At 69.4% G+C, this 230,686-nt stretch carries 199 protein-coding genes, 2 tRNA genes, 6 pseudogenes and 1 riboswitch (1 of these 208 only partly in view); of the genes and pseudogenes, 102 read left to right on the top strand and 105 right to left on the bottom strand.

The features are described from left to right. Positions 1-1,215, bottom strand: partial view of an AAA family ATPase gene (locus SSMG_RS28705; RefSeq protein ID WP_009081812.1) — the beginning only. The gene continues 1,440 nt to the left of window position 1, outside the view; the window shows 1,215 of its 2,655 coding nt (coding positions 1-1,215); its start codon is at positions 1,213-1,215; the stop codon falls past the left edge of the window. A gap of 115 nt (positions 1,216-1,330) precedes the next feature. Between SSMG_RS28705 and SSMG_RS28700 the strand changes: the two genes are divergently transcribed. Beyond that, a complete protein-coding gene (locus SSMG_RS28700; RefSeq protein ID WP_009081811.1) occupies positions 1,331-2,179 on the top strand; it encodes an SDR family oxidoreductase in 849 nt (282 codons plus the stop codon). Between the two features lie 5 nt (positions 2,180-2,184). Here the strand turns inward: SSMG_RS28700 and SSMG_RS28695 are convergent, their stop codons facing one another. Beyond that, positions 2,185-3,396 carry an IS110 family transposase gene (locus tag SSMG_RS28695; protein WP_009081809.1) on the bottom strand — a complete coding sequence of 404 codons (1,212 nt, stop codon included), beginning with the start codon at positions 3,394-3,396 and terminating at the stop codon, positions 2,185-2,187. A gap of 226 nt (positions 3,397-3,622) precedes the next feature. On the opposite strand from SSMG_RS28695, the gene SSMG_RS28690 reads away from it, so the two are divergent. Together SSMG_RS28690 and SSMG_RS28685 are read left to right on the top strand one after the other, a co-directional pair. Continuing rightward, complete coding sequence (locus tag SSMG_RS28690; RefSeq protein ID WP_009081808.1) at positions 3,623-4,039, top strand: Dabb family protein; 417 nt, start codon at positions 3,623-3,625, stop codon at positions 4,037-4,039. Positions 4,040-4,290: 251 nt separating this feature from the next. Continuing rightward, positions 4,291-5,886, top strand: a complete 1,596-nt coding sequence (locus SSMG_RS28685) for an ABC-F family ATP-binding cassette domain-containing protein (RefSeq protein WP_106430332.1) — start codon at positions 4,291-4,293, stop codon at positions 5,884-5,886. A 3-nt stretch (positions 5,887-5,889) separates the two neighbouring features. On the opposite strand, the pseudogene SSMG_RS28680 reads toward SSMG_RS28685, so the two are convergent. Next, a pseudogene (locus SSMG_RS28680) lies at positions 5,890-7,097 on the bottom strand (MFS transporter). 173 nt (positions 7,098-7,270) lie between these two features. Between SSMG_RS28680 and SSMG_RS28675 the strand changes: the two are divergent. Then, on the top strand, positions 7,271-7,627 hold the full coding sequence (locus tag SSMG_RS28675; RefSeq protein ID WP_009081803.1) for a helix-turn-helix domain-containing protein: 357 nt from the start codon (positions 7,271-7,273) through the stop codon (positions 7,625-7,627). On the opposite strand, the gene SSMG_RS28670 is transcribed toward SSMG_RS28675, so the two are convergent. Next, positions 7,597-8,535 (bottom strand): hypothetical protein, encoded by a 939-nt coding sequence (locus SSMG_RS28670; RefSeq protein WP_009081801.1) that lies wholly within the window; start codon positions 8,533-8,535, stop codon positions 7,597-7,599. The two genes, SSMG_RS28675 and SSMG_RS28670, sit on opposite strands and share 31 nt — an antisense overlap. Continuing rightward, positions 8,532-8,870, bottom strand: a complete 339-nt coding sequence (locus SSMG_RS28665; RefSeq protein WP_009081800.1) for a PadR family transcriptional regulator — start codon at positions 8,868-8,870, stop codon at positions 8,532-8,534. Before SSMG_RS28665 ends, SSMG_RS28670 begins: the two co-directional genes overlap by 4 nt. Positions 8,871-8,966: 96 nt before the next feature. Here SSMG_RS28665 and SSMG_RS28660 point away from each other — a divergent pair, with 96 nt between their 5' ends. The 5 genes from SSMG_RS28660 to SSMG_RS42675 all read left to right on the top strand — a co-directional run bounded on the left by SSMG_RS28660 (position 8,967) and on the right by SSMG_RS42675 (position 13,199). Then, positions 8,967-9,683, top strand: a complete 717-nt coding sequence (locus SSMG_RS28660; protein WP_009081799.1) for a TetR/AcrR family transcriptional regulator C-terminal domain-containing protein — start codon at positions 8,967-8,969, stop codon at positions 9,681-9,683. A 237-nt stretch (positions 9,684-9,920) separates the two neighbouring features. After that, positions 9,921-10,823, top strand: coding sequence for an NADP-dependent oxidoreductase (locus tag SSMG_RS28655; RefSeq protein WP_009081797.1), 903 nt, complete (start codon positions 9,921-9,923; stop codon positions 10,821-10,823). 24 nt (positions 10,824-10,847) lie between these two features. Next, on the top strand, positions 10,848-12,326 hold the full coding sequence (locus SSMG_RS28650; protein ID WP_009081795.1) for an MFS transporter: 1,479 nt from the start codon (positions 10,848-10,850) through the stop codon (positions 12,324-12,326). A gap of 53 nt (positions 12,327-12,379) precedes the next feature. Continuing rightward, positions 12,380-12,715: a hypothetical protein gene (locus tag SSMG_RS28645; RefSeq protein WP_009081793.1), complete on the top strand. Its 336-nt coding sequence runs from the start codon at positions 12,380-12,382 to the stop codon at positions 12,713-12,715. A 31-nt stretch (positions 12,716-12,746) separates the two neighbouring features. After that, a complete protein-coding gene (locus tag SSMG_RS42675) occupies positions 12,747-13,199 on the top strand; it encodes a hypothetical protein (RefSeq protein WP_009081792.1) in 453 nt (150 codons plus the stop codon). A 152-nt stretch (positions 13,200-13,351) separates the two neighbouring features. Here the strand turns inward: SSMG_RS42675 and SSMG_RS28635 are convergent, their stop codons facing one another. The 3 genes from SSMG_RS28635 to SSMG_RS47770 all read right to left on the bottom strand — a co-directional run bounded on the left by SSMG_RS28635 (position 13,352) and on the right by SSMG_RS47770 (position 14,877). Beyond that, positions 13,352-13,819: an SRPBCC family protein gene (locus SSMG_RS28635; protein WP_050788305.1), complete on the bottom strand. Its 468-nt coding sequence runs from the start codon at positions 13,817-13,819 to the stop codon at positions 13,352-13,354. A gap of 141 nt (positions 13,820-13,960) precedes the next feature. Further along, on the bottom strand, positions 13,961-14,716 hold the full coding sequence (locus tag SSMG_RS28630) for a LysR substrate-binding domain-containing protein (RefSeq protein ID WP_050788304.1): 756 nt from the start codon (positions 14,714-14,716) through the stop codon (positions 13,961-13,963). Between the two features lie 62 nt (positions 14,717-14,778). Continuing rightward, positions 14,779-14,877 carry a DUF6130 family protein gene (locus SSMG_RS47770; protein ID WP_234392760.1) on the bottom strand — a complete coding sequence of 33 codons (99 nt, stop codon included), beginning with the start codon at positions 14,875-14,877 and terminating at the stop codon, positions 14,779-14,781. On the opposite strand from SSMG_RS47770, the gene SSMG_RS45660 reads away from it, so the two are divergent. From SSMG_RS45660 to SSMG_RS28590, 9 genes are all read left to right on the top strand, one after another. Beyond that, the gene (locus tag SSMG_RS45660) at positions 14,867-15,325 is read left to right on the top strand and encodes a hypothetical protein (RefSeq protein WP_234392759.1); all 459 of its coding nucleotides are present in this window, start codon (positions 14,867-14,869) and stop codon (positions 15,323-15,325) included. The two genes, SSMG_RS47770 and SSMG_RS45660, sit on opposite strands and share 11 nt — an antisense overlap. Before the next feature lie 200 nt (positions 15,326-15,525). Further along, the gene (locus SSMG_RS28625) at positions 15,526-16,257 is read left to right on the top strand and encodes a glycoside hydrolase family 75 protein (protein ID WP_037715164.1); all 732 of its coding nucleotides are present in this window, start codon (positions 15,526-15,528) and stop codon (positions 16,255-16,257) included. A gap of 631 nt (positions 16,258-16,888) precedes the next feature. Further along, complete coding sequence (gene dnaK, locus SSMG_RS28620; protein WP_286156983.1) at positions 16,889-18,889, top strand: molecular chaperone DnaK; 2,001 nt, start codon at positions 16,889-16,891, stop codon at positions 18,887-18,889. Positions 18,890-18,894: 5 nt separating this feature from the next. Beyond that, complete coding sequence (locus SSMG_RS28615) at positions 18,895-19,383, top strand: nucleotide exchange factor GrpE (protein ID WP_009081781.1); 489 nt, start codon at positions 18,895-18,897, stop codon at positions 19,381-19,383. Beyond that, entirely contained in the window at positions 19,383-20,333 is a 951-nt protein-coding gene (locus SSMG_RS28610) for a DnaJ C-terminal domain-containing protein (RefSeq protein ID WP_009081780.1), read from the top strand. The genes SSMG_RS28615 and SSMG_RS28610 overlap by 1 nt, the downstream gene beginning before the upstream one ends. Next, entirely contained in the window at positions 20,330-20,641 is a 312-nt protein-coding gene (locus SSMG_RS28605; RefSeq protein ID WP_009081778.1) for a chaperone modulator CbpM, read from the top strand. Before SSMG_RS28610 ends, SSMG_RS28605 begins: the two co-directional genes overlap by 4 nt. Positions 20,642-20,643: 2 nt before the next feature. After that, complete coding sequence (gene clpB / locus SSMG_RS28600; RefSeq protein WP_009081776.1) at positions 20,644-23,268, top strand: ATP-dependent chaperone ClpB; 2,625 nt, start codon at positions 20,644-20,646, stop codon at positions 23,266-23,268. Between the two features lie 28 nt (positions 23,269-23,296). Continuing rightward, positions 23,297-24,475 (top strand): CdaR family transcriptional regulator, encoded by a 1,179-nt coding sequence (locus tag SSMG_RS28595; RefSeq protein WP_009081774.1) that lies wholly within the window; start codon positions 23,297-23,299, stop codon positions 24,473-24,475. Positions 24,476-24,477: 2 nt separating this feature from the next. Then, entirely contained in the window at positions 24,478-24,810 is a 333-nt protein-coding gene (locus tag SSMG_RS28590; protein WP_009081773.1) for a hypothetical protein, read from the top strand. Between the two features lie 136 nt (positions 24,811-24,946). Here SSMG_RS28590 and SSMG_RS28585 read toward each other — a convergent pair whose 3' ends face one another. Next, positions 24,947-25,816, bottom strand: a complete 870-nt coding sequence (locus SSMG_RS28585; RefSeq protein WP_009081772.1) for a class II glutamine amidotransferase — start codon at positions 25,814-25,816, stop codon at positions 24,947-24,949. A gap of 154 nt (positions 25,817-25,970) precedes the next feature. On the opposite strand from SSMG_RS28585, the gene SSMG_RS47255 reads away from it, so the two are divergent. Both SSMG_RS47255 and SSMG_RS43870 read left to right on the top strand, forming a co-directional pair. Beyond that, positions 25,971-26,243 carry a YrhK family protein gene (locus SSMG_RS47255; protein ID WP_037715161.1) on the top strand — a complete coding sequence of 91 codons (273 nt, stop codon included), beginning with the start codon at positions 25,971-25,973 and terminating at the stop codon, positions 26,241-26,243. Positions 26,244-26,355: 112 nt separating this feature from the next. Next, positions 26,356-26,925 carry a DUF3558 domain-containing protein gene (locus SSMG_RS43870; protein WP_199786013.1) on the top strand — a complete coding sequence of 190 codons (570 nt, stop codon included), beginning with the start codon at positions 26,356-26,358 and terminating at the stop codon, positions 26,923-26,925. 83 nt (positions 26,926-27,008) lie between these two features. On the opposite strand, the gene SSMG_RS46420 is transcribed toward SSMG_RS43870, so the two are convergent. The 3 genes from SSMG_RS46420 to SSMG_RS28565 are packed head-to-tail and all read right to left on the bottom strand — an operon-like array spanning position 27,009 to position 28,908. Further along, entirely contained in the window at positions 27,009-27,377 is a 369-nt protein-coding gene (locus tag SSMG_RS46420) for an MBL fold metallo-hydrolase (protein ID WP_050788303.1), read from the bottom strand. Then, the gene (locus SSMG_RS43025) at positions 27,329-28,129 is read right to left on the bottom strand and encodes an MBL fold metallo-hydrolase (RefSeq protein WP_009081765.1); all 801 of its coding nucleotides are present in this window, start codon (positions 28,127-28,129) and stop codon (positions 27,329-27,331) included. The genes SSMG_RS46420 and SSMG_RS43025 overlap by 49 nt, the downstream gene beginning before the upstream one ends. Before the next feature lie 47 nt (positions 28,130-28,176). Continuing rightward, positions 28,177-28,908 carry an alpha/beta fold hydrolase gene (locus SSMG_RS28565; RefSeq protein WP_009081763.1) on the bottom strand — a complete coding sequence of 244 codons (732 nt, stop codon included), beginning with the start codon at positions 28,906-28,908 and terminating at the stop codon, positions 28,177-28,179. 235 nt (positions 28,909-29,143) lie between these two features. Between SSMG_RS28565 and SSMG_RS28560 the strand changes: the two genes are divergently transcribed. The 4 genes from SSMG_RS28560 to SSMG_RS28550 are packed head-to-tail and all read left to right on the top strand — an operon-like array spanning position 29,144 to position 31,408. Then, positions 29,144-29,767 carry a TetR/AcrR family transcriptional regulator gene (locus tag SSMG_RS28560; RefSeq protein ID WP_009081761.1) on the top strand — a complete coding sequence of 208 codons (624 nt, stop codon included), beginning with the start codon at positions 29,144-29,146 and terminating at the stop codon, positions 29,765-29,767. A 35-nt stretch (positions 29,768-29,802) separates the two neighbouring features. After that, positions 29,803-30,303 (top strand): nitroreductase family deazaflavin-dependent oxidoreductase, encoded by a 501-nt coding sequence (locus SSMG_RS28555; RefSeq protein ID WP_009081760.1) that lies wholly within the window; start codon positions 29,803-29,805, stop codon positions 30,301-30,303. Then, positions 30,300-30,422, top strand: a complete 123-nt coding sequence (locus tag SSMG_RS46415; protein WP_199786012.1) for an FAD-dependent oxidoreductase — start codon at positions 30,300-30,302, stop codon at positions 30,420-30,422. Before SSMG_RS28555 ends, SSMG_RS46415 begins: the two co-directional genes overlap by 4 nt. Next, a complete protein-coding gene (locus SSMG_RS28550) occupies positions 30,419-31,408 on the top strand; it encodes an FAD-dependent monooxygenase (RefSeq protein WP_199786011.1) in 990 nt (329 codons plus the stop codon). Before SSMG_RS46415 ends, SSMG_RS28550 begins: the two co-directional genes overlap by 4 nt. Positions 31,409-31,720: 312 nt before the next feature. On the opposite strand, the gene SSMG_RS28545 is transcribed toward SSMG_RS28550, so the two are convergent. Both SSMG_RS28545 and SSMG_RS28540 read right to left on the bottom strand, forming a co-directional pair. Continuing rightward, positions 31,721-32,752 carry a methyltransferase gene (locus SSMG_RS28545; protein ID WP_009081756.1) on the bottom strand — a complete coding sequence of 344 codons (1,032 nt, stop codon included), beginning with the start codon at positions 32,750-32,752 and terminating at the stop codon, positions 31,721-31,723. A gap of 47 nt (positions 32,753-32,799) precedes the next feature. Continuing rightward, on the bottom strand, positions 32,800-34,200 hold the full coding sequence (locus SSMG_RS28540; RefSeq protein ID WP_009081755.1) for a tryptophanase: 1,401 nt from the start codon (positions 34,198-34,200) through the stop codon (positions 32,800-32,802). 604 nt (positions 34,201-34,804) lie between these two features. Between SSMG_RS28540 and SSMG_RS45655 the strand changes: the two genes are divergently transcribed. From SSMG_RS45655 to SSMG_RS28530, 4 genes are all read left to right on the top strand, one after another. Then, positions 34,805-35,299: a hypothetical protein gene (locus SSMG_RS45655; RefSeq protein ID WP_158688111.1), complete on the top strand. Its 495-nt coding sequence runs from the start codon at positions 34,805-34,807 to the stop codon at positions 35,297-35,299. A 143-nt stretch (positions 35,300-35,442) separates the two neighbouring features. Further along, positions 35,443-35,697, top strand: coding sequence for a hypothetical protein (locus tag SSMG_RS28535; protein ID WP_158688110.1), 255 nt, complete (start codon positions 35,443-35,445; stop codon positions 35,695-35,697). 168 nt (positions 35,698-35,865) lie between these two features. Continuing rightward, on the top strand, positions 35,866-36,642 hold the full coding sequence (locus SSMG_RS47765; RefSeq protein WP_353611777.1) for a terpene synthase family protein: 777 nt from the start codon (positions 35,866-35,868) through the stop codon (positions 36,640-36,642). A 113-nt stretch (positions 36,643-36,755) separates the two neighbouring features. Then, positions 36,756-36,828, top strand: a tRNA-Lys gene (locus SSMG_RS28530). Between the two features lie 46 nt (positions 36,829-36,874). On the opposite strand, the gene SSMG_RS47760 is transcribed toward SSMG_RS28530, so the two are convergent. From SSMG_RS47760 to SSMG_RS28495, 7 genes and pseudogenes are all read right to left on the bottom strand, one after another. Continuing rightward, positions 36,875-37,318 carry a tyrosine-type recombinase/integrase gene (locus SSMG_RS47760; protein WP_353611805.1) on the bottom strand — a complete coding sequence of 148 codons (444 nt, stop codon included), beginning with the start codon at positions 37,316-37,318 and terminating at the stop codon, positions 36,875-36,877. Positions 37,319-37,974: 656 nt separating this feature from the next. After that, entirely contained in the window at positions 37,975-38,319 is a 345-nt protein-coding gene (locus tag SSMG_RS28520) for a hypothetical protein (protein ID WP_009081750.1), read from the bottom strand. A 293-nt stretch (positions 38,320-38,612) separates the two neighbouring features. Further along, on the bottom strand, positions 38,613-38,882 hold the full coding sequence (locus tag SSMG_RS43855) for a DNA methyltransferase (RefSeq protein ID WP_199786010.1): 270 nt from the start codon (positions 38,880-38,882) through the stop codon (positions 38,613-38,615). Positions 38,883-39,286: 404 nt separating this feature from the next. Beyond that, positions 39,287-40,600 (bottom strand): annotated as a pseudogene (locus SSMG_RS28510) (ABC transporter family substrate-binding protein); the annotation flags it as partial. 398 nt (positions 40,601-40,998) lie between these two features. Then, positions 40,999-43,072, bottom strand: a pseudogene (locus SSMG_RS28505) (dipeptide ABC transporter ATP-binding protein). Then, the gene (locus SSMG_RS28500) at positions 43,069-44,004 is read right to left on the bottom strand and encodes an ABC transporter permease (RefSeq protein WP_286157070.1); all 936 of its coding nucleotides are present in this window, start codon (positions 44,002-44,004) and stop codon (positions 43,069-43,071) included. Before SSMG_RS28500 ends, SSMG_RS28505 begins: the two are co-directional and overlap by 4 nt. Next, positions 43,998-44,990 carry an ABC transporter permease gene (locus SSMG_RS28495; RefSeq protein WP_199841096.1) on the bottom strand — a complete coding sequence of 331 codons (993 nt, stop codon included), beginning with the start codon at positions 44,988-44,990 and terminating at the stop codon, positions 43,998-44,000. Before SSMG_RS28495 ends, SSMG_RS28500 begins: the two co-directional genes overlap by 7 nt. Before the next feature lie 1,229 nt (positions 44,991-46,219). Between SSMG_RS28495 and SSMG_RS47245 the strand changes: the two genes are divergently transcribed. Together SSMG_RS47245 and SSMG_RS28485 are read left to right on the top strand one after the other, a co-directional pair. After that, complete coding sequence (locus SSMG_RS47245; RefSeq protein ID WP_199841095.1) at positions 46,220-46,738, top strand: acyl-CoA dehydrogenase family protein; 519 nt, start codon at positions 46,220-46,222, stop codon at positions 46,736-46,738. Next, positions 46,621-47,406: an indole oxygenase gene (locus SSMG_RS28485; protein ID WP_009081741.1), complete on the top strand. Its 786-nt coding sequence runs from the start codon at positions 46,621-46,623 to the stop codon at positions 47,404-47,406. The genes SSMG_RS47245 and SSMG_RS28485 overlap by 118 nt, the downstream gene beginning before the upstream one ends. Before the next feature lie 835 nt (positions 47,407-48,241). Here the strand turns inward: SSMG_RS28485 and SSMG_RS28480 are convergent. Then, a complete protein-coding gene (locus SSMG_RS28480) occupies positions 48,242-48,850 on the bottom strand; it encodes a response regulator transcription factor (protein ID WP_009081734.1) in 609 nt (202 codons plus the stop codon). Between the two features lie 1,146 nt (positions 48,851-49,996). On the opposite strand from SSMG_RS28480, the gene SSMG_RS28470 reads away from it, so the two are divergent. The 10 genes from SSMG_RS28470 to SSMG_RS28435 all read left to right on the top strand — a co-directional run bounded on the left by SSMG_RS28470 (position 49,997) and on the right by SSMG_RS28435 (position 65,852). After that, the gene (locus SSMG_RS28470) at positions 49,997-51,199 is read left to right on the top strand and encodes an iron-containing alcohol dehydrogenase (RefSeq protein WP_009081730.1); all 1,203 of its coding nucleotides are present in this window, start codon (positions 49,997-49,999) and stop codon (positions 51,197-51,199) included. A gap of 288 nt (positions 51,200-51,487) precedes the next feature. After that, the gene (locus tag SSMG_RS28465) at positions 51,488-53,692 is read left to right on the top strand and encodes a hypothetical protein (protein WP_158688107.1); all 2,205 of its coding nucleotides are present in this window, start codon (positions 51,488-51,490) and stop codon (positions 53,690-53,692) included. Between the two features lie 52 nt (positions 53,693-53,744). Beyond that, positions 53,745-55,088 carry a glycosyltransferase family 2 protein gene (locus SSMG_RS28460; protein WP_037718124.1) on the top strand — a complete coding sequence of 448 codons (1,344 nt, stop codon included), beginning with the start codon at positions 53,745-53,747 and terminating at the stop codon, positions 55,086-55,088. A 57-nt stretch (positions 55,089-55,145) separates the two neighbouring features. Continuing rightward, the gene (locus SSMG_RS44445; RefSeq protein ID WP_009081725.1) at positions 55,146-55,313 is read left to right on the top strand and encodes an LPXTG cell wall anchor domain-containing protein; all 168 of its coding nucleotides are present in this window, start codon (positions 55,146-55,148) and stop codon (positions 55,311-55,313) included. A 58-nt stretch (positions 55,314-55,371) separates the two neighbouring features. Continuing rightward, positions 55,372-56,517: a non-hydrolyzing UDP-N-acetylglucosamine 2-epimerase gene (gene wecB / locus SSMG_RS28455; protein WP_100266913.1), complete on the top strand. Its 1,146-nt coding sequence runs from the start codon at positions 55,372-55,374 to the stop codon at positions 56,515-56,517. After that, positions 56,514-57,212 carry a class E sortase gene (locus SSMG_RS28450; protein ID WP_009081722.1) on the top strand — a complete coding sequence of 233 codons (699 nt, stop codon included), beginning with the start codon at positions 56,514-56,516 and terminating at the stop codon, positions 57,210-57,212. Before wecB ends, SSMG_RS28450 begins: the two co-directional genes overlap by 4 nt. Beyond that, positions 57,209-57,364, top strand: coding sequence for a hypothetical protein (locus tag SSMG_RS45645; RefSeq protein ID WP_158688106.1), 156 nt, complete (start codon positions 57,209-57,211; stop codon positions 57,362-57,364). The genes SSMG_RS28450 and SSMG_RS45645 overlap by 4 nt, the downstream gene beginning before the upstream one ends. Positions 57,365-57,635: 271 nt before the next feature. Further along, positions 57,636-59,330 (top strand): hypothetical protein, encoded by a 1,695-nt coding sequence (locus tag SSMG_RS28445; RefSeq protein WP_158688105.1) that lies wholly within the window; start codon positions 57,636-57,638, stop codon positions 59,328-59,330. Positions 59,331-59,684: 354 nt separating this feature from the next. Further along, positions 59,685-62,411, top strand: coding sequence for a penicillin acylase family protein (locus SSMG_RS28440; protein WP_234392758.1), 2,727 nt, complete (start codon positions 59,685-59,687; stop codon positions 62,409-62,411). 1,896 nt (positions 62,412-64,307) lie between these two features. Next, the gene (locus SSMG_RS28435) at positions 64,308-65,852 is read left to right on the top strand and encodes a hypothetical protein (protein WP_158688104.1); all 1,545 of its coding nucleotides are present in this window, start codon (positions 64,308-64,310) and stop codon (positions 65,850-65,852) included. An 858-nt stretch (positions 65,853-66,710) separates the two neighbouring features. On the opposite strand, the gene SSMG_RS28430 is transcribed toward SSMG_RS28435, so the two are convergent. Both SSMG_RS28430 and SSMG_RS28425 read right to left on the bottom strand, forming a co-directional pair. After that, positions 66,711-67,082 carry a response regulator transcription factor gene (locus SSMG_RS28430; RefSeq protein ID WP_037715143.1) on the bottom strand — a complete coding sequence of 124 codons (372 nt, stop codon included), beginning with the start codon at positions 67,080-67,082 and terminating at the stop codon, positions 66,711-66,713. Positions 67,083-67,186: 104 nt separating this feature from the next. Further along, positions 67,187-67,873 carry a response regulator transcription factor gene (locus SSMG_RS28425; protein ID WP_037715140.1) on the bottom strand — a complete coding sequence of 229 codons (687 nt, stop codon included), beginning with the start codon at positions 67,871-67,873 and terminating at the stop codon, positions 67,187-67,189. Positions 67,874-68,422: 549 nt separating this feature from the next. Here SSMG_RS28425 and SSMG_RS28420 point away from each other — a divergent pair. Beyond that, positions 68,423-70,132: a hypothetical protein gene (locus tag SSMG_RS28420; RefSeq protein ID WP_009081708.1), complete on the top strand. Its 1,710-nt coding sequence runs from the start codon at positions 68,423-68,425 to the stop codon at positions 70,130-70,132. A 418-nt stretch (positions 70,133-70,550) separates the two neighbouring features. Beyond that, positions 70,551-73,427: a penicillin acylase family protein gene (locus SSMG_RS28415; RefSeq protein WP_037715136.1), complete on the top strand. Its 2,877-nt coding sequence runs from the start codon at positions 70,551-70,553 to the stop codon at positions 73,425-73,427. Positions 73,428-74,073: 646 nt separating this feature from the next. Here the strand turns inward: SSMG_RS28415 and SSMG_RS45640 are convergent. The 3 genes and pseudogenes from SSMG_RS45640 to murC all read right to left on the bottom strand — a co-directional run. Continuing rightward, positions 74,074-74,180: pseudogene (locus SSMG_RS45640) on the bottom strand (NAD(P)-dependent oxidoreductase); the annotation flags it as partial. 123 nt (positions 74,181-74,303) lie between these two features. Then, the gene (locus SSMG_RS42660) at positions 74,304-74,957 is read right to left on the bottom strand and encodes a hypothetical protein (RefSeq protein WP_009081703.1); all 654 of its coding nucleotides are present in this window, start codon (positions 74,955-74,957) and stop codon (positions 74,304-74,306) included. Continuing rightward, complete coding sequence (gene murC, locus SSMG_RS28400; protein ID WP_009081701.1) at positions 74,954-76,399, bottom strand: UDP-N-acetylmuramate--L-alanine ligase; 1,446 nt, start codon at positions 76,397-76,399, stop codon at positions 74,954-74,956. The genes SSMG_RS42660 and murC overlap by 4 nt, the downstream gene beginning before the upstream one ends. 486 nt (positions 76,400-76,885) lie before the next feature. On the opposite strand from murC, the gene SSMG_RS45635 reads away from it, so the two are divergent. The 8 genes from SSMG_RS45635 to SSMG_RS28365 all read left to right on the top strand — a co-directional run bounded on the left by SSMG_RS45635 (position 76,886) and on the right by SSMG_RS28365 (position 84,959). Further along, a complete protein-coding gene (locus SSMG_RS45635) occupies positions 76,886-77,842 on the top strand; it encodes a hypothetical protein (protein ID WP_009081699.1) in 957 nt (318 codons plus the stop codon). Positions 77,843-77,917: 75 nt separating this feature from the next. Then, complete coding sequence (locus SSMG_RS45630) at positions 77,918-78,091, top strand: hypothetical protein (RefSeq protein ID WP_009081698.1); 174 nt, start codon at positions 77,918-77,920, stop codon at positions 78,089-78,091. A 7-nt stretch (positions 78,092-78,098) separates the two neighbouring features. Then, positions 78,099-78,650, top strand: coding sequence for an archaeosortase/exosortase family protein (locus SSMG_RS28390; RefSeq protein ID WP_009081696.1), 552 nt, complete (start codon positions 78,099-78,101; stop codon positions 78,648-78,650). Between the two features lie 15 nt (positions 78,651-78,665). Continuing rightward, positions 78,666-80,036 (top strand): glycosyltransferase family 2 protein, encoded by a 1,371-nt coding sequence (locus tag SSMG_RS28385; protein WP_234392757.1) that lies wholly within the window; start codon positions 78,666-78,668, stop codon positions 80,034-80,036. 1 nt (position 80,037) lies between these two features. Further along, a complete protein-coding gene (locus tag SSMG_RS28380; RefSeq protein ID WP_009081692.1) occupies positions 80,038-80,823 on the top strand; it encodes a septum formation family protein in 786 nt (261 codons plus the stop codon). Beyond that, entirely contained in the window at positions 80,820-82,427 is a 1,608-nt protein-coding gene (locus SSMG_RS28375; RefSeq protein WP_009081690.1) for a hypothetical protein, read from the top strand. The genes SSMG_RS28380 and SSMG_RS28375 overlap by 4 nt, the downstream gene beginning before the upstream one ends. Further along, complete coding sequence (locus SSMG_RS28370; RefSeq protein WP_158688103.1) at positions 82,424-83,581, top strand: hypothetical protein; 1,158 nt, start codon at positions 82,424-82,426, stop codon at positions 83,579-83,581. The genes SSMG_RS28375 and SSMG_RS28370 overlap by 4 nt, the downstream gene beginning before the upstream one ends. A 121-nt stretch (positions 83,582-83,702) precedes the next feature. After that, positions 83,703-84,959 (top strand): lytic transglycosylase domain-containing protein, encoded by a 1,257-nt coding sequence (locus SSMG_RS28365; RefSeq protein ID WP_199786009.1) that lies wholly within the window; start codon positions 83,703-83,705, stop codon positions 84,957-84,959. A gap of 180 nt (positions 84,960-85,139) precedes the next feature. Here the strand turns inward: SSMG_RS28365 and SSMG_RS28360 are convergent, their stop codons facing one another. The 4 genes from SSMG_RS28360 to orn form a co-directional block, all read right to left on the bottom strand. Then, positions 85,140-86,096, bottom strand: coding sequence for a YdcF family protein (locus tag SSMG_RS28360; RefSeq protein WP_234392756.1), 957 nt, complete (start codon positions 86,094-86,096; stop codon positions 85,140-85,142). A 341-nt stretch (positions 86,097-86,437) separates the two neighbouring features. Next, positions 86,438-86,566 carry a hypothetical protein gene (locus SSMG_RS47240; protein WP_255409773.1) on the bottom strand — a complete coding sequence of 43 codons (129 nt, stop codon included), beginning with the start codon at positions 86,564-86,566 and terminating at the stop codon, positions 86,438-86,440. A gap of 234 nt (positions 86,567-86,800) precedes the next feature. Next, a tRNA-His gene (locus tag SSMG_RS28355) sits at positions 86,801-86,873 on the bottom strand. Positions 86,874-86,947: 74 nt separating this feature from the next. Then, complete coding sequence (gene orn / locus SSMG_RS28350) at positions 86,948-87,556, bottom strand: oligoribonuclease (RefSeq protein ID WP_009081683.1); 609 nt, start codon at positions 87,554-87,556, stop codon at positions 86,948-86,950. Positions 87,557-87,674: 118 nt separating this feature from the next. On the opposite strand from orn, the gene SSMG_RS28345 reads away from it, so the two are divergent. Beyond that, positions 87,675-89,207 (top strand): helicase HerA-like domain-containing protein, encoded by a 1,533-nt coding sequence (locus SSMG_RS28345; RefSeq protein ID WP_037715129.1) that lies wholly within the window; start codon positions 87,675-87,677, stop codon positions 89,205-89,207. Between the two features lie 74 nt (positions 89,208-89,281). Next, positions 89,282-89,668 carry a DUF3224 domain-containing protein gene (locus tag SSMG_RS28340; RefSeq protein WP_009081679.1) on the top strand — a complete coding sequence of 129 codons (387 nt, stop codon included), beginning with the start codon at positions 89,282-89,284 and terminating at the stop codon, positions 89,666-89,668. A 118-nt stretch (positions 89,669-89,786) separates the two neighbouring features. Here the strand turns inward: SSMG_RS28340 and SSMG_RS46410 are convergent, their stop codons facing one another. From SSMG_RS46410 to SSMG_RS28320, 3 genes are all read right to left on the bottom strand, one after another. Next, complete coding sequence (locus tag SSMG_RS46410; RefSeq protein WP_199786008.1) at positions 89,787-91,463, bottom strand: trypsin-like peptidase domain-containing protein; 1,677 nt, start codon at positions 91,461-91,463, stop codon at positions 89,787-89,789. 340 nt (positions 91,464-91,803) lie between these two features. Then, entirely contained in the window at positions 91,804-93,126 is a 1,323-nt protein-coding gene (locus SSMG_RS28325; RefSeq protein WP_037715125.1) for a M20 family metallopeptidase, read from the bottom strand. Positions 93,127-93,163: 37 nt separating this feature from the next. Beyond that, positions 93,164-93,925 carry a class I SAM-dependent methyltransferase gene (locus SSMG_RS28320; protein ID WP_037715123.1) on the bottom strand — a complete coding sequence of 254 codons (762 nt, stop codon included), beginning with the start codon at positions 93,923-93,925 and terminating at the stop codon, positions 93,164-93,166. A gap of 166 nt (positions 93,926-94,091) precedes the next feature. Between SSMG_RS28320 and SSMG_RS28315 the strand changes: the two genes are divergently transcribed. Both SSMG_RS28315 and SSMG_RS28310 read left to right on the top strand, forming a co-directional pair. Beyond that, positions 94,092-95,018: a DNA-3-methyladenine glycosylase gene (locus SSMG_RS28315; RefSeq protein WP_009081670.1), complete on the top strand. Its 927-nt coding sequence runs from the start codon at positions 94,092-94,094 to the stop codon at positions 95,016-95,018. A gap of 132 nt (positions 95,019-95,150) precedes the next feature. Further along, complete coding sequence (locus SSMG_RS28310) at positions 95,151-95,942, top strand: M50 family metallopeptidase (RefSeq protein ID WP_286156982.1); 792 nt, start codon at positions 95,151-95,153, stop codon at positions 95,940-95,942. 121 nt (positions 95,943-96,063) lie between these two features. Here SSMG_RS28310 and SSMG_RS28305 read toward each other — a convergent pair whose 3' ends face one another. The 4 genes from SSMG_RS28305 to SSMG_RS28285 all read right to left on the bottom strand — a co-directional run bounded on the left by SSMG_RS28305 (position 96,064) and on the right by SSMG_RS28285 (position 99,251). Beyond that, on the bottom strand, positions 96,064-96,663 hold the full coding sequence (locus tag SSMG_RS28305) for an LppA family lipoprotein (RefSeq protein WP_009081667.1): 600 nt from the start codon (positions 96,661-96,663) through the stop codon (positions 96,064-96,066). After that, complete coding sequence (locus tag SSMG_RS28300) at positions 96,660-97,676, bottom strand: alpha/beta hydrolase (RefSeq protein ID WP_037715121.1); 1,017 nt, start codon at positions 97,674-97,676, stop codon at positions 96,660-96,662. Before SSMG_RS28300 ends, SSMG_RS28305 begins: the two co-directional genes overlap by 4 nt. 66 nt (positions 97,677-97,742) lie before the next feature. Continuing rightward, entirely contained in the window at positions 97,743-98,354 is a 612-nt protein-coding gene (locus SSMG_RS28295) for a hypothetical protein (protein WP_037715119.1), read from the bottom strand. 528 nt (positions 98,355-98,882) lie between these two features. After that, positions 98,883-99,251 (bottom strand): hypothetical protein, encoded by a 369-nt coding sequence (locus SSMG_RS28285; RefSeq protein ID WP_009081661.1) that lies wholly within the window; start codon positions 99,249-99,251, stop codon positions 98,883-98,885. A 501-nt stretch (positions 99,252-99,752) separates the two neighbouring features. Between SSMG_RS28285 and SSMG_RS28280 the strand changes: the two genes are divergently transcribed. Together SSMG_RS28280 and SSMG_RS28275 are read left to right on the top strand one after the other, a co-directional pair. After that, entirely contained in the window at positions 99,753-100,985 is a 1,233-nt protein-coding gene (locus SSMG_RS28280) for an aldehyde dehydrogenase family protein (protein ID WP_009081657.1), read from the top strand. A 23-nt stretch (positions 100,986-101,008) separates the two neighbouring features. After that, entirely contained in the window at positions 101,009-102,124 is a 1,116-nt protein-coding gene (locus SSMG_RS28275) for a dihydrofolate reductase family protein (RefSeq protein WP_009081655.1), read from the top strand. A 414-nt stretch (positions 102,125-102,538) separates the two neighbouring features. Here the strand turns inward: SSMG_RS28275 and SSMG_RS28270 are convergent, their stop codons facing one another. From SSMG_RS28270 to SSMG_RS28250, 5 genes are all read right to left on the bottom strand, one after another. Further along, complete coding sequence (locus tag SSMG_RS28270; RefSeq protein ID WP_037715115.1) at positions 102,539-103,759, bottom strand: chitinase; 1,221 nt, start codon at positions 103,757-103,759, stop codon at positions 102,539-102,541. 1,004 nt (positions 103,760-104,763) lie between these two features. Further along, positions 104,764-108,369 carry a cobaltochelatase subunit CobN gene (cobN, locus tag SSMG_RS28265; protein WP_037715112.1) on the bottom strand — a complete coding sequence of 1,202 codons (3,606 nt, stop codon included), beginning with the start codon at positions 108,367-108,369 and terminating at the stop codon, positions 104,764-104,766. Between the two features lie 52 nt (positions 108,370-108,421). Continuing rightward, positions 108,422-108,497: riboswitch (cobalamin riboswitch) on the bottom strand. A gap of 67 nt (positions 108,498-108,564) precedes the next feature. After that, positions 108,565-108,804 carry a helix-turn-helix transcriptional regulator gene (locus tag SSMG_RS28260; RefSeq protein ID WP_009081650.1) on the bottom strand — a complete coding sequence of 80 codons (240 nt, stop codon included), beginning with the start codon at positions 108,802-108,804 and terminating at the stop codon, positions 108,565-108,567. A gap of 6 nt (positions 108,805-108,810) precedes the next feature. Next, positions 108,811-109,665, bottom strand: coding sequence for an ABC transporter permease (locus SSMG_RS28255; RefSeq protein ID WP_009081648.1), 855 nt, complete (start codon positions 109,663-109,665; stop codon positions 108,811-108,813). Further along, positions 109,662-110,567, bottom strand: coding sequence for an ABC transporter ATP-binding protein (locus SSMG_RS28250; RefSeq protein WP_009081646.1), 906 nt, complete (start codon positions 110,565-110,567; stop codon positions 109,662-109,664). The genes SSMG_RS28255 and SSMG_RS28250 overlap by 4 nt, the downstream gene beginning before the upstream one ends. 96 nt (positions 110,568-110,663) lie before the next feature. On the opposite strand from SSMG_RS28250, the gene SSMG_RS28245 reads away from it, so the two are divergent. Genes SSMG_RS28245 through SSMG_RS28235 form a run of 3 tightly spaced genes read left to right on the top strand, consistent with a single transcriptional unit; the run spans position 110,664 to position 113,916 of the window. Beyond that, positions 110,664-111,782 carry a precorrin-3B synthase gene (locus SSMG_RS28245; protein ID WP_009081644.1) on the top strand — a complete coding sequence of 373 codons (1,119 nt, stop codon included), beginning with the start codon at positions 110,664-110,666 and terminating at the stop codon, positions 111,780-111,782. Continuing rightward, entirely contained in the window at positions 111,779-112,402 is a 624-nt protein-coding gene (locus tag SSMG_RS28240; protein ID WP_009081643.1) for a precorrin-8X methylmutase, read from the top strand. Before SSMG_RS28245 ends, SSMG_RS28240 begins: the two co-directional genes overlap by 4 nt. Further along, positions 112,399-113,916, top strand: a complete 1,518-nt coding sequence (locus tag SSMG_RS28235) for a precorrin-2 C(20)-methyltransferase (protein ID WP_009081641.1) — start codon at positions 112,399-112,401, stop codon at positions 113,914-113,916. The genes SSMG_RS28240 and SSMG_RS28235 overlap by 4 nt, the downstream gene beginning before the upstream one ends. On the opposite strand, the gene SSMG_RS28230 is transcribed toward SSMG_RS28235, so the two are convergent. Next, the gene (locus SSMG_RS28230) at positions 113,907-114,335 is read right to left on the bottom strand and encodes a MarR family winged helix-turn-helix transcriptional regulator (protein ID WP_009081640.1); all 429 of its coding nucleotides are present in this window, start codon (positions 114,333-114,335) and stop codon (positions 113,907-113,909) included. The two genes, SSMG_RS28235 and SSMG_RS28230, sit on opposite strands and share 10 nt — an antisense overlap. Before the next feature lie 59 nt (positions 114,336-114,394). Between SSMG_RS28230 and SSMG_RS45625 the strand changes: the two genes are divergently transcribed. Beyond that, a complete protein-coding gene (locus SSMG_RS45625) occupies positions 114,395-114,892 on the top strand; it encodes a hypothetical protein (protein WP_158688102.1) in 498 nt (165 codons plus the stop codon). A gap of 76 nt (positions 114,893-114,968) precedes the next feature. On the opposite strand, the gene SSMG_RS28220 is transcribed toward SSMG_RS45625, so the two are convergent. From SSMG_RS28220 to SSMG_RS28195, 6 genes are read right to left on the bottom strand one after another with little or no spacing between them, the layout of a single operon-like run. Continuing rightward, positions 114,969-118,064 (bottom strand): arabinosyltransferase domain-containing protein, encoded by a 3,096-nt coding sequence (locus SSMG_RS28220; RefSeq protein WP_009081637.1) that lies wholly within the window; start codon positions 118,062-118,064, stop codon positions 114,969-114,971. Positions 118,065-118,108: 44 nt separating this feature from the next. Then, entirely contained in the window at positions 118,109-118,741 is a 633-nt protein-coding gene (gene bluB / locus SSMG_RS28215) for a 5,6-dimethylbenzimidazole synthase (RefSeq protein WP_009081635.1), read from the bottom strand. Then, positions 118,738-119,466 carry a cobalt-precorrin-6A reductase gene (locus SSMG_RS28210; protein ID WP_009081633.1) on the bottom strand — a complete coding sequence of 243 codons (729 nt, stop codon included), beginning with the start codon at positions 119,464-119,466 and terminating at the stop codon, positions 118,738-118,740. The genes bluB and SSMG_RS28210 overlap by 4 nt, the downstream gene beginning before the upstream one ends. Continuing rightward, positions 119,463-120,473, bottom strand: a complete 1,011-nt coding sequence (locus tag SSMG_RS28205) for a Gfo/Idh/MocA family protein (RefSeq protein WP_009081630.1) — start codon at positions 120,471-120,473, stop codon at positions 119,463-119,465. Before SSMG_RS28205 ends, SSMG_RS28210 begins: the two co-directional genes overlap by 4 nt. After that, the gene (gene cobM, locus SSMG_RS28200; protein ID WP_009081628.1) at positions 120,470-121,231 is read right to left on the bottom strand and encodes a precorrin-4 C(11)-methyltransferase; all 762 of its coding nucleotides are present in this window, start codon (positions 121,229-121,231) and stop codon (positions 120,470-120,472) included. Before cobM ends, SSMG_RS28205 begins: the two co-directional genes overlap by 4 nt. Continuing rightward, positions 121,228-122,376, bottom strand: a complete 1,149-nt coding sequence (locus tag SSMG_RS28195; protein WP_009081626.1) for a bifunctional cobalt-precorrin-7 (C(5))-methyltransferase/cobalt-precorrin-6B (C(15))-methyltransferase — start codon at positions 122,374-122,376, stop codon at positions 121,228-121,230. The genes cobM and SSMG_RS28195 overlap by 4 nt, the downstream gene beginning before the upstream one ends. A 34-nt stretch (positions 122,377-122,410) precedes the next feature. Between SSMG_RS28195 and SSMG_RS28190 the strand changes: the two genes are divergently transcribed. The 4 genes from SSMG_RS28190 to cobC are packed head-to-tail and all read left to right on the top strand — an operon-like array spanning position 122,411 to position 127,386. Continuing rightward, positions 122,411-124,426 carry a putative cobaltochelatase gene (locus SSMG_RS28190; protein WP_009081624.1) on the top strand — a complete coding sequence of 672 codons (2,016 nt, stop codon included), beginning with the start codon at positions 122,411-122,413 and terminating at the stop codon, positions 124,424-124,426. Further along, a complete protein-coding gene (gene cobO, locus SSMG_RS47235) occupies positions 124,426-125,040 on the top strand; it encodes a cob(I)yrinic acid a,c-diamide adenosyltransferase (RefSeq protein ID WP_009081621.1) in 615 nt (204 codons plus the stop codon). The genes SSMG_RS28190 and cobO overlap by 1 nt, the downstream gene beginning before the upstream one ends. Then, the gene (locus SSMG_RS28180) at positions 125,034-126,386 is read left to right on the top strand and encodes a cobyrinate a,c-diamide synthase (RefSeq protein ID WP_009081619.1); all 1,353 of its coding nucleotides are present in this window, start codon (positions 125,034-125,036) and stop codon (positions 126,384-126,386) included. Before cobO ends, SSMG_RS28180 begins: the two co-directional genes overlap by 7 nt. Further along, positions 126,379-127,386 carry an Rv2231c family pyridoxal phosphate-dependent protein CobC gene (gene cobC / locus SSMG_RS28175; RefSeq protein WP_009081617.1) on the top strand — a complete coding sequence of 336 codons (1,008 nt, stop codon included), beginning with the start codon at positions 126,379-126,381 and terminating at the stop codon, positions 127,384-127,386. The genes SSMG_RS28180 and cobC overlap by 8 nt, the downstream gene beginning before the upstream one ends. Here cobC and SSMG_RS28170 read toward each other — a convergent pair. The 4 genes from SSMG_RS28170 to SSMG_RS28155 all read right to left on the bottom strand — a co-directional run bounded on the left by SSMG_RS28170 (position 127,383) and on the right by SSMG_RS28155 (position 131,311). Then, the gene (locus SSMG_RS28170) at positions 127,383-128,558 is read right to left on the bottom strand and encodes a hypothetical protein (RefSeq protein ID WP_100266906.1); all 1,176 of its coding nucleotides are present in this window, start codon (positions 128,556-128,558) and stop codon (positions 127,383-127,385) included. The genes cobC and SSMG_RS28170 overlap by 4 nt on opposite strands. 81 nt (positions 128,559-128,639) lie before the next feature. Beyond that, positions 128,640-129,395, bottom strand: coding sequence for an adenosylcobinamide-GDP ribazoletransferase (locus SSMG_RS28165; RefSeq protein ID WP_009081613.1), 756 nt, complete (start codon positions 129,393-129,395; stop codon positions 128,640-128,642). A gap of 286 nt (positions 129,396-129,681) precedes the next feature. Then, positions 129,682-130,695, bottom strand: coding sequence for a nicotinate-nucleotide--dimethylbenzimidazole phosphoribosyltransferase (cobT, locus tag SSMG_RS28160; protein WP_009081611.1), 1,014 nt, complete (start codon positions 130,693-130,695; stop codon positions 129,682-129,684). Positions 130,696-130,705: 10 nt separating this feature from the next. Next, entirely contained in the window at positions 130,706-131,311 is a 606-nt protein-coding gene (locus SSMG_RS28155; protein ID WP_009081609.1) for a bifunctional adenosylcobinamide kinase/adenosylcobinamide-phosphate guanylyltransferase, read from the bottom strand. A gap of 36 nt (positions 131,312-131,347) precedes the next feature. On the opposite strand from SSMG_RS28155, the gene SSMG_RS28150 reads away from it, so the two are divergent. Continuing rightward, the gene (locus SSMG_RS28150; RefSeq protein WP_009081607.1) at positions 131,348-132,316 is read left to right on the top strand and encodes a cobalamin biosynthesis protein; all 969 of its coding nucleotides are present in this window, start codon (positions 131,348-131,350) and stop codon (positions 132,314-132,316) included. Next, positions 132,313-133,791 (top strand): cobyric acid synthase, encoded by a 1,479-nt coding sequence (locus SSMG_RS28145; RefSeq protein ID WP_009081606.1) that lies wholly within the window; start codon positions 132,313-132,315, stop codon positions 133,789-133,791. The genes SSMG_RS28150 and SSMG_RS28145 overlap by 4 nt, the downstream gene beginning before the upstream one ends. A 4-nt stretch (positions 133,792-133,795) precedes the next feature. Here the strand turns inward: SSMG_RS28145 and SSMG_RS28140 are convergent, their stop codons facing one another. From SSMG_RS28140 to SSMG_RS28130, 3 genes are all read right to left on the bottom strand, one after another. Next, entirely contained in the window at positions 133,796-134,353 is a 558-nt protein-coding gene (locus tag SSMG_RS28140; RefSeq protein WP_009081604.1) for a DUF4190 domain-containing protein, read from the bottom strand. Between the two features lie 74 nt (positions 134,354-134,427). Further along, complete coding sequence (locus SSMG_RS28135; RefSeq protein ID WP_009081602.1) at positions 134,428-135,069, bottom strand: response regulator transcription factor; 642 nt, start codon at positions 135,067-135,069, stop codon at positions 134,428-134,430. Further along, complete coding sequence (locus SSMG_RS28130; protein WP_009081600.1) at positions 135,063-136,157, bottom strand: sensor histidine kinase; 1,095 nt, start codon at positions 136,155-136,157, stop codon at positions 135,063-135,065. The genes SSMG_RS28135 and SSMG_RS28130 overlap by 7 nt, the downstream gene beginning before the upstream one ends. A gap of 196 nt (positions 136,158-136,353) precedes the next feature. Here SSMG_RS28130 and SSMG_RS28125 point away from each other — a divergent pair, with 196 nt between their 5' ends. Beyond that, on the top strand, positions 136,354-136,818 hold the full coding sequence (locus SSMG_RS28125; RefSeq protein ID WP_009081598.1) for a hypothetical protein: 465 nt from the start codon (positions 136,354-136,356) through the stop codon (positions 136,816-136,818). Here SSMG_RS28125 and SSMG_RS28120 read toward each other — a convergent pair. The 3 genes from SSMG_RS28120 to SSMG_RS28110 form a co-directional block, all read right to left on the bottom strand. Beyond that, positions 136,802-137,962: a hypothetical protein gene (locus tag SSMG_RS28120; protein ID WP_009081596.1), complete on the bottom strand. Its 1,161-nt coding sequence runs from the start codon at positions 137,960-137,962 to the stop codon at positions 136,802-136,804. The genes SSMG_RS28125 and SSMG_RS28120 overlap by 17 nt on opposite strands. A 134-nt stretch (positions 137,963-138,096) precedes the next feature. Beyond that, positions 138,097-138,534 carry a hypothetical protein gene (locus tag SSMG_RS28115; RefSeq protein WP_050788300.1) on the bottom strand — a complete coding sequence of 146 codons (438 nt, stop codon included), beginning with the start codon at positions 138,532-138,534 and terminating at the stop codon, positions 138,097-138,099. A gap of 61 nt (positions 138,535-138,595) precedes the next feature. Continuing rightward, complete coding sequence (locus SSMG_RS28110) at positions 138,596-139,471, bottom strand: LysR family transcriptional regulator (protein WP_037715102.1); 876 nt, start codon at positions 139,469-139,471, stop codon at positions 138,596-138,598. 100 nt (positions 139,472-139,571) lie between these two features. Here SSMG_RS28110 and SSMG_RS28105 point away from each other — a divergent pair, with 100 nt between their 5' ends. Both SSMG_RS28105 and SSMG_RS28100 read left to right on the top strand, forming a co-directional pair. Beyond that, positions 139,572-140,876, top strand: a complete 1,305-nt coding sequence (locus SSMG_RS28105; RefSeq protein ID WP_009081590.1) for an MFS transporter — start codon at positions 139,572-139,574, stop codon at positions 140,874-140,876. Positions 140,877-140,881: 5 nt separating this feature from the next. Further along, the gene (locus tag SSMG_RS28100; RefSeq protein WP_037715100.1) at positions 140,882-142,528 is read left to right on the top strand and encodes an amidohydrolase; all 1,647 of its coding nucleotides are present in this window, start codon (positions 140,882-140,884) and stop codon (positions 142,526-142,528) included. A gap of 126 nt (positions 142,529-142,654) precedes the next feature. Here SSMG_RS28100 and SSMG_RS28095 read toward each other — a convergent pair whose 3' ends face one another. After that, positions 142,655-144,106 (bottom strand): glutamate synthase subunit beta, encoded by a 1,452-nt coding sequence (locus tag SSMG_RS28095; RefSeq protein ID WP_009081587.1) that lies wholly within the window; start codon positions 144,104-144,106, stop codon positions 142,655-142,657. Next, positions 144,099-148,631: a glutamate synthase large subunit gene (gltB, locus tag SSMG_RS28090; RefSeq protein WP_009081585.1), complete on the bottom strand. Its 4,533-nt coding sequence runs from the start codon at positions 148,629-148,631 to the stop codon at positions 144,099-144,101. The genes SSMG_RS28095 and gltB overlap by 8 nt, the downstream gene beginning before the upstream one ends. Before the next feature lie 557 nt (positions 148,632-149,188). Between gltB and SSMG_RS28085 the strand changes: the two genes are divergently transcribed. Then, positions 149,189-149,815 (top strand): YigZ family protein, encoded by a 627-nt coding sequence (locus tag SSMG_RS28085; protein ID WP_009081583.1) that lies wholly within the window; start codon positions 149,189-149,191, stop codon positions 149,813-149,815. Positions 149,816-149,844: 29 nt separating this feature from the next. Here SSMG_RS28085 and SSMG_RS28080 read toward each other — a convergent pair whose 3' ends face one another. The 6 genes from SSMG_RS28080 to SSMG_RS28055 form a co-directional block, all read right to left on the bottom strand. Next, positions 149,845-150,099 (bottom strand): hypothetical protein, encoded by a 255-nt coding sequence (locus SSMG_RS28080; RefSeq protein ID WP_009081581.1) that lies wholly within the window; start codon positions 150,097-150,099, stop codon positions 149,845-149,847. A 131-nt stretch (positions 150,100-150,230) separates the two neighbouring features. Then, positions 150,231-151,157 carry a phosphotransferase gene (locus SSMG_RS28075; protein WP_009081579.1) on the bottom strand — a complete coding sequence of 309 codons (927 nt, stop codon included), beginning with the start codon at positions 151,155-151,157 and terminating at the stop codon, positions 150,231-150,233. Positions 151,158-151,198: 41 nt separating this feature from the next. Beyond that, on the bottom strand, positions 151,199-151,765 hold the full coding sequence (locus SSMG_RS28070) for a TetR family transcriptional regulator (protein WP_009081576.1): 567 nt from the start codon (positions 151,763-151,765) through the stop codon (positions 151,199-151,201). A gap of 70 nt (positions 151,766-151,835) precedes the next feature. Further along, positions 151,836-153,044 carry a cytochrome P450 gene (locus SSMG_RS28065; RefSeq protein WP_009081573.1) on the bottom strand — a complete coding sequence of 403 codons (1,209 nt, stop codon included), beginning with the start codon at positions 153,042-153,044 and terminating at the stop codon, positions 151,836-151,838. 127 nt (positions 153,045-153,171) lie between these two features. Further along, positions 153,172-154,590, bottom strand: a complete 1,419-nt coding sequence (locus SSMG_RS28060) for an MFS transporter (RefSeq protein ID WP_009081571.1) — start codon at positions 154,588-154,590, stop codon at positions 153,172-153,174. Then, complete coding sequence (locus tag SSMG_RS28055) at positions 154,591-156,015, bottom strand: FAD-dependent monooxygenase (protein WP_037715097.1); 1,425 nt, start codon at positions 156,013-156,015, stop codon at positions 154,591-154,593. It lies immediately after the preceding gene. A 91-nt stretch (positions 156,016-156,106) separates the two neighbouring features. On the opposite strand from SSMG_RS28055, the gene SSMG_RS28050 reads away from it, so the two are divergent. Continuing rightward, positions 156,107-156,619, top strand: coding sequence for a MarR family winged helix-turn-helix transcriptional regulator (locus SSMG_RS28050; RefSeq protein WP_037718099.1), 513 nt, complete (start codon positions 156,107-156,109; stop codon positions 156,617-156,619). Beyond that, positions 156,616-157,014 (top strand): hypothetical protein, encoded by a 399-nt coding sequence (locus SSMG_RS28045; RefSeq protein ID WP_009081565.1) that lies wholly within the window; start codon positions 156,616-156,618, stop codon positions 157,012-157,014. Before SSMG_RS28050 ends, SSMG_RS28045 begins: the two co-directional genes overlap by 4 nt. Here SSMG_RS28045 and SSMG_RS28040 read toward each other — a convergent pair. Further along, the gene (locus SSMG_RS28040) at positions 157,011-157,763 is read right to left on the bottom strand and encodes a maleylpyruvate isomerase family mycothiol-dependent enzyme (protein ID WP_009081563.1); all 753 of its coding nucleotides are present in this window, start codon (positions 157,761-157,763) and stop codon (positions 157,011-157,013) included. The two genes, SSMG_RS28045 and SSMG_RS28040, sit on opposite strands and share 4 nt — an antisense overlap. A gap of 152 nt (positions 157,764-157,915) precedes the next feature. Here SSMG_RS28040 and SSMG_RS28035 point away from each other — a divergent pair, with 152 nt between their 5' ends. After that, complete coding sequence (locus SSMG_RS28035) at positions 157,916-159,106, top strand: cytochrome P450 (RefSeq protein ID WP_009081561.1); 1,191 nt, start codon at positions 157,916-157,918, stop codon at positions 159,104-159,106. Between the two features lie 2 nt (positions 159,107-159,108). Then, on the top strand, positions 159,109-159,324 hold the full coding sequence (locus tag SSMG_RS28030; protein WP_199786005.1) for a ferredoxin: 216 nt from the start codon (positions 159,109-159,111) through the stop codon (positions 159,322-159,324). On the opposite strand, the gene mtnA is transcribed toward SSMG_RS28030, so the two are convergent. Next, positions 159,321-160,292, bottom strand: coding sequence for an S-methyl-5-thioribose-1-phosphate isomerase (gene mtnA / locus SSMG_RS28025; RefSeq protein WP_009081559.1), 972 nt, complete (start codon positions 160,290-160,292; stop codon positions 159,321-159,323). The genes SSMG_RS28030 and mtnA overlap by 4 nt on opposite strands. A gap of 66 nt (positions 160,293-160,358) precedes the next feature. Between mtnA and SSMG_RS28020 the strand changes: the two genes are divergently transcribed. After that, positions 160,359-160,751, top strand: coding sequence for a RidA family protein (locus tag SSMG_RS28020; protein WP_199786350.1), 393 nt, complete (start codon positions 160,359-160,361; stop codon positions 160,749-160,751). Between the two features lies 1 nt (position 160,752). Here SSMG_RS28020 and SSMG_RS28015 read toward each other — a convergent pair whose 3' ends face one another. The 6 genes from SSMG_RS28015 to SSMG_RS27990 form a co-directional block, all read right to left on the bottom strand. Continuing rightward, positions 160,753-161,733 (bottom strand): GTP-binding protein, encoded by a 981-nt coding sequence (locus SSMG_RS28015; RefSeq protein ID WP_009081556.1) that lies wholly within the window; start codon positions 161,731-161,733, stop codon positions 160,753-160,755. Between the two features lie 13 nt (positions 161,734-161,746). Then, a complete protein-coding gene (locus SSMG_RS28010; protein ID WP_037715092.1) occupies positions 161,747-163,108 on the bottom strand; it encodes a UbiD family decarboxylase in 1,362 nt (453 codons plus the stop codon). Then, positions 163,105-163,710, bottom strand: a complete 606-nt coding sequence (locus SSMG_RS28005) for a UbiX family flavin prenyltransferase (RefSeq protein ID WP_009081551.1) — start codon at positions 163,708-163,710, stop codon at positions 163,105-163,107. The genes SSMG_RS28010 and SSMG_RS28005 overlap by 4 nt, the downstream gene beginning before the upstream one ends. 9 nt (positions 163,711-163,719) lie before the next feature. Next, entirely contained in the window at positions 163,720-165,051 is a 1,332-nt protein-coding gene (locus tag SSMG_RS28000; RefSeq protein ID WP_050788299.1) for a nucleobase:cation symporter-2 family protein, read from the bottom strand. A 241-nt stretch (positions 165,052-165,292) separates the two neighbouring features. After that, positions 165,293-166,654, bottom strand: a complete 1,362-nt coding sequence (locus SSMG_RS27995; protein WP_100266904.1) for a nucleobase:cation symporter-2 family protein — start codon at positions 166,652-166,654, stop codon at positions 165,293-165,295. Positions 166,655-166,688: 34 nt separating this feature from the next. Next, positions 166,689-168,095 (bottom strand): amidohydrolase family protein, encoded by a 1,407-nt coding sequence (locus SSMG_RS27990; protein ID WP_009081544.1) that lies wholly within the window; start codon positions 168,093-168,095, stop codon positions 166,689-166,691. 340 nt (positions 168,096-168,435) lie between these two features. Between SSMG_RS27990 and SSMG_RS27985 the strand changes: the two genes are divergently transcribed. Continuing rightward, on the top strand, positions 168,436-169,419 hold the full coding sequence (locus tag SSMG_RS27985) for an amidohydrolase family protein (RefSeq protein WP_009081542.1): 984 nt from the start codon (positions 168,436-168,438) through the stop codon (positions 169,417-169,419). A 22-nt stretch (positions 169,420-169,441) separates the two neighbouring features. On the opposite strand, the gene SSMG_RS27980 is transcribed toward SSMG_RS27985, so the two are convergent. Then, positions 169,442-170,437: a LacI family DNA-binding transcriptional regulator gene (locus SSMG_RS27980; RefSeq protein WP_009081540.1), complete on the bottom strand. Its 996-nt coding sequence runs from the start codon at positions 170,435-170,437 to the stop codon at positions 169,442-169,444. Between the two features lie 82 nt (positions 170,438-170,519). Between SSMG_RS27980 and pucD the strand changes: the two genes are divergently transcribed. The 3 genes from pucD to SSMG_RS27965 all read left to right on the top strand — a co-directional run bounded on the left by pucD (position 170,520) and on the right by SSMG_RS27965 (position 174,238). After that, positions 170,520-172,820 (top strand): xanthine dehydrogenase subunit D, encoded by a 2,301-nt coding sequence (gene pucD / locus SSMG_RS27975; protein ID WP_100266903.1) that lies wholly within the window; start codon positions 170,520-170,522, stop codon positions 172,818-172,820. Positions 172,821-172,883: 63 nt separating this feature from the next. After that, positions 172,884-173,762 carry a xanthine dehydrogenase family protein subunit M gene (locus SSMG_RS27970; RefSeq protein ID WP_009081536.1) on the top strand — a complete coding sequence of 293 codons (879 nt, stop codon included), beginning with the start codon at positions 172,884-172,886 and terminating at the stop codon, positions 173,760-173,762. Next, positions 173,753-174,238, top strand: coding sequence for a (2Fe-2S)-binding protein (locus SSMG_RS27965; RefSeq protein WP_009081535.1), 486 nt, complete (start codon positions 173,753-173,755; stop codon positions 174,236-174,238). The genes SSMG_RS27970 and SSMG_RS27965 overlap by 10 nt, the downstream gene beginning before the upstream one ends. Before the next feature lie 836 nt (positions 174,239-175,074). Here the strand turns inward: SSMG_RS27965 and SSMG_RS27960 are convergent. After that, the gene (locus tag SSMG_RS27960; protein WP_009081532.1) at positions 175,075-175,854 is read right to left on the bottom strand and encodes a PIG-L family deacetylase; all 780 of its coding nucleotides are present in this window, start codon (positions 175,852-175,854) and stop codon (positions 175,075-175,077) included. Between the two features lie 208 nt (positions 175,855-176,062). On the opposite strand from SSMG_RS27960, the gene SSMG_RS27955 reads away from it, so the two are divergent. Then, complete coding sequence (locus SSMG_RS27955; protein ID WP_009081531.1) at positions 176,063-177,415, top strand: TrpB-like pyridoxal phosphate-dependent enzyme; 1,353 nt, start codon at positions 176,063-176,065, stop codon at positions 177,413-177,415. An 833-nt stretch (positions 177,416-178,248) separates the two neighbouring features. On the opposite strand, the pseudogene SSMG_RS27950 reads toward SSMG_RS27955, so the two are convergent. The 5 genes and pseudogenes from SSMG_RS27950 to SSMG_RS27930 form a co-directional block, all read right to left on the bottom strand. Beyond that, positions 178,249-179,441, bottom strand: a pseudogene (locus tag SSMG_RS27950) (RNA polymerase sigma factor). Beyond that, positions 179,438-179,797 (bottom strand): YciI family protein, encoded by a 360-nt coding sequence (locus SSMG_RS27945; RefSeq protein ID WP_037715090.1) that lies wholly within the window; start codon positions 179,795-179,797, stop codon positions 179,438-179,440. The pseudogene SSMG_RS27950 and the gene SSMG_RS27945 overlap by 4 nt, the downstream one beginning before the upstream one ends. Before the next feature lie 94 nt (positions 179,798-179,891). After that, positions 179,892-181,478, bottom strand: coding sequence for a hypothetical protein (locus SSMG_RS27940; protein WP_009081526.1), 1,587 nt, complete (start codon positions 181,476-181,478; stop codon positions 179,892-179,894). Continuing rightward, positions 181,454-182,224 (bottom strand): ABC transporter ATP-binding protein, encoded by a 771-nt coding sequence (locus SSMG_RS27935; protein ID WP_009081524.1) that lies wholly within the window; start codon positions 182,222-182,224, stop codon positions 181,454-181,456. Before SSMG_RS27935 ends, SSMG_RS27940 begins: the two co-directional genes overlap by 25 nt. Before the next feature lie 42 nt (positions 182,225-182,266). Beyond that, complete coding sequence (locus tag SSMG_RS27930; protein ID WP_009081522.1) at positions 182,267-182,824, bottom strand: ester cyclase; 558 nt, start codon at positions 182,822-182,824, stop codon at positions 182,267-182,269. 80 nt (positions 182,825-182,904) lie between these two features. On the opposite strand from SSMG_RS27930, the gene SSMG_RS27925 reads away from it, so the two are divergent. Further along, positions 182,905-183,582 carry a TetR/AcrR family transcriptional regulator C-terminal domain-containing protein gene (locus SSMG_RS27925; protein WP_009081521.1) on the top strand — a complete coding sequence of 226 codons (678 nt, stop codon included), beginning with the start codon at positions 182,905-182,907 and terminating at the stop codon, positions 183,580-183,582. Here the strand turns inward: SSMG_RS27925 and SSMG_RS27920 are convergent. Next, positions 183,563-185,341, bottom strand: coding sequence for a VanW family protein (locus SSMG_RS27920; RefSeq protein WP_037715088.1), 1,779 nt, complete (start codon positions 185,339-185,341; stop codon positions 183,563-183,565). The genes SSMG_RS27925 and SSMG_RS27920 overlap by 20 nt on opposite strands. A gap of 148 nt (positions 185,342-185,489) precedes the next feature. Then, on the bottom strand, positions 185,490-187,208 hold the full coding sequence (araD, locus tag SSMG_RS27915) for an L-arabinonate dehydratase (RefSeq protein ID WP_009081517.1): 1,719 nt from the start codon (positions 187,206-187,208) through the stop codon (positions 185,490-185,492). A gap of 118 nt (positions 187,209-187,326) precedes the next feature. On the opposite strand from araD, the gene SSMG_RS27910 reads away from it, so the two are divergent. The 3 genes from SSMG_RS27910 to SSMG_RS27900 are packed head-to-tail and all read left to right on the top strand — an operon-like array spanning position 187,327 to position 189,490. Continuing rightward, positions 187,327-187,980 carry a GntR family transcriptional regulator gene (locus SSMG_RS27910; protein ID WP_009081515.1) on the top strand — a complete coding sequence of 218 codons (654 nt, stop codon included), beginning with the start codon at positions 187,327-187,329 and terminating at the stop codon, positions 187,978-187,980. A 4-nt stretch (positions 187,981-187,984) separates the two neighbouring features. Further along, positions 187,985-188,488, top strand: a complete 504-nt coding sequence (locus SSMG_RS27905; protein WP_009081514.1) for a metallophosphoesterase — start codon at positions 187,985-187,987, stop codon at positions 188,486-188,488. Between the two features lie 18 nt (positions 188,489-188,506). After that, positions 188,507-189,490 (top strand): PHP domain-containing protein, encoded by a 984-nt coding sequence (locus SSMG_RS27900; protein WP_009081512.1) that lies wholly within the window; start codon positions 188,507-188,509, stop codon positions 189,488-189,490. Here the strand turns inward: SSMG_RS27900 and SSMG_RS27895 are convergent. Together SSMG_RS27895 and SSMG_RS27890 are read right to left on the bottom strand one after the other, a co-directional pair. Further along, positions 189,456-190,040, bottom strand: a complete 585-nt coding sequence (locus SSMG_RS27895) for a L,D-transpeptidase (protein WP_009081510.1) — start codon at positions 190,038-190,040, stop codon at positions 189,456-189,458. The two genes, SSMG_RS27900 and SSMG_RS27895, sit on opposite strands and share 35 nt — an antisense overlap. Further along, the gene (locus SSMG_RS27890) at positions 190,004-190,852 is read right to left on the bottom strand and encodes a chitosanase (protein ID WP_037715085.1); all 849 of its coding nucleotides are present in this window, start codon (positions 190,850-190,852) and stop codon (positions 190,004-190,006) included. Before SSMG_RS27890 ends, SSMG_RS27895 begins: the two co-directional genes overlap by 37 nt. 278 nt (positions 190,853-191,130) lie before the next feature. On the opposite strand from SSMG_RS27890, the gene SSMG_RS27885 reads away from it, so the two are divergent. From SSMG_RS27885 to hrpA, 3 genes are all read left to right on the top strand, one after another. Continuing rightward, complete coding sequence (locus tag SSMG_RS27885) at positions 191,131-191,448, top strand: hypothetical protein (protein WP_009081506.1); 318 nt, start codon at positions 191,131-191,133, stop codon at positions 191,446-191,448. Between the two features lie 42 nt (positions 191,449-191,490). Then, the gene (locus SSMG_RS27880; protein WP_009081505.1) at positions 191,491-192,684 is read left to right on the top strand and encodes a cation:proton antiporter; all 1,194 of its coding nucleotides are present in this window, start codon (positions 191,491-191,493) and stop codon (positions 192,682-192,684) included. Positions 192,685-192,760: 76 nt separating this feature from the next. Further along, positions 192,761-196,636 (top strand): ATP-dependent RNA helicase HrpA, encoded by a 3,876-nt coding sequence (gene hrpA / locus SSMG_RS27875; protein ID WP_009081503.1) that lies wholly within the window; start codon positions 192,761-192,763, stop codon positions 196,634-196,636. 602 nt (positions 196,637-197,238) lie between these two features. Here the strand turns inward: hrpA and SSMG_RS27870 are convergent. Continuing rightward, positions 197,239-198,933: a bifunctional 3'-5' exonuclease/DNA polymerase gene (locus SSMG_RS27870; RefSeq protein ID WP_037718089.1), complete on the bottom strand. Its 1,695-nt coding sequence runs from the start codon at positions 198,931-198,933 to the stop codon at positions 197,239-197,241. Between the two features lie 252 nt (positions 198,934-199,185). Between SSMG_RS27870 and SSMG_RS27865 the strand changes: the two genes are divergently transcribed. Further along, positions 199,186-200,811, top strand: a complete 1,626-nt coding sequence (locus tag SSMG_RS27865; protein ID WP_009081498.1) for an acyl-CoA synthetase — start codon at positions 199,186-199,188, stop codon at positions 200,809-200,811. Positions 200,812-200,844: 33 nt separating this feature from the next. Here the strand turns inward: SSMG_RS27865 and SSMG_RS27860 are convergent, their stop codons facing one another. Continuing rightward, entirely contained in the window at positions 200,845-201,786 is a 942-nt protein-coding gene (locus SSMG_RS27860) for a hypothetical protein (protein ID WP_037715083.1), read from the bottom strand. A gap of 385 nt (positions 201,787-202,171) precedes the next feature. Between SSMG_RS27860 and SSMG_RS27855 the strand changes: the two genes are divergently transcribed. The 5 genes from SSMG_RS27855 to SSMG_RS27835 are packed head-to-tail and all read left to right on the top strand — an operon-like array spanning position 202,172 to position 205,071. Next, positions 202,172-202,468: a YciI family protein gene (locus tag SSMG_RS27855; RefSeq protein WP_100266902.1), complete on the top strand. Its 297-nt coding sequence runs from the start codon at positions 202,172-202,174 to the stop codon at positions 202,466-202,468. Between the two features lies 1 nt (position 202,469). Next, positions 202,470-202,670 carry a hypothetical protein gene (locus SSMG_RS27850; protein ID WP_009081495.1) on the top strand — a complete coding sequence of 67 codons (201 nt, stop codon included), beginning with the start codon at positions 202,470-202,472 and terminating at the stop codon, positions 202,668-202,670. 45 nt (positions 202,671-202,715) lie between these two features. Then, positions 202,716-203,471, top strand: coding sequence for an SDR family oxidoreductase (locus tag SSMG_RS27845; protein ID WP_009081494.1), 756 nt, complete (start codon positions 202,716-202,718; stop codon positions 203,469-203,471). A 13-nt stretch (positions 203,472-203,484) separates the two neighbouring features. Then, a complete protein-coding gene (locus SSMG_RS27840) occupies positions 203,485-204,141 on the top strand; it encodes a histidine phosphatase family protein (protein WP_009081493.1) in 657 nt (218 codons plus the stop codon). 9 nt (positions 204,142-204,150) lie between these two features. Then, the gene (locus tag SSMG_RS27835) at positions 204,151-205,071 is read left to right on the top strand and encodes an SMP-30/gluconolactonase/LRE family protein (protein WP_009081492.1); all 921 of its coding nucleotides are present in this window, start codon (positions 204,151-204,153) and stop codon (positions 205,069-205,071) included. Between the two features lie 81 nt (positions 205,072-205,152). On the opposite strand, the gene SSMG_RS27830 is transcribed toward SSMG_RS27835, so the two are convergent. Further along, complete coding sequence (locus SSMG_RS27830) at positions 205,153-205,980, bottom strand: enoyl-CoA hydratase family protein (protein WP_009081491.1); 828 nt, start codon at positions 205,978-205,980, stop codon at positions 205,153-205,155. Further along, on the bottom strand, positions 205,977-206,681 hold the full coding sequence (locus SSMG_RS27825; protein WP_009081490.1) for an SDR family NAD(P)-dependent oxidoreductase: 705 nt from the start codon (positions 206,679-206,681) through the stop codon (positions 205,977-205,979). Before SSMG_RS27825 ends, SSMG_RS27830 begins: the two co-directional genes overlap by 4 nt. 46 nt (positions 206,682-206,727) lie before the next feature. Here SSMG_RS27825 and SSMG_RS27820 point away from each other — a divergent pair, with 46 nt between their 5' ends. The 4 genes from SSMG_RS27820 to SSMG_RS27805 all read left to right on the top strand — a co-directional run bounded on the left by SSMG_RS27820 (position 206,728) and on the right by SSMG_RS27805 (position 210,760). Then, the gene (locus SSMG_RS27820; RefSeq protein ID WP_009081489.1) at positions 206,728-207,543 is read left to right on the top strand and encodes a PaaX family transcriptional regulator C-terminal domain-containing protein; all 816 of its coding nucleotides are present in this window, start codon (positions 206,728-206,730) and stop codon (positions 207,541-207,543) included. An 8-nt stretch (positions 207,544-207,551) separates the two neighbouring features. Further along, the gene (locus SSMG_RS27815) at positions 207,552-208,343 is read left to right on the top strand and encodes a tryptophan 2,3-dioxygenase (RefSeq protein ID WP_009081488.1); all 792 of its coding nucleotides are present in this window, start codon (positions 207,552-207,554) and stop codon (positions 208,341-208,343) included. Beyond that, positions 208,340-209,539, top strand: a complete 1,200-nt coding sequence (locus tag SSMG_RS27810; RefSeq protein ID WP_037715081.1) for a kynureninase — start codon at positions 208,340-208,342, stop codon at positions 209,537-209,539. Before SSMG_RS27815 ends, SSMG_RS27810 begins: the two co-directional genes overlap by 4 nt. A 147-nt stretch (positions 209,540-209,686) precedes the next feature. Beyond that, positions 209,687-210,760, top strand: a complete 1,074-nt coding sequence (locus SSMG_RS27805) for a Glu/Leu/Phe/Val dehydrogenase dimerization domain-containing protein (RefSeq protein ID WP_037715079.1) — start codon at positions 209,687-209,689, stop codon at positions 210,758-210,760. 69 nt (positions 210,761-210,829) lie between these two features. On the opposite strand, the gene SSMG_RS27800 is transcribed toward SSMG_RS27805, so the two are convergent. The 6 genes and pseudogenes from SSMG_RS27800 to SSMG_RS27785 all read right to left on the bottom strand — a co-directional run bounded on the left by SSMG_RS27800 (position 210,830) and on the right by SSMG_RS27785 (position 214,232). After that, complete coding sequence (locus SSMG_RS27800; RefSeq protein WP_009077419.1) at positions 210,830-211,684, bottom strand: IS3 family transposase; 855 nt, start codon at positions 211,682-211,684, stop codon at positions 210,830-210,832. After that, the gene (locus tag SSMG_RS47230; protein ID WP_234392755.1) at positions 211,681-212,004 is read right to left on the bottom strand and encodes a helix-turn-helix domain-containing protein; all 324 of its coding nucleotides are present in this window, start codon (positions 212,002-212,004) and stop codon (positions 211,681-211,683) included. The genes SSMG_RS27800 and SSMG_RS47230 overlap by 4 nt, the downstream gene beginning before the upstream one ends. 39 nt (positions 212,005-212,043) lie before the next feature. Then, positions 212,044-212,115, bottom strand: a pseudogene (locus SSMG_RS47755) (hypothetical protein); the annotation flags it as partial. Between the two features lie 484 nt (positions 212,116-212,599). Beyond that, entirely contained in the window at positions 212,600-212,785 is a 186-nt protein-coding gene (locus SSMG_RS43845) for a DUF5302 domain-containing protein (protein ID WP_078560919.1), read from the bottom strand. 71 nt (positions 212,786-212,856) lie between these two features. Then, a complete protein-coding gene (locus SSMG_RS27790; RefSeq protein ID WP_009081482.1) occupies positions 212,857-213,273 on the bottom strand; it encodes a hypothetical protein in 417 nt (138 codons plus the stop codon). Between the two features lie 92 nt (positions 213,274-213,365). Next, positions 213,366-214,232: an alpha/beta fold hydrolase gene (locus SSMG_RS27785; RefSeq protein ID WP_009081481.1), complete on the bottom strand. Its 867-nt coding sequence runs from the start codon at positions 214,230-214,232 to the stop codon at positions 213,366-213,368. A gap of 69 nt (positions 214,233-214,301) precedes the next feature. Between SSMG_RS27785 and SSMG_RS27780 the strand changes: the two genes are divergently transcribed. Then, a complete protein-coding gene (locus tag SSMG_RS27780; RefSeq protein ID WP_009081480.1) occupies positions 214,302-215,012 on the top strand; it encodes a TetR/AcrR family transcriptional regulator in 711 nt (236 codons plus the stop codon). A 204-nt stretch (positions 215,013-215,216) separates the two neighbouring features. On the opposite strand, the gene SSMG_RS27775 is transcribed toward SSMG_RS27780, so the two are convergent. The 6 genes from SSMG_RS27775 to SSMG_RS27750 all read right to left on the bottom strand — a co-directional run bounded on the left by SSMG_RS27775 (position 215,217) and on the right by SSMG_RS27750 (position 222,936). Continuing rightward, positions 215,217-215,846: a TetR/AcrR family transcriptional regulator gene (locus SSMG_RS27775; RefSeq protein ID WP_037715077.1), complete on the bottom strand. Its 630-nt coding sequence runs from the start codon at positions 215,844-215,846 to the stop codon at positions 215,217-215,219. 105 nt (positions 215,847-215,951) lie between these two features. Further along, positions 215,952-217,646, bottom strand: coding sequence for an NAD(P)/FAD-dependent oxidoreductase (locus SSMG_RS27770; protein WP_009081478.1), 1,695 nt, complete (start codon positions 217,644-217,646; stop codon positions 215,952-215,954). Further along, on the bottom strand, positions 217,643-218,419 hold the full coding sequence (locus SSMG_RS27765; RefSeq protein ID WP_009081477.1) for a carbon-nitrogen hydrolase family protein: 777 nt from the start codon (positions 218,417-218,419) through the stop codon (positions 217,643-217,645). The genes SSMG_RS27770 and SSMG_RS27765 overlap by 4 nt, the downstream gene beginning before the upstream one ends. Then, positions 218,416-219,801 (bottom strand): amino acid permease, encoded by a 1,386-nt coding sequence (locus SSMG_RS27760; protein WP_037715075.1) that lies wholly within the window; start codon positions 219,799-219,801, stop codon positions 218,416-218,418. The genes SSMG_RS27765 and SSMG_RS27760 overlap by 4 nt, the downstream gene beginning before the upstream one ends. A gap of 1,180 nt (positions 219,802-220,981) precedes the next feature. Continuing rightward, on the bottom strand, positions 220,982-222,232 hold the full coding sequence (locus SSMG_RS27755) for a HAMP domain-containing sensor histidine kinase (RefSeq protein ID WP_199786004.1): 1,251 nt from the start codon (positions 222,230-222,232) through the stop codon (positions 220,982-220,984). Positions 222,233-222,252: 20 nt separating this feature from the next. Beyond that, positions 222,253-222,936 carry a response regulator transcription factor gene (locus SSMG_RS27750; RefSeq protein ID WP_009081473.1) on the bottom strand — a complete coding sequence of 228 codons (684 nt, stop codon included), beginning with the start codon at positions 222,934-222,936 and terminating at the stop codon, positions 222,253-222,255. Positions 222,937-223,027: 91 nt separating this feature from the next. On the opposite strand from SSMG_RS27750, the gene pip reads away from it, so the two are divergent. The 3 genes from pip to lpdA all read left to right on the top strand — a co-directional run bounded on the left by pip (position 223,028) and on the right by lpdA (position 226,864). Beyond that, positions 223,028-224,446: a prolyl aminopeptidase gene (pip, locus tag SSMG_RS27745; protein ID WP_009081472.1), complete on the top strand. Its 1,419-nt coding sequence runs from the start codon at positions 223,028-223,030 to the stop codon at positions 224,444-224,446. A 64-nt stretch (positions 224,447-224,510) separates the two neighbouring features. Next, positions 224,511-225,284, top strand: a complete 774-nt coding sequence (locus SSMG_RS27740; RefSeq protein WP_037718087.1) for a 1-acyl-sn-glycerol-3-phosphate acyltransferase — start codon at positions 224,511-224,513, stop codon at positions 225,282-225,284. 194 nt (positions 225,285-225,478) lie between these two features. After that, on the top strand, positions 225,479-226,864 hold the full coding sequence (lpdA, locus tag SSMG_RS27735) for a dihydrolipoyl dehydrogenase (RefSeq protein WP_037715073.1): 1,386 nt from the start codon (positions 225,479-225,481) through the stop codon (positions 226,862-226,864). Here lpdA and SSMG_RS27730 read toward each other — a convergent pair. Both SSMG_RS27730 and SSMG_RS27725 read right to left on the bottom strand, forming a co-directional pair. Then, positions 226,854-227,354 (bottom strand): GNAT family N-acetyltransferase, encoded by a 501-nt coding sequence (locus SSMG_RS27730; protein ID WP_009081466.1) that lies wholly within the window; start codon positions 227,352-227,354, stop codon positions 226,854-226,856. The two genes, lpdA and SSMG_RS27730, sit on opposite strands and share 11 nt — an antisense overlap. Positions 227,355-227,391: 37 nt before the next feature. Beyond that, positions 227,392-228,585 (bottom strand): MFS transporter, encoded by a 1,194-nt coding sequence (locus tag SSMG_RS27725; RefSeq protein WP_037715070.1) that lies wholly within the window; start codon positions 228,583-228,585, stop codon positions 227,392-227,394. 163 nt (positions 228,586-228,748) lie between these two features. On the opposite strand from SSMG_RS27725, the gene SSMG_RS27720 reads away from it, so the two are divergent. Then, positions 228,749-230,650, top strand: a complete 1,902-nt coding sequence (locus SSMG_RS27720) for a S8 family serine peptidase (protein WP_009081462.1) — start codon at positions 228,749-228,751, stop codon at positions 230,648-230,650. Positions 230,651-230,686 lie beyond the last annotated feature (36 nt).

Below are 230,686 nucleotides of genomic sequence, written 5' to 3'. Positions count from 1 at the left end.
GGTCGCTCGCGCGGCGGCGAGCGTGCGTTCGACCTGCTTGCCGCGGTCGAGCGACAGCGCGGCGGCCCGTTCGAGGAATGCCGCGGCGGCCGCGACGCCCCCGCGGGCCTGCGCGCGGGACGCCGACACTTCCAGCTCCGCCGCGACCTCCTCGTCCGGCCCGGCGGTGGCTTGCGCGCGGTGCCAGGCGCGGCGGTCGCCGGCGGTGTCCGGGTCGGTCGAGTCGGCTAACGCTCGGTGCGCTGCTTGCCGCTGTTTTGGCTCAGCCGCGCGGTAAGCCGCCGAGCGTGCCAGCGGATGGCAGAAGCGCGCGCGGGTGTCGAACTGGATCAGCCCGGACGCCTCCGCCGCGGCGCTCGCGACGGGCACGTCGAGGTCCAGCCGCCGGGCGGCGGCCCACAGCAGACCCGGATCGCCGGTCGGATCGGCGCTGGCGAGGATCAGCAGCTCCCGCGCGTCCGGGGGCAGGTCCGCCATGCGCGAGAGGAAACTCCGTTCGATCCGGCTCGCGATCGGCGACGGGGTCGGCAGCGCGAAACCGCCTGCTTTCGGCAGCTCGATCAGCGCCAGCGGGTTGCCGCGGGCCTCGGCGAGCAGGCGATCGCGCACCCGCTCGTCCAGCGTCCCGGTCTTCTCCTCGGCCAGCAGCGCGCGGGCGTCCGCGTCGCTCAGCCCGCGGACGGTCAGCCCGGGCAACTCGTCCAGACCCGGCACCGGCTCCTGGTCACGGGCGGCGAACACCAGCGCGATCGGTTCGGCCGAGACGCGCCGGGCGAGGAACGTCAACGCGCGCGCCGAGGCGGCGTCCAGCCAGTGCGCGTCGTCGATCACGCACAGCATCGGGCGTTCCGCCGCGGCCGTGGCCAGCAGTTCGAGGGCGGCGAGACCGACGCGGAACGGGTCCGGCGCGCCGTCGGCCAGCCCGAATGCGACCAGGAGGGAGTCGCGGTAGGGCGTCGAGAGGCTGTCGAGGTGCGCCAGGACGGGCACACACAGCTGGTGCAGGGCGGCGAACGGCAGCTCGCCCTCGAACTCCGACCCGGACGCCCGGATGCGCTGAAACCGCTCCGCCGCCTGCTCGACGTGGTCCAGCAGCGCGCTCTTGCCGATGCCCGCCTCGCCGCGGAGGACGAGCACCCCGCCTTCGCCCTGCTCGGCCGCGCGGACCAGCGCGAGGAGGCGGTCGATCTCGGCGGGCCGGCCGATGAGAGGCATGGCCGGAACCTTAGGGCAGGCCGCGGCGGGCGAAGTAGGCGATTGTCGCCGACGCGAGCGGCGGCGGGTCCGGGCGAGGGTGGGGACAGCACCCCGGAGGAAAGGAAAATCCACAATGGACACCGTGCTCGTCACCGGCGCGACCGGAACCGTCGGGTCCGCGCTGATTCCCGCTCTGCGGGCCCGCGGCAGCACCGTTCGCGCGATGACCCGGGGCCGTCCCCTCGACGGCGTCGAGACCGTCGTCGCCGACCTGCGGGATCCCGCCTCGATCGCGGCGGCGCTGAAGGGGGTCGACGCGATCTTCCTCAACAGCCCGTCCGCCCCCGACGCGGCTGAGCTGCAGATTCAGTTCGCGAACCTGGCCCGCGACGCCGGGGTCGGCCGGCTCGTGCTGCTCTCCCAGTACGCGGCCCGCGCCGATTCGCCGGTGCGCTTCCTGCGCTGGCACGCCGAGGTCGAGGCGCACGTCGCGAAGCTCGGTCTCGACTACACCGTGCTCCGGCCCAATCTCTACCTGCAGGCGCTGCTCAACTTCTCCGCCACCATCGCGCAGGGATTCCTCGCCGCGCCCATCGGGGACGCGGCGGTCAGCGTCATCGACACCAGAGATATCTCAGCCGCCGCCGCTGCCGTACTAACCACTAGCGGACACGCGCGCCGCACGTACCCCCTCACCGGGCCGCGCGCCGTGACCCATGCCCAGATCGCCGACGCGCTCTCCGCCGCCACCGGACGGGACATCGCCTTCCGCGACGCACCTGCCGACCAGTTCGCCGCCGCGCTGACCGGTTTGCTCCCGTCGTGGCAGATCGGCGGCCTCGTCGAGGACTACGCCCATTACGCCCGCGGAGAGGCGGCTGAGGTGTACCCCTCCGTCGCCGATCTCACCGGACGGCCGGCCCGCGACCTCACCGATTTCGCCCGTGACTACGCCGCAGCCTTTGGAAAGGACTCTCAATGACCGTGTCAAGCCGCAACAGTGACCGGATTCGGTGTGTCGAGGGTGAATTCGCGGCCGTCGCGCAGCAGTGCCCAGAGCACGTCGACGAGTCGCCGGGCCAGCGCTAGGAGGGCTTGGGTATGGATGAGTCGTTCGGCGCGCTTCTTGTCGTAGAACCGCCTGGACGGGCCTTGCGTGCGCAGGCTGGACAGGGCGGCCATGTAGAAGACCCTGCGCAGGCGTCGGTTGTAGCGTTTGGGACGGCGCAGGTTTCCGCTGACACGACCGGAGTCGCGTGGCACCGGCACCAATCCGGCATAGGACGCCAAGCGGCCGGCGGTCGCGAAGCTCGCCAGGTCACCGCCGGTGCTGGCGAGAAATTCGGCGCCCAGTCCAGGGCCCATGCCGGGCAGGGACTCGATGATCCTCGCCCACGGATGTCGCCGGAATCGGGCGGTGATCAGCTTGTCGGTGTCTTTGATCTCGCGGTCGAGGTCGAGCAGCTTGCGGGCGATGCGTTTGACGAGCATCGCGGCATCGGCTTCGCCGGGCAGCACCAGGTCCTGGGCGTCGGCGGCGGCGACCGCGGTCGCGGCGGTCTTGCCGATCGCCGGACCCCATGCCTTGTTGTCGGTGAGATGGGTTGTGACACCGCCGATTCCGGCGGTGCGGATCTCGGCGGGGGTGCACATCCCGGCGACCAGGATCAGCGGGGTTCGGTTGGAGTAGTCGAACGCGGCCTCCAGAGCGGGGAAGATCGAGCCCAGCAGCGCCCGCAGCCGGTTGATCCCGGCCACCCAGTCCGACATCAGGTCGGCGCGGTAGCTGGTCAGCTGGGTCAGCGAGACCGCCAGCTCATCGGGCATCGTGACCTCGGTCAGATCCCTTCGCAGCCGGGCGGTTTCGGCGATCACCCGAGCGTCTTTGGCGTCGGTTTTTCCTTCGCCTCGGAATCCGTGGGTCATCGTGTTCACGACCCGGCCCGGCACATAGGTCACCGACTGGTCGGCAGCCAGCAGCGCCGTGATCAGCAGCAACGCCATCGGACTCGTCAAATCGATCGCCCACTGCGCCCGCTGAGCGGCCGCACTGGCACGAGCGATCAACTGCTCGATCGCGCGCTGATCATTCCCGAGTTTCTGACTGAACAGCACCTTCCCGTCGGTGTCGATCGCACACGCGTGATGCATCGATTTGCCGACATCGATCCCGACCCAGACCTCAAGGCGAATCGCCACCCATCCACTCCTGTCATTGCAGGTCACGCCCGTGGACAACCCCGCCGACAGATCCCTAAACAGCGACGACCCGCAACAGCTCTCAATCAGCGAACGGAGCGTCCAGCACGGCGGGGCAGCCAGTCCTTTCGAGCCTCGACAACAGGCAACAACCGATCAGCTACACCCCACCGCCCCGGGCATCCAGGGCACCAACCCCAGACACCCACAAACTTAGGGAAAACCGATGATCTGCCACAGCATTCGATTCACGTTCAAGCCCGAGGTCACGGCCCGGCAGAAGGCGGACGTCACCGCGAAAATGCGCGAGCTGCTCGACCGGATCCCAGCGGTCAAGGCACGCGTCATCGGCCCCGATTTCGGCGGGAAGTACGAACTGGGCGCGGTACTGGCGCTCGAGGACATCGACGGGTACTCGGAGTACATGAACCATCCGGCGCACCTCGAACTGGACCGGCTGGGGCTGCCGCTGGTGGAGGAGTTCGGGTCGTCCGACATCACCGACGACCCGGACCCGGAGATCGGCGCGAAGATCGCCGAGGTCCACCGGATCCGGTTCGAGAACGTGCCGGACGTCGCGGAACTCGTCTCCGGTCTCGCCGAGTACACCGGCAGCGCGGCCCCGGGCAAACACGGCCGGTGAGCGGCCAGCGGGCGGGAACCGCGCCCGGCGCGTCAATTCGTTCGCGCGCGGTCCCGCCCGCCGGGTAAGCTGAGTGCAGTTGCTGCCGTTCATCGGAGAGGTGCATTGATCTTCTGAGGTGTATGGACACCGCGATCCCGGGCTCTTTCGCCCGTCGCGCGTCTGGCCTCGGAGGACGGCATCCTGAATCCGTACCCCGCGCTCGCGGTGTCTCCACGTTCTTGTCCATTCGCGAACGGGGAGTTACGCCTGTGTCTTCTTCCATTGTGTGCTCGGACCTCAGCTTCGCCTGGCCGGACGGCGAGGTCGTCTTCGACGGCTTCTCCCTGGCGATCGGCGAGGGCCGGACCGGGCTGATCGGCCTGAACGGTTCCGGGAAATCCACCTTTCTGCGGTTGATCACCGGCGAACTGCGGCCGGCCGCCGGGTCGGTCAGCGTGTCCGGCGAACTCGGCTACCTGCCGCAAAACCTGATCCTGGCCGCCGAACGCCGCGTCGACGAGGTGCTCGGCGTGGCGGCGGTCCGGGCCGCACTCGCGGCGATCGAACGCGGGGAAGCCGACGAACGCTGGTTCGCGACCGTCGGGGAGCAGTGGGACGTCGAGGAACGCACCCGCGCGACGCTCGATCAGCTCGGTCTCGCGCACGTCGCCCTGGACGCGCGGGCGGGGGAGCTGTCCGGCGGCGAGCTGATCCTGCTCGGGCTCGCCGCGCAGTTCCTGCGGCAGCCGGACGTGCTCGTGCTCGACGACCCGACCCACAACCTGGACCTGCGGGCGCGGCGGCTGGTCGGCGAGGCGGTGCGGGCGTGGAAAGGGGTGCTGGTGCTGGTATCTCACGATCGCGAGCTCCTGCGCCACGTCGACCGGATCGGCGAGTTGCGTTCCGGGGAGGTGACCTTCTACGGCGGCAACCTGGAGGATTACGAGGCGGCGGTGGCCGTTCAGCAGGAGGCGGCTTCGCGGATGCTGCGGGCCGCGGAGTCGGATCTCAGACGGCAGAAGCGAGAGCTGGCCGAGGCGCGGACGAAGCTGGACCGGCGCGCCCGGTACGGCCGGAAACAGTGGGAGAACAAACGCGAGCCCAAGGTCCGGATGCGCAAACGGCAGGAGGACGCGGAAATCGCCGCGGGCAAGCACCGCACGATGCACCTCGGCAAGGTGACGGAGGCCGAGGATCGGCTGAAGGCGGCCGAGGAAGCGGTGCGCGCCGACGCCGAGATCCGGATCGATCTGCCGGAAACCTCGGTGCCGTCCGGGAAAGAAGTGCTCACGTTGTCCGAGGTGGAGCTTCGGAACGGGCTCGCGGTGAACCTCGCTGTGCGCGGACCGGAGCGGATCGCGCTGGTCGGGCCGAACGGTTCCGGCAAAACCACGCTGCTGCGCACGATCACCGGGGCGATCGAACCGCGCTCCGGGACCGTCCGGGTCCCGGTTCCGGTGCGCTGGCTGCCGCAACGGCTCGACGTCTTGGACGACACGTTGTCCGCGGCGCAGAACGTGGCCCGCGCCGCGCCGTCCGTGTCGAACAACGAGATCCGCGCCCAACTCGCGCGGTTCCTGTTGCGCGGCAACCGGGCGGACCAGCCGGCCGGAAGCCTGTCCGGTGGCGAGCGTTTCCGGGCCACCCTGGCGACGCTGCTGCTGGCCGAACCGGCACCGCAACTGCTGTTGCTGGACGAACCGACGAACAATCTGGACCTGGCCAGCGTCCGGCAACTGTCGGAAGCACTGCGGTCGTACGCCGGTGCGCTCATCGTGGTCAGCCACGACCTTCCGTTCCTGCGCACGATCGGGGCGACGCGGTGGGTGCGACTCGGGTCCACAGTGGAGGAGACGGCGGGGTAACGGTCAGCGGATCGCGGCGAGGAGCGTGACTGCTCCCGCCGCGATCAACGCGGCGGCGAATCCGGAGCCGCCGCCGAAATTGGCGACCGTGCTGAACACCGCGACCCCGCCGCCCGCGCCGATGGCGAAACCCACTTCTTGCGTCGCCCCGGCCGCTCCGGCGTGCTCAGCGGTCGCGGCCTCGAACAGCGCAGTGGTCGCCAAGGTGCCGATCGCGCCGTAGCCGAATCCGACCAGGGCGACCGGAAACACCTTGTGGCTCAACGGAATCGCGGCCAAGCCGACAGCTTGAATCACTAGCGCGACGGACGTGGAGGTCCGGCTGCGGAGCCAGTTCAAACTGAAGGGCGCGACCAATCCGCCGACCGCGGTAGCTACGGCTTGCGGAGCGAGCGCGAAACCCGCTTCGAGCGGTGTACGTCCTTGCGCGTGCTGCAGTTCGAGGCTGACGAGGTAAAGACAGGCCGCCGCCGTCGCCGCGGAGACGACGATCCGCGCGAATGCCGACGCGAATCCCGGGCGCAGAAACAACCGGATGTGCAACAGCGGTTCCCGAAGCCGAAGTTGCCTGCGCACGAACACAATTCCGGCCAGCACACCCGCCGCAACACCCACCACCCCGCGCAACGGCGAGACGGTGACTTCCTGCAGCCCGTACACAATCCCGCCGATCGCCGCCACCGACCACAGCAGACTCGGCACCTCCCACCCGGCAGTCGCTTGCCCGCGCGATTCGGGAAGCAACCACCCCGTCAACGCGAGTGTGAGCACTGCGAGCGGCACCAATGCGAGGAAAACCCAGCGCCAGCCCGGCCCTTCCGTCAGCAATCCGCCGACGACCGGCCCGAGCGCGTTGCCCGCGCCCAGCACGGTGACCCACATGCCGTTGGCGAACGCGAGATCGCGCCCGGAAAACAACGAGCCGATCGTGCCCCGACCCCGGCCAGAATCAACGCGCTGGCGACTCCGAGCAACCCTCGGCACACGATCAGCAACGCCGCGTTGGTGGCGGCCGCAGCCACCGCGTTCAGCACCGCCAACGCGCTCACGCCAAGCAGCAGCACGCGTTTCCGCCCGTACCGGTCGCCGGCCCGGGCCGCCCCGACCATCGCGACCGCCAGCGCTAACGGGTACCCATCGACGATCCACGCCCGGGCTGAGTCCGACACCCGCAGTTCGTCCGCGAGCCGCGGCAGCGCCGTGGTGACCATGCCGAGGGCGAGACTTCCGCCCAGCACGCCAGCCAGCAACGGGAGCAACACGAGCCCGCGTCGCGGCTCCACCCGGGTCAACGCCATGCGAAGATCCTGTCCGGACACCTCCGCGGTCGACAAGTACGGACTGCCTCGTCCAGTACTGACCGAATGGATAGTGAGGAGGCCGGATGCGCCCGCAAACGGAGAAGGCCGTCCGAGCGTGGCGAACGACCTGCGCCGCCGAGATCACGACGATGGTGCTGGGCGGCGCGTGGAAGCCAAGCATCCCGCACGCGCTGGCCGAACACGGCGTGCTGCGCTTCGGCGAACTCTCGCGCCTGTTGTCAGATCTCACGGACCGAGTGCTGACCCGCCAGCTCCGCGAACTGGAATCCGACGGCCTGCTGCGCCGCGTGGTCTATCCGCAGGTGCCGCCGAAAGTGGAATACAGCCTGACGGAACTGGGCGAGAACGCGCAGGAGGTGCTGAACGCCATGGCGGCGTGGGGCCGTTCCTACGCTGAGGAGCACGATCCCGGCCGCTGATCCGTTCGGTCCGGTTGAGGACGCCGGTCGAACCGGTGCAGCAGAACGGCGAATCCCCCCATGACCACTGCCGGGATGGCATAGAAAACGACGGGCAGGACGGGGTAGACATCAAGGCGTCCGAGCACTCGTGCGGCCACTGGTACGACAATGAGCGGCGCGAGAAGGATCAACGCCGCACGGCGCCCGCTTCGCGTGCGAAGACGGCAGGCGGCGAAGACGCCCACTACGAGCACTGCGAGTTGCACCAGTTGGGCGAGGGGCAGATGTACGCCCCGAGTGGTCGTCGTCAGCGCAAGCAGCACCACGACTGTACCGGCCACAATGGACAGTCGCAGTCGGCCCAGCAAAGCCAACCCGCGGCGTGGTCCCGGCGACGCGGTCATCGAGAGCGCCGCGAAAACGCTGAGCAACACCCAGCCCGCGGACACGTCGACCGACCAATGCCGGACGGGATCGAGAACCGTGACGGTGAGCAAGGCACCGGTGGCCACCCAGGCGAGGACCACCGAGGCCCGGCGCATGCCGCACACCCCGAGCACGACGGCGGCCAGCCAGGCCGACCACACCGGAACGTCCGCGAGCGCGCCCAGCCACATCCGCAGCACCCAACCGTCCAGCCGGGCCACGCTTCGGATCTCGCGCACGGTGGAAGCGGCTCCAGCCAGGAGGAGCACTGGTGCCAGCAGGCTGACGATCGCGAGGGTGTCGCGGCGCCCGCTCAACGTGTGCCGCCAGTGGACTTGGACGGCACCCCAGATGAGGTCGACGGTTCCCGCGACCCCTGGCGTGCTTCGATTTCCGGCGTCGTCGAGCAGTACTCCCAGCATTTCTTCGCCGTGCGCGGCTCGGTGCGCGCGCGGGTACAACGCCAGCAGCCGCCGGTAGCGTCTTTCCAGCTTGGTCACGCCAGTCCTCCCGCGCTGCGGAGCTGAAGCCGTCGTTCGGCCGCGGTCGTGTGGCGTTGCCGCCGCTGGACTTCCGCGGTCAGCCGCGCGGCTCCCGCTTCGGTCAGGCGGTAGTAGCGGCGCAGCCTGCTGTCCACGACTTCCTCGCGATCCACTTCCACCCAGCCCTCCGCGTGCAGCCGGTCCAGCGCGGCGTACAACGTGCCGGCTCGCAGGGTGACCTGGCCGTCGGAGATCGTCTCGACATCGCGCAGCACGCCGTAGCCGTGCTGAGGCTGGGCAGCGAGCGCGGTGAGGACCAGGAAGGTCGGCTCGCGCAAAGGACCGTCGTTCATGGCAGGAGCATATACCGACTATCAGTATATAGCGACCATCGGCTAGCAGGGACGAACGGCGTTCGGCAAGCGAACGCTCCGAGATAAGGTGCACCCGTGGATCCCAAGGAGCGGCGCGCGGCCCGGCACCAGCCGCCGAAACCCGGAACCGGCCCGAAACCCCGGCGGCGCACGGTGCCGATCACCGTCGAGCAGGTCGTCGACGCCGCGCTGGAGATCATCGCCGCCGAGGGGTACGAGGCGTTGTCCATGCGCCGCGTGGCCGACGCGCTGAACACCGGTCCCGCCTCGCTTTACGCGCACGTCGTCAACAAGACCGACCTCGACGAGCTGCTCATCGCGCGGCTGTGCGCGAAAATCGTCCTGCCGGAGCCGGACGCGGCGAACTGGCGCTCGCAGATCCGCGACGTGTGCGGCCAGCTGCGCGACCTGTACCTGGCCTACCCCGGGATCTCCGGCGCCGCGTTCGCGGTGGCGCCCACCGACCTCGACACCGCGCGGCTCAACGAGGGGATGCTGGCGATCCTGCTGAACGGCGGCGTCCCGGCGCAGGCCGCGGCGTGGGGCGTCGATTCCCTGCTGCTCTACGTGGCCGCCTACTGCCTCGAGGCGTCGATCGTGCGGCGGCGGGTGGAGGAGAAGGACGCCGTGTGGGTCGTCGGACGGGACGAGATGCAGCGTCGTCTCGCGGCCTTGCCCGCGGAGGAATTTCCTTGCACCGCTCGCCATGCCGTCGAGTTGACTGCTGGCGAGGGGCATGACCGGTTCGACTTCACGCTCGACGTGATGATCGACGGTCTGGCGCGTCGCTAGGCGATCCGCCGTCCGGGGCCGTCGGCGTCCCGACGCAGGTCAGGCACCTGTTTGACCTGTTGAAAAGCAAGTCCAGCACACCTGGTCGCGGTCTCGTGCGCGTTGACAAGAACACTGTTCGTTGATAGAACGGTGTTCGTAACGGTAGGGGCGGCCGTATGCGAACCCGTGCGCAGGCCGCGATTGCCCGTGCCTGCCTCTTTGATCCTCGGCGTCTGGCCGAGAAGGGAGCACCTCGTGAAATCGGTCCGGTTCAGCGTCTTCGGCGGCCCGGAAGTCCTCGAACTCGTGGACGTCCCGGATCCGCACCCGGGCCCCGGCGAGGTTCGGATTTCCGTGCGAGCCGCGGGAGTCAACGCGAGCGACTGGAAGAAACGCCAGGGCCTGATGGATCAGGAACTGCCGCAGACCATGGGGCACGAGGCGGCGGGCGTCGTGGACGAAATCGGCGAGGGCGTCACGGAGGTGGAGATCGGCGACCGGGTGTTCGGATTCGCTGCTTCCGGTGGTGCGCAAGCGGAATTGGCCGTGCTGTTCTGCTACACGCCCATCCCGCCGTCGCTTGGTTTTGCCGAGGCTGCCGCACTGCCCGCGGCTGCGGAGACGGCAGCGCGTGTACTTGATCAGCTCGGCGTGGCGAGCGGCACGACGCTGCTCGTCAATGGTGCTTCCGGCAGCGTCGGCAGTGCCGCGGTTCAGCTTGCCGCGGCCCGGGACGCGCGGGTGATCGGCACGGGAAGCCCTGCCACGCATGACTTTCTGCGCTCGCTCGGGGCGGCACCCGTCGCCTACGGACCTGGTATGCCAGACCGGGTCCGCGCGCTCGCGCCCGACGGCGTCGACCTGGCGCTGGACGTCGCCGGAAGCGGGGTGCTGCCGGAATTGATCCAGCTCGCGGGCGGTCCGGAACACGTCGTCACCATCGCCGATTTCGCCGGTGCCGAGCAGTACGGCGTGCGCTTCAGCCGCGGCGACGGCGGCCACGCGCTATACGTGATATCTCAACTCGGCGAGCTGGTCGAAGCCGGAAAGTTCACCCTGCCCGTCGGGCTGACGTTCCCGCTGTCCGACGTCGCGGAAGCGCACCGGGTCGGCGAATCGGGCCGCGTGCGCGGAAAGCTCGTCCTTCTGCCCGGTTGACGGGCCCTCCCTCGAGAGAACCTCATGAACTCTGACCTCGCGCCGACCGGGATAGCCCAGTCGGCTCCTCGAAGCGTGCGCCACCAGCATCGCTGGCTCACGCTCGTCGTGCTGAGCCTCGCCCAGCTGATGGACGTCCTCGACTCCACGATCGTCAACATCGCCCTGCCGAGCGCGCAGCACGACCTCGGTTTCCCCGCCGATTACCGGCAATGGGTGCTGACCGGCTACGCGCTCGCGTTCGGCAGTCTCCTGCTCCTCGGCGGCCGGCTCTCTGACCACTTTGGACGAAAGCGGCTGTTCCTCGTCGGCGTCGGCGGGTTCGCGCTCGCTTCCGCGGTCGGTGGCGCCGCCGGGAATTTCGCGACCCTGCTGGCCGCGCGAATCGGCCAAGGCGCGTTCGCCGCGATGCTCGCGCCTGCCGCATTGTCCTTGCTGTCGCTCACTTTCGCCGACGACGCCAAGGAACGCGGCCGCGCCTTCGGCATCTTCGGCGCGATCTCCGGCGCGGGCGGGGCGGTGGGATTGCTGCTCGGCGGCGTCCTGACCCAGGGCTTGTCGTGGCGGTGGTGCCTCTACGTCAACCTGATCATCGCGGCGATCGCGTTCGTCGGCGGCCTGGTGCTTCTCCACGACGAAGAGCGGCCGCAGCGAGTCCGGCTCGACGTCGCGGGCGCGGTCGTCGTGGTGCTCGGCTTGATCGGGCTCGTCTTCGGCCTCGGCACTGCGGAAAGGAATGGTTGGCCCGACCTCCGGACTCTCGGGCCCGCACTCGCGGGTCTCGCGCTGATCGCCGCCTTCGTGGCCATCGAACGCCGCACCGCCCATCCACTGCTGCCGCTGCGAGTAGTCCTCGACCGGGTCCGCGGAGCCGCGTACCTGACCCTGGGCATCACCGGGACCGGGATGTTCGCGGTATTCCTGTTCCTCACGTTCTATCTCGCGAATACGCTGGGGTTCAGCCCGGTGCAGACCGGCGTGGCGTTCCTGCCGATGATCGGCCTGGTCATGGCGGGAGCGGTGTTCTCCGGCGCGGTGCTCCTGCCGCGCTGGGGGCCGCGGCCGATCGTCTCGCTGGGCTGCCTCCTCGCCGCGGCGGGCATGGCTCTCCTCACCGGAATCGGCGCGGATTCGAGTTATGCGGCGAACATCCTGCCCGCGCTTCTCGTTACCGGAGTGGGATTCGGCTTCATTTTCGGCCCAGTGCAGAACGCCGCGACCAGCTGTGTCCGGCCGCATGACGCCGGGGTGGCGTCCGCGCTGGTGACGACGGCCCAGCAGATCGGCGGCTCCATCGGAACCGCGGTGTTCAGCTCGCTCGCAACGTCCGCGACCGCCGGATACCTGGCCGCGCACCCCGGGGCTCCCGTCGAGGCGACCTTCGCCGGATACCACCTGGTGTTCTGGACCGCGGCGGCGGTATTCCTTGGTGGTGCGGTAGTAGCCGCGCTGCTGTTCCGCGGCGGTCGCTTGCCCGTCGATCCGGCCGCGCAGCACCACTAGCTTGCGCAGCGCGCGCGTTCTATCGTGGGAGGTTCGAAACCTGGGGAGGGATCATGATTCGTCGGATTATTGCTGTGCTCGGCGTGCTGGGACTGGCCGGAATCGCGACGGCGGCGCCTGCTTCGGCCACCTCGCAGCTGACTCTCGATCCGAACTCGGGCGCGCCGGGCGATCCGGTGACGATGAGCTGGGTGTGCAGCAAGGACGACGGCCCCGTGCGTCAGCTGTGGTCGAACGTGCTGACCGGGTTCCCGACGAACCCGCCCGGCTACGGCGGCACCGTGCAGGCGAACGTGCGGCCGGACGTGACTCCGGCGGGGAACGGCAATTACTGGGTGGCGCTGGACTGCCAGCATTCCTCTTCGATTTTGCCGTTCACGGTCCGCTGAGCCGGGTGGGCCGCCGCGTAGACTGAACTGCGTGACCGGCCAGCGGCTCCTTTCGTTCCTGCGCGAACTGCAGGCGACCACCTCGTGGACGGTGGTCGCCGACGACACCTCGGTGAGATGGCAACTCAGCGGGTTGACGTGGCAGGCCACGGTGCTGGTCGATCCGCGGCGCTGGCTCGGAGTGGAGTTCGCGGCCCGCGACCCGGCGACCGGCAAACTCGTCACGTACGACATCGACACCGATCTGTACGACATCTCGCAGGAGAGCCAGCGCGAGTTCGCCGAGGAGATCGAACGCGACATCATCGAGTTTCTCGGCAACCTGCGGAAGGGCGCGATGCTGCGCGGCCCGAACGGTGCGCTCGTCTTCCCGCTCGACGGTGCATGGGTCCGCGTCGTCCGGGGGCGGTTTTGGACGACCGCGTCCACGTACGCAGAGGACGCCGAGGCTCGGGCGGGCGGCGAATATGTTGTGGTGCGGTGACGGAGTTACTGCTATCTCGCTGGCTTTCCGGTGAGCGGGCCGTTCGGCCCGATCTCCGACGATAGCGGCGGACGATTCTCGCGCCGCAAAGACGACCGCGGCTGTTATGCGGCGGCGCCCTCAATGTGCGCCTTCAGCAGTTCCAGTCCGGGCTAGATGCGGGCCGGGTCCTCGACCGGGTGCGGGCCGGGAGGTTCGGCGGGCGGGACCAGCCGCTCGAACAGGCGGCAGAACAAGGTTGTCCCGTCGCCGAGGTCGAAGGTGGTGAAGGTGGCGATCGCGTGCATCGACGGTGCCGGGGTCCCGTCGTCGAGGACGTCTCGGCCGACCACCGTCCAGAGTTTGCCGGGGACTCGCGCCACCACGGTGTACAGCTTCGGCTTTTCGTTCAGGTCCGGCACAATGGTTTCGAGCAGCTCGTCGCCCATTTCCGCGGGGACGTCCGGCGTGCCGCGGCGCACTTCGGTTCCGGACGCCATCGGCAGCCATTTCGGCAGGTTCGACCACGTGGTCGCCCAGTCGTAGACCTGCTGCGCCGGCCGGTCGACCACGATGCGGTTTTCGACGAAACGGATGTTCAGGTTGTCCGGAATCTGCGGAACGTAGAGTGCGGTCGTCACGTTTTCTCTCCCTTTCCGAACGGTCTGGGGAAATGCGGTCCGCGCCGAAACTGGGAAATGTGCGGCCGGAGGAACGCATTTCCACGACACTCACGCTAGAAGCCATGGTCGATGCCCGTCCAATGCTGCCTTGGTGTTCGGCTATGTCGGTTGGGCATAGCCGGTGCTCGCCGCCCGGATCTCGGCCGCCACCTCGTCCAGTTTTCGCGTCATGAGCAGCATCGTCGGGGTGAGCTGCCTGCCCGCGGGCAGCGTGACGCCGACCGATTCCACGATGCCCAGGTCGACCGGCAGCGCGGTCAGCTCCGGTTCGGTCTCCGCGACCAGCTGCGGCATCACGACCAGGGTGTCGGTTTCCAGCGCGATGGCGCGGACGGCGAGGAACGAACCGGACTCGATGCGGTTGGCCGGGGTCGGGAGGCCGCGGCGCAGGAGGTGTTCTTCCAGGTGCCGCCGCTGCGGGTTGTCGGCGGGCGGCAGCGACCAGAGTTCGCCGATCAGGTCGGCGAGCGTGAGTCCCGGCCGCCGGTGCGCGGGATGCCGGCGGCGCGCCACCACGCGCGCGGGCTCGTAGTAGAGGTGGTGCTGGCGCAGCCGGTCGTTGTTCGCCGGTTCGAGGGTCCCGACGACGAGGTCGACGTCGCCCGCGAGCAGCGCCTCGTACAGCGCTTCCGGGCCGCCGTGCCGGATGACGACGGTCAGGTCGGGGGCCGCGGCCTTCACTCGCGCGACCGCACGGGGCAGCAGCACGCTCGCCCCGGCGAGGAAGGTGCCGATCGTGACGGTGCCGGCGTGTCCGTCGACCAGCTCTTCCAGATGCCGCCCGGCTTGGCGGAGTTCGGCGAGCACCGCGCGGGCGTGATCGACGAAGACCTCGCCGAACAGTGTCGCCGTCATCCCGCGCGGGCGGTCATCGGGAACGCTCGGCTGGTCGCATGCGCTCGATTCTGCCGGTCCGCTCAGCGGTGGCCGCCGGATGGCACGACGAAGCTGACGGTTTTGCTGGCGAGGACCTGGTGCGTGGGATCGGCCAGTCCGATCCACAGCTTGTGCGGCAATTACCTCAACGGCTACTACATCTCGTTCGGCGCGTTCTACAACGACTTCACGGTCTCGAATGCGCAGGCGTTCGGGACCGCGGACGCCATTGTGTCCACAGAGGACGATCTGGCCGCCTTCGAACGCGCGCTGTTGAGCGGAAAACCCCTGCCGCCGCAGCAGGCCGAGCTGAAAACGATGGTGCCGGTCGACGGCCTGCGGACCGGCGTGGAATCACAGCGGCCGCGTGCTGGGATCTTTTACCCTGTGGCTGACCAGCGACGACGGCAGCAAACAGGTCCTGGTGGCGGCCAATGTGAACCATCTAGCCGGGGCCGCGACCATAGGGCAAACCACGCTGGGGAACGCGGCGCTCAAGGCTTACTGCGCGTCCTGAGCCGCGGCGGCCAGCCAGTTCTTCTCGCGACGAAGGACATCCTGCCTGATCTGACCGGTTTGCCCGAGTAAGCTCGGCGCTGGGAACGGCCGCCTGTTCCGATCAACGGCACCTGTCCCGCGTGGATTCCCAGGACCGGGCGGTCGTCGCGGATTTTCTGCACAGCACCTGGTGACAGCGGCCGGTCACGGATGGTTCACTATGTTAGGAAGTTTTCCTAATGAAGGCTGGAGGTCGCCCGGTCATGTCATCCTCCCGTAGGCGTTTCGCTGTGGTCGGCGCCGCTCTGGCGCTCGCCGTGCCGCTCGCGGTCAACTCCGCGCACGCGGAAACCGCCGACGCCACCGCCAAGTCCTATACGGCCGCGCAGGTGCTGGCCGGCGTCAAGAAGAACAGCACGGACGCGAACAAGGTCAATTCCAAACCGCACATCAACACCATGACGCGGGCCAAGGACGTCAACGTCTACCAGGTGGCGAAGGGCGTCTACGCCTACGGTTCCGGCCTGGCCGTGGACACCGACGGCAGCGACCCGGACCCCGATCCCGACCACCAGGGCACCACCACTTTCAAGGACAGCAACGGAAAATCGCTCGGCGCGCACCACGTGCCGTTCTACGTACTCGGCGACGACTGTTACGACAAGAAGAGCCCGTGCCCGCATTTCTTCTACAAGGAACACGGGATCAAGGGCCGCCAGTTCGCGCTGATGTTCTACAAGAGCAAGGTCATCGGGGCGATCTTCGGCGACACGCAGACGGCGAACGACCAGGACACGTCGGACAACGACTCGCGCGAATTGGGCGAGGCGTCGGTGAAGGCGGCGTCGCTGCTGGGAATCAACAGCAGCGGCACTGACGGCGGCGTCGACAACGGCGTGACAGTCGTGATCTTCTCCGGTTCGGATTGGGTCGTGAACGGGACCAACTCGACCCTGAACGCCACGGCGCAGGGCATGGTCAACAAGGCGCTGGACAGCCTCGGGGCCAGCATGGGCATCTAGACCCGGCAACGAATGCGGTCACCGCTGTGGTTGGCGGTGGCCGCATTCGTCGTGTCTGGGGTTCGGGTGCGTGCGATAGCCTCGTCGGGGCGGTGCTCCTTCATGGTCGGGCCCGCGCAGCTTTGACTACTGGCGAGGGAACGGTGCACGGCGAGATCAGGCGCAGCAGGGTCATCAACGTGTTCGCCGCCTTCGTCGTGGTGGCTCTTGCGTCCGGCGTCCCGGCGGCGTACGACGTCGGCGGACTGCCTCCGCTCGCAGTGTCCCTGCCGCTGGCCGCGGTGCTGTTGGAAATGATCCGCCGGGGTGGTTTGCGGCCCCGCATCGCTTGGGACGACCGCGGCGTGTGCGGCTGTGCTCCAGCGCGGCAGTCAACCGGCGCTCGTCCGCACCGGCTCGCGAACCGTAGCGCTGGGAAGGCTTCGACAGTAGCCGAACATCGTCGAACTCCCACCGGACGCTGCTGTTCTCCAACCCGCCCTCGATCCGGTTGTCGCGTTCCCGGATCGCTCTGGCTTAAGTCAGCAAGCTTGGCCTGAGTGGTTCAGCAAAATGCTCGCTGGCGGCGGCGAAGCTAGCCGATTGTGCCGCTCAACAATATTCTTTGGCGCCGCCCACAATCGTCCGGCGAATGCGCAGGAAAAGCCGAACGCGAAGATCATTTCGCCTTGACCCTCCTGCCCGGTTCCCGTACACCAGACCTCGAACTCGTCCGGTCTCGAGGATTTCGGACGGGAAAAACCGGGAAAGGAACGGCGTCGTGGCGAAAGCGGTGGGCATCGACCTGGGGACGACCAACTCGGTGATCGCGGTGCTGGAGGGCGGCCAGCCCGCGGTGATCGCCAATGCGGACGGCGCGCGGACGACCCCGTCGGTGGTCGCGTACACCGATTCGGGAGAGCGGCTCGTCGGGCAGCTCGCGCGGCGGCAGGCGATCATGAATCCGAAGGGCACGATCTCGTCGGCGAAGCGGTTCATCGGCCGCCGCTACGACGAGGTGGCCAGCGAGATCGACGCGGTGTCCTACGACGTCGTGCCGGGGCCGGACGACGCGGTGCGGTTCGACGTGCACGGCAAGAAATACGCGCCGGAGGAGGTTTCGGCGCTGGTGCTGCGCAAGCTGGTGGACGACGCGTCGAAGTTCCTGGGGGAGAAGGTGACCGAGGCGGTCATCACGGTCCCGGCGTACTTCAACGACGCGCAGCGCCAGGCGACGAAGGACGCGGGCCGCATCGCGGGGCTGGAGGTGCTGCGGATCATCAACGAGCCGACCGCGGCGGCGCTGGCGTACGGGCTGGACAAGAAGCAGCACGAGACCGTCCTGGTGTTCGACCTCGGCGGCGGCACGTTCGACGTGAGCGTGCTGGACATCGGCGACGGCGTAGTGGAAGTGCGCTCCACCGCCGGCGACACGCATCTGGGCGGCGACGACTTCGACCGCCGGGTGGTCGACCACCTGGCAGGAGAATTCGAAAAAGAGAACGGCATCGACCTGCGCGCGGATCCGCAAGCGCTGCAACGGTTGTTCGAGGCCGCGTCGAAAGCGAAGGAAGAGCTGTCCTCGGTCACGCAGACCACGATCAACCTGCCGTTCATCACCGCGGACGCCTCGGGCCCGAAGCATCTCAACACGACGTTGATGCGCTCCACGTTCGACCAGATCACCTCGGACCTCGTCGAGCGCTGCAAGGTGCCGGTCGAGCGGGCGCTGGCCGACGCGAAGCTCACCGCGAACGACATCGACGAGGTCATCCTGGTCGGCGGGTCGACGCGCATTCCGGCCGTGCAGGCGCTGGTGCGGCGGATGACCGGCGGCAAGGACCCGAACATGACGGTCAACCCGGACGAGGTCGTCGCCCTCGGCGCGGCGATCCAGGCGGCCATCATCAAGGGCGAGGCCAAGGACGTCCTGCTGCTGGACGTCACGCCGCTGTCGCTCGGCATCGAGACGATGGGCGGCGTGATGACGAAGGTCATCGACCGCAACACCACGATTCCGGCTAGGCGCAAGGAAACCTTCTCCACGGCCGAGGACAATCAGTCCGCTGTGGACATCGTCGTCCTGCAGGGCGAGCGCGAGAAGACGGCGGACAACCGGGTGCTCGGCCGGTTCCGGCTCGAGAACATCCCGCCCGCCCCGCGCGGCGTGCCGCAGATCGAGGTCACCTACGACATCGACGCCAACGGCATCCTCAACGTCTCGGCCAAGGACACCAATTCCGGCCGGGAACAGACCATCACTATCTCCGAAAGCTCCAATTTGGACTCCGCGGACGTCGACCGGATGGTCGCCGACGCCGAGGCGCACCGGGCCGAGGACGCCAAACTGCGCGAGATCGTCGACGCCCGCAACACGCTCGACAGCGCGGTCTACCAGGTGGAGAAAAGCGTCGCGGAACTCGGCGACGCGGTGCCGCTCAACGAGAAAGCCCGCGCGGAGAACCTTGCCGTGGATGCCCGGGACCTCCTCAAACAGGACGAGCCGAGCCTGGAGAAGCTGCGGTCGCTGACGTCGGAACTCCAGCAGTTGTTCCACGGCCTGGCCGCGGTCGCGTCCACCGCGGGCGACGCGCATTTCCCGGGAAACGACGACGGTGACGACGTCGTCGACGCCGAATTCACCACCTCCTGACCGCCATGGAGAACCAGCAGGAAGCCGCCGAACCGGAAGACACCACCGACGTCGCCTGGCTTCAGACGAGAGTCGCCGAGCTGGAGAACAACTGGCGCACGGCGATGGCCGACCTGGACAACCTCCGCAAGCGCACCGTGCGCGACACCCTGCGGGTGCGGCAGCAGGAACGCAAGCGGGCCGCCAAAGAACTGCTGACCGTGCTGGACAATCTCGACCTGGCGATCGGGCACGCCGAGGCGGACCCGATAACCATCGTCGCCGGTGTCGAAGCGGTGCGCGCGCAGGCGGACCTGGCGATGGCTGACCTCGGCTTCCCCCGGTACTCGGACGACCAGGGGATGCCGTTCGATCCGCAGCTGCACGAGGCGGTGTCGGTCGTTCCGGCAGTGGGCGTCGAGCCGGGCACGGTGGTCCAGGTCGTGCGCCCCGGTTACGGCGACGCCGAGAACCAGCTGCGGCCCGCGGCGGTCGTGGTCGCGAAGGCGGATTGATGAGCGACAGCGAGGACTTCTACGAACTGCTCGGCGTCTCCCGGACGGCGAGCCAGGAAGAGATCCAGAAGGCGTACCGGAAACTCGCCCGCAAGTACCACCCGGACGTGAACAAGGACCCGGGCGCGGAGGACAAGTTCAAGGCCGTTTCCGAGGCGTACGACGTGCTTTCCGAACCGGAGAAGCGCAAGCGCTACGACGCGTTCGGCAAGGACTTCCGCCAGGTTCCGCCGGACCTGGACCCGGAGACCTACGCTCGCGCCAAGGCAGGCGGCGGATTCTCCGGCTTCCAGAACGCCGAGGGAGTCGACTTCGAGGACCTCTTCGGCGGCATGTTCGGCGGCGGCTTCCAAAGCGGTTTTCAGGGCGGCTTCCAAGGCGGGTTCGGCCGGCAGCGCGGCCCGATCCCCGGCGCCGATCAAGAGGCCGGAATCGAGATCACCCTGACCGAGGCGTACCAGGGCGGACGGCGTTCGTTCACCCTCGATGGCCCGGAGGGCTCCCGCACGGTCGACGTCAACATCCCGGCCGGAGTGAGCAACGGCAAACGCATCCGCCTGGCCGGGCAGGGCGGTTACGGCAGCGGCGAAGGCGCACCGCGCGGCGACCTGTACCTGGTGGTGCATCTGTTTCACGACAAGCGCTACCAAGTAGAAGGACGCGACGTGACCGTCGATCTCCCTTTGCTGCCTTCGGAAGCAGCACTGGGCGCGACCGTCGCCATGGATCTCCCCGGCGGCGGCGAAGCGAAGCTGAAGATCGCGCCGGGCACGTCCAGCGGACGCAAGCTGCGGTTGCGCGGGCGCGGCATTCCGAACACGCGGGGCAATCCCGGCGATCTGTACGCGGCGGTCAAGATCGTCGTCCCGAAGGACCTGACCGCCGAGCAGCGCAAGCTCTACGAGGAACTGGCCGCGGCCACCACCGACAACCCGAGGAGGCCGGGATGACCTACGCGCTCGTGCGCCGCAGCCCCGGCGCGGCGCATCTGGACCTGCCGACGTTCGCGCACGCGACCGGCCTGCACCCGGAGCTGGTCCGCCGGTTCACCGTGCTGGGCCTGCTGGAACCGGTCGAGGACGCGCGCGGCGAATGGTGGTATCCGGTGGCGCAGGTGTCCGCGGCGGCCCGGATCCAGCGGCTGCGCGCCGGGCTCTCGCTGAACTACGCCGCGGTGGGCTTGGTCGCCGACCTGCTCGACCGCATCGCGGACCTCGAAGCGGACCTCCGTACCCGATCCCGACGCAGCGGAGACTGACCATGGATCCCAACCGGCTCACCCGGAAATCCCAGGAAGCACTGCACGACGCGCAGACTGCCGCGCTGCGGTACGGCCAGCCGGAGGTCGACGGCGAACACCTGCTGCTCGCGCTGCTCGACCAGTCCGACGGGCTCGCGTCGCGGCTGCTCGAAGAGGCGGGGGCGGATCCGGCTCGTCTCGAACAAGAGCTGGAAGCGGCACTCTCCCGCCGTCCCAAGGTGAGCGGCCCCGGCGTCACGCCCGGCGAAACCCGCGTGACGGCGCGGCTGGCTCGGGTGCTCGACGCGGCCGATCGCGAAGCGGGACGGCTCAAGGACGATTACGTGTCCGTCGAACATCTGCTCGCGGCGTTGCTGGAGGAGGGCAGTTCGAGCGCGGCCGGACGGCTGCTGCGCGGCGCGGGCCTGACCCGGGACAAGTTCCTGGAGGTGCTGCGGAAGGTAAGGGGGAACCAGCGGGTGACGTCGGCGACGCCGGAATCGGCCTATGAGGCCTTGGAAAAGTACGGTCGCGATCTCGTCGCCGACGCGGCGGCGGGCAAGCTGGACCCAGTGATCGGACGCGACGCGGAGATCCGGCGGGTGATCCAGATCCTGTCGCGCAAGACGAAGAACAATCCGGTGCTCACCGGCGATCCGGGCGTGGGCAAGACCGCGATCGTCGAGGGGCTCGCGCAGCGGATCGACCGCGGTGACGTGCCGGAAGGACTCAAGGGCAAGACGGTGTTCTCGCTCGATCTCGGTGCGCTGGTCGCGGGCGCGAAGTACCGGGGCGAGTTCGAGGAGCGGCTGAAGGCCGTGCTCAACGAGGTGACCGCCGCCGAGGGCCGGATCCTGTTGTTCGTCGACGAACTGCACACCGTCGTGGGCGCGGGTGCCACTGAGGGTGCGATGGACGCGGGCAACATGCTCAAACCCATGCTCGCGCGCGGCGAACTGCATCTGATCGGCGCGACGACCGCGGATGAGTACCGCAAATACATCGAGAAAGACGCCGCCCTCGAACGACGGTTTCAGCCGGTGCTGGTGGACGAGCCGTCGGTCGAGGACGCGATCTCCATCATGCGTGGGCTGCGCGAGCGGCTCGAAGTGTTTCACGGCGTGAAAATCCAGGACAGCGCGCTGGTCGCCGCGGTCGTGCTGAGCCACCGCTACATTTCGGACCGGTTCCTGCCGGACAAGGCGATCGACCTGGTGGACGAGGCGTGCGCGATGCTGCGCACGGAGATCGACTCGATGCCCGCCGAACTGGACGAGCTGAGCCGACGGCTGACCCGCACCGAGATCGAGGAAGCCGCGCTGGCGAAGGAAACCGACGCGGCGAGCAAGGCACGGCTCGAGGAATTGCGTCGCGAGCTGGTGGATCTGCGCGCCGAGGCGGGCGGGATGCGGACGCAGTGGGAGGCCGAACGGTCCGCGCTGCACAAGGTTCAGGCGTTGCGCGAGGAGATCGAGCAGGTCAGCCGGGACGCCGACGCCGCCGAGCGGGCCTACGACCTGAACAAGGCCGCCGAATTGCGGCACGGCAAGCTCCCCGAGCTGGAGCGTCGCCTGGTGGGCGAGGAAGAACTGCTGGCCACACGGCAGGCGGGCACCCGGTTGCTGCGCGAGGTCGTGACCGAGGAGGAGATCGCGGCGGTCGTGTCGCGGTGGACCGGCATTCCGGTCAGCCGGTTGCAGGAGGGCGAGCGGGAGAAGCTGCTGCGCCTGGACGAACTGCTGCACGAGCGCGTGATCGGGCAGGACGAGGCGGTGCAACTGGTCGCGGACGCGATCATCCGGGCGCGGTCGCGGATCAAGGACCCGCGCCGTCCGATCGGGTCGTTCCTGTTCCTGGGCCCGACCGGCGTCGGCAAGACCGAGCTGGCGAAGGCGCTGGCCGCGGATCTGTTCGACACCGAGGACAACATCGTCCGGATCGACATGAGCGAGTACCAGGAGCGGCACACGGTGTCACGGCTGGTCGGCGCGCCGCCCGGGTATGTCGGCTACGACGAGGGCGGCCAGCTCACCGAGGCGGTGCGGCGCAAGCCGTATTCGGTGGTGCTGTTCGATGAGATCGAGAAGGCGCACGCGGACGTCTTCAACACGCTGCTGCAGGTGCTGGACGACGGGCGGCTGACCGACGCGCAGGGCCGCACGGTCGATTTCCGCAACACCGTAATCATCATGACCTCCAACATCGGCGCGCATTTCCTGCTCGACGGCGTGAACGCCGAGGGCGAGATCACCGAGTCCGCGCGCGACGAGGTGATGGCGGCGCTGCGCGGACATTTCCGGCCGGAGTTCCTCAACCGGATCGACGACATCGTGCTGTTCAAACCGTTGACGCTGCCGGAAATCGAGCGGGTTGTCGAGCTGATGCTGGGCGACCTGCGCAAGCGGCTCGCCGAGCAGAACATGACCCTGGAGGTGTCCGACAAGGCGCTGCGGTTCATCGCGGAACAGGGATTCGACCCGGTGTACGGGGCCCGGCCGCTGCGCCGGTTCCTCGCCCGCGAGGTCGAGACCCGGATCGGGCGCGCGCTGCTCGGCGGGGACGCGCACGACAACACGGTCGTCGACGTCGGCCTCGACGACGGCGTGCTCACCGTGACCTGCCGGGACCGCGAGGCAGCGGCATGATCCGCGGCGCGGCCTCGCGGGCGGGCCGATGACTGCTGGCGGGCTCGCCGAGTGGGTCCAGCCGCGCCTGCCGCGACTGATCGACGACATCTGCACGGCGGCGTGCGAGCGGATCGACCTCTACCGGGACGAAAAGATCGTCCCGCGCGCGGACCTGCACCGCTCGATCGCGGTCAACGTGCGGTTCCTGGTCGACGCGCTCGGCGGGGTCGAAGACCCGGATCAGGGTGCGCCGCAGGAGACCGGCAGCCGGCGCGCGCACCAGGGCGCGCCGCTGCCGGAAGTGCTGCAGGTGTACCGGATCGGCTGCGCGATGCTGTGGGAGCTGCTGGCCGCCCACGCCCGCGAGACCGGTGCCGCGGACGCGCTGATCGATGTCGCCAGCCTGCTCTGGCAGGTCACCGACGAGCACGCGGTGCGCGTGACCGAGGCGTACCGGACGGCGAGTGCGGAACTTCTCGTCGCCCAGCAACGCCGTCGCTCCGCGCTGGTCGAGGCGTTGTTCACCGGCCAGCGCCTCTCCGGAGCCGGACCGTGGGAAGCCGGACGGCTGCTCGGCCTTGCGCCGGAAGGGAAACTCGCCGTCGTCGCGGCCGAGACGCGCGGGCTCGCCGAGGAGAGCCTGCCTGGCATCGAACGGCGGCTCGGGCAGCTCGGCATGGTGTCGGCGTGGCAGCTCACTCCGGTCTTGCAGGCCGGGCTGGTTTCGTTGCCGGAAGAGCAATACGGCGCCCTGCTGAGCGTGCTCACCGAGGTCGCGTTGACCCGCACCGGAGTCAGTCCGCTGTACCCGTCGCTGTCCGACACCCCGCGTGCGTTGCACCTGGCGCGGACCGCGCTGGCCAGTGCCTCGCCGGAACGCGCCGAAGTCCGCGCATTCGACCCCAGCCCGCTGGCCGCCCTCGTCGCCTATGACCCCGACGAAGGACGACGGCTCGGCGACCAGGTCTTCGGCCCGGTCCTGGATTTGCCCGCCGACGAACGCGACCTGCTGCTGGAGACTCTCGAGGCCTACTTCGCCGAGGGCGGTTCCTCCGAACGCGCCGGCCAGACCTTGCACTGCCACGCCAACACCGTCCGCTACCGGCTCCGGCGGATCCGGGAACTCACCAACCGGTCGCTGACCGACCCCCGGGACCTGGCCGAGCTGGTCACCGCGATGCAAGCGCTGCGCATCGACACTTCCGCCCACTCTCCAAGGGATTGACCATGAACCAGATCACCGCGAAAACCCTCGGCACCCCGAACGGCGGCCTCTTCGACAACCCGTGGCCGCCGGATTTCCCGGCCGCCGGACAGCGGGTCGCGATCTTCGCCTACGAGGTGACCCGGGTCGACGGCACCGGCCAGGACGACATCCGCACCTATCACGTCGGTCCGGTCGAAACCGCCGCGAAAGGCCCGATCTCGAGCCGTGACGAGCCGCAGGGCATCACGGTGGCGTGGCGCGGGTGCGGCACCGGAACGGTCACGTCGATGTCGGCGCCGCTGGACCGCGAACGCACCTGCGAGGTCGTCCCGGACGAGGCGGACCTGCTATGACCACTCCGCCGGTCCGCCTGGACACCACCTTCGGACGGGACCTGGGCACTCCGCGCTCGCGGTAGGAACGCCTGCTGGCGGACGAGCCCCAGTTCGTCGTGCACGGGCACGTCGTCGAGCACGCCTTCGCGGCAAGTCACTGACCTTGCTGGGACGCCGCAGCATGGGTACCGAGGTCATCGAGGGTCAACGGATGCCGCGGTGCCTGGTCGAGCACGATCCGGCGCGTCGCGGTCAGATCCGCGCCGACGTGCAGCAGCTCGCCAGGCCGGAGGTTCTGCCAGCCAGGATCTTCGTCCATGCGCTCGCTGGCGACAACGACGGCCCGGTGGCGGCTGAGTTCGCCGGACCGAGCCCGGATCCGGCCCGCGGCGCTCGCGTGTTCGAGGTGCCGATCGCCGTGCGGGCCGCCGGGGCAGCGCTGCAGGACGTAGAGGTCGTGGGTGTCGGGGTAGCGCAACGCCCAGAGCTCGTCCGGCGTGGTGAGGATGAGGTTGATCGCGTAAACCGGCAGATTCAGGGCGGCCCACCGCGCGGCGGCGGCGATTCCCGCGCTCACGTCGCCGTGATGCTCGTCGATTTCCTTCGTGACCAGGGCGAAGAACCGTTCGGAATCGGTGTCGCCTTGGACGAGGTCCCGATACTCGCCAAGCCGGTCTTCCAGGCGGGACAAATCGCCGATGACGCCGTTGTGGGCGAACAACCGGCCGTGCTGGAGGAAAGGATGCGTGTTGGCCGGGTCGAGTCCGCCGGTCGAGGCGTAACGGATGTGGGCGAGGAAGGTCGTCGATTCGCATTCCTTGGCCTCGCAGGCGAACTGTTTGTCCGCATACGCCGCCAATGGCTGTTTCCACACCTGCGGCGCGCCGTGCTCGTCGAAGACGCCGAGCCCGGTCCCGTCCGGTTCGCGCCGGCTCTGGGCCGCGAGGCTGTCAGGTGCTTCGAGCAGCCAAAACGTGGCGGGCACGCGCTGCGGGGCAGCGGACAGACCAAACAGACGGCACATGCCGCCCCCTTTCCCGACGCGGTTCAGATCCCTGGTTACCCGGGGGAATCGGCCTGAACCCTCGCGAAGACGTGGCCTTGCCGACGGTCTGCTCGCGGCTCAGACGGGTAGCCGCAGGGGAGTGCCCCTGTTGTCGCGTGCCGGGAGGAGCGACGTGAACGTCAAGTCTTTCGTCCGGGAGTTCCCCACGATCCATCTCGTCGTCGGCGTGCTCGGCAACGTGATCTTCTTCGTGGGGAGCGTGTTGTTCCTTTCGGCCTCGACTGAATTGCTCGCGATCTGGCTGTTCATCATCGGTTCCCTCGGGATGATGCTGGGCGCGATCGGACAGGCGGTCTATATTCACGAGCGGCACCGGCTGAATGGTGCGCCGGGGGAACATCCGACACGAGCCGGTCACTCGCCGGACGCAACGGGCGGTCGGTGAAGGTGCGGCGTGCGGCACCAGGGAGGAAAGTCCCCTGCGGATGGAATATCTTCATGGGGTGTCTGTGATTTTCTCTCGATTTCGTGTTGCGCCGGCCGTTATCGCAGGCGTGGTGGCTGTCGCGGTCAGCGGATGCTCCGAACTGACGCAGGGGACGGCGATCCCGCTGCCGTCCAGCGCTGTTCAGGACGGTTCGCCCTCGCCGGGGAACGAGAACGTGGAAGCCCCGAAGGTTCCCGCGCCAGTCAACGTGGACAAGTTCCTCGCGGATCCGTGCAGCATGCTGACGCCGGCGCAGCTGTCCGCGTTGCAGCTGAGCCAGCCCGGGGCTGACAAGACGTCCAGCTCCGTCGGTTGCGGGTGGCGGTTCAGCGACGGGTACACGGCCGTCAGCGCGACGTTTCTGACCACGGTGAAGAACGGCCTGACGAACGCCTACCGGCAAAACGCGTCCGGCTACTACAAAGACGGCTACTTCGAGCCGACTGTCGTAAGCGGTTTTCCAGCCGTGCTGGCCAACACCGCGGATCGCCGCAGCCAAGGGCAGGCGACCATGCTGGTCGGCGTGTCGGAGCACACCGAGATGCTGGTGCTGATCCAAGGCACGCCCGGCAGCAACGCCACGACTGCGGCCACGAACGTGACCAAAGCTGTCCTGTCGACCATGCAAGGCGGACAGTGAGACGGCCTGCTCCGTGGCGGTCAGGTGCGATGGAACGTTTATGCCAAGGCGATTCAGCTACCTGGATGAGCGGCCGCGCGTCATCAGGCCACCACGATCCGCTGCAAGTCTTCGCCCACGGTGACCGCACCCCGGTACCCGCGCTGGGCCCATTTCCTCCACTGTGCCGGATTGATCCGCGAGCCGTCCGCGCTGCCCAGATGCGTGAGCACGAGGCGCTTGGCTCCGGCGCTTTCCGCGATTCCGCCGACTTTCTGCACTTCCACATGCGACTCCAGCAGGTGGTCGCGGAACACCGGGCTGAGGTTCATGCCTTCGATGTTGACGGCCTCGTGAAGCAGCAGATCCGAGTCCGCGGCGAGAGCGAGGAGGTTGTCGCTGTAGGTGGTGTCGCCGGAGAACGTCACCGCGCCGTAGCGGGTGTCGAAGCGGAACGCGAAGGAGGGGAACACCGGCCCATGGGTACGAGCGTCGCGGTGACCCGGACGTGGTCGTCCTCCATAACCAGGAACGGTCGCATGGCAGGGTGCGTACGGCGGAAGTCAGCCCCCACCTCGGGAAGCGCGATCTCGCGGACGTCGCTCAGCGTCCGGATGTCCGCGATTCCCATGTCGCGCAAGAAAACGTTGCTGCTGTAGGCGTACGCCTCGTGACAGCGCTGCGTCAGGTCAGCGGTTCCCGGCGTGGGTTGCTCCGGGCACACCGTGGGCGCCTCGCCGCCCCCGAACTTCGGCGGCACGCCGCCTGCCGGCCCGGGCCCGTATACCTTGACCGGCTGCGCCACATTGTCCCGTTCGTAGACCGGCACACTGCCGCCGAGAAGGAAGAAGTTGTAGTAGTCGGCGACATGGTCGGCGTGTAAATGAGTGAGGAAAATGGCTTCGAGCGTCCGGAACTTCAACCCGGCCCGGACGAACTGGGTGGTCGCGCCGCGGCCGCAGTCGACGAGGTAGGTACGCCCGTCCACCACCAGTGCCGTGGCGATCCCGCTCCGGTCCGGCGACACCGGCGGCCCTGCTTGAGTGCCCAGCAGGAGCACCTCCAGCCGGGACCGGGCGGGCGAAGCTGCCGCAGACTGAACAGCTGGGCCGCCGGCGGCTGCCACGCCGAGCGAAGCCGCGATAGCGCCCAGCCCGCCGATGAGCGACCGGCGGGTGACCGAAGAGGACGCGGCGGCATCCGCCGAATCGGGAACAGGACACATGCGGGCGCTCCTGGGAAAGGGAAATCGTCGGGAAGTGGGGCGATCATTCAGTCGCGGCCGGCTTCGATGATCTTCGCCGCCAAGGCGTCCGGGTTGGTGAAGAGAACTTCGTGACTTCCGGGCATCTGCACGATCCGGCACAGCCCGAGGCGCGAGGAAAAGCGCGGGTGCCACGCGAATTCGCCATGCGGCATCGCGATGTCCTCGGTGCAGTTGAGATAGGAACACCGCAGCCGGCCCGCGGCGATCAGCTCGTAGAACTTGGCGAGGTCCAGTTTGTCCTCGAGCATCGTCACCGGCGTGGGGCACAACGTGTCGAACGCGGCGCGGGCCGTAGGCTCGTCGGCGTCGTTGAGGAACGCGTCGCGCCACACCGGCCACGGCAACGAGAACATGCCGTCCACCGCCAACCCGAGCACCATCTCGCGGTAGGCGGCCGGCGACTCGTCATTGATGCTGTTTCCGTTGGCGAGCACGAAAGCGTTCCAATACACCAACCTGCGGATGCGCTCCGGCATCGCCTCGGCCACCTTGGAAATGATGGTTCCGCCGAAGCTGTGGCCGACCAATACGAAGTCGTGCAGTCCGCGATCGGCGATATAACGCACGATCGAATCGACCCCGTCCGCGTGGGTAACCCCCGGTTTCGCGCCCTCTCCGAAACCCGCGACGGTGGGGGTGTGCACGGTGTGACCAGCCGCCCGCAACCGGGCGGCGATCGATTCCCAATGGTCGCCGGTGTGCCAGGCGCCGTGCACGAGGACGTACGGTGCGGTCACAGAAGCCGCCTTTCGCTGGTGGTAATGCGGAGGATCAGCATGTGACGCGGGGCATAAGGGTGTCCAATGCCCATTACGGCCAGTTCGATGCCGACTAGGGCATAGCCAGGCTCCAGTCGGATGCGGCGGCACCGTTCGGTCATCCTCGCCTCGACACCTGCACGCGGGCTTGCCTCAAGCGGCGATCCTCCGCAGGACTGGCGAGAAGAGTGAACATCTGTTTATCATGATAAACATGAGTTCACTTCCGGACGACCGTACGGCGAAGGCGCGGATCCGCGACGAGGCACTGCGGCTGTTCGGCGAGCGCGGCCCGGACGCGGTGACGGTCCGCGATGTCGCGGCGGCAGCGAGCGTCTCGCCGGCCCTGGTGATCCGGCATTACGGGTCCAAGGACGGGCTTCGGGACGCGGTCGACGAGCACGTGGTCCAGGTGTTCGGGGCGATGCTCGCCGAGGCTGTCGCGCCGAGCGGGGACAGTCCCTTCGACCTGGACGCAGTGCCGAGCCTGGCCGAACTGGTGTCCGGCAACCTCCCGGCGGACTCTGGCATCCCCGGGTACCTCGGGTGGCTGCTGCTGGGCGGCGGGCCGGCGGCGTCGGCGTTGTTCGGCAAGCTGTACGCGCTGAGCCGGGACGCCCTCGCGGTGATGTCGAGCGCCGGGATGGCGGAAATGGGCCCGGATCCCGAGGTGCGTGCGGCCGTTTTGCTCGTGAACGACCTCGCGGTGCTGATCTTGCGCGACCGGCTGCGCGAGGTGCTCGGCGTCGACCCGCTGTCGACGGACGGGATGCGCCGCTGGGGTGCCGAAGTGTTCGCCGTCTACCGCGACGGCCTGGGCGGTGCTGCGCCAGCCTGAGAAATCCTTCCACGACAATGAATCGAGGTCGGCAGATGTCCCCTGCCACACCGTCTTCGGACGCCGTTGGACGCGCCGGCGCGAGGCTGTTGCGCAACCGGCGGCTGATGCGCGCACCGATCTGGCTTTACCGGGCCCGGCTCGGTTTCCTGTTCGGTTCCCGGCTGCTTCTGCTCGAACACGTCGGCCGCAAGACGGGAGCCCGGCGCTACGTCGTGCTGGAAGTCCTCGGGCGTCCGACCCGGGACGCTTACGTCGTGGCGTCCGGCTTCGGCGACCGGGCGCAGTGGTACCGCAACCTCGCCGCCGAGCCGCGGGTGCGGGTGGCCAGCGGTGCGCGGGGCCTGACTTCGGCGACCGCGCGCAAGTTGTCCACTGCGGAAGCGGATGCCGCGCTCGCGATCTATGTGCACAAGCATCCGCGAGCCTGGCGCGAGTTCAAGACGATTCTCGAGAACACTCTCGGCACGGCTGTCAGCGAACGAGACACCGAGCTGCCGATGGTCGAGTTGCGTTTGGACGGAGCGGGATCGTGAAAGCGGTCGTGTGCGGCGCGGGGAGCGCCGGGCTGGCCGCGGCGCACTGCCTGTCCCGGCACGGCTGGGAGGTCGTCGTGCTGGAGCGCGCACCGGCCCCCGGGCGCAGGGCTACATGATCGACTTCATGGGGCCGGGTTACGACGCCGCGGAAGCGATGGGCGTTCTCCCTCGGCTGCGCGAACTCGCTTACGACGTCAAAGAAGCCGGCTACTACGACAAGTCCGGCCGACAGCGTGCGGCGATCCGGTACGACACGTTCGCCAAGCCGGTCGGCGGGCGGCTGCTGAGCATCATGCGGCCGGACCTCGAGTCGGCGCTGCGGGAAAGCCTGCCCGGAGACGTCGAGCTCAGGTTCGGCGCCGAGGTCACCGGCGTCTCCGACGGTCCGCGCAGCGTCCTGGTGCGCGCTGCGGACGGGACGGCTTACGAGGCGGATCTGCTGGTCGGGGCCGACGGGGTGCACTCGGCTGTCCGCGAGCTGGTATTCGGTCCGGAATCCGGGTTCCTGCGGTATCTCGGCTTTCACACCGCGGCATACACGTTCCGTGATCCGGAGGTGCAGGCGCTGGTGCGCGGCCGGTTCTGCCTGTCCGACAGCATTGGTGCGGGGCTTGGCTGCCACGGGCTCCGTGACGGCGGTGTCGCGGTCTTCGCCGTTCACCGGGCAGCGGATCCGGCGCTGCCCGGTGAACGGGCCACCGTGCTCCGGCGCGAGTACCGGGGGATCGGCTGGGTCGCGCCGCGCGTGCTCGACGCGTGCCCGCCGGACGACGAGGTCTACTACGACCAGGTGGCTCAGATCGTGCTGCCGCGGTGGAGCAGCGGCCGGGTCGTCCTTGTCGGCGACGCGCGTTACGCCGTCTCGCTGCTCGCGGGAATGGGCGCCTCGCTGGGATCGGCGGCGCGTCCGTGCTGGCCGAACAGTTGGCGCGCGCCGCCACCATGGGGGAGGCGCTGGAGGAATACGAACGGTTGTGGCGTCCGGTCGTGGCAGACAAGCAGGCGTCCGCGCGCAAGAGCGCACGGTGGTTCCTGCCGAGATCGCAAGCAGAACTGCTGCTCCGTCGCGTCGCGTTGCGGCTTTTCCGGCTGCCCGTCCTGAAGCGGTTCCTGATCAGGTTTCTGTCCGGCAAGCAGACCGCAGTCGTCCGCGGCCTCGCCTCGACGTGCGGTGCCGGGCCGCCGATCCCGTAGCCGAGCGGTCGCGAATTGCTCCACTGTGGACGGTTTGGGCCCGCTGGTGCTGCCTTAGGTACTCCTGACCGCCGCTCGGGCACTGTTCCCGAAGCGCCGACCCAGCCGAGGTGATAACCCGCGACGGCGAGGTCGTCATCGCGGCACGCGGCGCCAGCATCACGCGCACCGGGATTCGGCCCGCACCTGCCCAGCGTTCCGGCCACGCCGTTCGTCCAGGTCAGGATTTGCGAGCGATGAGCACGCCGTTGGCAGCAGGCGCGGCGAAGCGTTCCACGCCGGTGACGGTGAGGCCGACGTCGTGGATCCATTGGGAGTACTCGGCGACGGTGTAGTTGCGGCCCCAGGTTTCGACCAGCATGTTCAGGCTCATGAGCGCGGCCAGTGGCGGGCCGGTCTTGTCGTCGTCGACGAAGGACTCGCAGACGAGCAGTGTCCCGCCGGACGGGAGAGCGCGGGCGCAGACGTCCAGAATCCGTCGGACGTCGGCTTCCTTCCAGTCGTGCAGGACGTTCGACAGCAGGAGGGCGTCGTGGTCCGGTGGCAGGGCATCAGCGAAGAAGTCGCCGCCGACGAAGCCGATCCGGTCGGCGAGATCGGCTTTCTCGACCGGTTCGCGGGTCAGGTCGCAGACGAACGGCAGGTCGAACACCGTCACGTGCAACCGCGGGTAGCGCCGGCACAGCGCGATGGCGAACGCGGCTCCGCCGCCCCCGACGTCCAGCAACCGGGTCGTCGGGCTGAAGTCGACAGCCTCGGCCAGGCGGGCCGCGCCGTAGGCGGACGCCGAATTCATGCCGTTCCAGAAGGTTTCCACCATGACCGCGTCGTCGGGATCGAACAGGGACTCCTGCTTTTCGGGGTCCCAGGTGGTCGGGTGGTTGCCGCGCACGGAGTCTTCGAATCGTTGATATGCCGGGTATTCGTGCCGGTCCACGACTTTCACCCAGGCTCCGAAGTAGCCAGGTTTGCCCTCCACGAGGTACTGCTCGGACAGCGCGGTGTTGCGATAGCCGCCGTCGCTCTCACGGCTCAGCAGGCCGAGTGCAGCGCAGGCGGTGAGCACCAGCTCCGCGGGCCGGTGCTGGATGCCTTGCCACTGCGCGAAGTCGTCCACCGTCGTGCTGCCGCCGCCGGACAGCCGGATGAACAGTCCGACCTTGTCCGCGAAAGCGAGCACTTTGAACGCGTATACCCCGGACGTGATTTCCATCAGGGGCAGGGGCGTCACCGTCGTCTCGTCCTCGATCATCACCTGTCTCCTTCCCTTGGGCGAGCCATGTGCGAGCCGCTGAGACGTCAACCCGCGAAGATGCTGTCACCGCGTGCGGGCGCGAAACGGGCTTGGAAGAACCGGAGGTGCCGCGGCTCGTGGGTGAACCGGAGCCCGCTGACGATGCGAGCACGGTCGGCGTGCAGTTCGATGACACCGTCGGCCACGTGGTCGAGGTGGCTTCGGGTGTAGACGCGGCGAGGGACGGCCAAGCGCAGCAATTCCAGGACGGGGAAACGGTTTTCGCCGGTGACGGGATCCCGTCCTGCGGAGACCGCACCGCGCTCCACGCCCCGGACGCCGGTTTCGAGGTAAAGCGCGGCATTGAGGGTCTGCCCGGGGAACTCCTGCCGCGGCAGGTGCGGCAGGACCGCCAAGGCGTCGAGGCACACGCAGTGGCCGCCGATCGGCCGCACGACGGGGACACCGGCTTCGATCAGGCGGTTGCCGAGATAAGCCACCTGTTCGACGCGCGCGGCGATGCTGCTCTCCTGCACGGATTCCGCGATGCCGCAGGCCACGGCCTCCATGTCCCGGCCGGACATGCCGCCGTAGGTGTGCAGGCCCTCGAACAACAGCACCAGACCGCGGGCTTGTTCGGCGAGGTCAGGGTCACGGACGGCGAGCCATCCCCCGATGTTGGCGAAGCTGTCCTTCTTCGCCGACATGACCGCTCCGTCGGTGAGCGCGCAGATACCGCGCAGGATCTCCGCGACCGATTTGCCGCTCCAGCCGGGTTCGCGCTGTTTGACGAACCACGCGTTCTCCACGGCGCGGGCGGCGTCGAGGATCACCGGGATGCCGTGCCGCGTGGCCATCTCCCGCACTTCGGCGAGGTTGTCCATGCTGATCGGCTGTCCGCCGGCCATGTTGACCGTCGCGGCGACGGACACGTACGGGATGGCGTCCGTCCCGTACTCGCGGATGACCGCTGCCAGCTTCGCCAGATCGACGTTGCCCTTGAACGGATGTTCCGAACAGGGGTCGTGTGCCTCGTCGATGACGACGTCGTGGAAGGTCGCCCCGTTCAGTTCCTGATGCGCGCGGGTGGTCGTGAAGTACATGTTGCCCGGCACGTGGGTGCCCGGCCGGATGAGGCATCGGGACAGGACGTTCTCGGCCCCGCGCCCCTGATGCACCGGGATGACGTGCTCGAATCCGTAGTAGGTCCGGACCGCCGTCTCCAGCGCGTAGAAGCTGCGCGCCCCGGCGTAGGCCTCGTCCCCGGTCAGCATCGCCGACCATTGGCGGTCGGACATGGCGTTCGTGCCGGAGTCGGTGAACAGATCGACGTAGACGTCCTCGGAACGCAGCAGGCACGGGTTCCACCCGGCGCTCCGGACGGCCGCCTCGCGCTCGTCGCGGGCGATGCGGGTGATCGGCTCGACCATCTTGATGCGCCAGGGTTCGGCGGGGTATCCGGTCATCGGCTGCACTCCTGTGGCTCTAGGTGACGGTGGTCCACGTCCCGCACCCGACGGCGGTCCTCCGCGCCGATGTGCCGACCTGCGGTGCCGGGCACGACGTGCTCCATTCCCGTTCACGAGACGGTGTCCTTGATGGACTGGGCGATTGCGCGCTCTCGTCCGGACCGTCGCCCGGTTCGGAGAGAAACCTCCGCCCGCGACGCATCCTGCCGCTGCGCACACTTCGCTATGCCAATCGACGCGGTGGAGCCTCGGCGTTCTACCGTGAAACCGCCGCGGCGAACACGGTGATCCATGACAATGAAACGATCTGCATTTCATTCCGCCTCCATCCCACTATTCTCGCCGAGCTCCTCGCGTGTCAACCGCGGCCAAGAAGTCCGGTCCATCTCCACCCGGCCGGCGCAAGCACCGTCGTCCGCGCGGCCAGTCCGTCGAACCGGCAACCCCGAACGGCATGGTTCCGGAGAATATTCCATTTATGAGGCAGCTGGAAAACAGGCGTCACCAGGCTGTGTCCGCCTGCGTCCTTCGAGGTGAGCTATTTGCCTGACGCACGTCCAACCCCGCGGATTTGTTTGCGTCAGGCAAAAGGATCGCCGAAATGAAGATCCCCGCGGTTCTGCCGATCTTGCGGATCTGGGCTGATCGAGTGGACGTCTCGAACGAGGCGCCGGCCGAGTTGACGAATCGGGAGAGGGCTAGTATCCAGAATTCACCAGCATGCCGTGAAAACGCGTTGATCGATCAATGCCTGGCGGTCTTTCGTCCAGGGCTCGAAGTTTCCGTGCGCCCACCGGCGTGGCTGTTCACCCGGATCGTCACCGCCGGCACCCAGCTGGACCAAGCCCACCTTCCCGCGGGCACCACCTCCGGTGCGGCCCCTGCGTCATGCACCACCGGCCGGGCGTGTTCGCCGACCCGGACACCTTTCACCCCGGCCGGCGGGACCCGGTTCCGCGAAACTCTGCCGCGCGGCGCCTTCCTTCCCTTCGGCGGCGGTGCCCGCAATGCCCCGGTGATCAGTTCGGCTCGACCGGGTCGCCCGCGACCATCGCCAACCGGTGGCGCCTGGAACCGGTTGGCGACAAGCGAGTGAGCCCCGCGGCAGCCACCGCGATGCGGCGACGCAACCTCCGGATGCGGGCTGTCGAGAGCAGAGCGCGTCACCCCTGCCGAGCCGCGCGTTGCTTGCCCGGCGGTCCATTTCGACGACCGCGAACCGAGACTCACGAGGCCTCCGTGCCTGACTGGAAGGCAGCGGTGGACGACGCCGCACCGTCCGCCGGCCTCGCCGCGATCCAGGTTCCCGGCTTTCAGTTCCCGCGGTCGGGCGCGTGCCGTCCCGAGGTCGTTGCGGTCGAGCGGAGGATGATCGCCTGGGGACAAGACCGCGGACTTATCCCCACCGCCGAGTGCCGGGACCGGATCGCCCGCACCCGCGACGGTTGCCTGGCCGCGCGGTGCTGCCCGCACGCCGATGCCGAGCTACGGTAGGTCGTAGCCGCTGTTTTCGGTGGCTTTCCTCGCCGACGACCATTTCGCGGACCGCGTCGACACTCTCGCCCCCGCTGCCTTGACCGATCGGACCGCGCTGATCGATGTCCTCGACCACGACCGGACCCGGACGTCTCCGGCCTATGGCGAGGCGGCGCGGCTGGACGTGTGCCGCCGTCTGCGCGCACGGCTGTCGCCGGAGCGTTTCGACCGGTTCGCGACCGGCATGCGCCTCTGGGCAGCCACCGCGGGACTGCGGATCCTCAACGGCCTCCAGCCGGATCCCGTCAGGGCCGGCGGCGACGAGACGATCCGGCGGCACACCAGCGGCATGGCCCGTGCCGGGCCTGTCCGACACCGCGAACAACGCCCCGTCGCCGCCGAGCAAACCATCACCCGGCCGTTCACCGGTTACGCATGCACGCCAGCAGCGCGGTGTGCTGGTCCAACGACATCCAGAGCCTGCCGATCGAGGCGCGGCAGCCTGGACAGTTCCGCGACATCGTCACCTGCTGCGCCTCTCACGGCCGAACCTCTCCGCGAAGGCAATTCGCCGCTCCCGGGGACCGCGGCCGTTCTCCGCACGGGTGGGCGAACGCACCCTCATTGGGCCGTGCAGGTCCTGGACCGGGCGCGTCTCGGGTCGCAGGGGAAAGGGCGCGAGCTGGCTTTCCCGCGATGGGACTGCAGCCCGTTGCACCCGGCGCAGGTCACGGACGTGTCCTGCGGCCTGTCCCGCCAAGCCGGGCTGCCGCCGATCCGGCTGCACGCTCTCCGCCACGGCGCGGCCACGCCCTGGCGGCGGGTGTGGAGAGGAAGGTGGTGCAGCGGATACTGCGCCATTCCGCGGTCGCCGTCACCTCCACCACTGTCGGCTGCGCGCGGCGAGGTGGACGGATGAGGGAGGCGGCGGGCCGACGGGAGCGTCCGCCGCACCGTCGCTGACCTGGGCTGTTGCCCGGGCGGAGCGGAAAGGGGACCCCCCTGAAACGGGGTCTGAACGCCCTGCTAATCTTTTCCACGTCGCCGAGGGAAACTGCGGCGGCCGGAAGCACCAGGCGCCATTAGCTCAATTGGCAGAGCAGCTGGCTCTTAACCAGCGGGTTCGGGGTTCGAGTCCCTGATGGCGCACCCTCACTCCCCCAGGTTCGAAAAGTTTTCGACCTGGGGATTTGTGCTATCTGGAAGCACTTCTTCCGGTTGCGGACTGTCCATCGTGGTCTCCTGCGCGCCCGAGGGAAGCCCGAGAGCGCGCCCTGGGTGCAGACGCGTCTTGCGGGGATAGCTCCGGCGAGTTCGCGGGCGGCGTCGGCGGCGGCTTCCCGGGAGACGTTGGGCAGAGATCCATCGTCACCTTGATCGAGGAGTGGCGGAGCATGTGCTGGATCACCTTCATGTCCACCCCCGCTCCCAACGCCAGCGTCGCGGCGCCGTGCCGCAGCCCGCACGACGTGATCGGCGGAAGACCGGCTTCCCGGATGAGGCGAGCGAACTCGTCCGCGACGTCCGCGGGATGCAGCGGACTGCCGTCAGGGCACGTGAAGAGCAAGTCGCTCTCGACCCAATCGCTGCCGAGCCTCGCCTTCGCCTCGTCCTGACTGGCCAGGTGCGCCCGCGGCACCAGCACCGTGTCCGGGTCCAGCGCGACAACGCCCTCCGACGACGGGTCTTGGGCTTGCTCTGCCCCGTTTCCTGCCCGTATTGCCCGATCGGGTTCGCCGCCTCCAGGCTCGCCGCGTCCAGGAACGTGTCCGAACAGCGCTGACCGCGAGCCTCGTCCCGCCGCAGCCCGGCGTAGGCAATCAGATGAAACAACGGATACAGCGGATGATTCACCGCCGAACCGAGGAACTCCCCGGTCCACACCATCACCGGATACGGGACTTCCCCGGTCTCCCGCCAGAGCGCGACACGTTCCGGAGTCCACAGCCGCGGCCGCGGCCGCACCGCAGGAGGCAACTCCACCAGCTTCGCCACGTTTACCGACAGCAACCCCTCCTTCACCGCAGGACTCAAGATCGCCCGCAACGACTCCCGGATCCGGTGCAGCGACGACGGCCCCACCGGACGCTGCCGCTTCACCGCGGCGATTTCGCGCGGATCACCGCTGGCGCGGTACTCCGCGATCACCTCGTTGTGGTCCACGATCGCCTCGAACATCGCGTCCAGATGCCCCACCCGCACCCGGTCCCGGCGGACCTTCCCCAGATGCGGCCGAAGATAAAGCCGCACATGCGACTCGTACGAGCGGTACATGTTCCGGCTCACCGTGCGCTTCTACCGCGCCAGGAACGCATCGAACACCTCGTCCATGAACGGATGCTCCAGCACCGGCGCCGCCCGCATCAACCGCCGCACCGACTCCACCTCCGGCAGCGGTTGCTTCCGCGCGATCACCGGCGCGACAAGGTCGCCGATCTTGCGCAGCGTCTCCTCGTCGTCCTCCTCCGCGATCACGAGCAAGTCCCGGATCCGGCCGAGGCCGGTCTCGGCATCCGTCGCACTCTCGTAACCGCCGCGACGACGCGGACGCCGGTCGCCCGCCGCATCAGGCGGCAACTCGATACGGAAGAACCACTGCCCGTGCCGCTTGTTCCGCAGCTTCGGGCACTCGCCGCCCAACGACTTCCCCTTCCGCGTCCCGGCACGAACAACGCCGGAACACCGATCCTTTCGCGACAGGCACGCCGCTCCCCTCTCGTCCAGGTCATCGATACTCGCGCTGCGACCCGCGCCCGGGGAAGCCCGAGCCGGAGCGAGATCACCGCATCAGGTGATCGACGCCCAGCAGCCGCAGCAACCCCGTAGCCGGAACTCGATACACACCGCCCACCCGCAGAACAGGGCAAGGGAACGAGCCAGTGCGGGCCAGCGCATAAGCGGTAGTCCGCTGGTCATCCCCTGCACGTCGACAGTCATGCCTGTTCCTCGCCGAGGCCGAGCCGGCGCACCGCCACCCGATGGCTGTCGGGATCGAGATCGATGCCGATGAAACGGCACCGGTGTTCTCGGGCAGCGAGACCCGTGGTCCCGCTGCCCGAGAACGGGTCCAGCACCGTCCCTCCGGGCCAGCACCCCAACCGCACGCACCGGCGGGCGATCTCTACTGTCCCCACGGCCGGATGTCCCGCCCCACGGGTGGTGCGCGATCGGCTCCGGCGCGACCGTGCGGTCCACGCTCCCACGCATCCCGGCCTGGGTCACTCGTCGACGAGCACGAGCGCCACCCGGTCGACCGTCCCGCAGGGGTCGCCCGCTAGGTCTGCTCGGCCAGTGGTGCTTCTGCAGCGCGACCGCATCGAAGCCGTCCGCCGCGGCTTCACGAAGGACGGTGCCGGCGCACCCAGTCTGTCCAGCGGTATCCGGAATGCCCGCCGGCCCACGCGTGGGCGGCCAACCCTTGCGAGCGGACTGCGGAACCGTCGACGTCGTCGAGGGAAAGCCTTCCAGCAGGGGCGCTCAAATCGGTTTCTGCGCCCTGCGCAAGGGGCCAAAACGGTTCCTCAAGCCAAGCCCCGGGCATGCCAGCGAGCAAGGAGTGCCGGCGGCCCCGGAGCTGGCCTCGCTGAGCAGAGATCTTCGTTCGATCCTACTTCTGCCAGCCGATGTTCTCCGGGGAGGTGGTGAAGAACCGGCCAATGCCGCTGTTCGCCAGGCCATTTTTGACCGCGCTGATCCCGACCAGGTTGACCGTCGGCAGGACACCGTAGGTCTTGAGCGCTTCCCTTTCCGCTTCCGAAGCCTTCGCGAATTGCTCCTCCGCGGTCGGCAGAGCGTTCACCGCCTTCAGCTTCGGATCGAGGGCTGGAGAGTTGACTCCGGACTTGATCAGCTGAGAGTCCGAGCAGTAGAGCTGGCAGAGATAGGCGATGCCGAACGGATCGCCCTGGGACACCCCGGAATAGTAGATGTCGAACTGCTTTCCATTGATGATTTTGGAGAAATCGCTGCTGGGCGTCTGCCGGATGTCGACCTTCACCCCCACGTTCTTCAGCATTGCCGCCAGGCCGCCGGCAACCGCCTTGCCGATCGCGTCGTCTCCGGTGTTCACGTAGCTGATCTGCAGCGGCGTCCCGTTCTTGCTGCGGATCCCGTCCGGGCCGACGGCCCACCCGGCCGCATCTAGATCTTTTTTGGCCTGGTCAGGGTTGTAGGACACGACTGAGGCGATGTTGTCGTGATACCCCTTCTGGAAAGGCAGCAGGAGCATCGAACCCGCCGGGTCCGCGCTGTAGTCGAGTCCTTGAAAGTGGAACTTGGCGATCTGCTTGCGGTCGATGCCTTCCATGATCGCCTTCCGGACCCTGACATCGGACAGCGTGGGACTGGTTCCGTTGAGAGTGAAATAGTCGACCTGCAGCGTCGGCCCCTTGCGGAGTTCGGTGCCCGGCTGCCCGGTTACCTGGGCGAGCTGGTCCTTGCCGTTGACCGCGACCGCGTCCAGCTGGCCGTTCTTGAACGCATTGATCGTCGCCGCCGAATCCATCTGCAGGAACGTGCGAGTGTCGAGTTTCCCCTTCTTTCCCCACCACTTCGGGTTGCGTTCGAATACTACGGCGCCGTTGTGCTGGTCATACCTCGCTACCGTGTAAGGCCCGGCGCCCCACTCGGGATGGGGAGCGTTGACGTAGCCCTTGTTGAACACGTCGGGGCTGAGCGCTTTCGGGTGCAGCACGGTGTTGAACAGGCTTTGCCACCACAGATTGACACCGGTGAAGGTGACCACAGCCTGGCGGGTGTTCACGCCCTGGGCGACAGAGGCGATGCGGTCGTAACCGTCGGTGGAACCGGCACTGTAGGCCGGGTCCTTGCCGTTGCTGGCCTTCCACGCAGCCTCGAAGGCGGTCCAATCCAAGGGCGTGCCGTCGTTGAAAGCGGCCTTCGGGTTGATCGTGTAGGTGATCCTGGAGTTGCCGCCGACGATGTCGGCTTTGACGTCAGTCAGGTAGTCAGGATTGTAGACCGCGTCGCCGTCCGCGGTGAACGTGATCAGCATCGGGTTGTACCAATTCCACACGCTACGGGTGTAGGCCGTGGAATCGGCTTGCCAGAGGTTGAACTGCGGGGAGATCTCCGGCAGCGCGGTGGTGAGCGTGCCGCCGTCTTTGACGTTGTCATAGGGCTGGGGGTTGTAGGCGGCCTTGCCGGCCATCGACGCGGCGCTTTCGGCGGTCCCGTTGCCGGACCCGCCGCCGCACGCACTGAGCACGACCAGTGCCGCGGCGGCCGCGGCGATCGCACCGGCATTCCTCAGAACTCGCATGGCTGAAACTCTCCTCGGGTAGTTGGCAGGACGACCGGTCACGGGAAGTGGCAAGCGGCGACATGCTCGGTGCCGTCGTGGTCGCGCAACGCGGGCACCTCTCGCAGGCATCGTTCCCGCTGGCTGTTCGGCAGGGACCGATGCTTCGGGCAACGGGACGCGAACGCGCAGCCCGCCGGTGTTTGCGCCGGGCTGGGCAGGTCGCCGCGCAGGATGATCCGTTCCCGGCCGCGTTCGACCTGAGGGTCGGGAACCGGCACGGCCGACAGCAACGCCTGGGTGTAGGGGTGGCGGGCGTCCTCGAACAGGACGTGCGCTGGACCGGTTTCCACGATCCGCCCCAGGTACATCACGGCGACGCGGTCGCAGACGTGCCGCACGACCGCGAGATCGTGCGCGACGAACAGATACGCCAGGCCCAGCGCGGCCTTCAGTTCGTTGAGCAGGAAAGATGACACCGGCCTGCACGGACACGTCCAGCGCCGACACCGGCTCGTCGAGCACCACGAGGTCGGGGCGAGTCGCCAGGGCGCGGGCGATGCCGATGCGCTGGCGTTGCCCGCCGGAGAACGCGGCGGGGAACCGATCACGATGCGACGGGTCGAGCCCGACCAGCGTCATCAGCTCCGCGACCCGGTCATCGATAACAGCGCGCCGGTGTTCCCCTTGGGCGGTCAGGGGTTCGGCGAGGATCGCCGCGACGGTCATGCGAGGATCCAGCGAACCCATGGGGTCCTGGAACACCATCTGCACCCGGTGCCGCAACTGTCGGCGCGCCTCCCGGCTCGGAAGGCTCGCGACGTCGACACCGCCTACCCGCAGGACGCCGTGCTGCGGCGCCCGCATCCGCATGATCTCCAGGAGGGTGGTGGTCTTGCCGCAGCCGGACTCGCCGACCAGTCCCAGCGACTCGCCGTGCTCGATGCGGAGGTCGACCTCGGTCATCGCGTGCACCGTGCCGACCCGGCGTTTGAAGACCGAGCCCTTGAGCAAGGGAAAGGTTTTGCCGACTCCTGCCAGCTCGACCACAGGTTCGCGGGGATCGGCGGGGATCCGCGTCGTCGTCGCGGCGGCTGGCGGGAGACGGGGATAGACGTCGGCATCGCCCAACCGGCCAGCGACGATCTGGCGCGCGCGGACACACGCGGCGGTATGCCCGGAGACGACCTCCGTCCGCACCGCGGCAAGGTCTGGTTCGCGGTCGCCGCAGTCGGGCACGGCGATCGGGCAGCGCGGCTGGAACGGACAGCCCTGGGGAAGGTCGACCAGGGACGGCGGCATGCCCGGAATGGGAGTCAACGGCCCGCGACCGGCGGTATCGGCGCGCGGGACCGCGCCCAGCAGGCCGATGGTGTAGGGCATCTGGGGCGCGGTGAACAGCTCGTCGACAGGCGCGGTCTCCACGAGCCTGCCCGCGTACATCACGGCGACCTCGTCGGCGGTGCCGGCCACGACGCCCAGGTCGTGGGTGACCAGGATCAGGGCGGCACCGGTCTCGGCCTGCGCGACCCGCAGGACGTCCAGGATCTGCGCTTGCACCGTAACGTCCAGGGCGGTCGTCGGCTCGTCCGCGATGATCAGCCTGGGATTGTTCGCGATCGCCGCCGCGATCACCACGCGCTGGCGCATGCCGCCCGAGAACTCGTGCGGGAACGAACGCGCGCGCCGGGCCGCGTCGGGGATGCCGACCAGGTCCAGCAGTTCGACCGCGCGCCGCCGCGCCGCGGTCTTGCTGAGGTCTTGGTGGATGCGCAGGGCTTCCACCAGCTGGTCACCCACGGTGAAGATCGGAGTCAGGCTGGACAGCGGGTCCTGGAACACCATCCCGATGTCGCGGCCCCGGACCGTCGACAGCTGCCGGTCGTCCAGAGTCAGCAGTTCGCGCCCGCCCAGCTCGACCGAGCCGGACACGGTGGCGTAGTCCGGCAACAGCCCCATGACAGCCATCGCGGTGACTGACTTGCCCGAGCCCGACTCGCCGACGATCCCCAGCGTTTGCCCGGGTTTCACCTGAAGGTCGACGCCGCGGACGGCATGGACCCGCCCTGCTTCCGAGGGAAAGCTGACTTGGAGGCCGCGCACTGTCAGCACCGGTTCGTTGCTGGACATCATCGGCCTCCACCCACCCGCGAGGTGGGGTCCAGAGCGTCGCGCAGCCCGTCGCCGACCAGCGCCATCGAGACCGTCAACAGCGTGACAAGCGCGGCGGGCGCGACGAACAGCCAAGGCGCGCTGGAGATCGCGGTGGCGCCGTCGCCGAGCATGGTGCCCAGCGAGACGTCCGGCGGGTGCACGCCGAACCCGACGAACGACAGGGCGGTCTCGCTCTGGACTGTGCCGACCACGCCCAAGGTGAACGTGACGATCAGCAGCGACCCGAGGTTGGGGATCAGGTGCCGGGCGATGATACGCGCCGGCCGCACGCCCATGAACTGCGCCGCCCGCACGTACTCCCGTTCCCGCAGCGAGGTGGTGAGCGACCACACCACACGAGCATTGAACATCCATCCGAACGCGGTGAGCACCACGATCAGGACCCGCCAGTCCCCGCCCGCGGACTGCGACACCAACGCCAGAATCAAAAAAGCCGGCACCACGAGAAGGAAGTGCACCACGCCGAGGATGGCACGTTCGGCGAGACCGCCCAGGTAGGCGGCCGCGGCCCCGACCAGCGCGGAGATCACGGTGGTCAGCAACGAGACGCTGATCGCGATGATCAGCGACCGCTGCAGGCCATGCACCGCCTGGGCGTAGGTGTCGTTGCCCGCGCCATTGGTGCCGAACAGGTGCTCAGGCGACGGCTCAGCCGACAAACTCGCGAAGTCGACGTCGCTGTAGCTGTAGGACGTGAACCATCCGCCCACCAGCGCGAAAACGACCAAGGCACCGAAGAGGCCCAGACCTGCCACAGCCGCACGGTTGCGGCGAAAGCGCCGGAAATAAAGCTGTCCGCGGTTCAGCGGCTGCCCTCGGACGAGCCCGCCCGGTGCCGCCAGACCGGAATCGTCGGCCTGCGCCCGGCCGCCCGGTGCGCTCGTCATGATCCGCTCACCCGCACCCTCGGGTCCAGCGCGACCACCGCGATGTCGGCGAGGATCGCGCCGACCGCGGTCATCAGCGCGCCGAACGCCGCCACGGCGACCGCACCGTGAACGTCGTTCTTGCTGATGGTCTGCGTGAAATACTGGCCCATTCCCTGCCACGCGAAAATCGTCTCGGTGATGACCGCGCCGGTGAACAATGCCGGGATCGCGAACGCGAGGGAGGTGGCGACCGGGATCAACGACGTGCGCAGCCCGTGCCGGCGGATGGCCTGGGAGCGGGAGAGGCCCTTGGCCCGCGCCATCCGCACATAGTCGGAGTTGATGGTGTCCAGCAGCAGCGAACGTTGCAGCAGGTGGTATCCGGCGTAACTGACGACCGTCAATGCCGCCGTCGGCAGCACCAGGTGCCGCAGCCGGTCGCCTACGGTCGGCCAGAACCCGTTGACAGTGGGCGACTGGGCTCCCGCTACGAACAGCGCCGTCGCGCCAATTGACTGGTTGAGCCAAATCGCCACCAGCACCACAGCCAGTGAAGCGACCACCATCGGCGTGTTCAACGCGAGGACCGACAGCCCCTGCCAGACTCGGTCGGCGAGGCGATACTGCCGTGAGGCGGTATAGACGCCCAGCCCGATGCCGATGAGCGCCGACAGGACCAGCGAACCCAGCACGAGCTGCCCGCTGACGCCGATCCGGAACCCGATCTGGGCGTTGACGCTTTCTCCCACTGGCGATCTGCCCCAGTCCCAGTGCTCCACGATGCCGGTGACCCAGCTCCACCAGCGCCGCAGCACAGGCATGCCGGGATCCAGGTTGTACGCGGCCAGCGACCGGGCGATCTGCTCCGGCGTGCGGGGCGGCCGCATCTCCAGGTAGTTCGCGCGAGGATCCAAGAACGAGGTCGCCAAGAAGTACGTCAGGTTGGTGGCGACGACAATCATGCCGAGCCAGACCAGCGCCTTGCGGACCAGGTATCTCACCACCACCAGCGGTCCTCCTGCACTTTTCGACCAGCTCGCGCCCGACACCGCCCAGACTTCGCCGACGGCGGCCTCCGGCGCAATCGCCGAGAGTCGCGCGACGAGACGTGGACGGGAGGCGCGAGTTCCCGGAATGTCTGCTCGGCGTCGTCGGCGAGTCCGCGCTGCTGCTGCCCCTTTGCGGTTCGCTGCGCCGGCCCGGCTCGGCCAGCACGCGAATGAAGACCGTGCGCTACCAGCCTTGCCTGTTCCGGTGCCCTCGCCACGGCGGCACCGAGGCACGACACGATGCCCCGCTCCGCCAACTGGATTGTGCCGTGGTCAGCGATCGGACATCGCGCTTGGTACCGAGCCGCGCCTGCCGGTACCCGACAGCTTCGCGCGCACTTCGCGGCATCGATCACGAAAACGCGCGATTCAGGCAAGGGATCGCTGACCATCGGGAGATGCTAGACCGGGCCGCCGCGTATTCCACACGATGAAGTGCCGGTCCGGACGATCTTCACGGCAATATAGTGAACATTTACCCGCGTCCAGATCGGTGAATTCGTGTGGTTCCCATTCCGCTGAGCTCGCGGCGATGAAATGCCGCCTGGCCCGGCCAAGGCATCGTCGACCCCTGGCTCGGCGGTTTCAACGTGGGCACCGAGCCGCGGCCAACAGATCAGGACCCATTGCCGAAGGGCGGCCGGCCGTGCTTGACCAGCACGTCCGGGACCTGGTGGGGGCGCCCCGGTCGCGGCGATCACCGCTGCCGACGAGGACGGGCCGCACGGAGCCACGGTCCGGTCAGCTCGCTAGCCTCGTTTTCCCTCCGCCCAACCTTTCTCCGGGCGCTGGACCACCGGTCCCGGCTGCTGTCGTGGATCCAGGCAGCCGGGCGCTTCGGCGCCAACAGCCTCGACTGAGGCCAAGACGATCTCGCGACCGTGTTCGCCCGGCCGGGTGCGGAACCGGTTCGCCACCGCGTCGGGATTCCTCTCGTCCGGGCTGCCTCGGCTCGGCGAGGTGGCCGGCTTGGCCGTCTGCGAGTCGCTGCGGACGGCGCCCGCCGGGGATCGCTTGCTGCTGATCAGCCAGGTCGCCCATTCCGCCTCCGAGCCGCTGCCTCCGCTCGTGTACGACCACCCGCACCGTCGACGCGCACTCCCGGTTCACCGCGCGGCCACCAACGCCGGTCGTCGACCACATCGCCGTCCGTTCCCGTTGAACGGCAACCCAAATCAGGAGAATCCGTGACCGCCGCGCACACTGTCGTGCCCACCGCCGAGGAACTGGTCGCCCGCGTCCGTGACCTCGCGGCATTGCTGAAGAGCAACGGCGCCGAGGGAGAGAAGAACCGGCGCGTCGCCGAGGAGAGCATCAAGGCGCTCATCGACGCCGGACTGTTCCGGATCGCAACACCGAAGCGGTACGGCGGCTGCGAAACCTCGCTGCGCACGATGCTCGACGTCTCCGCCGCGGTCGCCGAAGCCGCCGGCGGCACCTCCTGGGTGGTGACGCTGACCAACGCCATGTCCTGGGTGGTCGGGCTGTTCCCGGACCGTGCGCGGGACGAGGTGTTCGGTACCGACCCGGACGCGAAGGTCTCCGGGGTGCTGACGCCGACCGCCGAGGCCCGGAAGGTCGAGGGCGGGTGGCGGGCCACCGGCAAGCGATTCTGCAACTCCGGCTCGCTGCACACGACCTGGGCCGGCCTCCCATCCCGGTCACCGACGAGACCGGAGCCGCCGTCGACCAGGGCACGGCACTGATCCCGCGCGTCGACCTGACGCTGGAGGACACCTGGCTTGTTGCCGGCCTGCGCTCGCCGGGCAGCAACTGCATGGTCGCCGAGGAGGTGTTCGTGTCCGAGCACCGCGTCATGCGGATCCCGCCGGCGATCACCGGCGAGCACCCCACCGAGCACAAGGACGAGGCCCTCTACCGTTCCGCGCTGGCCCCTGTGCTCGCGCTCGTGCCGGTCGGCCCGCAGCTCGGCAAGGCCGCGTTGGACCTGGTGGCCGGCAAGGCAGCGAAGAAACCGCTCTTCCACACCTACTTCACCGCACAACACGACTCGGCCGGCTTCCAGCTCCAGATCGCCGAAGCGGCCCTCCTGCCGGACACCGCCCGGCTCGTCGCCTTCCGCGCGGCCGACGACGCCGACCACGCGGCCGCGCGCGACGAATACCCGGACTACCTCACCCGTGCTCGCGTGCGCTCGGACACCGGCTACGTTGCCGACTGCGTCGCCCGCGCCATCGAGATCCTGCTGTCCGCGCACGGTGCCGGTTCCTTCGCCGAGGTCAACCCGCTGCAGCGGATCCGGCGCGATTCGGCGACCGCCGCCCGGCACGCCAACGTCTCGCCGACAGTCGGCTACGAGGTCTACGGCAAGGCGATGCTCCGCGTCGCCGACTCCGTCACTCCGCTCGTCTGAGGAACCCGCATGGCCGAGCCCTTGTGGATCCCGGACCCGGCAGCGCAGCCACGGATCACCCGGGTCGCGGCGTTCACCGAAGAGCACCACGGCGTCCGGTTGCACTTCGCAGCGGACTGGTACCGCTTCGCGTCTCGCAGCCGCGTCGAGAAAACGCGGCCGCTGCACGAGGAGGCGCCGGCCGTGCGACTTCGACACGGGCATCTGCGAATGGGTCAGCGGGCTCATTCACCACGACGAATCCACCGAGGCGATCACGCACAACGTTCTCCGCCGCTTCGGCGGCCCCTCATGAATCGCCCGCAAAGCACGCGACGAAGGCGAGCGCGGACCGGAGGGCTTGCGTGAGTTTTCGCGTCCGAAAGCGGCGGTGCGGCAACGATTCACCGCACCGATCATGCCGGTGTCCTTCACTCGCAAAGGAATCCACCGGAACTGATCACCGTCCTGAACGCCAAGCGCTGAGGATACCCGGTGAAATGACGAGGAGCCGGAGTGCGGCTTCGAGAGTATGCCAAGCAGTCCGGTGCGAGGCTCATGGAAATCGTCTGTCGCCACGCGGTTTCGCGGCCGCGTACCTGGTAGCCGGGGAAGCGGTGGCCGTCACGGCGAGCGCTCTGTTCGGCGGGGCTGTCCGAGCCCAATCATTCGGTCGCCCGGGGATGAGGGGTGCCGATCGAGCCGTTCAAGGCTCGCGTGCGCAAGGTCTGGCCGAGCTGGAAGCACGGAACACCTTGCGCACGAACGGGATCTCCTGCGGCAATTCCTTCCGGCCGGCAGCGTTGTGCGGTGGATGGCGCTGGTGGCAGCGGACCAGGCCCACGGTCTCGAACGGTCAGAGCCAGCCGTAGTGTTTGGCGATCCGGATTGCGTCGGTGGAGTTGCGTGCCGAGAGCTTCGAGATGATCCGGGTGATGTAGTTCCGCACGGTTCCTTCGGCAAGGTGCAGTTGGTGGGCGATGTGCGGGGGCGGGGTGCCGGTAGCGGCCAGCTGGAGAATGCTGCGCTCGCGAGGAGTGAGCGGGTTTTCGCCCGCGGCCAGCGCGGCGGAAACCAGGTCGGGGGAAACGACCCGCTTGCCCGCGTGGACGCCGCGGATGGCCTCGACCAGCTCGGCCGCCGCGACGCCCTTGGGAAGGAACCCGCTCACGCCGAGAGTGAGCGCCTCCCGGACGACGCCGGGTTTGTCGAGCGAGGTCAGCAGCAGGATCCGCACCGCGGGGAACTGGGCACGGATCCGGGAAGCCACCGTGAGGCCGCTGACGTCCGGCAGTCCGATGTCGAGAATCAGCACGTCCGGCTTCAGGTTCCCGGCGAGTTGCGCGGCTTCCTCGCCTCGTTCGGCTACGCCGGCCACTGTGATGTCGCGCTCCAGCTGGAGCAAGGCCACCAGCGCGTCGCGGAGGACTCGCTGATCCTCGGCGAGTGCGACCCGGATCACCATACGTTCGCCTCCTGTCGGGTCCAGGATTCTCGGGGGCCGCCCGAACCGGATGGCAGGGCAGGCAATCGGACGTCGGCCGTGGTCCCGTCCGGCGACGCGACGGCCGGCCGGATCCGGAGGGCCAGCCCGGCAATGCCGGGAAGCAGGAACGGGAAGCAGTTCGCGGCCGTCGATAGACCGGCGAGCAATCCGTGGCTCAGGGTGAAGCAAGCGAACACGCTCGTCACGCAAACACCCATGAGCACCGGGATGAGACTCCACGCGGCGAGCCTGGCCCCGGGCCCGTCCGACCAGATCGTGCCGGCCGTCCTGGCGGCCGGATGCAACAGTGTCCTGAGCATGCGTCCGGTTTCCCGGTGTTCCGCGCGGCGGCGCCGGCGCGGGCGAGGCGGAGTGCCGACGGCCGCTGACGACGTGCTGCCACCGCGGGTTACGGCGGGGAATCGCACGGCCGATCGGCCGTTCTGCTGCCCGCCGGTCCGGGCGGGGCCGGTTGCCCGCCACGAGGTTGCCACTTTCACCGAGCCCTTTCTTCGTCAACCCGCCCTCCCCGGCTGGCCGTGATTCCGCGGCCCGGCGCATGCGGACAATTTCATACTAGAGGCAGGACCGGCGCACTCTGCTCGGTCCGGCGCTATCCATTCGGGTAGTTTGAGGTGCGGCAACGGGGGTGCGCCGGGGTTCGGATGCCACTTGCAGTAGTCATTTCCGGCGCTGTCCGTCGACGGAGCCGGCTGCTGGGGCCACTATCGCGCGCCGACGGGCCGACCGCCCGCGATCACCTGACCGGCGCAGTCCTTCCAGGGAAGGTCGCGGCCGCGTCCAGCCCGCGCCGGCGTGCTGTCCTGAACCCGGAGGGCCGGCCGGCGCCGCGAGCGAGCCGGGTCTGGCCCGAGGCGTCCGGCGATCGCGATCGAAAACGCGCATCAGGCCCGGGCACGGCAATTGAAATTATTCCCGAGGTTTGCGTGAAAATATCACGCAATGGATCGGTACAGCTTCGAAACGAGCGCGGCAGGCTTGTCAAAAGAACGTAAATCAGCCCCCATTGTGTGTGGGTCCGCGGCGTTTTCTTCGGCATAATCCGGATAAAGCGGCGGAACGCGGGACGCGCGGCAGTCCACGAATGGGGTCAGGCGGCAGGTTATGGGACGGACCAACGATGTGGTGCTGTGGGAATGCGGGACGAGAGTCTACGCCGGGCATGACGTGTGGCGTGCCATGTCGTCGGCCGCCGCGTCGCGGTCGCGCCGGATGCTGGTGGTGAGCGCGGGGTTCGCCGCGGCGAACTTCCACGTAGTGGAGGCGCTGCGGACGTACTTGCGCATCACGGTCGACCGGGTGCAGCTCGTGCAGGCTCCGGCCACGGTCGGCAAGGTGGAGGAGCTGGCCGGGTTGCTGGACCGGGCCGGGGTCGAAGGAGTGGTGGCGGTCGGCGGATCTTCGGTGCTGGACCTGACGAAGCTCGCCTGCCGCCAGCTCGCCGACCAGCGGACGGTGCCGACGGTGCGCGCCCGCGGCGCCCGCCGGGGCGTCATCGGCCTGCCCGAGGCCTCGCCCGCGCAGCTGCACCGGACCTTCGTCCCGACGACGATCGGAGCGTCCGCCGCGGTGCGGCCGTTCGCCTCGGTGGTGCTCCGGGGGCATCCCCGGCTGGTGGAAGGCCCGGGACTGGTCCCGGACGTCGCCGTCGTCGACAGCACTTTCACCGAATCGCTGCCGCCCCGGTCGATCGTCGAGGGGATCACCGCGTCGCTGGTGCGAGCGGCCGACTGGTTTGTCGCCGACGAGGGCGCCAACGCCTTGAGCGACGCGGAAACCCGGACCGCGGTGACCTTGCTCGTCTCGCTCGGCATGCGGGCGGGGGAAGGCGGGTTGAGCGCTCCGGACCTCCTGCTCGCCAGCTACGCGGACATGGCCCAGTTCGGCCTTCCGTTCGCCGGGCACCAGATGGCCGTCACGGCTACCGGGGCGGTCGCGGCCGAGGTGGCTTCCGAGCTGGGCGTCACTCCGAACACGGCGCTGACCGCGGTGGCGCCGGTCCTGTGGCAAGCGGTCGACGACGGCGACATCCGGCTGGGAAGCCGGGCCCGGCTGCGCCGGGTGTGGAGCTGGATCCGGGCCGCCGGGTCGGAGAAGTGGCCCGAGGAACCAGGCCCGGGTGTCGCCGCGATGTTCCGGTCCTGGAATCTCGAGTCCGGTCTGGCGTGCGACGCCGCCGCGGCGTCGGCGGTGGGGGTACGGGTGCACCGCTTCTGGGCGGGCAATGTAGCCGCGCTCGCCGGGAGATCGGCGCCGGACCTCGCCCAGTGGGTCAGCGCGGCCATTCCGGCCGCGGTCCACCAGTGAGCCCGGGGCGCGCCGGGCAAAGACGGGCAAAGTGAATATCTCACCAGGCAGTCATTAATGCCGCCACCACCCGGAAGGGGGTAAAACGCCGTTCGTCTTGCTCCGATCGAGCGGCCACGATCATACTTCCGGTAGTGGTTTCCCGTGCTTCCCGGCGAAGAACTCGGCTCTTCGGCCAAGTCCGGGCGATTGCGCATCGCACGTAATGCGGGGAGAGGCCCGAGAAGAAACGGGCATTTCTCGGCGTACGGATGAATGGAACCCTATCACCGGACCATGGAGCATGTCATGTCGGAAGCCGACCAGATGGTCTTCGGCGACCCGTCCGCCGAAAAACCGGGACCCCGGCTTGCCGACGAGATCGGGGAGTGGGTCGAGTCGCGGGACACCGCCCGCCTCGTCGCCTTTTTCGCGGTGGCCCCCGGGGCCGAGGCGAAAGCGTTTCTCGTGGAGGACCTTCGCGGAAACGCGGACACGATGTCAAGTCATCCGGCAGCGGCCTGGAAGGTGTTCCGCACGGCCGGCCCGGGCGCGCGGTTCGTCTCGATCGGCGACGCGGGGCTGCGGAGGTGCGTCGCCGCGGTGGGCCCGGACCAGGAGGTCCAGTTCTTGCCGCCGGACGCGCAGTCCCTCAGCGGCCCCGGCGCGGACGACGCGGTGCGCGAGTGGCGGACAGCGCCGCCTTCGGCGTTCGTCGACACCGCACCACAGGAACGGGTGCCCGCGGACGGGGTGCTGGCGCGGCTGACCGCCGATCGTGCCGACGACGCGAATCTGCACGTGTGGCGCATCGGCTACGGGCTGCTCGGACTCTCCGCTCTGGTGCTGGGCTTCCTGTTTTTCCGGGTGACGATGGACGATTCTTTCATCACCTGGCGATACGGCAAGAACCTCGTCGAACACGGGGTGTGGAACTGGAATCCGAGCGGCGCGCCGGTCGAAGCGTATACCAACCCGCTCTACGCGGTGTTGTCGATCGTTCCGGCCCTCTTCGGCTTCTCGGCGGAACTGTTCTTCAAGATTGTCGCGATCGGAATCGCGGCGGCCTATGTCTTCCTGGTGCGCCGTGCCCGGCTGCCCCGGGGCCAGGAGTTCGTGCTGCTGGCGGTGGCCGCGGCGAGCCCGATTTTCTTCCTGCAGCTCTTCATGGGGCTGGAGACGGTGTCGTTCGCCTTGCTCGTCGCCTGGCTTTTCAGCATCGTCTATCGGCGGGGTGCGCTGGGCCGAGGTGGTTACGTGATCGCCGCCGCGGTCGCACTCAGCAGGCCGGAAGGGATCGTGCTCGCCGCGGTCGCCATCGGCTGGTCGGTGCTGATCGACCGGAGCCGGGCCAACCGGCGCGGCGCGGCCGTGGTGCTGGGCGGATGGGCGGTCTACTGGTGCGCCCGCTGGTGGTACTTCGGCTCGTTCTTCCCCAATACCTTCTACCGCAAGACCGGCGGGGACAGCGCGTTCTTCGTGGACCTGCTCAACGTCCTGCCGTCCGTGGGCCCGATGGTGCTGCCGGTGATGATCGGCTTGGCGCTGGGCTTCGGGCTGTACCGGCGGGCGACCGGCCGGAACCCGCTGGCGGAGCCGGACGTGCTGCGGCACGTCGTGCCGGTGGTGCTCGCGGTGACGGCGCTGCTGATCGTCTTCGGCGTGTACAAGCGCTCCGAACTGGTCATGGACACGGGAAACAGGTTCTGCTGGCAGCTGCTGTTCCCGGTCGTCGTCGTCGTGCTGTCGCGGCCCATCCGGCTCGACCGGTCCGCACCGGATTCGGGAGTCAGCCGGGTGTCGGCACTGATCGCGATCTGCCTGGCGACCGCCGCGGTCCTGCTGTGGCAGCCCGGTCAGCTTTCGTCGGGCGTCGTCGCGGGCACGGCCGTCGTGGTCCTCGGGATCGTCGTCGGCAGTGTGCGCAAGACCGCGGCCTCGGTTCTCGTGTGCGCCATCGGGCTCGGCACGGCCATCGGCTTCGGCAACGCGACCGAGCTGACCCAGATGCTGGCCTACCGGTACCGGCTCGAAGCCGCGCATCAGGCCGTCGGCGAGGCGATCGCCTCGACCAAGCTGCCCGGCGGCGCACTGGCGATCGGCGACGCCGGAATAGCTCCGTACGAGGCCGGGGCGCCCGCGATCGACATCGACGGGCTGGCGACCAAGGAGGCGGTCTCCGGGGTTTTGTCCCCGGCATTCCTGCAGGCCAACGACTTGCAGCTGGCCGTCCTGCTGTCCGCCACGGACGACGCGGGGTCGGCTTGGCGGTCCGGCGCGGCCGCCTCGGTCCAGAGCTACGTCAGCGATCCCGCACGGGGCTTCTGGTCGGCGCCCGGCGCGGAATTCTCGCCGAATTACTACCTCAATTACTGGATCGGACCGAAATGGCGGGGAACCGGGCTGCAAGAGAAGCTGGGCGAGGTCTTCATGAAGTCGCGCGCACGCAATGACAAGCCGGATTCCGAGGTGTTCCTGGAAAACCTGGGGAACTTCTCGTTTCTCGTGAAATAGCCGGCCGGTACGAGGGAAAGGCGCACCCGGGATGCTGAGCACAATCACTGGCGTGTTCACGTTCGTGAGCAGCGGTGTCTTCATCGCTTACGTGTGCACTATCGTCGTCCCGTTCCTGAGCCGGAAGCGTGCGCCCGCCGGATCCCGGGCCGACTTCTCCTGGCACTTTTTCGTTCCGTGCCGGGACGAGGAGGCGGTGATCGGCAATACGGTCCGGCGGCTGCGGAAGACATTTCCGGACGCGCACGTGTGGGTCATCGACGACGATTCGCAGGACGCCACCGCACAGGTCGTCTTGTCGCTGGCGGAAGGGGAAACAGGCCCCGATCCGTTCATCCACCTCGTCCGCCGGTACCCGCCGAACGCCCGCACCGGGAAGGGCGACGCGCTGAACGCCGCCTATCAGCAGCTGGCGGGCTGGCTGGGCCGGCATGAATTCTGGGAAAAGGTCATCGTCGGGGTGGTGGACGCCGACGGCGTGCTCGCGGCGGACTGCCTGGACGTGTGCGCGGCAGGCCACCTGTTCGGCGATCGGTCCGTGGGGGCGGTTCAGCTGGAGGTCCGCATGCTGAACCGCGACACCCCGCCCGCCGAGGGCAGCCGCTGGAAGCGATGGGCGGCGCTGAAGCTGGTGCAGCTGCAGGACATGGAGTTCCGCACCGCGATTTCGGCGGTACAGCACTCGCGCGCTTACGCCGGGACGGTGGCGATGGGCGGCAACGGGCAGTTCACGCGGATGTCGGCGCTGCGCACCATCGACCGCGGAACCGGGCAGCCGTGGCGCGGGCTTTTGCTGGAAGATTACGAACTCGGGCTGCATTTGCTGATGGCCGGGTGGCGCACGGCGGCGACCTCGGACTCCTACGTGTCCCAGGAGGGCCTCTACAGTTTCCGGCGATTCGTCACGCAACGCACCCGCTGGGGCCAGGGCACGATGCAGTGTTCGCGGTATCTGCCCTCGATCTGGCGGTCCTCGCACTTCACCGAACTGGGAGTGGTCGAGGCGAGCTACTACCTGATCCAGCCGTGGCTGCAGCTGGTCGGCGCCGTCCTATACCCGATCCCGCTCGTGGCCGCGCTGGTCGCGACGGTCCGCGATCCGTCGATCTGGACGAGCGCGGTATCGACGCAGACCGCGGCGTTCATGGTGATTTTCCTCGTGATGTCCACCGCCCCGTTCGTCGTGTGGGGGATCATTTACCAGTTCCGCTGCATCGGAAAGCCGAATCTGCTTTCCGGCATCGGCTACGGGCTGGCTTTCACGGTGTATGTCGCGACGTTCTACCTGACTTCGCTGCGTGCGGTGTATCGGATGATGCGAGGCCGGCACGGCTGGGCCAAAACGCGGCGGAACGCGGAATCGTTCAACCAGGAGGGGGTTGCCGTCGAAACCTGATCACCCGGGCGCACCCGGGAAAGCCATCAGCCCAACACACACACTCAGAGGACCTGGATGTACAAGCCTGGAACCATCGGCACGGGCACGGCGGGCGGCCTCGCGATCACCGGCGCCAGCTTGACCTGGTGGATCGCTCTGGCTATTGCCCTCGTGGCGCTGGGAACGATGTTCGTATTGTTCGCCCGGCGGCGCCGGAGAATCGCCGAAGACGCCGAGAAGTGACCGGAGGCGGCGGGCGCCCGTTGGCCGGGCCCCGCCGCCACGGGTCGGGGAGGAAATGATGTCTCGAGAATTGGTGCTGTTCGCGGGTACGCGGCCGGAAGCCATCAAACTGGCGCCGATCGCGCTCGCCGCGGAGGAATTCGGGTTCCGGGCCCGGCTGGTCGCCACGGGCCAGCACCCGGAAATGGTCGACCAGGGACTGGCGCCGTTCGGGCTGGTCCCGGACGAGCGGATCCAGCTGTCCCGGGTGGACGGCACACTGAGCGAGCTGTTCGCGCGGCTGGTGCCCGAGGCCGACCGGGTCCTGGCGGCACGGCGGCCGGCCGCGGTCGTCGTCCAGGGCGACACCGGCACCACTCTGGCCGGTGCGCTGGCGGCCTTCTGGCAGCACATTCCGGTCGTGCATCTGGAGGCCGGTTTGCGTACCGGCGACCTCTCGTCGCCGTTCCCCGAGGAAGCCAATCGCCAGCTGGTTTCCCGGATCGCGGCCTTGCACCTGGCTCCCACGCCGGCGGCCGCGGCCGCGCTGAGGGCCGAGGGAGTGCCGGACGAAAAGATCGTCGTGACCGGGAATACGGTCGTGGACGCGGCCCAGTGCGTTGCCAGGCTGGACCTGCCGCCGAAGAACAGTGCGGTCGCGGCGGCGTTTTCCGGGCCCGGGCCGCTGGTTCTGGTGACGATGCACCGGCGCGAATCGTGGCGAAGCGGCATCGGGGAAGTGCTGAGCGCGGTCAAGCAGATCGCCCAGGAATTCCCGGACGTGCGCTTTGTCCTCCCTTCGCACCCGAATCCGAAGGTGCGCCAGATCGTCCATCGCATCCTCGGAACGTGCGACGCGGTGACGGTGACCGAGCCGTTGGACTACCCGGACCTCATCTGGGTGCTGTCGCGGTCCGCCCTCGTCGTCACGGACTCCGGAGGAATCCAGGAGGAGGCCCCGACGTTCGGGGTTCCGGTGCTGGTCGCGCGCGAGACCACGGAGCGCCGCGAAGCGGTCGACACGGGATGGGCGCGACTGGTCGGCACCGACTTCGAACGGGTCGTCACTGCTGCGCGGGCGGTGCTGAACGGCCAGGAAAAAGGCCCTGCCATCGGTAATCCGTTCGGCGCGGGGGACGCCGCGGAGCGGTCCATGGCGGCCATCCGGGACTGTCTCGCCCCTTCGGGCCCGGTGCTTGCCTGGACGGGGCCGGGTGCGGCATGAGGGCGCAGCCGGTCGCGGAGGAGGCGGAACGACCGCCGAAGGCGGCGCGCGGCCGCTTGCGGTGGCGGATCTTCGGGATCTGCGGTGAACTGGCGCTCGTCGTCGGGGTGGTGCTGCTGGGCTTCATCGCCTACGAGATGTGGGGTCGCGTCGGCGAGCTCAACGGCGTACAGGCGCAGCTCGACCAGGAGCTCCGGACCCTGTGGGGCAGCGAACCCGGGGTCGGCGGCGGGCCTTCGGCTCCGGACAAACCGCCGGCCGAGGGCGCCCCGGCCGCGGTGCTGGCGATCCCGAAGCTGGGTCTGCGCTGGACGGTGGTCGAGGGGACCACGTCGAGAGACCTGCGGCACGCACCGGGCCATTACTCCGGCACCGCCATGCCCGGCCAGATCGGAAACTTCGCCGTGGCCGGGCATCGGATGCGCGGGATGTTCTGGGATCTCGACACGATCGCGCCGGGGGACCAGGTCACGGTGGAGGACCGGACCCGTCGCTACGTCTACGAGGTCGACGCGAACCGGCTCGTCTCCCCGCGCGACGCCGGGGTGCTCCTGCCGGTGCCCGAACGCCCTGGGGAGGTTCCGACGGTGGCCCGGCTGACCCTGACGACGTGCAATCCCAAGTGGGACAACTATCAGCGGCTGATCGTCGAAGCCCATCTGGTCAGCAGCACCGCGAAAGGAGGTGCGGGATGATCGCGGGGCTGTGGCGGATTCTGCCCGGTCCGGCCTGGCTCCGGGCGGTGCTGATGGCGGTGCTGATCACCGGGGCCGGTGCGGGGCTGTGGTTCGGCTTGTATCCCCTTCTGGACGACTGGGTGATGACCCCGAGCCCGGTGATGAACTGACGCGGTGCCCTGCGCGTCTACCGGACCGGGCACCCACGTCTTCCCGGCGGGCGCCAGGCTGCGAGACCGGGGAACCCGGGGCGACAATTTCACCTCGTGCGCGGGATATTCTCCCGCGAGGCAGCGGCAGGATTTCCCCGAATCCGTTCCACGGCTTTGTCGCCCCGTCTCCGGCGGCGTAAGGTCGCTGCGCGCCGGGAAATCCTCCGCGGCGTCACTGGTGATCTGTCAGTGTCCCAGGTGTCGACCATCGGGCAAAGAGGGCGTTTTCATGGCAATCGCGTTCAACCGCGTTGCGCGGACCGTCGGCAGGACGGCTACCATCGCAGCGTTATCCACGGCAATGCTCGGCGGCGCACTGGGCGCCGGAATCGCATCGGCGGAGAACGGGGCGACGTACTACCAGCTGACCTCGGAGGCCGATACGTCGCCCCGTATGCACTTCTTCACCAGTGCGGTCGGCGGGAAGGCCACTCCGGGATACCCGGTCAAAGTCGGTGTCTACTGGGATCTGTGGAACCTTTGGGACGCATTCCCTTCGAAGCAATCCCAGCAATCGCAGATCAACTTCCTCCAGGATATCATCAAGATCGGCGCCTGGCAGAACAGCACCGTCACCATCGACGGCCAGGACTGCGACAAATATGGCCCGGGAAAGGGTGTCGACGCAGTCGAGGGCGGTCGGCAAGACGGGCTCAATATTGAGCCGGTCGATATCCTCGGATTCGTCGGGCAGGCGCGAAATCTGCTCGCCAGCATCGGCTCTGAAACTTTCCTCAGCAAATTTACCGAGTTCCTGAGTTCTCGAGTTCAGGCGACGTGCACGTTCAATGTACCGAAAAACGTCGATACGAACATCCTGATCGGAGGAAAAGTCGACCTGCACAACCTTTTCGGTGCGCTGAACAAGAACTATGAGGGCAAAGCATACCTTCCGGTAGCCGTCCAAAAGGAACCGAACGCGCCGGTCATTTCCGCGAAGTACAACATCGTCGCGCACAAGAGCGATGCGATCGAGGGCATGGGCGATCCCGGCACCTTGGTCAACTGGAACATCGACGGGGTGGATTACTCGTCGCCGACCGTCCCGGTCGGAACGGACGGCCGGTGGAAGATCAAGCTTCCGCCCGCTGCGCCGGCGGATGGGTCCAGCGTGCCGGCCAAGGTCAGGTCCAGCCTGCAAGGCTCGACCGTCGGCAAGGACTCGGCCACGCACAACCTGAGGGTCATCCCGGATCTCGCCAAGCCGGCGATCACCGACCCGGCAACCGGCCCCGTGGCGCCTGGGCAGACAGTCACGGTTTCCGGCAGCGAGGGAGCCAAGGCAACGCCGGTGGACAAGGCAGGCAACCCGGTCGGCACCACGTCGACCATCAAGGACGGCACGGCACAGGTAGCGCTGAACAAGGACCTGAAGCCAGGTGCGGAAATCCAGATCCGGGCGACGGACGACGCCACTGTGAACCCGCATGCGGAGTTCTCCGACTGGAGGACCGTCAAGAGCGACGCGCCCGAACCCAGGCCGGTCTATCAGGCCGGTACGCCGGTCGCGGCTCCGGGTGCTGCCTCTGCGTTGACTGTCGCCGTCCAGCCGGCGAACGGTGACCTTTCCTCGCTCGCGGGCAAGACGATGACTGTCACGGCTCCGGCCGACTTCACCTTCCGGCCGCTGGCTGGCGAACGCTACAACGTCACGGCGTCGGCCGGCGACAAGGACGACAAGAACAACGGGTTGAGTTCGTGGCTGGGCGACAGCGTCAAGGTCAGCCCCGACGGCAAGAAGATGACCATCACGCTCCCCGGTGCGGAAGAGCTCAAGAGAATCATCGGGAACAGCCAGTCGATCAAGATCGGCGTCACGGTTGTGGCCACTGCCGATGCGAACGCCTCGGCGGGGGAGAAGACCGGTGGAGGGGCGACCGTTGACGGCATCGGAACCACCGACCTCAAGGGCAAGGTGAGCTGAGCAGCGGCAGGCACCGCGATAGCGCCGGCGGAACCGGCCGTCGCGTTGAACGGACGTGGCCCGGAGAGATGACGACCTCTCCGGGCCACGTCTTCGTGTTGTTCCGGCAGTGCGGTCTTGTCCCGGAGCGAATCGGTGAATTTGTCACCAGGTTCTCATTGCTTTGTCATGTTTGAAGAGTTCCGGGCACGGCCCCCGATACAATCCCCGGGTTCTCTTGCTGACCAGGAAATCGGCCGCCAGTGGGGTTTCCGCATTTTTCCGGGGCGGGCGGGGAGTTCGTTCAAGGGTGATCGGACGGGTACCGAGGAGTGTCGAATGTCAGTGAGCAGGGTCGCTCGCAAGCGGGGCTTTGTGCGCCGGGCCGCCGTCCTGGTGCTGGCCGCGGCGGTAGCCGTGCCGGCCGGGGCAGGGGCGGTGCCGGCTGCCGCCGAAACGGACACGACTGACCACAACGACTACTGCGGCGGCCAATGCCACGACATCCTGCCCGGTGGGCAAGCCGGCGGAGTGCCCAGGTCGGAGCTTCCGAGCTATGCCTTGTCGCTGATCGCCGGCAACGGCGGGATCGAAACGGCCCACAGCAACGACCAGGGACCGAACTACGATCGGTTGCGGACGGCTTACCCGGGATTGACGAACGAGAACCTCGGGAAGTTCCTGAACTCGGCGTCGTTCGGCATTCCGGCCGGGGCGCCGTGGAAACCCGTCGTGCCGGCCGGCCGGACGGATGTCACGATCTCCCGCGACAATCTCGGTATTCCGCACGTCAAGGGCACGACGCGGGAAGGGGCGACCTTCGGCTCCGGTTATGCGGCTGCCGAGGACCGGCTCTTCATGATGGATTTGTTGCGCAATGTGGCCAAGGGCTCGGCGGTCGGGTTCGCCGGGTCCGCCGCCGAGAGCTTCCAGAACGATTTGTGGCCGAAGATCGCGGAAACCGAGAACGACCGGCAGGCGCAGCTTGACCGGCTGGCATCGAGGGGACCGGACGGAAAGCAGGTCGTGAGTGATCTGCACTCGTATGTGGCCGGGGTGAACGCCTACATCGATTCCGTGCAGGATGTGCCGGTAACCGATCTGCTCAGGACCAGGGTCCCCGTCGAATACACGGCGACCGGATCCGTCTGGCAAGCGATCAGGCCGACGATCACTCCCTTCACCACTAGTGATGTTGTCGCGTTGGTGACGTTGTTGGGCGGTCAGTTCGGTGCGGCGGGTGGTAGTCAGGCGGTGGCTGCGGCGGCGAAGGTGGCGGCGGAGCAGAAGTACGGGAAGGAGTTGGGTGACAGGTTGTGGGCTTCGCTTCGGACGGAGGAGGATCCGGAGACGACGGTGACGCAGCATGGTCCGGCGAAGGTTCCGTATGGAGTCAGCCCGCAGGACCCGCGGGAGGTGGCGATGCCTGATGCGGGGTCGTTGACGTACGAGCCGATCAGGGATGGTGCGGGCGGGACGGGTTCGGCGGCTGCGGGTTCGGTGGTTTCGCCGGGGAAGCCGGTCGGTCCGAGCAAGGGGATGTCGAATGCGTTGGTGGTTTCGGGTGCGCATTCGAAGAGCGGTCATCCGGTTGCGGTGTTCGGGCCGCAGACGGGGTATTTCGCTCCGGAGATTTTGATGTTGCAGGATATCGAGGGGCCGGGTATTCGTGCGCGGGGGGTGATGTTCCCGGGTACTGGTCCGTATGTGCAGATCGGTCGTGGTCCGGATTATTCGTGGAGTGCGACGTCGGCGCATCAGAGCATTGTCGATACTTATGCGGTGAGGTTGTGCAATGCGGACGGGAGTGCGGCGCGCCGGGATTCGATGGGGTATCTGGACGGTGCCGAATGCCGGGCGATGGATCCGGTGGTGAGTCCGGACGGGTTGCGGGTGTTGCGGACGAAGTACGGGTTGGTGCGTCAGCGGGCGACGGTGGGCGGGGTTCCGGTCGCGTATGCGGAGCTGCGGTCGACGTATTTGAACGAGCTGGATTCGGCGGTCGGGTTTTTGAGGTTGAATGATCCGGCGCGGGTGCGGGGGCCGGAGGATTTCAAGGCCGCGGTGTCGGATATCGGGATGACGTTCAACTGGTTTTATGTGGACGCGGATCACACGGCGTTTTTCAATTCGGGGTTGCAGCCGGTGCGGGCGGGGAATGTTGATCCGAATTTGCCGGTGTGGGCGAAGCCGGAGACGGAGTGGCGGAATTGGGATGCGCGGACGAATGTCGTGGCGGGGATGCCGGCGGAGCAGCATCCGGGTTCGACTGATCAGGATTACTACGTGAGCTGGAACAACAAGTCGGCGGCGGGGCAGGTCGGCGGGTTCGGGGACGGCGGGGTGCATCGGGGGGATCTGCTGGACGGCCGGGTGAGGAATCTGATCGCGAACGGGAACAAGATCGACCGGGCCGATCTGGTGAAGGCGATGGAAGAAGCGGCGGTCACGGATCTGCGCGGCGAAAAGGTCCTCCCGAACCTCCTCCAAGTGATTTACGCCCGTCAAGCGAAGGTCGAACCGGAGGTGTGGCGGGCCGTGAACGCGCTGCAGCAGTGGCTCGACCGTGGGGCGAAGCGGACCACGATGCCCGGAGCCGGGGTCTATATCGACGGCGATGCCATCAAGGTCATGGATGCGTGGTGGCCGTTGCTGGTGAAGGCGGTGTTCCAGCCGGGCATGGGCGACGACCTGTACAACGCGGTGGTGCAGAACCTGCCGGTCGACGAGGCTCCGTCGACTCCGCTTCCGGGCACGAAGGTGGCACCGCACCGCGGATCGGCCTTCGAGTACGGCTGGTGGTCGTACGTCGACAAGGACCTGCGATCGACGCTCGGGCAGCCGGTGAACGGCCCGTTGCCGACGCAATTCTGCGGGAATCTCGGCGACTGCTGGCAAACCTTGTACTCGACGCTCAAGGAAGCGATCGCGAAGCCGGCCGCGGAGGTTTACCCGAAGGATCAGTACTGTTCCACTGCGGGTGACGCGGTGTGTGCGGATTCGATCCAGTTCCTGCAGATGGGCGTGTTGAAGGTGCCGGGGATCGGATGGCAGAACCGTCCGACCTATCAGCAGGTGGTGGAATTCCCCAAGCATCGCTGAGCACCGGTGCGCCGACCGGGTGAATCAGCCGCAGCGGGCCGGGTATAGCGAAGGTGGCCGCTGTGGCGGCGAGGTGATAGCAGCCTCGCCGCCACAGCGGCTTTTCCGTTGCTTTTGCCACTCCGGCGGCGGTAAGCGAGTGACGTGGCGTCTGCTCCCGGCGGTGTCGTCCGCTCTCCGGCCGACGCGAGCTGACCACGTTCCGGACGCCCTGCGATGACAGCACAGAGCTGAAACACCACGACGCCGCAGATACCGTCCCCCAGCACACCTGACCGCGACCGGGGGACTGAGCACCCCGCGGACGAGATCTGCCCGCCCAAGCGTACCGCTGGCACGCGAAAGGGGCCCGGCCCGCCTGAGTACTGGCGATCGGGCCGAGTCCGTCTCCTGAAACTGCTCCGAGCCCCGCCCGCCGACCCGTGTCGCCTGGACCGTCTGCGGACCGAGGAATGCTTCCCTCGAGCCGAGTACGAAGCCGCGTCCGGCCGGTCCGGTCCTGGCTGCCACGGCCTGCCCCACAGCGCCTGCTCGCGTTCGCCGGGCCTCGGATCCTTGCCGCGCCAGGGGAACAAGCACCAGTCCCGGACCGGATAGCGTTCACGCTAGGTCGGATCGGCCCCTGCGCGCCGCTCCCGTGCGGTATGCCGGCCACGGTATCGAGCATGCCTCAGCCACCCCCGGTCGCCTCACTGCTCCGACGGGAGCAGCGCAGTGCCTGCCTGAACGGGGTGGATCCTGAGCTGTCGTGAACCGGCTCCGTCCTCGTGTCCGGCGGCGCGGATATGGCATTCGACCATCATCGAATACTGCTCGATGGGGAAGCCGGCCGGAAAGAACTGTCCGGATAATCCGGAAAAGGAAGTCGATGAGAACAAGCTGCCTGCCGAATTGTCTTCGCGGGCAGCGCTCGGGTGAGGTGTTCTGCTCACTCGAAGGGGCACTTGCGCGGTGGTTCGTGTCAGAAGCACGACAAGCGGCCGGATCCGGGGGCTGGATCGGGTGGTGCCCGCTGCGCCGAGAAGGTGATGGCCGCCAGACGCCACCAGGGCCGGTGAAGAGCGGCGGGCAGGGGGGCATCCGAGCGCGGTGTCCGGCGCGGCCGGCCCGTGCCGCAGGATGCGATCGGGGGCGTCCAGTGCCGTCTGCGCGATCGCCTCGCCGGCGAACGGCCGGAACGTGCCGACCGGCCGGAAAGCCTGCGTGACCAGGTAGCCGACGACGAACCCGGCTCAGTGCGGAGTCCCCCGGGGCGGGGCCTTGATCCGTTTCGAGACGGTCCGCCGAACCCCGGTGGGCGGTACCTGGCACGCTGTCGGGCACTGGGCTGCCGGAGCGGACCACGCCGCGGCGGGCCATTCCCGGGCCAGGCGCCGCGGTGAGTCGTCCGGGTCGCGGTTCATGCCAGGGTGATGTTCAGGCGGTCCCGGGCCGGCGCGCCCGGGTTTCCCGCATACCTGCCTGGAGCTGGGGAAACCCGGACGGGACGGGAAAATATCACTAGACCGACGGGGATAGCTCACCCGTTCTGATGGAAGATGCGTACGACAACGGCAAGTTTCGTTGTCGCCGCGGGTTCCGCAACGTAGGGTAATCGTCAGTCGCGAGAAAACTCCGCGATAACTACGAGGATCTGACAGGTCGCAGGTGTCGGCCTTCTTGGCGAAAGAAGACAGCTTCATGACAATCGCGAAAAAACGCGTTGCGAAGACGGTCGGCCGGACGGTCACCATCGCGGCGCTGACGACAGCAATCGTGGGAGGCACGCTCGGTACGGGCGTCGCGTCCGCGGCCGAAGCCCCTGCGGCCGCAGCGCCCGCAGCCGCCGCCCCCACTGCCGAGCCGGACCTTTCCGGCTACTTTGAACTGCCTCAGGGGACCGGTACTCCGCCGTCCATGCGGTTTTGGACCAGCGCGGACGGAGGGGTCGTACAGCCGAACCAGACAGTGCGGGTCGGCGTCGACTGGGTTCCCTGGGACATTTTCAGCGAATTCGAGCCCAATGTCGCTCGCTCGTCCACGTTCGATTGGACGCAGGATCTGATCCGGTTCCTGGGGAGCACCAATTTTTCCGTCAAGTTGAACGGCATGCCGTGCAACGACTGGGTCGCCAAGAACGGCGGCGAGGTCATCAAGGACGGCCAGCACGACACGACCACCTATCAGCCGGCTGATGTCGCCGGATTGGTGGGCCGGCTTACCGAAGTCGCCAACCGTCTTCTCAAGAACATCACCAAAGCGGATGTTCTGAATGTCTTGAAGCTCTACGACGCCGGGCGCGCGTCGGGTGGATACTGCGACTTCAAGGTTCCGCCGGTCAGTGACGGAAAGATCATCGTCAACGGCGAGGTCAACCGCAAGAACTTCATCTTCCTCCCCAGCTACAACACGGGCAACTCGTGGCTGACGGTCGACGCGCAACGGACGCCGGCCGCGCCGACCATCGACGGCGGTTACGAGATCAAGGTCCCGGAGAACGGCTCGATCACGGGCGGGGCCGCTCCGAACTCCTTCGTCTGGCCGGTGATCAACGGCCGCGACTATTCGGACCTCGCGGTCCGGGCCGACAAGTCCTCCGGCAGGTACGTGCTGAAGCTTCCGCCCAATGTGCTCAACGGCGGCAAGCCGCAGCCTCTCGTGGTGAAGTCCCGCAACGACGGCGGCAGCGGCGTGGCCTCCTCGGATGCCCACAGCCTGACGGTCATTCCCGAGCTGAAGAAGCCGGAGATCACCGATCCCAAGGGCGACACTGTCTCGGCCGGGCAAGAGCTGACGGTTTCCGGCAGCGACGGATCCACGGTCACCCCGGTCGACGGGAACGGCAATCCGGTCGGCACCTCCGCGACTGTCACGAACGGAACCGCGAAGGTCACGCTGAACAAGGACATCGCGCCGGACACGAAGATCCAGATCCGGGCTACGGGTACTGAGGGCACTTCCCCCGTGCTCTCCGACCCGAAGACCGTCAAGGGCGATACTCCTCCGGTGCCGGTCCAGGTCTTCCAGACTCAGGCGCTGAGCGCGAAGCCCGGCGAGACCGCGAACGCGACTTTCGCGATCAAGCCCGCCAACGGCGACCTGCTGTCGCTTGCCGGCAAGAAGATCACGGTTCAGGTTCCGGACGGCTTCACCGTCAAGCGGCTCGACAGCGGGAGCTACAACGTGACGGCGGCCACCGGCAATGCCGCCGGCGAGGCGGGCAAGAACTACATCTGGCTGGGCGACGACGTCCAGGTCACCCCGGACGGCAAGACCATGACGTTCACCTTCCCCGGGGCGGACAAGATCAAGAACGCGAGCGAGGGCGTCGCCAACGTGATTCAGATCGGCGTTTCGTTCACCGCGACCGCCGACGCGAACGCGGCCCCGGGCGACAAGAACCCGGGCAACGTGACGGTCGACGGCTTCGGCTCCACCAAGCTCACGGGCGCGGTGAAGTGAACGGCAGCGGAACGCGGCCGCCTGCGGTAACGACGGCCGGCTGACCGCGACAAGCGAACGTGGCCCGGAGAGAGAGCATCTCTCCGGGCCGCGTTTCTGTCGTATCGGGTTCGTTGCCGCCCGGCTGCCGGGCCCGGGCCGCAAACGGGGCGGGCGGGGCTGGGACAGCGAAGGTCAAGCTTGCGAAGCGAGTACCGGCGACGTCGCGAACTGTGCTCCCCGCGACCGCTTCTTCGCCGACCGGAAACGCGGCGACCTCCGCTTGCGCTGGACTGCACCGTCCGGACGGCGAGGTGGTACGGACGGGTGGAGTTCCGGCGAATCCCAGGGAGAGCAGGCATCACTGCGTCGCCCGCGGCAATGGCGCTTCGGGCGCGCGTGGTCGGGTGTCTGCGGTGGTGCCGCAGGGAGTCCCGGTGTCGATCGGCACCTCGTTCGGGGTCTGGCCGGCTGAGCGGGCATCACTGCGTGGGCGGCGGCAATGGCGCTTTGGGCGCGCGTGGTCGGGTGTTTGCGGTGGTGCCGCAGGGAGTCCCGGTGTCGATCGGCACCCCGGCCGGCCCGGCCGGCTGAGCGGGCACCACAGAGCCGCAGCCCAGGAGTCGAGGCACGGCGGGACCGGGTGCGGCGGCAGGAGCCGTCGTGGCGGTCAGAGGAGGGGTTGCCCGCAGGCGCACGGGCACCGGCAGGCGTCTGCGCCCGGAGGCGGTTTCGCAGCCAGGGGAGCACGAGCGGTTCGCCGGCTCGGACTCCCGCCCGTCATTCGCCTGGCCCGTGGGCCAAACAGGAGAACCCGGCAGCCGGCACCGGCTGACGGGTTCCGCGGAACGAGCGCGAACTGCCGGGGATAACGAAGGCTCAGATGAGTCCCGCGCGGCACCCGATCAGCACCGCATGGGCGCGATCACGCGCACCGATCAACCGGAACAGGTTTCTCAGATTCGACTTGACCGTGTTCTCGGACTTGCCCAGCTGTTTGCTGATCTCGGCGTTCGTCATTCCCCATGCGATCATCTGCAGCTGCAGCAGGGACGAGTCCGTGATGGAGTCCGCCTGCGTGCGTGCCCCGGCGATGGCGTCGGAATTCACGAAGATCTGCAGCACGCTGGTCGATCTGGTGACCGCCGTCAGTTCGATTCCCCTGGACTCCAGGTAGCCGCGAGCCACAGTGATCGCGTCCCGGTCGGCACCGATGAAAACGGTGCCTCTGGGGTTGGCCGGTTCGGTCATGATGCGTTCCTTCTGATCGGATGCGGGGCACTGAGCAGGCGTGGCGGAGGCGGGCAGGCGCCGTTCGGGGAGGTGGCGCGGGTCGGGAGACGACCCGGCGCGGGTCATTTCGGCCGTGGCGAGTCCGTGCGGAGTCGGTTGCCGAGAGGTCCGAGTGCCACTGCTTGGGCGCGATTGCCGGCACCACGTTCTTGACGCGGCTGCGACTTTTCCGGGGAACCGGAAGGGGTTTCCGCGATCTCGTCGTTCGTGGTGCCGATGCTGATCAGGCAGAGAATCTGCATCTCTCGCAAGGAGAGTTCATCGCCGGCCCGGCAGCGGGTGCGCGGAATGGCTTGCCAGCGGGCTTCCGGGGAGAAACCGGCGGACCGGCCGCAGAGGTGGCAGTGGATGATCCGGGCCGGGCGGTCGGAGCGGTCGATCAGGCAGGCGGCGCCGTATTCGGCGAACTTGCCGACTCGCCCGCTCTCGGGTTCCGCGGGGCTGGTCAGGAAAGTGGTCCGCCTTGCGGCCGGGCTGGAGTGCGCGGCGCGGACTCGGTTGCCGCCGACGTCGAGACGTGCGTCGAGGAGCGGGATGTGCGGCCGGACCCGGCTGCGGTGCGCCAGTGCGCGGTTGCCGTCTTCGCTCGCGCCGGCCCAGCGGAGCCGGCGTGCTCGGTCGACCACGACTTTGGCCCCGAGCCGGAACAGGATGTCCCCGTCGGCCGAGGAGACGGCGAACGGCGGTGTCCCGACCCGGCGGGGCAGGTCGTTCGAGGTCTTCCGCGCAAGCAGGGGAACCGGAGCCATCGGGTTTCCTTCCGAGGTGCGGTGTGCTCGGCGGGAGGGCAGGTCACGGCCGTCGCTCATGAACTGCTTCGCTCGACGTGGTCCGCCGAAGAGGGTGGCCGGGGTCCCCGGTCGTTTTCCGTCAATCGAGCCCGGGGTCGCCGGGAAATACGGAAGATGCGGAAACAGTTTTACCGCATCGGCCGGCGTGGCTGGTAGCGCAGCATCGCGCGCGCAGCCGGGGAATGCAAAAACTCCCGGACCGCCGGTGAACATCTCATTCCGCTGTCCGGTCGCTTCCGGGCGCATCCGCCGGAAACCCCGGCATCTCGGTGGTCTGCCTTGCCTGGCGCACCTTGAAGGGCGAAGCGCCGGCCCCCGGAGGGCATGAAAATATCATCAACTGTGCGGGTGATTCTTCCCAGAATTGGTTGCGTACCCTCACCAAAATCACCTTGTGATATTGCCGACATGGCTTCGGCGACCTAAGGTCCGGGTAAATCACCGCGATTCACCGGCACGGGTGGAGTTGGCAACGTCGCCGGACTTCATAGGGAAAGAAGACTCTTCATGGCAAACGCGATGAGACGCGTTGCGAGGAACGCCGTCAAAGCGGTCGCTGTCGCGACGCTGAGTGCCGCCGGTGTCGGCGGTGCGCTCGGTGCGAGCGTCGCCTCGGCTGCTCCCGAGGGCCAGTATCGTGCGCTGCCCTCGGCAGCGGGCACGCCGGCCAGCATGCATTTTTCCACCGACGCACCGGCTGCCGGGGCCGGGCTCGGGAGTGTGGTGACCGTTGCCATGTCCTTCGACCTGGCCCGCATCCAGACCCTGGCCTCGGCGAAGGGGGTCAGCGGCGGCCAGTTGGAGGTCCTGCATGACCTCCGCACGCTCGGCTCTTCGCAGACCAGCACGATCAATCTCGACGGCTACGCGTGCGACGACTACGACGACGCGTATGGAACTGTCCGGATCGAGAACGGCCGGCACGACGGAAGCAACAAGGTCGTCGACCCCGCCGAGTTCGCGGCCTCCATTCAGAAGGCCATCACGAAAGTGGCCAATGGCGGGGATCCCGGCGAAGACTTGAGCAAGCTGCTCACCTATTCTCTCGTCGCGACCTGTCAATTCCGCGTTCCGGCCGGGCTCGGCGAGAACATCGACGTCGAAGGCGTCGTCCGGCTCGACGGCGGCACCGGTGCGCAGCCGGCCGAGCTCGTGGGCCGCACCTCTCTCCCCGTGGACCTCCCGAAGACTCCGGACAAGCCCGCTGTCCAAGGCCCGGGCAAGATCGTCCTCCACGAGGGCGGCAGCATCCGCGGGACGGGCCCGCGCGGGACGGTGATCAGGTGGAACATCGACGGGAAGCCGTATCCGACGCCCACCGCCTACGTCGGGAACACCGGCGAGTGGGAGCTGAAACTTCCTCCGGGCGTGCCCGCGGACGGCAAGCCCAGGAGCTTCTTCGTCACTTCCGAGGCGGAGGGAGCCACCGCCCCGTCGGAGACCGGCGAACTGACGGTCCTTCCCGCCCTCGCCCGGCCGGTCGTCACTGACCCGAAGACCGGCACGGTGTCGCCCGGTCAGGTGCTGACGGTGTCCGGCAGCGAGGGATCCGCGGTCACGCCTGTCGGCGAGAACGGCGCGCAGGCCGGTTCTTCCGCGACCGTCCGCAACGGCACGGCGCAGGTCACGCTGAACAAGGACCTGCCGGACGGAGCGACGATCCGGATCCGGGCGACGGACGCGGCCACGGCGGCTTCGGACGCGCTGTTCTCCGACCCGAAGGCCGTCAAGAGTGAGCCCGCACCCGAGCCTTCGCAGGTCGAACAGGTCTGGAAGCCGTACGCCGCACCGGGCAAGGCCGCCGGCCTGACCTTCGTCATCCAGCCGCAGAACGGCGATCTTTCCTCGATCGCGGGAAAGCGGATGACCATCCGGGCTCCGGACGGTTTCACGTTCCAGCGGGTCTCGGACACTTCTTCCCCCGCCTACGGCTCGTTCAACATCACCGCGGCCGCCGGGGACAAGGACGACCGCAACAACAAGGAGTGGGTGGGGCTGGCCAACGCCGTCACGGTCACCCCGGACGGGAAGACGATGACGTTCGCTTTCCCCGGTGCGGACGTGATCAAGAGACTGGTCGGCGACTACTCCTCGATCAAGATCGGCGTGACAGTCGAGGCGACGGCCGAGGCGAACGCGACGGCCGGCGAGAAGACCGGCGGACAGGCGACGGTCGAAGGCATCGGCACCACTGAACTCAAGGGCAACGTGCTGTGAGCTGAACCAGGGCGGCCGGCGGGACGCGGCCTGGGGGAGATTCCGGCTTCCAGGTCGCGTCCAGCGGAATTTACCGGCGCAATCCATTCGTTGTCGCGGCTCGGGAACAGAAAGCCTGCCGTTCCGGGTGGTGAGCAGCGGGTCGATGTTGTTCGGTCATTCTCCAGAGTGCGTGGAATGCGTCGCGGGGAGTTCGTCTTTTCGGAATGGGTGGACGTGTCACCAGAACGGGTGAAAATATCACCTGTTTGATAGTGTTTTCCCAGGTTCGGGTAGCTTCGTTCACTGGGTGGGTTATATTTCTGTAATTGACTGGCCGGGCGTCGAGTCGATCGGCGATCGGGAAGATTCTCGAATTTCGTGAAGTGGTCGGCAAGTCTGTTTCGCATGTCGCGTGATGTGCACCAAGGAGTGTCGTATGTCAAGGAGCAGCGTTGCTCGCAAGACGAGTTTTTTCCGGCGGGCCACGGTCGCGGTTTCGGTCGTGGTCATGGCGGCGATGGTGGTGCCCGGCGAGGCGGGCGCTTCGCCCGGAACGAACCCGGACGATTATGCCGACTATTGCGGGAATCAGTGTCATGACATCCTGCCGGGCGGGCAGGGCGGCACTGTGCCGCGCAGCTACCTTATCGAGGGTGTCAATCCATTCAACGGGCTGGACAACGCCAAGAACCGCTTGCTCGAGAACGTGAAAAATTTGACCGGTCGCAATGTGAAAATCAAGAACGGCGATGACCAGGCACCGCCCTACGATCAGCTGCGACAGGGTTATCCGGGACTGACGAACGAGAAGATCGGGGAGTTCATGAACTCCTCGTCGTTCGGCGGGGCGGTCGGCGCCGCCGAACAGGTCGGCGGCCGGTCGGACGTCACCATTGCCCGGGACTCCCTCGGGGTTCCGCATATCAAGGGCACGACGCGCGAGGGTGCGACATTCGGCTCGGGTTACGCGACCGCGCAGGATCGGCTCTTCCTGATGGATCTGCTGCGCAACGTGGCCAAGGGTTCGGTCGGGAAGTTCGGCGGAGGGGACGCGGCCAGTTTTCAGGACGAGCTGTGGCCGAAGATCGCGGAAAAACCGGAGGATCGGCAGGCGCAGCTCGATCGGCTGGCTGCGGGAACGGCCGATGAAAAGCAGGTCGTCAAGGACCTGGAATCGTATGTCGGGGGCATCAATGCCTACATCAAGAAGATCGAGGCCAGTAAGAGCGCATTTCCTCTGGACTATATCTTTACCAAGCCAGAGGTCCCCGTGGAGTACACGCTCAAAGGCCTGCCCACGGACGTGAACAAAATCGTCGAGATGGTCAACTCGGGCGACCTGTTGACTGCGCTGGGGACGGTGCGCACTCCACCACCCATAGATCCCTTCACCACTAGTGATGTTGTCGCGTTGGTGACGTTGTTGGGCGGTCAGTTCGGTGCGGCGGGTGGTAGTCAGGCGGTGGCTGCGGCGGCGAAGGTGGCGGCGGAGCAGAAGTACGGGAAGGAGTTGGGTGACAGGTTGTGGGCTTCGCTTCGGACGGAGGAGGATCCGGAGACGACGGTGACGCAGCATGGTCCGGCGAAGGTTCCGTATGGAGTCAGCCCGCAGGACCCGCGGGAGGTGGCGATGCCTGATGCGGGGTCGTTGACGTACGAGCCGATCAGGGATGGTGCGGGCGGGACGGGTTCGGCGGCTGCGGGTTCGGTGGTTTCGCCGGGGAAGCCGGTCGGTCCGAGCAAGGGGATGTCGAATGCGTTGGTGGTTTCGGGTGCGCATTCGAAGAGCGGTCATCCGGTTGCGGTGTTCGGGCCGCAGACGGGGTATTTCGCTCCGGAGATTTTGATGTTGCAGGATATCGAGGGGCCGGGTATTCGTGCGCGGGGGGTGATGTTCCCGGGTACTGGTCCGTATGTGCAGATCGGTCGTGGTCCGGATTATTCGTGGAGTGCGACGTCGGCGCATCAGAGCATTGTCGATACTTATGCGGTGAGGTTGTGCAATGCGGACGGGAGTGCGGCGCGCCGGGATTCGATGGGGTATCTGGACGGTGCCGAATGCCGGGCGATGGATCCGGTGGTGAGTCCGGACGGGTTGCGGGTGTTGCGGACGAAGTACGGGTTGGTGCGTCAGCGGGCGACGGTGGGCGGGGTTCCGGTCGCGTATGCGGAGCTGCGGTCGACGTATTTGAACGAGCTGGATTCGGCGGTCGGGTTTTTGAGGTTGAATGATCCGGCGCGGGTGCGGGGGCCGGAGGATTTCAAGGCCGCGGTGTCGGATATCGGGATGACGTTCAACTGGTTTTATGTGGACGCGGATCACACGGCGTTTTTCAATTCGGGGTTGCAGCCGGTGCGGGCGGGGAATGTTGATCCGAATTTGCCGGTGTGGGCGAAGCCGGAGACGGAGTGGCGGAATTGGGATGCGCGGACGAATGTCGTGGAGGGGATGCCGGCGGAGCAGCATCCGAGTTCGACTGATCAGGATTATTATGTCAGTTGGAACAACAAGTCGGCGGCGGGGCAGGTCAACGGGTCGTTCGGGGACGGCGGGGTGCATCGGGGGGATCTGCTGGACGGCCGGGTGAAGAATCTGATCGCGAACGGGAACAAGATCGACCGGGCCGATCTGGTGAAGGCGATGGAAGAAGCGGCGGTCACGGATCTGCGCGGCGAAAAGGTCCTCCCGAACCTCCTCCAAGTGCTCGACAGTGCCTCTGGCAGCCTCGATCCCGCTGTGCGCAAGGGGATTACGGATCTGCGGCGGTGGCTTGACAACGGGGCGAAGCGGACCACGATGCCCGGAGCCAAGGTCTACATCGACAGCCGCGCCATCAAGGTCATGGATGCGTGGTGGCCGTTGCTGGTGAAGGCGGTGTTCCAGCCGGGCATGGGCGACGACCTGTACAACGCGGTGGTGCAGAACCTGCCGGTCGACGAGGCTCCGTCGACGCCGCCGCCGGGCGCGCAGGAGGCGGCGCACCGCGGATCGGCCTTCGAGTACGGCTGGTGGTCGTACGTCGACAAGGACCTGCGCGCCACCCTGGGAAGCCAGGTAAACGGGCCTCTGCCGACGAGCTTCTGCGGGCCGCTGGACAAGTGCCGGGACACTTTGTTGACGACGCTCAAGGAAGCGATCGCGAAGCCGGCCGCGGAGGTCTATCCGAAGGATAAGTACTGTTCCACTGCCGGGGACGCGGTGTGTGCGGATTCGATCCAGTTCCTGCAGATGGGCGTGTTGAAGGTGCCGGGGATCGGATGGCAGAACCGTCCGACGTATCAGCAGGTGGTGGAATTCCCGAAGCATCGCTGAGCGCCGGCGCGGCTCTCGGATCGCAGTCGGAAGCGGCCGCCGTGGCGGCGAGGCAGAACGGGCCTCGCCACCACGGCGGCTTGGCGTTGTACCGGGTTCGCCGATTTCGCCCGGGTTGCCGCATCCCGCGGGCTGCTCGCCTGTTCGCTTCGGCAGCGCTCCCCGGGGCGAGTCGTTTCGGCTGGCCACGTGGTTTCCGGCCGGGCCGGGTGCCTCGCTGGTTCTGCTGGCCGGGTGGCGGTTTCCGGCCGGGCCGGGTGCGCGCCAGGTTTCGGTCGGTTCGTCTTCTGCCAGCCGTCGGGCGGCCGGCGATCGCTCGATGAGCGCTCCGGGGCGAGGCTACGGCGGAGAACCTGCCGGGCTGAGGGCACCGCGCCCGGCAACGCTGCCGCGGTTCGGGTGCGGCCGCAGCCTGGCGCTGTCGCAGAGCTTCCACTCACCGCGCTTGGTGATCCCGATCCAGTACGGCTCGTAGCGCACGAGGTGAGGCGCTTCGCGATTTACTGCGCGGATGTGACCGAGACGGGACGCTCCTCGGAACTCCCGCCGGAGACGATGCCGACCCGGACGTCATCCATGCTGCCTCCCCTTCTCGAAGTTTCGGCAGCCGCTGCAGGCGCGTCAAGGCTGCCACGCTGGGGCGGACGTCGCAGGCGAGGACGCGGCAACCGAAGCCCGCAGCCGGTTGACGACCGCGGTGCCGATTCGTCCGGTGCCGAGCACGCCCACGGTCAGATCGCGCAGCTCGTTTCCCGGCGCGTCGCCCAGCCGCCGAGCCCTCTCCCGGACCAGACCGGCCACCGCCGGTTCGCAGTCGTACCCGGTGAGCGCGGTGCCCAGGGAAGCTGCGCCGCGATCCGTGCCGGTTTAGGCCGGTCAGGTTGCCAGGTCTTTCGCATTCCGGGGGAGGAGCGGTCCGCCGATCAGTGCCATGTCCCCGCCTGCCTCGGCGAGCACCAGCAGCGTCGGCGGCAGGCTCGTGCGGATGGCTCGCGCGTCGTCGAAGTCGGCACCCGCCACCACGGTCACCTGCGCACCGAGATCCCGTGCCACTTCCGCGTCGTCCTTGTCGTAGATCTCGAACACCGGAGTCATCCCCGCCTTCTCGGTCACCGCGGCGAGACGCGCCAGCTCGCCGGGCTCGGCCAGCGCCGGCAGCAAGGTGACGGCGTCCGCGCCGAAAGCCCTTGCCTCCCATACCTGATACTCGGAGACGATCAGGTCGCGCTGGAGCGTCGGAGCGTCCGTCGCCAGGCAAACCCCGGCCAGTACCTCGAACAGGTCGGCCCGGTGCTCCGGCCAGGTGCGAACGCCGACCGCCGCACAGCCCCGCCGCACCGCGGTCCGTGCCTGGTCTGCCGACCCGACTTCGCAGACCGCCGAGCGGCGGCCGGACTGGCAGACGCGCCGGAAGTTCCGGCTCGGGCGGCTGTCACGGGCCAGCGCCCGGATACTGGCGGCGCTGCACGCACGGCGGCGGGCCGTCGTCCGCGCTTGGGCCAGTTCGCGCGCTTCGCCAGGGAGTTTCATTTTCCGGCCTTTCGCGTGCGGTGGGCGAGGGTCTCGACGATCTGTTCGGCCGTGCGCGCCATCCCCGGCGCGCCCAGAGTGACCACCAGGTCGCCGGGCCGCGCGAACTGGCCGACCGCGCGTGCGGCGGCGTCCGGGGTACGGGCCAGGTACTTGTCGTGGCCGGGCAGGTTCACCAACGACGTCAGCGCTTCCGCCGGAGCACAGTGGTCGAAGGAGCGGTCCGCATCGAAGACCGGCAGCACGACGACCCGGTCGGCGACGGCGAGCGCGTCCGCGATCTCCGCCTGGAATTGAGCCAGCCGGTACTGCCGGCAGGGCTCGGCGACCGCGATCAGCCGGCCACCCATCGCCGTCCGCCGCAGCGCGGTCAGCGAGGCGCGGATAGACGTGTGGTGGCACGCGTAATCGTCATAGACGCGAATTCCCCGTGGCTCGCCCTTGAGCTCGAATCGCCTGCCGACGCCGGGGTATTGCGCGAGGCCGAGGACCGCGCCGGACCGGGACGCCCCCAGCTTCACAGCGGTCAGCAGTGCGGCGCCGGCGTTTCGCGCCATGTGGCTGCCCGGGACCGGAACTTCCACTGCCGCTTCGTCGTCATCACGGAACCGGGCGGTGAAGCGCACTGAGCCGGGAAGTTCGCTCTCGAGGCGGATCGACAGGTCGGCCGGGCTGCCTTCGCCGAAGGTGAACACCCGGATGCCTTTCGCCCGAAGGTATCGGGTGACCCAGCGCGAATGGGGGTCGTCTTCCGGCATGACCACGAAACCGGTCGTGCCGGCTCGTTCGGCGAATCCGGCGAAGGCCCGGGCCAGCGTGTCGACGTCCTCGTACTGGTCGAGGTGGTCGGCGTCGATATTGGTGATCACGACCACGTCCGGCTGGTAGGCGACGAGCGAGCCGTCGCTTTCGTCCGCCTCGACGACGATGGTCGAGGTTTCGCCGAGCCCCGTCCCCGACCGGCCGCCCACCCGGCCGCCGATGACGTAATCCGGGGACATTCCCGCCCCGGACAGGGCACTCACCAGCATCGCCGCGGTCGACGTCTTGCCGTGTGTCCCGGCCACCGCCACGGAGAACCGGCCCCGCATGAGCGCCGCGAGGGCAGTGGATCGATGCGCCACCCGAAGGCCGCGTTTCACGGCAGTACGGACTTCGACGTTGTCGCGCGGAACCGCCGTGGAATAGACGACAGTGTCGACGCCCTCGAGGTTCTTTTCACTGTGCCCCGCGTAGACCGTGCACCCCGCTCTGCGCAGCTGCGCCAGCTCCGGCCGGTCCTCGACCTCGCTTCCGCTCACCGGCAAGCCGCGCAAGCGCAGTGCTTCGGCCAGGCTGGCCATGCCGACGCCGCCGCAGCCGACGAGATGGACCCGGCCCAGCCTCGCGACTTCGCCGAGATCCGGTTCCGGGGTTCCGGTGGTCCGCAACGAGAAGCTCATACCCGGCAATGCTCCGGTCTCTTCTTAGCGGACTTGTCGGGATTTGGTCACCGTCTTGTAACAGCCGGCGCATTGCCGGGAAATTCGCGGAGCGGCAAGGAGAAAATTCCCAAGCGAGCCGGGAAAATGTACGACTGGACTGAGTGAATTTTGTCATCGAGCGTTTCTTTCTCGTACGGGCCGGGCAGGTCCGGTACCGGGTCGAGGCGGACCTCGGCGGTGATTCCGCAGCAGTTGGCAGGTTTCGGTATGCCCTCGGGAGCGCGGCGGGGCACCGTCGATCAGTCCCGAAAGTGCAATTGTTCATCTTCCGGACGGGAAGAATCCGGTTTGCCCGACGTTTGATTTTAGCTGTCCAAAAGGATGAACTTCTGGGATATCCTTGCCGGGCCGGGGGCTGCTTGCCAATATTCGTGCGCCCCCGCCGGGCGATTTCGCGGTGCGGGTGATCATGTGCCGGCTAAATGACGTTAGGAACGGTTTCACATGAGATTCAGACGGATAGTCGCGCTCTCCGCGACGGTGGGAGTGGTGGGGCTCACCGGAGCCCTCGGGGTGGCAGGGGTGGCGAACGCGGCGGCGCCGGCGCCCGCGGCGCCGGTCAAGCCTTGGTCTTACGGGTACATCGCGGGGGTGGACGGGGCGGTCTTCAAGTTCGCGACCGGCGGGTCCACCCTGCTGCCGGCCGCGTCTCCGGTCGCGCCGTCGTTCGATCCTTCCGCGAAGGTTCCGAGCAACTCGCTGGCGACGATCCCGGACTTCACGCTCGGGGGACTAGTGACCGTCGGCCTGGGAGGGGAAGGCGGTGCGGGCGCGCTGACGGTCACCACGACGGCGGACCCGACTACCGGGGTGTCGACAGCGAAAGCTACTGGCGCAACGGCCACGCTCGGCATGTCGCTGAGCCTCGGCGATCTTGCCAACACGATCGGCAACCTTCTCCCTTGGCCCGCCAGCACTTTCTTCTACTCTGCGGCCAAGGTCACGTCGTGGGCCAAAACTGGGTTCAAGATAACGCTGACGGGCATCAATCCGAGTTGCAAGGCTGGTCCGGTCGGCACCCAGGCCACCGTTGACGGTGCGGCCGTGTCGGGCAGCATCTCGGTCCAGGTGCCCGTTGTCGGATGGGTGGATCTTCCGTTCTCCTCGAGCTGGATCACGAACGGCGGGATCAACATTCCCGGGATCATCACCGCCAGCACGAAGGTCGTGAACAACTTGCCCGACGGCGGCATTTCGCTGGACGCGATCTCGGCCGGCGTCCTCGGGCAGAACATCAACCTCGGGCACGTCGAATGCCACCCCGGCACTCCGGTGGAGGACGTCCCGGTGATGTCCCCGGCCGCGGCGGTCGGCGGGGCGACGGGCCTGTCGGCGGCTGCCGCCGCGGGTGCGTTCGTGTTCTACCGGCGCCGGTACGGCGCCGATTCTTCGGACAGCTGAGCAGTTTCCCGCGGGTGGAGCGCGATCCGGTCGCGCTCCGCCCGCCCCGAGGCACGACCAGGCAAGGAGAAAATCATGTACGGAAGTGGTGGCGGCGGGCTTCCGCCGTCGACGGCCGCCGGGGCTCCCGCGGCTCTGGCGCTCACCGGTTTCAACACCCTCGCTTTCCTGTTGACGGCGCTGGTGTTGCTGGTCGTCGGCGCGTTCCTGGTGCGCAGCGCCCGGTTGCGCAGAAACGCACTGGACTGAGCGAATCATGACCATGTCAGCCGGTACGTCCCAGCCTCGCGCGAGTCGCCGGATCATCGCCCTCGCGTTGAGCGTGTCGCTGGCAGCGATCGTGGTGACCTTCGTGGTGGCCACCCAGACCTACCTGACGGCGGAGGCGTGGCTGGCGTCCCGCTGGGTGTCCGCGGTCGTGCCCGGGGGGAGTTCGTTCGACCCGGCGGACGGGGCGTTCTACTTCGGACTCGGCGGGAAGTATCCGGCCGGGTTGCGGGTTTCGTCCGGGTGCAGTGCGTTCGTCTTGGCGTTGCCGCTGTTCGCTGCGGCGGCGATCGCCGCGTATTTCGACAGGTTCCCGGTCCGGCGGGTGGTCGCCGCGCTGCTCGCCACCACCGCCCTGCTGGTGCTGGCCAATCAGGTGCGGCTGGTGATGATCGCGTGGGCGGATTCGCGCTGGCGGCGGGAAGGCATCTTCTGGTCGCACACCGTCTTCGGCTCGGTTCTCAGTCTCATCGGCGTTGTCGGGGCGCTGATCGTCTTCTACCTGATCATCCGCGGCCGCCGCCGGCGCGACGAGGCATGAGGGGAATGCGGGCACTTGTTCCAGTGGACCAACCTGCTTGGCTTCGCGACGACGTCGGCGCTGCTGATCAGCGGGGTATTCCTGATCTACGTCGTCGTGCTCGCCGTCACGTATCTGCGCCGTGAGCACTATCCGGACGGCGATTCGCGGAACTTCGACTGGCACTTCCTCGTCCCGTGCCGGGACGAGGAAGCCGTGATCGGCGCGACGATCGCCTATCTGCGCGACACTTTCCCGCGCGCGCACGTGTGGGTGATCGACGACGCGTCCGAGGACGCCACCGGCGCGATCGTGTCCGCGCACGCGGCGGCGGACAAACAGGTGCACCAGGTGCGCCGGCAGCTGCCCGACGCGCGCACCGGCAAAGGCGACGCGCTGAACGCGGCCTACCGCGTGCTCAGCGACTGGATTCACCCGTCGCGTCCGCGGGATCGGTGCGTGGTGGTCGTCGTGGACGCGGACGGGCGGCTTTCCCGCAACGCACTCGAAGCCTGCGCGTCGGACCGGCTGTTCGGCGACGATTCGGTGGGCGCGGTGCAGATCGAGGTCCGGATGATCAACCGCGACGTGCGGCAGCCGTATCCGGATTCCGGGCGCGTGCGCAACTTCTTCGGCCGTACGCTGGTGCGGTTGCAGGACCTCGAATTCCGGACCGCGATCTCCGCGATGCAGGTCTCCCGCCGCAAGGTCGGCACGGTCGGCATGGGCGGCAACGGCCAGTTCACCCGGCTGTCCGTGCTCGACCGGCTGGCCGAGGGCTCCGGACCGTGGCGGGGTTCGCTGCTGGAGGACTTCGAGCTGGGCGTGCACGTGCTGCTCGCGGGCTTCCGCACCGAATACTGCGACGACGCCTGGGTCGACCAGGAAGCGCTGCCGCAGCTCGACCGCTTCCTCGCGCAGCGGACCCGGTGGGCGCAGGGCACCATGCAGTGCATCCGGTATCTGCCGACGCTGTGGCGGTCCGGCCGGGTCTCGAACGTCGGCGTGCTGGAGCTGTCCTATTTCCTTGCCCAGCCGTGGCTGCAGCTTTTCGGCACGATCACCTATCCGCTGCCGGTCATCGCGTTCGTGAACAACCTCGTCCTCTACCCGGCGCAGACCATGATCTACCTCGGCAACGGCGGGGCCGTGCTCTTCGCGATCTACGTGCTGGTCGGCATTGCCCAGTTCGCGCTTTGGGGCCCGATCTACCGGCGGCAATCCGGCGGCGCGTACAGCTGGTGGCGCTGCATCGGATGGGGAATCGCGTTCTCTTTCATGATGTATTTGTTCTACCTGACCGCGTGGCGCGCACTGGGCCGTGTCGTGCGGGGCCACAACGGATGGGCCAAAACGCGGCGCAATCGCGAAGTCAATGTCCTCGGTCCCGTCTCCAAGGACAGCTGAGATGAGCACAGTTCTCGCGAGAACCGCCGCCGCGCTGGCCTTGCTTCTCCTGCTGTGCGGGTGCGGCCAGGGCGACCAGTACGCCGGCACGGTGCCCACCGCGGCGCGCAAAGTGGGGTCTTGCGCCAAGATCGCCACGCCCGAGGAGCTTTACACGGCCAGCGACATCGGGCCGGTGGTGCCGTGCACCGAGCCGCACCAGACCGAAACTGTCTTCGTCGGAAGACTCGACGGCCCGATCGCGGCGGAGGCGGAACGGCCCGTCGTGGAGAAACTCGACACCGTCATCGCCGACCGCTGTCATTCGGTCGATCTGCGCGGCTACCTCGGTGCGCGCGCACGCGATTCCTTCGGGGTCAGCCTGCTCACCCGGGTACCGACCAGGGCGGAATGGGCGGCGGGGGAACGCACCTTCCGTTGCGACGCGATTCCCGCTGCGGCCCCCGGCGCGCCCCCGCAGCTCTCGGTGCCCCTGCGCGGAGTGCTCCCCACCGCGGCGTCGGCGGCGGTACGGGTGTGCTGGCGCGGCGGCGAACAGCTGCCCTGCGACCGGCCGCACACCGCCGAGGAAGTCAACGCCTGGCTCCTCGCCGCGCCCGGCAGCCCAGAACAGCCATGCGAACCGTACGTGACCGAGTTTCTCGGCGGCCCGCTGAGCGATTTCCCGGAGCTGGCCGTCGTCGCGATCCCGGGCATCGTCAACGGGCAGCAGACGGTGAAATGTGCCGTCGGCAGGCGGGACGGTCGCCAGTCCACCGGCACACTGGCCGTGGATGCGCGATCATGACGCACGCTCTCGAAGCACCCACGGCCGATGACTCCGGTCCGGAAAAGCCGCGGCTGCGCGCGAAATTGGGGCGGCTATGGGTGCGCATGCGGTTGACCGGCGTTCCGCGACCGCGCGCGGTCATCGTGACCGCCCTGGCGGTCGGCGTGAGCTGGACGGCGATCCTGCTCGCACGCCTGTTCGCCGGTGGCGTCGTGGGCCTGGCCGACCAGGGCGACGGGCGACGGCTGCTGTGCGCGTTCGGGGTGGCGAACGATCGGCCGTGGGGCGCCGAGTCCAGCAAGTTCCTCTACTACCTGTGGCGACCCCACCAGTGGTACGGCGAGGCCTGCGGCGCGGACGGCTCCGGTGAGCCGTACTACTCGACGCAGGCGGCGATACTGGCCGTTGCCAAGTGGCTGGGCGAAACCTTCGGCCTGGCCCAGGGGATCGACCTGCGCATTGCCGGCGTCGTGTGTGCCTGCCTGCTGGGCGTCACGCTCGGACTGTTCGTGCCACTGCTGCCCGGTGCGCTCGGTTTCCGGATCCTGTTCGTCTCGGCGGTCGGGCTGATCGTCGCGGACTCCGCGTTCGCCGGTTTCTTCATCTCGCCCTACAGTGAGCCCGCCGCGTTCCTGGGAATCGTCGGCCTGAGCGTGGCCCTGTTGTTCATGTGGCGCAACGGAGACGCCACGGCCGGCGGAGCCGCCGCGGTCACGGTCGTCGCGTTGTTCGCCATCATGTCCACCACCCAGATGCTGTCCCTGGTCATTCCGGTCGTGGTGGCATTGCTGTGGACCCCGATCCGCGCCGTGCCGCGCGCCACGGGGCGGCACGGTCTCCGGCAAGCGGCGAGGCGCGAGCGAGGGCCGGTGCGCTGGCTCCGGCGGCGCTGGATCACGCTCCTGCTGGCGCTGGCCGTGCTGGCCGGGAGCCTGGGGTACTGGTCGAGCCAGCCGCAGCGGTTCGAAGCGATGAACACCTACAACGCGATTTTCGTCGAGATGCTGCCGCACTCCCCGGATCCGGCCGGGGATCTGAAGTGGTTCGGGCTCGATCCGGGGCTGGCGTCGGCCGCGGGCAGCCGGATCGACAGCCCGAACTCGGTGGCCAGGGGACCGCAGTGGGACGACTTCAGCAGCAAGGTCTCGATCGGCGCCGTCGCCGGGTTCTACGCCACCCACCCGGATCGCTGGATGGGGCTGCTGTCCCGTTCCGTCGAAGGCATGACCCGGCCGACGCTCGGTTACCTCGGTTCTTATCCGGCGGACGCGGGTCAGGAGCCCTTCGCCAAGGAACAGCGGATCACCGTGGCGACCTCGGTGCTCGGGTTCTGGGGCGTCGCTCCGGCCGTGCTGTTGTTGTTGCTGGCGCTGACTTTCGTGCTCGGCCTGGTCACCGCGGCACGTGCGGCGTGCTCGGCGGCTGCGCGAGCACTCGGGCGTCTTGGAGTCATTACGGTCATCGCGGCGGTCACCCAGGCCGGCGCGGAGATTCTGTCCGAAGGTTCCTCCGAGATCTACAAACACATGATCATGGCGGACCTGCTCGCGCTGCTGTGTGTGCCGCTGCTGTGCGGGTGCGTCTACGCGCTGGCGTCCTCGAGTGCTCGTGCGGCGAGATGACGAGGAAGCGGCTGGCTGTCGCGGCGCGGGGGAGTGCTGGATGCCTCTTCCTCGCCGTCGTCCTCGCCGTGGTGGTGACCGGTGGCATCGGCGCGATTTTGTCCCTTGGCGGCGGCTCCGGGCCGGAGACGTCCCGCCCGGCGCCGTCCCCTGAACCGAAGGAGCGTCCCCGGGCACGCGAGGACGCCGGGACGGTTTACGCGAATCTGGTGAACGGCCGGCCGGGAGCAGGCGGCAGCGGCAACTTGGCCGGAGCCTACTACCGGGACGGGCGGTTCTTTCTCGCGACGGTGGGACACGTCGCCACCGTCCCCGGCGGGCAGATGTTCGACTACCAGGCTGGCCGGCCGGTCGGGACGGTTGCCTACACCACCGCTGACGCCGCCGGCCGCGACCAGGGCGACGGCGCCGCACTCGTCGATATCGGCACCGGGGCGCTGCCGCCGCTGCTCCGGATTGCCACCACGGATGCGGTGGTGCCTGGCGCACCTGCGCCGATTCCTTCCCTCGCCACGGTTTCCGCCGCGTTCACCGACGGCGTGCTGCCGTCGGGCACGGTCGCGTGTCACAGCAGTTTCTTTTCGGACAGCCCCACGTTCGCCCAGGGCCACGGCTACCGATGCGGCACCTTGGCCTCCGACTGCCCGGTGAGCGCGACGGAGTGCTGGTTTCGCGGCACCGCGCCGTTCGTCGCGTCGGGCGACTCGGGCGGGCCGGTCTGGCGACCCCGGCCGGACGGGACGGTGGACCTGCTCGGCTTCGTCCGCCATCAGGCCGGCAACCAGACGCTCATCGGTTTCACGCCGGCCTCGGCTTACTCCCGGCACGACTGGACATCCGGAGTGGCACCGGATTTCCCCGCCGGTCCGGGCGGATCGTTCGTCACTGCCCCCGGCGCGCCGCCCGACGTAAAAGCGACGCAGTCCGGACCAGGCAGGGCGGAAGCGACTTGGCGCGCGTCGCCGGCGCATCCCGCGGACCCGGTAATGGAATATCGGATTCTTGTCGACGGCCGGCAGATGGCAGTGACCCCGCCGGCCGTATTCAGAGCTCAATTCGCGATGAAATTGCCTACGGGTCCGCATCAGCTTGTCGTTCAAGCCGTCGATCGCTGGGGAGTCGCGCGGTCTTCCGCCGCCACCGCGGTCGCCTGACACATGAAGATTTACCCGGCAATGTCGTGTGATTTCGGAGTCGATCGACAACGTTGCCCGGGTTAAGTTCGAGGGGACGGGGAGTGAGGGCGAACACATGCTTGGTAGGCGGGAGCATTCCGTGCGGTGGCGCGCTGCCACGGCGTTGGCGGGCGGGCTCATCGCGACGCTGCCGTTGGTCACGGCAAGCGAGTTGGGTGCTCCGGTCGTTCTTGCGCAAGGCCCGGCCGGACAGGGTTCCCCGATGCTCGGCCCCGAGCGCGCCGATCCCCCGGTAGGGGTAGACGGCAGCCTGCCGAAGCCGCCGGGTCTCCCGCCGCTGAGGGCGCCCTCCGGTTCCAGCGCAGAGCCCGGTCCGCTGGGCATCCCGGCCAGCATGCTCAAGGCGTACCGCAACGCGGCCGACCTGATGGCCAAGGAACGGCCGGGGTGCCGTCTCGACTGGACGCTGCTCGCGAGCATCGGCCGCATCGAGTCGAGCCACGCGCGCGGCGGCTACGTCGATGCCAAAGGAAACACCGTCGAACGCATTCTCGGCCCGGCACTCGACGGAACCGGCGGATTCGCCGCGATCCCGGCCAGCGACGGCGGCGCGTTCACCGGCGACCGGGTGTGGGACCACGCGGTCGGCCCGATGCAGTTCATCACCGGCACCTGGCGCCAGTACGCGTCGGACGGCAACGGCGACGGGGTTTCCGACCCGAACAACGTCTACGACGAAACCCTCGCCGCGGGCCGGTACCTGTGTTCGGGAAATCTCGATCTGTCGTCGGATGAGGGCCAGCGGACCGCGGTGCGCCGGTACAACAACTCTGACTCCTATGTAGACACTGTGCTGACGTGGGCGGCCCGCTACCGCGGCGGGGTCGCCCAGTTGCCGGACAGCAAGGCTCCGGTCGGGCCGCCGCCGGGCAAACCCGCGGAGGCGCCGCCGGCCGCGGTCCCGCCCCTTTCCACCGGGACGCCGACTCCGCCGAGCCGCACCGAGGGAAAGCCCGCGGCCCCGGCGCCGACTGAACTTCCGGCATCGTCGAGCCCTTCGCCGACGGCGCCGAGTACCACGACCACGCCGAGTACCGCGACTGCTCCGCCGGCGAGCACGACCACCACTCCGCCGGCGCCGTCCACCAGCACCCCCGTGTGCCGGCCACCCGAGTCGGACACTGCCGGACCGGAGAGCAAGACCGAAAAGGATACCGGCGTAACCGAGACGAATCCGGCGGACGCGGACCGGGAGCACTGCGTCGGAGTTCCCGGCGAGGACACTGGACGAACTCCCGATGACAGCAAGAATTGTGCGCACAGCCGAAGGTCTGCACAAGAAGTACCGCATGAAGAGTGCGTTGCGCGGCCTGTCGCTCCAGGCGCACCGCGATGAGTGCTTCGGCATTCCCGGTCCGGCCGGGGCGGGAACGCTGATCGAGATCACGGCGGCTTGCGGACTCCGGCTCGGTCTTCGATGCGGCACCCTGGCCGCAGGTCGCGCTGATCAGTTTCGGAGCACTCTTCGGACTCGCCGCGACGAAAACGTTTCGCTCGAGCCGGTGCTGCGCAGCCGTCAGCGGAAGGCGAAGGCGAGACCGACGCCGGCGACCAGTCCGGTGATCGCGAGGTTGACTGTCCGGTACCTCAGGAAAATCGCCAGGAACTCCCGGATCGTCGCGCTGGGCCAGTAGTAGGAAGAAGTGCGGGAACCGGTCACCTCCCCGTTGACCCCCGCCTCGCGGGCGATGATCGCGGTGCGAAGGACGTGGAAGTTGTTCGTGACGATGACGCATCGGTAGCCGGGAACGCGTTCCGCCATCAGCCGGCGGCTGAATTCCAGGTTCTGCTCGGTGGTTTTCGAACGGTCTTCCCGCAGCAGGGCCGAATCGGGGATACCTCCGGCGCGGAGGTACTCGGCCATCGCGTGCGCCTCCGGTTCGCTTTCGCCGGGGCCTTGCCCGCCCGAGGCGATGATCACCGGGTCCGCGCCGGCGGCGCATTCGGCCAGATAGACGGATTTCGCTTTGTCCAGCCGGCTGGCGAGCAGTGGCGGTACCCGCCCGCCGATGATCCGGGAGCCGAGCACGATCACGAAATCCACTCCGGAGCGCGGCGGCAGAAGGCTGTAGAGAAAGGCATAACCGAGGTAGCAGCAGAACAGGAAACCCAGGTAGGAGAACAAGGCCAGCGCGGTGAGCCCGATCGCTCCCGCCACCGTGTTCTGCGTGTGGTCTGCCGTCACGAGCAGTACCTCGAGCGCCAGCATGCCGAGCCCGGTCAGCAGCGACAGGAGGTTCCCCAGGCTTCGGCTCTCCCGCCGCAGCATCGTCACCCCGTTCGCCACCAGGAAAACGGCGAGCACCAGTACCGTGGCGAACGGCAAAAGCAGAACGGCGGCGGAAACGACTTCGGCTCCCGGCAAAGGGAGGCGGTCCATCTCCATCAGCAGCGCGAGGACGAGGCACGCGGCCGACAGGCCGAGCAGAACCGCATTGCGGAACTGCCGCCGGTCGCGCCGGATGCTCGCCACTGCCAGTATCAGGAACAATGCCGCGATGGCATAGCACATCAGGCCGACCGGTTTCTGTTGCGGAACGCGGGAACTGTGCCGTCAGCGGAACTCGTCGAGTTCGCGGACGAGCACCAGAATAACCGCGGGGAAGCCGAATCCGGCGTCGAGCGCGCTACCGGGCTAACCGGTTCGGGTGCCTTCGATCGGCCGGATCACCGTTCGCGCGGGTGGCTGACGCCCCAAACTGCGGGTGCACGCGGTGACGCAGAGAAGAAGCACAACGGCGACCCCGAGCGGGCGTGCGACGACTGTGTCGTTTTCTCCCGCGGTTGTTCGAACGCGATCGTCTGCTACCAGGCCTACCCCCACCCGACGGAACCGTTGCGCGGCACCGCGTCCGGCGACAAGATCACCAAGCCGGACGCAGTCGGCGTCGTGATCTCGATCTGGCCGGGTTCGCCGGGGTGCGCCTGGACGGTGACCTCCACGACCACGGTGTGCCTGCCGGGCGGCCTCCAACACCGGCGCCGCGGTTGCCTCGACAATGCGACGAGCCAGACAAGGCAGGCTCGTGTCGGCGTCCGCTGTGAGCACGATGCTGGAGTGCCCGAGCGAGATCGTGGCCCGGCGTGACCTGCACCACATCGGCACCTGGCACAGTGTCCGGAAACGACAAAACCCCGGCCTCTCCGAAAAGGATCTCGGTGAAGCCGGGGCGTACGGGTGGCTAACGGGGCTCGAACCCGCGACCTCCTGGACCACAACCAGGTGCTCTACCAGCTGAGCTATAGCCACCATCTGGCAAAAGATCTCGCGATCACCTTGCTGGAAGCAATCCTAGCGGGTGCCCGCGAGCGATTTTCAGGGGGTCACCCTCGGTGGCGTTCCAGCACTTCGGCGGCGGCGGCCTTGGCCTCGTCGCTCGTCGGGCCGGGCTGGGGGACGAAGGCGATCGCGCGGTAGTACTCGAGTTCGCCGACCGACTCCTTGATGTCCGCGAGCGCGCGGTGGGCCAGGCCCTTCTCCGGCTTGGCGTAGTAGATCCGCGGGTACCAGCGGCGCACGAGCTCCTTGACCGAGGACACGTCGACCATCCGGTAGTGCAGGTGCCTGTCGAGTTCCGGCATGTCGCGGGCGATGAAGCCGCGGTCGGTGGCGATCGAGTTGCCGGCCAGCGGCGCGCTCGCCGGGTCCGGCACCCATTCGCGGATGTACTCCAGCACGCGCTGCTCGGCCTCGGCGAGCGTGGTCGTCGAGGCGCGGACTTCTTCGGTGAGTCCGGACTTGGCGTGCATGTCGTGGACGACCTGCGGCATGCCGTCGAGCTTGGCGTCGTCGGCGTGGATGACGATGTCGACGCCCTCGCCGAGCACGTTCAGGTCGGCGTCGGTCACCAGCGCGGCTATTTCGATCAACGCGTCCTTGCCGAGGTCCAGCCCCGTCATCTCGCAGTCGATCCAGACAAGATGGTCGTTCACCCGCACCACCCTAACCCGACACGGGGATATCAGCGGCGTCACCTGGGCTTCCGGCGCGTTACGCTCGGTCAGCCAGTGCAACGAGGTGTGATTTCGGACTCGGAACGGGGTGCGGCCAGTGGCCGAGCAAGCGTCGGGACCAGCGGCGGAGATCGCGCAGGGGTACGTGAGCGACGGGGCGGCCGTCGAGCTGGGCGCGGTGGTGATCGACGGGAAGACCGAAGCGTCGGCCGCGGTCCGGCTGCCGCTGGCGACGCTGAACCGGCACGGCCTGGTCGCGGGCGCGACCGGCACCGGCAAGACCAAGACGCTCCAGCTGATCTCCGAACAGCTGTCCGCGGCCGGGGTCCCGGTGGTGCTGGCCGACGTCAAGGGCGACCTGTCCGGCCTGTCCGCGCCCGGCGAGGCGAGCGACCGCACCGCGAAACGGTCCGCGGAGCTGGGCGACGACTGGGCGCCAGCGGCGGGTCCGGTGCAGTTCTTGTCGCTCGGCACCAGCGGCGCCGGCGTCCCGGTGCGCGCGACGATCACCAGCTTCGGGCCGGTGCTGCTGTCGAAGGTGCTGGGGCTCAACGAGACGCAGGAATCGACGCTCGGCCTCATCTTCCACTGGGCCGACCAGCGCGGCCTCGCCCTGCTGGACACCAAGGACCTGCGGTCGGTCATCACGCATCTGACCAGCGACGAGGGCAAAGAAGACCTCAAGGGCATCGGAGGGGTGTCCGCGGCGACGGCGGGCGTCATCCTGCGCGCGCTGTCCAATCTGGAGGCCCAGGGCGGCGAGGAGTTCTTCGGCGAGCCCGAGCTGGACGTCCACGACCTGATGCGCCAGCAGGACGGCAAGGGCGTCATCACGCTGCTGGAGCTGGACAATCTGCAGTCCAAACCGGCGCTGTTCTCGACTTTCCTGATGTGGCTGCTGGCCGAGCTGTTCGAGGAGCTGCCCGAGGAGGGCGACCTCGACCAGCCGAAGCTGGTGTTCTTCTTCGACGAGGCGCACCTGCTGTTCTCCGACGCCTCGAAGGCGTTCCTCGAGCGGATCGAACAGACGGTGAAGCTCATCCGGTCGAAGGGTGTCGGCGTGTTCTTCTGCACGCAGCTGCCGACCGACATCCCGAACAACGTGCTCTCCCAGCTGGGCGCGCGGGTGCAGCACGCGTTGCGCGCGTTCACGCCGGACGACCAGAAAGCGTTGGCGCGCACGGTAAAGACGTATCCGAAGTCGCCGCACTACGACCTCGAGACGGCGTTGACGTCGCTCGGGATCGGCGAGGCGATCGTCACCGTCCTGTCCGAACGCGGCGCGCCGACGCCGGTCGCGTGGACGCGGCTGCGCGCGCCGCGGTCGAAGATGGGCTCGATCGGGGCGGACGCGATCCGGGCGGCGGTGGCGTCGTCGGAGCTGAACGCGAAGTACGGGGAGACGATCGACCGCGAGTCGGCGTACGAGAAGTTGGCGGCGAAAGCCGTGCCAGCCCCGGAGTCGGCTGCGCAACCCGAGGCGCCGGCCGCGCCCAAGCCGGAGAAGGAAGAGCCGGGCATGCTCTCGCAGGTGTTGAGCAACCCGGCGGTGAAGTCGTTCATGCGCTCGGCGGCGAGCTCGCTCGGGCGGGAGTTCTCGCGCGGGCTGTTCGGCAACCGGCGGCGTTGAGATACCTGACAGGAGATGGCAGGTATCGGCGGTTGACTGCGCGGGACCCGAATGACCGGCAGAGGAGCAGAAGCATGACCAGGACCGCCGTCGCCGCCTTCGAGCTGGACAAATGGGAGCCGCAGGCGCAGGACGAGGCCGGTGGCACGGCGTTCGCGCGGGTGTTGATCGAGAAGACGTTCACCGGCGCGGTCGAGGGGACCAGCCGGGTCGAGATGCTGACGGCGTCGAACGAGACGTCGCGCGCGTACGTCGCCTTCGAGCGTTTCACCGGCTCCGTCGACGGGCGGAAGGGCAGCTTCGTTCTCCGGCACACGGCTGGCGATGAAGGGTTGTCGCTGGTCCTGCTGCCCGGCTCGGGCGCAGACGAGCTGGCCGGCATCTCCGGCTCGGCCGACATCGCCGTGGACGAGGCGGGCAAACACACGTTCACGCTGGTCTACGAGCTGCCGGGCGCGTGAAGAAGCCGCTCTCTCCGGGCCCCGAATTTCCTGGAGAGAGCGGCCAGGTTTCCTCACCGTCCCGAAGCGAGGAGCGGAGGCGGTCCGCCCCGACCGCGGTCCGCCGCCGAGGTTCCGGTCAGCCGTTCCCGATCTGGTCGACGATCTTCTTCGCGTCGTTGATCGGGATGGCGAACCCGATGCCGACGCTGCCGCTCGAGCCGCCCGGGCTGTAGATCGCGGAGTTGATGCCGATCACCCGGCCCTGGCTGTCGACGAGCGCGCCGCCCGAGTTGCCCTGGTTGATCGAGGCGTCGGTCTGGATCGCGGTGTAGCTGGGGCCGGACGTGACGTTCGAGGTCTGCTGGCTGAAGGGCGAGTTCCGCTGCTCGCCGTCGCCCCCGACGTCGGAAAGCGGCCGGTTGAGCGCGCTGACGATGCCGGTCGTGACGGTGTTCTGGAGCCCGCCCGGCGACCCGATCGCGATGACCTGCTGCCCGACGGCGAGCTTGCTCGAATCGCCGAGCGTCGCGGCGGTGAGCCCGCTCGCGCCCTGAGCCTGCAGCACCGCGATGTCGCTCTTGGTGTCCGAGCCGACGACCCTGGCCTGGTACTTCTTGCCGTCCGACGTGGTGACCGTGACGGTTTGGGCACCCTGCACGACGTGCGCGTTGGTGAGAATCCGACCGTCAGCGGTCAGGATGACGCCCGAGCCGATCGCCGAGCCGCGCCCGGTCGTGACGTTCACCTGAACCACGCTGGGCACCACCTTCGCGGCGACGGTGCTGACGTCTGCGGAGCCCGTGGTGTTGCTGATGGTCTGCCCAGTGGCGGCGGACGACGCGGTGGTCGAGGATGCGCTCGAGTCACCAGTCAGCCCGACGATCGCCGCCCCTGCACCACCGCCGAGAAGAGCTGCGGCGAGCGCGGTGGCTCCGACGAGGGCCGCCAGCCGGCCGGGTCGCTTCTGCGGACCGGCCAGGGCCGCGGGTGGTTGCGCGGGTTGGGGCATCGGTCCGTAGTACGTGGTGCCAGGTTGGTGGCTCTCGGCCGGGGGTTGGCGATCCTCGGCCCCGCTTTGGCGAGGTTCGGTCACGCGGTACGTATCCGGTGCTCCGAGCTGGTAGTTCGAGGCGTCGGACTGGTGGCGCGAGGCGTCGGACTGGTGCTGCGGGGTTTCAGGATAGTGCTGCTTGGTGCCGAGTTGATGCTGCTGGGCCGCGGCTTGGTGATGCGGGGCTTCAGGACGGTCCTGCTGGGTGCCGAGCTGATGCTGCTGGCCCACAGCTTGGTGGTGCGGCGTCAGTGGCTGATACTGCGGGGCACCGGTTTGGCGGTGTGCGGCCTGCAGATCCGGCAGGGGCGTGTTGCCCGGCCCGGGCTGCATGGCAGCAGCCGACCGAGGCACCTGGACAACACTCGGTCCGACGGCTGGCGCACCGCCGGGCGTCTGCGCACCGCCAGGTGGCTGTGCACCGCCGGGCGTCTGCGCACCGCCAGGCGGCAGCACACCACCTGGCGTCTGCGCACCGCCAGGCGGCAGCACGCCACCGGGCGTCTGCGCACCGCCAGGTCGCTGCGCGTTGCTTGGCGGCTGCGCGTTGCTCGGCCCCGCCTGCTGAGCGCCCGCGGCCGCCTGCTGTCCAGGACGCGCTCCGCCCTGACCGGCAGGACTGCCCCCGCCGTCACGAGGATGCCCCTGCCCGGCGCCGAACGGACTCGACCCGGCCCGATACTGCCCATACTGCTCACTGCTCTGGTGCGGCTGGCGCCCACCGGGGATAGCGGGCCCGGGCCGACTCTCGTTCTCGGTCATGAACCAAGACTCGCGCCCGCCCTTATGAGCAGCCTGTGGAAAACCCTCAGGCTTTCCTGAGAAGAATCGGCTGAGAATCCTCAGCTGATTCTTCGACAGTGGCATCCTCGTCCGTGCCGTGCCGTGCCGTGCCGTGCCGTGCCGTGCCGTGCCGTGCCGTGCCGTGCCGTGCCGTGCCGTGCCGTGCCGTGCCGTGCCGTGCCGTGCAATGCCCGCCGCCGCTGGCGTCACAGCGTCAGTCCCAGCGAAAACCCTCGGCCCAACCCGTCAACCCGCCTGTGGCGCACCTCCTCTCCGACCTCCCGGCCCATCTTCCTTCCCTCGTCCTTCTCAACACCTGTCAGTCGAAGAAACTCGGCACGTCCAGCGCCCCTCCCGATGCCTCGAACTCGTCGTGCACGGCTTTGCGCAGTTCCGCGTCGGCGAGATAGTCGGCGGCCGTCAAAGCCAGTCCCAGCGCACCGTCGACGACCGCCTGATCACCCGTCGGCGACCCGGCAGCCTCCGCGAACTCCTTGGTGTGCAAGGCGACCGTCGGCCCGGACACCGCGATCATCGGGTGCAGTGCAGGCATGCGGAAGGACAAGTTTCCGAGGTCCGTGCTCCCGGTCAGAAACTCCGGCACGATGCCCGGCGGCAGCGGTTTCCGCCCGGTGCCCTGCTGATTGACCGACCACCGCCCGGCGAGCGTCGTGTTGAACCGGATCGGCAGGTACGCCGGCTGTGCGTCCCAATGCAATTCCACCCCGCAGCCAGTCATCTCGGCCGCGCCGTGGGCGATCGCGGTCATCCGCTTGGCCAGGTCGCGCAGCGTCTCGGGATTCGCCGATCGGAGATAGAACAAAAGAGCAGCCCGGGCGGGGATCACGTTCGGCCGCGCGCCGCCGTCGGTGAAGATGCCGTGCACCCGGTCGCTCGATGGCAACTGTTGCCGCAGCGCGGACACTCCTTGATAAGCAGCCACTGCCGCGTCGAGCGCGTTGCGTCCCATGAACGGCTGTGCCGAGGCATGCGCGCCGACGCCGTGGAACACCATCTCCAGCTGCCGCCTGCCGAGAAACGGGTGCAGCGCGATGTCGTGGCTGAACGGGTGCAGCATGATCACCGCGTCGACGTCGTCGAAGACTCCAGCGCGCGCGAGCGTCTCCTTGCCGCCACCGCCTTCTTCCGCGGGCGTGCCCAACAGCGACACCCGTCCGCCGAGTCGTTCGGCCACTGCCGCCGCACCGAGGAAGCCGCCGGCTCCGGCAGTGCAGATAACGTTGTGCCCGCAGCCATGCCCCAAGCCAGGCAACGCATCGTACTCGGACAGAACAGCGATGTGCGGCCCGTTGTTGTCCGGAGTTCCGGTGCGCAGCGCGGTGTCCAGCCCGCCGAGCCCGACGGTGACTTCGTGCCCGTGAGCGCGCAGCAACTCGGCGAGAGCGCCGACCGACCGGTGTTCGGCGAACCCTTCTTCGGGATGCGCGTGCAGATCCTGGCTGAGCGCGACGAGTTCGCTCGCCCGGGAACGTACTTCTTCTTCAACCGCGGCACGGGTTTCCGCGTCGGCTCCAGCGAAGTCGGAGCCGAGCGGTTCGGCGGCAGCGACGGCGTCGGCGGTGGCTTCGATGAGGGAACGGAGGTGGCTGTCGTCGGGCGGGACAGGTGCGGCGTGGGTCATGCGGGAAATGCTATCCCTGAACCCTGACAAAAATGGATCACTGCACGTCAGACAGCCGACCGGAGACGAATTGGGCGACGCCGAAGTACTGTTCGCGCACCTCGTCGAAGTCACGCGCGTGCAAGCCGGCGGCGATCTCCCCGCGGTCGAACATGCGTTGCCCGCTGACGATTCCTCCTGCGGTGTCAGCGATCCGGGCGGGTTGGCAGTCTCGGCGGGCACTCGTGAGCAGGACGATCCGGCCGCCGGGCCGCAAAATCCGGGCGAACGAATCGAGCGCGCGTTCCGGCTCGGCGAACATGTGCAGTGCGGCGAAACAGCAGACGGCGTCCACAGTGGACGAAAGCAGCGGCGGTTCGACCGCGTCGGCGCGAAGATAAGCCACGTTAGGCGAATCGGTTTCCTCGACCGCGCGCGAAAGCATCGTGCGGGCACCGTCCAGGCCGATCGCGAGCCCGTCCGGGCCCACTGCATCCCCGAACGCGCGCGTGAACCGGCCGGTCCCGCACGCGACGTCGAGCACGATCTGACCTGGCTGCAGCGCAAGCCGTTCGGAGGCCAGCGCGACCTCGTCGGCCATGCTCGGGCCGCTGGGGCCTTTGAGGACGCGGCCGAGCACGGGCCGCCAGTAACGTTCGTAGACCTGCGGCAGCAGCGTCGTGCGCATCAGCCGCTGAGTGAGCCCGGTGGGCGGGCCGGCCTGGGCGGCGTCGCCGAGCGTGTCGAGGAAGCCGTCGGCTGTCGTGGCCGGCTCGCTGAGCAGATCGGCTAGTCGTTGCTGGGTGCGGTGGGGCGGCACGGGGGTCCTCTCGGTGGGGTTACCGGCAGTATGCGACATGAACTGCTCACTCGTTCGAGTGAAGATCTGTCCGATCAAGCGTTCGAGGACCGGCATTGTCGGTGCCTGTTCCTAACGTCGTCCGCACGGTCTCCGACCCGCGGAGACCAGCGAGGAGGACTGACTGATGACCGCACCGATCCTGCGTCCGATCGACCTGCCCACCGGAGAAATCGCCGTGCACGGGGCTTTCGACCTGAGCGCCGCGTCGCAGTGGCTCGCCGGGGCGGGCCCGGCCGGATCCTTCGCCGTCGAACCGGGCGTGCTGCGGATGGCGTTCCCGGTGGAGGGGAGCTGGACTCACGCCGGGGCCGCGATCCGGCAGAGATCCCCGGGCACGGTCGAAGTCGGCGTGGCCGCGCCGGTGGAGATCGCCGCGCGCGTGGTCGCACAGGTGAGCCGGATCCTGTCGCTCGATGTCGACGAATCCGGGCTTGCCGAGGTCGCGAACCGCGATTCGGTGGTCCGGCGGCTGCACGCTCGCCACAGCGGAGCGCGGCCGGTGCTGCATTCGTCGCCGTATGAAGCGGCTTGCTGGGCCGTGCTCACCCAAGGCATGCGGGTCGCGCAGGCGAGGCGATTGCGCGAGCAGCTCGCCGTGCGACATGGCCGTCAGGTAGGCGAAGACGGGCCGTTTTCCTTTCCCTCGCCGCAGATTGTGGCCGAGTTGGGGGACGAACCTTCGGTAGGCCCATTCCGGCTGGCCCGCCTTCGAGCTGTCGCGCGAGCAGCCGTTGACGGCCGCCTGAACGCCGACGAGCTGCTCGCGCTGCCGATCCCCGACGCGCTGAACCGGCTGTGCGCGATCCCGGGCATCGGCGCGTTCGCCGCCGAGCAGATCTTGCTGCACGGCGCGGGGCATCCCGATCTCTTCCCCCGGCTGGACACCCAGCTCCACCAGGTGCTGTGCGCCGAGTACGCGTTGCCTCCCGACACGCCGCCGGACGAGCTTGAACCGCTGGCCGAGGACTGGCGTCCGTATCGGTCGTGGGTCGCCCACCTGTTCCGGTTCGATCGGCTGAGCGCCTCGGCGTCCGGGGAGGTGGCGGACTGAGCGGTGTTTGAAGTCGCGGATCGACGGAAGGGAGACGCCATGGAGTGAGGCGGCGCCCATACCGAATCGCGGTCGACGGGTGCCACCCGGGCACTCGCAGCGGCCAAATAGGGCCTGTGGTGAGGTGTCCGCGTGACTACGCCAGTACTCGCCGTCTCGACTGTGCTCAGCGCCCGACCGGGCACCGGGGAAATCTCCGGTGCGGCCATGGCAGCGGGCGCTGGGACAGTCGGTGCGGCGCTGGAACAGGCGAACACGCCGAGCGTCATCACGTTGGTCACCGGCGGGATCGCGTTGCTGGTGGTGCTCGCCGGCGGGACGCCGTGGCGGTTCGCCCGCAACGTCATCACGATCGTGCACGAGGCAGGCCACGCGCTGGCCGCGGTGACGGTCGGACGGCGGCTGCGGTCGATCCGGCTGCACTCGGACACCTCTGGGGTCACCGTGTCGCGCGGCAAGCCCGAGGGACCGGGCATGGCGTTCACGGCCTTGGCCGGGTACGTCGCGCCGTCGGTCCTTGGGCTGCTGTTCGCGAGCCTGGTCGGAGCTGACCTGATCACCGCGGTGCTCGTGCTGGTCGCGTTGCTGCTGCTGGGTGTGCTGATCATGGTGCGCAACGCCTACGGCGTGTTCACGGTGGTGGCGAGCGCCGTCGTGCTCGGGCTCGTGGCTCTGGTCGCGCCGAAGGTGGTGCAGGCGCCGTTCGTGTATCTGCTGACGTGGTTCCTGCTGTTCGGCGGGGTTCGGCCGGTGGTGGAGCTTCAGCTCAAGCGGCGGCGCGGCCAGGCGCGGGACTCCGACGCCGATCAGCTGAGCCGGTTGACCGCGGTGCCCGCGGTGTTGTGGGTGCTGGTGTTCATCGTGCTGACGGTGAGCTGCGTCATCGCGGGCGGGCTGTGGCTGTTGCAGCCGTTGGCGTTGTGACGCGGTCGCCGTGGCGCTGGCTCGCGCTACGGCGATGCGATCCCAGCGGCTCGGTGACGGCGAAGGCAGAGCAGACCCCGACACAAGCGGCGCACCACGGAGACGAGGTCTTACGCCCGCGTTAAGGCGCGGTCGAGGGCGTGCCGCGTTTCTTAGCGGAGGGGAACAGCCTGCATCCGATGTCAAGACCAAGACTGGTGTTGAGCGCGGTGCCGAATGAGATGGCTCCCTCGTCGGTTCTGTTGTGGAACACCGCGTCGTGCGATCCGGGTGCGTCGTGCAGTCGCTGCGGTCGTGGGTCGAACCCGTAGCGCTGCGCGACGGTCCCGATGACAGTGAGCGCCTTCTCGTAGTCGGCGTCCGGCAGGTTCCCGGCCACGACGTGGTCTCCTAAGCTTGCAGTCTCGCCGTCATTGCCGATCCCAGGGAACCGTGCGCCGCATCCCGCTCGGGATCCGGTGTTGTTTTTGCTGGGTGCCCAGGGCTCCAGCTTGGGTATGGCGGCGGTGAGGGCTTGGCGGAGTTCGGTGTCGAGTTGCTGGTATTGCTGGCGGACTTGGTCGGTGTCGGGCAGTCGCATCAATGCGGTCCAGACTTCTGCGGGGTCTCGGTCCACGTTGTCTCCTGGAAAGGGCGATTTCTCGACGCTGCACGCGGTCAGAGCGGCGGCGGTCAGGGCGACGGCGAGCGCCGCGTGCAGGCGACTGGGGTGCGGGGTCATCGGGGGCCTTCGGCGAGAACGGTGCCCTTGTACTGGGCGAGGTCGGGATGTCCGGTGGTGATGGCGGCCATGTTGTACATGCTGGTCGATCCTGGGTCGAGGTAGCCGCTGTGGCCTTCGGTTGCGTTGAGCGGTCCTGCTTCGGTGACGCTGGCGTCGGTGGACATCTGGTGGTAGCTGCTCGCGTCCGGGCTGAAGTAGGGGCTGGGCCCGAGCGCTCCGGTGTCGCCGTAGTTGGGGACGAGGGTGTCTCCGGCGTCCTGTGCGGCGAAGAGGTGGCCTTGCGGCACCTTCAGATGTTCGGCGCCCTGGCCGGGGGAGCCGAACAGCATCGCGTCCTGCACCGGGGTGTCATGGCCGAGGGCATACCCGGTGGTGCTGGAGCCGTAGCTGTGCCCGAGCGCGGTCAAGTGCAGCGGCGTGTTCGACGCCTCGTGCCCGGCTCCGATCCCGTTGTAGAACTTCGCGAGGCTCTCGCCCCCTGCCTGCGCCGCGTGGGGCGCGAACACCGACTGGCCGGGATTCGCGATCTCGCTCCACTGCGGGGCCTGGTACCCGATCCACGTCACCGCCGCCGTCGGACCCCCGCCGTGTCGGTCTTCAATTTGACCAGCCATTCTCTTCAGATCGTCCATGTTTCTGTCGTAATCAACGAGGTCGCCGTTCACCGTGGTGGTGAATCCCGGAGTGAACACGGCGACGTTCGTCGCTTTGTCCACGTCGCCGACCGCGATCGCGGCCTCGACCCGGGAATGGGCGGTGTCGAAGAACAGCAGCTGCCGGTTTCCCTTGGCCAGGGTGTCATGGACGGCGTCGAGCGAGGAAATCTTGTCGTTCAACGCGTCCAGCCGGACTTGCAGGTCATGGTGCTCGTTCTGCTGTTGCGGATCGGACATTTTCAGCCCGTCCATGCGGCGCTGGAGGTCGTCGCGCTGCCGTCGCAGGTCCGCGTAATCCCGGTCGAGCACGACCCGGTTCGCCTTGTCCCGATCGACGGCGGGCAGGCCGTCCATTGCGCCGATCTGCCCGGGCCGGTCGCGGATGAGGGCGTCTCGGGCGGAGGCGGGCAGGGTCGCCCACTACGCCGCGTTCTGGGCCGGGGTCGCGTTCGGCGGCGGCTCCGGGAACGTCATCCCCGCCGCGTTCAGCCCGTCGGCGGCGGCCGCGGCGACGGTGGATTCGTTGCCGGTTCCGAACTGGCCGGCCGCGGCTTTGTCCAGGACTGCGGCGAGGTCGCTGTCGATGTCTTCGGCGGTGCGCAGGATCTGCGCGATATCGTCGGCGAGCTGCTGCTGTGCTCGTGCCCGGTCCTGCGGGTGCAGCTCCGGCGGCGGGTCGCCTGCGTAGACGCACACGATCGCGCCGTCGGCGGTGATCGCGAACCCGTACTTGCGGGCCAGCTCGTCCGCATTCTTGATCGCGCCCTGCACCGCGAGGATCGCGTCGGCGGCCTGCCCGACGGCTTTGCCGATCGCGGCGACACCGGCGACGTAGGTGTCCAGGCCCTGCATGTGGGTTTTGTGCTGGGCGGCCGCGCCCTCGGCGGCGGGGCCGCTCCAGCCGACCACCGGGAGAAGTTTGCCGTAGTCGTCGCCATCGTTGGTCAGGACCTGCACCTTCGCCTGCACGCCGGAGCAGATCTCGTCCAGCACGCCCGGGTTCCAGGCGCGCACATCGGCCAGCGACACCATCAGCGCGGCCCCCGCATCGTCGGCGGCACCGGGAACACCCCCGCGGCGGCCTGGTCTCCGCGCGCGTACCGGTCGGCAGCGACTCCCAGATTCTCGCCGAACCGCTGGGCCTGAGCACACCACTGGCCGAACGTCGCCGACAACGAATCCCGGCAGCCCCCGGCCGCCGCTGCAGCCTTCCCGCTCCGCACCGCGCCCGAGATCCGCCCGACCAGCCCTGCACAATCCCCGCCGCGCAGACCGGCCGTTTTCTCCCCCGCGGACCGCCCAGCCGCTCTCAACGCAGCGGGCACACTCGTAAACCCCATCGGCCTCCCCTTCCCATAACCGAGAGTCACGGTACGGGCACCGGAGCTCGGAGATCAACGGCGGCTCCCCTCAAACCGGGGGCTAGCCAGCGAACACGCGAAGGCCTACCTAGGCGCAGCTAGGCAGAACTACTCAGGAGGAGGAGAAGCGAAGCGCGACACGACCTGGTTTGCCACGTCCAAGGACCCGTGAACGCGAGAGGGCCCGGCCGAGCAGCGGCTAGCATGGGGCCTTTCCACCGGTTGTCGAGCCGAGCAGCGACCGCGCGGACGCCCTCTCGTATTCGGTGCAGCCTGAGCCGCGGAGGCCGAGGTAGGGCGTGTACGTCGAGCCGAGCAGCCGCGAGCCGCAGTCGGCGACGGGCTCCAGCCCGTCGCCGTACGCCTGGATCGTGCGGTTGCCGTACTTGGCGTACTGGCGGGTGTGGATCCACTCGTAGTTGATCACGTCGAGCATGTACCCGCACGGGACCTTCGGCGAGATCCGCACCTGCATACCGCCGGCCAGGTCGACGATCCCCCACAGGTTGTCGGGCGGCTCGGCGATCATCCACGTGAAGCCGCTGCGGCCGATCGCGAGGTGAAGCACTTCGGTCTGTCGGATTCGTCTCCCACGATGTCCCCCTCGTGCCGAGCCAGTGCAGAGGGATCGCAACCGGCGCGGGGACTGTTACGCAGCCGACCCGGCATCACCGCACACCCCCCTCGCACGCTGCCGGTAGCCGCGGCTCCAGGCAAGCGGGCCGGTGATGCCGTCGAGCGCGGCCATGAACGACCGGGTGCACGGCGGACACAGGTCTTCCGCGGTGATCGATCCCTCGGCCAGACTCTCAATGCAGCTCGACAGTGCAGAACCCTTCGAGGCTTCGCACGCGAGGGAGTTCGCGGCGGAGCCTTTGAAGGATGATGCCGAAGGACGCTCGTGCACGGAGTGCGCCACTGTCTTTGGTAGGTTTTCGGAACTCATGGGAACGCTCTCGTGGATTGTGGGTGCGTCCCACGTTTGGCCCACGATCGGTGTCCCGGTGCTGGTCAGAGGCAGGTATTCGGCAGACTGGACGTCTGCTGAGCCGCCGGAGGGAGACAGGCGATGGACGAGGTCGCGAAGGCCGTCGAGGAGTGTGCGCGGGCGGCGAAGGCGGCTGCGCCGTCGTTGGCTGCCGCCGGGGACGACGCGGTGGACGCGGCGCTCGTCGGGATGGCGGAGCGGCTCGTCGCGCACCGGGACGAGGTGCTCGAGGCCAACCAGGCCGACGTCGCCAAGGCGACGGCCGACGGGATGAGCGCCGGTCTGCTCGACCGGCTCACCATCACGTCCGAGCGGCTCGACGGGATGGCCGCGCAGCTGCGGCTGCTGGCCGGCGCGCCGCACCAGGAGCGGTCCGTCGACGTGTCCACGTTGGACGGTGGGCTGCGGCTGGTCGAGCGGCGGCGCCCGGTGGGCGTCATCGGCGCGAACTACGAGGCGCGGCCGAACGTGACGGTCGACGTGGCGTCGCAGCTGGTCAAGTCGCGCAACGGCGGCGTGCTGCGGACCGGGTCGGCGGCGCTGGGGTCGGCGCAGCGGTTGCGGGACGTCGTGATCGCGCCCGCGCTCGAGGCGGCCGGGATCAACCCGGACGTCGTGCAGCTGGTGCCGCGCGTCGAGCGGGAGGCGGCGTCGGCGCTGGTTCGGCTGCCGGGGCTCGTGCCGCTCGTCATCCTGCGCGGCAGCGGGGACAGCACGCGTGCGCTGGCGACCGAGGCCGCGGTGCACGGGGTACGCACGTTGGCGCACGCCGACGGCGGCGGTGTGCTGTACGTCGACGCTGCGGCGGACGCGGCCAAGGTTCGCGACCTCGTGTACTCGAGCCTTGACCGGCTCGGTGTCTGCAACCGGCTGAACCTGCTGCTGATCCACGAGGACGTGCACGACTCGGTGTGGCCGCAGATCGAGTCGGCGCTGGCCGAGCGTGGCGTCACGCCCTCGCTCGCGCCGCACGAGCATCCGATCGGCTACGAGTGGGCGCTGGACTCCGAGCGGGAGGCGACCGTCACGGTGGAGAAGGTCGGCGGGCTCGTCGACGCGGTCGAGATCGCGAACGAGCGCACGTCCGGCCTTGCCGCGGGGATCGCGACCGAGGACCCGGCGGCGGCGGAGCGGTTCTTCGACGGCTACACCGGCACGGGCGTGTTCTGGAACGCGCCGACCCGGCTGCTGGACGGCTTCAAGCTGCTCGCGGTGCCCGAAACCGGCATCAACCTCGACCGGGTGCCGGGGCCGCGCGGGCCGGTGACCTACACCGACCTGTACGTCCGCCAGTACGCCGTAGTGCCTGCCTGACCTGGCCGGAGCACGATGAGCGGATGGGCACGATGACCGGGCGGCCGCACGTCCTGCTGTCCGCGGCGCAATCGCTGGACGGCTACCTCGACGACGCCGGCAGCACCCGTCTGCTCCTGTCCAACGAGGACGATTTCGCGGAGGTCGACCGGCTCCGCGCCGAGGCCGACGCGATCCTGGTCGGCGCGGGCACGGTGCGGGCCGACAACCCGCGGCTTCTCGTGCGCTCCGCCGAACTGCGTCGCGCGCGGGTCGCGGCGGGGCGGCCGGAGCAGCCGGTCAAAGTGACGGTCACCAGCAGCGGCAAGCTGGACCCGGCGTCGCGGTTCTTCACCCTCGGCGACACCGAGAAGCTCGTCTACGCGCCGCGCGGCAGTGCGGACAGCCTGAGCGCGGTCGCGACGGTGGTGGAGGTCGGCAGTCCGCCGCGGCTCGAGTCCGTGTTGGACGATCTCGGCGCGCGCGGGATCCGCACCCTGCTCGTCGAGGGCGGCGGGGCAGTGCACACGCAGTTCCTCGACGCCGGACTCGCCGACGAACTCCGGCTCGCGATCGCGCCGGTCATGGTCGGAGACCCGCGGGCACCGCGGTTTCTCGGGCCGGGTGCGTTCCCGCGACCGCTGGAACTGACCGAACTGCGGCGGCTCGGGGACGTTGCCGTGCTGCGGTATCGCGCCGCGGCCGAACCGTCGTCGCTCGATCTGCTGCGGTTGCGGCAGGCCATCGACCTTGCCGACGAATGTCCGCCGAGTTCGACGTTTCGGGTCGGCGCGGTCGTCGGACTGCCGGACGGGACGGTGCTCGCGACCGGGCATTCGGGCGAGGGCGATCCGCACAACCACGCGGAAGAATCCGCTCTGGCGAAGCTCGATCCGCACGATCCGCGACTCGCCGACGCGACCATGTACAGCTCGCTCGAACCGTGCAGCGATCGCGCGTCCCACCCCAAAAGCTGCACGCAGCTGATCCTCGAGACGGCCATTCCGCGGGTCGTGATGGCCTGGCGGGAGCCGTCGTTGTTCGTCGAGGCCGAAGGGGTCGAGCGGCTGATGGCGGCCGGACGGCGGGTGATCGAGGTGCCCGCGTTGGCTTCGGAGGTTCGGCGGGCGAATACGCATCTGCCCGGCGTTCGGCCCTGACTCCGCGATGTGGCTGCCTGGCCGGTGGTGTTCGTTGCTGGTTCCGCAATGCGGCTGCCTGGCCCTGATTCCGCTGCGCGGTGGCTTGGCGGGTGTTCCCCTGGTCCTGCAGTGCGGCTGCCTGGCACCGTCCCTGACTCCGCAAGGTGGCTGGTGGTGTTCGTTCCTGGTTCCGCAACGCGGTGGTCCGGCCGATGTCCGTGCCCGATTCCGCAGTGCGGGTGCCTAGCCCTGCCCTTGATTCCGCCGCGGTGGCTTGCTGGTGTTCGTCCCGGATCCCGCAATGCGGCTAGCCCGGCCCCGGCCCCGTGGCGCGGCCGGTGGTGTTCATCCCTGATTCCGCGACGCCACTGACGGATCGGGCGCTGCGGCACGGAATCCGCGGCGCAGCGCCCGATCGGGAAAACTAGCCGGTCAGCACGATCCGTTGTCGGTCCAGACGCCCCACTGGCCGGTCGTGCCGGGTTCCTCGCCCTGGGTCCACCATTTGGCGGTCCATTTGTGGCTGTTGTGCGAAACCACGTTGCCGCCGGTGTAGACCTGCGTTTTCTGCCATTCCGGTGCCGAACAGGTGCCCGGAGGATTGCTGGTCGGACTGGTCGGGCTCGTCGGCGGGGTGGTCTGCGGCGGGGTCGCGCCGGCGAACCGGGTGGTGAACTTCGTGAAGTCCCAGTCGTTTTGCTGGACGTTCGAGCACACGCTGTTGTCGGTGGTCGTCGTGCATTGCCGGTCGCGGTTCACTGCCCAGAAGGTGAACCGGCCGAGGTGGTGGCTCGTCGCGTAATCGTAGACGGTTTGGAAATCGGAAACGTTGAAGTATTCCGACGAGTCGGATTTCCCGTTCATGCCCGAGAAACCCTCGTGCGAATACGCGGTGGCGCTGTCCCAACCGAGATGGCTTTGGAGCAGGCCGTGGAACGCTTCCAGTGCCGACACCTGCGACGCGCCGCCGCCGGTGAAGCCGCCGTCGAACGGCATGATCGAGAAGTTGTTGGGGGAGAAGCCGATCGACTTCGCCTGGTCCAGCAACTGGGTGCCGAACCAGCCGGTGCCCGCGGCGGTTCCCGGCATGGTCACGGACACGAACAGCCCGGGGTTGTCCGCCTGGAGTTTCTTCGCGGCGCCGAGTTCGTTCGCGATGGCCGCGGTGTCCTCGTATTCGGGTTCTTCGAGGTCGAAGTCGATGGCTTTCAGGTTGTACTTCGCGACGACCTGCTGGTAGGCCGCGGCGGTCGCGTCGACGGTGCCGCAGGTCTGGCCCAGTTTCGTGCCGCCGTAGCCGCCGACCGAGACCGACACGTCGCCGCCGTTGCCGCGGATGCGGTTGATCGCGTCGCCGACGGTCGTGTCCGACGAAACCGGCGAGGTGCCGTCCCAGGTCGGGCTGCACCCGCCGCCCTTGGGCGCGAGGATGAAGGCCAGCTGGAACGCCTTCTGCCCGGTCGCGTTCATGACGGTCACCGGGTCGGGCGGGTTGTTGCTCTGCGGCATGAGGTACGGCGCGGAGGCGTACCAGTTGTTGTCGAGGCCGGTCGTCGCCCCGGTCTGCGCGTGGGCGGTCGCGGCCACGACGGCAGCTGCCCCGGCCACGGTAGCGGCGGCGACGAGTGTGGCGGCCAGTCTGCTTCGCTGCATCTGTCCTCCGGCGAACATTCGGAAAATGAATGCGGTAAGCATTGGACTAGACCATTATGAAGTCAAGGTGCGGTCGGCTGCTCTTGTCCGGGCGGGGGCTGGTTCAGGAGGTATGCCGGAATTCGGTTCGGCGGGTTCACCCTTGTGGCGCAACGGTTCCGCGCAAAGGGACGCGGACCGCGGGGGCGAGTGGTCCGCTGGGAGAGAGGGGGAAGACGGTGACGGTGCGGTTGGACTGGACCAGCACGGGCAGGCGACGTCGGACGGGGACCGCGGCGCCGGTTCGGCGGGCGAGGCTCGGGCCGGTCGGGGAATGGTGGCGTGAGCAGGGGTGGTGGCGGGGCTGGGCCGGGCGGGCTTGGCGGTAGGGCTGGGGGCTGTTCGGGTGGCCGTTCGCGGGGCGGGCGGCGGTGGGCGCGGTCGGCCTAGTGAGTGCGGCCAAGAGGGTTAGCGGGGGCGATGGCGGAGCGGGGGCTGCGCCGTGGTGCTGGGCCGGTGGCGGGGACCGTGCTGCGGGATCGGTGTCGCGGTGGTGGGTGGGTTGGCCGCAGGAGGGCTGGGGTTGGCGGGGCGGTGATGTGGGGGAGTGTTTTGCGTGGCGGCTGCGGTATCGGCCTCGCAGCGGTGGGTGGGTTGGCCGCGAGAGGGCTGGGGTTGGCGGGGTAATGGTGTGGGGGGAGTGTTTGCGTCGCGGCTGCGGGATCGGTGTCGCGGCGGTGGGTGCGTTAGAGGTGGAAGGGCTGCGGCCGTCGGAGCGGTGTTGAGGTGTTGACCGGTGGCAGGGAGCGGCTGTCGGATCGGCGTCGAGGTGCAGCGCCGTTTGGCCAGCCGAGGCGGCAGAGTGCTGCGGAGGCCGGACGCGCTGGCCGCCCGGGTGACCCGGGGGTGCACCGAGGCGGTAACGGGAGAAGTGCTGGTCGCCGGGATGGAGTTGCGGACCGAAAAGCGTGGGCCGATTGAGCCGCGTAGGTGTGCCAGGCGCGGAGTCGCCCGGCGCAACCGGGTCAGTCGTTCTCCAGCTCGCCTTCCAGAGTCAGGTACACCTCGCGCATCTGCGCCATCAACTCCGGATCCGGTTCTTCCCACAGGCCCCGGTCGGCGGCTTCCGTCAGGCGTTCGATGATTCCCCGCAGGGCCCACGGGTTCGCGTCGCGCAGGAACTGCTGATTCTCCTCGTCCAGCACGTACGACTGCGACAACTTCTCGTACATCCAGTCGCCGACCACACCCGCGGTGGCGTCGAAGCCGAAGAGGTAGTCCACGGTCGCCGCGAGTTCGAAGGCGCCCTTGTAACCGTGGCGGCGCATGGCGGACAGCCATCGCGGGTTGACCACTCGGGCGCGGAAGACGCGGGCCGTCTCTTCGCCCAGGGTTCTGGTTCGGACGGCGTCGGGGGTGGTGGAGTCGCCGACATAGGACGCGGGAGCGGAGCCGGTCAGGGCGCGGACTGTGGCGATCATTCCGCCGTGGTACTGGAAATAGTCGTCGGAATCCGCGATGTCGTGTTCGCGGGTGTCGGTGTTCTTCGCGGCCACGACAATGCGTTTGTACGACGATTCCATGTCCTCGCGAGCGGGACGGCCGTCAAGATCCCGGCCGTAGGCGAAACCGCCCCAGACCGCGTAGACCTCGGCTAGATCCTTGTCGTCGCGCCAGTTTCCGGAGTCCATCAACGGGAGCAGGCCCGCTCCGTAGGCGCCGGGTTTCGAGCCGAAGATTCGGGTGGTCGCGCGGCGGTCGTCGCCGTGGGCGGCTAGGTCTGCGGCGACGTGGGCGCGGACGTAGTTGTCGGATTCCGGTTCGTCCAAGGAGGCGGCTAGGCGGACGGCGTCGTCCAGCAGGGTGATGACGTGCGGGAAGGCGTCGCGGAAGAAGCCGCTGATCCGGACTGTCACGTCGATCCTCGGACGGCCCAGTTCGGACAGCGGGATGGGTTCGATGCCGGTCACGCGGCGGGAAGCCTCGTCCCAGACCGGCTGGATTCCCAGCAACGCCAGGACTTCCGCGGCGTCGTCGCCGGAGGTGCGCATCGCCGAGGTGCCCCAGACCGAGAGGCCGACGGACCGCGGCCAGTCGCCGGTGTCTTCGCGGTAGCGGCGGAGCAGGGAGTCCGCCAGGGCCTGTCCGGTTTCCCAGGCCAGGCGGCTGGGGATGGCTTTCGGGTCCACAGTGTAGAAGTTGCGGCCGGTCGGCAGGACGTTGACCAGGCCGCGCAAGGGGGAGCCGCTGGGGCCGGCGGGGATGTAGCCGCCGTCTAGGGCGTGCAGGACTGCGTCTACTTCGGACGAAGTACCGGCCAGGCGGGGGACGATTTCGGTGGCGGCGAAGGTCAGGACGCGGGCGACTTCGGCGTCGAAGGTACCCAGAACCTCGCTGACCACGGAAGAAACCGAAGAAGGGGACCACGAGTGGGTCTCCATCCGGGAAACCAGCGTGTGCGCGGTCGTTTCGATGGCGTCCACTTCGGACAGTGGGGCGTCCGAGTTTTCCTTCAGGCCTAGGGCAGAACGGAGGCCGGGAACGGCGCCTTGTTTGCCGCCCCACATTTGCTGGGCTCGGAGCATCGCCAGGACCAGGTTGACGCGCGCCTCGCCGACCGGAGCCTCGCCCAGGATGTGCAGGCCGTCGCGGATCTGGGCGTCCTTGACCTCGCACAGCCAGCCGTCGATGTGCAGCAGGAAGTCGTCGAACTCGGCGTCGTGCGGACGTTCCTCGACGCCCAGGTCGTGGTCGAGTTTCGCGGCCTGGATGAGGGTCCAGATCTGGGCGCGGATCGCCGGCAGCTTGGCCGGGTCCATCGCGGCGATGTTGGCGTGCTCGTCCAGCAACTGCTCCAGACGGGCCAGGTCGCCGTACGATTCCGCGCGGGCCATGGGCGGGACCAGGTGGTCCACGATGGTCGCGTGCGCGCGGCGTTTCGCTTGCGCGCCTTCGCCGGGGTCGTTGATCAGGAACGGGTACACCAGCGGCAGATTGCCCAGCACGGCGTCCGGCGCGCAGGCGGCGGAGAGGCCCGCCGTCTTGCCGGGCAGCCATTCCAGCGAACCGTGTTTGCCGAGGTGGACGACGGCGTGCGCGCCGAATTCCTCTTCCAGCCACCGATACGCGGCCAGGTAGTGGTGGCTCGGCGGCAGGTCCGGGTTGTGATAGATCGCGACCGGGTTTTCGCCGAATCCGCGCGGCGGCTGGATCATCAGGACGACGTTGCCGGACTGCAGCGAAGCCAGGACGAGGTCGCCCTCGGGGTTGGCCGACGTGTCGACGTACAGCGAACCCGGGGCGGGGCCCCAGTGTTCTTCCATCGCTTCCCGCAGCTCGACCGGCAGTTCGGCGAACCAGGAGCGATAGCGGGCGGCGGGGACGCGGATCGGGTTGCCGGAAAGCTGTTCTTCGGTCAGCCACTCCGGGTCCTGGCCGCCCGCGGCGATCAGGGCGTGGATCAGCGCGTCGCCGTCCGGCTGGTCGGTGCCGGTCGGGTTGACGCCGGGGAAGGCGTCGGGACCGAGGTCGTAGCCGCGGTCGCGCATGAGGCGCAGGAGCTTGATCGCCGAAGCGGGAGTGTCGAGGCCGACCGCGTTGCCGACGCGCGAGTGCTTCGTCGGGTACGCGGACAGCATCAGGGCGATCCGCCGAGACTCCGGCGGGGTGTGGCGGAGCCGGGCGTGCGCGAGAGCGATGCGCGCGACGCGGGAGGCGCGTTCGGCGTCGGCGATGTAGCGCGGGAGGCCGTCGTCGTCGAATTCCTTGAAGGAGAACGGGACCGTGATGATCCGGCCGTCGAATTCCGGTACCGCCATCTGGTTGCCCGCGTCGAGCGGGGACAGCCCGTCGTCGCTGGCGGACCAGGTTTCGCGGTCGCTGGTCAGGCACAACGCCTGCAGCACCGGCACGTCCAGCGCGGCCATTTCCGCGACGTCCCACGATTCGTCGTCCCCGCCCGCGCCGGCTTCCGACGGACGCGTGCCGCCCGCCGCCAGCACGGTGACCAGCAGGGCGTCGACTTTGGCCAGTTCGGCCATCATCTCCGGCGCGCGCGTGCGCAGGGACGCGGTGTGGATCGGCAGCGCGCGACCGCCCGCGGACTCGACCGCGTCGGCCAGCGCGTGCACGAAACCGGTGTTGCCGGACAGGTGGTGCGCGCGGTAGTAGAGGATCCCGATGACCGGCCCGTCATTCGAGGACTCCGGCCGCGAAAGCACGCCCCACGACGGCAGTTCGGCGGGCGGTTCGAAGCCCTCGCCGGTGAGCAGCAGGGTGTCGGACAGGAAGCGGTGCAGCTGCGTGAGGTTTTCCGGACCGCCCTGCGCGAGGTACAGGTGCGCTTGCGCGGCGATCCCGGCCGGAGTGGTCGAGAGCTTCATCAGCTCCGCGTCCGGCGTCTGCTCGCCGCCGAGCACGATCACGTGCGCGCCGGACGCGCGCAGCGTGTCCAGGCCGTCCTGCCAGGTCCGCGGCGTGCCGAGAATCCGGACGACGACGATCGACGCGCCTTCCAGCAGCCCGGGAAGGTCCCCGAGCGGGAGCCGGGACGGGTTGCCGAGGCGGTAGTCCGCGCCGCTGGCCCGGGCGCTGAGCAGGTCGGTGTCCGAAGTGGACAGCAGCAGGATCACGGCGTTCCTCACTCGGGGTGTCCGCGCCCCGGGTCGTCGGGCACGCCGGCGGGAGTTCCTGGCTGCCGGCGGCCGCGGGGCCGCCGGTCACAGTGGCGGGACCGCCCCGGATTTCCACCGGGTTCCTCCGCATGCCGACGCGTGTGCGGTCCTACTCTCGCCGGGCGCACCGGCGCCGTCAAGGTGAGCAGACCCTCACGCGGGCTTGTTTTCGTCCCCGATCCGGGGGAAGGGCGCGGTGGAGAACAGCACCTCCACCGCGACCTCGAAGAACTCCGCGATCCGCAACGCCAGGTACAGGCTCGGGCTGTACTCGCCGCGCTCCAGGTACCCGATCGTCTGGTAGTGCACGCCGAGCGCGTCCGCGAGCTGCCGCCGCGAGATGCCGCGCTCGGCGCGCAGCACCGCGATGCGGTTGTAGACGTTCTCGCTCACCGCGCCTCACACACGCTGAAGTGCCCTTTCCCGTCGTGCCGCCACCGACGACCCCGATTCGCGCCGGGCCATCCGCTTGAGCAGAACCGGGGCCAGCACCAATCCGATCACGGCCCACGCGAGCAGCACCCCCAGGGTCGCCCACGGCCGCCAGGACTGCCCGATTTCGACGACGACCGCCTGGTCGGGCAGCAGCGCCGAGCGCATGCCGAGGCCGAGCCAGTAGACCGGGAACACCTGCGCGACGTCCTGCAGCCAGCCCGGCAGCGCGGTGATCGGGTAGAAGATCCCGGAGATCGCGCCGAGCCCGAACATCGGCAGCATGACCAGGGCCAGCATCCGGGAATCCTGGATCAGCGAGCCGATCGCGGCGCCGATCGGCAGCGTCGCGACCAGCCCGGCGGCGAGCACCCAGAGCAGGTTCAGGATCGAGAAGACCCCGTCCGGGGCCAGGCCGTCGAACAGGAACAGCGCCGGCACCAGCAGCACGACGATGCTCGCGACCTGCACCATCGAGAACGTCGTGACCTTGCCGACGAGGTAGCCGAACATCCCGTTCGGCGTCGCCTTCGCGCGCAGCAGCGTGCCGTCCTCGCGGTCGATGACGAGCGACCCGGCGACGCTGGTCAGGCCGTTGAACACGATGCCCGCGCCGATTACGCCGGGCACGGTCGCGGCGCCGAGGGAGAACGAGGTGCCCGGCAGGTGCGCGCCGCGCATGAAGAACAGCGTGCCGAAGATCATCGCCAGCCAGACGACCTGGCCGATCAGGTCGTCCCGGTTCGTCCACTGCTGGCGGAATTCGATGAATCCGCGGCGGAGCCCCACCCGCGCCGCGGTCCGCTGTGCCGACGCGCTCATCGCGCACCTGCCTCAGCGAGCCCGGACTCCGCGCGCTGCACGAGCGTCAGGTAGGTCTCCTCCAGCGACGCGCGCCGGACCTCCAGGTCGGCGACCGCTTCGCCGTGCTGCTTGAACAACTCGTACACGTACTTCGTCGCCTCCGTGGTCGAGTGCACGAACCGCTGTCCGTCGAGCGTCCAGCGCACCTCGGCCTCGCCGGCGATCTGCCTGCTCAGCTGGTCCGGCGACCCGTCGGCGACGATGTGGCCGCCGCTGAGGATCAGGATCCGGTCGGCGAGTTTTTCGGCCTCGTCGAGGTCGTGCGTGGTGAGCAGGATCGTCGTGGCGTCGTCGGCGAGCCGGTGCACGAGTTCGTGGAAATCGCGCCGCGCCTGCGGATCGAACCCGGCGGTCGGCTCGTCGAGGAACAGCAGTTCGGGACGGCCGACGATGCCGATCGCCACGTCCAGCCTGCGCCGCTGGCCGCCGGACAGCATCCGGATCTTCTTGCCCGCGTGCTCGGTGAGCCCGACCGCCTCGATCAGCTCGTCGGTGTCCCACGGGCGGCGGATCCGGTCGGTGGAGTACGGCGCGTAGAACGAGCCGAGCAGGTCGAGCAGTTCGCGCACGCGCCATTTGCCGTGGTCGCGCCAGGACTGCAGGACGACCCCCAGCCGCGCCCGCCAGTCCTCGCCGCCGCGCGCTGGGTCGGTGCCCAGTACGGACACCTCGCCCGCGGACCGCATGCGGAACCCCTCGAGGATTTCGATCGTCGTGGTCTTGCCCGCCCCGTTCGGCCCCAGCAGGCACAGCACCTCGCCGCGGTGCGCGGTGAACGACGTGCCGTGCAGCACGTCGTTCGCCCCGTAGCGCATGCGCAAGCCTTCGACGCGGAGCACGGTGTCCGCTTGATCTCTCATTGGATGACCCCCATCCTGCCTGTGCGATGAAATGTAGCAGGTGTACTACATCTGATCGCAAGCCTGTTAAATCGGCCGCGGGTTACAGTGAGCGCCATGTCCAGCCCTGCCCGCGTGCGTGCCGACGCGTGTCCCGGAGTCTTCGCGACGCACGACGCGGCGGACGGGCCGCTCGCCCGGGTCCGGCTTCCCGGTGGCGCGGTGACCGCGGATCGGTTGCGGGCCTTGGCTTCTTGCGCGGAAGACCTCGGCGACGGCGACGTCCACCTGACCTCGCGGGCGAACGTCCAGCTGCGCGGCGTACGCCGTCCGGGGCTGGCGGGACGGCTGACGGAAGCCGGGTTGCTGCCGTCGCCCAGCCACGAACGCGTGCGGAACGTGCTGGCCTCGCCGTTGAGCGGGGTGCGCGGCGGCCTCGCGGACGTCCGGGGGCTTTCCGCGGCGCTGGATCGTGCGTTGTGTGCGCGGCCGGAACTCGCGGAGTTGCCGGGGCGGTTCCTTTTCGGCTTCGACGACGGGCGCGGCGACGTCGCGGGCACGGACGTGTGCTGGCGCGCGATCGGTCCCGCGGCGGGGGCGGTGCTGTTGGCGGGGGTCGATTCCGGTTGGCGGGTGCCGCGGGACGAGGCGGTGTCTGCGCTGCTCACGGTGGCGAAAACGTTTGCGCGCACGCGCGGGTCGGCGTGGCGGATCGGGGAGTTGGACGATCCTTCGACGCTGCTGCCGGACGGTCCGCGGGAAGCGCCGGAAACCCGGCCGAGCCGGATCGACCCGACGGTCGGGCGCATCCGGCGCGACGACCGCGGCGAGGCAGTGGGGGTCGCGCCGAGGTTCGGCCAGCTGACTGCCGCGCAGTTGCGCACGCTCGCGGACTTCGGCGACGCCGTGGTCACGCCGTGGCGTTCGGTCCTGCTGCCCGGCGGCGCGGACGTCGACCGCCTGCACGCGGCGGGGCTCTCGACGGATCCGGCGACGGCGGAGCTTAGCGCCTGCATCGGCGCGCCGGGGTGTGCGAAGTCTCTCGCCGACGTCCGCGCCGACGCGGCGACACTGGTCGCGGACGGGCAGCGGGTGCACGTCTCGGGCTGTGCCCGGCGGTGCGGACGGCCGTCCGGCGCCCACCGCGACGTCGTCGCCGAACCCGGCGGCTACCGTGTCGACGGACGCTGGACGTCCGAGTTGGCGGATGCGTTGGCGAGAAAGGGACCTTCGTGATCGACTACCTGCGGGACGGGGCCGAGATCTACCGGCACTCGTTCGCCACGATCCGCGAAGAGGCGGACCTGGCGATCCTGCCCGACGACGTCGCGGGCGTCGCGGTCCGGATGATTCACTCCTGCGGCATGGTCGACCTGGTCGACGACCTGCGGTACTCGCTCGACGTGGTCGAGGCGGGCCGCGCCGCGCTGGAGGCGGGCGCACCGATCCTGTGCGACGCGAAGATGATCGCCAGCGGCATCACGCGCAAACGCCTGCCCGCGGCGAACGACGTCGTGTGCACTTTGGACGATCCGAGCGTGCCCGGCCTGGCCGAACGGCTCGGCACCACGCGGTCGGCCGCCGCGCTGGAACTGTGGCGCGACCGGCTCCCCGGTTCGGTGGTGGCGATCGGCAACGCGCCGACCGCGTTGTTCCGGTTGCTGGAGCTGCTGGACGAGGGCATCGGCGCACCGGCCGCGATCATCGGCGTGCCGGTGGGGTTTGTCGGCGCGGCTGAGTCCAAAGTGGAGCTGGCGAAGCGCGCGCCCGCGCCGTACCTGGTCGTGCACGGCCGTCGTGGCGGAAGCGCGATGGCTGTCGGCGCTGTGAACGCGATTGCGAGCGCGGTCGAATGACGGGGCGGCTGTACGGCGTCGGGCTCGGTCCCGGCGATCCGGAATTGATGACGGTCAAAGCGGCGCGGCTGATCGGCGAGGCGGACGTCATCGCCTACCACAGCGCGCGGCACGGGCGGAGCATCGCGCGGTCGGTGGCCGAGCCGTATCTGCGCGAGGGGCAGCTGGAAGAGCGGCTGGTCTACCCGGTCACCACTGAGACCACTGACCACCCCGGCGGCTACGAGGGCGCGATCGCCGATTTCTACGAGCTGAGTGCGAAAAAGCTCGCCGAGCACCTCGACGCCGGACGAGACGTGGTGCTGTTGTGCGAGGGCGACCCGTTCTTCTACGGCTCCTACATGTACATGCACGAGCGGCTCGCCGGACGGTTCGAGGCCGAGGTGGTGCCCGGCGTGACGTCGGTCAGCGCGGCGGCGTCGGTGCTCGGCCGTCCGTTGGTGCAGCGGGACGAAGTGCTCACGGTCTTGCCGGGAACGTTGCCCGCGCCCGAATTGGCGCGCCGGTTGGCGGACACTGAGGCGGCGGCGGTGCTGAAACTGGGCCGTACCTTCGGTTCGGTGCGAGAAGGGCTCGCGGAGTCGGGCAAGCTCGACGACGCTTGGTACATCGAGCGGGCGACCTGGGGACAGCAGCGGGTGGAGCCGTTCGCGGACGTCGATCCGGAATCGGTGCCGTATTTTTCCTTGGCGCTCTTGCCAAGCCCCGCTTATAAGTCGCGTGTGGACGGTGAGCCCGCGGCTGCTCCTTCGGCTCCGGTTTCGGCGGGAGGCGGCGAGGTCGTGGTCGTCGGGCTCGGTCCGGCCGGGCCGGAGTGGCTGACGCCGGAAGCGTCGGCGGAACTGGCGGCGGCGGACCACATCGTCGGCTACGGACCGTATGTCGCGCGGGTTCCGCAGCGGGCGGGACAGCAGCGGCACGCCTCGGGGAACCGGGTCGAGGCGGACCGGGCGGTCGAGGCATTGCAGCTGGCCGCGACGGGTGCGCGGGTGGCCGTGGTGTCGTCCGGCGATCCGGGCGTTTTCGCGATGGCTTCGGCAGTGCTGGAACAGGTTTCGGCCGGGAACGGGCACGGCGCTCGGGTGCGGATCGTGCCCGGGGTGACGGCGGCGCAGGCAGCCGCGTCGCGGGTCGGCGCGCCGTTGGGACACGACTATTGCGTGCTGTCTCTTTCGGACCGGTTGAAGCCGTGGGAGATCATCGAACGCCGCCTCGACGCGGCTGGCGCGGCGGATCTGGTGCTGGCGCTGTACAACCCGGCCTCGCGGACGCGGGTGACGCAGCTGGCGAACGCGCGGGAAGTCCTGCTGCGGCACCGGGATCCGGCCACGCCGGTGGTGGTGGCGAGGGATGTCGGGGGGCCGGAGGAGGACGTTCGGGTTACCACGCTGGGCGAGCTTGATCCGGCTACCGTGGATATGCGGTGCCTGCTGATCGTGGGCTCTTCGCGCACGGTCGCGGAGGAAGGGCCGGACGGGCGGTCGATCGTGTGGACGCCGCGGAGTTACTCCTGACCTTCTCGGAGCAGCCGCTCCGCCTCGGCGAGGTGGTGGGTGAGTTCTTTCCGTTGCGCGGCACTGAGTTTCGGTGCGTGCGTGGCGAGGGCTGAGGCGATCGAACCGTCCGCGCGCGTGCGGAACATCGCGCGCGCGGCCGGTTCGATCTCCAGCCTGGACTTGCGCCGGTCCTTCTCGTCGGGCCGAACGCGCAGGACGCCCGCGTCCGCCATCCGGTGCGTGATCCGGGAGACGAGGCTTTGCGCCAGCCCGGTCCGGCGCGTCACGTCGCTGATCGTCGCACCCGGATGGCGCGAGACGTCCTCGACCACCGCCAGTTCTCCCGCGTTGACCTGATCCTCGCCGGTGTTCCCGGTGCTGGTCAGGGCGATCTCGCGGAGAGTGCGGGCGAGGCGGTGCAGGTCGGCGGCGCGCATGGCCCTATTCAATCACTAGTGATACATTCGAGGAAGTATCACTAGTGATGGAGTTGGCGATGGTCGACGACGTGCTCCTCGCGATCGGGATCGGGATCCTGATCGTGCGGCAGTTCCAGTGGCGCTCCGCCGAACTGCGGCGGATGCTGCTGATGCCGTCTGTCCTGATCGCGGTGGGGCTGGTTTACCTCGGTTTCGAGCTGGGCGGCGGGCTTCAGCCGGCGGACTGGCTGCTGGTCGGCGAACTCGTCCTGGTCGCGGGCACCGGCACCGCGATGGGCTACGTGACGCGGTTCCGGCAGGCCGACGGGCTGCAGTACCGGCTCACTGGCGCGGGAATCGCGCTGTGGGCGGTCTTTCTCGCCATCCGCGTCGGCTCGTTCGCGCTGGCGAGTGTCCTTGGCGCGCACCTGCTCGACGCGACCGGCCTGATTCTCGTCTCGTTCGGCGTCAACCGGCTCGCGTCGAGTCTCGTGGTGCGGAACCGGATCCGGTCTGTCCACTGTGGAGATAAGACCCCGGCGGATGACCAAGGGAACGCCGGAACACGTCGATGAACGCGCTCGTCGCCGGGGAAGCGGCGTTGCCCACGGTGTCAGCGTTCGCCGCGCGGAGGCTATGAGAGCCGCAGGCCTAGCGCGTCGGGTCCTTGCCGTTCGGCTGTGAAGGACCAGGTCCAGGCGACCACCAGCCCCACACCGTCTTCTCGCCGTGCCGCACCGTCGGGGCCACCCCGGTCGTGTACGGCTCGATCTGCAGCAACTGTCCCCACGACTGGTACGGCTGCCCGTTCAGATAGCTCGGCACCTCCGGCTCTTCCGCGATTTCCTCGAGCCAGCCGTTCGGGCCGCCGTTGGTGCTGGACGCCCATTTCGCCTCGTCGGCGAGCTGGCCGGGGGTGATCCGGTAGTCCGGCATCGCGGAGATGCCGTCGTGCGAGGTGACCGGGTTCGCGCACGGGTACACGAACGACGCGGGCCAGTCGATGTACACCGATTTGCCCGCGAGCTTGTCGGTGAGCGTGGTGAAGGTCGGCACGCGCGGCGCGGACGCGGCGACCCAGCCGTCCTCGGTGAGGTCGTTGTCCACCATCACGACGCGCACCGAGGTGGTTTCCGGCGGCAGGTCGCGCAGGTTGATCCGGGTGTCGTTCCAGCCGCCGGTGCCCGCGCCGGGCGGGAGCGCGAACTGGCCGCGCAGCACGCGCACGCCTTCGGGGGTGTTGACGCCGTACTCCAGGCTCACCGACGTCGGCCGGCGCGGCTGGCTCGCGGTGGCGACCACGATCTGGCCGTTCTCGGTGCGGTCGGTCAGCGCGTACCAGTCGCTGCGCAGGCGTCCGGCGCGGGTCTGGGTGTCGAGGTAGCTGCTCCACATCGGCACCTGGTCCTGCTTGAACCCGTGCGGCGGTTCGGCCAGCGGGTCCTTGTCGTCGACCGGGCTGGTGTGGAAGCCGGTCTGGACGCGGCCGTTGTCCTGGTCCGGATTCGGCAGCGGGTTCGGCGGGTTCTGCGCGACCGGCTTCTCCGGCACCGTCCGCTGTTCGGGCTGCGGGTGCAGGATGCTCTTCGCCGCGTCGCGCTCGACCATCACGTGGTCGGACAGGTTGCAGCTCTTGCCGAACAGGTGCCCGATGTTGGCCGCGCCGAGGCTGTAGCTGTCGCGCTGGAAGTAGATCGCCGCGCCCATCGTGTAGATCTCGCCCGCCGCGACCAGGCCGCACACGACGACCAGCGACAGCGAGCCGAGCCGCAGCGACCGGCTCCGGCCTTCCTGCTGGGTCAGCGCCGGACCCGGCCGGTGCGCGCGGATGTTCTCCACGAACGCGTAGATCCCGGCGACCGCGGCGGCCCCGAGCAGGATCGTCGACAGCGGGATGCCGCCGACCGACGGCGCGACGTTCGTCCACGGCACGCCGATCCGCGACACGAACCAGTACGTGTTCGGCCCGGTCGCGGCGAGCGCGCCGACCACCAGCAGCACCGCCAGGAACGCCGCGCGGTTGCGGTTGGACCGGAGCACCGTCGAACTGGTCGCCAGCGCGGTGAGCGCCGCCATCGACGCGCCGACCGCGGCGAACGCGCCGAAGTGGTGCGTCCATTTCGTCGGGGTCAGCGCGAGCAGCAGGAAGAACAACGCCGTGGTGCCGATCAGCCGCCGGCTCGGCCCGAGCGCCGCGCCGGGGATCCGGCCGCGGCGCAGCAGCACGACCAGGCAGGTGACCGTGCAGAGCAGCACGAGCAGCACCGGGAACCGGCGGGGCGCGGAGCCGTCCGGCAGGTTCTCGAACAGCAACTGGTACCGCGCGAGTTCCTGGAACCACGACAGGTTCGGGCCGACCGCGGTGCGGATGCGGGTGGCCTCCTGGACCGTCGCGAACGTCTGGTCGGCGAACATCACCACGAGCACCAGGAAGCCGGACGCGAGGATCGGCGCGAGCATCGGCAGCCAGCCGCTCGCCGACCGCTGCCGGACCAGCTTGAACAGCGGTTTCCCGGCGACCAGGAACGGGGCGACGGCGATCAGCCCGGTCGGCGTCGCGGCGAGGGTGAACGCGGCCGCGGTCAGGCCGAGGCACAGCGGCAGCAGCCGGCGGGTGACCAGCGCGCGTTCGACCGCGCAGATCGCCAGCAGCGAGCCGAGCGCGGCGACCGGTTCCGGCCGGACGCCGTTGTTGTAGGGCATCCACCAGACCAGGAACACCGCCGCGGCGGCCCAGCCGGCGGCGCGGCTGCGGCGGACCTGGGTGCCCAGCCGCGGCATCACCTCGCGGCTGATCAGCAGCCAGCTGATCACCCCGAGCAGGTACGAGGGCAGCCGGATCCACGGCGGCACCGTGCTGACGTGCGTCATCAGCTCGTACAGGTGGTAGAACCAGCCGAACGGGGCCTCCGCGACGCCGAACCAGCGGTGGTAGTTCGTGAGGTAGCCGGTCGCCTCGGTGACCCGGGCCATGGTGAGGATGTAGCCGTCGTCCGAGGTCACCGGCCCGATGAAGACCCACGCGCCGAGCACGCCGAACACCGTCGCGTCGCGGCCGGTCAGCCGCCACCAGCCGACCGGGGCCCAGCGCGGCGCGCGGCGGGCGAACCCGGAGTCCATCCGCCACACCGCGATCAGGCAGCCGAGGAACGACAGCGCGGCGAGGATGCCGACGACGACCTTGAGCGTGGTCGGCGAGGTCTGGTAGCGGGTGTCCGGGACGACCGAAACGTGCAGCCCGGCGATCGGGTCGCGCGCCGAGGTGATCGAGGAGTAGATGCCGAGCACACGCGGCCGGACGTCGCCGGTGGTGTGGAAGATCGGGGTCTTGCCGACGGTCAGCGTCATCTGGGTCGCGTCGGAATCGAGCGTGACCGAGCAGCCCTCCTGCGGCAGCGGCTGCTGCGCGATCTGCTGGCCCTGGCTGGACGCGAGCAGTACGCCGTTGTCGACGCGCAGTTGCATGCCGACGCCGTTGGCCGCGTGCTTGCCGGTGCGCCCGTCCGGGACGGTCGAGAACAGCAGCGCGGGGCCGTTCGTGCGCGCGTCGAGCGACCGGATCGTCTCGCACGGCAGTTCGGCCTTGAGGTCCTGTGCCCAGTACCCGGTCAAGGGCGCGTTGACGGAACGCGTGTCGGAGGCGACGGGCCAGACGACTTCCGCGGTGTCCTGCACGACCGGCAGGAAGGGATAGGCCAGGGCGCACAGCGCCGAAAGCAACCCCAGCACTACGGCAATCGGACGCATTAGAGGAAATCTATTGGGTCACCCTGACAGGTTTACGCTGACCCCTAGTCGCGCGGCGTGAACCGCTCGTGGTGTACCGCGCTGGCCAGGGGCGCGCGGCTGCGCCAGCCATGCCGTTCCAGGTCGGGAACCTCGGCGAGATTCGTTACCGGTCCTACACACAGCCAGGCCACCGGGCGGATCCCGGCGGGGATGCCGAGCAGCTTCGCGAGCGCGGGTTCGCGGTAAAAACTCACCCACCCGACGCCGAGTCCTTCCGCGGTCGCGGCGAGCCACAGGTTCTGGATCGCCAGGCACACCGAGTACAGCCCGGCGTCGGCGATCGCGTGCCGTCCGAGCACGGCCGGGGCGCCGCGCTGCTCGTCGTAGGTGACGACGATGCCGAGGCTCGATTCGCGGATGCCTTCGACCTTGATCTTGGCGAACGTCTCCGCGCGCTCGCCGTCCAGGGACGCGGCGAACACGTCGCGCTCCTCGTGCACGTGGCGGGCGAATTCCTCGCGGGTAGCCGGGTCGCGGACGAGCACGAAGTCCCACGGCTGGCTCATCCCGACGCTCGGCGCGGCGTGCGCGGCTTCGAGCACCCGGGTGAGGACGGCGTCGTCGATCGGTTCGCCGGTGAACTCGGCGCGGACGTCGCGGCGGCGGTGCAGGACGTCGTAGAACAACTCGTTCATTGGTTGAGCACCCATTCGACAGCGGCGGCTACATCCGCGGTTTCTGTAGTGGACGGCCGGGGCGGGCGGCGCACTATGACCACCGGCAGGCCGAGCTCCCGCGCGGCGGTCAGCTTCGCGGCCGTCATCGCGCCGCCGCTGTCCTTGGTGACGAGCACGTCGATGTCGTGTTCGGTCATCAACGCGCGTTCGCCGTCCACCCGGTGCGGGCCGCGGTCGAGCACCACCTCGTGCGCGCGGGGCAGCGGCTGGCCGGGCGGGTCGACGCAGCGGATCAGGAACCACAGCGGGTCGAGGTCGGCGAACGCGGCCAGGCCCTGGCGGCCGCTGGTGAGGAAGACACGGGTGCCGAGTCCGGGCAGGAGCGCGGCGGCTTCTTCGAGGTCGTCGGCCCAATGCCAGCGATCGTCGGCGCTCGGCTGCCAGCCGGGGCGGGCGAGCCGCAGGAGGGGGATGCCCGCGGCTTGGGTGGCGTGGAAAGCGTTGGCGCCGATCCGTTCCGCGAACGGATGCGTGGCGTCGACTACTGCCCGCACGCCGTTTTCGCGCAGCCAGGCCGTGAGCCCTTCGACGCCGCCGAACCCGCCGATCCGTACTTCGCCGACCGGAAGCCGCGGCCGCGTGACGCGCCCGGCCAGCGACGAGACCACCGGCACGGCGCGTTCGTGCAGCTGAGCGGCGAGGTCGCGGGCTTCCGCGGTGCCGCCGAGGATCAGGACGGTCATCGTCCGTACCCGACCGCCGCGCGCCACCGGTCGAGGGTGCGCAGGTTGGCGAGCGTTTCGGCCCAGGTCAGCTCCGGGCCTTGCCGATCCGCGACGTGGGCGGCGACGTAATCCGCTTCCCGGGCGTAGATCCCTTGCGTGGCTTCGATTTCGATCACCTCGGACTCGCCGCCCGACGGAGTCAGCACGATCGTCGACACGCCCGGGGCGCGCAGTTCGTGGATCCACGCGGGCTTCGGCACGTACAGCTGACCGGTGGTGCCGTAGATCCGGATGTGGTCGTCCTGCGTGAGCAGATAGCCGCAGGACAGCTGGGCGATGATGTCGCCGGGCAGCCGCAGCAATCCCATCGCGAACTCGTCGACGCCGTTTTCGGTGAGCCGGGCCATCCCGGTGACGCGCGTCGGCTCCACCGCTGGGATTCCGGTCGCGGCCTGGGAAACGAGCCGCGCCAGGGAGGTGCAGTAGCAGCCGACGTCGAGGATTCCGCCGCCGCCGAGCGCGGGGTCGCCCAGCCGGGCCGCGTCGTTCTCGTCGGAGTCGAAGCTGAACGTGACGTCCACGGCGCGCACCTCGCCGATCGCCCCGGATTCGATCAGCTCGACCAGCCGGCGCGTCTGCGGATGCATCCGGTACATGAACGCTTCCATGAGGAAAACGTCGTTGCGCCGCGCGGCGTCGATGACCTTCTCTGCGTCGGCAGCAGTGAGCGTGAGCGGCTTCTCGCACAGCACGTGCTTGCCCGCTTCGGCGGCGCGGATCGCCCATTCCTCGTGCTGTGCGTGCGGAGTGGCGATGTAGACCGCGTCGACGTCCGGGTCCGCGAGGAGTGCCTCGTAGCTGCCGTACGCCTTCGGGATTTCGTACCTGGTCGCGAAATCGCGCGCCCGCTCGGCCGTGCGAGAGGCCACCGCGGCGAGGACCCCGTGGCGGCTTTGCTCGACGCCCGCGGCGAATTCGGCGGCGATGGTCCCGGTGGCCAGCAGGCCCCAGCGCAGATCGGTCACAACGACTCCGGTTGGCTCGCCCGGTCCCGGGTGCTCGAATACAGGAAACTGTCCGGGAATCCGCCCGCGGCGAGGACCCGGCCGACGAAAATCGTGGCCGCGCGGGTCATTCCGGCGGCCCGCGCTTGCCCGGCGATGTCGGCGAGCGTGCCGCGCACCACCGTTTCGCCGGGCTGGCTGGCCAGCGCGACGACGGCGGCGGGGCAGTCCTCGCCGTAGTGCCCGGCGAGTTCTCCAGTGACTCGCTCAATGTGGTTGATCGCCAGGTGCAGCGCGAGAGTCGTGCCGGTGCGGGCGAAGTTCTCCAGCGTTTCGGCGTCCGGCATCGCGGTGGACCTCGCCTGCGCGCGCGTGATCACGAGGCTCTGCCCGATTCCCGGGACGGTCAGTTCGCGGCCGAGCACGGCGGCGGACGCGGCGAACGCCGGAACCCCGGGCACCATCTCGTACGGCACTCCTTCCGGTTCCAGCCGTCGCACCTGCTCTGCGACCGCGCTGTACAGCGACGGATCTCCCGAACACAGCCGTGCGATGTCGTGCCCGGCGCGGTGCGCGTCGATCAGCTTCGCGGTGATCTGGTCCAAGCTGAGGTTCGCGGTGTCGACGCGTTCGGCGTCCGGCGCGCAGTAGGCGAGGAGGTCGGTCGGCGTCATGCTGCCCGGATACAGGCACACCTGGCAGCGCGCGAGCAGGTCGCGGCCGCGCACGGTGATCAGGTCGGCCGCGCCCGGTCCGGCGCCGATGAAGTAAACGGTCATTTCCAGCTCCACTGCGTGACTGCTCGGGACGGCGTCCATCCGGTGAACCCGCCGAGCGGTTTCGCGTGCTCCACGGAGATCCGTTGCAGTTCCCCGCCGTGCCGGGCGTAGGCGGCGGCCAGGATCTGCTCGGCTTCGAGGGTGACACCGTGCGCGACGATCCGGGCGTCGGTTTCGACACACCGGTCGAGGACCCCGGGCACGGTCAGGCCGCCGCCGAGGAAGATCGCGTCCGGGCGGGGGAGCCCGGCCAGCGCTTCGGGCGCCGGGCCGGTGACCACCTGTAATTCCGGCACGCCAAGGGTATTGGCGTTGCGCTGGACGCGTTCGGCGCGCGCGGGGTCGCGTTCGATCGCGATGGCCCGGTTCAGCGGATGCGCGCGGGACCATTCGATGCCGATGCTGCCCGCACCCGCGCCGACGTCCCACAGGAGTTCGCCCGGGTTGGGGGCGAGGCGGGCGAGGGCGGACGCGCGGAGGTCGCGTTTGGTGAGCTGGCCGTCGTGCTCGAAGGCGTCGTCGGGGAGGCCGACAAGGGGGAGGCCGGGGCCTTGGCAGTGCACGGCGAAGACGGTGAGCGGGCCGGGGTCGTGGGTCCAGCCGTCGGAGATCCGCTCGTCGTCCGCGCCGAGGTTTTCCAAGGCGGTAAGGGCGGAATCACCGTACCCGCGGGCTTTGAGCAGCTCGCGCAGTTCTGGTGCGGAGCCGCCCAGGACCAGCAGTTTCCGGTTGGGGGCCAAGCCTCGCGCGACGCGGTGGACGGCGCGGCCGACGACCGTCACGACCTCGGTTTCCTCGAACGACCAGCCGAGCCGCGCGCGGGCCAGCGTCGCCGAGGAGACCGCTGGGCGGACGTCGAGCGCGTAGCCGCGATCACGGAGGGTGGTGGCGATGCCGGACAGGTACGGATCGCCGCTGGCCAGCACGCAAACTTGCCCGGTCTGCTCGTTGAGGATCTCGTCGAGCGCGGGCAGCAGCGGGCTCGGCCAGGGCTGGGTCCGGATGTCGCTGGGCAGGGATTTCAGCTGCCGTTCCGAACCGAGCACGACGTCCGCCTGCCGTACGGCGGCGCGGGCCGCGGGGGTGAGCCCAGCCCACCCGTCAGCCCCGATCCCGACCACCGTCAGGCGTGATTCTTCGCGCACGATTTCCCACCCTAAGCGAGAGCTTCGCTGTGCGATGATCGGCCGGACGCCGACCCACGAGGGAGTGCTCTTGAAGCCCTATCCGTTCACCGCTGTCGTCGGGATGCCGGACCTGCGTCTGGCGCTCGTCCTTTCCTCGATCTCGCCCGCGGTCGGCGGGGTCCTGGTGCGGGGCGAGAAGGGCACCGCGAAGTCGACCATGGTGCGCGCGCTGGCCGGGTTGCTGCCGGGGGTCGACGTGGTGGACGGCTGCCGGTTCTCCTGCGACCCGGTTTCGCCGGACCCGGCGTGCCCGGACGGCCCGCACGCGGCGGACGCGCCCGCGCACCGGCGGCCGGCGCGGCTGGTGGAGCTGCCGGTCGGCGCGGCGGAGGACCGGGTGGTCGGCTCGCTGAACCTGGAGAAGGCGCTGTCCGAGGGCGTCACCGACTACCAGCCCGGCCTGCTGGCCGCCGCGCATCGCGGGCTGCTGTACGTCGACGAGGTCAACCTGCTGCACGATCACCTGGTGGACACGCTGCTCGACGCGGCGGCGATGGGCCGGGCGACGGTCGAGCGCGAGGGCGTTTCCGTCTCGCACGCGGCGCGGTTCGTGCTGATCGGGACGATGAACCCGGAGGAGGGCGAGCTGCGGCCGCAGCTGCTCGACCGGTTCGGGCTGACTGTCGAGGTCGCGTCGAGCCGGGATCCGGAGCAGCGCGTCGAGGTCGTCCGGCGGCGGCTGGCCTACGAAGCGGATCCGGACGGGTTCGCGGACGGCTATGCCTCGTCGGACGCGGCCCTGGCGGCGGAGATCGAAGCGGCGCAACGGCTTTTGCCGTCGGTGAAGTTGCCGGACGAAGCGCTGCGGCAGATCGCCGAGGTGTGCGCGTCGTTCGAGGTCGACGGCATGCGCGCGGACATCGTGACGGCGCGGACGGCGGTCGCGCACGCGGCGTGGGCCGGGCGTGCCGAGGTCACCACGGAGGACATCCGGGTCGCGGCGCGGCTCGCGCTGCCGCACCGGCGGCGGCGGAATCCGTTTGACGCGCCGGGAATTTCCGAGGAACAGCTGGAGCAGGCGCTGGAGGATGCGCAGCCGCCTCCTGAAGGACCGGACGACGACGGTCCGTCTGGCGGCGGGCCTGGCCCGGAGGACGGCGGGCCGATTCCAGATGGTGGTCCGTCCGAGGGCGCTCCGCCGTCTGAGTCTCCTGACCAGGCTCCTTCGGGCAATGGGTCTTCGCCGCAGAAGACGGTCGGTGCCGGGGATGCCTTTCGCGCGCGGGTGTTCCGGGTGAAGGGCACTGGCGAGGGCGAGCGCGGCCGCCGGTCGCGTGCGATCACGGACACCGGCCGGACGATCGGCGTGCAGCCGCCCAGCGTGCGGGACGGACGGCCGCATCTGGTCGCCACGATCCGTGCTGCCGCACCGCATCAGCAGGCTCGCGGCCGGTCCGGGGCGGGGCTCGAGGTGCGGTCCGCGGATCTGCGGTTCGCGTTGCGCGAAGGCCGGGAAGGCAATCTGGTGCTGTTCTGCGTGGACGCGTCGGGTTCGATGGGCGCGCGGGCGCGGATGCGGGAAGTGAAGACCGCCGTGCTTTCCCTGCTGTTGGACGCCTACCAACGGCGGGACAAGGTCGGTCTGGTCACGTTCCGTGGCACGGGCGCCGAGCTGGCGCTGCCGCCGACGATCAGCGTCGAGGCCGCCGCTGCCCGGTTGGAAGGCTTGCCGACCGGCGGACGTACGCCGCTCGCCGAGGGATTGCTGGAGGCCGCGCGGGTGCTGCGGGTCGAGGCGATCCGGGACCCGCGCCGTCGGCCGCTGCTGGTGCTCGTCACCGACGGCCGCGCGACGAGCGGCTCCGACGCGGTGGCCCGGGCGAAGGCGGCCGCGGGATTGCTGACCGACGTGACGACGATCGTGATGGACTGCGAGACCGGCCGGATGCGCCTCGGCTTGGCCGCGGAACTGGCTGGCCACTTGGGAGCTGAACACGTGCCACTGTCCGATGTGGCCGCTGAATCGCTCGCTTCGGCGGTGCGCGAACGGACGGGGAGGGCTGCCTGATGCCGCAGGGAAAACCGGCTGTCGTGCCGAAGGACGGGCTCACCACGCGGCAGCGCCGCAACCGTCCGCTGCTCGCCGTGCACACCGGCGAGATGAAAGGGAAGTCCACCGCGGCGTTCGGAATGGCGTTGCGCGCGTGGAACCAGGGCTGGTCGATCGGCGTGTTCCAGTTCGTGAAGTCGGCGAAATGGCGCGTGGGCGAGGAAGCCGCGTTCAAAGCGCTCGGGAAGCTGCACGACGACACCGGACAGGGCGGTCCGGTCGAATGGCACAAAATGGGCGAGGGCTGGAGCTGGTCGCGCAAACCAGGGTCCGAAGAGGACCATGCCGCCAACGCGCGCGAAGGCTGGGCGGAAATCAAACGCCGGCTCGCCGCCGAGACGCACGATTTCTATGTCCTCGACGAATTCAGCTACCTGCTCAAATGGGGCTGGCTCGAAGTGGACGACGTCGTGTCCGCTTTGGCCGCTCGGCCCGGACACCAGCACGTCGTGATCACCGGCCGCTACGCGCCGCCGGAGCTGATCGAGGCCGCGGATCTGGTCGCGGAAATGACGAAGGTGAAGCACCCGATGGACGCCGGGCAGAAGGGCCAGCGGGGGATCGAGTGGTAGCCCGGGTCGTCATTGCCGCGCCCGGTTCCGGGCACGGCAAAACCACCATCGCGGCCGGGCTGATGGCCGCGTTGCGCTCCGCCGGGCACGTCGTGTCCGGGCACAAGGTCGGCCCGGACTTCATCGACCCCAGCTACCATTCGCTCGCCACCGGCCGTCCCGCGCGGAACCTGGACCCGTTCCTGCAGGGCGAGGACACCCTGGTTCCGTTGCTGCGGCACGGTTCCGCGGGTGCGGACCTCGCCGTCATCGAAGGCGTGATGGGCCTTTTCGACGGCGCTTTGGGCACCGAAGGCTACGCGTCGACCGCCCATGTCGCGCGCTTGCTCGACGCGCCGGTCGTGCTGGTGGTCGACGCTTCTGCGGCTTCACGCAGTGTCGCGGCGACCGTGCTGGGGTTCGCGCAGTACGACACCCGCGTCCGGCTCGCCGGGGTGATTCTGAACAAGCTGGGGTCGCAACGGCACGAGGACGAGATCGTCACCGCGCTGGAAGCGACCGGCGTCCCGTTGCTGGGTGCGTTGCGGCGCAACGAAAACGTGCACGCGCCGAGCCGCCATCTCGGCTTGGTGCCAGCCGCCGAACGAGCCGCGGAATCGCGGCGGTTGCTGCCGGAACTGGCGGACTGGGTCGCGGCCGGGATCGATCTCGAAGCCATTGTGCGAGTGGCCCGAAGTGCTCCCGCGTTGAACGGTCCATTGTGGAATGCCGGACCCGAATGGGACGGTCCACGTGCGACCCTCGCCGCCGCCGGCGGTCCGGCGTTCACCTTCCGCTACGCCGAGAACATCGAACTGCTGGCCGCGCGCGGAATCGACGTCGTCGACATCGACCCCTTGCGGGACAAGGATTTGCCCGCGGGTTGTGCCGGGTTGTACTTCGGCGGAGGTTTCCCGGAAGTGCATGCCGCCGAACTTTCGTCCAATGTGGAACTCCGGACCGCGGTCGGCGCGGCGATCGACGCGGGCATGCCGGTGAGCGCGGAATGTGCGGGCCTGCTGTACCTGTGCCGTTCGCTCGACGGATTGCCGATGGTCGGCGCCGTCGCCGCGGACGCGACCATGACCTCCCGGGGAAAGCTCGGCTACCGCCGGGCCGTCTCGGTCGCGGACAACGTGCTCGCCGCGGCCGGACAGCGGGTCACCGGACACGAATTCCACCGCACCGAAATCGCGCCCGCCCATGGGGAAACCGCCGCGTGGGGCTGGGACCGCGGCCTGGACGGGTTCGCCTCGCCTTCCCTGCACGCGTCCTATCTGCATGTGCACTGGGCCGGACATCCCGAACTGGCAGACCGTTTCGCCTCGCGGGTGCGCGCCCATTCCCTGGCAGCGGTCCATGGCTGAGTACGACCTCCACCACCACGGCGACCGCGAAGTCGGCGACGGACTGGTCGATCTGGCCGTGAATGTCCGGCTTCCAACTCCGCCAGCTTGGCTGCGCGCCGAACTCGCCGCCGCCTTGGACGACCTGGCCGCCTACCCCGACCCGACTCGCGCGGCGGAAGCCGTCGCCGCCCGGCACGGCCGGGATTTCGATGACGTCCTCGTGACCGCGGGTGCCGCGGAAGCATTCACGCTGCTGGCTTCTCTCGCGGCGGAGCACGCAGTGGTGGTCCATCCGCAATTCACCGAACCGGAAGCCGCCCTGCGCGCCGCTGGACACGCTGTCGACCGAGTCCTCCTGTCCGAAGTGGACGATTACCGGCTTGCGCTCGAATTGGTCCCCGATTCGGCCGACCTGGTCTTCATCGGCAATCCGACCAACCCCACCTCGGTCCTGCACCCCGCGGATTCGCTGCGAGCACTGGCCCGCCCCGGCCGGATCCTCGTGGTGGACGAAGCCTTCCTGGACGCCGTCCCCGGGGAAGTAGAAAGCCTTGCCGGGGAACAAATCCCGGGCGTGGTAGTGCTGCGAAGTCTCACCAAGACGTGGGGCTTGGCAGGGCTGCGAGCCGGATACGTCCTCGGCGAACCTTCCCTGATCGCCCGCTTGCGCGCCGTTCAGCCGCCCTGGTCTGTGTCCACTTTGGCCGCAGTGGCGACGGTCGCCTGCTGCCGCCCCGCCGCGCTGGAAGAAGCCGAAAAGCTGGCCGCCGCCGCGGAAGCCGACCGCGACTATCTGGAATCCGGATTGGCCGCACTGGGAATCCCGGTACTCGGCACCCCGCGTGGCCCGTTCGTGCTGATCCGGGTCCCCGGCGGTGCGGACGTCCGCTTGCGCCTGCGCGAAGCAGGCTACGCCGTCCGCCGCGGCGACACCTTCCCCGGTCTGGGACCCGATCACCTGCGCATCGCCGTCCGAGACCGCGCGACAACGGAATGCGTTCCTTGCCGCTCTGGCTAACGCTTCTGGAGCGCGGTGAATTCGTCCAGCCAAGCGTAGTTCGGTGCCGCGGTGCCGTCGGGGTTCTTCTGGACGGTCGCCCGCGCGAACACGCTGTTGAGGAGCCACGGCGGAGTGTCCGGCCCGAAGTCCGCCCCCTTGAGCGCGGCGATGCCCTGGTCGATGCCGTAAGTGGCGACGGCGAGCTTGCCGGTCGCGCGGAACTTCGTCATCTGGTCGGTCAGGAAGTTCTTGTTGTTCTCGAACCACGGGCTGGTGCGAAGGAAATCGTCCCACCGCTGCTTGGGGAACGGCTGGTGCAACGCGTTCCGGATGACCTGCCAGACCTTGGTGTCCTCGCGGACGCGGTATTTGGCCGCGTACTCGGCGGAGATCCGGTCGCCGAGATGTTTCTTCCACAATTGGACCAGCGAAAACTCGGTGACGAGGAACTTCTTGCCGCCCAGCCTGGGCAGGACGTAATCGAGAAACGCCTGGACCTGGTCCGGTTCGCCGACGTGCGGATGGAGGTCGGCGCCCTCGATCTCCGGGGTGTCGCGGACGTACTTCATCCAGCGCTCAGTGCCGGGGCCCGTCCACTGGGGATCCTCGAGATTGTTGAGCGCGCCCAGATACAGGACGGTCTTTCCCCGGCGCTGCTTGATCACGTGGGCGGCGATGGTCTCGTAGAATTCGTTGAGCGCGCCGTCGTTCCAGTCGGCCCGCGGGCATTCGATGAACGGCTCGTTGCCGAGCACCAGGATGTCGACCTTGTCCAGCACCGCGGGAAGCACTTTGTCGACCCGCGCGAGATCGGCCTGCATCGCCGGAGTTCCGGGCCGCGGAATCTGCTGGTGGTTCTCGGGAAAATACGGAAACTTGAGCGACAGCACAGTGCCGTATTGCCGATCACCGGCTTGAAGGAGCGTCTTGATCGTCGGGTTTTCGGTGGCGTCCTGCTTGTCCAGGTCAGGCATCGCGGTGAACCCGCGCACCCACTTCGCGCCGGAGCGCTGAAGCTCGTCCCAGCCCATGGTGTCCGGATCGGCGTTGAAATTCGCGCCGAGCGTCCCGTCCGGCTTGGGCACCGCGGTGCCCGGGGTTGAATTGCAGGCCGCCGTCGCGAGAACCGAAAGCCCGGCGGACAGCTGAAACAGCCGCCGCCGGGTGAGCCGCAGAGGTATGGGTGGCACGAGGTCCCCTCGGTCTTTCGTCGCGGACCTCCCCTTGGTAACACGGGGCGGGTGCCTGCCGCAGCCTGGGACGGAGTTGATTCAGGCCGTCGCCAGCAGCGCCGCGGCCACCGCCACCTCGACGCAACCGCCGAGGACGTCGCCGGTTACTCCGCCGATGCGTTGGACGCAGCGGGCCAGCAAGATCGCTGCGGCGGCGTAGCCGAGTGCCACCGCGAGGACCCCTCGCCACCACGACAATCCGGGAGCCAACGCCGCGCACCCTGCGGCGAGCACGAACACCGTCGCACTTACCAGGACGGGGACTGACCCGGCGACCGTCGCGCCCAATCCTTCGGGGCGGGCCGAAGGGACCCCTCGTGCGCAGCACAGCGAGAGCACGCACCGTCCACACAGGACGGACAGGACCGCGGCGGCGATCCCGTGCCCGTGCGAGATCGCGCCGGTCAGGGCGCCGGTTTGGACGAGGAGGACGAAGAGCAGCGTCGCGACCCCGGTGGGTCCGGAGTCGCCGCGGCGCATGACGTCCAGGGCTTTCGCGCGGTCGTAGGAGGCACCGAGCCCGTCGGCGGTGTCGGCGAGACCGTCGAGGTGCAGGCCGCGACTGCCCAGGGCGACCGTCCCGAGCGCCAGCGCGGCGACGGCCAGCGCGGGGAGCCCGAGCGCGACCCCGCCCGCCACGACGAGCCCGGCCACCGCGGCGAGCGGGAGCGCGGCGAGGGGGCCGAGCGCCATCGCCACGCCCGCCACCCGCCGATCGATCGTGCGCGGAGCCGGGACCGGGACGGTGGTCAGTGTTCCCATGGCGAGCCGGATGCCGTCGCTGAGCGGGATCACGGCTTGCGCCCCAATGTGGCATTGGGTGCGTGGGACGCACCGAACGCCACATTGGGTGCGTCGGACGCAACCAATGTGGCATTGGGGCGATCCCCGGCGAAGCGGATACCGCGCCGACCCATTGCCGGACCGTCGAGCCGAGCCGCCGACCGATCTCCTCGCTGTCTCGCGGACGCGACGGGCAAAGCCTCGAATCCGGGCCGATCTCCTGGCCGCGCCCCGTGCTGAACCGCAGCCCAACGCCTGAACCGGTCCCGAGGCAAAGTCCGCGCTCCCAGCAAACAGCTCACCCGAGGTCCGCCAGCAAACCCATCTCCGCGATCACCGCACGTGCCGCCCGCAGAGTGGGCACTGCCTGCACCGCCCCGCTGCCCTCGCCGAGCCGGAGGCCCAGGTCGAGGATCGGCGTCAACCCCAGCGCCTTCAGGGCAAACGCTTGCGCCGGTTCCGTCGAACGATGTCCGGCCAGCCACCACTGCTCCGCACCGGGCGCGATGTCCCGAGCGACCAACGCCGCCGTCGCGGAGAAAATGCCGTCCAGCAGCACCGGGATTCCCCGGACGGCCGCTTCCACCAAGAAACCGGCCGTCGCGGCCAGGCAGGCGCTGCCGAGGGCTGTCAGGCGGTCGAACGGGTCGGTGACGGGGCGGCGCGACAGGGCAGTGGCGACCACGGCGGTCTTGCGTTCCAAAGCTTCCCCGGAAACGCCGGTGCCGGTGCCGACCACCTCGGCCGCGGGGAGGCCCAGCGCGGAAGCCACGACGGCGGCGCAAACGGTGGTGTTGCCGATGCCCATGTCGCCCGGAATGAGAACGTCCGCAGCGGACTCCGAGGCAGCGATGGCCCGTCCCGCCTCAAAAGCCGCGAGCGCCTCGCCGGGGGCCAAAGCGTCCTCCACGTCGATCGCACCCGAACCGCGGCGGATCTTGTGGGCGGTGACTTCGTCGGGAACATCCGCGGCGTCCCAATCGACCGCGATGTCGGCTACCCGGACGCTGGCCCCGACCTGCGCGGCGAGCACCGTCACGCCGCTGCGTCCGGCCAGGAACACGCGCACCATCGCCGCCGTGACCTCGCGCGGGTACGCCGACTGCGCCGACACGCCGTGGTCGCCGGCGAAGACGACCACGCGGACGTCGTCCAGCGGGCGCGGCGGGACCACCCCGTGCGCGGCGCTCAGCCAGGCCGCGAGTTCCTCCAGCCTGCCGAGCGAGCCGACCGGTTTGACCAGGCCGTCCAGGCGCTCCAAGGCGGCGGCGCGGGCGGCGGCGTCCGGGACGGGGATGGCGAAACTCGGCACGGCTGGCTCCTCACGGAAGGTCGAGCGCCCGCCCGGCGACGATGAGCGACACCCGGTCGCTGTCGGCGGACACCCGGTTGTTGAGTGCGCCCAGCACATCACGGAACAGCCGTCCGGACACCGTTGCGGGCACCACACCGCTGCCGACCTCGTTGCTGACCGCGACGACCGGCACCCGCGCCTGGCTCCACGCGGCCAGGAAATCCTCGAGCCGGTCGTCCAGCCTGCGCTCCCAGCCCGATGTGCTCGACCACGCGCCGACCTCGTCGAGGACCCGCGACAGCCAGGTGCCGAGACAGTCGATCAGCAGCGGGCTCGTCGCGTTGCGCAGCACGGTCGCCAGGTCGGTGGTCTCGACCGTCGTCCAGTGGCGCGGGCGGCGGGCCCGGTGCGCCTCGACGCGGGCGGCCCATTCCGGGTCCTCGGCCGACGGGGGCAGCCCGGGAGCGACGTACACGAGGTGGGGGTGGTGCGCGACGAGCCGCTCCGCGTGCCTCGACTTGCCCGAGCGAACCCCGCCGAGAACGAGCACCTTGCCGTCGTCGCGTCCGTACCGGCGGAGGGCCTGCGCCAGGGTTTCGAGAGACCCGGCGAGCCGGTGCGTCAGCTTGGTCATACCCGGCATTCTCTCCCTAGCGCTACGGTTCGCCACGTGCCACTCCGACAAGCCGTCACCGCGGCCGGGCTGATCGCCGGATACGCCGCCGACGCGTGGTTCGGCGACCCGCGCCGGGGACATCCGGTCGCCGCCTTCGGCACCGCCGCTGGCCAGCTCGAACGCTGGTGGTGGGCCGATTCCAAGCCGCGCGGGGCGGCCCACGCGGCGGTCTGCGCGGGGTCCGTGGTCGGATTCGGGCTGCTTGCCGAGAAGGCGGCGCGGAACCGGCCGGGTGCCCGATTCGTCCTGACCGCCGCGGCGACGTGGGCCGTCCTGGGCGGCCGCGGGCTCGCCGCGGAGGGACGCGAAATGGCGCGATTACTCGAATCGGGTGAATTGCCCGCCGCCCGGCAGCGGCTCAGCCACCTCTGCGCGCGCGACGCGACCGGTCTCGACTCGGCCGAGCTGACCCGCGCGGCCACCGAATCGATCGCCGAGAACACCTCCGACGCGGTCGTCGCGCCGTTGCTGTGGGGTGCGGTCGCGGGCGTGCCGGGGCTGCTGGGGTACCGCGCGGTGAACACGCTCGACGCGATGATCGGCTACCGCTCGCCGCGCCACCGCAACTTCGGCTGGTTCGCCGCGCGCACCGACGACTGGGCCAATCTGGTGCCCGCGCGCGTCGGCGCGGTGCTGACCGCGGTGACCGCGCCGCTGGCCGGCGGACATACGCGGTCGGCCTGGCGGGCTTGGCGCCGCGACGGCAGTGCGCATCCGAGTCCGAACGCGGGACAGGTCGAGGCTGCTTTCGCTGGTGCGCTGGACATCCGGCTCGGCGGCACGAACACGTATCACGGCGAGGTCGAGCGCCGGAGCACGCTGGGCGACGGACGGCCGCCGGGGGCGAGCGATCTGCGCCGGGCGGTGCGGTTGTCGCGGCTGGTCGGCGCGGCGGCGCTGGCGGTCGCGGCGGGGATCGCGGTGAGCGGGATGCGGAGCGCGGGGATTACGGTGGCGGGATGAGCGGGCTGCTGATCGCCGGTACCACGTCCGACGCCGGGAAAAGCCTGGTCACCGCTGGACTCTGCCGCTGGTTCGCGCGGCGCGGCGTGCGGGTCGCGCCGTTCAAGGCGCAGAACATGTCGAACAACTCGATGGTCTGCGCGGACGGTGCGGAGATCGGCCGCGCGCAGTGGCTGCAGGCGCGGGCGGCGCGGGTGGAGCCGGAAGCGGCGATGAACCCCGTACTGCTCAAGCCGGGCAGCGACCGGCGCAGTCACGTGATCGCGCTCGGCAAGCCGTACGGCACGCTCGAAGCCGGGGAGTACGCCACCGGCCGGGCTGGGCTCGCGGACATCGCCTTCGCCGCGTTTGCCGAGCTGCGGCAACGGTTTGACCTCGTCGTCTGTGAGGGCGCGGGCAGCCCGGCGGAGATCAACCTGCGCTCCGGCGACTACGTCAACCTGGGCCTGGCGCGGCGGTTTTCGCTGCCGGTGCTGGTGGTCGGCGACATCGACCGCGGCGGGGTGCTGGCCGCGATGTTCGGCACGCTCGCGTTGCTGTCGCCCGAGGACCAGGCGCTCGTCGCGGGCTGGCTGGTGAACAAATTCCGCGGTGACGTCGGGTTGCTGCAGCCCGGGTTGAACAGCCTGGAGAAGGTCACCGGACGGCCGGTGCTCGGCGTGCTGCCGTGGCTGGACCGCGTGTGGATCGACTCCGAGGACGCCCTCGCCGCGGCCGGATGGCGGCACGAAGCCGCGCAACGCGGGTTGCGGGTCGCGGTCGTCCGGTTCCCGCGGGCGTCCAACGCGACCGACGTGGACGCGCTCGCGGCGGAGCCGGGCGTCACGGTGAGCCTGACCGCCGACCCGGATACCGTCGCCGCCGCGGATCTGGTCGTGCTGCCGGGCTCGCGGGCCACTGTGGACGATCTGAAGTGGTTGCGTACGCGAGGTTTAGCGGATGCGGTGACCGCGCGGGCTAAGGCGGGTCTTCCGGTGCTGGGGATCTGCGGCGGCTACCAGATGCTCGCGGAGTCCATTGAGGACAACGTCGAGTCGGAAGCCGGGCTGGTCGAAGGGCTGGGACTGCTGCCGACGCGCGTGAAGTTCGCCGAGGAGAAGGTGCTCGGCCGTCCGGTCGGCGAGTGGCGCGGGCATCGGGTGGAGGCGTACGAGATCCATCACGGCAGTGCGGGTTCGGCGGATGCGGAGTCGTTTTTGGACGGTTACCGGGTCGGTTCGGTGTGGGGGACCACGTGGCATGGCGCGTTGGAGAACGACGGGTTCCGGCGTGCGTGGCTTGCCGAGGCGGCGGCGCAGGCCGGGATCGAGTGGCAGGCGGTCGAGGGTGCGCCGGGGTTCGCGGATTTGCGGGAGGACATGCTGGACCGGCTGGCGGACGCGATTCAGTCCGAAGTGGACACGGGGATGCTGCTGGCGCTGGCGGAGGCGGGCGCGCCGGGCGGGTTGCCGTTCGTGCCGCCGGGGGCTCCCTGAGCGGTCAGTGCACGACCCGGCCGGTGGTGGGGAAGTCGGTCTCGAGCGTGCATACCGCGTGCTGGCCGGGGGAGTCCGAGGTGGACGGCTGCCGTGCGCTCACGTGAACGTAGTCCGGCGGGACGCTGCTCGCGAAGTACTCCTTGGCTTCGGCCTCGCACGCGCTGCGGAGCGAATCGCCGCCGGGGGCCAGGCGGAACACCTCGATGTCGTGCGCGTCCTCGCAGGACACCGGGCTGGCTTTGGCGCCCGAGCGGAAACAGTCGCCGGGGCTGGCGTGGAACAGCGGGTCCGGGGAAGGACTGGCCACCGCGAGCCCGATCAGGAGCGCCGCGACCCACGCGCCGCTGATCGACAAGCCGGCGATCGCGAGCCCGCGGCCCGGGTTGCCGAATACGCGGGTCTGGCGGAGCGCGATGACGCCGAACGCGATGCTCAACGGCAGGCTGAACGCCGGGATCGCCAGGATCAGCGACGCGATCGCGAAGCCGTTGGTGCCGCGCGGTTCCGCGGGCGGCGGCGCGTCTTCGTAGCTCGGCCCGGTCGGTTTCGGCAGCGGCATTGGGGTCCCCTCGGAAACGGCCCCCCGACCCGGCGTCGAGCATAGAACCCGGCCGCTCCTCGCGGGATAACGATTCAGGCGAGCCCGGCGTCGTGCACCAGGATCGCGACCTGCGTGCGGTTCGCCGCCTCGGTCTTGGCCATGATCCGTCCCAAGTGGACCTTCACGGTCGCCTCGCTGAGCCCGAGCGCTCGGGCGATCTCGGCGTTGCTCGAGCCCTGTCCGACAGCCACCGCGACCTCGCGTTCACGAGGCGTCAGCGGTTCGAGCCGAGTCCGGGCAGACGTCGGAGTGGCGGCACTGGCGAAGTGCGTCAACAACCGCCGAGTGATGGACGGCGACAGCATCGCCTCGCCGTCGCCGACCACGTGCATCGCCTTGACCAGCTCGCGCGGCGGCGTGTCCTTCAGCAGGAAACCCGTGGCACCGTGGCGAAGCGCTTCGTGCACGTACTCGTCGAGGTCGAACGTCGTCAGCACCACGACTGCGGGCGCGTCCGGTTCGGCGGTCACCAGGCGGGTCACCTCCAGGCCGTCGACCTCGGGCATCTGCACGTCGGTGAGCACGAGGTCCGGCCGGTGCTCGCGGACGAGGGCGAGCGCTTCGCGGCCGTCGCCGGCTTCCGCGACCACCTCGATCCCCGGATCGGATTCCAGGATCATCCGGATGCCGCTGCGTACGAGCACCTCGTCGTCGATCAGCAGGATTTTCAGCACGGTTCCTCCGCTCGCAGCGGGAACGCCGCCCGCACCCGGTAACTGCCCGCGCCGTCCGGTCCGGCGCGGAGCGTTCCGCCGGTCAGCGTGACGCGTTCGCGCATGCCGACCAGTCCGTAGCCCGCGCCGGGCAGTCCGGCCGAATCGGCGAGCGGGTTGGCCACTTCGACCACGAGCTGATCATCCGAAGTGGACAGTCCTACGTCGATTGCGGTTCCTGGCGCGTGTTTCGCGGCGTTGGTGAGAGCTTCCTGCACGATCCGGTACGCCGCGCGCCCGATCGAGTCGGGCACGTCCGGCATCGGCTCCGGCAGGCTGGCGCGCACCTGCGCCCCGGCGGCGGCGAGATCGTCGGCGAGTTGGCGGACCCCGTCGAGCGTCGGGTCCGGCAGCGAGCGCGGTTCCGGGCCGTCGTCGCGGAGCACCCGGAGGATGTCGCGCAATTCGTTGAGCGCGGCGGAACTCGATTCGCGGATCACCTCGGCGAGCTGCGCGGTCTCGTCGTCCTTGGCCCGCACGGAAAGCGCGCCTGCCTGCAACGCCACGATGCTGACCCGGTGCGCGACGACGTCGTGCATTTCACGGGCGATCCGCCGCCGCTCGGCCGCCACGGCGCGCTCGCCGAGCAGATCCCGCTCGCGTTCGGCCTGCTCCGCGCGGTCGCGCAGGGCCGCGAGCAAGGCCGTGCGCTGGTGCATCCACAACCCGGCCAGCGTCGGGACCACGACCTCCAGCACGAGAGCGAGCCCGAACGTCTTCCAGTCCGGCGGGCTCGACGGCCGGATAAACGACACGACCAGCCCGGTTTCCGAGAGCACGGCGACCGCGGTCGGCCAGCGGAGCCCGCGCAGCGAAGCGACCGTGTAGAGAGTGACGGAGGTGCCCCACAACGGCGGCGTGGCCAGCGCGACGCCGACCGACGCCAGCATCGCGGGCAACGGGAACCGGCGGCGCAGCAGCACCGCCAGGAACATCGCCGCGACCGCGACCGGCCAGAACCACGGACGGCCCGCGTCCGGCGGTTCGCCGGCCAGCGTCAGGCCGAGCACGGCGAGCGCCGCGGCCAGGTCGATCAGGTGGTTGCGCACCCGGCCACCGTAGGCCCTGCCCGAAATTCCCCCACCGGGCGTTCGAGAAGGAAATCATGACCGCGATGGCGGGGCGCCGGGGCGGGAAGGCTCCGGCGATCGGCGCGAGCGGTGGTCGCCGCGCTCCGGTTGCCGATGCGTTTTACCAGGGTATTCTGCCGGACATCGCGATCAAACCAGCCCGGGAGTGCGGATCATGTCCTACGCCGTCGATTTCACCACCGTGTCGACTGTCGGCCTGGAGTCGTCTCCGGTCGCGGACGCGCTCGCCGGGCTGCGGGCGAACGAGGCGCGCTACTTCAAGAACAAGTACGACCACGTGTTCACCGTCGAGCCCGCCGCCGAGGTACCGGAGATCATCGAGCGGGTGCACCGGATTCTCAAGGAAGAACGCGACATCGTCATTTCCTCGCGGCCGCTGGAAGCGACCGAATTCGAGGTCGACGGCATCCGGATGTCCTACGTGTTCTACGAGAGCGGCCTGTCGATCAACGTCATGTACACCCTCGAGGACGGCGGCAAGCGGGCCGTCGGGTTCAAGCTTTCCGACGGGATGGACGTCCCGGAGGAACTCGCCGACAAGTTCAAGTTCGCGCGCCAGAAGTCGAAGCTCGCCGGGACGATCCGCGGGTCCTACTTCGTGATCAAGAACGAGTACTGACCCGCAGCGCGGCGCTGCGCAGGCACAGCAGCAGCGGGAGCGAGCTGTCGTCGCGGAGCCGAGGCGGCAGCGCGTTCGCTTCGACCAGCGGTACGCCGTCGGCCAGTTCTCGGCCCAGCGCGGCCAGGTCGACCTCCAGGACGGTGACTCCGGCGCTGTAGAGCCGTTCCGCGCCCTTCGTCCGGCGGCTGGTCAGTTCGGTGCTGTCGACGGACAGCTGGGTGACGCCGAAGAATTCCGGCTTCGCGCCGCGTTCGAGCCAGCGGGCGAAACCGGTCAACCGCGTTCCGGAGATTTCGCTGGGGCGGACGGCGGCTTCCTCGCACAGTTCGCGTTCCATTCCGGCACACACCGCGGTGTGCAGGGTCCGGCGGGTTCCGCCTTGCGGGGCAAGGAGATCCTGCGGTTCCAGGCTGCCGCTTCCGGACGGGGCGAGCAGCAGCCCGCTGGCCGAGTTCCGGGCGGACTGGCGGACGACGACGAGCAGGCCGTCCGAGGTGAACGCGATCGTGGAGACGCCGACGAGATCGGCCAGCGTGCTCGCGGCGAGGGTTCGGAGCGCGCCGGACGAGTCAGTCAGTTCCTCGCTGCGCAGGTCGTATTCGCGGCCGTCAGCGGAGTTCGTGATGCGCAGCGAGGCGAGTTCGTTGCTGCAGACCGCGTCGAAGAACCGCGCGCGATGCAGGACGATCGGCGCCGGCCGCGCCCCGGCGACCGGCAGCGGTTCGCCGCGCATGCCGACGATCGGACCGTTGAACAGCAACCGGCCGCGAGCCCGCAACGGCAGCACGTGCGGGGCGGTGGCCTTCAGCTTCGCGGGCAGCCGGTAAGGCTCCTCCGCGACGGTGATGCCGAAGGTGGTTTCGGCGAGGGCCGCGTCGATGGCGTCGCTGACCAACGCCGTGCCGCGGGAGGGAATCGCCAGGTACCGCGCGTCCGGATACGCGTGCGGCGGCGGAGTGTCGGCGACCGGGAACGGCGCGGCGATCGCGGTGAACTCGTAACCGGCCCACCGTTTCCGCAGCAGGCGGACGTCGCGCACGAGGGTGAGCAGGCCGAGCAGGAGCGCGACGACCGAGAGCACGACGCCGAACGCGCTCGGCAGGATCGTGACGGCCCCGAGCACGACCCCGAGCGCGGACACGGCGACCGGCCATTCCCCGGCCCCGACGAAGAAGAGATAGTCGGCCGTGGCCCGGGCCCGGCGGGTCAGTTTTCCCGTCGCCGCACTGTTCTAGCACGGATCGGGCCGCCGGGTCACCGGATCGAGTGAGTTGGCTACAGGGAGATCGTGCAGTAGAGGCGGTGGCCTTCCGCGGCGGCGCCTGCGGCCAGCGCGGCGAGTTCCTTCAGGAACGCGATGACATCCTCGACCTCGGCGTCTTCCTCGTTCTGCTCGACGAAGGCGGCGGCAGCGGTTTGGAGAGCACCGTCGTCGGCGGCAGCCAGTGCGTCGCGGAAGGAGTTGGCCAGCGACAGCACCGCAGCGGCTTCCCCGTCTTCGAGGAGCGCGATGTCCCGGCCGCGGTCAGGGTCGGCCTCGACCTCCGCGAGGGTCCGGCGAGTCAGAGATGTCTCGACGGGCAGCAGATCCGTGATCGGATCGGCTCCCTTCACGGCGAGTTCGGCGTAGCCCGGGCAACGGGCATTGTCGGGATCTTCGAACGCGAGCGCGGCCATGGTGTCGTCCACCGCGACGAAATAGTCATACAGCACCGGCAGAGCATATCCAGGTAAACCCCTTGCGCCGTAACGAAAACTTCTCCCCGAGTACGCCTCATTCGCCCAACGCGCCACGAAACTCCCGTAATCCCTCGATCAACGCCAGGATCGACGGCCGGGCGTAGTGATCCCGTCGCCAGCCCGCGTACAGCGGCACCGTGAGCCGTCCGTCGCGGGTTTCGATCGGGATGGCGCGCAGTCCGAACCGGACCAGGTCGGTCACCAGGCAGACCTCGCCGCGGCCGGCGGCGCGGGCTTGGGCGACGCTGGGGGAGCCCGTCTCGTTCAGTTCGGACGGCACGAGCCCGGCGCGGTGGAACGCCTCGTCCACGACCAGGCGCGCGGCGTTGCTGCGGTTCATCACCAGCAGCGGTTCGGCGGCCAGTTCGGCCAGCAGGATCGACTTCGCCTCGTACCAGCGGTGGTCCGGCCGGACCTGCGCGGAGACCAGGACCCGGCCCAGCGCGGCGGTTTCCAGCTGCGCGGGCGGCGGGGACGTCGAGATGCCGAGGTCGGCGCTGCTGTGCAGGAGCCGGTCGAAAACCTGGTCCGGCGCGACTGGGAACGCGTCCCGCAGCACCGGTCCGGCTTTGCCGGTGGCCATGAACGGGGCCAGCAGACTGTCCACTGTGCTCGGCGGCGCGACGAGCGTCAGCGGCGTGTCCTCGGTCCGGCCGATCGCGGCCATCACCGCGCCCGCTTCCTCGGCACGGCGCACCAGGTCCTGGGCGATCGGCACGAACCGGGTGCCCGCCGCGCTCAGCGTCAACGAGCCGGGGGAGCGCGAGAACAGCGCCACCCCGAGTTCGGCTTCCAGCGCGCGCAGCTGCCGCGACAGCGACGGCTGCGCGACCCGCACCGTGCGCGCCGCGGCGGTGACCGAGCCTTCTCGCACCACGGCCAGGAAATAACGCACCACGCGCAGTTCCACGCCTATGCCTCCGAGGTATTGGAATGGGGCCAGACAGGTATTGGACAGCATAGGTCCCGGGACGAAGACTCTGGGGAACACCGCCGCCAGGGAGTAGCCCGTGAACCACGAAACCGCCGCCGGCCGCCGCGCCGCGCTCGCCTCCTTCGCCGGGACGGCGATCGAGTGGTACGACTTTTACCTGTACGGAACCGCGTCCGCGCTGGTCTTCGGCAAGCTGTTCTTCCCCGGGCTGAACCCGGCGACCGGCGTGCTCGCCGCGTTCGGCACGTTCTGGGTCGGGTTTCTCGCCCGGCCGCTGGGCGGCATCGTGTTCGGCCACCTCGGAGACCGGGTCGGGCGCAAGAACACGCTGGTCGTCACGCTGCTGCTGATGGGCTTCGCGACCTTCGCGGTCGGCCTGCTGCCGACATACGCCAAGATCGGCATCGCCGCGCCGTTGCTGCTCGTCGCCCTTCGCGCGGTGCAGGGCGTCGCGGTCGGCGGGGAGTGGGGCGGCGCGGTCGTGCTCGCCGCGGAGAACGCGCCCGCCGGACGCGGGTCGTACTTCGCCATGTTCGCCCAGCAGGGTTCGCCCGCCGGGTCGATTCTGTCCACAGTGGTCTTTCTCGCCGTCAGCGCGTTGCCGGACGAGCAGTTCCTGACCTGGGGCTGGCGCGTGCCGTTCCTGCTGTCCGGCGCGCTGGTCGCGCTGGGCCTGCTGATCCGGCTGAAGGTCGAGGAGCCGGCGGAGTTCGTGCGGGCCAAGGCGAACGCCGCGGTCGCGAAGGTGCCCCTGGTCGAGGTCGTGCGGACAGCTTGGCGGACCGTGCTGCTCGGCATCGGCGCGAGCATCATGGGCATCGCCGCCGCGTACTTCAGCAACACGTTCGTCCTCGCCTGGTCCACGAACGAACTCGGCATCGGCCGCCAGACCATGCTGTACGTGCTGCTCGGCGCGTCCGTCGTGCAGTTCTGCTGGCAGCCGGTCGCGGCGCGGCTGGCCGAACGCGTCGGCGAAACCCGGTTCATGGCCGTCTCGCTGGCGGCCAACATCGTGGTGACCGTGCCGATGTACCTGCTGATCGCGTCCGGCAACCCGGGATTGGCGTTCGTCGGCATCGCGGTCGCGACCGTGTGCGGCTCCGGCTACTACGCGGTGCTCGCCGGATTCCTCACCCGCGGCTTCCCGATCCACCTGCGCTACACCGGGATCTCGCTGTCCTACCAGCTGTGCAGCACCGTCTTCGGCGGGACGACGCCATTCATCGCGCAGGCGCTGCTCAACGCGACGCACGGCGCGATCTGGCCGGTCGTCGTGTACCACGTCGTGCTGCTCGCGTTGACCCTCACCTGCGTCCTGGCGCTCGCCCGCCGCACCGCAGCCGTCGCCGGTTCCGAGAAAACCCTGACCCGACAAGGATGAACCCAGTGCGTCTCGATGCGTTATTCCACAATGGACGATTCACTACGCTGGACCCGCACCGTCCACAAGCGACCGCGCTGGGCGTGCTCGGCGGCCGGATCGTCGGGTTCGACGACGAGGTCCGCGGCCTCTCCGCGGACGTGGTGGTCGACCTCGGCGGCGCGCCGGTCGTCCCCGGTCTCAACGACGCGCACCACCACTTGAGCATGCGCGGCAAGCGAATCCGCGAACTGGACGTCTCCGCCGAGGCCGCGCCGACGCTCGACGCGCTCTACCGCGCGGTGGCGGAAAGGGCCGCGACGCTGCCCGCCGGCGCCTGGGTCACCGGCGCGGGCTACGACCAGAACAAGATCGGCGCGCACCCCACCGCCGAAGCATTGCACCGCGCCGCCGGAGGACGGCCGGTCTGGCTCACCCACACGTCGCGGCACATGGCCGTGGCGAGCACCGAAGCCTTCGCCCTGGCCGGCTATCCGGACCGGCTGGGCGTGCCGGACGTTCCCGGCGGCACGGTGGTGCGCGACGAGGACGGCCGCGCCACCGGGCTGTTGCAGGAACGCGCGACCGTGCTCGTCGACCGCCTGCTGCGCCCCGAGCCGACCGAAGAGGTCATCGCCAACATCGCCGCGGGCGCGCACGCCGCCCTCGCCGACGGCCTGACCAGCGTCACCGAACCCGGCATCGGCACCGTCGACGGCATCGGCCACGGCCGCGCCGACCTCGATTCCTTCCAGCGCGCCCGCGAACGCGGGCAATTGGGCGTGCGGATGACGGTGATGCCCTACATCACCGCTCTGCGCGACTGCGGCCCGTTCGAACCCGGCGGCGAATGGTTCGGCCTCGATCTCGGCCTGCGCACCGGCATCGGCGACGACCGGCTGCGCGTCGGCCCGGTCAAAATTCTCTCCGACGGTTCGCTGATCGGCCGGTCCGCCGCGATGTGCTGCGAATACGAGGACACTCCCGGCAACCAGGGACTGATGCTGTTCGAGCCGGACGAACTGCGCCGCTACACCCTCGAAGCGCACCGGTGCCACTGGCAGATCGCCACGCACGCGATCGGCGACGCGGCCCTCGCAGCCGTGCTCGACGCGTACGAGGAGGCCCAGCAGAAGCACCCGCGCGAGGACGTCCGGCATCGCATCGAACACTGCGCGGTCGCCGACGACGCCGCGGTCGCCCGGATCGCCGAGCTGGGCGTGATTCCCGTGCCACAGGGCAGGTTCCTGTCCGAGATCGGCGACGGGTTGCTCGCCGCGCTCGGACCGGAACGCAGCCGGCTGGCGTATCGGATGCGGAGCTTCCTCGACGCCGGAGTGGTCCTGCCGGGCAGCACGGACGCGCCGGTGGTCGCGGCGTCGCCGTTGCTGAGCATCCACGACATGGTCAACCGACGGACCGCGGCCGGGCAGCCGATCGCGCCGGACGAGGCGGTGACTCCGCTGGAAGCGCTGCGCGCGTACACGGTCGGTTCGGCGTACGCGGTGCACGAGGAAAAGCTCAAGGGCACGTTGAGCCGCGGAAAGCTGGCCGACTTCACGGTGTTGAGTGACGATTTGCTTACCGTTGAGCCGGAACGAATCGGGGAGATCAGCGTCGGCGCGACCGTGGTGGGCGGCGAGGTCGCCTACAACGACGGTGCCGCGCAGTAAAAAGGACGGGTGCGACGCCGTTGTCGCACCCGTCCGACAGCCGGGATCAGCGCGGCGCCAGTGACGCACTAATCCCGAAACCGAACGGAGCAGGCGCGGCGACGGTGACGCGCCTGCTCCGAGCCCTCAGGAGATCGGCCGGTCGGTCGGCGCGATCGGGGCCGGGAGCACGCCCCGGCCGGTCAGGAAGGCGTCCACGCCGGCCGCGCACGAGCGGCCCTCCGCGATCGCCCACACGATCAGCGACTGCCCGCGGCCCATGTCGCCCGCCACGAACACGTTGTCCACAGTGGTCTGGAAGTTCTTGTCCCGCACGACGTTGCCGCGCTGGTCCAGCTCCACGCCCAGTTCGGTCAGCAGGCCCTCGCGCTGCGGCCCGAGGAAGCCCATCGCCAGCAGCACGAGCTGCGCGGGCAGTTCGGTTTCGGTGCCCTCGACCGGGACGAACTTGCCGCCCTCGTTGCGCACCTCGACCAGCTTCAGCGCCCGCACCCGGCCGTTCTCGTCGGCCAGGAACTCCTGCGTGTTGACCGAGTAGAGCCGCTCGCCGCCCTCCTCGTGCGCGGACGAGACCCGGTAGATCATCGGGTACATCGGCCACGGGTGCGCCTCCGAACGCGACTCCGGCGGCTTCGGCATGATCTCCAGCTGGGTCACCGACTTCGCGCCCTGGCGGTGCGACGTGCCGACGCAGTCCGCGCCGGTGTCGCCGCCGCCGATGACCACGACGTCGAGGCCCTTGGCCGAATACGGCGACTCCTCCAGTTCGCCCGAGGCGACCCGGTTGGCCGGCGGAAGGAACTCCATCGCCTGGTGGATGCCGTCCAGCTCGCGGCCCGGGACCGGCAGGTCGCGCCACGCCGTCGCGCCGCCCGCCAGCACCACCGCGTCGTGGTCGGACTGCAGCTGCTCGACGGTGACGTCCACGCCGACGTTCACCGACGTCCGGAACTCCGTGCCCTCGGCCCGCATCTGGTCGAGCCTGCGGTCGAGCCGGAACTTCTCCATCTTGAACTCGGGGATGCCGTACCGCAGCAGCCCGCCGATCTTGTCCGCCCGCTCGTAGACCACGACGGTGTGGCCCGCGCGGGTCAGCTGCTGCGCGGCGGCCAGTCCGGACGGACCGGACCCGACGACGGCGACCTTCTTGCCCGTCTTCGCGACCGGGACCTGCGGCGTGACCCAGCCTTCCTCGAAAGCGCGGTCGATGATCGAGATCTCGACCCGCTTGATCGACACCGGGTCGTCGTTGATGCCGAGCACGCACGCGGTTTCGCACGGCGCCGGGCACAGCGTGCCGGTGAACTCCGGGAAGTTGTTCGTGGCGTGCAGCCGTTCCGCGGCCAGCTGCCAGTCCTCCCGCCACACCAGCGTGTTCCACTCCGGGATCAGGTTCCCGAGCGGACAGCCCTGGTGACAGAACGGGATGCCGCAGTCCATGCAGCGCCCGGCCTGCTTCTCCAGCTTGGTCGTCGCGAAGTCCTCGTAGACCTCTCGCCAGTCCAGCAGGCGCAGGTCCACCGGACGGCGCTTCGGTTCCTCGCGCGTGGTGGTCAGAAAGCCCTTGGGGTCAGCCATGTGCGGCCTCCATGATCGCCTCGTTCACGTCCCGCCCGTCGCGTTCGGCCGCGACCTGGGCGGCGAGCACGCGCTTGTAGTCCTTCGGCATGACCTTGCCGAACCGGTCGACCGCACTGTCCCAGTCCGCCAGCAAGGCCCGCGCGACGGCGGATTCCGTTTCGTTGTAGTGCTTTTCGATGGTTTCGCGGAGGAAGTCCACGTCCGAGGTGTCCAGCGGGTCGATGTCGACCATCTCCGGGTTGACCCGGTGCGCCGGAAGGTCCAGCACGTACGCGACGCCGCCGGACATGCCCGCCGCGAAGTTGCGGCCGATCCGGCCCAGCACGACCATCCGGCCGCCGGTCATGTACTCGCCGCCGTGGTCGCCCACGCCCTCGACGACCGCCAGCGCGCCCGAGTTGCGCACGCAGAACCGTTCGCCCACCTGGCCGCGGATGAAGATCTCGCCGCTCGTGGCCCCGTATGCGATCACGTTGCCGGCGATGATGTGGTCCTCGGCGACGATCGGCGATTCCTTCGGCGGCCGCACGATGATCCGCCCGCCGGAAAGGCCCTTGCCGACGTAGTCGTTGCCGTCGCCGTACAGCCGCAGCGTGATGCCCTTCGGCACGAACGCGCCGAACGACTGGCCCGCGGTGCCGGTGAAGGTGACGTCGATGGTGTCGTCGGGAAGCCCTTCCCCGCCCCACTTCTTCGTCAGCTCCGAGCCGAGCATGGTGCCGACGGTGCGGTTCACGTTGCGCACCGGCAGTTCCAGCCGCACCTTGTCGCCCGCCGCCAGCGCGCCCTCGGCGAGCTGGATCAGCGTGTTGTCGAGCGCCTTGTCCAGCCCGTGGTCCTGCTTGACGGTCTGGTGCCGCGCCGCGCGCGGCGGCAGCTCGGGCACGTGGAAGATCGGCGACAGGTCGAGCCCGGCGGCCTTCCAGTGGTCGACCGCCTTGCGCTTGTCGAGCAGCTCGGCGTGGCCAACGGCCTCCTCGACGGACCGGAAACCCAGCTCCGCCAGGTACTCCCGGACCTCCTGCGCGATGAACTCGAAGAAGTTCACCACGTAGTCCGCCTTGCCGCTGAACTTCGCGCGCAGCTTCGGGTTCTGCGTCGCGACGCCGACCGGACAGGTGTCGAGGTGACAGACGCGCATCATGATGCAGCCGGACACCACGAGCGGCGCGGTCGCGAAACCGAACTCCTCGGCGCCGAGCAGCATCGCGATCATCACGTCGCGGCCGGTCTTGAGCTGGCCGTCGGTCTGCACCACGATCCGGTCGCGCAGCCGGTTGGCCAGCAGCGTCTGCTGCGTTTCGGCCAGTCCCAGCTCCCACGGCCCGCCCGCGTGCTTGATCGAGGACAGCGGCGAGGCGCCGGTGCCGCCGTCGTGTCCGGAGATCAGCACGACGTCCGCGTGCGCCTTGGACACGCCCGCCGCGACCGTGCCGACGCCGACCTCGGACACGAGCTTCACGTGGATGCGCGCGTCCGGGTTGGCGTTCTTGAGGTCGTGGATCAGCTGCGCCAGGTCCTCGATCGAGTAGATGTCGTGGTGCGGCGGCGGGGAAATCAGCCCGACGCCCGGCGTGGAGTGCCGCGTCTTCGCGATCCACGGGTACACCTTGCCGCCGGGCAGCTGCCCGCCCTCGCCGGGCTTTGCGCCTTGGGCCATCTTGATCTGGATGTCGTCGGAGTTCACCAGGTACTCGCTGGTGACGCCGAACCGGCCGCTCGCGACCTGCTTGACCGCGCTGCGGCGCTCCGGGTCGTACAGCCGCTCCGGGTCCTCGCCGCCCTCGCCGGTGTTCGACTTCCCGCCGAGGCGGTTCATCGCGATCGCCAGCGTCTGGTGCATTTCCATCGAGATCGAGCCGTACGAGATGGCCCCGGTGGCGAACCGCTTCACGATCTCCGAAACCGGTTCGACCTCCTCGATCGGCACCGGCGGGCGCTCGCCGAACTTGAAGTCGAACAGCCCGCGCAGCGTCAGCAGCTTCTCGGCCTGGTCGTTGACCGCCTTCGTGTACTCCTTGAAGATCTCGTACTTCCCGGACCGCGTGGAGTGCTGCAGCTTGAACACCGTCTGCGGGTTGAACAGGTGCGGTTCGCCCTCGCGCCGCCACTGGTAGTCCGCGCCGGTCTCCAGCTCGCGGTGGCTCGCCCGGACGCCGTCGACCGGGAAGGCCCGCACGTGCCGCTGCGCGACCTCCTCGGCGAGCGTGTCGAAGCCGACGCCGCCGAGCCGCGAGGTGGTTCCGGTGAAACAGGTGTCGATCACCTCGGCGCCGAGCCCGACCGCCTCGAAGATCTGCGCGCCGGTGTAGGAGGCCACCGTGGACACGCCCATCTTGGACATGGTCTTGCGGACGCCCTTGCCGAGCGCCTTGATCAGGTTCGCGGTGGCCTGCTTGGGAGTCACGCCCGGGATGAGGCCCCGGTGCGCCATCTCCTCGACCGTCGCCATCGCCAGGTACGGGTTCACCGCGGCCACGCCGTAGCCGACCAGCAGCGCGATGTGGTGCACCTCGCGCGCGTCGCCCGCCTCGACGATGAGGCCGACCTGCGTGCGCGTCTTCTCCCGCACCAGGTGGTGGTGCACCGCGCCGGTGAGCAGCAGCGACGGGATCGGCGCGTGGTCGGCATCGACCCCGCGGTCGGACAGCACGATCAGCCGCGCGCCGTCCTCGATCGCCTCGGACACCTCGGCGCGGATCTCGTCGAGCCGCTGGACCAGCGCCTCGCCGCCGCCGTGCACGTGGTAACGGCCCATCACGGTGACCGCCTGGAACTCCGGCAGGTCGCCGTCGTCGTTGACGTGCACCAGTTTCGCGAGCTGGTCGTTGTCCAGCACCGGGAACGGCAGCACGATCCGGCGGCACGACGACGCGTCCGCGGCCAGCAGGTTCGGCTCCGCGCCGATCTGCGTGCCGAGCGCGGTCACCAGCTCCTCGCGGATCGCGTCCAGCGGCGGGTTGGTCACCTGGGCGAACAGCTGGATGAAGTAGTCGAACAACGGGCGCGAACCCGACGAAAGGGACGCGAGCGGCGAATCGTTGCCCATCGACCCGATCGGCTCCGCGCCGGTGCGGGCCATCGGCTCGAGGATGGTCTCCAGCTCTTCCTCGGTGTAGCCGAACGCCTGCTGCCGGCGCACGAGCGCGGCGTGCAGCGGGACCTCGCGGTCGCGCTCGGGCAGTTCCTCGAGACGGAGCAGCCCGGCGTCGACCCATTCGTCGTACGGGTGCTCGGAGGCGAGCTGGCCCTTGATCTCCTCGTCCTCGACGATCCGGCCGGCGACGGTGTCCACGAGGAACATCCGGCCCGGCTCCAGCCGTCCTTTGCGGACGATCTTGGACTGGTCCAGCTCCAGCACGCCGACCTCGCTGGCGAGTACCACGAGCCCGTCGTCGGTGACCCAGTAGCGGCCCGGCCGCAGGCCGTTGCGGTCCAGCACCGCGCCGATCTGCGCGCCGTCGGTGAACGCCACCAGCGCCGGTCCGTCCCACGGCTCCATGAGCGTGGAGTGGAACTCGTAGAAGGCGCGGCGCGCGGGGTCCATTTCCTGGTGGTTCTCCCAGGCCTCCGGGATCATCATCAGCACCGAATGCGGCAGCGACCGCCCGCCGAGGTGCAGCAGCTCCAGCACCTCGTCGAAGGACGCCGAGTCGCTCGCGCCGCGGGTGATGACCGGGTAGATCCGCTTGAGGTCGCCCGGGATCAGGTCCGTCTCGAGCAGCGCCTCGCGGGCGTCCATCCAGTTGCGGTTGCCCTTGAGCGTGTTGATCTCGCCGTTGTGCGCCACGTAGCGGTACGGGTGCGCGAGCGGCCACGACGGGAAAGTGTTGGTGGAGAAGCGGGAGTGCACCAGGCCGATCGCGCTCGTCACGCGCTCGTCGGCCAGGTCGAGGAAGAACTTCTCGACCTGCGGCTCGGTCAGCATTCCCTTGTAGACGATCGTGCGCGAGGACAGCGAGGGGAAGTAGACGTCGTCCTCGGCCAGCGCGTGCTCGGCGCGCTTGCGCACGCAGAAGGCGGCGCGCTCGAGCGCGAGACCGTCGAGATTGTTCTTGCGCCCGGCCAGGAACAGCTGGGTGAAGTGCGGCATGGTCTGCGCGGCGGTCGGGCCGCAGTGCGCGGTGTCGACGGGCAGCTCGCGCCAGCCCACCACGCGCATGTCCTCCTCGGCGGCGATCCGCTCGATGGTGGTCATGGCGCGGCCGCGGCGCTTCTCGTCCTTCGGCAGGAACGCGGTGCCGACGGCGTAGCTGCCCTCCGGGGGCAGCTCGAACCCGGCGACCTCGCGGTAGAACGCGTCGGGCACCTGGATCAGCAGGCCCGCGCCGTCCCCGGTGTCCGGTTCCGCCCCGCGTGCCCCGCGATGTTCCAGGTTCTTCAGCGCGACAAGGGCTTTCGTCACGATCTGATGGTCTCGGCGACCGGTCAGGTCCGCGACGAACGCCACCCCGCAGGCATCGTGCTCGTAAGCGGGGTCGTAAAGGCCGTCGGTGGCCGGGGTGCTCGAACGGTGGGTCACGGCTGGCCGCCTCCCAAGGCGTTGGCGCGGTTTCTTTCACTCCGAAGGGGTGTTCAGCACTGAACCGGTTAACGAAGTGGTCCGAAACCGCGATGGTCAGTCGAGAAGGGAAACCATCCGGTGCCTCCGCTGTCGCGAGGCGCGGCACTGCGTCGCGAGGCGTGGCTGACCGCGGCCGGTCGACGACCGGGCCGGGTGCCGGATGGTTTGTCACCGCACGGCGATGGGCGGCGGAAAAGGTTCTGCACGTCGCTGTACAGGCGCACGCGCCGGGGTCGGCCTGTGTGGTGGGGGCCGGCCGGGGCGCGTGGTGGTGACTCCCGGGTTCGCCGGGTCTTATGACGATAGTGTGAATTCGCTGTGATCGACATACGTCATCGCGCTCTCGTGGGAAAGGCCACGCATACGTTGACGCCCTCCGGGGTACTCCCATATGCCGGGCCGTCTCTCCCGCCACGCGGTCGGCGAAGCCGCTGACCTGCGCAAACCTGTCTGCCTGCCGGGTGTCAACCCCTGGCTCGCGACTGGTTGACTGGGGGTCGTGAGGGGGAGCGCCGATGACTGATCGTTATCTGTCCGTGGCAGTGGCCGGGCTGCACGAGATTGAAATACGGCGTTCACGGTTCCTGTGCGCGCTCGCGCCGGCGGCCGACGAAGCGGCCGCGCGGGAGGTCATCGCGGCCCGCCGGCGGGCCGAACCCGCGGCGCGGCACCACTGTCACGCGTTCGTCCTCGGCCCGGACGGCCGCACCCAGCGTTCGAGCGACGACGGCGAGCCCGCCGGGACGGCCGGGCTGCCGATGCTGGAGGTGTTGCGCCGCCGCGAAGTCACCGACACGGTCGCGGTGGTGTCCCGGCATTTCGGCGGCGTGCTGCTCGGCGCGGGCGGGCTGATCCGGGCGTACGGACAGGCGGTGTCGGACGCGCTCGACGCGGTAGGCCTGGTGGAGTACCGGCGGTTGCGGCTGTTCGACGTAACGATGGACTACACCCGGGCGGGCCGCTTCGAGAACGATCTCCGCGCTTCGCCGTACGTGCTGCACGAGACGCGGTTCGAAGCGGCGGCGCACTTCGAGGTCGGGTTGTCGCCCGGCGAGGAAGAACGATTCAGCGGCTGGCTGGCCGACCTCACCGGCGGCGAGGCGGTCGCGGTCGAACTGGGGGAGGAGTGGGTGCGCGGCTAGCTCGCGCACCGGACCCCGCCCGGAGAAGATCAAGCAGCGACGGGCTTTCCGCCCAACGCGAGCACCCCGGCCTCGGTGAGCACCGCACGCACCCGCTCTCCGCACTCCCCGTCCTCGGCGGGCTCGATCAGCCCCTTGCGGACGAGGTCGCGGACAGTGCCTTGGTCGCAGCAGCTCAACCCGTCGACGAACAGGTCCGGTTCGCAGCTGCAGCTGATTTCCGCGTGTCCCTCGGCGACGGCACGCAGAGTTGCCCGCTCCCGATGGTTCAACTCGGCAGTCACGGCGGTCCTCCTTCTGGTCCCGGCCCCTGTGTACCCCGGGAACGGTTCCAGTGTCCGTCGCGATCGCCGGGTTGTCGCGTATTTCACTCCTTTTTACGGGGGTATGTCGCGGGGTGGTCCGGGGGTACCCTTCAGACGCCCCACCATGCGTCGGCAAGGGATGCGAAAGTAGGTTCTTTCGGCGCCGGGAGCACTTCGAGGTACCAGCGGAAGTTGCTGTACACGTGCAGAAGCGCGTACGCGAGGCAACGGCGCGAGAAGTCCGGGCCGAGGTCGGCGGGACGGTAACCGTAAGCGAGCAGAAGACTCCGCAGAAATGCCGGGTCGCCGCCGGAAACGAACAATCCGGCCGCGGCGAACTCGTATTCCGGCGCGCCGCGCATCGCCGGTTCGAAATCGAACAGGCCGGACAGCCGCCAGCCCTCCCCTTCGCGGGTGACCATCAGATGGTCGCGCATGACTTCGGTGTGCAACGGCGCGGTTTCCGGCGTGCCCAGGTCGACCGCGCCGACGAACTCCGGCAGCTGGGCGAGCCAGTGTTCGTCCAGTGCGGTCGCGCGGTGGTGGTCGACCAGCTTCTCCCGCTGCGCGGCAAGGAACGCGGTCCAGTCCGCGGGAGCGAGCACGGACAATCGCGGATCGCGCACGGAGTGCAAGGCGGACAGCGCCTCGCCGATCTTCGGGGCGAGCGCGAGCTTGTCCGCTGTGGACAGTCCGGGCCAGACCTGTTTCAGCGGGCGTCCGCGCAGCCGTTCCATCACCACGTAACCCCAGCCGTCGCGCGTTCCGGCGTGCACGACGCCCGGGGTGGGGACGGGGAGCTTGCCGGACAGGACTTCCAGCATGGTGCGCTCGGTAGTCAGCTCGTCGCGGTGCACCGGCGGATAGAGCTTCAGGACGAGCTGGTCGCCGACTGCGTACACCGGCAGCGAGCCGTCGGCGAAGGGCACGGGTTCGCCGGGCTCGCCGAGCGTCCGGAGCAGGTCTCGTGCCGCGGGCAGCAGGTCCGCGCGGGTCAGCTGGTCGAACTCGGCCGCGGTGGCGGCGGGCGGAAACATGCGGTGAAGGTATCGGCGGGACTCGGCATGGCTGTAGCGATTTACTCGCTGCGTTCGAGCAGCGTGCGCACCGCCGGCCCGATGAGCCGCTCGATCTCGTCGGCGGGCGCGGTGGCGAGCGGCTCCTTGCGGGTGACCGAGCGGACCAGGCCGATGCCGAGCAGCCAGGCCATCGCGAGGTCGGCGCGGAGTTCGGCGTCCGGCCGGTCGGTGAGCCCGGACAGCGCGCGGGTGTACTCGGCGTCGAGCTGCGCGCGCAGGGCCTCGTCGGCGCGGTCGGTGCCCGACGACCGCAGGTAGGTCTCGATCGAACGGGACGCCGAATCGTCGCCGTCGAGGAGGCTGCGCAGCGCCGCGGAGAACAGCCGCTCGGGCGGGGTCGTCTCGACCTGCGCCAGGCCGCCGCGTGCCATCACGTGCTCGAACAACGCGTCCTTGCTGCCGAAGTACCGGAACAGCAGCGCCTGGTTGACGCCCGCTCGGTGGGCGATGTCGCGCACCGTGGTGCGGTCGAACCCGCGGTCGGCGAACAGTTCGGCGGCGGCGTCCAGCAGCGCGGCCTTGGTCGCCGTCGCGTCGCGTTTGCGCGAAGGCTGGTCCGCGTCCATCGGTTCCCCCTGGTCTGCGCTGGTGTGCGCGACGAGGTTAACCCGGCGGGTCGCGGATCGGCCGGACGAACTACGCGGACCAGGCGACCGGAAGCTGTTCGGGACCGTAGACGAGCGCGTTGTGCTTGTAGGACAAAGCTTCCTTCGGCACCGCCAGCCGCAAGTCGGGCACGCGGCGGAACAACGCCGTCAGCGCTTCCTGCATCTCGACCCGCGCGAGCTGCTGGCCGACGCACTGGTGCGCGCCGAATCCGAAGGCGACGTGCGTGCGCGGTGACTCGCGGGTGAAGTCCAGCTGGTCGGCGCGCGGATAGCGGTCCTCGTCGCGGTTGGCCGAGTTCACCGCGGCGATCAACCAGTCGCCCGCGGCGATCTTCTGGTCGCCGACCTTGACCTCCTCGGTCGCGTACCGCAGCACGCCGAACTGCACGACCGACAGATACCGCAGCAGCTCCTCGACCGCGCGCGGCGGGTCGGCGAGGGCTTGCGCGCGCTGTTCCGGGTGCTCCAGCAGGACGAGCGTGCTGAGCGCGATCATGTTGGCGGTGGTTTCGTGCCCGGCCACGAGGAGACTGAGGCCGAGCATGATCAGCTCGTCCAGGTCGAGCGAGTCCCCGGAGGCCTCGGCGCGGACGATGAGCTTGCTGAACAGGTCGTCCTGCGGGTCCCGCTGTTTGCCTGCGAACAGGGTGCCCAGGTAACCGGCCAGTTCGTGATACGCCCGCTGGGTGACGTCGGCGTCCTGGTCGGTGCTGACCAGCAGGCTGCTCTGGCGCTGGAACAGCTCGCGGTCGGCGTACGGGACGCCGAGCAGTTCGCAGATCGCCAGCGAGGGGATGGGCAGCGCGAAGTCCTGGACGAGGTCGGCCCGGCCGGGTTTGGCGAGCATGGCGTCGAGGTGCCGCTCGACCTGCTCGCGGACGTACTCGCGCAGCCGCTCCACCCGCCGCACGGTGAACTCGGCGACGACCATCTTGCGCAGCCGGGCGTGTTCCGCGCCGTCGAGCTGGATGATCGAACCCGGGTCGACCTCGGCGTACGGGTCGAGATCGGCTTTGACGTGCGCCGACGAGGCCCCGCGCGAGCTGAGCGCCGGGTCGGCGAGCACGGCGCGGACGTCGTCGTAGCGGGTGACCAGCCAGGTGTCGAAGCCGGCCGGACAGCGGACCCGCGACACCGGCGCGCTCTCCCGCAACGCGGCGTACTCGGCGGGCGGATCGAATGGGCACCCGGCGGGTCGCGCGGTCGGAAGGGCCGGGGTCTCGGGCGAGGTGGACATGCGAATGGCGCCTTTCCTCCGACGGTGCGGGCATCTTCCACTCTGGAGACACCCGCACCGCCGCGGGGCGATCGGCGCGGATAGGCGACGGAAGGACCACAGTTCTGCCCGATTCACCCCGTCGCGGTTAGACCGGTTCGGTGATCGGTTCGTCGGCGAAACGGCGGGCGACCCGTTCGGCTCCGGCGCGGGCCCACGCGGTAGTGGCGAGGATGGCGAGCGCGATGATCAGGGTGGTGCCGCCGGCGACGGTCCACCAGGCGGTGGCGTGTCCGGTGAGCGGGGTGCCTGCGGCGGCGAGGATCGTGCCCGCGATGGCGACGCCGAGAGTCTGTCCGACTTGGCGCGAGGTGGACGCGACCGCGGCGGCCACTCCGGCTTGGGAGCGGGGCATGCCGCTGACCGCCGCGTTGGTGATGGGCGGGTTCAAGAGTCCGAAGCCCAGACCGAACACGCCATATGCGATCGCGAGCAGCCACAGGGGCGTGGTCGCCGACGCGGTGGTCAGCAAGATGGCAACGGCGGTCATTGAGATCCCAGCGGTCAGCAGGGGAATCCGCGCACCGCGGGTGGCGACGAGACGGCCCGCCAGCGGGGCGGCGATCGTCACGGCCGCCGCGGTCGGCAGCAGCATCAGGCCGGATTGCAGCGCCGACAGCCCGCGCACGTCCTGCAGATACAGCGGCGACAGGAAGAGGAACGTGCCGAACGCGGCGAGGCCGCACACCGCGCTGAGCGTGGCTGACGAGAACGGGGCGCTGCGGAAAAACCGCAGCTCCACCAGCGGTTCCCGGCGGCGGAGTTCCCAGCGGATCAGCGCGAGTAATGCGAGGACCCCGAGCCCGGCCAGGCTGACGATCACCGGCGATCCCCAGCCGAGCCGCTGGCCTTCGATCGCGGCGGTCACCACCGACCCGAGCAGCACCACGACCAGCAGCTGTCCCACCGGATCCGGGCGGCGCGGGTGCGGAGCCCGCGATTCCGGCACATAGCACGCGGTCAGCGCGAGCGCCGCGACGACCACCGGGACGTTGACCCAGAAAATCGCCCGCCAGCCGATGCTCTCGGTGAGCACGCCGCCGAGCACCGGGCCGACGCCCAGCGAGATACCGACGATCGACCCCCACACCCCGATCGCCCGCGCGCGCTCGCCCGGGTCGGCGAAGACGTTCGTGATGATCGACATCGCGACCGGGTTCAGCATCGCGCCGCCGAGCGCCTGCACGATCCGCGCGGCGACCAGCCAGCCGATCGACGGGGCCACGCTGCACAGCAGCGAGCCGAGTCCGAAAAGGACCAACCCGGCCATAAAGGTTCGCTTGCGCCCCAACCGGTCTCCGGTGGCCCCGGCGAGCATCAGGAAGCACGCGATCACGAGCGTGTACGAGTCGATCGTCCATTGCAGACCGTTGATCGACGCGCCGAGATCGGTGCGGATAGCCGGGAGCGCGACGTTGACGATCGTGTTGTCCATCGCGACGAGCAGAATGCTGGAACACAGGATCGCGAGAATGCCGAAACGGCCGCGTGCGGTGTCAGCGCCCATTCAGTGTGCTCCGCTCTCTTCGCCCGCGGTCCAGACTTCGTCGGCGTATCCGTCCGGGCGGACCAGGACAGCGGCCAAGTCGTGCCAGTCTCGGGTGGAGCGCACGACGTGCTCGCCCTCCACGACGGTGTCACCAAAAGCCACGAGTGTGAACCGGTCTGGCCGCAGCGCGCGATGGAGGGTGCGACCGTCGGCGAGCGGGAGGTTGGGCACGCGACGGCCGACGAGGCCGCCGTCCTCCGCGTAGGAAACGTCCAGCCCGGACAGCCAGCCGCGCAGTTCGTCCGCGGTGTCGCCGTCGCGGCCGATGAGGTCGGACATCAAGTCCCGCAACGCTTTTCCGCCCCGGGTGAAGGTGACCATCAGCGCTGCCTGGGCGAGGGTGTTCGCCGCGAGCCGGGCCGCGATGGGGCGGCGTTCGGCGTCGTAGGACTGCGGACCGTCGATGATCCGCCGCGGCGCGCGGCCCTGCACCTCGGCGGCAAGCTTCCACGCGAGATTCGCCGCGTCCTGCACGCCGACGTTGAGCCCCTGCCCGCCCGCCGGGAGGTGGACGTGCGCGGCGTCGCCGGCGAGGAAGACCCGGCCGACGCGGTACTGCCCGACGTGTCGCGTCGTGTCGCCGGTCCGCGAGGCCCAGATGACCTCGGTGATGCCGAAATCGTCGTCGGCGAGCCGTTTGAGCGTCGCGCGCAGTTCGGCCTCGTCCGGGATGCGGGCCTGACGCCGCGCGGCTTCCTCCGGGGTGAGGCCGGTGTCGCCGGGTTCGTGGCCGAAGATGCGGTAAATGCCGCCGGGCAGCGGAAGCGCGCTGTACGAGCCGCGTTCGTAATCCCAGTTGTGCGGCTGAGCAGGCGGGCGTTCCAGCCGGACGTCGGCGAGGAAACCCATTGTGGTCGCGGGATTTCCGGGGAAGGCGAGGCCCAGCGCGTGCCGGGTCGCGCTGTGTGCGCCGTCCGCGCCGATGACGTATCCGGCCCGCTGGGTGTCGCCGGTTTCCGAAACGATGGTGACGCCTTGCTCATCCTGCGCGAGGTCGGCAAGTTTCCACCCGGTCTCGACCACGACCCCCTGGCCCGAGAGATGCTCGGCGAGCAGCCGCTCAGTTTCCGGCTGCGGCAGCATGAGCACGAACGGGAACGACGTGTCGAGTCCGGCGTAGCTCAGCCGGTTCGGCAGCGCCGCGAAATGCGCGCTCGGCACGCGCTTCCCGGCGGCGACCAGACGCGCGGCCAGCGAACCTTGCCCGTCCGGGATCGAATCGAGAAGTTCAAGGGTGCGCGGGTGGATCGTCGTCGCCCTCGATTGCCCCGCGCGGTCCGGATTCGCTTCGAAGACCCGGACCGCGACGCCGGCCTGGTGCAGGAACGCGGCCGCCGCCATCCCGACCGGACCGGCGCCGATCACCGCGACCTCGATGTCCATGTTTCCCCCTGGATCGATGCTCGTCTCGCGAACTGTCTTGACATCAAGGTATTCTCTCCCTGTCTTGATGTCGAGAGAAAGGGCTGTGCCGGTGAACACTGCGCCCCGGGACGCGGTCGACGACCTGGTGGACGCCGTCCGGCGCGGGGGCGGCGACGAGAGCGTGCTGGGCGCGAAGTCGCTGTCCTACCGGCTGCGGCGGGTCGCGCACCAGCTGGAACTGGCCATGCGCCGCGAGCTGTCCGCGCACGGGATCGAGCTGTGGGAGCTGGAGATGCTCGCCGCCCTCAAGCGCGCGCCCGGGCACCGGCTGACGCCGGGGCAGGTGATGGCCGCGGTCGAGCTGACCTCGGGTTCGGTCACCCACCGGATCACCCGGCTGGAGGCGCGCGGCTGGGTCCGCCGGGACAAGGACCCGGGCGACCGGCGTTCCGTGCTCGTCACCCTCACCGAGGAGGGCAAACGGCAGGCGCTCGCGTCGTTCGCGCTCAAGACGGAGATCGAGCGCGAAATCGCGAAGGCTCTCGACCCGGAAACCATCGACGTGGTGAACGACGCGCTCCGGCGGGTCTCGCACCACCTCAAGGGAAAGGACGAACAGTGAAGCGGGAAACCCTTGGCGCGGCGGCCGTCGTCGTGGGCCTGGCCGCCGCCGCGCCGTCGGTGTGGCAGACGGTCACGCACATCACCGATCCGAGCTACCGCGCCCCGGAGGCCCGGCACGGCGAAGGTCACGTGCAGTACCACATGGCGCGGGAAGCCCTGATCACCGCGGGCGCGTTCGGTGCGGTAGGGACGGCGTTGGCGGCCGGCCGGGATCGCTCGCCGGCGTTGTGGCGGGCAATGGCTTGCGCCGCAGGAGGTTTCGTGGCGGCGATGTGGTCCGGCGGCCCGACGACCGGGGTGTGGGCGCCGAACCGGAAGGCGCTGGCGATCCACGTGGCGTCGACGAGCGCGCTGTCGGCGGGGGTGGCGTTGCTGCGGCCTCGGCGGCGCTAGAGGAAGACCCGCGCGTTCTCCAGCCACACCTTCGCGTCGTTGCCGATCGCCGCGAGACCGGTTTCGCCCAGGGCGCGGCGCTGGGTAATGCGAAGGCAGAAATCCCTTGCGCTGCCCCGGATCCGCTGGGCGGCGTCGTCCGGACCCCAGCCCCACACGGTGCCGTCGGGACCGGTCAGTTCGACCCGGATCGGCTCGGTCGGCAGCGGCAGCTGGGCGGCGTAGAACGACAGCCCGCGCCCGGCCACGCCCAAGGCGGCGATGTGCTTGAGCCGGTCCGTCGGACGATGCTCGACGCCCACGGTGTCGAAGATGTCCTGCCCGTGCGCCCACGTTTCCATCAGCCGAAGCGCCACCGCCAGCGTCGCCGAGGATTGCGAGCCGTACCACGGAAACGCCTGGTCCAGCGGGATTTCCCCAAGCGCCGCTGCCACTTCGGCACGTCCGGCGCGCCAGTCGTCGAGCAGTTCCGCCCGTGGTCGCGCGGCTCCCTGGGCCGCGACCGCGTCGGCGTCTTCCTCCAGCACGGCGGCGAACTTCTCCGGCGCGCGGACGGCGAGGACGACGTTCGCGTCGGCTGCCGCGAGATGCGCGATCTGGTGCCCGATCGTCCACCCCTCGGCCGGGGTGGGTCTCGACCAGTCGGGTTCCGCGGACACCACGGCGTCGAGGTCGTCGCCTTCCGCGAGCAAATCGGGCAAGGCGGTTTCGCGGGCTATTTCGGACAAATCCAAGCCATAGTCCAGCATGCGACCACGCTATCGGCATCGAAACCTCCGTTGGCGCTTTCGGCCATCGGGAGGTGCCTGCTTTCGGAAGCTCCTGGCGGATTGACGAGCGGCCGGTATCCGGAGTAAGCATGTAAGCACCTGCTTACAAAGGGATCCGGGGAGTCATTGGCATGACCACCACGCACACCGCACCGCTCGCCTACCCGTTCAACGAGGAGGCGGGCCTCGCGCTCAACGAGGCTTACGCCGCCGCTCGCGAGAACGCCGGGATGATCCGCGTCCAGATGCCGCACGGCGAGGCCGCGTGGCTCGCGACCCGCTACGCCGACGCCCGGTTCGTGCTCGGGGACCGGCGGTTTTCCCGAGCGCTGGCGCAGGAAAGCGACGAACCGCGCATGTCGGAGTACCGGCGTCCGGGCGGCATCCTCTCGATGGACCCGCCGGACCACACCCGGCTGCGCACGCTCGTCGCGAAGGCGTTCACCGCGCGGCGGGTCGAAGAATTGCGGCCGCGGGTCGCGCAGCTGGCCGCCGAATTGATCGACCGGATGCGCGAACACGGGCAACCGGCTGACCTGGTCGATCTGTACGCGCTGCCGATTCCGGTCGCGGTGATCTGCGAGTTGCTCGGGGTTCCGGTGGGCGACCGGCCGCAGTTCCGGGAGTGGAGCGACGCGGCCTTGTCGACGACGCGGCTTACGCCGGAGGAATCCGAGCGCAGCCGCGAGGAACTGCGCGCTTATATGGCCGGGTTGATTGCCGAGCATCGGACTCAGCCGCAAGACGATTTGATGACTGCCCTCATCGAAGCTCGCGACGTGCGGGACCGGCTCACGGAGTTGGAGCTGGTGGACCTGTGCGTCGGGATTCTGGTGGCGGGGCACGAAACGACGGCCAGCCAGATTCCCAACTTCGTGTACGCGTTGCTGGATCAGCACGAGCACTGGGAACGGCTGTGCGCCGATCCGTCGCTGATCCCGACCGCGGTGGAGGAGTTGCTCCGCTTCGTGCCGCTGGGCGCGGGCGCCGGGTTCGCCCGGTATGCGACGGAGGACGTCGAAGTCGGGGATGTCCTGGTGCGCCAAGGGGAACCGGTGCTGGTGGCGATCGGCGCGGCGAACCGCGACCGGCTGCAGTTCGGCGGGGCGGACCAGCTCGTCCTGGACCGCGGCGACAACCACCACCTCGGGTTCGGGCACGGCGTGCACCACTGCCTCGGCGCTCCGCTCGCGCGGCTGGAGCTGCAGGAGGCGTTGCGGGCGCTGACCCGGGAGTTGCCGGGACTGCGGCTGGCCGGGGATATTGAGTGGAAGACGCAGATGCTGGTCCGCGGTCCGCGGTCGATGCCGGTGGGGTGGTGACGATGACCTGGTCGGTCAAGGTCGACGAGGGGGTATGCATGGGCAGCGGGATGTGCGCCGCGCTGCTGCCGGAGACGTTCGAGCTGGAGGGCGCCACCGCGCGGGCGGTGACGGAGACGGTCGAGCCGGACGAAACGGTGCTGGACGCGGCGGATTCGTGCCCGGCGATGGCGATCACCGTCCGAGACGGGGCCGAAATCGTCGGCCCGCGCCCCTAGATTCCTCGGCCGAAGACGCCGTCCTCGGTGACCACCGCGGTGATCAGCGCGTGCGGCGTGACGTCGAAAGCCGGGTTGAAGACTGCTGCTCCACTTGGCGCGATCTGGGCTTCGCCGAACTCGGTCAGTTCGCCCGCCGCGCGTTCCTCGATGGCGATGTCCGCGCCGGCGGCGACGGATGTGTCCACTGTGGACGTCGGGGCGACGACCACGAACGGCACCCCGTGGTGCGCGGCGGAAATCGCCAGCCCGTAGGTCCCGATTTTGTTGGCCACGTCGCCGTTCGCCGCGATCCGGTCCGCGCCGACCAGTACGCAGTCGACCAAGCCGCGCGCCATCGCCGCGGCCGCCGCGCCGTCCGGTTGCACGCGGTAGGGCACCCCGGCCCGCTCGAGTTCCCAAGCGGTGAGCCGGGAGCCCTGCAGCAGCGGGCGCGTCTCGTCGACCAGCACCGACTCCACCAGGCCGCGGGCGTGCAAATGCCAGACGACGCCGAGCGCGGTGCCCCACGCGACCGTCGCCAGGTGGCCGGTGTTGCAGTGGCTGAGCAGCCGCAACGGCCGGCGCGGGCACGCGTCCAGCACGACTTCCGCCGCGTGCGCGGATGCCGCGCGGTTCCGTTGCTCGTCCTCGTCGAGCATCGCCTTGGCCTCGGCCAGCACCGCGTCGGCACCGTGCGGAAGCTGGGCCAGCGCCCGGGAAACGCCCCAGGCCAGGTTGACCGCCGTCGGCCGGGCGTGCGCGATCCGGTCCGCCTCGGCTGGTACGTCGCCGCCTTGGCGAGCCGCTAGCGCGACCCCGAGCGCGCCCGCCGCTCCCAGCGCAGGTGCGCCGCGCACCGCGAGCCGTTGGATCGCGTCGACCAGTTCGGGCACGGTGCGCAGGGTGAGCGTGCGGTACTCGCCCGGAAGCGCGACCTGGTCCACGATCACGATCGCCCCGTCGGCCCAGTCGATGGTCCTGCGCATACGCCCTCCGTCCGGAAATCCCGTGGCGGATCGCCGCCGCGGTGAGCGACGATCCGCCACGTGACCATTGAACGGCAGAACCCGCCCGCCCTGCATCCGACTCCCGGCTACCACCACGTGACCACCGTCGACGCGCGCCGCACCGTGCACCTCGCGGGCCAGTGTCCGCTGACGCCCGACGGCGCGGTCGTTCCCGGCGATGTCCTCGCGCAGGCGGACCAGGTCGTCGCCAACACCGAGGCCGCGCTGTCGCACGCGGGCGCGGCCCCGGAGGACGTCGTGCGCACGGTGATTTACGTGGCCACCTCCGACCGGCCGACGCTTTCCGCGGTGTGGCAGCGGTTCACGGAGTCCTCGATCGCGGCGGCGTTCACGACCGCGAGCACGCTGGTCGGCGTGACGTGCCTGGGCTACCCCGGGCAACTCGTCGAATTGGACGTGACCGCGGCGCTCGCCTGAATCATCGTCCAGCGGCGGCCGGGCTGCAGCGGGACACCGTGTCGGTCAGTTCCGCGCGGTCGAGGTTCCGGCCGATGAGGACGAGTTTGCTGACCGGCGGTGCCGCGCCCCATTCGCCGGCGTCGGTCAGTTCGTAGATCCGGTGCACGCCCTGCAGCACCGTTTTGCGGTCGAAGGCGAGAATGCCCTTGAACCGGTACAGATCGTCGCCGCGTTCGGCCAGCAGAGCAGTGAGCCACCCTTCGAACGCGGCGCGGTCCAGCGGGTCGTCGAGTTCGATCGACACTGATTCCAGCGTCGGGTCGTGGTGGTGTGCGTCGTCCTCGAGCCAGTCCGGGTCGGCGGCGACGGTGCGGTTCAGGTCGAAGGCGTTGATGCCCAGGATGTCGTCCAGATCGACGTTGCCGTAGCTGGACGTGAGGATGTCCGCGGTCGCGTTGACCGAGCGCAGCCGCGCGCGCAGTTCCTCGATTTCCGGTTCGGTGACCAGGTCGATTTTGTTGAGCACGATCCGGTCGGCGAACGCGATCTGGTTGCTCACCTGGCCGCCGACGCCGTCGTGTTCGCCCTCCTCGAGATGGCTGCCGACATGCCGCGCGTCGACCAGCGTCACGATCGCGTCCAGGGCAAAGGCCGACGACACCTCGTCGTCCACGAAAAACGTCTGCGCGACCGGGTTCGGGTCGGCCATGCCGCTGGTCTCGATGAGGATCCGGTCGAACCGTTCGCGACGGCGCAGCAGCGACTGCAGGATTTCGATCAGGTCGGTGCGCGCGGTGCAGCACAGGCAGCATCCGTTGCTCATTTCGATGATCTTCTCGTCGCCGCCGAGCACGAGCGCGTTGTCGATCGGGATCTCGCCGAACTCGTTCTCGATCACCGCGATCCGGTGCCCGTGGTTCGCGGTGAGGATGTGGTTGACGAGCGTGGTCTTGCCCGAGCCGAGAAAGCCGGTCAGAACGGTCACCGGGATTTTGGCCATGATGATTCCCTCCTTAAACGTTCCCGCCGAGGATCCGGCGAGCGTGCTGACGTGCTTCGTCCGAAACGACGATGCGGTTGCCGTCGAAGTGCGGGCCGCGGGTGGCGTCGAGGCCCATCCGGGACGTCGTGCCGTCGGACCCGGACGACGGGTCGAGCGGCGAACCGGGCAGACCGTCCACAGTGAACAAGTCCTGGTGCGGCTGGAAATGCGTGGCGAGCGCCCAGAGAACTTCGCTGTCGTCGGTGAGGTCGACGTCCTCGTCCACGGCGATCACGGTCTTCACGTACGGATCCCAGCCGAGCAGGCCGAGCATCACTTGCCGGGCTTGCCCGGGCCGCCGCTGGCGCAGCGCGACGTAACAGTGGAAGTGCGTGCCGGACGTCGGGTAGTGGACCGCGGTGACGTCCGGGAAACGAGCCTTGAGTTTCTCCGCCATTTCCGATTCCCGTGGCACGCGGGCGAGATTCAGGTGCTCGTCGGTGTTGCCTCCGACCACGTCGATGAGCATGGCGTCGTCGCGGCGCAGGATCGTTTGCACGCGGAGCACGTTGTTGGTCGAGCGATTCGAGGAATAGCCGGAGAATTCGCCGAACGGTCCCTCGTCCGCGTGCTCGGAGGCGTCGATCGTGCCCTCCAGCACGAAGTCCGACCAGGCCGGGACCCCGATGCCGTGCCGCGGGGTGCGCACGATTTCCAGCGGTTCGCCGAACAGTCCGCCGGCCACCGCGCGTTCGTCCACGTCGTAACCGACCCGCGCGGACGCGGCCAGCATGAACAGCGGATGCCCGCCGAGCACCATCGCGACCGGCATCGGCTCGCCGCGTTCGGCGTATTTCTGCAGCATCCGCCACAGATCGCCGCGCGAATGCAGACTCGTCGCCAATTCGGTGCGGGAATGCGGCATCGCCCGGTGATAACTCAGGTTGCCGACACCGGTGTCCGGATCCTCCGCGACGATGATTCCGCTGGTGACGTAAGGGGAGCGGTCGCTGGCGAAATGCCGCAGCATGGGGACGGTCGCCAAGTCGACCTCGGAAGTCACGTTGTCCAGCACCGGCCCGCTGTCGACTACCCGTGGCGGGACCGCCCGGAGAGCGCGCTGCTGGTACGCACTGTGCAAACCGGACGGTCCGGTTTCGAGCATGCGGGCGATCCGCTCCCGCGAAGCGAACATGTTGCTGACCACCGGAACGTCAAGTCCGGTCACCTTCCGGAACAGCACCATTTCGTGTCGTCCGGCCGCGGCGAGTTCGTAAATGACGCCGGTGACGCCCTCGTCGGCCGGGACGGGATCGTCGAGGACGAGCACGTCGTCGGGATGGTCGCGCAGGTACTGGTCAACGAATGCGTGGGGATCTTGCCGGTGGTTCACCGCGAAACTCCTTGCGAGGCGGGCGGCCCCTGCCAGCGCGCGAACAGGTCGTGCTCGATGCCGAACTGGTCGAGCACCTTGCCGGTCAGGTGGGCGAGGATGTCCTCAATGGACTCGGGCTGGTGGTAGAAGGCGGGGACCGGCGGCAGCACGGTCGCGCCCGCCTCGGTCACCGCCACCAGATTGCGCAGGTGCACGAGGCTCAACGGGGTTTCCCTGGCCACGAGCACGAGCGGACGGCGTTCTTTCAGCGTCACGTCGGCGGCGCGGACGAGCAGGTCGTCGCTGTAGCCGTGCGCGATGCCGGCGACGGTTTTCATCGAGCACGGCACGACGACCATGCCCATGGTGCGGAAGGAGCCGGACGCGATCGACGCGGCGATGTCCCCGCGCGCGTGGCGGACGTCGGCCAGCTCGGCGACCTCGCCGGGCGGAGTTCCGGTTTCGAGTTCGATAGTGCGGTGCGCGGCTCGCGACATGACCAGATGCGTTTCCACCGTGCCGAGCTTGCGCAGCGCGGTCAGCAGGTGGACGGCCAGGTGCGGGCCGCTGGCCCCGGTGATGCCGACGATCAGCCGGGGCCGCTGCGGTTCGGTGCCCATGACGTCCTTTCAGGACTGGGAAAGCTTCGCGGCGGGTTCGGGTCGCGCGATCGGCGCTTCCGGTTGTCGTTTCCGCCGGGCGAAGAAAAGCAGGTTCAGCAGAATCGCCAAGACAGTGCCGGTGGCCACGCCGCTCTTCAGGAAAACCTGTGCGGCGAACGGAAACTGCTTGTAGAAGTCCGGTGCGCCGGCCGGGATCAGCCCCACGCCCAGCGACAGCATGACGATCACGAGATTGCCGGTCTGGTTGAAGTCCACGCGGGACAGCAGCTGGATGCCGGACACCGTCAGCGCCGCGAACGTGGCGACCGCGGCCGCGCCGATGACCGGTTGCGGGATCGCCGCGATCACCCGGCCGACCGGTTGCACGACCCCGAAAACGATGAGGATCACGCCGCCGACCGCGACCGGATACCGGCTGCGCACCTTGGTCAGCGCGACGAGCCCGATGTTCTGGCCGAAGGTGGTGTAGGCGAAGCCGTTGAACACGCCGCTGAGCGCGGTGAGCAGGCCGTCCACGCGCAGCAGGTTCGCGATGTCGCGCGGCCCGACCTTCTTGCCGACCACCTGCCCGACGGCGAGCCCCTGTCCGGACGCCTCGACCATCAGCACGAAAACGATCACCAGGAACAGCAGAATCGACGGGATGTCGAAATGCAACGCTCCGTAATGCAGTGGTTTCAGCAAGCCGAATACGGGACCGTTGGCGACTCCGGCGAGACTGCCCAGCCCGGTCAGCCAGCCCACGATCGCGCCGACGGTCAGCGCGATCAGCATCGCGAGCTGGCCGAGCAGGCCGCGGAACACCCGGTAGAACACCGCGATCAGCGCGAGGGTGAACCCGGCGAGCGCGAGATTCGCGGGCGCACCGTAATTGTGCGCGGACGGATTGGAACCGGCGATGAGTTTCAGCCCGACCGGGATCAGCGTCAGCCCGATCAGCGTGATGACCGTGCCGGTGACGACCTCCGGGAACAGCTTGAGCAGTTTGCTGAACAACGGCGCGATCAGCACCCAGAGCACGCCGACCACGAGCAGCGAGCCATACACAGTGGACAGCCCCTGCGTGCTGCCGATCAGCACCATCGGGACGATTCCGTTGGACGCGGCCCCGACGACGAGCGGCATCCGGATGCCGAATTTCCAGACGCCGAGCGCCTGCAGCAGGGTGCCGATCCCGGCGAGCACCAGGTCGACGCTGACGAGATCGGCGATCTGCGCCTGCGGCAGCCCGAGCCCGGCGCCGACCACGATCGGCACCACGACGACGCCGGCGTACATCACGAGCACGTGCTGCAGACCGAGCAGCACCAGCGGACCGAATCGGGGACGTTCGTCCACGGGGGACGGGGGAGACGGGTGACTGGCCATGATTCCCTCACCTCGTTGGGCCGGCGGGGCCGGGGGAACGGCCGGGCCGGGCGGATCGCGGGGCGTCGCCGGAGCCGGACGGGCCTCCGGCGGCGATGACCCCCGGCCGCGCGCGAATCCTGCCGCCGCACCTACGGGGTTAGGGTGGTTCCGAAGCTTTTTCCTTCCCTGCAAGGAGTTTCGACTATGGTGCATCGGGATCCGCCGAGGGTCAATACCCGGGCGCGGCTTCCGGCCCGGGGCGCGGCGCCCGTTCGCGGCGGTTGAGCACGAGGTTCAGCAGGAACGCCGCGATGCCGCCGGCCGCGATCCCGCTCGTCAGTACCGTCTGCACCACAACGGGCAGATGTTGGTAAAACTCCGGCGCGCCGACCGGCAGGAGACCGAAGCCGAACGAGATGGCGACGATCAGGATGTTGCGGCCGTTGCTGAGATCCGCCTGGCTCATGATGCGCAGCCCGACCGCTCCGACGGTGCCGAACATGACCACGCCGACGCCGCCGAGCACCGGTCCGGGCAGCGACGCGACGGCCGCGCCGAGTTTCGGCACCAGGCTCATCAGAACCAGCACCGCGCCCGCGGTGGCGACCACGAACCGGCTCATCACCTTCGTGATGCTGACCAGGCCGACGTTCTCGCCGAAGGTGACGACGGTGAACGAGCCGAACACCCCGGCGAACGCGGTGCCGATGCCGTCCGCGCGCAGCGCCCGCGAAATCTCGGGCGGGCCGACCTCGCGGCCGACGATCTGCCCGATGGCGAGCGTGTCGCCGGTCGATTCCACCATGTTCACCAGCTGCACGATGATCATCGGCAGCAAGGCCGACACGGCGAACGTCGGCAGGCCGAATTCGAACGGCTTCACGACGCCGACCCAATCCGCGTGCCCGACCGAGCTGAAGTCCGCCATGCCGAGCGGAATCGCCACGACCGTGCCGACGGCCAGCGCGATGAGGATCGCGAAGCGGCGCACCGCGGGCGGGGCGAACCGTTCCAGGCACACGGTCAGCACGATGGTGCCCAGCCCGAGAATCAGCCGCCCGGCCGAACCGTGGTCGGCCGCGCCGGGATTGGACCCGGCGATCAGCGTCGCGGTGGAGGGCAGCAGCGAGAACCCGATGATCGCGATGATCGTCCCGGTCACGATCGGCGGGAAGAACCGGATCAGCTTGCTGAACCACGGCGCGACCAGCCAGGTCAGCAGGCCGGCCACGATCGTCGCGCCGAAGACCGCGGGCAGCCCGGCCTCCTTGCCGACGATGATCGCCGGCGTGATGCCGGTGAAGGTCGAGCCCATCACGATCGGCAGCCGGACGCCGACGTTGCCGATCCCGAGCGTCTGCAGCAGCGTCGCGACGCCGCTGACCAGCACGTTCGCCGTGACGAGCGTGGCGATCTGCGCGGTGGACAGGCCGACGCCGAGCCCGATCAGCAGCGGGACGGTGACCATTCCGGAGTAGGCGACCAGCAGGTGCTGCATGCCGAGCGGGAGCAGCTGCCGGAACCGGGGGACGGTGTCGACCGCGTCGCGGGTCGTGGTTTCGGCTCGGGTGGTGCGCGGACGGAATCGCATGGTTTCCTCCACAGCGGGGAAGGGGGAGCGCGGATCACCGCGCCCAGGGAGTGAGCAGTCCGCCCATGCCGCTCCGCTCGAGCAGCCGGGCCGCGTGCCGTTCCGCCTCGTCGGCGGCGGCCGCTTCGTCGACGCGGACGCACTGTCCGGCGCGGTAGACGATCTCGCCGCCCACGATCGTCAGCTCCACATCGGACCCGCGGGCGGAGTAGACGAGGGCGGCGACAGCCCGGTGCACCGGGCGCACGTGCGGACGGTCGAGCGCGGTCACGATGACGTCGGCGAGTTTGCCCTCGCTGAGGACGCCCGCGTCGATTCCGGCGTAACGGGCCCCCTCGCGGGTGGCCATTTCCAGCGCGTCCTCGGCCCGCAACGCCGTCGGGTCCAAAGTGGCCGTTCGCTGGCCGAAGACGCTGAGTTTCATTGCCTCGAAAAGATCTTGCCGATGGCCGCAGCTCGGACCGTCGGTGCCCAGCGCGACCGGGACGTGCTGCTTTCGCATGCTCGCGATCCGCGCGGTGCCAGAAGCGAGGTAGCCGTTGGACGCCGGGTTGTGCGAGACCCCCGCGCCGGTGGCTGCGACCTGCTCGATTTCGGCTTCGTCGAGCCAGATCGCGTGCGCGAGCGTGGCCCGTTCGTCGAGCAGGCCTTCCTTCGCGAGCCATTCGACCGGACGGACCCCGTGGGTTTCGAGGTAGCTGACCGGATCGGTGGTGCTCTCGCAGCAATGGGTGTGCCAGCGAGTGCCGAATTCCCGGGCGAGTTCGACCGTCCGGCGGACGAGTTTCTGCTCCACGTAACAGAGGTTGAGCGCGGCGGGCCAGACGGCGACCTTCGAACTCGGCGGCCGGTGCTGCATCGCCTCGCGCGTGATCGCGAATTCGTCCTCGGTCGAGTAACGGAACAATTCGATCGGCTGGCCGCGCCGGTCGGCGATTTCGGTGCGTTCGCCGAGCATGCCGCGCGCGACCGCACCGCGAAGCCCGGCCTTCTCGATGACGTCCGCGACGGCGAGCGTCGTTTCGAGATCGCTTGGCGCGTAATGGTTGTCGATCACCGTGGTGATGCCGGCCCGCAACGCTTCCACCGCGCCGAGCCTCGCCCCGGCCACCGCTTCGGGTCCGGTGATCGCGATCGAATACGGCCACATGAATTCGCACAGCCAGGGCACGATCGACATGCCTTCGCCGAGCCCGCGAGCGAGGGCTTGGTAGAGGTGGTTGTGCCCGTCGACCAGGCCGGGCAGCACTGCTTTGCCGCGGCAGTCGACGACCTCGGCGGCGCGCCAGCGCTCGGCGCCCGGCCCTTCGCCGACGCCGGCGATGCGGTCGCCGATGATCGCGACGTGGCCGCTGGAGTGGACAGTGCGCTGGTCGTCGACGGTCACCACGGTGCCGCCGGTCAGCAGGAGATCGCAGGGTTCGGGTTCCGCAGCCGACATCGGGCCGCCCTTCCCCGGGCGGGGTCGGACCCGGCCCGGCGGTCGTCTCCAGCGCGCGGCTGGAGGCACTTGGCCGAACGGTTGGCCCGAAACGGGAGGTCACCGGCGCCCGGCAGCACCGCCGGGTCGTTCAATGCAAAGCCCTCCGGCGGCCGGTGTCAAGAGCGCGCTTCGGAAAAGTCTTGCCGCGCAACGCATCCGGCGATCATGTGTTGACAGCGGGCAGCGAAGGTGCTGGACTCGGTTGCGCCGGAGCGCGGATCGCGCTTCCGGGTCCCGTAGGTGCGGTGAAGCGCGGCCGGGGAGTCCTTTACTCAAGTCTTGCGTAAGGAGACATCCGGTGATTATCGATACCCATGTCCATCCGACGAATCTCGTCGACGAAGCCTGGCGGCACACCGGAACCCCGTTCACCGGCGAGCGCACGCTGGAGATGATGGACGGTCCATTCTGGATCAACGGCAAGCCGCGGCGCGTGGACGTCAGCTGCATCATGCCGCCTCCGGGGAACACGACCTGGCGCGAGGGCAACAAAACCGGCCGCGAAGGAATCCGCGAATACCAGGCGTACGTGACCTCGCTGGTGCAGCAGTACCCGGACCGGTTCGTCGGCAACTTCATGTACAACCCGCGGTTCGGGCCGGAAAACGGCGCGGCGGAGCTGGCCTTCCACGTGAAGGAATACGGCTACAAAATGCTGAAGCTGCACGCGAACATGCACTCCTACCGCCCGGACCGGGCACTCGACTGGCTGCGGCCGGTGATGCGCGTGTGCGACGAGCTCGGCGTGATCGTGCTGATCCACACCGGGGACGGGCCGTACTCGATCCCGACCCAGTTCTACCCGATCATCCGCGAATTCCCGAACGTCACGTTCATTCTCGGCCATTTCGGCATCCAGACCGGCGGCGTCTACTGTTTCGAGGCGTTCTGGATGATCCAGGACTCGCCGAACGTGATCGGCGAATCGGGCTGGCTGCTGCAGTCGCGGATCGTCGAATTCGCCAAGGAGATGAAGAAGAGCGACCTGGTCTTCGGCACCGATTCGCCGCCGAACGAGCCCGGCATGTGGGCGCGCGAGCTGGAAGTGCTGTGCCACCAGCCGCCGCAGGGCCTGAATCTGTCCGAGGACGACCTGGAGGGCTACCTCGGCAACAACATGGCCAAGCTGCTCGGCCTCGCGCCGACGCCGCCGCCGAAGGACAAGGCGGAAGCGGAAGCGTATTTGCGCGGGGACATTCCGCAGGCCTCCGCGGCGAATACGCACGCGTCGCATTACCTCGGCTACACGCCGTCGGCGTGGGCAGAGGCCGCCAACTCCTGATTCGTTCGCGCTGGCTGCGGGGTCAGTCGCACCCGCAGCTGGCGCGCGCGGTCAGGCGGACGTCGAGGATCCGGTCTTCCGGCTGGGCGTTCTCCCTTAGCTGATCCAGAGTGGACACCGCGGCGTCGGCGAACTCGTCGAAGGAATGCCCGGCGGTGGACAGCGGCGGCCAGCTGTGCGCGGCGGCGTCGGTGCCGCCGAAGCCCATCACGGCAAGGTCTTTCGGGACTTTCAAGCCGAGTTCCGCCGCCACCGTGAGGGTGTCGAGCGCCAGCCCGTCCGCCGTCGCCATGATCGCGCGCGGCCGCTCGGGAGACTGCAGCCACCCCCGGATGTCCGCCCGTGCGGCGTGCCGATCCAGGCCGGTGCGGACGACGTTGGCCGCGCTCCTTTTCGCCGTCCGCATCGCCTCGGCCCAGCCCCGCGCCCGATCGGCCACCGGACCGGACCGCGCGGTGCCGGTGAGACAGCCGATCTCGCGGTAGCCGTGCCCGAGCAGGTGCTCGGTGGTCATCCGCCCGCCGGCCTTGTTGTCCAGCACGACGGACGGCGCCGCGCTGCCGGACGGCGCGTGGTGGTGCAGGTAGACGACCGGAACGTCCAAAGTGGAGTGCGTCGCGGCCGCCCCGGCGATCTCGGCGCGCACCAGCAGCAGGCCGTCCACGCGCATGTTCGCCAGTGATTCGGCGTACCGCAGCTCCTGTTCCCGGGAGAACGCCGAATTCCCCAGCAGCACCAGGGATCCACGCGCGAACGCGGCCCGCTCGACCGCGTGGGTGAGCTGGGTGAAGTAGCCCTCGCTGCTGTCCGGCACGACCAGTCCGAGCACGTTGCTGCGCGTGGACCGCAGCGCCCTCGCGACGAGATTCGGCCGGTACCCGAGTTCGGCGATCGCCCGTTCGACCCGCTCGCGCGTGGCGGGCGCGACCGGCCGCGGGCCGTTGTTGAGCACGTAGCTGACCACGGCCGGCGAGGTGCCCGCCAGCCGCGCGACGTCGTCCCGGGTGACCCGCTGCATGCGCCAGACGATACCCGAAGAGCCGTTGACAGTCCCGATCTACACGTGTTGACTCCCGTGGGTCGGCTAAGCAGGAAAGCTGGTGGTCACTGTGGACTCGCTGGTACGCGCCGCGGAAACCGGGAAAGCCGCCGGGGTGGGCGAAAGCGCCCTCCGGCCGGACGGCGCCGCCAAGGTGACCGGCCGGTTCGCCTATTCGTCGGATCTGTGGATCGAGGGCATGGTCTGGGCGACCACGCTGCGCAGCCCGTACGCGGCCGCGCGGATCCGGTCCATTGACACGAGCAAGGCGCTCGCCCAGCCTGGGGTGCACGCCGTGCTCACCCACGAGGACGTGCCCGGTGCGAAGACGTACGGAATGAAAACCGCCGACCAGCCGGTCCTCGCCGTCGACGAGGTCCGCTACCACGGCGAACCGGTGGCGCTGGTCGCCGCCGACGATCCGGAAACCGCCCGCCAGGCGGCGAAACTGATCGTCGTCGAGTACGAACCGCTGACCCCGGTCACCGACCCGATGACGGTGCTGGACGAGGGCGTCCGCCCCGTCCATCCGGACGGAAACCTGGTCCGGCACGTGAAAATCCGCCACGGGGACATGGTGAAAGCCCGCGCCGAGGCGGAGGTCGTGGTCACCGGCGAGTACGAAGTCGGCATGCAGGACCAGGCTTTCCTTGGTCCGGAATCCGGCCTGGCGATTCCTTCCGAAGACGGCGGCGTCGAACTTTACGTTTCCTCGCAGTGGCTGCACAAAGACCTGGAGCAATTGGCTCCTTGCCTTGGTCTGCCGCCGGAAAAAGTGCGCCTGACCCTGGCCGGCGTGGGCGGTGCCTTCGGCGGACGAGAAGACCTCTCCGTCCACGTGCACGCCTGCATGCTCGCCCTGCGCCTCGGCCGTCCGGTGAAGATGTCGTACAACCGCTACGAATCCTTCTTCGGTCACGTGCACCGCCATCCGGCCAAGATGCGCTACGAACACGGCGCGACCAAGGACGGCCGCTTGGTCTACGTCAAAGCCCGCCTGGTTTTGGACGGTGGTGCCTACACTTCAACTTCGCCGGTGGTCATCGCCAACGCGTGTTACTTCGTCACCGGCGCATACGACGTCCCGAACGCCGAAATCGACGGCCTGGCGGTGTTCACCAACAACCCGCCCTGCGGTGCGATGCGCGGCTTCGGCGCCGTCCAATCGGCCTACGGGTGCGAGTCCAATATGGACAAACTGGCGCAGGCGTTGGGCATGGACCCGATGGAATTGCGCCTCCGCAACGCCATGACCACCGGTACTGTCCTGCCCACCGGGCAAGCCGTCGACGGTCCCGCTCCCGTCGCGGAACTGCTGCAAGCCCTCCGGGACCGGCCGCTGCCGCCAGCCGGTTCTCTGGATTTGCTTTCCCTGCCTGGCGGAGCCGCCAACACGACGCACGGCGAGGGGGTGCGTCGCGGAGTCGGCTACGCGGTCGGGGTGAAAGCGATCGGCTACTCGGGAGGCGTCGACGACATCTCGACGGCCAGGGTCGCCTTGTCCGTCGTGAACGGCGCCCCGGTCGTCTCGGTGCACACCGCCGCCGCGGAATGCGGACAAGGCGTCACCACGGTGCAGGCGCAGGTGGCGAGCACGGAATTGGGCGTCTCCCGGGTAGTCGTCCTCCCCGCCGACACCCAGGTCGGCGACGCAGGTTCCGCATCCGCTTCCCGCATGACGTGGATGTCGACCGGCGCTGTGCAGGGTGCCTGCCGCTACCTCGCCCGCGAACTCCTGCGCCGCGGTTCGGGCGTTTCGTTGGGCAACGACCAAGTCCTGGACAGCGTCGGACGCCCAGTGTGCTCCATCGCCGACGTGCTGGGTTCGGACACGCTTGAGCACACCTTCGAATACCACCACCGTCCGACCCAAGGCATCGACCCGGAAACCGGGCAGGGCAACGCACACATCGCGTTCGCCTTCGCTGCCCATCGAGCGGTGGTGGACGTGGACGTCGAACTGGGTTTGGTGAAGGTGGTCGAACTGGCGACCGCGCAGGACGTCGGCAAGGCGATGAACCCGCTCGCCGTGGAAGGGCAGATCGAAGGCGGCAGCGTCCAGGGCCTGGGGTTGGCGTTGATGGAGGAAATCCTGGTCGACCGCGAGGGCCGGGTGCGGAACCCGTCCTTCACGGACTACCTGATCCCCACGGTGCTGGACGTCCCGCCGATGCCGATCAGCCTGTTCGAATTCCCGCACCCGGACTCGCCGTACGGGTTGAACGGCGTGGGGGAGCCGCCGACGCTGTCCTCGACTCCCGCGATCCTGAACGCCCTCCGCTCCGCGACCGGCTTGCCGCTGCCGAACGCGCCCATCCGGCCGGACGACATCGCTCTGGCCGGGGGCCGCGCCGCTTCGTGAGCGTCGGCCAGTCTTTTTCGTACCCGTCCCTGACCGGCAGCCCGCCTCCCGGAGGTGCTCCCCGTGGATTTCCTGAGCCCGTCGACCTGGGCCGAAGCCCTGGCCGCCAAGTCCGCCCGCCCGGACGCCGTCCCGTTGGCGGGCGGCACCGACGTCCTGGTCGAACTCAACTTCGACCACCGCCGCCCGCCTGCCCTGCTCGACCTCACCCGCGTCGCCGACCTGACCGAATGGACGGAGAAGGACGGTCGAATCCGCCTGGGCGCAGGCGTGTCGTACACGCGCATCATCACCGAACTGGGCACCCGCCTCCCCGGCCTGGCGATGGCGAGCCGCACCGTCGGCTCCCCGCAAATCCGCAACCGAGGCACCGTCGGCGGAAACTTAGGAGCGGCTTCGCCCGCCGGTGACACCCACCCCATGCTCCTGGCCTGCAACGCGACCATCGAGGCCGCGTCGGTCCGCGGCACCCGGATGATTCCCGCGACCGAGTTCTACCAAGGCGTCAAACGCAACGCACTGGCTCCGGACGAGCTGATCGCCGCCATCCACCTCCCGGTCGCGACCGGCCCGCAACAGTTCGCGAAAGTCGGGACCCGCAACGCGATGGTCATCGCAGTGTGCTCCTTCGCCCTGGACCTCGCTCCCGAGACGGGTTGGGTAGGCGCGGCAGTCGGTTCGGCCGCCCCGACCCCGCGCCGAGCCACCGCCGCCGAAGACTTCCTCCGCGACGCCCTGGCCGACGCGTGGACCTCCCGCTCCCCGCTGCCGGACCCCGTCGTGCGCCGCTTCGGCGAACTGGCCGCGAGCGCCGCGTCCCCGATCGACGACGTCCGGGGCAGCGCCGACTACCGCATGCACGCGATCGCCGTACTGGCCCGCCGGACGTTGAGCTGGGCCTGGGAAGACTATCGGAAAGGCGGGCAGCCGAAATGCGCCTGAACCTCACTGTCAATGACGAACCGCGCACCGTCGACGACGTTTGGGAGGGCCAGAGCCTCCTCTTCGTCCTGCGCGACCAACTCGGCCTGCCCGGCTCGAAGAACGCCTGCGAACAAGGCGAATGCGGTTCGTGCACGGTGTATTTGGACGGTACGCCAGTGTGCTCCTGCCTGGTCGCCGCAGGCCAAGCCGAGGGCAGGGAAGTCCGCACCGTAGAAGGCCTAGCGAACGGTGACCAACTGGACGCGGTACAGCAATCCTTCATCGACGCCGGAGCGGTGCAATGCGGCTTCTGCACGCCGGGGTTGATCGTCGCCGCACACGAACTAGTGCACCGCGTGGCCGCCCCCACCGATCCGGAGATCCGGGAGGCTTTGGCAGGAAACCTCTGCCGGTGCACCGGGTACGAGAAAATCCTGGACGCAGTCCGCCTGGCCTCGGCCCGGGTTGGGGAGGGGGGAACGGCTCCCGCGTGATGCTGCGCAAGCAACTCGACGCACGCCCTGCGGCGAGCTGTGAACACTTCCGCGTGCCCCCGCTCCACGTCAACCCGAGCCGGGTTAGGCCGGACGCACGCAAACGGCCGTCGGCGGCGGCTCGGACTAGGCCATGCCCCACGCCGCTGGCCCGTGACCTCGCCCAGCTTGCGTCGCGGCGGCTGGCAGTGACTGTTCAGGACTAGGCCGGGTCGCACCGCTGGCACCTGACGTTGCCCTGTTTATGTCGCGGTGGCCTGCCGATGCCCGTGCCTGCCCGCGCGCATGGGAACGGTCGTGGGTAGCTGCTCAGGACAGGCCCTGCCACTCCCCACACTGCTCGCACCCCACTTCGCCCTGCCCGCGTCGCGGCGACATGCCGATGCCGTGCCCGCCTGCAGGCATGGAAACGGCCGTCGGTGTCTGCTCACGGCGAGGCTCTGCCTGGCGCGCGACTTCGCCCTGTCTGCGTCGCAGTGGCAGGCCGATGCCATGTCTTCCTTCAGGCATGGAAACAGCCGTCGACAACTGCTCATGGTCAGGGCCCTGCCTGGCACGCGATCTCGCCCGGCCTGCGTTGCGGCGGCAGGCCGATGCCGTGTCTGCCTGCAGGCATGGAACCGGTCGTCGGCACCTGCTCACGGCCAGGCCCTGCCTGGCGCGCGACCTCGCCGTGTCCGCGTCGCGGTGGCATGCCAGTGCCCGTCCGCACGCATCCTCCGGCCCACGACACAACCACCGTCGGTGACCGGTCACGACGGAGCCAGCACCAAGCCCGCCGCGGCTGGCGCACTCCGCCAGCGACTACGGCTCACCCCGGCCCGGTCACCAGCCGGTCAGAGGCCCTTCACCAGATCCGTCTCCGTCACCCCCGGTCCCTGTCCCTCCCGGATGAACCATTCCGTCCCGAACGCCTCGCCGAACTTGTCGTCCGGCAGGGCCAGGAAGAACGACTCCTCGCTGATCTGGCTCCGGTGCGCCCGCATCGCCGCCCGCTTCGCCTTCAGGTATGCCGTGACGTCTACCTCGGCGGTCAACTCGGCTTCCGGTTTGCCGATGATCATCTCCTCGTCCGGACCGCTTTCCTCGCCCGCTGCCCGCAGCGCTTCGGCGGCTCGGCGAATCTGGTCGCGGTTCGCCGAACCTTGGTAGACCCGCGGCGTGCCCGCGAGTTCGGCCGCGCGCACGCCGACTCGGTGGACCTGGATGTGGTCCGGGTGGCCGTAGACGCCGAAGTCGTCGTACACCGTCAGCACGTCGGCCGACTCCTCGCGCAGGATCGTCGCCAGCCGCTCCGCCGCTTCTTCGATCGGCGCGCTCCAGAACGTGTCCGGGCCGTCGTTCGACGGGTCGCCCATCATGCCGGAGTCCTGGTATCCCAAGAACTCCACCCGTGAGACGCCCAGCACCTCGGCCGCCGCGTGCGTCTCCTTCACCCGGCGTTCCGCGAGCTGTTCGCCGTCGTCGAGCAGACCCTCGGGGATCTCTCCCTTTTCTCCGCGCGTGGCCACCACGAGCACCACCCGGTGCCCTTCGTCGGCCGCCTTGCGCATCACGCCGCCCGTCATGATCGCCTCGTCGTCGGGATGAGCGTGGAACGTCACCAATGTCGCCATGCCACCGAACCTACCGGCGCCCACCGACAAAAACCGGCGCCCGCCGGAAACCGTTTCCGGAGAATCCGCCACACCCTCCATTGTGGACAGGTCGCCCACATGGGTGGACCTGCGGCTTTATCGGCGCGAGGGGTCCCCTCGCGCGCTCCGGCGCTTGGCTTCTCCCGCCGCCCGGCTTACGTTGGGGTCCGCGGACCGAGGAGGCGTCATGGCAGAACGGACGAAATACATCCTGGACGAGGCCGATCTCCCGACGCAGTGGTACAACGTGGTGCCGGACCTGCCCGAGCCGCCGCCTCCGCCGCTGCACCCGGGAACCCGCGAGCCCGTCGGGCCCGCGGACCTGGCTCCGCTGTTCCCGCAGGCGCTCATCGAGCAGGAAGTCAGCACCGAGCGCTACCTCGACATCCCCGAGGAAGTCCGGGACGTCTACCGGCTCTGGCGTCCGTCCCCGCTCTACCGCGCCCGCCGGCTGGAGAAGGCGCTCGGGACCCCGGCCCGGATCTACTACAAGTACGAGGGCGTCAGCCCGGTCGGCTCGCACAAGCCGAACACCGCTGTGCCGCAGGCGTTCTACAACGCGGCCGAGGGCGTCACGCGGCTCACCACCGAGACCGGCGCCGGGCAGTGGGGCAGCGCGCTAGCATTCGCGTGCGCGACGTTCGGGTTGTCCTGCGAGGTCTGGCAGGTGCGGGCGTCGTACGACCAGAAGCCGTACCGCAAGCTGATGATGGAGACCTTCGGCGCGCAGGTGTACCCGAGTCCATCGGACCGCACTGCCGCCGGCCGGGCGATCCTGGCGGAGAACCCGCAGTCGACGGGCAGCCTCGGGATCGCGATCAGCGAGGCCGTCGAGCAGGCCGCGGCGGACCCGGGCGCGCGGTACGCGCTAGGCAGCGTGCTCAACCACGTGCTGCTGCACCAGACGGTGATCGGCGAGGAAGCGCTGCGGCAGTTCGAACTGGCCGGCGACACTCCCGATGTGCTCGTCGGCTGCACCGGCGGCGGCTCCAACTTCGGCGGGCTGGCTTTCCCGTTCCTGCGGGAAAAACTGGCCGGCCGGCTGAACCCGGTGATCCGCGCGGTCGAACCGGCGGCGTGTCCGACCCTCACCCGCGGCCGCTACGCCTACGACTTCGGCGACACTGCGGGCCTCACGCCGCTGCTGAAAATGCACACGCTCGGCCACGGCTTCATCCCGGACCCGATCCACGCCGGAGGCCTGCGCTACCACGGGATGTCGCCGCTGATCTCGCACATCTACGAACTGGGCCTCATCGAGGCGCTCGCGATCGGCCAGCAGGAATGTTTCGCTGCCGGGGTGCAGTTCGCCCGCACGGAAGGCATCATTCCCGCGCCCGAGCCGACGCACGCGTTGGCCGCGTGCATTCAAGAAGCGTTGCGCTGCAAGGAGACCGGCGAGGAAAAGGTGATCCTGACGGCGCTCTGCGGACACGCGCACCTCGACCTGCCCGCGTACGGCGCGTATCTGGCGGGGGAGATGGTGGACAACGAACTTCCGGACGCGGCGCTGGAGGAATCGTTGGCGGCGCTTCCCTGAGTGCAGGATCGGGTCGGCTGGCACGGGAAAGCAGAAGGGAGTGATGGGCGAGGATTGGTTGACAGGCGATCGCTAGGCGGGCCGACTTAAGCCGGTAGCAACGGTGAGCTGCAGGCGGTTGGCAGGAAGCCGCGGGAGCGCGCGCCGTGGTCCGCAGCGTCCGGAGCCGCACCGGGCCGGACGACAGGCCTGGCCCTGGCGGACTCGCGCTCACTGGCGGATTGGCCGCGGCAGGGGGTGCTTTCCTCCGGGATCGGGGGGCCGTCACGTGGCCGCTCGCCGGAGGAATTGCGGGAATCGCAGATCTTCGGCGGGCTGGTTCCGCCCTGCCAGGAATGAAGCGGCGCCGGTGTCTGGGGCAGGACTCGGCGGGTGGATGGGCCAAGCGGGTTCGGTCGCCGGGTGCGGTCGTTCCTGCTGCCGCGGGTGGCGCGGCTGGCGGGTGGATGGGTCAAGCGGTTTCGGTCGTCGGGTGTGCTCGTTCCTGCTGCCGCGGGTGGCGCGGCTGGCGGGTGGATCGGCCAACCGGATGGGGTTGCTGGCCGTCGGATGTGCTGCGGCGGACGGACGGTCCCGGCGGACAGCGTCGGTGCACGGGCCGGGTTCGCCGGTGGCTGCTGTCTGGTGGCGAAGGCGGACAGCGCGGCCGAATCGAGCCCGGGTGTGCGTTGACGGGCAGGCTTGGCTGTGCCAGGCAACGTGATCGGCGTCCTCGGGCACACCAATCTCGGCCGCGTGCCGCAGCGGCTGAGCGAGCGGGAGCGGAAAGCTCCGAACCGGCCAGTGGCAGGTGGCTCGGTGGGACTGGTGCTGCCGCAGCTGGCGAGAAAGCTTCAGCCATCCTCGGCGAGCCGCGACCGCCGGTTCTCCAGAAAGGCTCGCTCAGTCTCGTTGGTAGCCAACGCGATCGCCTCCGTATAAGCCGCCCGGGCTTCGGCGGCGCGGCCCAAGCGGGACAAGAGATCCGCTCGGGTGGCGGGCAGCAGGTGGTATCCGGGCAGGTCCAGCTCGTCCACCAACGCCAGGGCCAGTTCCGGGCCGTGGACTTCGGCTACTGCGACGGCGCGGTTCAGGGCTACGACGGCGGTCGGCGTGTGGACCAGGAGCTGGTCGTACAGGGCCAGCACCTGGGGCCAATCGGTTGCGGGGCCGTCGGTGTGGACGGCGTTGATCGCGGCTTGCAGCTGGTACGGGCCGGGCTGTCCGCGGCGCAGGCATTGCCGTACCAGGGCATGGCCTTCGGCGATCAGGTCCGGGTTCCACAGGGAGCGGTCCTGTTCGGTCAGCACTACCAGGTTGCCGGAGGAATCCACGCGGGCTGGGCGGCGGGCTTCGGTCAGGAGGAGCAGGGCGAGCAGGCCCTGGACTTCCGGTTCGTCCGGCATCAGGTCGGCCAGGGCGCGGGTCAGGCGGACGGCTTCCAGACACAGGTCTGTCCGCACCAAGGGGCCGGAGGTCGAGGTGTAACCCTCGTTGAAGACCAGGTACAGGACGGTCAGGACGGAGGCCAGGCGGTCCGGCAACGCGGCCTCGTCGGGGACTCGGTACGGGATTCCCGCGTCGCGGATCTTCTTCTTCGCGCGGACGATGCGTTGCGCGATCGTCGGTTCGGGACCAGGTACGCGCGGGCGATCTCGGCGGTTTCCAGGCCGCCCAGCAGACGCAGGGTCAGGGCGGTCTGCGCGAGCGGGGAGAGCGCCGGGTGGCAGCAGGTGAAGATCATCCGCAACTGGTCGTCGCGCACGGGGCCCGCCTCTGCTGGTTCGTCGGGCTGGTGGAGGAGCAGGGCTTGCGCGTGCCGGGCCTCCCGGGTGGATTCCCGGCGGAGGCGGTCGATCGCGCGGTTTCGGGCGGTGGTCACGATCCACGCGCCCGGATTGGCGGGCAGCGACTCCGCCCACGCGGTGACGGCGGTGGCGAAGGCGTCCTGTACCGCCTCCTCGGCCAGCCCGATGTCGCCCAGGAGGCGGGTCAGGGTGGCGACACAGCGGCCGTACTCCGCTCGGTAGACCGCGTCGAGCGTCACGCAGCGTCCTCCGGGCCCTCGGCGAACGGGCGTACTTCGATGGGGCGGCCGCACGCGTGGGCGCATTTGTCCGCCCACGACAGGGCTTCGTCCAGGTCCGCGCATTGGATCACCCAGAAACCGCCCAGCTGCTCCTTCGTTTCGGCGAACGGGCCGTCCGTCATCGTGACGCCGCCGTTCGCGGGGCGGACCACGGTGGTCGCGTGCGACCGGCGCAAACCGCCGACGAAGACCCAGGCGCCGGCGGCTTTCATGTCGTCGGTGACCTTGCCGGTGCGGGCCATCTGGGCGGTCAGTTCCTCGCCGGTCTCCAGCGTGTCTTCGTCGACCTGGACGGCCAGCAGGTACTGCTTCATGGCGAACTCCTCAAACGCGGGGTCTCTTACCCTGGCTACGAACGCGCGCGACGCCATTCGACACCTCGGCGAGAAAACCGGCGAGAAAAATCTGTCACCGTTCTTTGGAGACGGTCGCCAGCAGCTCCGGACCTCGCGCTACCAGCCGTTGCTGGGCGAGCGAACCCCACCACCACGCCAGTGCGAGGCCGGTCGCGATGCCGGCCGGGATGCCCAGCCACTGCAGCACCGGCAGGTCCGTCAGTGTTCCGGCCACGCCCAGCGCCACGACCGGCAGCGCACCGACCACGATGAGCAGCGTGGTCGCCAGCATCAGGGCGGCTCGAGCGCATCCGGGACGTCCGCCGGACGACCACGGGCTGCCGCTGCGGCGTTGATCCGGCAGCGGGAAGGCCAGGAAGACCGATTGCAGCATCAAGACCCCGGCGCCGGCGCCCAGTGTCGCCGGGACCAGGCCGAGGACCCACGGGTACGCGCTCGGTACGCCGGTGACGCCAGGCAGGACCAGCGCGAGCACCAAGGCCACCGGGGCGACGATCAGCGTCCACGCCAGTTGGCGGCCGCGGATGTCGGCGCGTTCGGCTCCGGGCACGACCAGCGTGTGCCATAGCGCGCTGCCGTCCATTCCGTACAAGTTGCCGGACTGCATCGACGCGAAAAGCACTACTGCGACACCGAAATACGGCAGCATCGCCGACCGGTCGCCGCCGCCGGACAGGGACGGCACGACGGTGATGACGAAGCCGATCAGCAGCGTCGACATCAGGGCGACGCGGCGTCGGGCGTCTCGCCACCAGGTGTGCAGTTCCTTGCGCGCCACGGCGCCCACCGGCGTCGAAGGCAGCAGGCTGCGTCGCGTGCGGCTGCTCTTCGCGCGGGTGCGGGAGGCGCCGCGGAAGGACGGCGTGGTGACCTGGCGGGCCAGCAGCGCACCCCAGATCAGGACCAGAACCGCCACTACGCCGAGCAAAGCGGCGAAGAGGCCGCCGGCTGTGCCCCATTCCCCGGTCCCGGCGGCGTGCACCGCGAGCGTGCCCCAGCCGGACGGCAGCGCGTGCATGACGCTGACGAAGCCGGGCATCTGGCCGTTGACGATCGCCGGGGCGACGTTCTTCATCACGTAGTTCACCGCGACGCCGGACAACCCGGTGAGCGCCACCAGGATGATGCCGAGTTCCTTGCCCTTGCGCGACGTCAGCAGCGCGCCCAGCGCGGCCATCACCACGCGGTACAGCAGCACCACGAACGCCAGCTGCAGCACGGTGAACACGAGACCGACGAGCGCCGCGGCAGGGCCGAACCGCAGTCCGTAGAACACCAAGCCGAGGAACGCCAGCAGGCTCACCAGCGCGGTGACGCCCACGAAGCTCGCCGCGAGCAGCCCGACCGCCAGTTTGCGCCGTCCGATCGGCAGCAGCGCGAAGTGTTCCGGCCGCAGCGTGTCGTCCCCGCCGCCGGTCGCGATCGGGGCGAGCACCCAGCCCGCCATCCACACCGCGTAGACCGAGGTGAGCAGGTCGACGGTGATCCGCGCTTCCGGAGCGGGCAACACCGCGATGCCGATGGTGACCAGGGCCGCCACCAGGCCGGCGAGGCCGCCGACGATCATTCCGGCGATCTGCCGCCCGCGCAGCGAATTGCGCAGGACCCGCAGCTTCAGTCGGACGAGGACGCCAACCACGCCAGCCCCTCCGCTCCACCGGTCCGCCCGCCGACGATGTGCACGAACGCGTCTTCCAGCGTGCCTTCGCCCCGTACGTCGGCCACCGCGCCCGCGGCCACGACCCGTCCGCGCGTGATCACCGCGACGTGGCTGCACAGCTGTTCCACCAACGCCATCACGTGGCTCGACAGCACCACCGCCCCGCCGGAGGCGACGAACCGCTGCAGGATCGTGCGGATCGTCGACGCCGAAACCGGGTCGACCGCCTCGAACGGCTCGTCCAGCACCAGCAGCCGCGGCCCGTGCAGCAACGCCGTCGCGAGGCCGATCTTCTTGCGCATGCCCGCGGAATAGTCGATGACGAGCGTGCGCTCGGCGTCCGTCAGCTCCAGCACGCCGAGCAGTTCCTGGGCGCGTTCGGCGACCGTGTCCGGCGCGAGCCCGCGCAGCAGGCCCATGTACGTCAGCAGTTCCCGCCCGGTGAGCCGCTCCGGAATGGACAATCCGTCCGGAAGAACGCCGATCAGGCTTTTCGCCCGTTCCGGTTCCCGCCACACGTCCACGCCGAACACGCGCGCCTCGCCGGAATCCGGCCGGAGCAGCCCGACCGCCATCGACAGCGACGTCGTTTTCCCGGCTCCGTTGGGGCCGACGAGGCCGAAGAACGACCCCTTCGGCACTTCCAGCCGCACGTCGTCTGCCGCCAGCGTGGTCCCGAACCGTTTGGTGAGTCCGTAAAGCCCCATGGCCGCGTCGTCGGACACCGGTTCCCCCTTCCCGTGGTGTGCGCCCGACTGTACGCGGGGTCACCGACAAAAAGCGGGCGGACTGGTATCGGAAAGCCGCGGATTCGGATCGCCGGACATCGCCAGCAGCCCGCGCACCGCGCGCACGAGCTTGGGCCACGAGGCGGGTTTCCGGACGTCGTACGCGCGCAGCAGCTGGCGGAGCATGGTGAGCGTGTCGAAGTAAATGCGTTCGCACACCAGCTGTTCGTCCGCGTCGAAGAGGAAATACGCGGTCATCCGGACGCGGAACCGCTGTCCGGTCGGCGGGATCTTCCCGAGCGGGCCGCGATGCGTGCCGAGCAGCCAGAACTCCACGATTACCGCATCGGCGCTGTGCCGCAGCGCGATGATTTCGTGGTCTTGATCGGGAAAAGCGCGGCGCGTTTCGTCGTAGTAGCCGCGCACCGCGGCATCGCCGTCGTGCACCGTCATCGTCGGGACGATCTCGTAGTGCGGATGCGGGAACGTCGCGAGCACGTCGTCCCAGTCCTGGCGCACCTCGTCGTGGAAGTGGTCGAGGACGACCTTTTGCCGGGCGCGCAGCACTTCGGGCGCGGGAATGGCCAACGGGTCCACGGGTTCCTCCAAGCCGAGAAGGGCGGGACCGCAATTTAATCCACGGTGTGGGTTAACCGCAAGTACGCCATGATGGAGCCGTGAACACCACGACCCGCCGGGGACGCCCGCGCAAGGGAGACGCCAGGCTGTCGCGGGAAGCGATCCTGACGGCCGCGCTGGAAGTAGTCGACGCCGACGGCGCGGCAGCGGTGAGCATGCGGACCGTCGCGCAGCGCCTCGGCGTGGACGCGAAGAGCCTCTATCACCACATCGACGGCAAGGAAGCCTTGCTCGACGCCGTCGCCGGGCACGTCCTCGGCGGGATCGACCTCCCGGAACCGACCGGACGGCCCGAAGAAGACCTCCGCGCGATCGCCCAGTCCTTCCGGAAAGCCACGCGCGCGCACCCGCAGGCCGCCGCGCTGGTCCTGACCAGACAGTTGCCGTCGATCGCCGCCCTCGCCCCGGTCGAGGCAGTGCTTTCGGTGCTGCGCAAGGCAGGCGCGTCGCCCGAAGAGGCGGTCCACCTGCTGCGCTCGCTCCTGGCCGTCGTCGTCGGCTCGCTCCTTCGCGAGGCAGGCGCGGGACCGGCGTTCGGCGTCACCGACGAAGCCGGAATCGCGCACCGCCGCGCGGAATTGGAGCAGACCGAACTTCCCGCCGTGGTCGAATCCGCGCCGCATTTGGCGCGGTGCGATCACGAAGCGGAGTTTTCCTTCGCCGTCGAGCTGGCAGTGGCCGCCACGATGCAGCGACTCACTGCTCCCCGCAGGTGATCTTCGGCTGCGGGTTGTAGCGGACCGACCGCGTGTGCCGCGAAACTTCCCGGCCTGACGAGGCGTCGCGCAGGATCCGGGTGTCGGTCGCGGTGAAACCGGGCGCGCCGTTGGACGCGTGGCAGTTCTCCGCCGGACCCGGTTTGGTCGGCGGCGGCGTCGGATTCGTGCGTTCGCCGGGAACCGATTCGACGGTGTACCGCTTGGTGCCCCACAGTTTCACGGTGATCGACGACGGCGTCCAAATGGTCTGGATGGCGACGCCGGTGTCCGAGTCGTTCGTGAATTTCAGGTCGATCACGCTGGCGCCATTGGGATTCTGGAACACCGTCGCCTCGCGCGCGGCCGGATACCGGCTGATGTAGTAGCTGTGCTCCTTGTGCCCGGCGTCCTTCATCCCGGAGAAGTACGCCGCGTTGTACAGCGTGGTGGCGAACTGCGAAATGCCGCCGCCGACCTCGCGGGCGGGCGCGCCGTTCTCGATCACGCCCGCCTCGACGTACCCCTGCGGACGGCCGCGCGGCCCGGTGAACCCGTTGAGGCTGAACGTTTCTCCCGGCTTCACGATCGCGCCGTTCACCTTTTCGGCGACCACGCGGATGTTCGTGCCGGAATCGGCCGCGAACCCGCCGGTGGTGAACTCGCCGATGACTTCCTTGACGCCTAGCTTGTCCGCCTGCTCGGTGGTGACCTTCGCGGGCGTCTTCTTGTAGATCGCCTTCAGCTCGCGGCTGTCGGTCTGCTTCAGCGTGTTCGGCAGCGGTTTGAGGCTCTGCTCCCAGTCGACCGTGTTGCCGTCCGCGGACGGTTCGACGACCGGTTTCCCGCCGGAGAACGCGATCGCCGCGTCCTTGCCCTCCTGCTCGGTGGACTTCAGCTGCGGCGCGAGCGCGTCGGTGACCTTCTTCGGGTCGATCTGCGGGGCGAGGCCGCCGCCGTCGCCGGGCACGAACGTGAGCGCGCCGGCGATCTGCTCCGGCGTCAGCGTCGCGTCCGCGCCTTCGCCCTTGACGACGACCGGCGCGGACACCGCGGGCTTGGCGAACTCGGCGAGCGCGCGCTGCACGCCTTCCGCGGTGGTGCGCACCGGCGTCGGCGCGACCGGAAGCTTCAGCTCGCGGCCCGAAGCCCAGCCGCTCAGCACCTTCGCGCGCGCCGCCGCGACGTCCAGTTTTTGCCCGGCCTGCGGCGGGACCGCGACCGGGGTGGTGCCGTCGAACCGGATCGCGCCTTCCTTCGGCTCCCGGTCGACGCGGCCGCGCAGGTTCTCGAGCGCCGGGTCGAGCTTCGCGTCCTCGACGTGCGACACGACGCCCAGTTCCCGCGTGCCGAAGAACGACGCGAGCCGGGTGAAGGGGTTGATCGGCTGGTCGCCCGCCTGGTCGAGGGTGCCGCTCCAGTCGAGTCCCAGCCCGGCCTCGGTCGGCGACAGCTTGGTGCGTGCGTCGCCCGCGGTGACCGTGAGCGGCTGCGTGAGCCGGGGCTCGATCTTCCCGCGCAGCTCGCGTTCGGCGACCGGCCGCTCCAGCCCGCCGACGTCCACGCCGGCCACGACGACGCCGCGCGGCACCCGGCCCTGGCTCGTCAGCAGGTCGATGAGGTACGCGACGACCAGCACGCCGAGCACGCCGCCGCTGATCCAGCCCGCCTTGCGCAGGCCGCGCCGGCGCGGCGGGGACGGAGGCTCCTCCGGCGGCACGACCGGCAGGATGTCGGTCTGGTCGCTGTCGGTTTCCGGCCAGCGCGGTTCGTACTGCACCTCACGACCCCTTCGATTCGCTGCGGTCAGGGGCACAGCGTACGGGCCGAGCCGGACATGCCGGACTACTGCCCCCAGCGGAACAAACCGGTCACCCTCTGTCGTGAGTGGCGATGCCGGTTAGAACCGGCGCCAGCACTCACGACGGTCACCCGGCGTCCGGTTCCGGATTGGCGCCGGCGCGGGCGAGGAAGTCGAAATCGCAGCCCTCGTCGGCCTGCGTGATGTGCTCCGCGTACAGGGCACCGTAACCCCGCTCGAACCGCGGCGCGGGGGCGGCCCACGAAGCGAGACGACGCTCCAGTTCGGCATCGTCCACCTGCAGCTGCAACGTTCGCGCGGGCACGTCCAAGGTGATCAGGTCGCCGTCGCGGACGAGCGCGAGCGGGCCGCCGACGTGCGATTCCGGTGCCACGTGCAGCACGCACGCGCCGTAGCTGGTGCCGCTCATCCGCGCGTCGGAGATCCGGACCATGTCCCGTACGCCTTGTTCCAGCAGGTACGCCGGGATCGGGAGCATGCCGTACTCGGGCATCCCGGGGCCGCCGAGCGGGCCGGATCCGCGCAGTACCAATACGGAATCGGCGGTGATGCCCAGCGCCGGGTCGTCAATGCGCTTCTTCAGGTCGGCGTAGTTGTCGAACACCACCGCCGGACCGGTGTGCGTCAGCAGGGCTGGGTCGGCGGCGATGTGCTTGATCACCGCGCCGCCGGGAGCGAGGTTGCCGCGCAGCACGGCCACGCCGCCTTCGCTGGCGACCGGGTTGTCGCGCGCACGGATCACGTCGTCGTTGTGCACGCGCACGTCGGCGAGCGAGTCGGCGAGCGGCCGTCCGGTGGCGGTGACGCGGTCGAGGTGCAGCAGGTCGGTCAAGCGGGACAACAGCCCGGGCAGACCGCCCGCGTAATAGAAGTCCTCCATCAGCCAATCGCCGCCCGGCCGGATGTTCGCCAGCACCGGCACCTGGCGCGCGATCGCGTCGAAATCCCGCAGGGACAGGGAAATCCCGCTGCGTCCGGCCATCGCGATCAGGTGGATCACCGCGTTGGTTGACCCGCCGAGCGCGAGCACGGTCGTGATCGCGTCGGCGTACGCGCGTTCGTCGAGGATCTTCGCGATCGTCAGGTCTTCCCAGACCATGCCGACGATGCGCGCGCCGCTCGCCGCGGCCATCCGGTGGTGCGCGGAATCGACCGCCGGGATCGAGGCCGCGCCGGGCAGCGTCAGCCCCAGCACTTCGGCAGCGGACGTCATGGTCGACGCGGTCCCCATCGTCATGCAGTGGCCGGGGGAGCGGGCGAGGCCGCGTTCCAGCTCGGCCAGCTCCCGGTCGCCGATCGTGCCCGCGCGCCGTTCGTCCCAGTACTTCCACATGTCGGTGCCGCTGCCGAGCACCTCGCCGCGCCAGTTTCCGCGCAGCATCGGGCCGGCGGGCACGAAAATCGACGGCAGCCCGGCGCTTGCCGCACCCATCAGCAGCGCCGGGGTCGTCTTGTCGCAGCCGCCCATCAGCACCGCGCCGTCGACCGGATACGACCGCAGCAGTTCCTCGGTCTCCATCGCCAGCAGATTCCGGTACAGCATCGGAGTCGGCTTCTGATAGGTCTCCGACAGCGTCGCCACCGGGAACTCGAGCGGGAACCCGCCCGCCTGCCACACGCCGCGCTTGACCTGCTCCGCGCGTTCGCGCAGGTGCTGGTGGCACGGGTTGATGTCGCTCCAGGTGTTGAGGATGCCGATCACCGGCTTGCCGAGGTGCTCCTCCGGCTCGTAGCCGAGCTGCCGGGCGCGGGTGCGGTGGCTGAAGTTCCGCAGGTCGTCGCCGCCGAACCAGCGGTGGCTGCGCAGCTGTTCGGGTGCCTTCATCGCGCTCTGGTCCCTTCGACGGCGGATGGCATCTGATATATGATCGTACGTGTCGACGCTCGGAGACGCCCGCCTGGTTGAATGTGCGGGGACGAGCGCGAAAGCCAGGAGGGTCGGCATGCCGTCCACGTTCAGCCTCCCCGCCTCCCGCACCGAGGTGGTGCTGGAGGAGATCCGGCGCGGCATTCTCGCCCGCGAGCTGGTGCCCGGTCAGCAGCTGGTGGAGGCGGAGCTGGCCGCGCGGCTCGGGGTGTCCAAGACGCCGGTGCGCGAGGCGCTCAAGGTGCTGTCCAACACCGGGCTGGTCACGTTCAGCCCGTACAAGGGCGCGTCGGTGTGCGTGGTCGACGCGGCGCTGGCCCGGTCGGTCTACGACGTGCGGATGGTGCTGGAGCCCGAAGCGCTGCGCCGTGCCGTCCGGTCTTCGGACCGCACGGCGTTCGACGAGGCCGCGCAGATCCTCAAGGAAGCGTCGGCCGCGGACGCCGACCAGACCACGCTGAGCCTGCTGAACCGGCGGTTCCACCGCGCGCTGTACGCGGGCTGCGGCAACCCGCTGATGGTGTCGATGCTGGACGATCTGCGCGACCGGGCGGCGCTGATCACCGTGGTCGGCTGGGACGCGAATCCCAGCTGGCGCAAGGAATGGAGCGAGCACAAGGCTGTGCTCGCCGCCGCGCGGAAGGGCGACGAGGACGGCGCGGCCGAGCTGCTGCGCGCGCACATCGCGGCGTTCCTCGACCACGTGCTCGAGGCGATCGGGGAGGAGTGACGGCGTGCGGTTGCTGCTCCTCGCGGACACCCACCTGCCGAAGCGGGCGAAGGAACTGCCCGCGCAGGTCTGGGACGAGGTCTCCCGCGCCGACGTCGTGGTGCACGCGGGCGACTGGGTCGACGTGGCCACTCTCGACGCGCTCGAAACCCGCAGCGCCCGGCTGATCGGCGTTTACGGCAACAACGACGGTCCCGAACTGCGGAAACGCCTGCCCGAGGTCGCCCGCGAGACGCTGGAGGGCGTGCGGTTGGCGGTCGTCCACGAAACGGGCGACGCGAAGGGGCGCGCGGCCCGCTGCGACGCGCTGTATCCGGACGTCGACGTGCTGATCTTCGGGCACAGCCACATCCCGTGGGACACGGTGACGCCCGGCGGCCTGCGGCTGCTCAACCCCGGTTCGCCCACCGACCGGCGGCGGCAGCCGTTCTGCACCTACCAGACCGCCGAGATCCGCGACGGCCGTCTGGACGGCGTCGAGCTCCACGAGCTGCCTGGGCGCGGTTGAGCGGGTAGAACAGGAGTCATGGACCCGGCCCGCGCCCTGCGCGACATCGCCTTCCAGCTCGAACGCGCCGGTGAACCGACTTACCGGGTGCGCGCCTTCCGCCAGGCCGCTGCCGTGGTCGAGCGGCTGTCCGAGGACGAACTCGCGGCGCGCGTCGGTGCGAAGTCGCTTCAGGCGTTAAAGGGGATCGGCAAAGCCACCGCCGGGGTCATCGAGGACGCGTGGCACGACCGTACGCCCGCGTACGCGGCGAAGCTGCCCGAAAGCACGCTGCCGGACGGCGGCGAACTGCGTACGGCGCTTCGCGGCGACTGTCACACGCACTCCGACTGGTCCGACGGTGGCAGCCCGATCCTCGAGATGGCCGAGACGGCACGCGACCTGGGGCACGAGTGGATCGTGCTCACCGACCATTCGCCGCGGCTGACCGTCGCGCGCGGGCTGTCTCCGGAGCGGCTGCGGGCGCAGATGGACGAGGTCGCGCGGGTGAACGAGCAACTGGCCCCGTTCCGGCTGCTGCACGGCATCGAGGTCGACATCCTTGACGACGGCGCGCTCGACCAGACCGAGCAGCTGCTGGACCGGCTCGATTTCGTGGTGGCCAGCGTGCATTCGAAGCTGCGGATGCCGGCGCGGGAGATGACGCCGCGGATGCTGGCCGCCGTCGAGAATCCGCACGTCCGCGTGCTGGGGCACTGCACCGGACGGCTGGTCGGCGGACGGAGCAGGCCGGAGTCGCAGTTCAACTCGGAGAAGGTGTTCACCGCGTGCCGCGAGAACGGCGTGGCGGTGGAGATCAACTCGCGACCGGACCGGCTCGACCCGCCGATGCGGTTGCTGCGCCAGGCGGTCGAGCTGGGCTGCGAGTTCGCGATCGACAGCGACGCGCACGCGCCCGGTCAGCTCGACTGGCAGGCCTACGGCTGCGAGCGGGCGGAAAAGGCGGGCATCGGCCCGGACCGGGTCATCAACACGCGGACGGCCGATCAACTATCGCGATGACCGGATTCCGCGCGGGATCGAGCCAGCGCAGGACGGCGACGAGGTCGTCGAGCGCCAGGGCGACGCAGCCCGCGGTCGGCCCGCCGGTGGCCACGTGCAGGAAGAACGCCGAACCGGCCCCGGGCACGACCGGCGAGCGGTTGTAGTCGATCACCACCGCGTGCGCGTACGCCGGGCCCGCCGCGCCGAGGTTCTCGCCCGCTGCCTGGTCGAACGGGCCGGAGGCGCCTCGGTAATGGGTGTTGTACCGCGGGGAGTGCACATCGGACACCCACCAGTCCGAAGTGGTCACTCGGCGGTAGGGGAGCCGGGTGCCGGGGTTCGGTGCGATGCCGAACGCCTCGGTGAGCGGCCAGGTTCCGGCCGGGGTACGGGAAAGTCCTTCGCGCGCAACGCCGATTCCTTGCGCGCCGACCTCCGCTGGGTACGGACCGAGCGTCCGTACCCAGCGTTCGCCGTCGTGGTTCCACGCGGACGCGCTGTGCGCGGTGACCGCGAGAACCTGCTGCGGGCTCAGTTGATCTCGTACGGCTCCCCGTAGACCTTCCACTTCAGCGGCGGGTGCAGATCGAGGTTGCCGTCGTTGAGGAACACCAACTGCTCGGTGTCGACGCGGGACGTGTCCGCATGCGCTTCTTCCTTCTTCATGACCACCTTGCGGGCGTCGAGAAACGCCTTGAGGTAAGCGGTTTCGTCGCCGCCCTGGGCGGGCGGCTTCGCCTGCGACAGCGCGGCGTCGCGGATGCCGCCGAAGCTGTCGGTGCTCGTGCCGGGGCTGTGCATTACGATGGCGTCGTAGTAGATGAACTGGCCGAGCGCGCCGAGACCGTCGGATTTGCCTTGGTTCACCGCCGGATCGAAGTACCCGCGGTCGCGCTCGCTGTTCTGCGCGGCCTGGAATTCCTCGGTGCCGGCGGCCTGCTTCCACGCGCTTTCGAAGGCCGAGCCGAGTCCCTCGTGCGAGTCGGAACCGTTGACCTTTTCCAGCGCGGGCAGGAACTTCGCCAGCGGGTTGTCCGGCACGGCTTTGGTGTAGGCCCGCACGAGTTCGAGCAGGTCGCCGGTGCCGGAGCAGAACCCGATGATTCCCGCGGTGTAGCCGCGGCCGTCGCCGATGTCCTCGATGTAGGCGTACTGCTTCTTCCAGTCGAGCGACGAGTTTTCCGCGCTCGACACCAGCTGCATCGCGATCTCCTTCTTCTCCGGGGACGCGAGGTCGCCGCCCGAGCCGAGCACGGACGCCGACGCGGCGAGCGGGGCGGGCACGGCGGCGGCCGAGAGGGCGGGGGTGCCGAGGACGAGAGCGAGGGCCGAGGCAGCCGTGAGACCGGCGACCAGCGCGGGCCGCATCGTCTTGCGCATGAGGGGAATCCCTTTCCGCGGTACGTGGGCAAGGCGGCCGGACCGGCGAATGACCGGTTCCGGGTACTGCTGCGGCGTAACGCCACGATAACCGAGCGTGAAGCGGCGGGGCAAGGGATGCGCCGAGGTTTCCCGGACGTGAACCGCTCTGGTCCACTGTGGACAATGCAGATCGGCTGAACGAGGCCGGAATCGTGCGAACTGGCGTCGGTATGTCTACTGTGGACACCTCTTGGAGTGTCCGGCGGACATTAAAGGCATGGTAAACTCGTCCCGAGATGACGACTGCTGCCGCCGCTCCCGCGCCGCGGCACCGGTCCATCCTCGTCCTGCTGCTCACCGCGCTGCTCCTGCTCGGCGTCGCGGTCCCCGGTCCGGGACCGGCGGGCCCGCGTCCGCACGAACCGGAATCCGCCCTGGTCCAGGAACAGGGCCCGCACCTCGTCGCCGCGCACCCGCTGCCGTTCGCCGACGCCCCGGGCGAGATCCGCCTCGCCCGGCCGGATCGGTGCACCGTCCCGTTTTCCGTCGCGCCTCCGGTCGAACTCGACCGCGCGCCCGCGCCCGCCGCGGCGCGGGCTCCTCCGGATTGCTGAGTACTCGGTTCCCCCCCTGTACCCGGCTCTCAAGAGGATTTCATGAGCAACGGTCATGCTTTGCTGGCCGTCGGCGGCGCGTTTCTCGCCGCCGGCGCCCTCGCCCGCGTCGGCGCCCGGATCGGGCTGCCCACGATTCCCCTGTTCATGCTGGCCGGTTTCGTCTTCGGCCCGCACACCCCTGGACTGTCCCTTGTGGACGATCCGGCCGAGTTCGGCGTACTGGCCGGGCTCGGTCTCGTGTTCCTGCTCTTCTACCTAGGACTGGAGTTCTCGCTCGACGACCTCGCCCGCGGCGGCGCCAGACTCGCCGGCGCGGGGCTCGCGTACCTCGTGCTGAACATCGGCGGCGGGCTCGCGTTCGGCTTCGCGCTCGGCTGGGGCACCCGCGAGGCGCTGGTGATTGCCGGCGCGATCGGCATCTCGTCCTCGGCCATCGTCACCAAACTGCTCCTCGAAACCCGGCGGATGAACAACCGGGAATCCCGCCTGATCATGGGCATCGTCGTGCTGGAAGACCTGTTCCTCGCGCTGTACCTGGCGCTGCTGCAGCCGGTGCTCAGCGGCGCGGACGGCTTCGGCGCGGCACTCGCCGACTTCGGCAAGGCGTTCGGCTTCCTGCTCGTGCTCGCCGCGCTGGCGCGCTGGGGCGGGCGGGTCGTGTCCCGGCTCTTCGGCTCGGCGGACGACGAACTGCTCACCGTCTGCTTCGTCGGCGTGGCCGTGCTCGGCGCCGCGGTGGCAGAAGAGGTGGGCGTGTCTGACGCGATCGGCGCGTTCATGGTCGGCATGATGCTCGGCAATTCCCAGGTCGCGCCGCGGGTGCACAAACTGGTGCTGCCGCTGCGGGACGCGTTCGGCGCGTTGTTCTTCTTCATCTTCGGGCTGTCGATCGACCCGGGCGCGGTCGGCACCGTCGTCCTGCCGGTGCTCGCCGCGGTCGTGCTGACGCTGGTGCTGAACCTCGCCGCCGGAGCGTTCGCCGCCCGGCTGCACGGCTTCGACCGGCAGGAAGGCGTCAACATCGGCCTGACCGTGCTCACCCGGGGCGAGTTCTCGCTGGTCCTGGCGACGATGGCGACCGCGGCCGGGCTCGACTCGCGGGTGGCCCCGTTCGTCGCCGGATACGTGCTGCTCCTGGCCGTGATCGGACCGCTCGCCGTGCTCCGTTCGGACCGGCTGACCTGGCTGCTTCCGGCCAAGCTCGTCCGGCCGCATCCGGCCCCGGTCTCGTGAACCGGGGAGGCCGGGCTGTCGCTCGCGGCATATTCGGAAGCCACGGCGGTCACGCACGGCTATCCTTGGCCCAAGTATGTCCACTCCATCTTCCCTCGCAGAGCTGCGCGCCCAGCTGCCCGAATTGATGCTGCGCGACGAGCACCGGCTCCGCCGTCGTCTCGACGGCGCGCGCCGGTCTCGCGACAAGCAGCAGACGGCCGAGCGCATCGCCGCCGACGTCGAAACGGCGCTGCTGCGCGTGCAGCAGCGCCGCGAAAGCGTGCCGAAGATCGAGTACCCCGCCGAGCTGCCGGTCAGCCGGCTCAAGGACGAGATCGGCGACGCGATCCGCGACCACCAGGTGGTGATCGTCGCGGGGGAGACCGGGTCGGGCAAGACCACGCAGCTGCCGAAGATCTGCCTCGAGCTGGGCCGCGGCGTGCGCGGGCAGATCGGGCACACCCAGCCGCGCCGGCTCGCCGCGCGCACGGTCGCCGACCGGATCGCCAGCGAGCTGAAGACCGAACTGGGCGACACGGTCGGCTACAAGGTCCGGTTCACCGACCAGTCCGGCCAGGACACCCTGGTCAAGCTGATGACCGACGGCATCCTGCTGGCCGAGATCCAGACCGACCGGATGCTGCGCCAGTACGACACGCTGATCATCGACGAGGCGCACGAGCGCAGCCTCAACATCGACTTCATCCTCGGCTACCTCAAGCAGCTGCTGCCGCGCCGTCCCGACCTGAAGGTGATCATCACCTCGGCCACCATCGACCCGGAACGGTTCTCGCGGCATTTCGACAACGCGCCGATCGTCGAGGTCTCCGGCCGGACCTACCCGGTCGAGGTGCGCTACCGCCCGCTCGTGGACCCGGACGACCCCGAGGGCGACCCGGACCGCGACCAGACGCAGGCGATCGCCGAGGCGGTCCAGGAGCTGTCCGGGGAAGGCCCCGGCGACATCCTCGTGTTCCTCTCCGGCGAACGCGAAATCCGCGACACCGCGGACGTGCTGAATCGGCTGGAGCTGCGCAACACCGAGGTGCTGCCGCTGTACGCGCGGCTGTCCGCGGCTGATCAGCACCGCGTGTTCCAGCGGCACACCGGACGGCGGATCGTGCTGGCCACGAACGTCGCCGAGACGTCGCTGACCGTGCCCGGGATCAAGTACGTGATCGACCCGGGCACCGCGCGCATCTCGCGCTACAGCCACCGCACGAAGGTGCAGCGGCTGCCGATCGAGGCGATTTCGCAGGCGTCGGCGAACCAGCGGAAGGGCCGTTGCGGGCGCACCTCGGACGGCATCTGCATCCGGCTGTACTCCGAGGAAGACTTCGAATCGCGGCCGGAGTTCACCGATCCGGAGATCCTGCGGACGAACCTGGCGTCGGTCATCCTGCAGATGACGTCACTGGGCCTCGGCGACATGAACGCGTTCCCGTTCGTCGAGCCGCCGGACCGCCGCCAGGTCACCGACGGCGTGCAGCTGCTCCAGGAACTCGGCGCGTTCGAGACCGGCGATTCCTCGAAGCTCACCGAGGTCGGCCGCAAGCTCGCGCTGCTGCCGGTGGACCCGCGGATGGGCCGGATGGTGCTCGAAGCCGCGCAGAACGGCTGCGTGCGCGAGGTGATGATCATCGCCGCCGCACTGTCCATTCAGGACCCGCGCGAGCGGCCGGCGGAGAAGCAGCAGGCCGCCGACGCGCAGCACGCCCGGTTCGCCGATCCGACGTCGGACTTCCTCTCCTACCTCAAGCTGTGGGAGTACGTCAGCGAACAGCAGAAGACGCTGACCGGCAACCAGTTCCGCCGGATGTGCCGCACCGAGTACCTGAACTACCTGCGGATCCGCGAGTGGCAGGACATCTTCGGCCAGCTGCGCCAGCTCGCCAAACCGCTCGGCATCACGCTCAGCACCACGCCCGCCGATCCGCAGCGCGTGCACACCGCGCTGATTTCCGGGCTGCTGTCGCACATCGGGCTCAAGGACCCGGCGAAGGGCGACTACCTCGGCGCGCGCGGGGCCCGGTTCTCGGTGTTCCCCGGTTCGGCGCTGTTCAAGAAGCAGCCGCGCTGGGTGATGTCGGCCGAACTGGTGGAGACGTCGCGGCTGTGGGGCCGGGTCAACGCGCGGATCGAGCCGGACTGGGTCGAACCGCTCGCGCAGCACGTCGTGAAGCGTTCGTACGCGGAGCCGCACTGGGAGCGCAAACAGGGCGCGGTGATGGCGACCGAGAAGGTGACGCTGTACGGCGTGCCGCTGGTCGCGGACCGGCGGGTGAACTACGGCCGGATCGACCCGGAGATCTCGCGCGCGATGTTCATCCGGCACGCGCTGGTCGAGGGCGACTGGCAGACGAACCACCGGTTCTTCGCCGAGAACCGTGCGCTGCTGGACGAGGTCGAGGACCTGGAGAACCGGGCCCGGCGGCGCGACATCCTGGTGGACGACCAGACGCTGTACGAGTTCTACGACGCGCGCGTGCCCGAGGACGTCGTGTCCGTGCGGCACTTCGACAGCTGGTGGAAGAAGGCGCGGCGGACCGAGCCGGACCTGCTGTCGTTCGAAAAGTCCATGCTGATCAACGAGGTCGCGGGCGCGGTCCGGGAATCGGACTACCCGGACTCGTGGACGCAGGGCACGCACGTCTTCAAGCTGACCTACCAGTTCGAGCCCGGCGCGGACGCCGACGGCGTGACCGTGCACATCCCGCTGCCGGTGCTGAACCAGGTGACGCCGGACGGTTTCGACTGGCAGGTGCCCGGCCTGCGCGGCGAACTCGCGACGCAGCTGATCAAATCGCTGCCGAAAGCGTTGCGGCGCAACTTCGTCCCGGCTCCGGACACGGCCGCCGACGCGTTGACGCGAATGTCCCCTTCGGACGGTCCGCTGCTCGACATCCTCGGCGACGAGCTGCACGCGATGCGCGGCATCGACATCCCGCATTCGGCATGGGACCTTTCGGCGGTGCCGGACCACCTCCGGATGACCTTCCGCGTGGTCGACGAGCGCGGCAAGCGGGTGGCCGAGGGCAAGGACCTGGACGAGCTGAAACGCCGGCTCGCGCCGCGCGTCCGGGAGACGATTTCCAAGGCGGCCAACAGCATCGAGAAGGCTGGCCTGGTGCAGCCGTCGTTCGGCGAACTGCCGAAGGTGTTCGCCTCGACCCGGCGCGGCCACGACGTGAAGGCGTACCCGGCGCTGGTGGACGAGGGCGCTTCGGTGGCCGTGCGGCTGCTTGATACGCCCGCCGAACAGCAACACGCGATGTGGTCCGGTACGCGGCGGATGCTGCGGCTGAACCTGAACTCGCCGATGAAGTTCATTACGCGGTCGCTGTCGAACTCCTCGAAGCTCGTGCTGAACCGCAACCCGCACGGGAGCGTCGCGGGCCTGCTGGAGGATTGCGTCGACTGCGCGGTCGACGCGCTGATGGCCGCCGCGGGCGGCCCGGCCTGGGACGAGGCGGGTTTCGCCGCGCTGCTGGAGAAGGTGCGGGCGGGGTTGAACCCGAAGGTGCTGGAGGTGCTGACCGAGGTCGAGCGGATCCTGCGCGCGGCCATCGACGTCGAAACGCGCCTGTCGGACACCCGCGGCCCGGCCGAATCGCTGGCGGACATCCGCCGCCAGCTGGACGGTCTGGTCCACGCGGGCTTCGTGACCGAGACGGGAGCCGACCGGTTGCCGAACGTGGTCCGCTACCTGCGCGGCATCGAGCGGCGGTTGGAGAAGCTGCCGCTGGAGCAGACGCGAGACCTGCAGCGGATGGCGGACGTCGCGTGGATCACGAAGGAGTACGAGGACGCGAGGGCCGCGTTGCCGCCGGGGACGTCGTCGCCCGCGCTGGCAGAGGTGCGGTGGATGATCGAGGAGCTCCGGGTGAGCTTCTTCGCGCAGACCTTGGGGACGGCGCATCCGGTGTCGTTGAAGCGGATCACCAAGGCGCTGGACGACGCGCTCGCTTGAGCCAGGAGCGTTCCGGTGCGGGCCTGACTCGGGTGCCGCTGCGCCAGGCGATGCGGCAGCTCGCCTGAACGTCATTGCGCGGAGTTCGCGCGCTGGACGCGGACAGCGCGCTGGCTCGACGGCGCACCGCGCTCGAGGTCGCCGCTCATCGGCTGCCAGAGGCGGTGCAGCGGCTGCTGAGCGAGCCGCCGAGGTCGGCGCGGTTTGGTGGGGGCGGCTGTTTGCCTGGATGTCGTTCCGTGGTGCCTGTGTGCTTGCGTGGGCGTCGGGCGGTGCGTTGGCTCGACCGGGCCGCCGAGGCTGGCGCGGTTGGTTGGGGGCGGCTGTTGCCTGGATGTCGTTCCGTGACGCCTGCGGGCTTGCGCGGACGTCGGACGGCGCGCTGGCTCGACCGAGCCACCGAGCCACCGAGCCACCGAGCCACCGAGGCCGACACGGCTCGGTTGCGGGCGGTCGCACGCCAGGGACACATTCCGTAGCCCCTGCGCGGCGCGCTCGCCGGGTCGCGCAAGCACCATGCGAAGGTCCGAAATCGGCCCGAAATCGCCTGGCCCGGTCCGCCGCGCGAAGTCTCCTCGCTCCGTCCGAAAAGGGTCAGCGCCTCACTTGGCCTCCGCATACGTGTCCACCGGTTTAGCGTGCATCGGAAACCGCACCGGACAAGCTTCGCCGAAGACCAACCGGGCTGCTTCCTGGATTGACGTCTCCACGATTTCCGCGACCTCGTCCGCCAGTTCGGCAGGCGCGTGCACGATCACCTCGTCGTGCAGGAAGAACACCAGATGCGCCGGGTCCGGCAGCCGACCGCGCAAAGTCGCCAGCAGGACCGCCGTCAGGTCGGCCGCGCTGGCTTGCACCACGAAGTTCCGCGTGAATCGTCCCCAGCTGCGCGAAGCCCGGCGCGCGCGGGTTTCCGTTGCCTCGTCCTCGGTGAGCCCGCCGGTCAAGGCGCGCCAGGCCGCGGACGGAGCCGGGGACGTACGGCCCAGCCGGGACCGGACCCGTTCGCCGCGTTCGCCCGCCGCGGCCGCACGCTCCACATAGGACACTGCATCGGGAAAACGCTGACGCAGCAATGCAAGCAACGGCCCCGCCTCACCGGAGGTGCCGCCGTACATCGCGGACAGCATAGCGATCTTCGCGCGCGAACGGTCGTCTCGCGTGTCCCCGGGGCGGAGCGGGACGTAGCGGGTGCCGGAGAACAGGGCTTCCGCAAGTCGGGCATACAGATCGGTGGCCGCGGCGACTTCGGCCAGGCGGCGGTCGCCGGACAGGGCGGTGAGGACGCGCGGCTCCAACTGGGCACCGTCGGCGACGACGAGTTTCCAGCCGGGATCCGCGGACGCGCACGAGCGCAGCGCGCGCGGGATCTGCAGCGCCCCGCCGCCTCGGGTGGCCCAGCGGCCGGACACCACGCCGCCGACGACGTAATGCGGGCGGAAGCGTCCGTCGGTGACCCATTCGTCCAGCCACGCCCAGCCGTTGGCCGAATGCAGCCGCGACAGTTCCTTGTACTCCAGCAGGGGCGCGACCGCGGGATGGTCGATGTCCTGCAGCAGGTACTTCCGCGCCGCCGGGACCTCGATCCCCTCCCTGGCCAGCGCGCGGACGACGCTGGCCGACGAGTCGGGATTGACCGGACGTCCGCCCAGCGCCGCCGAGATCTTCGCGGCGAGGTCGACGAGGGCTTTCGGGCGCTGACCAGCGGGTACGCGCGGTCCGAGGCGTTCTTCCAGCAACCGCAGGTGCCGGTCGGCGCGCCAGGGCAGCCCGGCGGCGGAGATCTCGGCGGCGGCCAGCGCGCTCGCCGATTCGGCGGCGAGCAGCAGGCGCATCCGCGCGGGGGCCTCGGTGGCGGCGACGCGTTTTTCCTGTTCGGCCAATACCCGCCGGGCCGCGGCGACCACGGTGACTCCCGGCGGCAGGCCGGGGCCGCGCGGGGAGAACAGTGTGGGCTGCGCGTCCTCGCCGAAGGCCGGGCCGTCGTCGGGCGGTTCCTCTCCGTTCGCCCGGGCCCACGCGGCCCGCAAACTGCGCGATTCGCCCTCCCGGCCCTCGTAGGCGAGCAGGAGCCCTTCGGCGAGCGAGAGGTCGTGACACCGGCCCAGCCGCACCCCGGCCTCGATCAGCGCGGGATAGGTCTCCTCGACCGAGGGCAGCACCCAGCGCGGGCTCTCGGCCGCCTCCAGCCGGCGCACCTCGTCGGCCCAGTCGGCGCGCGAAAGCCCGCGGAGGGTCCCCGCCGGGCCCTCGATCGTGTAGCCGGAGTCCTCCTCCCGGCCGGTGATCACCTGCACCGTCACATTGTGCGGACCAGCACCGACAATTTCCGCCCGCCCGGCGCCCAGCCGTCCGTGAAGGGCTCCTTGCGGGACTCAGATTCCCTCAAGGAGCCCTTCACGGACAGCCGGTGACCGGTACCGGAGATTTCCGCCCCGGCCGGGCACTGGTGCGCGGCCGGGCCTTGCTTTACTGTCGAGTAACCCCCATACCGACGGTACGGAGGCCGTCGGCGTGGGCGCTCCCGCCGCAGCAATGGAGGTGCCCGGATGAGTGTGGCCGAGCTGGCCGGCCAGGTGGCCGGGAAGCTGACCGAGACCGTGCGCAGCGTCGAGGTGATGCGCCGCGCCGGGCTGGTGCCGTTTCCCCGCCTCGACGAGGGGCTGCGGTCCCTCGTCGCGATCCGCAAGTACGGCCCGTTCGCCGGCGCGAACCACATCGCGGCCCGGCGCGATTCGACGGCCGTCGGGATCGTCGACGACCTCGGCCCGCTCACGTTCAAGCAGCTCGACGACCAGTCCAACGCGCTCGCTCGGGCCTGGTCGCAGCGCGGGCTCGGGCCGGGTTCGGTGATCGCCGCGCTGTGCCGCGACCACCGCGGGCTCGTGGTCACGATGGCCGCCTCGGGCAAGCTCGGCGCGCGGCTGCTGCTGATGAACACCGGGTTCGCCAAACCGCAGTTCGCCGACGTCGCCAAGCGCGAGGGCGTCACCGCGCTCGTCTACGACCAGGAGTTCACCGGCCTGCTCGACGCGATCGACGAGGACGTCGACCGCTACCTGGCCTGGGTGGACGAACCGGGCGGGCACGAGATCCCGGTGCTCGCCGAGATCATCGCCAGCACCGACGACCGCCCGCTGCCCGCGCCCGCCAAACCCGGCGGTTTCGTGCTGCTCACCAGCGGAACCACCGGCACTCCCAAGGGAGCGCCGCGACCGCACACGTCCGCGCTGGCGTCGGCGCAGTTCCTGGACCGCATCCCGCTGCGCGCCGGCGAAGCGACCTTCATGGGCGCGCCGCTGTTCCACGGCACCGGGCTGTCGCAGTTCATCCTCAGCTTCGCGCTCGGCTGCACGGTGGTGATGCGCCGGAAGTTCGACCCGGAGGCCACGCTGAAGGGCGTCGCCCAGCATCGGTGCACCGCGCTCGTGCTGGTGCCGACGATGCTGCAGCGGATCGTCGACCTGCCGAAGGAGGTCCGCGACCGGTACGACACGTCGTGCCTGCGGATCATTTTCGTCGCCGGGTCCGCGTTGTCGCCGGATCTCGGCAACCGGGCGAACGAGCAATTCGGCGACGTCGTGCACAACCTGTACGGCTCCACGGAAGTCGCGGTGGCGACGGTCGCGACGCCGGAGGACTGGAAGCGCGCGCCGGGCACGGTCGGCCGCGCGCCGGTCGGCTGCCGCGTCGCGCTGTACGACGAACACGGCGGCAAGATCACCGAACCGCACGTGACCGGGCGGGTGTTCGTAGGCAGCGGGCTCAGCTTCGGCGGCTACACCGACGGCCGCAACAAGGAGATCATCGACGGTCTGCTGTCCAGCGGCGACGTCGGCCACTTCGACGAGGAAGGTCTGCTGTTCATCGACGGCCGCGACGACGAAATGATCGTCTCCGGCGGCGAGAACGTCTTCCCGATCGAGGTGGAAAACCTCTTGGTGGAGCGCGAAGACGTCCTCGAGGCGGCGGTGATCGGAGTCGAGGACGCGGACTTTGGCGAGCGGCTCAAGGCCTTCGTGGTGCGGGCCGAGGGCTCGACATTGGACGAGGACGGCGTGCGCGAGTACGTGAAGGCGAATCTGGCGCGCTACAAGGTGCCGCGGGATGTGGAGTTCCTGGACGAGCTGCCGCGCAACGCGACCGGGAAAGTGCTGCGGACCAAGCTGAGCTGAGCGCGGTCACGCAAAGACGCCCGGCAGCCGGATTCACGAACCCCAGCCGATGCCGAAAATCCCCGGTCCGAAATCCAAGGCGATCGCGTGCACGCCGTTGCCGCTGTCGAGCCGCAGCCGGCGGCGGGCCGGGGCTTCGTCGGTGGCGTTCGCGTATTGCCAGCAGCGAGCGGGCACCGCGGTCGGGTCGAAGCGGACCTCCAGCAGGTACTCGCGGACCGGGCGGCGGAATTCCCGGTAGTGCGTGGCGCGGCACTGCGGATACGGCGGGCCGGAGTTGCGCAGGGTGTACTCGATGAGGTGCGTTTCGCCGCGTTCCAGCGCGCGGTCGAAGAGCAGTTCGGCGACCAGGATGCCGTGGTCGTCGTCCACTTCGGCGCGTCCGACGCGGCAGTTGCGCACCGGCTGCAGCTCGGGCACCGCCGTCGCGTCGCCCTGTGCGTACACCAGCAGCCAGCGGTCCTGACCGTCCGCACCGGACTGGAACACCGCGCGCGAGGTGACCGAGCGCTGGCCGCCGTCGGCCGCGATGTCGCAGCGGTCGTGCAGGCCGATGAGCTTCAGCTGGTGCTGCTGGTCCAGTGCGTCCGGCGCGCCGACGCGGTCCAGCAGCGGCTGCAGGATCTCGCGGGTGAACGTGACCGGTTCCTCGCCCGCCCGGTCGCGTCTGCTCGCGCCGCGCGGACGGGGCGGCGGCAGCAGGCCGAGCAGGGCTCCGTCGGGGACGTCGAGGATTTCTTCCAGCACCCGCACCGCCGACAGCGATCCGGCCCGTTCCGGCTGGCGTTTGCCGGACTGCCAATAACTGAGCGCGGTGACGCTGACCGCCGCGCCTCGCGCGCGCAGCCGGGCCTGGATCCGGTCCAGGGAAAGCCCGCTGGCCCCGATCGCGGCGCGCAGCGCGCTCGCGAACGCGGTCCGGGCACCTCCGTCGGTGTCCGGACCGGCGTGGTCTTCCGCCTGCCGCTGCGTCATGTCCCCCGCCCGCCCCCGCTGGTAACCGACCGTGCCGAGCCCGACACAGGCACGGTAGCAGCCGCCCGACCAGGTTGTACCGCCGTACCATTCGGACGAACGGGCTAGTACTGGCAACTGGCAACCATTGCCGTGACCTGCGCGGTCGCGATTCCATGGCCAGGACGGAACGCGCCGCCCCCGGCGCGTCCCGGTGCCTCGGCCCCGGCAGCGCGGACCGCGCCCCGCGCCCGGCCGGCGGCCGCGCCCGGAACCGGTGGCCCGGCATGCCCCCAGAGGCCGGGCCACCGGTCATCCTCGCTGACTTGCGCCGGCGGCCGAAGCGGCAGACCATGAGCGCGATCCCCGTCAGCGGGGCGGTTTCCCTCGATCGCAGGTGATCGAAATGGCGAAATTCCTTCTGCTTTACCGCGCCGACCAGTCGGCCGCGGAGCGCATGGCCCAGGCGTCGCCGGAGGACCAGGCGGCCGGCATGCGGGCTTGGCTGGCGTGGTTCGCCAAAGCGGGCGACGCCGTGGTGGACGGGGGAGCGCCCACCGCGGGCGGCGACGGCACGATCGGCGGGTACTCGATCCTGCGGGCCGATTCGGCGGACGCGGTGCGGAGCCTTCTCAAAGGCCACCCGCACGCCGAGGTCGGCACGATCGACGTGCTGGAAATCCTTCCGCAGCCGGGGGCGTGAGATGGCCGAGCCGGAATTCGACGGAAAATGCGCGTTCGCGCTGAGCCTCGGGCCCGCGAGCAAAGCACCCGCGGGCAAGCCGCAGCACTCGCTCGAGATCGACGGCAAGACCTACTACTTCTTCGGGGCCGTGCCGAAACTTCTGTTCCGGCTGATTCCCGGCAGCCGGGAACGCGCGGACCGGAGGTGGGCGGCCCGGTGAGCCGCGGGGCCGCCCGCTGGGTTACCAGCGGGTAGGCTCCGGGGCATGGTCTTGCGGCAGAACATCCTGATCACCGGAGCCAGCTCCGGTCTCGGCGAGGGAATGGCCCGGCAGTTCGCCGCTCGCGGCCGCAATCTCGCGCTGTGCGCCCGGCGCACCGAACGGCTCGACGACCTGGCCGCGGAGCTGCGCGCCGCGTACCCGGGGATCACCGTCGTCACGCGTGCGCTCGACGTCACCGACCACGACCGGGTCTTCGCGGTGTTCGAGGAATTCCGGTCGGAACTCGGCAGGCTCGACCGCGTGATCGTCAACGCCGGGCTCGGCAAGGGCCAGCCGGTCGGCGCGGGCCGGTTCGACGCCAACCGGCAGACCCTCGAGACCAATCTCGTCGGCGCGGTGGCCCAGATCGAGGCGGCGGCGGGCATCTTCCGCGAGCAGCGCGCCGGGCATCTAGCGGTGATCTCGTCGTTCATGGCGCTGCGCGGTTTCCCCGGGAATCTCACCGCGTACTCCGCGTCGAAGGCCGGGATCTCCGCGTTCACGGACGGCGCGCGGCTGGAACTGAGCAGCCACGGCGTCACGGTCACCGACGTCCGTCCCGGCTACATCAGCTCCGAGATGACCGCGCGCTCTACCAAGCGCAATCCGCTGATGGTGTCGGCCGAAGCCGGTGCACACGCCTTGGTCAAGGCGATCGAAGCGGAACCGAAGCGCGCGTACGTGCCTTCGTGGCCCTGGGTGCCGCTGAGCCTCGCGGTACGCTTGGCCCCTGGCCGGTTGCTGCGGAAGTTCTCCTGACGGGACGGCGTGAATGGGTGCGATTTACCTGATCCGGCACGGGCAGGCGTCGTTCGGCGCGGCCGATTACGACGCGTTGTCGCCGCTGGGTTTCGAACAGTCCACATTGGTCGGTGCGGAGCTGAAGCGGCGCGGGGTCGAGTTCGCGCAGGTGCGCTCGGGAACGCTGGCCCGCCAGCGGGACACCGCGGCGACGGCGTTGAAGGCCCTCGGCTGCGACGTCCCGGTGATCGAGGACGAACGCTGGAACGAATACGACCACGTCGACATCGCGCGGCACCACGCGGGCGGTGCGCCGCAACAGGATTCACGCGAGTACCAGCGGCTGCTCGACGCCGCGCTGACCGCGTGGGTCGACTCCGGCGACACCGGCCCGTGCACGGAAAGCTGGCCGGTTTTCCTCGGCCGCTGCACGGCGGCGCTGGCCGAGCTGGCCGGTTCGCTGGGCAAGGGCGAGAACGGGCTCGTGTTCACCTCCGGCGGCGTGCTGGGCGCGGTGGCCGGGTCGTTGCTGGGCACGCCCGGTCCCGGGCTGCTGAAGCTGAACCGCGTCACGGTGAACACCGGGATCACGAAGCTGACGTCCGGGCGCGGCGGCGTGACTCTGCTGTCCTTCAACGAGCATCCGCATCTCGAAGGCGAGAACGCGCGGCTGCTCAGCTACCGGTAGGAGGCCGGCGTGCGGTTCGGCGAGGTCGCGATCGTGCCGGTGAACGGGCACGGTCCGGAAGACGTGGTCGTGGACGCCGAGGGCCGGGTCTACACCGGCGTCGACGACGGCCGGATCCTGCGCGTTTCGCCGGACGGACGGCGGATCGACCTGATCGGCGACACCGGCGGCCGCCCGCTCGGGCTGGAGCTGTACGGCGACGGCGAACTGCTGATCTGCGACGCCCGCGCCGGTTTGCTGACCATGCCGCTGGCCGGCGGCGAGCCGACGACCCTCGCGACGTCCGGGGCCGGGCTCGACTTCGTGTTCTGCAACAACGCCGCGGTCGCCGCCGACGGCACGGTCTACTTCACCGATTCCTCGCGCCGCTTCGGCATCGACAACTGGCGCGACGACCTCATCGAACAAACCGCGGGCGGACGGCTGCTGCGCCGCACGCCGGACGGCCGCATCGACCTGCTCGCCGACGGCCTCCAGTTCGCGAACGGCGTCGCGCTGCCGCCGGACGAATCCTTCGTGGCGGTCGCCGAAACCGGCGCGTGCCGGGTCAGCCGGATCTGGCTGACCGGCCCGCGCGCGGGCGACCGCGACCTCCTGATCGACGACCTGCCCGGCTTCCCGGACAACATCTCAACCGGTTCGGACGGACTGATCTGGATCACCGAGGCGAGCCCGCGGCTGCGCGCCCTCGACGTCGTGCGCCGCCTGCCCCGCGCGGTCCGGGCGGCCGTGCGCGCTCTGCCGGACGCGGTGCAGCCCGCCCCGAACCGCCGGGTGGGCGCGGTCGCCGTCACGCCGGAGGGCTCGGTGGTGCGGGAATTGCGCGGGGAGATCCCGGGATTCCACCTGCTGGTGGGCATCCGCGAATACCACGGCCGCCTGTGGTTCGGCTCGCTGGAAGAAAACGCGATCGCCTACACCGACCTCTAGCTGTCCGTGAGGGGAACCCTGAGGGACTCAGAGTCCCTCAGGGTTCCCCTCACGGACGATCAGCGGACGATCAGCGGGCGGTCAGCGGCCGGTCCACTGTGGACTGCGACCGGCGGCCCAAGCGGCGTAGAACTCCTTGTGGTCCTTGGCCGTCATCAGCAACGCCTGCGTGATGGCTTCCAGTTCGATCGAGCTGCCCAGGTCGCTGTCGAGTTCGCGGGTCAGCAGCACCTTCGTGGTGGAGTACGCCAGCGCCGGGCCGTCCGCGAGGCGGCGGGCCAGTGCGGCGGCCTCGTCGGCCAGTTCGGCGTCCGGCACGACCCGGTTCGCCAGCCCGATCGCTTCGGCGCGCGCGGCGGGGAGTTTGTCGCCCAGCATCAGCAGTTCCGTCGCGCGGCCGAGGCCGACCAGGCGCGGCAGCAAGTACGCCGAACCCATGTCCGCGCCCGCCAGGCCGACCTTCGTGAACAGAAACGCGAACTTCGCCGATTCGGCCAGCAGCCGGAAATCGCTCGCCAGCGCGAGGACTGACCCGGCACCGGCCGCGACGCCGTTGATCGCCGCGATGATCGGGATCGGCGTCTCGCGCATGGCTTTCACCACCGCGCCGGTCATCCGGGTGAATTCGAGCAGTTCCGCGGTGTCCATTTTCTGCAGTTCGCCGATGATTTCCTCGACGTCGCCGCCCGAGCAGAACCCGCGGCCCTTCCCGGTGAGCACGAGCACCCTGACGTCGCCGCGGTGCGGCAGTTCGGCGACGAGGTCGCGCAGGTCGGCGTAGACGTCGAAGGTGAGCGCGTTGAGCTTTTCCGGACGGTCGAAGGTCACCGTCGCGACCCCGTCGTCCACCGTGAACTCGAAGTGCTCCCACGATTTCGTGAGCGGGACGCTGGCGCGGAACGGGCTCATTTCTGGATTCCTCCACCGTCGAGTACGAGGGTCTGTCCGTTGATCGCGGCCGCCTCCGGGGCGGCGAAAAACTCCACGGCGTACGCGATTTCGCCGGGTTCGAGCAGCCGTCCGAGCGGGGAGGCGGCGGCGAGCGCGGCTTCCGCGTCGGCCTCGTCGCGGCCGGTGCGCTCGCGGATCCGGGCGACCGACGTCGCGGTCATGTCGGTGCGCACGAACGACGGGCACACCGCGTTCGACGTGACGCCCGTGCCGGCCACTTCCGCCGCCACCGCGCGCATCAAGCCGACCGCCGCGTGCTTCGACGCGGTGTAGCCGGAGGTGTAGCGCGCGCCGGCCAAACCGGCGGTCGACGCGACCGTGACGATCCGCCCGAAGTCGCGCTCGCGCATCCCTGGCAGCACCGCGCGAGTGCACAGGAACCCGCCGGTCGCGTTTACCTCGAACTGGCCGCGCCAGTCGTCGAGACCCGTTTTCGCGAGCGGCGCACTGGAGGACACGCCAGCGTTGTTGACCAGCACGTCGACCGGTCCGAGCTGGGCGAAATACGCGCGGACGGCGGCTTCGTCGGTCACTTCGCATTCGGCGCGGCCGGGGGAGTGCACGGTCGCGCCGGCCTCGCGGAACCGCTCGGCGACGGCCGCGCCGATGCCGCGGGTGCCGCCGGTGACCACGACGACTCGGTCGGAAAAACTGCTCACTCCCGAAAGCTACACTGCAGCGGGCTGAGGTGTATAGAGTTGCCTCGTGCCCGACACCGAACCCGCCCGCACGCCCCAGGAGCTCGTGATGACGCTGCTGGGCAGCTACGTGCGCCCGCGCGAGAGCAGGCGCGTGTGGTCCGGCGGGCTTGTCGCCCTGCTGCACGAGCTGGGGTTCTCCGACGGCGCGGCCCGGATCGCGCTGACCCGGCTGGTGCGCCGCGGCCTGCTGTCCCGGCACCGCGAGGGCAGGCTGGTGCACTACTCGCTGACCTCGCGCACGGTCGCCCTGCTCGACGACGGCGACCGGCGGATCTTCGGTCTCGGCCGCCGGGACGAACCGGCCGGGACCTGGACCGTGCTGTGGCAGAACATCCCGGAGACCCGCCGGAAATCCCGCGAACGGCTGGTCCGGCGGCTGCGGTTCCTCGGGTTCGGCCCGGTCCAGGACGGCACCTGGCTCGCCCCGCACGACCGCGAGGCCGAGGTGCTCGCCCTGCTGAGCGAACTCGAAGTCGCCGAATACGCCGGGCTGATGCTCGGCACCCCGTCGGCCGCGCTCGACGTGCGCCGGCTCGCCGGACGGGCCTGGGACCTCGACGGACTGTCCGCCCGGTACGCCGCGTTCGTCGCCGAATTCGGCGGCACGCCGCGCGGGCTCGGCGACCCGGAAGCGTTCGCGGTGCGCACCCGCCTGGTGCACACGTATCGCGAATTCCCTTCGCTGGACCCGGAACTGCCGTCCGAGCTGATCCCCGCGCCGGGCACGCGGGCCGCCGCGGTCAAGCTGTTCCACGACCTGTATTCGGCGCTCGCGCCACCCGCGCAGCGCCACTTCGACCGAACCCTGTCCACGAGATGAGGAACCCGATGACCGGAACCGACGACACCCAGGCCGCGCTCAGCTACACGTCCTATCTGGCGCTCGACGAGGTGCTCAGCGCGCAGCGCCCGCGCTCGGACGAACACGACGAACTGCTGTTCATCGTGATCCACCAGGTCTACGAGCTGTGGTTCAAGCAGATCCTGCACGAGGCCGCGTTCCTGCAGGAGAACCTGGAGGCGGGCAACACCGCGCATTCGATCCGCACGCTGCGCCGCATCCTGACCGTGCTGAAGGTCGTGGTCGCGCAGATCGACGTGCTGGAGACCATGACGCCCAGCCAGTTCACCAGCTTCCGCGCCCGCCTCGACGCCTCCAGCGGCTTCCAGTCCGGCCAGTTCCGCGAGCTGGAGGCGGTGCTCGGCCGCCGCGACGAGCGCGTCTTCGCGCACTACCCGGACGGCGGCGAGCAGCGCACCCGGATCGCCGACGCGATGCGCCGCCCGTCGGTGTTCGACTCGTTCCTGACGTATCTGTCCGGAAAGGGCTACCCGGTCGCCACCGATCGCGACGTGACCCGTCCGCTGGAGCCGTCGCCGGAGCTGCAGGAAGTGCTGCTGAAGGTCTACGAGGACGACGGCGGCCCGTCGGTGCTCGCCGAGGCGCTGGTCGACCTCGACGAGGGCCTGCAGGAATGGCGCTACCGGCACGTGAAAATGGTCGAACGCACGATCGGCGACAAGACCGGCACCGGCGGTTCGTCCGGCGCGACCTACCTGCGCACGACGCTGTTCAACCCGATGTTCCCGGACCTGTGGGCCGTCCGGAGCCGGCTGTGACCACTGTGGAATCCTTGCGCGCCAAGGAAAACGCGCTCGCTCCGCACTACTCGCGGTTCCGCGTCGCCGACCGGTTGCTGCTGTCGGCGCATTCGCACCAGGCTTGGCCGGATGTCGCCGAAGAGGGCCTGCGCGAAGCGTTCGCCGACGCCGCGGAGGAGGTGGACGAGAAGTGGGGCCGGGCGTTCGCGAAGGCCGACGAGCTGCGGAACGGGTTCCGGCAGTGGCTGTCCGATCCGCACGGCGACTACGCGCTCGGCCAGAACACGCACGAACTCGTGCTGCGGTTCCTGTCCGCGATCGAACTGCGGAAGCGGCCGCGTCTGGTGACCACGGACGGAGAGTTCCACACTCTGCGCCGCCAGCTCACCCGGTTGGCCGAGGAAGGCGTCGAGGTCGTCCGCGTGCCCGCCGCGCCGGTCGCGACCTTGGCGGAACGGCTCGCCGAGCAGGTCGACGACCGCACTGCCGCGGTGCTCACGTCGGCAGTGCTGTTCGAGACGTCGTGGATCGTGCCGGGCCTCGCTCATCTGGCTGATACCTGCCGGAGCCGCTCGGTCGAACTGGTCGTTGACGCCTACCACGCGGTCGGCGCGGTCCCGTTCCCGTTGCACGACCTCGGCCTCACCAACGCGTGGGTGCTCGGCGGCGGCTACAAGTACCTGCAGCTCGGCGAGGGCAACTGCTTCCTGCGCCTGCCCGCGCACGCCCAGGAACTGCGTCCGGTGATTACCGGCTGGTACGCGGAATTCGGCGCCCTCGCCGACGAACGCCGACCGGACGAAGTCGCGTACGCACCCGGCGGCGACCGCTTCGCCGGAGCCACGTACGACCCGTCGAGCCACTATCGCGGCGTACGCGTGCAGCAGTTCTTCGCCGAGCAAGGACTCACCGCCGAGTTCCTGCGCGAGGTGTCGCAGCACCAGGTCGGTCTGCTGGCCAGCTGTTTCGACAGTCTCGGCCTTCCGGACGACGTCGTCACCCGCGATCGCGAGACCCCGCTCGACGGCATCGGCGGTTTCCTCTCGCTGCGCAGCCCGGTCGCCGGGCAACTGTGCGAACGCCTGGCCGCGCGCGGCGTGCGGACTGACAGCCGGGGCCACTACCTCCGGTTCGGACCCGCGCCGTACCTGTCGGATGAACAGCTGGAGACCGCGATTTCCACCCTTCGGGAAGCTGTCGCGGATCTGGGGTGAAGCTCCCGGGATGCGGGTGGTGGCCCGGAGAACGGCGAAGTAGGTTGACGGTGTGCACTGCGGAACGGGCAACCCCCGTTCCCCGGTGCGCACCGTTCACACATTTGCGCGGCCACGAGCCGCGTGGGAGACAAAGGAGTCACCACCGTGACCGAAGGCGTGTTCGGCCGGCACAGCGGCCATGAACAAGTCGTGTTCTGCCACGACGAGGCCAGCGGGCTGAAAGCCATCATCGGCATCTACTCCACCGCTTTGGGCCCGGCCCTCGGCGGCACCCGGTTCTACCCGTACGCCACTGAGGACGCCGCGCTCGACGACGTTCTGGCGCTCTCCAAGGGAATGGCGTACAAGAACGCCCTCGCCGGCCTCGACCTCGGCGGCGGCAAGGCCGTCATCATCGGCGACCCGAACACGCTGAAGTCCGAAGCGCTTCTCCGCGCGTACGGCCGCTTCGTGGAATCCCTCGGCGGCCGCTACATCACCGCCTGCGACATGGGCACGTACGTCCGCGACATGGACGTGGTCGCCCGCGAGACCCGGCACGTCACCGGCCGTTCCCCCGAGGACGGCGGCGCGGGCGACTCGTCGGTGCTCACTGCTTTCGGCGTGTACCAGGGAATGCGGGCGTCCGCGGACCAGGTGTGGGGCGTGCCCGAACTGACCGGCCGCCGCGTCGGCGTCGCGGGCGTGGGCAAGGTGGGCCACATCCTCGTCGGCCACCTCGTGGAGGCCGGCGCGCGCGTGGTGCTCACCGATGTCGCGCCCAGCGCCGTGGAACGCACCCGCGCGGCGTACCCCGACGTCGAGGTGGTGTCCGATGTGGACACCATGATCGGAACCGAACTGGACGTCTTCGCCCCGTGCGCGATGGGCGGCGTGCTCACCGACGAGACCGTGGCCGCCCTGCGCACCCAGATCGTGTGCGGCGCGGCGAACAACCAGCTCGCCCACCCCGGCGTCGACAAGCTCCTGGACGACCGGGGCATCCTGTTCGCCCCGGACTACCTGGTGAACGCGGGCGGCGTGATCCAGGTGGACGACGAACGCCACGGCTTCGACTTCGCCCGCGCCCAGCGCAAGACCGCGGCCATCTTCGACACCGCGAAAGCGGTGTACGAGCTGGCGAAGGCCGACGGCGTGCCGCCCGCCGCCGCTGCCGACCGCCTGGCCGAACGCCGGATGTCCGACGTAGGCCGCCTGCGCTCGATCCTCACGGTGTAACTCCGGCGACGTCCGTGAGGGGAACCCTAGGTGAACTGGGCCCCGGAAGTTGGACTGGTTATGTAGAGGTTAGGCGGCGAGGGTCTGGGCCCGGTATTCGGCCGGGCTCAGGCCTTGGAGCGTGGTGGAGATGCGGGTGGTGTTGTACCAGTCGATGTAGTCGTGCAGTGCCGTGATGAACGTGTCGACGGTGTCGAACTTGGTGTGGTGGAAGAGTTCTTCTTTGAGGTGGCCGAAGAAGTTCTCGGCGACGGCGTTGTCCAGGCAGGTGGCTCGCCGGGACATCGACTGGGTCAGGCCGGCGTCGGCGAGCAGGGAGCGCCAGGAGGCGTGCCGGTACTGGAAGCCCTGGTCGGAGTGCACCAGCGGGCGGGCTCCGGCGGGCAGGGTCGCGATCGCGGCGCGCAGCGAGGAGTTCGTCAGCTCCAGCGTCGGGGACGGCCCGCAGGCGTAGGCGATCACGGACCGGTCGAACAGGTCGATCACGGGCGAGAGGTAGACCTTGCGGTCGCCGATGCGGAACTCGGTCACGTCGGTGACCCATTTGGTGTCCGGGGCCTCGGCGCCGAACTCGCGGTTGAGCAGGTTCTCGGCGGCCGTGCCGGGCCGGCCGGGCCAGGACCGGCGCCGGCGCGGCCGCCGGACCTGGCAGACCAGGCCGAGGGCGTTCATCAGCGCGAGCACGGTTTTCTTCGCCACCCGCCAGCCGGCGCGGGCCAGGACCGTGTGGATCCGCCGGTGCCCGTAGCGGCCGCGGGCGGCCTCGAACGCCTCGGCGATCGCGGCCTTGAGCCCGGCGTGCGGGTCGGGCCGGTCGGGCCGGGCCTGGTGGTAGAAGAACGTCGACCGGGCCAGGCCCGCGACCGCCAGCAGCACCGGCAGCGGATAGTCGGCCTTGAGGGCGGCGACGGCCTGGGTTTTCACCCTCGCCCCTGCTCCCTCAAGGCCCGCAATTTTTTTAGGTAGGCGTTCTCCGCCGACAGCCGCAGGTTCTCCGCCCGCAACCGCTCCAGCTCGCCGGGACCCGGCGAGTCCGCGACACCGGGCGGACGGCCTTTCGGCTTGGGCCGCAACGCGTCCTCTCCCTCGCGCCGATACGCCCGCGCCCAGTTCTCCACGAGTTTGGGCGAGGACAGCCCGTGCTCGCGCGCCAGCTCGGCCGCGGTCGCCTCGCCGCCGACATACCGGCGCACGACCTCCAGCTTGAACTCGAACGCGAACGACCGCCTGCCTGGCTTGTCCATCAGCGCTCCCGCGCTCCGCAGCCTCCAACGATCACGCAAGCGTCGCACGGCACCCGCCGACACCCCCAACCGGGACGCCACGGCCTTCGCGCCATACCCGTCCTCGAACAACGCAACAGCGGACGCCCGCTGCCACTCAGACAACGAACTGCGTGGATGCAACGAACCACTCCCCGGACAGCTGGAACTGGATTCCCAGTCCAACTTCCGGGGCGCAGTTCAAGGGGACTCTGAGTCCCTGAGGGTTCCCCTCACGACCCGCCCGTCGCCGCCCGGGATGCGCCCCAATGTGGCATTGGGTGCGTCAGACGCACCGAACGCCACATTGGGTGCGTCACATGCACCCAATGCCACATTGGGGCGCAAGCCCCGCACGCCGCTCCGCTCAAAGCAACCACGCACCGCAGCCGCGCAACAAACCGCAGCCGCTGCACTCAAGCACCGGGGGCACCCAGCCTTCCCCCAACCCTGATACGAAGCCGCCCTGCGGTTCGGGGGTGCTTGTCAAGGCATCTTTCCCGCCTTGACAAGCACCCCCGAACCGTCAGCACAATCAAGCTTCGGGGTGCCCCACGCACACCCCGAACAGCGGCAATCAGCCGCTCTTCCGCCGAAAAGTCCGCTTGTTGGCCGCAGGCCCGTGCGCGTGCTGGCTCTGCTGCCCGCCGTTCTCGTGGGCAGCCCCCTCCCGAGCCTTGGCTTGCTTCCGCTCCAGAGCCTCGCGGAACTGCCGCTTGACGTCGCCCTCCCCGTCGCTGGGTGCCGGTTGCGCTTCACTCATGGCTGACCTCCGAAGGTGACGACGTGATACCCCGCCAGCCTGGCGCCCTTAGCGCACCTTGGCGAGCCATTTCAGAGTGACGCCACCCGGCGGTGGCCCGATTCGGCAGCCTGCCGCGGCTCCGGCACGACAGCCTCCGCGAAGACCGGGCGAACCCGCTGAACCGCCCGCCATCCGGCCCCGGCGACCAGCCCGAACCCCGCCGCACCAGCCAAGATCGCCGCGGCCCACCCGGTCGCCGCGGTGAAAACCAGGGACCCGGACCGGCCGTACGCGAAGCCGGACAGCACCGCCCACCCCACCGTCGCCACCCCGGCCGCGGCGAGGGGAGTCGTGAGCACTGCCACTGCGCCGACCGCGAGCCCGACGGCCCCCACGGCAAAACCGGGATGCGCCGCGGCGAGCCTCGCCGCGCTCGCAGCCGCCACCACCGCCACACAACCGAGCGGAAAACCGAATCCGCCGGCCAGCCGTTCTTCAGTACGCATGCCCCATGGCACCCCGCGCGGGCGCGGAGTACTGGACGCGCGGACAAGTTCCGTACGCCCCGGCGGTCGTTATTGACGGCTTCTTGACCTCGTCAGGCCCGGGCAGCCGCGCGGACGATCGCGGCCACGATCTCCGGCCACAGCGGCTCCGGCAGGTCGTGTCCCATGCCCGGGACGATGACCAGTTCCGCGTCCGGGATCGCCGCCGCGGTGGCCTTCCCGCCGCTGACGTCGATCATCACGTCGGAGTCGCCGTGCAGCACGACGGTCGGCACCCGGACGTCGTGCAGTCGTTCAGTACGGTCGCCCGACGCGACGACGGCGGCGGCCTGCCGCTGCATCCCGACCGGATGCCGTGCCCGGTCGTAGTTCCGGGTTGCCTTGCGCCGCAGGTATTCCTCGGTGGCCGGATAACCCGGCGAGCCCGTCACGCGGTAGTTCGCGACGCTCTGCTCGATCTGCTCCTCGCGAGTTTCCGGCGCCGGCCTGGTCAGCGTCTCCAACGCGGCGGGCGAGACCTGGCCGACCGAGGGGTCGCCGGTCGTCGACATGATCGACGTCAGGCTCAGCAGCCGGTCCGGATGGTCGATCGCGACCTGCTGCGCGACCATCCCGCCCATCGACGCGCCGACGAGGTGCGCTTTCGCGAAACCGAGCGCGTCGAACAGGCCGACGGTGTCGTCGGCGAGGTCCGAGAGCAGGTACGGCGCCGGGGCCGTGCCCGCCATGATCCCGGCGAGGTCCGGCGTGCCGAGTTCGTCGAACCAGGTGGACAGGCCCGCGTCGCGGTTGTCGAAGCGCACCACGTGGAAGCCCCGGCTCGCGAGCAGCTCGCAGAACCCCTCCTCCCAGGTGATCATCTGGGCGCCGAGTCCCATCACCAGCACGACCGGCGGGGCGGCCGGATCGCCGAACGTGTCGTACTCGAGTTCGAGGCCGTTGGCCTGAGCGCGTGGCATGCCCCGATCATGCCGCAGCGCGGAACCGCGTGTGGCCGAGCCGGCGGGGCTCCGGTTACGGTGCACGGCATGCCGACTCCGCGTGCCGGACAGCGCGCCCGGTCCCGTTCCGCGGCCGGGCTGCCCGCGGTCACCGCGAAGAAGGTGGTCGACGCGGCGGTGAAGCTCACCGTCGAACGCGGCCTGGAGAACTGGACGCTGCGGCAGCTGGCCGCCGCGATCGGCGCGTACCCGGCCGTCGTCTACCACCACGTCGGCGATCGCGACGCGGTGGTGTGCGCGGTGCTCGACCGGGTCGTCGGCCAGCTGCGGCTGCCGGACGAAAACCTGGCCTGGCAGGACTGGTTCGTCGAACTGCTCACCGGCCTGCGCGAGGTGCTGCGCAAACATCCGGGCACGGCGCGCCGGATGGCGTCGTTCGGCCCGTCGGTGGCCGCGGCCACGCCCACGGTGGAGCGCGGCGTGCGGATCCTGCTGGACGCGGGCTTCGGCGACGAGAGCTCGCTCGCCTACACGATGCTCACGACCACCGCGTGCCAGTACGTCGCGCTGGAGGACGACCGGGACTGCAGCCTCGGATTGCGCCTGGACAACACCGAGGAGTACGCGTCCTTCCGCGACCGCGAGGACCTCCCCGGCATGGCCGCGCACGGCCGCGCGATGCAGGAGCTGCTCTCCGATCCCGAGGCCGCGACCGGCTACCATCCGCGGCTGTTCGACTTCGCGATCCGCAGCTGCATCGACGGGCTCGCCTGCCGATTGGCCGGGCTGCGGGGCTGAAATTCGCGAAATTGCTCCGCCGGGGCCGCCGCGCTGGGCCGTCCGCGTGGTCGTGGTGAAAAGTCGGGCCGCCGCTGCGCCGACCGACACCGATTCGACGCTTTCCCGGCGTAGCGTGGACAGCTACCGGGGGCCTCGCCTCCGGAAGGGGCCCCCGGCACTTTCCTCCCCCCTCGTGGTGCCGGGGGTTCTCCTTCCGGTGTTTCAGTGCTGGGGCGGATGCTGGATCGCGGGGAAGACCTGGCCGACTACGGTCACGAGCGACATGGTCAGCAGCGTGTGCACCTGGCGCCGGTCCAGCGAGCGGTGCACGAGCCATTCGCGGCCCGCCGCCTTCACCATGCCGGCGAACGCGCGCACCGCGGCGTTCAGTTCCTCGCCGTGCGCGCTGTCGCGGGACAGCCCGACCGCCTCGAGGACGCGGTCCGCCGACGCGCGGTCGGCTTCGGCGACGATCCGGTCCACCTCCGGATCGCGGCCGATGCCCTCCGGCGCGATCGCGGCGAGCCACAGCTTCTCCTGCCCGCGCACCATGTCGAGCAGCCAGTCGATGGCGGCGTCCGCGCGTACTTCCAGCGGGCCGTCCGGCAGAATCTGCACCGCAATCCGCGGCACAGTAAGCGCACGCCGAACGATTTCGAGGTACAACTCCCTTTTTGTTCCGAAATAATGATTGATCAGTCCGCGGGCCACGCCTGCCTCGGCCGCGATGTCCGAAGTGGACACTTCCGAATACGGTCGTTCGCCGAACAGTCGCGCCGCACAGGCGTAGATCTGCTCTTTGCGTTCGTCCGGTTCGAGTCGCCGCCACTTCGGCGCCGGATCGGTGCTCATGGCATCAGTTTGGCATGATCGGTTCAGTAAGGCGGATTGACCGGGCGGAATGTCGCGGCGGAAACACGTTCGGCTGCTACCGCGCGGTATGGGTTGACGACCCGGTCAGTCCGGAAGCGCGATCGGCGCGAGGTCCGCGAAACGGTCTCCCGGACCGGGATTCGCCGGATCGCTCGCGCCGCCGAAGTGCCGCTGCACGCCCCATACCGCGTTGAGCGCGGTCTGCACGGCGCCCTCGGCCCAGCCCGCGGTCCACGAAATGTCGTCGCCCGCAAGGAACAAACCGCGATAGCGCTCGGGCAGTGAATCCTGCACGAAGTGCGTGAAAAGGCGGTGCTGGTACCGGTAATGCCCGGGCAGGTTCGCCTTGAACGCGCCCATGAAATGCGGTTCGGCTTCCCACGACACGGTCACCGGGTCGCCCACGATGTGCCGCCGCACGTCGACGCCGGGGTAGATCTCGCGCAGCGACTGCAGCATCACCTCGACGCGGTCGGACACGGAAAGCGGCAGCCACTTCAGCGAATCGTCGGCCCACGTGTAGGACAGGCAGATCACCGCGGGCCGGTCCGGGTCGTCGCCGAGAAGGTAAGTGCCGCGCGGCATCCGGTCGGTCAGCGTCATGCTCATCGTGTCGCGGCCGGTGACCGGGTCGCGGTCGAGCCAGAACGGGCGGTCGACCGGAACGAACACCTTGGAGGAGGCCATGTAGTGCGTGCGCTCGATGGCCGTCCAGTGGTCGATCGGGAACAGCGCCTCGTCGCATTCGATCTTCGACAGCAGCATCCAGCTCTGCGCGGTGAACACCGCGGCGCCGAACGTGCGGATGTGGCCGGAGGCGTCGGTGACGGTGACGTTGTTCGGCGCGGTCCGGTGCAGCCGCGTGACGCCCGGCCGCGGCTGCCCGTTTTCGTGCAGGGAAGCCAGATTCGTGCCGGACGGCCAGTGCGCGAGCTTCTCCGGGACGTGCTCCCACAGCCGCTTCGGGAGCTGCCCGCTGCCGCCGACGATGCTGCGGTGGTCGTCGTCCGCGCCGGTATAGACCACGCGGAGGATTTCGAGAATCGAGTTCGGGAAGTCGGTGTCCCAGCCGCCGGTGCCGAATCCGACCTGGCCGAAGATCTCCCGGTGCCGGAACGAGGAAAACGCCGGGGAATCGCACAGGAATCCGTAGAAGGTCTGGTTGTCGAGCCGGGGCACCAGCTCGTTCCAGATCTTTTTGACCGTCGCGGCGTCGCGATTGCGGATCGCGGTCTGCATCTCGGCGAACGACGCGTGCTCGTCGAGTGTCCGCTGCCATGCTCGCGCCACTTCGCCGTATACCTCGGGCAGATCTTCCGGCGTGCGCGCGTAATGGCTGTGGCCCTTGAGGTCGACAACCGTGCTCGGCGTAGCGGGCGAAAGCGGGTTCGGGAACGGCGTGGTTTCCAGCCCGGCCTTGTCGATGTAGTGGAACAGCGAAGTCGACGACGGCGGGAACCGCATCGCGCCCATCTCGGCGACCACGTCGTCGGGCAGCCCGGGGAAGTGGTGCGTGCGCAGCCGTCCGCCGATGCCGTCGATCTCGTACACGACCGGCCGCAGCCCGAGTTTCATCAGCTCGTAGGCGGCCACGATGCCGGAGAGGCCGCCGCCGATGACCGCGACCTCGGTGCCGTGCACCTCCTCCGGCACGCTGCCGAGCCCGGCCGGATGCGCGAGGTAATCGTCGTAGGCGAACGGGAAATCGGGGCCGAACATCGTGATCGGCCGGCCGGCGGGTTCCTCGGCGTGGATCGCGGCGGGAACTGCGGAGGTCATGCCCGGGGTCCTTCGGTGAGAGAGCGGTACAGCGACGGCCGTCGGTCGGCCAGGTACGGAGTTTCGGCTCGTGCTTGAGCGAGCGCAGCGGGGTCGAGTTCGGCGAAGAGCAGCTCTTCGCCCGGCCCGGCCTTCGCGACGACGTCGTCCGGAGACGCGACTGTCGAGCGTCCGCAGTAGGTGAGTTCGCCTTCGGTGTCGCAGCGGTTCGCGTACACGATGTACAGCTGGCTTTCGTGCGCCCGAACCGGAATGAGCAGGTCGGCGACGCGCTCGTACGGCCGCATCAGCGCGGTGGGGACGAGCAGCAGGTCCGTGCCCGCGAGCGCGTGCGCGCGGACCAGCTCGGGGAACTCGACGTCGTAACAGATCAGCAGACCGGTGCGGAGGCCGTTGAAGTCGGCCTGCACCACCGGCTCGTCACCAGGGGAGAACTGATCGCGGTCGAGGTCGCCGAACAGGTGGGTCTTGCGGTAGTTCGCGAGCCGTTCCCCTTGTGCGGAAAGCAATTGCGCCGAGTTGTACACCGCGTCGCCGTCGCGCTCGGGGTAGCCGTAGACCAACCCGATCTGGTGCTTGGCCGCCAACGCGCCCAGCTCGGCCGCGCGCGGCCCGTCCGCTGGTTCCGCCAACTCGGCGACCGCTTCCGCACCGATGTTGTAGCCGGTGGTACCCATTTCAGCGGTCACGACCAGTTCAGCGCCGCGCTCCGCCGCCGCGGCCATCGCCTCGGGCAGCCGGTCGTGCGGTCCTTGGTGGACAGCGATGATCATCGGACGGTCTCCGCCAGCCGGGAGCGCCGGATGCTGTAGCCGAAGTAGATGACGAGGCCGAGCAGCATCCACGCGCCGAACACGATCCAGGTCGCCCCGTCGAGGCTGAACATCATGTAGGCGCAGCAGAGCACTCCGAGGATCGGCGTGACCGGCGAGAACGGCACCCGGAAGGAGCGCTGCGCCTCCGGGCGGCGCTTGCGCAGGATCAGCACGGCGACGTTGACCAGTCCGAAGGCGAACAGCGTCCCGATGCTGGTGGCGTCGGCGAGCTTGCCGAGCGGGATGAACGCGGCGAGCACCGCGACGAATCCCGACACCACGAGCGTGTTGGTGCGCGGCACGCCGGTTTTCGGATGCACGGCGGACAGCGATTTCGGCACGAGCCCGTCGCGCGACATGGCGAAGAGGATCCGCGTCTGTCCGTAAAGGACGGTCAGCACGACGCTGGAGATCGCCACGATCGCGCCGATCGCGAGCAGGATCGCCCAGAGCGGGTTGCCGGAGATCGTGGTGAGCACGTGCGACAGCGCGGCTTGTTTGTCGCCGAACTCCTGCCAGGGCAGCGCCCCGATCGCGGCGACCGCGACGAGGCAGTAGAGAACGGTCACGATGGCCAGCGACAGCAGAATCGCGCGCGGCAGGTCGCGCTGCGGATCGCGCGCCTCCTCGCCGGCGGTGGACGCGGCGTCGAACCCGATGTAGGAGAAGAACAACTTCGCCCCGCCGGCGCTCATCCCGGCCAGCCCGAGCGGCAGGAACGGCGTGAAGTTCTGCGCCCGGACGGCGGTGAACGCGATGGCGCAGAACAAGATCAGCGTGCCGATCTTCACGACGACCATGATCGCGTTGGCCCGCGCGCTTTCCTTCGCGCCGGACAGCAGCAGCACCATCGCCAGCAGCACCACGACGATCGCCGGAATGTTGACCAGCCCGCCGTCGCCCGGGGGCCCGCTGAGCGCGTCCGGCAGCGTGACGCCGAACGCCAGGTGCAGCAGTTCGTTGACGTACTGCCCCCACCCGACCGCGACCGACGCGACCGAGACGCCGTACTCCAGCACCAGGCACCAGCCGCACACCCAGGCGACCAGCTCGCCGAGCGTCGCGTACGCGTAGGAGTACGAGGAGCCGGAGAGCGGGATCATGCCCGCCAGCTCGGCGTAGGAAAGCGCGGAGAACAACGCGGTGATCCCGGCGAGCACGAACGAAACCACGACCGCGGGCCCGGCCACCGGAACGGCTTCGCCGAGCACCACGAAGATCCCGCTGCCCAGGGTGGCCCCGATGCTGAGCATGGTCAGCTGACTGAGCCCGAGCGACCGCTTGAGCGGCCCGTGATCGGCCTCGGCGACCAGATCGGTGACCGGCTTGCGGCGCAGCATCGCCGAAGCGAGCCTCCCGCGCGCAGGACTGGACGAGGTGGTGCTCACCGGGCGGCTCCTAGCGATGGATTGTGACGGCACTGTCGACTTCGAGCCACGGTATCGATCGAAAATTGCCCCGAGAACCGAGATCTGTTGTGGAAAAACGGAGGTGAGGGGTGATTCATTGCGCTCTCGGAGTCGGTTTCGGCGGGGACACTGCCTGGGCCGGGTGGGCTCGCAGGCCGTTCCTGACTGTAAGTGATCGGGGATGGGGGCCTTCGGCGGCGGGTTTGGCTGCGCAGGTCGGGCGGGCTGGGCGGGGTTGAGCGTTGCGGATGGCGGGCGTGGCTGGGTGTCGGGTGCGGTGGGTTTGTTTGGGGGCGGACGGGCGTGGGGTCACGGCACGAGGTGCGGCCGGGGTGCCGGATGTGGTGGCGCTGGGCGTCGCGGGTTTCGGCTGCGGGTTTGCCTGCGCAGGTCCGGCGGGCTGGGCGGGGTTGAGCGCTGCGGATGTCGGGCGGGGCTGGGGCCCGGGTGCAGTCGGTTTGTTTTGCGGGGCGGACGGGCGTGGGGTCGCGGCACCAGGTGCGGTCGGGGTGCCGGATGTGGTGGTGCTGGGGCGTCGCGGGTTCGGCTGCGGGTTCGCCTGCGCAGGTCAGGCGGGATGGGCGGGGTTGGGGGCTGCGGATGCCGGGCGGGTGCCGGGTGCGGCGGCCGGGCGGATAGAGGTGGGACGGCTTTGGAACCGCCGGTTCCGGGCACTGCCGAGGTGGCCGGGGCATCGCAAGTTCGGCTGGGGCGGGGTGACGTGGAGCTGCGGGCACCGGGCGAAACTCGGATGCCGGACAGCGGGGTAGTGGCGCTCCAGGTTTCGGCAGCGGGGCCGATGGAGACCGGACGTCCTGGAGTCGCGGGCCCGGGCACGGCTGGGTGCCGGACGCGGAGCCGCGGTGCATCGCGTCATTCGGCTGCGGGACGGGTGGGAACGGAGGCACGAACGCGCGGCGGTGCGCGCTCGCGGGTCAGAGAGGGAAGGCTCGGTGCGATGGACGAGGCACCGCCAAGTCCCGGCTGCGGTGCGTCGGCTCGGTGGGTAGGCCTCCGCAGCGCGCAGCGGGCGAGGAGTTGCGGGCTGGTCCGGTCGCCCGCTGAGCAGGTCGGCGGCGCGAACGAAGGCACCCCGCTTCCGGAAACCGGGTCAGGAGGAGGGTGCTTCCGGAAGCAGCAGCGTGAACGTCGGCGGATCGGGGCGCGACAGGCGGAGGCGGCCTCCTTCGGCTTCGGCCAGGCTTCTTGCCAGGCGGAGGCCTATTCCGTGTCCGCCGGGGGTGTGGTCGGAGAACGGGTCGCGCTCGCCCAGGTCCGGGCCTTCGTCGACGACGTCCACGGCCAGGGCGCCGCCGGCGTCGCGGGCTCGGACGGTGATCGTGCCTTCGCCGTGGTTCACCGCGTTGTCCAGCAGGACTGCCAGTACCTGGCGGACCGCGGGGGCCGAGGCGCGGGCGGGCGGCGGGTCGGTGATTTCCAGGCGCAGTTCGCGGTGGTCGGGCAGGGGGACGTCGCGCAGCTCCGCCAGCAGGGCGGGCAGGTCCAGTTCGTCGCGCGGGGAGCGGCGTTCCCGGGACAGCGCGAGCAGGTCTTCGACGGTCCTTTCCAGCCGGTCGGCGGCGGTGATGCCGGCGCGGATGGCCGCGTACGGGTCGCGGCCGGGGGTTTCCAGGGCGGACTCCAGCTGCAGGCGCAAGCCGGCCAGCGGGGTGCGGAGCTGGTGCGACGCCTCGGCGGAGAAGGCGCGTTCCCGTTCCAGCGTTTCGCCGATGCGGGTCGCGGTGACGTCCAGTGCCGCGCCGACGCGGTCGATTTCCGGGATCGCCGAGCGCCGGGACCGGGCGGAGAAGTCGCCCTCGCCCAGCCGGGCCGCGGCGCACGCCAGGTCCTCCAGCGGGCGGGTCAGCCGTGCGGCGATGCGCCGGGCGACCAGCCAGCTCGCGAGCACCGCGCCGATCGCGCAGCCGGCCATCACCAGCCAGGTGACGCCGACGTCGCGGGTCAGCGCGGACCGGGGGAGCGCCGCGCGCACGATGCCGGTGAGGCGGGCCCCGGTCAGCACCGGGACGGCCAGCACGTCCTCGTCGCCGACCTTCTGGTTCAGCATGTCGCTGCGGCTGGCCGTGACTCCGCGCACGACGTCGTCCGCCGTCGGCGGGCCCACCCCGGCGAGCAGATGGCCCTTCGGGTCGTAGACGCCGACCTCGGCGCCGTCCTCGTTCTCCGGGACCTGGAAGGGCTCGCCGGCGGCGAGCGCGTCGGACACCCCGACGGCCGTGCCGTCGGCGGCCCGTTCCAGCGCGGACGTGGTGTGCGTGCGGAAGTACCACAGCGCCCCGATGGCGAGCGGCAGCCCGAACAGGCTCGTGGCCAGGACCGCCGCGAGGACGGTGAGCGTCACGATCCGGCGGCGCACCCCGTTCAGTCCCCCTCTAGCCGGTATCCGTGCCCGCGCAGGGTGGCGATCCGCGGCACCTCGTACGGCGACTCGGCCGCCGAGGCGAGCTTCCGGCGCAGCGCGGCGATGTGCACGTCGAGCGTCTTGGTGGAGCCGTGCCAGTGCGAATCCCACACGTCGGACATCAGCGTGTCCCGGCTCACCGCCTGGCCCGGCTGGACGGCCAGCCGCGCGAGCAGGTCGAACTCCCGCGCGCGCAGCACGACCTCCCGGCCGCCCAGGCTGACCCGCCTGCTCGCGATGTCGACCTCCAGCGCGCCGATCCGGACGACCGGCGTCGACGGCGCGGCGGGCGCGCCCCGGCGGAGGTGCGCGCGCACCCGGGCGAGCAGTTCGGCCAGCCGGATGGGCTTGGTGAGGTAGTCGTCGGCCCCGGCCTCCAGCCCGACCACGACGTCCATCTCGTCCGCCCGCGCGGTCAGGATCACCAGCACCGCGCCCGGCAGGGCCGAGCGGAGCCGCCGGCACACCTCGACGCCGTCCACGTCCGGGAGGCCCAGGTCCAGCAGCACGAGATCGGCCGCGGTCTCGCGCAGCGCGCTTCGTCCGTCCCGGCACCATTGCACTGTGTGGCCGTGCCCGCGCAGCGCGGAGTCGAGGACGCTGCCGATCGCCGCGTCGTCCTCCACCACCAGTACCTTCGCCATGAGGGAAGCCTAACCGGAGCCCTCCTGCGGGGTTCGCGCGTCCACAGTGGACCGCCAGCGGGAGGGCACCGAGGTCGGGCATAGTGGCTGCATGCTCGGTCTGTACCCGGAACTCGATCCGTACGACCACGGGATGCTGCCGGTCGGCGACGGCAACACGCTGTACTGGGAGGAATGCGGCAATCCCGAGGGCAAACCGGTCGCGTTCCTGCACGGCGGGCCCGGGGGCGGCGCGTCGGCGCGGCACCGGCGGCTGTTCGACCCGGAGCGCTACCGGATCGTGCTGTTCGACCAGCGCGGCTGCGGCCGGAGCACGCCGCACTGCAGCGAGCCGGACGTCGACCTGTCGGTGAACACGACCTGGCATCTGGTCTCCGACATGGAACAGCTGCGCGAGGACCGCGGCATCGACCGCTGGCAGCTGTTCGGCGGCTCGTGGGGGAGCGTGCTCGCGCTCGCCTACGCCGAGACCCATCCGGAGCGGGTGACCGAGCTGATCCTGCGCGGCGTCGCGACGCTCCGGCTCAAGGAAGTGCAGTGGCTCTTCGGCGGCGGCGCGGCGTGCCTGTTCCCGGAGGCGTGGTCGAGGTTCCTCGCGCCGGTGCCGTACGCGCGCCGCGGCGGGGACCTGCTCGAGGTGTACCACGAACTGCTGAATCACCCGGACCCGAACGTGCACGGGCCCGCCGCGCTCGCCTGGAGCCGGTGGGAGGGCGAAACCGTCAAGTTCACCCCGCAGGAAGAGGTGGTGGCCGCGTTCGCCGAGCCGGAGTTCGCGCTCGCGATCGCGCGGATCGAGAACCACTACTTCCGGCACGGCGGCTGGCTCGCCCCGGACCAGCTGATCCGCGGCGCCGGGAAGCTGTCGGGCATCCCGTGCGTTCTGGTGCAGGGCAGGTACGACGTGGTCACTCCCGCCACCACGGCCTGGGAACTCGCACAGGTGCTGCCGGGCGCCGAGCTCAAGATGATCGGCGACGCCGGGCACGCCTTCGACGAACCGGGCACGCTGCACGAGCTGATCAGCGCCACCGACCGGTTCGCGGCAGGGTGGGAGGGCAGGTCCGGGCTGTCGAGCGCGGAAGTCGAACGAAAGGAAATCCGCATGCTGTTCGGTGACGAGCACGTTCGCCGTTACGAGGAGACCGACGGGAAGGTCGGGCACGACTGGCAGGAGGGCGTGCCGACGCTGGTGCTCACCACGAAGGGCCGCAAGACGGGCCAGGACCGCAAGTTCGCCCTGATCTACCAGGAGGACAACGGCAACCCGGTGATCGTCGCCTCCAAGGGCGGCGCGCCGAACCACCCCGGCTGGTACCTGAACCTGCAGGAGAACCCCGAGGTCCGCGTGCAGGTGTGGGGCGACAAGTTCACCGCGCGCGCCCGGACCGCGACCGGCGAGGAACGCGCCCGGCTGTGGGACAAGCTCGCCGCGGTGTGGCCCGCCTACAACGACTACCAGAAGAAGACCGACCGCGAGATCCCCGTGGTGGTGCTCGAGCGGGTGTGATCCCCGCCGCGTCCAGGGCCCGCGCGGCGCCGAACCGGAGCGTCTTCCGCTACGAATGACGCTCATGGCGCTGCGCACCCGGACCCGGGACCACTGGACCCCGCTCGAAGGGGAGCTGCTCGGCTTCCGCGGCATGCAGAGGTACGGCAGGAGCTTCGCCCGCTCCGGCCGGGGCGCCTGGTACCACTTCGCGATCGAGGTGGTGTGGCAGCTGCTCGCCGTCACGAGCCGGTTCCGCGTGCGCGGCGCGCGGAACATCCCGGAATCGGGCGGGGTCGTGGTGGCCTCCAACCATCTGTCGAACGCCGACCCGACGACGCTCACCGCGTTCTGCCTCGGTTCCGGCCGGGTGCCGCGGTACCTCGCGAAGGCGAGCCTGTGGAACGCGCCGGTGATCAAGGCGGTGATGCGTTCGGGCAAGCACATCCCGGTCCACCGCGGCGCGCCGACCGCCGCGGGCGCGTACCGCGACGCCGTCGCCGCGGTGCGGGCTGGCGAGTGCCTGGCGGTCTTCCCGGAGGGCGGCTTCTCCGCCGACCCGGACGGCTGGCCGGCGAAGAACGGCAAGACCGGAGCCGCGCGCGTCGCGCTGGAGACCGGCGCGCCGGTGATCCCGGTCGCGAACTGGGGCACGCACGAACTGCTGCCCGCCGGCGCGTGGTTCCCGCGCGTCCTGCCGCGGCGGAAGATCGAGTTCGCCGCCGGGGAGCCGGTGGACCTCAGCGACCTGCGCGAGCGGGAACTGACCAGGGACGTGCTCCAGGAGGCCACGGCGCGGATCATGGCCGCGGTGACGGAGCTGCTGGCCGGGATCCGGGGCGAGCGCCCGCCGGCCTGACCGGCGGACTCCGCGGTACCGCCAGGCGAAGGCGCCACTGTGGACGATCCGGCCGCGCCGGAAGGAACCTCGGCGCGCACGGTCCGCGCAGTTCCGGCGAATTTTCCGGGAATCATCCGGCCGAGGATGCGCCCGAGCCGAAAGCGGGCGCCGTCACGCCGCCCCGCGCGGGCTCGGGAGGTAGTTTCAACGGTATGAGCGCAGACTATGACGTGGTGGTCCTCGGGGCCGGAGTCGGTGGGTACGTCGCGGCGATCCGGGCTTCGCAGCTGGGCCTGAGCGTGGCGGTCGTGGAAGAGAAGTACTGGGGCGGGGTGTGCCTCAACGTCGGCTGCATTCCTTCGAAGGCGCTGCTGCGCAACGCCGAGCTCGCGCACACGGTGAAGGAGGAGGCCAAGACCTACGGCATCTCCTCCGACGGGGAGATCCGGTTCGACTACACCGCGGCGTACGAGCGCAGCCGCAAGGTCGCGGACGGGCGCGTCAAGGGCGTGCACTTCCTGATGAAGAAGAACAAGATCACCGAGTACAACGGTCGCGGCACCTTCGTGGACGCCAACACCCTCGAGGTGAACGGCGAGCGGATCACCTTCACCTACGGCATCATCGCCACCGGTGCGACTGCGCGGCTGCTGCCGGGCACGCAGCGCAGCGAGCGCGTGGTCACCTACGAAAAGCAGATCCTGGAAAGCGAGCTGCCGGGCAGCATCGTGATCGCCGGGGCAGGCGCGATCGGCGTCGAGTTCGCGTACGTGCTGCGCAACTACGGCGTGGACGTGACGATCGTCGAGTTCCTCGACCGGATGGTGCCGCTCGAGGACGCCGAGGTGTCGGCCGAACTCGCGAAGCGCTACCGCAAGCTGGGGATCAAGGTGCTGCTGGGCACCAAGGTCGAGGCGATCGACGACTCGGGAGCCAAGGTGCTCGTGACCGTGTCGAAGGACGGCGAGCAGCAGGTGCTCGAGGCCGACAAGGTGTTGCAGGCCATCGGGTTCCGGCCGAACGTCGAGGGCTACGGCCTGGAGAACACCGGCGTCGAGCTGACCGAGCGCGGCGCGATCGCGATCGACGGCCGCGGCCGGACGAACGTGCCGCACCTGTTCGCGATCGGCGACGTGACGGCGAAGCTGATGCTGGCGCACGCGTCGGAGTCGATGGGCATCGTGGCGGCGGAGACGATCGCCGGCGCGGAGACCATGGAACTGGACTTCGTGATGATCCCGCGCGCGACGTACTGCCAGCCGCAGATCGCGAGCTTCGGCTGGACCGAGGAACAGGCGCGCGAGAAGGGCCTTGACGTCCAGGTGGCGAAGTTCCCGTTCACGGCCAACGGCAAGGCGCACGGCCTCGGCGACGCGGCGGGCTTCGTGAAGGTGCTGAGCGACGCGAAGTACGGCGAACTGCTCGGCGCGCACCTCATCGGCCCGGACGTGACGGAGCTGCTGCCGGAGCTGACGCTGGCGCAGCAGTGGGACCTTACGGTGCACGAGATTTCGCGCAACGTGCATGCGCACCCGACACTGGGCGAGGCGGTCAAGGAAGCGGTGCACGGACTGGCCGGTCATATGATCAACTTCTGATTCTTCGCCGGTCGCCCTGGCCCGCGGTGGTTTCGCGGGCCGGGGCGCTGTCGTTTCCGGGCAACGAGAACACCAGCTCCGGCCGGGACCACGAGATCCTCGGCGGCTTCGGCGGGACAGTCCCGACCTGCCGGGCTCCCATGGGTTCGTAGAACTTCACCGCGGGCGGATGCGACACCACGCGCACCTCGGTCAGCCCGTTTTCCCTTGCCGTATCGAGGATTCGCTGCACCAGCCGAGCGCCCATTCCGGTTCCCTGCGCTTCGTCCGCGACGAACAACAGGTCCAGTTCGGCATCGGCGAGCGCGGCGAATCCCACTGGTCCCGATGGCCCGCGCGCGACCAGAACCTGGTGCTGGCGAAGGTAATCCGGCGTGACGGCGTAGCCCTCCAGGATGGAGGCGTACCGGCCCTGGTAGGCCGAGGATGCGTGCATGAGGTCGGTGAGCGCGGCGGCGTCGGCAGCGGCCGCGCGGTCGATCTTGAACATGCCGGCCACGGTAACCGGCACCACCGACAAAAACTGATCACGCGCCCCGGCGGGCGGGCAACGCGGCGGCGCTGAGCAGACAAAGCACGGCGCCGATCCCCAGGGAAAACCGCACGCCGAGCAGCCCGGCCGCGATCCCGCCGAGGGTGATGAAAATCGGTTTGGCGGTACGGGTTCCGGTCGACCAGGCGGTGAGCGTCCGCGTCAGAACGGCGTCGTCGATGAGCGACAGGCGGTACGCCGAGTAGGTCGGGTTGAAGATGCCCGCCGCCAGCAACAGTCCGAAGTCGGCGGCGATCAGCAGGACGACTCCGGCCGGTCCGGGAAAGGCGAACGGAGCAGCGAGCAGCCACGGAGTGCGCGCGAAACTGGTCCACCGCAAGACTTTCCGCGCGCCATAACGAGAGCTGAGCAGCGGAGCGAGACGAGCGCCGAGCAGCCCGCCGAGACAGGGAACGCCCAGCACCAGCCCGTATTCCCACGGAGCAAACCGGAGATCCCGCAGCATCAGCACGGTTTGCAGCGGCGTCACCCAAAGGACCGCGCCGCTGAACAAGACCGAGTTGAAGAACAACGGCCGCAGTTCGGGACTGCGCAGGAGGAAACGCCAACCGTCGGTGAAGCCTCGCCGCGAATGGTCCGAAGCAACCGCAGGAGGCGGTTCCGGCGTACGCAAGCGGCGGATTCCGAGCGCGGACAGCAGAAACGAGAAAGCGTCGATGAGCATCGTCGCGGTCGCGCCCAGCCCGCTGATCAAAACCCCGCCCAACGGAGGTCCGGCGGACCAGCAGACCCAGTCGGTGCTTTCGAAGCGGCTCAACGCGACAGCCCGCTCGTCCGGCGCGACGAGGGCTTTGAGGTGTGCGCCGCTGGCGGCGGAGAAGATGACCGCGGCGGTGGCGACGACGATGTCGACCGCGTAGAGCTGCGGCATGGTCAGCACATGCAGCGCGGCCGCCACCGGCACGCTCGCCAGCGCGGCGCAGCGGACCAGGTCGCCGGTGATCATCGCGGGACGTTTCCGGGCGAATTCGACACGGGGTCCGAGCGGGAAGGCGAGTACCGCGCTGGCGGCCGCCGAGATGGCGGTGATCAGGGAAACCTGCCACGCCGGAGCGTCGAGCACGAGCACCGCGACCAGCCCGAGCGCGCCCGCGCCGACCGTGCTGCCCGCCGTGCTGATCGCGTACGCGGCCCACAGCCGCGCGAAGTCCCTCCCCAGGTTCGCCACGGGAGCAGAGTGCCAGCTCCGTTTCCGGCCGGGAAGTGCCCGGGGAAGTCTCACCAGGTGGGCCATTCGGACAGATACCACTTTGGTCGGTGGTCTTGGCCGCGGTCGCTCTTTACATTCACGTGACCACAGTGGGTGGCCGGGGGCGAGGACGGGAGTTGTCATGAGAAGAACGAGCCGGGTGACCGCGTATTCGGTGCCGCTCGCGGTCGGGGTGGTGCTCGCCGGGAGCGGGGTCGCCGTCGCGCAACCGTCGGCCGCGGACGTGGCCAACGCGCGCACCGGGGCCGGGATCAGCGCGTTGCAGGGCATCAAGAGGACCCTCACCCCGGCCGAGCAGAAGCAGTCCAGCCAGCTCGTCGTGGAGAAGCGCCTGCGGGCCGACCGCAAGCTCGCCGCGCTGCTGCCGGATTACCGCACCGGCCTGCCGGTCACCCAGGCCGGCACGGTGTCCGTGGACATCGCGGGCACGGCGGGCCCCGCGATCGCGAACGCCGTGCGCGCCGCGGGCGGCACTGTGCAGTCCACCTCGTCCAACGGCTCGGTTCGCGCCCAGCTGCCGCTCAACGCGGTCGACAAGATCGCGGCACGCGGTGACGTGCGCCAGGTCCAGCCCGCGACGCAGGCGATGACCTGGAACGAGCCGAACGAGCAGCGGCGGCAGCTGGCCAAGAAAGCCGTCACCGCCCTGCAGGTGTCCGAAGGGGACAAGACCCACGGCGCCGACACCGCGCGTACGCAATACGGCGTGGACGGCACCGGCGTGAAGGTCTGCGTGCTTTCCGACGGCGTCAACTCGCTGCAGAAGTCGCAGAACGCGGGCGAACTGCCCGCCGTCGACGTGCTGCCCGGCCAGGCCGGAAGCGGCGACGAGGGCACCGCGATGCTGGAGATCGTGCACGACCTCGCCCCGGGCGCGTCTCTCGGCTTCGCGACCGCGTTCACCAGCGAGTCGAGCTTCGCGGACAACATCCGCGCGCTGCGCACCACCGGCAAGTGCACCGTGATCGTCGACGACGTCGCGTACTTCGACGAGTCGCCGTTCCAGGACACGCAGGTCGCGCAGGCGGTCAACGACGTGACCGCGGCCGGCGCGCTCTACTTCTCCTCCGCGGGCAACTCCGGCAACCTCACCGACGGCACCAGCGGCTACTACGAGGGCGACTTCCGCTCGTCCGGCACCACGCTGCCGGGCGTCACCGGCACCCCGCACGACTTCGACCCGGGCAGCGGCGTGCAGACGACCGACCCGCTCTCGCCGGGCTCGCTCGGCAGGCCGGTGACCCTGTTCTGGTCGGACCCGTGGGGCCGCTCGGCCAACGACTACGACCTGTTCCTGCTCAACGCTTCCGGCAGCGTCGTCGCCTCCAGCGCGAACGCGCAGAACGGTTCGCAGAACCCGTACGAGAGCCTGACCGTGCCGACGTCGGGCTCGGGCTACCGCCTCGCGGTGGTCAAGTACAGCGGCGCGGACCGGTTCTTCGCGCTCAACGTGGTCCGCGGCCGGTTCGTCGACTCCGGTTCGCTCAAGGGCTTCAGCACCGCGGGCGTGACCTCGGGCCACTCGGCGGCAGCGGCGGCGTTCTCGGTGGCGGCGGCCCCGGCGGCGACCGCGTTCGGCCGTCCGCTGGAGACCGGCGACCCGGCGAACCCGGCCGGCCCGTACCCGGGCCTGTTCACCTCGGCCAGCAAGTGGGAGCGCTTCACCTCCGACGGCCAGCGGCACCTCTTCTACAACGCCGACGGCACCGAGCTGACCCCGGGCAACGTGTCCTCGACCGGCGGCGCGACCCGCGCGAAGCCGGACATCACCGCGGCTGACGGCGTGGCCACCTCGGTGACCGGCTTCCAGCCGTTCTTCGGCACGTCGGCGGCGGCCCCGCACGCGGCGGCGATCGCGGCGCTGCTGCTGTCCGGCAAGCCGTCCGCGACCCCGGCGGAGGTCCGCACGGCGCTGGTGTCGAGCGCGATCGACCTCGGCGCGCCCGGGTTCGACGCGGTGACCGGCAACGGCGTGATCATGGCCGGCCCGGCGCTGGCGGCGCTGGGCGTGCCGAAGAAGTAGCGGTTCCGCGCTCAAGACCAATGGTCCGTGAAGGGC

The organism is Streptomyces sp. AA4, from assembly GCF_000158875.1.
GTDB lineage: Bacteria > Actinomycetota > Actinomycetes > Mycobacteriales > Pseudonocardiaceae > Amycolatopsis.
This window is presented reverse-complemented; position numbering and strand designations above follow the sequence as displayed.

Excerpts from the sequence above, each read along its gene's own strand:
- SSMG_RS28700 (WP_009081811.1), top strand. The coding sequence starts at position 1,331 with ATGGACACCGTGCTCGTCACCGGCGCGACCGGAACCGTCGGGTCCGCG.
- SSMG_RS28690 (WP_009081808.1), top strand. The coding sequence starts at position 3,623 with ATGATCTGCCACAGCATTCGATTCACGTTCAAGCCCGAGGTCACGGCC.
- SSMG_RS28675 (WP_009081803.1), top strand. The coding sequence starts at position 7,271 with ATGCGCCCGCAAACGGAGAAGGCCGTCCGAGCGTGGCGAACGACCTGC.
- SSMG_RS28665 (WP_009081800.1), bottom strand. The coding sequence starts at position 8,870 with ATGAACGACGGTCCTTTGCGCGAGCCGACCTTCCTGGTCCTCACCGCG.
- SSMG_RS28650 (WP_009081795.1), top strand. The coding sequence starts at position 10,848 with ATGAACTCTGACCTCGCGCCGACCGGGATAGCCCAGTCGGCTCCTCGA.
- SSMG_RS28645 (WP_009081793.1), top strand. The coding sequence starts at position 12,380 with ATGATTCGTCGGATTATTGCTGTGCTCGGCGTGCTGGGACTGGCCGGA.
- SSMG_RS28630 (WP_050788304.1), bottom strand. The coding sequence starts at position 14,716 with ATGACGGCGACACTGTTCGGCGAGGTCTTCGTCGATCACGCCCGCGCG.
- dnaK (WP_286156983.1), top strand. The coding sequence starts at position 16,889 with ATGCGCAGGAAAAGCCGAACGCGAAGATCATTTCGCCTTGACCCTCCT.
- SSMG_RS28615 (WP_009081781.1), top strand. The coding sequence starts at position 18,895 with ATGGAGAACCAGCAGGAAGCCGCCGAACCGGAAGACACCACCGACGTC.
- SSMG_RS28610 (WP_009081780.1), top strand. The coding sequence starts at position 19,383 with ATGAGCGACAGCGAGGACTTCTACGAACTGCTCGGCGTCTCCCGGACG.
- SSMG_RS28605 (WP_009081778.1), top strand. The coding sequence starts at position 20,330 with ATGACCTACGCGCTCGTGCGCCGCAGCCCCGGCGCGGCGCATCTGGAC.
- clpB (WP_009081776.1), top strand. The coding sequence starts at position 20,644 with ATGGATCCCAACCGGCTCACCCGGAAATCCCAGGAAGCACTGCACGAC.
- SSMG_RS28595 (WP_009081774.1), top strand. The coding sequence starts at position 23,297 with ATGACTGCTGGCGGGCTCGCCGAGTGGGTCCAGCCGCGCCTGCCGCGA.
- SSMG_RS28590 (WP_009081773.1), top strand. The coding sequence starts at position 24,478 with ATGAACCAGATCACCGCGAAAACCCTCGGCACCCCGAACGGCGGCCTC.
- SSMG_RS28585 (WP_009081772.1), bottom strand. The coding sequence starts at position 25,816 with ATGTGCCGTCTGTTTGGTCTGTCCGCTGCCCCGCAGCGCGTGCCCGCC.
- SSMG_RS43025 (WP_009081765.1), bottom strand. The coding sequence starts at position 28,129 with ATGTGTCCTGTTCCCGATTCGGCGGATGCCGCCGCGTCCTCTTCGGTC.
- SSMG_RS28560 (WP_009081761.1), top strand. The coding sequence starts at position 29,144 with ATGAGTTCACTTCCGGACGACCGTACGGCGAAGGCGCGGATCCGCGAC.
- SSMG_RS28555 (WP_009081760.1), top strand. The coding sequence starts at position 29,803 with ATGTCCCCTGCCACACCGTCTTCGGACGCCGTTGGACGCGCCGGCGCG.
- SSMG_RS28550 (WP_199786011.1), top strand. The coding sequence starts at position 30,419 with ATGATCGACTTCATGGGGCCGGGTTACGACGCCGCGGAAGCGATGGGC.
- SSMG_RS28545 (WP_009081756.1), bottom strand. The coding sequence starts at position 32,752 with ATGATCGAGGACGAGACGACGGTGACGCCCCTGCCCCTGATGGAAATC.
- SSMG_RS28540 (WP_009081755.1), bottom strand. The coding sequence starts at position 34,200 with ATGACCGGATACCCCGCCGAACCCTGGCGCATCAAGATGGTCGAGCCG.
- SSMG_RS45655 (WP_158688111.1), top strand. The coding sequence starts at position 34,805 with ATGAAGATCCCCGCGGTTCTGCCGATCTTGCGGATCTGGGCTGATCGA.
- SSMG_RS28480 (WP_009081734.1), bottom strand. The coding sequence starts at position 48,850 with ATGGTGATCCGGGTCGCACTCGCCGAGGATCAGCGAGTCCTCCGCGAC.
- SSMG_RS28470 (WP_009081730.1), top strand. The coding sequence starts at position 49,997 with ATGGGACGGACCAACGATGTGGTGCTGTGGGAATGCGGGACGAGAGTC.
- SSMG_RS28465 (WP_158688107.1), top strand. The coding sequence starts at position 51,488 with ATGTCGGAAGCCGACCAGATGGTCTTCGGCGACCCGTCCGCCGAAAAA.
- SSMG_RS44445 (WP_009081725.1), top strand. The coding sequence starts at position 55,146 with ATGTACAAGCCTGGAACCATCGGCACGGGCACGGCGGGCGGCCTCGCG.
- wecB (WP_100266913.1), top strand. The coding sequence starts at position 55,372 with ATGTCTCGAGAATTGGTGCTGTTCGCGGGTACGCGGCCGGAAGCCATC.
- SSMG_RS28450 (WP_009081722.1), top strand. The coding sequence starts at position 56,514 with ATGAGGGCGCAGCCGGTCGCGGAGGAGGCGGAACGACCGCCGAAGGCG.
- SSMG_RS45645 (WP_158688106.1), top strand. The coding sequence starts at position 57,209 with ATGATCGCGGGGCTGTGGCGGATTCTGCCCGGTCCGGCCTGGCTCCGG.
- SSMG_RS28445 (WP_158688105.1), top strand. The coding sequence starts at position 57,636 with ATGGCAATCGCGTTCAACCGCGTTGCGCGGACCGTCGGCAGGACGGCT.
- SSMG_RS28435 (WP_158688104.1), top strand. The coding sequence starts at position 64,308 with ATGCGGTTTTGGACCAGCGCGGACGGAGGGGTCGTACAGCCGAACCAG.
- SSMG_RS28430 (WP_037715143.1), bottom strand. The coding sequence starts at position 67,082 with ATGACCGAACCGGCCAACCCCAGAGGCACCGTTTTCATCGGTGCCGAC.
- SSMG_RS28425 (WP_037715140.1), bottom strand. The coding sequence starts at position 67,873 with ATGGCTCCGGTTCCCCTGCTTGCGCGGAAGACCTCGAACGACCTGCCC.
- SSMG_RS28420 (WP_009081708.1), top strand. The coding sequence starts at position 68,423 with ATGGCAAACGCGATGAGACGCGTTGCGAGGAACGCCGTCAAAGCGGTC.
- SSMG_RS28415 (WP_037715136.1), top strand. The coding sequence starts at position 70,551 with ATGTCAAGGAGCAGCGTTGCTCGCAAGACGAGTTTTTTCCGGCGGGCC.
- SSMG_RS42660 (WP_009081703.1), bottom strand. The coding sequence starts at position 74,957 with ATGAAACTCCCTGGCGAAGCGCGCGAACTGGCCCAAGCGCGGACGACG.
- murC (WP_009081701.1), bottom strand. The coding sequence starts at position 76,399 with ATGAGCTTCTCGTTGCGGACCACCGGAACCCCGGAACCGGATCTCGGC.
- SSMG_RS45635 (WP_009081699.1), top strand. The coding sequence starts at position 76,886 with ATGAGATTCAGACGGATAGTCGCGCTCTCCGCGACGGTGGGAGTGGTG.
- SSMG_RS45630 (WP_009081698.1), top strand. The coding sequence starts at position 77,918 with ATGTACGGAAGTGGTGGCGGCGGGCTTCCGCCGTCGACGGCCGCCGGG.
- SSMG_RS28390 (WP_009081696.1), top strand. The coding sequence starts at position 78,099 with ATGACCATGTCAGCCGGTACGTCCCAGCCTCGCGCGAGTCGCCGGATC.
- SSMG_RS28380 (WP_009081692.1), top strand. The coding sequence starts at position 80,038 with ATGAGCACAGTTCTCGCGAGAACCGCCGCCGCGCTGGCCTTGCTTCTC.
- SSMG_RS28375 (WP_009081690.1), top strand. The coding sequence starts at position 80,820 with ATGACGCACGCTCTCGAAGCACCCACGGCCGATGACTCCGGTCCGGAA.
- SSMG_RS28370 (WP_158688103.1), top strand. The coding sequence starts at position 82,424 with ATGACGAGGAAGCGGCTGGCTGTCGCGGCGCGGGGGAGTGCTGGATGC.
- SSMG_RS28340 (WP_009081679.1), top strand. The coding sequence starts at position 89,282 with ATGACCAGGACCGCCGTCGCCGCCTTCGAGCTGGACAAATGGGAGCCG.
- SSMG_RS46410 (WP_199786008.1), bottom strand. The coding sequence starts at position 91,463 with ATGACCGAGAACGAGAGTCGGCCCGGGCCCGCTATCCCCGGTGGGCGC.
- SSMG_RS28325 (WP_037715125.1), bottom strand. The coding sequence starts at position 93,126 with ATGACCCACGCCGCACCTGTCCCGCCCGACGACAGCCACCTCCGTTCC.
- SSMG_RS28315 (WP_009081670.1), top strand. The coding sequence starts at position 94,092 with ATGACCGCACCGATCCTGCGTCCGATCGACCTGCCCACCGGAGAAATC.
- SSMG_RS28305 (WP_009081667.1), bottom strand. The coding sequence starts at position 96,663 with ATGACCCCGCACCCCAGTCGCCTGCACGCGGCGCTCGCCGTCGCCCTG.
- SSMG_RS28300 (WP_037715121.1), bottom strand. The coding sequence starts at position 97,676 with ATGGACGGCCTGCCCGCCGTCGATCGGGACAAGGCGAACCGGGTCGTG.
- SSMG_RS28295 (WP_037715119.1), bottom strand. The coding sequence starts at position 98,354 with ATGGTGTCGCTGGCCGATGTGCGCGCCTGGAACCCGGGCGTGCTGGAC.
- SSMG_RS28280 (WP_009081657.1), top strand. The coding sequence starts at position 99,753 with ATGGACGAGGTCGCGAAGGCCGTCGAGGAGTGTGCGCGGGCGGCGAAG.
- SSMG_RS28275 (WP_009081655.1), top strand. The coding sequence starts at position 101,009 with ATGGGCACGATGACCGGGCGGCCGCACGTCCTGCTGTCCGCGGCGCAA.
- SSMG_RS28270 (WP_037715115.1), bottom strand. The coding sequence starts at position 103,759 with ATGCAGCGAAGCAGACTGGCCGCCACACTCGTCGCCGCCGCTACCGTG.
- SSMG_RS28255 (WP_009081648.1), bottom strand. The coding sequence starts at position 109,665 with ATGAGCGCGTCGGCACAGCGGACCGCGGCGCGGGTGGGGCTCCGCCGC.
- SSMG_RS28250 (WP_009081646.1), bottom strand. The coding sequence starts at position 110,567 with ATGAGAGATCAAGCGGACACCGTGCTCCGCGTCGAAGGCTTGCGCATG.
- SSMG_RS28245 (WP_009081644.1), top strand. The coding sequence starts at position 110,664 with ATGTCCAGCCCTGCCCGCGTGCGTGCCGACGCGTGTCCCGGAGTCTTC.
- SSMG_RS28235 (WP_009081641.1), top strand. The coding sequence starts at position 112,399 with ATGACGGGGCGGCTGTACGGCGTCGGGCTCGGTCCCGGCGATCCGGAA.
- SSMG_RS28230 (WP_009081640.1), bottom strand. The coding sequence starts at position 114,335 with ATGCGCGCCGCCGACCTGCACCGCCTCGCCCGCACTCTCCGCGAGATC.
- SSMG_RS45625 (WP_158688102.1), top strand. The coding sequence starts at position 114,395 with ATGGTCGACGACGTGCTCCTCGCGATCGGGATCGGGATCCTGATCGTG.
- SSMG_RS28220 (WP_009081637.1), bottom strand. The coding sequence starts at position 118,064 with ATGCGTCCGATTGCCGTAGTGCTGGGGTTGCTTTCGGCGCTGTGCGCC.
- bluB (WP_009081635.1), bottom strand. The coding sequence starts at position 118,741 with ATGAACGAGTTGTTCTACGACGTCCTGCACCGCCGCCGCGACGTCCGC.
- SSMG_RS28210 (WP_009081633.1), bottom strand. The coding sequence starts at position 119,466 with ATGACCGTCCTGATCCTCGGCGGCACCGCGGAAGCCCGCGACCTCGCC.
- cobM (WP_009081628.1), bottom strand. The coding sequence starts at position 121,231 with ATGACCGTTTACTTCATCGGCGCCGGACCGGGCGCGGCCGACCTGATC.
- SSMG_RS28190 (WP_009081624.1), top strand. The coding sequence starts at position 122,411 with ATGATCGGCCGGACGCCGACCCACGAGGGAGTGCTCTTGAAGCCCTAT.
- cobO (WP_009081621.1), top strand. The coding sequence starts at position 124,426 with ATGCCGCAGGGAAAACCGGCTGTCGTGCCGAAGGACGGGCTCACCACG.
- cobC (WP_009081617.1), top strand. The coding sequence starts at position 126,379 with ATGGCTGAGTACGACCTCCACCACCACGGCGACCGCGAAGTCGGCGAC.
- SSMG_RS28155 (WP_009081609.1), bottom strand. The coding sequence starts at position 131,311 with ATGACCAAGCTGACGCACCGGCTCGCCGGGTCTCTCGAAACCCTGGCG.
- SSMG_RS28145 (WP_009081606.1), top strand. The coding sequence starts at position 132,313 with ATGAGCGGGCTGCTGATCGCCGGTACCACGTCCGACGCCGGGAAAAGC.
- SSMG_RS28140 (WP_009081604.1), bottom strand. The coding sequence starts at position 134,353 with ATGCCGCTGCCGAAACCGACCGGGCCGAGCTACGAAGACGCGCCGCCG.
- SSMG_RS28125 (WP_009081598.1), top strand. The coding sequence starts at position 136,354 with ATGTCCTACGCCGTCGATTTCACCACCGTGTCGACTGTCGGCCTGGAG.
- SSMG_RS28095 (WP_009081587.1), bottom strand. The coding sequence starts at position 144,106 with ATGGCTGACCCCAAGGGCTTTCTGACCACCACGCGCGAGGAACCGAAG.
- SSMG_RS28085 (WP_009081583.1), top strand. The coding sequence starts at position 149,189 with ATGACTGATCGTTATCTGTCCGTGGCAGTGGCCGGGCTGCACGAGATT.
- SSMG_RS28075 (WP_009081579.1), bottom strand. The coding sequence starts at position 151,157 with ATGTTTCCGCCCGCCGCCACCGCGGCCGAGTTCGACCAGCTGACCCGC.
- SSMG_RS28070 (WP_009081576.1), bottom strand. The coding sequence starts at position 151,765 with ATGGACGCGGACCAGCCTTCGCGCAAACGCGACGCGACGGCGACCAAG.
- SSMG_RS28065 (WP_009081573.1), bottom strand. The coding sequence starts at position 153,044 with ATGTCCACCTCGCCCGAGACCCCGGCCCTTCCGACCGCGCGACCCGCC.
- SSMG_RS28060 (WP_009081571.1), bottom strand. The coding sequence starts at position 154,590 with ATGGGCGCTGACACCGCACGCGGCCGTTTCGGCATTCTCGCGATCCTG.
- SSMG_RS28055 (WP_037715097.1), bottom strand. The coding sequence starts at position 156,015 with ATGGACATCGAGGTCGCGGTGATCGGCGCCGGTCCGGTCGGGATGGCG.
- SSMG_RS28040 (WP_009081563.1), bottom strand. The coding sequence starts at position 157,763 with ATGCTGGACTATGGCTTGGATTTGTCCGAAATAGCCCGCGAAACCGCC.
- SSMG_RS28035 (WP_009081561.1), top strand. The coding sequence starts at position 157,916 with ATGACCACCACGCACACCGCACCGCTCGCCTACCCGTTCAACGAGGAG.
- SSMG_RS28030 (WP_199786005.1), top strand. The coding sequence starts at position 159,109 with ATGACCTGGTCGGTCAAGGTCGACGAGGGGGTATGCATGGGCAGCGGG.
- mtnA (WP_009081559.1), bottom strand. The coding sequence starts at position 160,292 with ATGCGCAGGACCATCGACTGGGCCGACGGGGCGATCGTGATCGTGGAC.
- SSMG_RS28015 (WP_009081556.1), bottom strand. The coding sequence starts at position 161,733 with ATGGCCAAAATCCCGGTGACCGTTCTGACCGGCTTTCTCGGCTCGGGC.
- SSMG_RS28005 (WP_009081551.1), bottom strand. The coding sequence starts at position 163,710 with ATGGGCACCGAACCGCAGCGGCCCCGGCTGATCGTCGGCATCACCGGG.
- SSMG_RS27995 (WP_100266904.1), bottom strand. The coding sequence starts at position 166,654 with ATGCGATTCCGTCCGCGCACCACCCGAGCCGAAACCACGACCCGCGAC.
- SSMG_RS27990 (WP_009081544.1), bottom strand. The coding sequence starts at position 168,095 with ATGTCGGCTGCGGAACCCGAACCCTGCGATCTCCTGCTGACCGGCGGC.
- SSMG_RS27980 (WP_009081540.1), bottom strand. The coding sequence starts at position 170,437 with ATGCAGCGGGTCACCCGGGACGACGTCGCGCGGCTGGCGGGCACCTCG.
- SSMG_RS27965 (WP_009081535.1), top strand. The coding sequence starts at position 173,753 with ATGCGCCTGAACCTCACTGTCAATGACGAACCGCGCACCGTCGACGAC.
- SSMG_RS27960 (WP_009081532.1), bottom strand. The coding sequence starts at position 175,854 with ATGGCGACATTGGTGACGTTCCACGCTCATCCCGACGACGAGGCGATC.
- SSMG_RS27955 (WP_009081531.1), top strand. The coding sequence starts at position 176,063 with ATGGCAGAACGGACGAAATACATCCTGGACGAGGCCGATCTCCCGACG.
- SSMG_RS27945 (WP_037715090.1), bottom strand. The coding sequence starts at position 179,797 with ATGAAGCAGTACCTGCTGGCCGTCCAGGTCGACGAAGACACGCTGGAG.
- araD (WP_009081517.1), bottom strand. The coding sequence starts at position 187,208 with ATGAAGGCACCCGAACAGCTGCGCAGCCACCGCTGGTTCGGCGGCGAC.
- SSMG_RS27910 (WP_009081515.1), top strand. The coding sequence starts at position 187,327 with ATGCCGTCCACGTTCAGCCTCCCCGCCTCCCGCACCGAGGTGGTGCTG.
- SSMG_RS27900 (WP_009081512.1), top strand. The coding sequence starts at position 188,507 with ATGGACCCGGCCCGCGCCCTGCGCGACATCGCCTTCCAGCTCGAACGC.
- SSMG_RS27890 (WP_037715085.1), bottom strand. The coding sequence starts at position 190,852 with ATGCGCAAGACGATGCGGCCCGCGCTGGTCGCCGGTCTCACGGCTGCC.
- SSMG_RS27885 (WP_009081506.1), top strand. The coding sequence starts at position 191,131 with ATGACGACTGCTGCCGCCGCTCCCGCGCCGCGGCACCGGTCCATCCTC.
- SSMG_RS27880 (WP_009081505.1), top strand. The coding sequence starts at position 191,491 with ATGAGCAACGGTCATGCTTTGCTGGCCGTCGGCGGCGCGTTTCTCGCC.
- hrpA (WP_009081503.1), top strand. The coding sequence starts at position 192,761 with ATGTCCACTCCATCTTCCCTCGCAGAGCTGCGCGCCCAGCTGCCCGAA.
- SSMG_RS27865 (WP_009081498.1), top strand. The coding sequence starts at position 199,186 with ATGAGTGTGGCCGAGCTGGCCGGCCAGGTGGCCGGGAAGCTGACCGAG.
- SSMG_RS27860 (WP_037715083.1), bottom strand. The coding sequence starts at position 201,786 with ATGACGCAGCGGCAGGCGGAAGACCACGCCGGTCCGGACACCGACGGA.
- SSMG_RS27855 (WP_100266902.1), top strand. The coding sequence starts at position 202,172 with ATGGCGAAATTCCTTCTGCTTTACCGCGCCGACCAGTCGGCCGCGGAG.
- SSMG_RS27850 (WP_009081495.1), top strand. The coding sequence starts at position 202,470 with ATGGCCGAGCCGGAATTCGACGGAAAATGCGCGTTCGCGCTGAGCCTC.
- SSMG_RS27845 (WP_009081494.1), top strand. The coding sequence starts at position 202,716 with ATGGTCTTGCGGCAGAACATCCTGATCACCGGAGCCAGCTCCGGTCTC.
- SSMG_RS27840 (WP_009081493.1), top strand. The coding sequence starts at position 203,485 with ATGGGTGCGATTTACCTGATCCGGCACGGGCAGGCGTCGTTCGGCGCG.
- SSMG_RS27830 (WP_009081491.1), bottom strand. The coding sequence starts at position 205,980 with ATGAGCCCGTTCCGCGCCAGCGTCCCGCTCACGAAATCGTGGGAGCAC.
- SSMG_RS27815 (WP_009081488.1), top strand. The coding sequence starts at position 207,552 with ATGACCGGAACCGACGACACCCAGGCCGCGCTCAGCTACACGTCCTAT.
- SSMG_RS47230 (WP_234392755.1), bottom strand. The coding sequence starts at position 212,004 with ATGGACAAGCCAGGCAGGCGGTCGTTCGCGTTCGAGTTCAAGCTGGAG.
- SSMG_RS43845 (WP_078560919.1), bottom strand. The coding sequence starts at position 212,785 with ATGAGTGAAGCGCAACCGGCACCCAGCGACGGGGAGGGCGACGTCAAG.
- SSMG_RS27790 (WP_009081482.1), bottom strand. The coding sequence starts at position 213,273 with ATGCGTACTGAAGAACGGCTGGCCGGCGGATTCGGTTTTCCGCTCGGT.
- SSMG_RS27785 (WP_009081481.1), bottom strand. The coding sequence starts at position 214,232 with ATGCCACGCGCTCAGGCCAACGGCCTCGAACTCGAGTACGACACGTTC.
- SSMG_RS27780 (WP_009081480.1), top strand. The coding sequence starts at position 214,302 with ATGCCGACTCCGCGTGCCGGACAGCGCGCCCGGTCCCGTTCCGCGGCC.
- SSMG_RS27775 (WP_037715077.1), bottom strand. The coding sequence starts at position 215,846 with ATGAGCACCGATCCGGCGCCGAAGTGGCGGCGACTCGAACCGGACGAA.
- SSMG_RS27770 (WP_009081478.1), bottom strand. The coding sequence starts at position 217,646 with ATGACCTCCGCAGTTCCCGCCGCGATCCACGCCGAGGAACCCGCCGGC.
- SSMG_RS27765 (WP_009081477.1), bottom strand. The coding sequence starts at position 218,419 with ATGATCATCGCTGTCCACCAAGGACCGCACGACCGGCTGCCCGAGGCG.
- SSMG_RS27760 (WP_037715075.1), bottom strand. The coding sequence starts at position 219,801 with ATGCTGCGCCGCAAGCCGGTCACCGATCTGGTCGCCGAGGCCGATCAC.
- SSMG_RS27750 (WP_009081473.1), bottom strand. The coding sequence starts at position 222,936 with ATGGCGAAGGTACTGGTGGTGGAGGACGACGCGGCGATCGGCAGCGTC.
- pip (WP_009081472.1), top strand. The coding sequence starts at position 223,028 with ATGCTCGGTCTGTACCCGGAACTCGATCCGTACGACCACGGGATGCTG.
- SSMG_RS27740 (WP_037718087.1), top strand. The coding sequence starts at position 224,511 with ATGGCGCTGCGCACCCGGACCCGGGACCACTGGACCCCGCTCGAAGGG.
- lpdA (WP_037715073.1), top strand. The coding sequence starts at position 225,479 with ATGAGCGCAGACTATGACGTGGTGGTCCTCGGGGCCGGAGTCGGTGGG.
- SSMG_RS27730 (WP_009081466.1), bottom strand. The coding sequence starts at position 227,354 with ATGTTCAAGATCGACCGCGCGGCCGCTGCCGACGCCGCCGCGCTCACC.
- SSMG_RS27720 (WP_009081462.1), top strand. The coding sequence starts at position 228,749 with ATGAGAAGAACGAGCCGGGTGACCGCGTATTCGGTGCCGCTCGCGGTC.